This window comes from Rhizobium sp. HT1-10 (assembly GCF_049472505.1).
In the GTDB taxonomy this organism is placed as follows: Bacteria; Pseudomonadota; Alphaproteobacteria; order Rhizobiales; family Rhizobiaceae; genus Rhizobium.
Genome location: NZ_JBCEBQ010000001.1, coordinates 788,099 through 1,000,514 on the forward strand (window position 1 = coordinate 788,099; position 212,416 = coordinate 1,000,514).

General features: G+C 61.0%; 233 protein-coding genes, 7 tRNA genes and 2 pseudogenes (1 of these 242 only partly in view). 157 read left to right on the forward strand and 85 right to left on the reverse strand.

Features of this window, described 5'->3' with window-relative positions; all coding sequences use genetic code 11:
- The 5 genes from VH564_RS03930 to VH564_RS03950 form a co-directional block, all read left to right on the forward strand.
- Positions 1-55 carry the 3' end of a YceD family protein gene (locus VH564_RS03930; protein WP_423338490.1) on the forward strand. It extends 506 nt beyond the left edge of the window, so only the last 55 of its 561 coding nucleotides appear in the window; its start codon lies beyond the left edge, outside the window; it ends in the stop codon at positions 53-55.
- Between the two features lie 103 nt (positions 56-158).
- On the forward strand, positions 159-1,220 hold the full coding sequence (plsX, locus tag VH564_RS03935; RefSeq protein WP_423338491.1) for a phosphate acyltransferase PlsX: 1,062 nt from the start codon (positions 159-161) through the stop codon (positions 1,218-1,220).
- A gap of 5 nt (positions 1,221-1,225) precedes the next feature.
- Positions 1,226-2,197, forward strand: a complete 972-nt coding sequence (locus VH564_RS03940; RefSeq protein ID WP_423338492.1) for a beta-ketoacyl-ACP synthase III — start codon at positions 1,226-1,228, stop codon at positions 2,195-2,197.
- Between the two features lie 102 nt (positions 2,198-2,299).
- Positions 2,300-2,638, forward strand: coding sequence for an integration host factor subunit alpha (locus tag VH564_RS03945; RefSeq protein ID WP_423338493.1), 339 nt, complete (start codon positions 2,300-2,302; stop codon positions 2,636-2,638).
- Between the two features lie 166 nt (positions 2,639-2,804).
- The gene (locus VH564_RS03950; RefSeq protein WP_423338740.1) at positions 2,805-3,347 is read left to right on the forward strand and encodes a MerR family transcriptional regulator; all 543 of its coding nucleotides are present in this window, start codon (positions 2,805-2,807) and stop codon (positions 3,345-3,347) included.
- Positions 3,348-3,355: 8 nt separating this feature from the next.
- On the opposite strand, the gene VH564_RS03955 is transcribed toward VH564_RS03950, so the two are convergent.
- Both VH564_RS03955 and VH564_RS03960 read right to left on the reverse strand, forming a co-directional pair.
- A complete protein-coding gene (locus VH564_RS03955; protein WP_423338494.1) occupies positions 3,356-3,718 on the reverse strand; it encodes a response regulator in 363 nt (120 codons plus the stop codon).
- 267 nt (positions 3,719-3,985) lie between these two features.
- A complete protein-coding gene (locus VH564_RS03960) occupies positions 3,986-4,174 on the reverse strand; it encodes a hypothetical protein (protein WP_423338495.1) in 189 nt (62 codons plus the stop codon).
- Positions 4,175-4,294: 120 nt separating this feature from the next.
- On the opposite strand from VH564_RS03960, the gene VH564_RS03965 reads away from it, so the two are divergent.
- A complete protein-coding gene (locus VH564_RS03965) occupies positions 4,295-4,753 on the forward strand; it encodes a YbaK/EbsC family protein (protein WP_423338496.1) in 459 nt (152 codons plus the stop codon).
- 15 nt (positions 4,754-4,768) lie between these two features.
- Here the strand turns inward: VH564_RS03965 and VH564_RS03970 are convergent, their stop codons facing one another.
- The 3 genes from VH564_RS03970 to VH564_RS03980 form a co-directional block, all read right to left on the reverse strand.
- Positions 4,769-5,023, reverse strand: coding sequence for a hypothetical protein (locus VH564_RS03970; RefSeq protein WP_423338497.1), 255 nt, complete (start codon positions 5,021-5,023; stop codon positions 4,769-4,771).
- 107 nt (positions 5,024-5,130) lie between these two features.
- Entirely contained in the window at positions 5,131-5,343 is a 213-nt protein-coding gene (locus VH564_RS03975) for a hypothetical protein (protein ID WP_423338498.1), read from the reverse strand.
- 86 nt (positions 5,344-5,429) lie between these two features.
- A complete protein-coding gene (locus VH564_RS03980) occupies positions 5,430-5,714 on the reverse strand; it encodes a GCG_CRPN prefix-to-repeats domain-containing protein (RefSeq protein ID WP_423338499.1) in 285 nt (94 codons plus the stop codon).
- Between the two features lie 222 nt (positions 5,715-5,936).
- Here VH564_RS03980 and VH564_RS03985 point away from each other — a divergent pair.
- Positions 5,937-6,013: transfer RNA gene (locus tag VH564_RS03985), tRNA-Pro, on the forward strand.
- A gap of 121 nt (positions 6,014-6,134) precedes the next feature.
- Here VH564_RS03985 and VH564_RS03990 read toward each other — a convergent pair.
- The 9 genes from VH564_RS03990 to VH564_RS04030 all read right to left on the reverse strand — a co-directional run bounded on the left by VH564_RS03990 (position 6,135) and on the right by VH564_RS04030 (position 13,967).
- Positions 6,135-7,091, reverse strand: coding sequence for a quinone oxidoreductase family protein (locus VH564_RS03990; RefSeq protein WP_423338500.1), 957 nt, complete (start codon positions 7,089-7,091; stop codon positions 6,135-6,137).
- 150 nt (positions 7,092-7,241) lie between these two features.
- Positions 7,242-7,475 (reverse strand): DUF982 domain-containing protein, encoded by a 234-nt coding sequence (locus VH564_RS03995; RefSeq protein WP_423338501.1) that lies wholly within the window; start codon positions 7,473-7,475, stop codon positions 7,242-7,244.
- A gap of 154 nt (positions 7,476-7,629) precedes the next feature.
- A complete protein-coding gene (locus VH564_RS04000; RefSeq protein ID WP_423338502.1) occupies positions 7,630-7,779 on the reverse strand; it encodes a hypothetical protein in 150 nt (49 codons plus the stop codon).
- Between the two features lie 72 nt (positions 7,780-7,851).
- Positions 7,852-8,142, reverse strand: a complete 291-nt coding sequence (locus VH564_RS04005; protein WP_423338503.1) for a helix-turn-helix domain-containing protein — start codon at positions 8,140-8,142, stop codon at positions 7,852-7,854.
- Positions 8,139-9,341, reverse strand: a complete 1,203-nt coding sequence (locus VH564_RS04010; protein ID WP_423338504.1) for a glycosyltransferase family 4 protein — start codon at positions 9,339-9,341, stop codon at positions 8,139-8,141. Before VH564_RS04010 ends, VH564_RS04005 begins: the two co-directional genes overlap by 4 nt.
- On the reverse strand, positions 9,338-10,597 hold the full coding sequence (locus tag VH564_RS04015; protein ID WP_423338505.1) for an O-antigen ligase family protein: 1,260 nt from the start codon (positions 10,595-10,597) through the stop codon (positions 9,338-9,340). Before VH564_RS04015 ends, VH564_RS04010 begins: the two co-directional genes overlap by 4 nt.
- A gap of 4 nt (positions 10,598-10,601) precedes the next feature.
- Positions 10,602-12,164, reverse strand: a complete 1,563-nt coding sequence (locus VH564_RS04020) for an undecaprenyl-phosphate glucose phosphotransferase (protein WP_423338506.1) — start codon at positions 12,162-12,164, stop codon at positions 10,602-10,604.
- Between the two features lie 72 nt (positions 12,165-12,236).
- Positions 12,237-13,388: a glycosyltransferase family 4 protein gene (locus VH564_RS04025; RefSeq protein ID WP_423338507.1), complete on the reverse strand. Its 1,152-nt coding sequence runs from the start codon at positions 13,386-13,388 to the stop codon at positions 12,237-12,239.
- A gap of 3 nt (positions 13,389-13,391) precedes the next feature.
- Positions 13,392-13,967: a polysaccharide biosynthesis/export family protein gene (locus VH564_RS04030; protein WP_423338508.1), complete on the reverse strand. Its 576-nt coding sequence runs from the start codon at positions 13,965-13,967 to the stop codon at positions 13,392-13,394.
- A 174-nt stretch (positions 13,968-14,141) separates the two neighbouring features.
- On the opposite strand from VH564_RS04030, the gene VH564_RS04035 reads away from it, so the two are divergent.
- Positions 14,142-16,355, forward strand: coding sequence for a GumC family protein (locus VH564_RS04035; RefSeq protein WP_423338509.1), 2,214 nt, complete (start codon positions 14,142-14,144; stop codon positions 16,353-16,355).
- Between the two features lie 9 nt (positions 16,356-16,364).
- Here VH564_RS04035 and VH564_RS04040 read toward each other — a convergent pair whose 3' ends face one another.
- Together VH564_RS04040 and VH564_RS04045 are read right to left on the reverse strand one after the other, a co-directional pair.
- Positions 16,365-17,621 (reverse strand): GNAT family N-acetyltransferase, encoded by a 1,257-nt coding sequence (locus VH564_RS04040; RefSeq protein ID WP_423338510.1) that lies wholly within the window; start codon positions 17,619-17,621, stop codon positions 16,365-16,367.
- 129 nt (positions 17,622-17,750) lie between these two features.
- Positions 17,751-17,960, reverse strand: a complete 210-nt coding sequence (locus VH564_RS04045; RefSeq protein ID WP_423338511.1) for a DUF2842 domain-containing protein — start codon at positions 17,958-17,960, stop codon at positions 17,751-17,753.
- Between the two features lie 125 nt (positions 17,961-18,085).
- On the opposite strand from VH564_RS04045, the gene VH564_RS04050 reads away from it, so the two are divergent.
- The 3 genes from VH564_RS04050 (at position 18,086) to VH564_RS04060 (ending at position 22,036) form a co-directional block, all read left to right on the forward strand.
- Positions 18,086-19,189 (forward strand): COX15/CtaA family protein, encoded by a 1,104-nt coding sequence (locus VH564_RS04050; protein ID WP_423338512.1) that lies wholly within the window; start codon positions 18,086-18,088, stop codon positions 19,187-19,189.
- Between the two features lie 105 nt (positions 19,190-19,294).
- Positions 19,295-20,866: a glycosyltransferase family 39 protein gene (locus VH564_RS04055; protein ID WP_423338513.1), complete on the forward strand. Its 1,572-nt coding sequence runs from the start codon at positions 19,295-19,297 to the stop codon at positions 20,864-20,866.
- 192 nt (positions 20,867-21,058) lie between these two features.
- A complete protein-coding gene (locus tag VH564_RS04060) occupies positions 21,059-22,036 on the forward strand; it encodes a hypothetical protein (protein ID WP_423338741.1) in 978 nt (325 codons plus the stop codon).
- A gap of 24 nt (positions 22,037-22,060) precedes the next feature.
- On the opposite strand, the gene VH564_RS04065 is transcribed toward VH564_RS04060, so the two are convergent.
- From VH564_RS04065 to VH564_RS04105, 9 genes are all read right to left on the reverse strand, one after another.
- Positions 22,061-22,852, reverse strand: a complete 792-nt coding sequence (locus VH564_RS04065; protein ID WP_423338514.1) for a sulfite exporter TauE/SafE family protein — start codon at positions 22,850-22,852, stop codon at positions 22,061-22,063.
- A 22-nt stretch (positions 22,853-22,874) separates the two neighbouring features.
- Positions 22,875-23,807, reverse strand: a complete 933-nt coding sequence (gene argC, locus VH564_RS04070) for an N-acetyl-gamma-glutamyl-phosphate reductase (RefSeq protein WP_423338515.1) — start codon at positions 23,805-23,807, stop codon at positions 22,875-22,877.
- A gap of 81 nt (positions 23,808-23,888) precedes the next feature.
- Positions 23,889-24,842, reverse strand: coding sequence for an agmatinase (speB, locus tag VH564_RS04075; RefSeq protein WP_423338516.1), 954 nt, complete (start codon positions 24,840-24,842; stop codon positions 23,889-23,891).
- A 95-nt stretch (positions 24,843-24,937) separates the two neighbouring features.
- Positions 24,938-25,255 carry an XRE family transcriptional regulator gene (locus VH564_RS04080; RefSeq protein ID WP_423338517.1) on the reverse strand — a complete coding sequence of 106 codons (318 nt, stop codon included), beginning with the start codon at positions 25,253-25,255 and terminating at the stop codon, positions 24,938-24,940.
- On the reverse strand, positions 25,245-25,610 hold the full coding sequence (locus tag VH564_RS04085; RefSeq protein WP_423338518.1) for a type II toxin-antitoxin system RelE/ParE family toxin: 366 nt from the start codon (positions 25,608-25,610) through the stop codon (positions 25,245-25,247). The genes VH564_RS04080 and VH564_RS04085 overlap by 11 nt, the downstream gene beginning before the upstream one ends.
- Positions 25,611-25,711: 101 nt before the next feature.
- A complete protein-coding gene (rpsI, locus tag VH564_RS04090; RefSeq protein WP_111220548.1) occupies positions 25,712-26,182 on the reverse strand; it encodes a 30S ribosomal protein S9 in 471 nt (156 codons plus the stop codon).
- Positions 26,183-26,184: 2 nt separating this feature from the next.
- Positions 26,185-26,649, reverse strand: a complete 465-nt coding sequence (rplM, locus tag VH564_RS04095) for a 50S ribosomal protein L13 (protein WP_111220549.1) — start codon at positions 26,647-26,649, stop codon at positions 26,185-26,187.
- Between the two features lie 315 nt (positions 26,650-26,964).
- Positions 26,965-27,789, reverse strand: coding sequence for an EamA family transporter (locus tag VH564_RS04100; protein WP_423338519.1), 825 nt, complete (start codon positions 27,787-27,789; stop codon positions 26,965-26,967).
- 166 nt (positions 27,790-27,955) lie between these two features.
- Positions 27,956-28,282 carry a hypothetical protein gene (locus VH564_RS04105; RefSeq protein WP_423338520.1) on the reverse strand — a complete coding sequence of 109 codons (327 nt, stop codon included), beginning with the start codon at positions 28,280-28,282 and terminating at the stop codon, positions 27,956-27,958.
- Between the two features lie 107 nt (positions 28,283-28,389).
- Between VH564_RS04105 and VH564_RS04110 the strand changes: the two genes are divergently transcribed.
- From VH564_RS04110 to VH564_RS04145, 8 genes are all read left to right on the forward strand, one after another.
- The gene (locus VH564_RS04110) at positions 28,390-28,821 is read left to right on the forward strand and encodes a CoA-binding protein (protein ID WP_423338521.1); all 432 of its coding nucleotides are present in this window, start codon (positions 28,390-28,392) and stop codon (positions 28,819-28,821) included.
- Positions 28,822-28,937: 116 nt separating this feature from the next.
- On the forward strand, positions 28,938-30,227 hold the full coding sequence (locus VH564_RS04115) for an O-acetylhomoserine aminocarboxypropyltransferase (RefSeq protein WP_423338522.1): 1,290 nt from the start codon (positions 28,938-28,940) through the stop codon (positions 30,225-30,227).
- Between the two features lie 123 nt (positions 30,228-30,350).
- Complete coding sequence (locus VH564_RS04120; protein ID WP_423338523.1) at positions 30,351-30,695, forward strand: cupin domain-containing protein; 345 nt, start codon at positions 30,351-30,353, stop codon at positions 30,693-30,695.
- Positions 30,696-30,997: 302 nt separating this feature from the next.
- Positions 30,998-32,023 carry a phosphate ABC transporter substrate-binding protein PstS gene (gene pstS / locus VH564_RS04125; protein ID WP_423338524.1) on the forward strand — a complete coding sequence of 342 codons (1,026 nt, stop codon included), beginning with the start codon at positions 30,998-31,000 and terminating at the stop codon, positions 32,021-32,023.
- A 75-nt stretch (positions 32,024-32,098) separates the two neighbouring features.
- Entirely contained in the window at positions 32,099-33,070 is a 972-nt protein-coding gene (gene pstC, locus VH564_RS04130; RefSeq protein ID WP_423338525.1) for a phosphate ABC transporter permease subunit PstC, read from the forward strand.
- Between the two features lie 11 nt (positions 33,071-33,081).
- A complete protein-coding gene (pstA, locus tag VH564_RS04135; RefSeq protein WP_423338526.1) occupies positions 33,082-33,933 on the forward strand; it encodes a phosphate ABC transporter permease PstA in 852 nt (283 codons plus the stop codon).
- Between the two features lie 35 nt (positions 33,934-33,968).
- The gene (pstB, locus tag VH564_RS04140) at positions 33,969-34,799 is read left to right on the forward strand and encodes a phosphate ABC transporter ATP-binding protein PstB (RefSeq protein WP_423338742.1); all 831 of its coding nucleotides are present in this window, start codon (positions 33,969-33,971) and stop codon (positions 34,797-34,799) included.
- A 216-nt stretch (positions 34,800-35,015) separates the two neighbouring features.
- Positions 35,016-36,173 carry an esterase gene (locus VH564_RS04145; protein WP_423338527.1) on the forward strand — a complete coding sequence of 386 codons (1,158 nt, stop codon included), beginning with the start codon at positions 35,016-35,018 and terminating at the stop codon, positions 36,171-36,173.
- Positions 36,174-36,270: 97 nt separating this feature from the next.
- On the opposite strand, the gene VH564_RS04150 is transcribed toward VH564_RS04145, so the two are convergent.
- Together VH564_RS04150 and VH564_RS04155 are read right to left on the reverse strand one after the other, a co-directional pair.
- Positions 36,271-37,515 (reverse strand): cytochrome P450, encoded by a 1,245-nt coding sequence (locus VH564_RS04150; protein WP_423338528.1) that lies wholly within the window; start codon positions 37,513-37,515, stop codon positions 36,271-36,273.
- 76 nt (positions 37,516-37,591) lie between these two features.
- On the reverse strand, positions 37,592-38,848 hold the full coding sequence (locus VH564_RS04155; RefSeq protein WP_423338529.1) for a GGDEF domain-containing protein: 1,257 nt from the start codon (positions 38,846-38,848) through the stop codon (positions 37,592-37,594).
- 390 nt (positions 38,849-39,238) lie between these two features.
- Here VH564_RS04155 and clpP point away from each other — a divergent pair, with 390 nt between their 5' ends.
- The 4 genes from clpP to VH564_RS04175 all read left to right on the forward strand — a co-directional run bounded on the left by clpP (position 39,239) and on the right by VH564_RS04175 (position 44,767).
- Positions 39,239-39,871 (forward strand): ATP-dependent Clp endopeptidase proteolytic subunit ClpP, encoded by a 633-nt coding sequence (gene clpP, locus VH564_RS04160; RefSeq protein WP_423338530.1) that lies wholly within the window; start codon positions 39,239-39,241, stop codon positions 39,869-39,871.
- A 304-nt stretch (positions 39,872-40,175) separates the two neighbouring features.
- Positions 40,176-41,453: an ATP-dependent Clp protease ATP-binding subunit ClpX gene (gene clpX, locus VH564_RS04165; RefSeq protein WP_423338531.1), complete on the forward strand. Its 1,278-nt coding sequence runs from the start codon at positions 40,176-40,178 to the stop codon at positions 41,451-41,453.
- 412 nt (positions 41,454-41,865) lie between these two features.
- Complete coding sequence (gene lon / locus VH564_RS04170; protein ID WP_423338532.1) at positions 41,866-44,286, forward strand: endopeptidase La; 2,421 nt, start codon at positions 41,866-41,868, stop codon at positions 44,284-44,286.
- A gap of 205 nt (positions 44,287-44,491) precedes the next feature.
- Positions 44,492-44,767, forward strand: a complete 276-nt coding sequence (locus VH564_RS04175; protein WP_111220564.1) for an HU family DNA-binding protein — start codon at positions 44,492-44,494, stop codon at positions 44,765-44,767.
- An 84-nt stretch (positions 44,768-44,851) separates the two neighbouring features.
- Here the strand turns inward: VH564_RS04175 and VH564_RS04180 are convergent, their stop codons facing one another.
- Positions 44,852-45,838 (reverse strand): aldo/keto reductase, encoded by a 987-nt coding sequence (locus VH564_RS04180; protein WP_423338533.1) that lies wholly within the window; start codon positions 45,836-45,838, stop codon positions 44,852-44,854.
- 206 nt (positions 45,839-46,044) lie between these two features.
- Between VH564_RS04180 and VH564_RS04185 the strand changes: the two genes are divergently transcribed.
- The 4 genes from VH564_RS04185 (at position 46,045) to VH564_RS04200 (ending at position 52,188) form a co-directional block, all read left to right on the forward strand.
- The gene (locus tag VH564_RS04185; RefSeq protein WP_423338534.1) at positions 46,045-46,920 is read left to right on the forward strand and encodes an aldose 1-epimerase family protein; all 876 of its coding nucleotides are present in this window, start codon (positions 46,045-46,047) and stop codon (positions 46,918-46,920) included.
- A gap of 197 nt (positions 46,921-47,117) precedes the next feature.
- Entirely contained in the window at positions 47,118-47,363 is a 246-nt protein-coding gene (locus tag VH564_RS04190; protein WP_423338535.1) for a hypothetical protein, read from the forward strand.
- A 127-nt stretch (positions 47,364-47,490) separates the two neighbouring features.
- Positions 47,491-48,735, forward strand: coding sequence for a metallophosphoesterase family protein (locus VH564_RS04195; protein ID WP_423338536.1), 1,245 nt, complete (start codon positions 47,491-47,493; stop codon positions 48,733-48,735).
- Positions 48,736-48,738: 3 nt separating this feature from the next.
- Complete coding sequence (locus VH564_RS04200; RefSeq protein ID WP_423338537.1) at positions 48,739-52,188, forward strand: AAA family ATPase; 3,450 nt, start codon at positions 48,739-48,741, stop codon at positions 52,186-52,188.
- Between the two features lie 3 nt (positions 52,189-52,191).
- On the opposite strand, the gene VH564_RS04205 is transcribed toward VH564_RS04200, so the two are convergent.
- Positions 52,192-52,698, reverse strand: a complete 507-nt coding sequence (locus VH564_RS04205) for a DUF3833 family protein (RefSeq protein ID WP_423338538.1) — start codon at positions 52,696-52,698, stop codon at positions 52,192-52,194.
- 109 nt (positions 52,699-52,807) lie between these two features.
- On the opposite strand from VH564_RS04205, the gene VH564_RS04210 reads away from it, so the two are divergent.
- The 25 genes and pseudogenes from VH564_RS04210 to VH564_RS04330 all read left to right on the forward strand — a co-directional run bounded on the left by VH564_RS04210 (position 52,808) and on the right by VH564_RS04330 (position 76,829).
- Positions 52,808-53,206 (forward strand): (R)-mandelonitrile lyase, encoded by a 399-nt coding sequence (locus tag VH564_RS04210; protein WP_423338743.1) that lies wholly within the window; start codon positions 52,808-52,810, stop codon positions 53,204-53,206.
- A gap of 296 nt (positions 53,207-53,502) precedes the next feature.
- Positions 53,503-53,579, forward strand: a tRNA-Asp gene (locus VH564_RS04215).
- Between the two features lie 75 nt (positions 53,580-53,654).
- Positions 53,655-53,731: transfer RNA gene (locus tag VH564_RS04220), tRNA-Asp, on the forward strand.
- A gap of 375 nt (positions 53,732-54,106) precedes the next feature.
- Positions 54,107-54,472, forward strand: a complete 366-nt coding sequence (locus tag VH564_RS04225) for an NADH-quinone oxidoreductase subunit A (protein ID WP_423338539.1) — start codon at positions 54,107-54,109, stop codon at positions 54,470-54,472.
- The gene (locus tag VH564_RS04230; protein WP_423338540.1) at positions 54,463-55,047 is read left to right on the forward strand and encodes a NuoB/complex I 20 kDa subunit family protein; all 585 of its coding nucleotides are present in this window, start codon (positions 54,463-54,465) and stop codon (positions 55,045-55,047) included. The genes VH564_RS04225 and VH564_RS04230 overlap by 10 nt, the downstream gene beginning before the upstream one ends.
- Before the next feature lie 17 nt (positions 55,048-55,064).
- Positions 55,065-55,682 (forward strand): NADH-quinone oxidoreductase subunit C, encoded by a 618-nt coding sequence (locus tag VH564_RS04235; RefSeq protein ID WP_423338541.1) that lies wholly within the window; start codon positions 55,065-55,067, stop codon positions 55,680-55,682.
- A gap of 79 nt (positions 55,683-55,761) precedes the next feature.
- The gene (locus VH564_RS04240) at positions 55,762-56,952 is read left to right on the forward strand and encodes an NADH-quinone oxidoreductase subunit D (protein WP_142829055.1); all 1,191 of its coding nucleotides are present in this window, start codon (positions 55,762-55,764) and stop codon (positions 56,950-56,952) included.
- 83 nt (positions 56,953-57,035) lie between these two features.
- Positions 57,036-57,251, forward strand: coding sequence for a hypothetical protein (locus VH564_RS04245; RefSeq protein ID WP_423338744.1), 216 nt, complete (start codon positions 57,036-57,038; stop codon positions 57,249-57,251).
- Positions 57,252-57,267: 16 nt separating this feature from the next.
- Positions 57,268-58,143, forward strand: a pseudogene (nuoE, locus tag VH564_RS04250) (NADH-quinone oxidoreductase subunit NuoE); the annotation flags it as partial.
- 107 nt (positions 58,144-58,250) lie between these two features.
- Positions 58,251-59,555, forward strand: a complete 1,305-nt coding sequence (nuoF, locus tag VH564_RS04255; protein ID WP_423338542.1) for an NADH-quinone oxidoreductase subunit NuoF — start codon at positions 58,251-58,253, stop codon at positions 59,553-59,555.
- Positions 59,556-59,862: 307 nt separating this feature from the next.
- Positions 59,863-61,941 carry an NADH-quinone oxidoreductase subunit NuoG gene (nuoG, locus tag VH564_RS04260; protein ID WP_423338543.1) on the forward strand — a complete coding sequence of 693 codons (2,079 nt, stop codon included), beginning with the start codon at positions 59,863-59,865 and terminating at the stop codon, positions 61,939-61,941.
- A 12-nt stretch (positions 61,942-61,953) separates the two neighbouring features.
- Entirely contained in the window at positions 61,954-62,997 is a 1,044-nt protein-coding gene (nuoH, locus tag VH564_RS04265; RefSeq protein WP_423338544.1) for an NADH-quinone oxidoreductase subunit NuoH, read from the forward strand.
- A gap of 39 nt (positions 62,998-63,036) precedes the next feature.
- Positions 63,037-63,528 carry an NADH-quinone oxidoreductase subunit NuoI gene (gene nuoI, locus VH564_RS04270; RefSeq protein ID WP_423338545.1) on the forward strand — a complete coding sequence of 164 codons (492 nt, stop codon included), beginning with the start codon at positions 63,037-63,039 and terminating at the stop codon, positions 63,526-63,528.
- Positions 63,529-63,681: 153 nt separating this feature from the next.
- Positions 63,682-64,296 (forward strand): NADH-quinone oxidoreductase subunit J, encoded by a 615-nt coding sequence (locus tag VH564_RS04275; RefSeq protein WP_423338546.1) that lies wholly within the window; start codon positions 63,682-63,684, stop codon positions 64,294-64,296.
- A 30-nt stretch (positions 64,297-64,326) separates the two neighbouring features.
- Entirely contained in the window at positions 64,327-64,635 is a 309-nt protein-coding gene (nuoK, locus tag VH564_RS04280; protein ID WP_004122490.1) for an NADH-quinone oxidoreductase subunit NuoK, read from the forward strand.
- Positions 64,636-64,642: 7 nt separating this feature from the next.
- Entirely contained in the window at positions 64,643-66,628 is a 1,986-nt protein-coding gene (nuoL, locus tag VH564_RS04285; RefSeq protein ID WP_423338547.1) for an NADH-quinone oxidoreductase subunit L, read from the forward strand.
- The gene (locus VH564_RS04290; RefSeq protein ID WP_423338548.1) at positions 66,628-68,136 is read left to right on the forward strand and encodes an NADH-quinone oxidoreductase subunit M; all 1,509 of its coding nucleotides are present in this window, start codon (positions 66,628-66,630) and stop codon (positions 68,134-68,136) included. The genes nuoL and VH564_RS04290 overlap by 1 nt, the downstream gene beginning before the upstream one ends.
- 17 nt (positions 68,137-68,153) lie before the next feature.
- Positions 68,154-69,593, forward strand: a complete 1,440-nt coding sequence (gene nuoN, locus VH564_RS04295) for an NADH-quinone oxidoreductase subunit NuoN (protein WP_423338549.1) — start codon at positions 68,154-68,156, stop codon at positions 69,591-69,593.
- The gene (locus VH564_RS04300; protein WP_423338550.1) at positions 69,590-70,354 is read left to right on the forward strand and encodes a biotin--[acetyl-CoA-carboxylase] ligase; all 765 of its coding nucleotides are present in this window, start codon (positions 69,590-69,592) and stop codon (positions 70,352-70,354) included. The genes nuoN and VH564_RS04300 overlap by 4 nt, the downstream gene beginning before the upstream one ends.
- Before the next feature lie 16 nt (positions 70,355-70,370).
- Positions 70,371-72,041 carry a ribonuclease J gene (locus VH564_RS04305; RefSeq protein WP_423338551.1) on the forward strand — a complete coding sequence of 557 codons (1,671 nt, stop codon included), beginning with the start codon at positions 70,371-70,373 and terminating at the stop codon, positions 72,039-72,041.
- 22 nt (positions 72,042-72,063) lie between these two features.
- A complete protein-coding gene (mce, locus tag VH564_RS04310) occupies positions 72,064-72,468 on the forward strand; it encodes a methylmalonyl-CoA epimerase (RefSeq protein WP_423338552.1) in 405 nt (134 codons plus the stop codon).
- 117 nt (positions 72,469-72,585) lie between these two features.
- Positions 72,586-72,861, forward strand: a complete 276-nt coding sequence (locus VH564_RS04315; protein ID WP_423338553.1) for a DUF1467 family protein — start codon at positions 72,586-72,588, stop codon at positions 72,859-72,861.
- Between the two features lie 615 nt (positions 72,862-73,476).
- Positions 73,477-74,799, forward strand: coding sequence for a proline--tRNA ligase (gene proS / locus VH564_RS04320; RefSeq protein WP_423338554.1), 1,323 nt, complete (start codon positions 73,477-73,479; stop codon positions 74,797-74,799).
- 16 nt (positions 74,800-74,815) lie between these two features.
- Positions 74,816-76,129, forward strand: a complete 1,314-nt coding sequence (locus VH564_RS04325) for a lipoprotein-releasing ABC transporter permease subunit (RefSeq protein WP_423338555.1) — start codon at positions 74,816-74,818, stop codon at positions 76,127-76,129.
- A 16-nt stretch (positions 76,130-76,145) separates the two neighbouring features.
- Positions 76,146-76,829, forward strand: a complete 684-nt coding sequence (locus tag VH564_RS04330; RefSeq protein WP_423338556.1) for an ABC transporter ATP-binding protein — start codon at positions 76,146-76,148, stop codon at positions 76,827-76,829.
- A gap of 10 nt (positions 76,830-76,839) precedes the next feature.
- On the opposite strand, the gene VH564_RS04335 is transcribed toward VH564_RS04330, so the two are convergent.
- Both VH564_RS04335 and VH564_RS04340 read right to left on the reverse strand, forming a co-directional pair.
- Positions 76,840-77,307, reverse strand: coding sequence for a DUF5680 domain-containing protein (locus VH564_RS04335; RefSeq protein ID WP_423338557.1), 468 nt, complete (start codon positions 77,305-77,307; stop codon positions 76,840-76,842).
- 149 nt (positions 77,308-77,456) lie between these two features.
- Positions 77,457-78,044: a hypothetical protein gene (locus VH564_RS04340; protein WP_423338558.1), complete on the reverse strand. Its 588-nt coding sequence runs from the start codon at positions 78,042-78,044 to the stop codon at positions 77,457-77,459.
- Between the two features lie 358 nt (positions 78,045-78,402).
- Here VH564_RS04340 and dnaE point away from each other — a divergent pair, with 358 nt between their 5' ends.
- Complete coding sequence (gene dnaE / locus VH564_RS04345) at positions 78,403-81,897, forward strand: DNA polymerase III subunit alpha (protein ID WP_423338559.1); 3,495 nt, start codon at positions 78,403-78,405, stop codon at positions 81,895-81,897.
- A 139-nt stretch (positions 81,898-82,036) separates the two neighbouring features.
- Here dnaE and VH564_RS04350 read toward each other — a convergent pair whose 3' ends face one another.
- The 7 genes from VH564_RS04350 to VH564_RS04380 form a co-directional block, all read right to left on the reverse strand.
- Positions 82,037-83,302, reverse strand: a complete 1,266-nt coding sequence (locus VH564_RS04350) for a L,D-transpeptidase family protein (RefSeq protein WP_423338560.1) — start codon at positions 83,300-83,302, stop codon at positions 82,037-82,039.
- A 125-nt stretch (positions 83,303-83,427) separates the two neighbouring features.
- A complete protein-coding gene (locus tag VH564_RS04355; RefSeq protein ID WP_423338561.1) occupies positions 83,428-84,093 on the reverse strand; it encodes an acyltransferase in 666 nt (221 codons plus the stop codon).
- Positions 84,094-84,120: 27 nt separating this feature from the next.
- Entirely contained in the window at positions 84,121-84,867 is a 747-nt protein-coding gene (locus VH564_RS04360) for a hypothetical protein (RefSeq protein WP_423338562.1), read from the reverse strand.
- A 1-nt stretch (position 84,868) separates the two neighbouring features.
- Positions 84,869-85,939 carry a GSCFA domain-containing protein gene (locus VH564_RS04365; RefSeq protein WP_423338563.1) on the reverse strand — a complete coding sequence of 357 codons (1,071 nt, stop codon included), beginning with the start codon at positions 85,937-85,939 and terminating at the stop codon, positions 84,869-84,871.
- Positions 85,940-86,018: 79 nt separating this feature from the next.
- Positions 86,019-87,311 carry a DNA polymerase IV gene (locus VH564_RS04370; RefSeq protein WP_423338564.1) on the reverse strand — a complete coding sequence of 431 codons (1,293 nt, stop codon included), beginning with the start codon at positions 87,309-87,311 and terminating at the stop codon, positions 86,019-86,021.
- A gap of 110 nt (positions 87,312-87,421) precedes the next feature.
- A complete protein-coding gene (locus VH564_RS04375; protein WP_423338565.1) occupies positions 87,422-88,063 on the reverse strand; it encodes a hypothetical protein in 642 nt (213 codons plus the stop codon).
- Between the two features lie 2 nt (positions 88,064-88,065).
- Entirely contained in the window at positions 88,066-88,374 is a 309-nt protein-coding gene (locus VH564_RS04380) for a DUF3572 domain-containing protein (protein ID WP_423338745.1), read from the reverse strand.
- Positions 88,375-88,506: 132 nt separating this feature from the next.
- Between VH564_RS04380 and VH564_RS04385 the strand changes: the two genes are divergently transcribed.
- Both VH564_RS04385 and VH564_RS04390 read left to right on the forward strand, forming a co-directional pair.
- Positions 88,507-88,878, forward strand: a complete 372-nt coding sequence (locus VH564_RS04385) for a response regulator (RefSeq protein ID WP_423338566.1) — start codon at positions 88,507-88,509, stop codon at positions 88,876-88,878.
- A 16-nt stretch (positions 88,879-88,894) separates the two neighbouring features.
- Positions 88,895-90,265 (forward strand): PleD family two-component system response regulator, encoded by a 1,371-nt coding sequence (locus VH564_RS04390; protein WP_423338567.1) that lies wholly within the window; start codon positions 88,895-88,897, stop codon positions 90,263-90,265.
- 805 nt (positions 90,266-91,070) lie between these two features.
- Here VH564_RS04390 and rpmG read toward each other — a convergent pair.
- The 5 genes from rpmG to topA form a co-directional block, all read right to left on the reverse strand.
- On the reverse strand, positions 91,071-91,238 hold the full coding sequence (rpmG, locus tag VH564_RS04395; RefSeq protein ID WP_111220602.1) for a 50S ribosomal protein L33: 168 nt from the start codon (positions 91,236-91,238) through the stop codon (positions 91,071-91,073).
- 93 nt (positions 91,239-91,331) lie between these two features.
- Positions 91,332-92,516, reverse strand: coding sequence for an MFS transporter (locus tag VH564_RS04400; RefSeq protein WP_423338568.1), 1,185 nt, complete (start codon positions 92,514-92,516; stop codon positions 91,332-91,334).
- Positions 92,517-92,825: 309 nt separating this feature from the next.
- A complete protein-coding gene (locus VH564_RS04405) occupies positions 92,826-93,281 on the reverse strand; it encodes a DUF983 domain-containing protein (RefSeq protein ID WP_423338569.1) in 456 nt (151 codons plus the stop codon).
- A 28-nt stretch (positions 93,282-93,309) separates the two neighbouring features.
- Positions 93,310-95,694 carry a ribonuclease R gene (gene rnr, locus VH564_RS04410; RefSeq protein WP_423338570.1) on the reverse strand — a complete coding sequence of 795 codons (2,385 nt, stop codon included), beginning with the start codon at positions 95,692-95,694 and terminating at the stop codon, positions 93,310-93,312.
- The gene (gene topA, locus VH564_RS04415; RefSeq protein ID WP_423338571.1) at positions 95,691-98,399 is read right to left on the reverse strand and encodes a type I DNA topoisomerase; all 2,709 of its coding nucleotides are present in this window, start codon (positions 98,397-98,399) and stop codon (positions 95,691-95,693) included. Before topA ends, rnr begins: the two co-directional genes overlap by 4 nt.
- A 256-nt stretch (positions 98,400-98,655) precedes the next feature.
- Between topA and VH564_RS04420 the strand changes: the two genes are divergently transcribed.
- Complete coding sequence (locus VH564_RS04420) at positions 98,656-98,868, forward strand: hypothetical protein (protein ID WP_423338572.1); 213 nt, start codon at positions 98,656-98,658, stop codon at positions 98,866-98,868.
- On the opposite strand, the gene dprA is transcribed toward VH564_RS04420, so the two are convergent.
- Genes dprA through VH564_RS04440 form a run of 4 tightly spaced genes read right to left on the reverse strand, consistent with a single transcriptional unit; the run spans position 98,842 to position 102,877 of the window.
- The gene (dprA, locus tag VH564_RS04425; protein WP_423338573.1) at positions 98,842-99,993 is read right to left on the reverse strand and encodes a DNA-processing protein DprA; all 1,152 of its coding nucleotides are present in this window, start codon (positions 99,991-99,993) and stop codon (positions 98,842-98,844) included. The two genes, VH564_RS04420 and dprA, sit on opposite strands and share 27 nt — an antisense overlap.
- Positions 99,994-99,997: 4 nt before the next feature.
- A complete protein-coding gene (plsY, locus tag VH564_RS04430; protein WP_423338746.1) occupies positions 99,998-100,603 on the reverse strand; it encodes a glycerol-3-phosphate 1-O-acyltransferase PlsY in 606 nt (201 codons plus the stop codon).
- 46 nt (positions 100,604-100,649) lie between these two features.
- A complete protein-coding gene (locus tag VH564_RS04435) occupies positions 100,650-101,939 on the reverse strand; it encodes a dihydroorotase (protein WP_423338574.1) in 1,290 nt (429 codons plus the stop codon).
- Positions 101,936-102,877: an aspartate carbamoyltransferase catalytic subunit gene (locus VH564_RS04440; protein WP_423338575.1), complete on the reverse strand. Its 942-nt coding sequence runs from the start codon at positions 102,875-102,877 to the stop codon at positions 101,936-101,938. The genes VH564_RS04435 and VH564_RS04440 overlap by 4 nt, the downstream gene beginning before the upstream one ends.
- A 777-nt stretch (positions 102,878-103,654) precedes the next feature.
- Between VH564_RS04440 and VH564_RS04445 the strand changes: the two genes are divergently transcribed.
- The 3 genes from VH564_RS04445 to VH564_RS04455 all read left to right on the forward strand — a co-directional run bounded on the left by VH564_RS04445 (position 103,655) and on the right by VH564_RS04455 (position 106,994).
- Positions 103,655-104,284 carry a hypothetical protein gene (locus tag VH564_RS04445; RefSeq protein ID WP_423338576.1) on the forward strand — a complete coding sequence of 210 codons (630 nt, stop codon included), beginning with the start codon at positions 103,655-103,657 and terminating at the stop codon, positions 104,282-104,284.
- A gap of 395 nt (positions 104,285-104,679) precedes the next feature.
- The gene (locus VH564_RS04450; protein ID WP_423338577.1) at positions 104,680-106,338 is read left to right on the forward strand and encodes an acyl-CoA dehydrogenase family protein; all 1,659 of its coding nucleotides are present in this window, start codon (positions 104,680-104,682) and stop codon (positions 106,336-106,338) included.
- A gap of 38 nt (positions 106,339-106,376) precedes the next feature.
- The gene (locus VH564_RS04455) at positions 106,377-106,994 is read left to right on the forward strand and encodes a GNAT family N-acetyltransferase (protein WP_423338578.1); all 618 of its coding nucleotides are present in this window, start codon (positions 106,377-106,379) and stop codon (positions 106,992-106,994) included.
- A 42-nt stretch (positions 106,995-107,036) separates the two neighbouring features.
- On the opposite strand, the gene vapC is transcribed toward VH564_RS04455, so the two are convergent.
- Positions 107,037-107,426, reverse strand: a complete 390-nt coding sequence (gene vapC / locus VH564_RS04460; RefSeq protein WP_423338579.1) for a type II toxin-antitoxin system VapC family toxin — start codon at positions 107,424-107,426, stop codon at positions 107,037-107,039.
- Positions 107,423-107,635 (reverse strand): type II toxin-antitoxin system VapB family antitoxin, encoded by a 213-nt coding sequence (locus VH564_RS04465; RefSeq protein WP_423338580.1) that lies wholly within the window; start codon positions 107,633-107,635, stop codon positions 107,423-107,425. The genes vapC and VH564_RS04465 overlap by 4 nt, the downstream gene beginning before the upstream one ends.
- Before the next feature lie 192 nt (positions 107,636-107,827).
- Between VH564_RS04465 and VH564_RS04470 the strand changes: the two genes are divergently transcribed.
- From VH564_RS04470 to VH564_RS04480, 3 genes are all read left to right on the forward strand, one after another.
- Entirely contained in the window at positions 107,828-108,487 is a 660-nt protein-coding gene (locus tag VH564_RS04470) for a TetR/AcrR family transcriptional regulator (RefSeq protein WP_423338581.1), read from the forward strand.
- Positions 108,488-108,590: 103 nt separating this feature from the next.
- Complete coding sequence (locus VH564_RS04475) at positions 108,591-108,761, forward strand: hypothetical protein (protein ID WP_423338582.1); 171 nt, start codon at positions 108,591-108,593, stop codon at positions 108,759-108,761.
- The gene (locus tag VH564_RS04480) at positions 108,758-109,090 is read left to right on the forward strand and encodes a DUF6105 family protein (protein ID WP_423338583.1); all 333 of its coding nucleotides are present in this window, start codon (positions 108,758-108,760) and stop codon (positions 109,088-109,090) included. The genes VH564_RS04475 and VH564_RS04480 overlap by 4 nt, the downstream gene beginning before the upstream one ends.
- Here VH564_RS04480 and ruvX read toward each other — a convergent pair.
- Positions 109,027-109,521, reverse strand: coding sequence for a Holliday junction resolvase RuvX (gene ruvX / locus VH564_RS04485; protein WP_423338584.1), 495 nt, complete (start codon positions 109,519-109,521; stop codon positions 109,027-109,029). The genes VH564_RS04480 and ruvX overlap by 64 nt on opposite strands.
- Before the next feature lie 127 nt (positions 109,522-109,648).
- Between ruvX and VH564_RS04490 the strand changes: the two genes are divergently transcribed.
- The 7 genes from VH564_RS04490 (at position 109,649) to VH564_RS04520 (ending at position 114,016) form a co-directional block, all read left to right on the forward strand.
- Complete coding sequence (locus VH564_RS04490; protein ID WP_423338585.1) at positions 109,649-110,362, forward strand: metal-dependent hydrolase; 714 nt, start codon at positions 109,649-109,651, stop codon at positions 110,360-110,362.
- A 67-nt stretch (positions 110,363-110,429) separates the two neighbouring features.
- Positions 110,430-110,954: a hypothetical protein gene (locus VH564_RS04495; protein ID WP_423338586.1), complete on the forward strand. Its 525-nt coding sequence runs from the start codon at positions 110,430-110,432 to the stop codon at positions 110,952-110,954.
- A 123-nt stretch (positions 110,955-111,077) separates the two neighbouring features.
- Complete coding sequence (gene gatC, locus VH564_RS04500) at positions 111,078-111,365, forward strand: Asp-tRNA(Asn)/Glu-tRNA(Gln) amidotransferase subunit GatC (RefSeq protein ID WP_423338587.1); 288 nt, start codon at positions 111,078-111,080, stop codon at positions 111,363-111,365.
- 64 nt (positions 111,366-111,429) lie between these two features.
- Positions 111,430-112,911 (forward strand): Asp-tRNA(Asn)/Glu-tRNA(Gln) amidotransferase subunit GatA, encoded by a 1,482-nt coding sequence (gene gatA / locus VH564_RS04505; protein WP_423338588.1) that lies wholly within the window; start codon positions 111,430-111,432, stop codon positions 112,909-112,911.
- Between the two features lie 69 nt (positions 112,912-112,980).
- Positions 112,981-113,169 (forward strand): hypothetical protein, encoded by a 189-nt coding sequence (locus tag VH564_RS04510; RefSeq protein WP_423338589.1) that lies wholly within the window; start codon positions 112,981-112,983, stop codon positions 113,167-113,169.
- Positions 113,159-113,380 (forward strand): hypothetical protein, encoded by a 222-nt coding sequence (locus tag VH564_RS04515; RefSeq protein ID WP_423338590.1) that lies wholly within the window; start codon positions 113,159-113,161, stop codon positions 113,378-113,380. The genes VH564_RS04510 and VH564_RS04515 overlap by 11 nt, the downstream gene beginning before the upstream one ends.
- A gap of 126 nt (positions 113,381-113,506) precedes the next feature.
- The gene (locus tag VH564_RS04520; protein WP_423338591.1) at positions 113,507-114,016 is read left to right on the forward strand and encodes a GNAT family N-acetyltransferase; all 510 of its coding nucleotides are present in this window, start codon (positions 113,507-113,509) and stop codon (positions 114,014-114,016) included.
- 15 nt (positions 114,017-114,031) lie between these two features.
- Here the strand turns inward: VH564_RS04520 and VH564_RS04525 are convergent, their stop codons facing one another.
- A complete protein-coding gene (locus tag VH564_RS04525) occupies positions 114,032-114,466 on the reverse strand; it encodes a DUF1810 domain-containing protein (RefSeq protein WP_423338747.1) in 435 nt (144 codons plus the stop codon).
- Positions 114,467-114,646: 180 nt separating this feature from the next.
- On the opposite strand from VH564_RS04525, the gene gatB reads away from it, so the two are divergent.
- From gatB to VH564_RS04555, 6 genes are all read left to right on the forward strand, one after another.
- Complete coding sequence (gatB, locus tag VH564_RS04530; protein ID WP_423338592.1) at positions 114,647-116,152, forward strand: Asp-tRNA(Asn)/Glu-tRNA(Gln) amidotransferase subunit GatB; 1,506 nt, start codon at positions 114,647-114,649, stop codon at positions 116,150-116,152.
- 2 nt (positions 116,153-116,154) lie between these two features.
- Entirely contained in the window at positions 116,155-116,658 is a 504-nt protein-coding gene (locus tag VH564_RS04535) for a GNAT family N-acetyltransferase (RefSeq protein WP_423338593.1), read from the forward strand.
- A gap of 330 nt (positions 116,659-116,988) precedes the next feature.
- Positions 116,989-117,450, forward strand: coding sequence for a GNAT family N-acetyltransferase (locus VH564_RS04540; RefSeq protein WP_423338594.1), 462 nt, complete (start codon positions 116,989-116,991; stop codon positions 117,448-117,450).
- 108 nt (positions 117,451-117,558) lie between these two features.
- On the forward strand, positions 117,559-117,957 hold the full coding sequence (locus tag VH564_RS04545) for an NADH:ubiquinone oxidoreductase subunit NDUFA12 (protein WP_423338595.1): 399 nt from the start codon (positions 117,559-117,561) through the stop codon (positions 117,955-117,957).
- A gap of 124 nt (positions 117,958-118,081) precedes the next feature.
- Positions 118,082-118,519, forward strand: a complete 438-nt coding sequence (locus VH564_RS04550) for a DUF2155 domain-containing protein (RefSeq protein ID WP_423338596.1) — start codon at positions 118,082-118,084, stop codon at positions 118,517-118,519.
- Positions 118,520-118,614: 95 nt separating this feature from the next.
- The gene (locus VH564_RS04555) at positions 118,615-119,058 is read left to right on the forward strand and encodes a hypothetical protein (RefSeq protein WP_423338597.1); all 444 of its coding nucleotides are present in this window, start codon (positions 118,615-118,617) and stop codon (positions 119,056-119,058) included.
- A gap of 44 nt (positions 119,059-119,102) precedes the next feature.
- Here VH564_RS04555 and aat read toward each other — a convergent pair whose 3' ends face one another.
- From aat to VH564_RS04580, 5 genes are all read right to left on the reverse strand, one after another.
- Positions 119,103-119,717, reverse strand: a complete 615-nt coding sequence (gene aat / locus VH564_RS04560) for a leucyl/phenylalanyl-tRNA--protein transferase (RefSeq protein ID WP_423338598.1) — start codon at positions 119,715-119,717, stop codon at positions 119,103-119,105.
- Positions 119,718-119,723: 6 nt separating this feature from the next.
- On the reverse strand, positions 119,724-121,076 hold the full coding sequence (gene accC, locus VH564_RS04565) for an acetyl-CoA carboxylase biotin carboxylase subunit (RefSeq protein WP_423338599.1): 1,353 nt from the start codon (positions 121,074-121,076) through the stop codon (positions 119,724-119,726).
- A gap of 7 nt (positions 121,077-121,083) precedes the next feature.
- Positions 121,084-121,551, reverse strand: a complete 468-nt coding sequence (gene accB, locus VH564_RS04570) for an acetyl-CoA carboxylase biotin carboxyl carrier protein (protein ID WP_423338600.1) — start codon at positions 121,549-121,551, stop codon at positions 121,084-121,086.
- 68 nt (positions 121,552-121,619) lie between these two features.
- Positions 121,620-121,772, reverse strand: a complete 153-nt coding sequence (locus VH564_RS04575) for a hypothetical protein (RefSeq protein WP_423338601.1) — start codon at positions 121,770-121,772, stop codon at positions 121,620-121,622.
- 149 nt (positions 121,773-121,921) lie between these two features.
- Positions 121,922-122,689, reverse strand: coding sequence for a DsbA family protein (locus tag VH564_RS04580; protein ID WP_423338602.1), 768 nt, complete (start codon positions 122,687-122,689; stop codon positions 121,922-121,924).
- 202 nt (positions 122,690-122,891) lie between these two features.
- Between VH564_RS04580 and VH564_RS04585 the strand changes: the two genes are divergently transcribed.
- Positions 122,892-124,049 carry a pyridoxal phosphate-dependent aminotransferase gene (locus tag VH564_RS04585; protein ID WP_423338603.1) on the forward strand — a complete coding sequence of 386 codons (1,158 nt, stop codon included), beginning with the start codon at positions 122,892-122,894 and terminating at the stop codon, positions 124,047-124,049.
- Between the two features lie 115 nt (positions 124,050-124,164).
- Here the strand turns inward: VH564_RS04585 and VH564_RS04590 are convergent, their stop codons facing one another.
- On the reverse strand, positions 124,165-124,986 hold the full coding sequence (locus tag VH564_RS04590; protein ID WP_423338604.1) for a hypothetical protein: 822 nt from the start codon (positions 124,984-124,986) through the stop codon (positions 124,165-124,167).
- Between the two features lie 206 nt (positions 124,987-125,192).
- Between VH564_RS04590 and VH564_RS04595 the strand changes: the two genes are divergently transcribed.
- Positions 125,193-126,569, forward strand: coding sequence for an amidohydrolase family protein (locus VH564_RS04595; RefSeq protein ID WP_423338605.1), 1,377 nt, complete (start codon positions 125,193-125,195; stop codon positions 126,567-126,569).
- 175 nt (positions 126,570-126,744) lie between these two features.
- Here the strand turns inward: VH564_RS04595 and VH564_RS04600 are convergent, their stop codons facing one another.
- Positions 126,745-129,699: an Rne/Rng family ribonuclease gene (locus tag VH564_RS04600; RefSeq protein WP_423338606.1), complete on the reverse strand. Its 2,955-nt coding sequence runs from the start codon at positions 129,697-129,699 to the stop codon at positions 126,745-126,747.
- A 722-nt stretch (positions 129,700-130,421) separates the two neighbouring features.
- Here VH564_RS04600 and VH564_RS04605 point away from each other — a divergent pair.
- Positions 130,422-131,633 (forward strand): N-acetylmuramoyl-L-alanine amidase, encoded by a 1,212-nt coding sequence (locus tag VH564_RS04605; protein WP_423338748.1) that lies wholly within the window; start codon positions 130,422-130,424, stop codon positions 131,631-131,633.
- 247 nt (positions 131,634-131,880) lie between these two features.
- Entirely contained in the window at positions 131,881-134,349 is a 2,469-nt protein-coding gene (locus VH564_RS04610; RefSeq protein ID WP_423338607.1) for a penicillin-binding protein 1A, read from the forward strand.
- Positions 134,350-134,537: 188 nt separating this feature from the next.
- Here the strand turns inward: VH564_RS04610 and VH564_RS04615 are convergent, their stop codons facing one another.
- The 3 genes from VH564_RS04615 to VH564_RS04625 form a co-directional block, all read right to left on the reverse strand.
- Complete coding sequence (locus VH564_RS04615; protein ID WP_423338608.1) at positions 134,538-135,101, reverse strand: pyridoxamine 5'-phosphate oxidase family protein; 564 nt, start codon at positions 135,099-135,101, stop codon at positions 134,538-134,540.
- A gap of 104 nt (positions 135,102-135,205) precedes the next feature.
- A complete protein-coding gene (greA, locus tag VH564_RS04620) occupies positions 135,206-135,688 on the reverse strand; it encodes a transcription elongation factor GreA (RefSeq protein ID WP_423338609.1) in 483 nt (160 codons plus the stop codon).
- A gap of 127 nt (positions 135,689-135,815) precedes the next feature.
- Complete coding sequence (locus tag VH564_RS04625; protein WP_423338610.1) at positions 135,816-136,766, reverse strand: MYG1 family protein; 951 nt, start codon at positions 136,764-136,766, stop codon at positions 135,816-135,818.
- A 147-nt stretch (positions 136,767-136,913) separates the two neighbouring features.
- Between VH564_RS04625 and VH564_RS04630 the strand changes: the two genes are divergently transcribed.
- The 9 genes from VH564_RS04630 (at position 136,914) to prfB (ending at position 144,086) form a co-directional block, all read left to right on the forward strand.
- Positions 136,914-137,258: an ArsR/SmtB family transcription factor gene (locus VH564_RS04630; RefSeq protein WP_423338611.1), complete on the forward strand. Its 345-nt coding sequence runs from the start codon at positions 136,914-136,916 to the stop codon at positions 137,256-137,258.
- Between the two features lie 94 nt (positions 137,259-137,352).
- Positions 137,353-138,411 (forward strand): ACR3 family arsenite efflux transporter, encoded by a 1,059-nt coding sequence (gene arsB, locus VH564_RS04635; protein WP_423338612.1) that lies wholly within the window; start codon positions 137,353-137,355, stop codon positions 138,409-138,411.
- A 2-nt stretch (positions 138,412-138,413) separates the two neighbouring features.
- The gene (gene arsC / locus VH564_RS04640; protein ID WP_423338613.1) at positions 138,414-138,836 is read left to right on the forward strand and encodes an arsenate reductase (glutaredoxin); all 423 of its coding nucleotides are present in this window, start codon (positions 138,414-138,416) and stop codon (positions 138,834-138,836) included.
- A complete protein-coding gene (gene arsH, locus VH564_RS04645) occupies positions 138,811-139,536 on the forward strand; it encodes an arsenical resistance protein ArsH (protein WP_423338614.1) in 726 nt (241 codons plus the stop codon). The genes arsC and arsH overlap by 26 nt, the downstream gene beginning before the upstream one ends.
- Entirely contained in the window at positions 139,533-140,747 is a 1,215-nt protein-coding gene (gene arsK / locus VH564_RS04650) for an arsenite efflux MFS transporter ArsK (RefSeq protein WP_423338615.1), read from the forward strand. The genes arsH and arsK overlap by 4 nt, the downstream gene beginning before the upstream one ends.
- A gap of 157 nt (positions 140,748-140,904) precedes the next feature.
- Positions 140,905-141,414: a hypothetical protein gene (locus VH564_RS04655; RefSeq protein ID WP_423338616.1), complete on the forward strand. Its 510-nt coding sequence runs from the start codon at positions 140,905-140,907 to the stop codon at positions 141,412-141,414.
- Between the two features lie 71 nt (positions 141,415-141,485).
- The gene (locus VH564_RS04660; protein ID WP_423338617.1) at positions 141,486-142,004 is read left to right on the forward strand and encodes a hypothetical protein; all 519 of its coding nucleotides are present in this window, start codon (positions 141,486-141,488) and stop codon (positions 142,002-142,004) included.
- A gap of 79 nt (positions 142,005-142,083) precedes the next feature.
- Positions 142,084-142,866 carry a TIM barrel protein gene (locus VH564_RS04665; RefSeq protein WP_423338618.1) on the forward strand — a complete coding sequence of 261 codons (783 nt, stop codon included), beginning with the start codon at positions 142,084-142,086 and terminating at the stop codon, positions 142,864-142,866.
- Between the two features lie 88 nt (positions 142,867-142,954).
- Positions 142,955-144,086, forward strand: a protein-coding gene (gene prfB / locus VH564_RS04670) for a peptide chain release factor 2 (protein ID WP_423338619.1) whose coding sequence is annotated in 2 segments (ribosomal slippage) — positions 142,955-143,023 and positions 143,025-144,086 — 1,131 coding nt in all. Because the reading frame shifts where the segments join, the coding sequence is not laid out codon by codon here.
- Positions 144,087-144,221: 135 nt separating this feature from the next.
- On the opposite strand, the gene VH564_RS04675 is transcribed toward prfB, so the two are convergent.
- Positions 144,222-144,719 (reverse strand): hypothetical protein, encoded by a 498-nt coding sequence (locus VH564_RS04675; RefSeq protein ID WP_423338620.1) that lies wholly within the window; start codon positions 144,717-144,719, stop codon positions 144,222-144,224.
- 28 nt (positions 144,720-144,747) lie between these two features.
- Positions 144,748-145,521, reverse strand: coding sequence for an NAD kinase (locus VH564_RS04680; RefSeq protein ID WP_423338621.1), 774 nt, complete (start codon positions 145,519-145,521; stop codon positions 144,748-144,750).
- 210 nt (positions 145,522-145,731) lie between these two features.
- Here VH564_RS04680 and VH564_RS04685 point away from each other — a divergent pair, with 210 nt between their 5' ends.
- Positions 145,732-146,355 (forward strand): IMPACT family protein, encoded by a 624-nt coding sequence (locus VH564_RS04685; RefSeq protein ID WP_423338622.1) that lies wholly within the window; start codon positions 145,732-145,734, stop codon positions 146,353-146,355.
- 152 nt (positions 146,356-146,507) lie between these two features.
- Positions 146,508-147,560: a 3-deoxy-7-phosphoheptulonate synthase gene (locus tag VH564_RS04690; RefSeq protein WP_423338749.1), complete on the forward strand. Its 1,053-nt coding sequence runs from the start codon at positions 146,508-146,510 to the stop codon at positions 147,558-147,560.
- Positions 147,561-147,706: 146 nt separating this feature from the next.
- Here the strand turns inward: VH564_RS04690 and VH564_RS04695 are convergent, their stop codons facing one another.
- The 3 genes from VH564_RS04695 to VH564_RS04705 form a co-directional block, all read right to left on the reverse strand.
- Positions 147,707-147,868 carry a hypothetical protein gene (locus VH564_RS04695; protein WP_423338623.1) on the reverse strand — a complete coding sequence of 54 codons (162 nt, stop codon included), beginning with the start codon at positions 147,866-147,868 and terminating at the stop codon, positions 147,707-147,709.
- A gap of 118 nt (positions 147,869-147,986) precedes the next feature.
- A complete protein-coding gene (locus tag VH564_RS04700; protein ID WP_423338624.1) occupies positions 147,987-148,190 on the reverse strand; it encodes a hypothetical protein in 204 nt (67 codons plus the stop codon).
- A gap of 182 nt (positions 148,191-148,372) precedes the next feature.
- The gene (locus VH564_RS04705) at positions 148,373-148,624 is read right to left on the reverse strand and encodes a hypothetical protein (RefSeq protein ID WP_423338625.1); all 252 of its coding nucleotides are present in this window, start codon (positions 148,622-148,624) and stop codon (positions 148,373-148,375) included.
- A gap of 499 nt (positions 148,625-149,123) precedes the next feature.
- Between VH564_RS04705 and VH564_RS04710 the strand changes: the two genes are divergently transcribed.
- A complete protein-coding gene (locus VH564_RS04710) occupies positions 149,124-149,264 on the forward strand; it encodes a hypothetical protein (RefSeq protein ID WP_423338626.1) in 141 nt (46 codons plus the stop codon).
- A gap of 74 nt (positions 149,265-149,338) precedes the next feature.
- Here VH564_RS04710 and VH564_RS04715 read toward each other — a convergent pair.
- The 3 genes from VH564_RS04715 to rlmB form a co-directional block, all read right to left on the reverse strand.
- Positions 149,339-149,414: transfer RNA gene (locus VH564_RS04715), tRNA-Thr, on the reverse strand.
- A 145-nt stretch (positions 149,415-149,559) separates the two neighbouring features.
- Complete coding sequence (locus VH564_RS04720; protein ID WP_423338627.1) at positions 149,560-150,258, reverse strand: AprI/Inh family metalloprotease inhibitor; 699 nt, start codon at positions 150,256-150,258, stop codon at positions 149,560-149,562.
- Positions 150,259-150,290: 32 nt separating this feature from the next.
- A complete protein-coding gene (rlmB, locus tag VH564_RS04725) occupies positions 150,291-151,199 on the reverse strand; it encodes a 23S rRNA (guanosine(2251)-2'-O)-methyltransferase RlmB (RefSeq protein WP_423338628.1) in 909 nt (302 codons plus the stop codon).
- Positions 151,200-151,410: 211 nt separating this feature from the next.
- Here rlmB and VH564_RS04730 point away from each other — a divergent pair.
- Positions 151,411-151,495, forward strand: a tRNA-Tyr gene (locus tag VH564_RS04730).
- A gap of 23 nt (positions 151,496-151,518) precedes the next feature.
- Positions 151,519-151,592 (forward strand) — tRNA-Gly (locus VH564_RS04735).
- A gap of 49 nt (positions 151,593-151,641) precedes the next feature.
- On the opposite strand, the gene VH564_RS04740 is transcribed toward VH564_RS04735, so the two are convergent.
- From VH564_RS04740 to VH564_RS04750, 3 genes are read right to left on the reverse strand one after another with little or no spacing between them, the layout of a single operon-like run.
- A complete protein-coding gene (locus VH564_RS04740) occupies positions 151,642-152,442 on the reverse strand; it encodes a hypothetical protein (protein WP_423338629.1) in 801 nt (266 codons plus the stop codon).
- 17 nt (positions 152,443-152,459) lie between these two features.
- Complete coding sequence (locus tag VH564_RS04745) at positions 152,460-152,807, reverse strand: hypothetical protein (protein WP_423338630.1); 348 nt, start codon at positions 152,805-152,807, stop codon at positions 152,460-152,462.
- Positions 152,804-152,971: a hypothetical protein gene (locus VH564_RS04750; protein ID WP_423338631.1), complete on the reverse strand. Its 168-nt coding sequence runs from the start codon at positions 152,969-152,971 to the stop codon at positions 152,804-152,806. Before VH564_RS04750 ends, VH564_RS04745 begins: the two co-directional genes overlap by 4 nt.
- A 110-nt stretch (positions 152,972-153,081) precedes the next feature.
- Here VH564_RS04750 and VH564_RS04755 point away from each other — a divergent pair, with 110 nt between their 5' ends.
- From VH564_RS04755 to VH564_RS04795, 9 genes are read left to right on the forward strand one after another with little or no spacing between them, the layout of a single operon-like run.
- Entirely contained in the window at positions 153,082-154,563 is a 1,482-nt protein-coding gene (locus tag VH564_RS04755) for a DUF3383 family protein (RefSeq protein WP_423338632.1), read from the forward strand.
- 29 nt (positions 154,564-154,592) lie between these two features.
- Positions 154,593-155,075, forward strand: a complete 483-nt coding sequence (locus VH564_RS04760; protein ID WP_423338633.1) for a phage tail fiber protein — start codon at positions 154,593-154,595, stop codon at positions 155,073-155,075.
- Positions 155,072-155,725: a hypothetical protein gene (locus VH564_RS04765; RefSeq protein WP_423338634.1), complete on the forward strand. Its 654-nt coding sequence runs from the start codon at positions 155,072-155,074 to the stop codon at positions 155,723-155,725. The genes VH564_RS04760 and VH564_RS04765 overlap by 4 nt, the downstream gene beginning before the upstream one ends.
- A 13-nt stretch (positions 155,726-155,738) precedes the next feature.
- The gene (locus VH564_RS04770) at positions 155,739-156,077 is read left to right on the forward strand and encodes a hypothetical protein (RefSeq protein WP_423338635.1); all 339 of its coding nucleotides are present in this window, start codon (positions 155,739-155,741) and stop codon (positions 156,075-156,077) included.
- A 3-nt stretch (positions 156,078-156,080) separates the two neighbouring features.
- Entirely contained in the window at positions 156,081-157,517 is a 1,437-nt protein-coding gene (locus tag VH564_RS04775) for a baseplate J/gp47 family protein (protein WP_423338636.1), read from the forward strand.
- 2 nt (positions 157,518-157,519) lie between these two features.
- Positions 157,520-158,227 carry a DUF2612 domain-containing protein gene (locus VH564_RS04780; RefSeq protein WP_423338637.1) on the forward strand — a complete coding sequence of 236 codons (708 nt, stop codon included), beginning with the start codon at positions 157,520-157,522 and terminating at the stop codon, positions 158,225-158,227.
- 11 nt (positions 158,228-158,238) lie between these two features.
- Positions 158,239-159,567, forward strand: coding sequence for a gp53-like domain-containing protein (locus tag VH564_RS04785; RefSeq protein ID WP_423338638.1), 1,329 nt, complete (start codon positions 158,239-158,241; stop codon positions 159,565-159,567).
- Positions 159,568-159,570: 3 nt separating this feature from the next.
- Positions 159,571-159,930: a tail fiber assembly protein gene (locus tag VH564_RS04790; RefSeq protein ID WP_423338639.1), complete on the forward strand. Its 360-nt coding sequence runs from the start codon at positions 159,571-159,573 to the stop codon at positions 159,928-159,930.
- 12 nt (positions 159,931-159,942) lie between these two features.
- Complete coding sequence (locus tag VH564_RS04795) at positions 159,943-161,097, forward strand: SGNH/GDSL hydrolase family protein (protein WP_423338640.1); 1,155 nt, start codon at positions 159,943-159,945, stop codon at positions 161,095-161,097.
- A 10-nt stretch (positions 161,098-161,107) separates the two neighbouring features.
- Here VH564_RS04795 and VH564_RS04800 read toward each other — a convergent pair whose 3' ends face one another.
- A complete protein-coding gene (locus tag VH564_RS04800; RefSeq protein ID WP_423338641.1) occupies positions 161,108-161,326 on the reverse strand; it encodes a hypothetical protein in 219 nt (72 codons plus the stop codon).
- Positions 161,327-161,536: 210 nt separating this feature from the next.
- Here VH564_RS04800 and VH564_RS04805 point away from each other — a divergent pair, with 210 nt between their 5' ends.
- The 8 genes from VH564_RS04805 to VH564_RS04840 all read left to right on the forward strand — a co-directional run bounded on the left by VH564_RS04805 (position 161,537) and on the right by VH564_RS04840 (position 165,210).
- Entirely contained in the window at positions 161,537-162,289 is a 753-nt protein-coding gene (locus tag VH564_RS04805) for a peptidoglycan-binding protein (RefSeq protein ID WP_423338642.1), read from the forward strand.
- A complete protein-coding gene (locus tag VH564_RS04810; protein ID WP_423338643.1) occupies positions 162,289-162,642 on the forward strand; it encodes a hypothetical protein in 354 nt (117 codons plus the stop codon). The genes VH564_RS04805 and VH564_RS04810 overlap by 1 nt, the downstream gene beginning before the upstream one ends.
- A 4-nt stretch (positions 162,643-162,646) precedes the next feature.
- The gene (locus VH564_RS04815) at positions 162,647-163,033 is read left to right on the forward strand and encodes a hypothetical protein (protein ID WP_423338644.1); all 387 of its coding nucleotides are present in this window, start codon (positions 162,647-162,649) and stop codon (positions 163,031-163,033) included.
- A gap of 340 nt (positions 163,034-163,373) precedes the next feature.
- Positions 163,374-163,712, forward strand: coding sequence for a hypothetical protein (locus tag VH564_RS04820; protein WP_423338645.1), 339 nt, complete (start codon positions 163,374-163,376; stop codon positions 163,710-163,712).
- Between the two features lie 45 nt (positions 163,713-163,757).
- A complete protein-coding gene (locus VH564_RS04825; protein ID WP_423338646.1) occupies positions 163,758-164,168 on the forward strand; it encodes a hypothetical protein in 411 nt (136 codons plus the stop codon).
- 70 nt (positions 164,169-164,238) lie between these two features.
- A complete protein-coding gene (locus VH564_RS04830; RefSeq protein WP_423338647.1) occupies positions 164,239-164,517 on the forward strand; it encodes a hypothetical protein in 279 nt (92 codons plus the stop codon).
- Complete coding sequence (locus VH564_RS04835) at positions 164,514-164,729, forward strand: hypothetical protein (RefSeq protein WP_423338648.1); 216 nt, start codon at positions 164,514-164,516, stop codon at positions 164,727-164,729. The genes VH564_RS04830 and VH564_RS04835 overlap by 4 nt, the downstream gene beginning before the upstream one ends.
- Complete coding sequence (locus tag VH564_RS04840; RefSeq protein WP_423338649.1) at positions 164,719-165,210, forward strand: hypothetical protein; 492 nt, start codon at positions 164,719-164,721, stop codon at positions 165,208-165,210. Before VH564_RS04835 ends, VH564_RS04840 begins: the two co-directional genes overlap by 11 nt.
- A gap of 70 nt (positions 165,211-165,280) precedes the next feature.
- Here VH564_RS04840 and VH564_RS04845 read toward each other — a convergent pair whose 3' ends face one another.
- Positions 165,281-165,514, reverse strand: coding sequence for a hypothetical protein (locus VH564_RS04845; RefSeq protein WP_423338650.1), 234 nt, complete (start codon positions 165,512-165,514; stop codon positions 165,281-165,283).
- 684 nt (positions 165,515-166,198) lie between these two features.
- On the opposite strand from VH564_RS04845, the gene tuf (VH564_RS04850) reads away from it, so the two are divergent.
- Entirely contained in the window at positions 166,199-167,374 is a 1,176-nt protein-coding gene (gene tuf, locus VH564_RS04850) for an elongation factor Tu (protein WP_423338651.1), read from the forward strand.
- A 93-nt stretch (positions 167,375-167,467) separates the two neighbouring features.
- Here the strand turns inward: tuf (VH564_RS04850) and VH564_RS04855 are convergent, their stop codons facing one another.
- Complete coding sequence (locus VH564_RS04855; protein WP_423338652.1) at positions 167,468-168,055, reverse strand: histidine phosphatase family protein; 588 nt, start codon at positions 168,053-168,055, stop codon at positions 167,468-167,470.
- Positions 168,056-168,197: 142 nt separating this feature from the next.
- Between VH564_RS04855 and VH564_RS04860 the strand changes: the two genes are divergently transcribed.
- The 7 genes from VH564_RS04860 (at position 168,198) to VH564_RS04890 (ending at position 172,465) form a co-directional block, all read left to right on the forward strand.
- On the forward strand, positions 168,198-169,091 hold the full coding sequence (locus VH564_RS04860) for an NAD-dependent epimerase/dehydratase family protein (RefSeq protein ID WP_423338653.1): 894 nt from the start codon (positions 168,198-168,200) through the stop codon (positions 169,089-169,091).
- Between the two features lie 126 nt (positions 169,092-169,217).
- Positions 169,218-169,293: transfer RNA gene (locus tag VH564_RS04865), tRNA-Trp, on the forward strand.
- Between the two features lie 279 nt (positions 169,294-169,572).
- On the forward strand, positions 169,573-170,175 hold the full coding sequence (locus VH564_RS04870) for an alpha/beta hydrolase (protein ID WP_423338654.1): 603 nt from the start codon (positions 169,573-169,575) through the stop codon (positions 170,173-170,175).
- A 75-nt stretch (positions 170,176-170,250) separates the two neighbouring features.
- The gene (locus tag VH564_RS04875; protein ID WP_423338655.1) at positions 170,251-171,030 is read left to right on the forward strand and encodes a DNA polymerase III subunit epsilon; all 780 of its coding nucleotides are present in this window, start codon (positions 170,251-170,253) and stop codon (positions 171,028-171,030) included.
- A gap of 111 nt (positions 171,031-171,141) precedes the next feature.
- On the forward strand, positions 171,142-171,567 hold the full coding sequence (locus VH564_RS04880) for a hypothetical protein (RefSeq protein ID WP_423338656.1): 426 nt from the start codon (positions 171,142-171,144) through the stop codon (positions 171,565-171,567).
- Positions 171,568-171,898: 331 nt separating this feature from the next.
- Positions 171,899-172,108 carry a cold-shock protein gene (locus VH564_RS04885; RefSeq protein WP_423338657.1) on the forward strand — a complete coding sequence of 70 codons (210 nt, stop codon included), beginning with the start codon at positions 171,899-171,901 and terminating at the stop codon, positions 172,106-172,108.
- Positions 172,109-172,228: 120 nt separating this feature from the next.
- Complete coding sequence (locus tag VH564_RS04890) at positions 172,229-172,465, forward strand: hypothetical protein (protein ID WP_423338658.1); 237 nt, start codon at positions 172,229-172,231, stop codon at positions 172,463-172,465.
- 537 nt (positions 172,466-173,002) lie between these two features.
- Here VH564_RS04890 and VH564_RS04895 read toward each other — a convergent pair.
- From VH564_RS04895 to VH564_RS04910, 4 genes are all read right to left on the reverse strand, one after another.
- A complete protein-coding gene (locus VH564_RS04895) occupies positions 173,003-173,332 on the reverse strand; it encodes a hypothetical protein (protein WP_423338659.1) in 330 nt (109 codons plus the stop codon).
- A gap of 30 nt (positions 173,333-173,362) precedes the next feature.
- Positions 173,363-173,881, reverse strand: a complete 519-nt coding sequence (locus VH564_RS04900; protein ID WP_423338660.1) for a YidB family protein — start codon at positions 173,879-173,881, stop codon at positions 173,363-173,365.
- A gap of 113 nt (positions 173,882-173,994) precedes the next feature.
- Positions 173,995-175,476, reverse strand: a complete 1,482-nt coding sequence (gene amyA, locus VH564_RS04905; protein WP_423338661.1) for an alpha-amylase — start codon at positions 175,474-175,476, stop codon at positions 173,995-173,997.
- A gap of 187 nt (positions 175,477-175,663) precedes the next feature.
- Complete coding sequence (locus VH564_RS04910; protein WP_423338662.1) at positions 175,664-177,004, reverse strand: MFS transporter; 1,341 nt, start codon at positions 177,002-177,004, stop codon at positions 175,664-175,666.
- A 464-nt stretch (positions 177,005-177,468) separates the two neighbouring features.
- Here VH564_RS04910 and secE point away from each other — a divergent pair, with 464 nt between their 5' ends.
- The 8 genes from secE to rpoC all read left to right on the forward strand — a co-directional run bounded on the left by secE (position 177,469) and on the right by rpoC (position 189,605).
- Positions 177,469-177,669 (forward strand): preprotein translocase subunit SecE, encoded by a 201-nt coding sequence (secE, locus tag VH564_RS04915; protein WP_423338663.1) that lies wholly within the window; start codon positions 177,469-177,471, stop codon positions 177,667-177,669.
- 18 nt (positions 177,670-177,687) lie between these two features.
- On the forward strand, positions 177,688-178,218 hold the full coding sequence (gene nusG / locus VH564_RS04920) for a transcription termination/antitermination protein NusG (protein ID WP_142822272.1): 531 nt from the start codon (positions 177,688-177,690) through the stop codon (positions 178,216-178,218).
- 172 nt (positions 178,219-178,390) lie between these two features.
- Positions 178,391-178,819, forward strand: coding sequence for a 50S ribosomal protein L11 (gene rplK / locus VH564_RS04925; protein ID WP_423338664.1), 429 nt, complete (start codon positions 178,391-178,393; stop codon positions 178,817-178,819).
- Positions 178,820-178,823: 4 nt separating this feature from the next.
- Entirely contained in the window at positions 178,824-179,519 is a 696-nt protein-coding gene (gene rplA / locus VH564_RS04930; protein ID WP_423338665.1) for a 50S ribosomal protein L1, read from the forward strand.
- A 334-nt stretch (positions 179,520-179,853) separates the two neighbouring features.
- Positions 179,854-180,372: a 50S ribosomal protein L10 gene (gene rplJ / locus VH564_RS04935; protein WP_423338666.1), complete on the forward strand. Its 519-nt coding sequence runs from the start codon at positions 179,854-179,856 to the stop codon at positions 180,370-180,372.
- Between the two features lie 57 nt (positions 180,373-180,429).
- Entirely contained in the window at positions 180,430-180,807 is a 378-nt protein-coding gene (rplL, locus tag VH564_RS04940) for a 50S ribosomal protein L7/L12 (protein ID WP_142822275.1), read from the forward strand.
- 259 nt (positions 180,808-181,066) lie between these two features.
- Positions 181,067-185,206, forward strand: a complete 4,140-nt coding sequence (gene rpoB / locus VH564_RS04945) for a DNA-directed RNA polymerase subunit beta (protein WP_423338667.1) — start codon at positions 181,067-181,069, stop codon at positions 185,204-185,206.
- A gap of 190 nt (positions 185,207-185,396) precedes the next feature.
- Entirely contained in the window at positions 185,397-189,605 is a 4,209-nt protein-coding gene (gene rpoC / locus VH564_RS04950; RefSeq protein ID WP_423338668.1) for a DNA-directed RNA polymerase subunit beta', read from the forward strand.
- Between the two features lie 280 nt (positions 189,606-189,885).
- Here the strand turns inward: rpoC and VH564_RS04955 are convergent, their stop codons facing one another.
- The 3 genes from VH564_RS04955 to VH564_RS04965 form a co-directional block, all read right to left on the reverse strand.
- Positions 189,886-190,596 (reverse strand): acid phosphatase, encoded by a 711-nt coding sequence (locus VH564_RS04955; protein WP_423338669.1) that lies wholly within the window; start codon positions 190,594-190,596, stop codon positions 189,886-189,888.
- Positions 190,597-190,739: 143 nt separating this feature from the next.
- Positions 190,740-191,168 carry an NUDIX hydrolase gene (locus VH564_RS04960; RefSeq protein ID WP_423338670.1) on the reverse strand — a complete coding sequence of 143 codons (429 nt, stop codon included), beginning with the start codon at positions 191,166-191,168 and terminating at the stop codon, positions 190,740-190,742.
- 4 nt (positions 191,169-191,172) lie between these two features.
- Positions 191,173-191,466, reverse strand: coding sequence for a transcriptional regulator (locus tag VH564_RS04965; RefSeq protein ID WP_423338671.1), 294 nt, complete (start codon positions 191,464-191,466; stop codon positions 191,173-191,175).
- A 507-nt stretch (positions 191,467-191,973) separates the two neighbouring features.
- Here VH564_RS04965 and rpsL point away from each other — a divergent pair.
- From rpsL to rplQ, 31 genes are all read left to right on the forward strand, one after another.
- Positions 191,974-192,345 (forward strand): 30S ribosomal protein S12, encoded by a 372-nt coding sequence (rpsL, locus tag VH564_RS04970; protein WP_003507760.1) that lies wholly within the window; start codon positions 191,974-191,976, stop codon positions 192,343-192,345.
- A gap of 82 nt (positions 192,346-192,427) precedes the next feature.
- On the forward strand, positions 192,428-192,898 hold the full coding sequence (gene rpsG, locus VH564_RS04975; protein ID WP_423338672.1) for a 30S ribosomal protein S7: 471 nt from the start codon (positions 192,428-192,430) through the stop codon (positions 192,896-192,898).
- Positions 192,899-192,925: 27 nt separating this feature from the next.
- Positions 192,926-195,025, forward strand: coding sequence for an elongation factor G (fusA, locus tag VH564_RS04980; protein ID WP_423338673.1), 2,100 nt, complete (start codon positions 192,926-192,928; stop codon positions 195,023-195,025).
- Between the two features lie 65 nt (positions 195,026-195,090).
- Positions 195,091-196,266, forward strand: a complete 1,176-nt coding sequence (gene tuf, locus VH564_RS04985) for an elongation factor Tu (RefSeq protein WP_423338651.1) — start codon at positions 195,091-195,093, stop codon at positions 196,264-196,266.
- Positions 196,267-196,577: 311 nt separating this feature from the next.
- Complete coding sequence (rpsJ, locus tag VH564_RS04990; protein WP_003547547.1) at positions 196,578-196,886, forward strand: 30S ribosomal protein S10; 309 nt, start codon at positions 196,578-196,580, stop codon at positions 196,884-196,886.
- A gap of 37 nt (positions 196,887-196,923) precedes the next feature.
- Positions 196,924-197,565, forward strand: coding sequence for a 50S ribosomal protein L3 (rplC, locus tag VH564_RS04995; RefSeq protein WP_111220678.1), 642 nt, complete (start codon positions 196,924-196,926; stop codon positions 197,563-197,565).
- A gap of 13 nt (positions 197,566-197,578) precedes the next feature.
- Entirely contained in the window at positions 197,579-198,199 is a 621-nt protein-coding gene (gene rplD, locus VH564_RS05000) for a 50S ribosomal protein L4 (RefSeq protein ID WP_423338674.1), read from the forward strand.
- Entirely contained in the window at positions 198,196-198,489 is a 294-nt protein-coding gene (locus VH564_RS05005) for a 50S ribosomal protein L23 (RefSeq protein ID WP_111220680.1), read from the forward strand. The genes rplD and VH564_RS05005 overlap by 4 nt, the downstream gene beginning before the upstream one ends.
- An 11-nt stretch (positions 198,490-198,500) precedes the next feature.
- Positions 198,501-199,337 (forward strand): 50S ribosomal protein L2, encoded by an 837-nt coding sequence (gene rplB / locus VH564_RS05010; protein ID WP_142822284.1) that lies wholly within the window; start codon positions 198,501-198,503, stop codon positions 199,335-199,337.
- A 15-nt stretch (positions 199,338-199,352) separates the two neighbouring features.
- On the forward strand, positions 199,353-199,631 hold the full coding sequence (gene rpsS, locus VH564_RS05015) for a 30S ribosomal protein S19 (RefSeq protein WP_111220682.1): 279 nt from the start codon (positions 199,353-199,355) through the stop codon (positions 199,629-199,631).
- 2 nt (positions 199,632-199,633) lie between these two features.
- Positions 199,634-200,026 (forward strand): 50S ribosomal protein L22, encoded by a 393-nt coding sequence (rplV, locus tag VH564_RS05020; RefSeq protein WP_111220683.1) that lies wholly within the window; start codon positions 199,634-199,636, stop codon positions 200,024-200,026.
- The gene (gene rpsC, locus VH564_RS05025) at positions 200,026-200,742 is read left to right on the forward strand and encodes a 30S ribosomal protein S3 (RefSeq protein ID WP_423338675.1); all 717 of its coding nucleotides are present in this window, start codon (positions 200,026-200,028) and stop codon (positions 200,740-200,742) included. Before rplV ends, rpsC begins: the two co-directional genes overlap by 1 nt.
- Positions 200,743-200,776: 34 nt before the next feature.
- Positions 200,777-201,190: a 50S ribosomal protein L16 gene (gene rplP, locus VH564_RS05030; RefSeq protein ID WP_111158089.1), complete on the forward strand. Its 414-nt coding sequence runs from the start codon at positions 200,777-200,779 to the stop codon at positions 201,188-201,190.
- A gap of 12 nt (positions 201,191-201,202) precedes the next feature.
- The gene (gene rpmC / locus VH564_RS05035; protein ID WP_111220685.1) at positions 201,203-201,403 is read left to right on the forward strand and encodes a 50S ribosomal protein L29; all 201 of its coding nucleotides are present in this window, start codon (positions 201,203-201,205) and stop codon (positions 201,401-201,403) included.
- Between the two features lie 12 nt (positions 201,404-201,415).
- The gene (rpsQ, locus tag VH564_RS05040) at positions 201,416-201,655 is read left to right on the forward strand and encodes a 30S ribosomal protein S17 (protein WP_423338676.1); all 240 of its coding nucleotides are present in this window, start codon (positions 201,416-201,418) and stop codon (positions 201,653-201,655) included.
- Positions 201,656-201,918: 263 nt separating this feature from the next.
- Entirely contained in the window at positions 201,919-202,287 is a 369-nt protein-coding gene (rplN, locus tag VH564_RS05045) for a 50S ribosomal protein L14 (RefSeq protein ID WP_423338677.1), read from the forward strand.
- Positions 202,288-202,301: 14 nt separating this feature from the next.
- A complete protein-coding gene (gene rplX, locus VH564_RS05050) occupies positions 202,302-202,610 on the forward strand; it encodes a 50S ribosomal protein L24 (RefSeq protein ID WP_423338678.1) in 309 nt (102 codons plus the stop codon).
- Positions 202,603-203,160, forward strand: a complete 558-nt coding sequence (gene rplE / locus VH564_RS05055) for a 50S ribosomal protein L5 (protein ID WP_423338679.1) — start codon at positions 202,603-202,605, stop codon at positions 203,158-203,160. Before rplX ends, rplE begins: the two co-directional genes overlap by 8 nt.
- Positions 203,161-203,193: 33 nt before the next feature.
- The gene (rpsN, locus tag VH564_RS05060) at positions 203,194-203,499 is read left to right on the forward strand and encodes a 30S ribosomal protein S14 (protein WP_111220690.1); all 306 of its coding nucleotides are present in this window, start codon (positions 203,194-203,196) and stop codon (positions 203,497-203,499) included.
- 12 nt (positions 203,500-203,511) lie between these two features.
- Positions 203,512-203,910: a 30S ribosomal protein S8 gene (gene rpsH / locus VH564_RS05065; protein ID WP_003547562.1), complete on the forward strand. Its 399-nt coding sequence runs from the start codon at positions 203,512-203,514 to the stop codon at positions 203,908-203,910.
- 42 nt (positions 203,911-203,952) lie between these two features.
- Positions 203,953-204,486, forward strand: a complete 534-nt coding sequence (gene rplF, locus VH564_RS05070) for a 50S ribosomal protein L6 (RefSeq protein ID WP_423338680.1) — start codon at positions 203,953-203,955, stop codon at positions 204,484-204,486.
- Between the two features lie 12 nt (positions 204,487-204,498).
- The gene (gene rplR, locus VH564_RS05075) at positions 204,499-204,861 is read left to right on the forward strand and encodes a 50S ribosomal protein L18 (protein WP_423338681.1); all 363 of its coding nucleotides are present in this window, start codon (positions 204,499-204,501) and stop codon (positions 204,859-204,861) included.
- Between the two features lie 147 nt (positions 204,862-205,008).
- Positions 205,009-205,578: a 30S ribosomal protein S5 gene (gene rpsE / locus VH564_RS05080; protein WP_423338682.1), complete on the forward strand. Its 570-nt coding sequence runs from the start codon at positions 205,009-205,011 to the stop codon at positions 205,576-205,578.
- A 13-nt stretch (positions 205,579-205,591) separates the two neighbouring features.
- Positions 205,592-205,801: a 50S ribosomal protein L30 gene (gene rpmD, locus VH564_RS05085; protein WP_423338683.1), complete on the forward strand. Its 210-nt coding sequence runs from the start codon at positions 205,592-205,594 to the stop codon at positions 205,799-205,801.
- Between the two features lie 15 nt (positions 205,802-205,816).
- On the forward strand, positions 205,817-206,299 hold the full coding sequence (gene rplO / locus VH564_RS05090) for a 50S ribosomal protein L15 (protein WP_423338684.1): 483 nt from the start codon (positions 205,817-205,819) through the stop codon (positions 206,297-206,299).
- Between the two features lie 224 nt (positions 206,300-206,523).
- A complete protein-coding gene (gene secY / locus VH564_RS05095; RefSeq protein WP_423338685.1) occupies positions 206,524-207,864 on the forward strand; it encodes a preprotein translocase subunit SecY in 1,341 nt (446 codons plus the stop codon).
- Positions 207,861-208,511 carry an adenylate kinase gene (locus tag VH564_RS05100; RefSeq protein ID WP_423338686.1) on the forward strand — a complete coding sequence of 217 codons (651 nt, stop codon included), beginning with the start codon at positions 207,861-207,863 and terminating at the stop codon, positions 208,509-208,511. Before secY ends, VH564_RS05100 begins: the two co-directional genes overlap by 4 nt.
- A gap of 316 nt (positions 208,512-208,827) precedes the next feature.
- Positions 208,828-209,196: a 30S ribosomal protein S13 gene (gene rpsM / locus VH564_RS05105; RefSeq protein WP_111220698.1), complete on the forward strand. Its 369-nt coding sequence runs from the start codon at positions 208,828-208,830 to the stop codon at positions 209,194-209,196.
- Positions 209,197-209,328: 132 nt separating this feature from the next.
- The gene (gene rpsK, locus VH564_RS05110) at positions 209,329-209,718 is read left to right on the forward strand and encodes a 30S ribosomal protein S11 (RefSeq protein ID WP_111220699.1); all 390 of its coding nucleotides are present in this window, start codon (positions 209,329-209,331) and stop codon (positions 209,716-209,718) included.
- Positions 209,719-209,821: 103 nt separating this feature from the next.
- Entirely contained in the window at positions 209,822-210,832 is a 1,011-nt protein-coding gene (locus VH564_RS05115; RefSeq protein ID WP_423338687.1) for a DNA-directed RNA polymerase subunit alpha, read from the forward strand.
- A 173-nt stretch (positions 210,833-211,005) separates the two neighbouring features.
- The gene (gene rplQ, locus VH564_RS05120) at positions 211,006-211,434 is read left to right on the forward strand and encodes a 50S ribosomal protein L17 (RefSeq protein ID WP_423338688.1); all 429 of its coding nucleotides are present in this window, start codon (positions 211,006-211,008) and stop codon (positions 211,432-211,434) included.
- Positions 211,435-211,523: 89 nt separating this feature from the next.
- Here the strand turns inward: rplQ and VH564_RS05125 are convergent, their stop codons facing one another.
- The 3 genes and pseudogenes from VH564_RS05125 to VH564_RS05135 form a co-directional block, all read right to left on the reverse strand.
- Positions 211,524-211,928: a DUF2442 domain-containing protein gene (locus VH564_RS05125; protein WP_423338689.1), complete on the reverse strand. Its 405-nt coding sequence runs from the start codon at positions 211,926-211,928 to the stop codon at positions 211,524-211,526.
- Positions 211,921-212,121 carry a DUF4160 domain-containing protein gene (locus VH564_RS05130; RefSeq protein ID WP_423338750.1) on the reverse strand — a complete coding sequence of 67 codons (201 nt, stop codon included), beginning with the start codon at positions 212,119-212,121 and terminating at the stop codon, positions 211,921-211,923. The genes VH564_RS05125 and VH564_RS05130 overlap by 8 nt, the downstream gene beginning before the upstream one ends.
- 77 nt (positions 212,122-212,198) lie before the next feature.
- Positions 212,199-212,416: pseudogene (locus tag VH564_RS05135) on the reverse strand (sulfoxide reductase heme-binding subunit YedZ); the annotation flags it as partial.

Genomic DNA, 212,416 nt, shown 5'->3' on the forward strand with positions numbered 1-212,416 from the left:
CAATGACGTCAAACCGTCAGCTTTTGCTGCTTTAAAGGACTGGAAGAAGGAATAGGCTTCCACAGCCTGTTCGGCACAATTCAGTTGTAAGGCAAATGAAAAACGGTATTTTGGCCGAAATTTCGCCAGTTGCGGCGGAAAAGAAGGATCAAGCAGGCGTGATCAGAATTTCTCTCGACCTTATGGGTGGCGACTTCGGGCCCGAAGTCGTTGTCCCCGGTGCTGCCAAAGCGCTGGAAAGGCACCCGGAAATCTCCTTCCTGCTGTATGGCCGGAAGGATGTGTGCCAGCCGCTGATCGACAGGTTTCCCAAGCTGAAGGCGAAATCCGTCTTTTACGACTGCGAAGTCGCCGTCGCCATGGACGAGAAGCCGAGCCAGGCGCTGCGTCGCGGCCGCAATGTATCGAGCATGTGGCGCTCGATCGAGGCGGTCAAGCTCGGCGAAGCCGATGTCATCGTCTCGGCCGGCAACACCGGCGCGCTAATGGCGATGTCCAAGTTCTGTCTGCGGACGATGGCCAATATCGAGCGCCCGGCCATTGCAGCAATATGGCCGACCCTGCGCGGCGAAAGCATCGTGCTCGATGTCGGAGCGACCATCGGCGCCGATTCGCAGCAGCTTCTCGATTTCGCATTGATGGGCGGCGCCATGGCCCGCGCCCTGTTCGAGGTCGAGCGGCCGACGGTCGGTCTGCTCAATGTCGGCGTCGAAGAAATGAAGGGCCAGGAAGAGGTCAAGGATGCCGGTCGCCTGATCCGGGAAGCCGATCTCGAATCGCTCGAATATTTCGGTTTTGTCGAAGGTGACGACATCGGCAAGGGAACCGTCGACGTCGTCGTCACCGAGGGATTCTCCGGCAACATCGCACTGAAGACGGCCGAAGGTACCGCCAAACAGATTGCCGGCTACCTGCGTGCGGCGATGAATCGGACGTTGATGGCCCGCATCGGCTATCTCTTCGCCAAGGGTGCCTTCGACATGCTGCGCGAGAAGCTCGACCCGAGCAAGGTCAATGGCGGCGTCTTTCTCGGCCTCAACGGCATCGTCATCAAGAGCCATGGCGGTGCCACGGCCGAGGCCTTCGCGGCCGCCATCGATGTCGGCTACGACATGGCCAAAAACGGCCTCACTCAGAAAATAGAAAACGATCTTAAGAGATACCATGCCAGACGTCTGCCGCCGATCGGGCCGGAAGCTGTCATGAGCGACGAGGTATAAGCAGCATGATCCGTTCAGTAGTCCGCGGCTTCGGGGCAGCGCTTCCGAAGCGCGTGATGACCAATCGCGAAATGGAAACCGTTGTCGACACGTCCGACGACTGGATCGTCCAGCGCACCGGCATCCGTCAGCGCTATATCGCCGGTGATGGCGAGACGACGGCGTCGCTTGGCGAAGCCGCGGCGCGTGCAGCCCTCGATAACGCCGGCCTGACGGTCGCCGACATCGATCTCATCATTCTGGCGACGTCCACGCCGGATAACACCTTCCCGGCAACTGCGGTGAACATCCAGAACCGTCTTGGCATGCATCACGGCTTTGCCTTCGACCTTCAGGCGGTCTGCAGCGGCTTCGTCTACGCCGTCACGACCGCTGATGCCTATATCCGCGGTGGCCTTGCCAAGCGCGTGCTGGTCATCGGCGCCGAGACCTTCTCGCGCATCCTCGACTGGAACGACCGTACCACCTGCGTGCTGTTCGGCGATGGCGCAGGTGCGCTGATCCTGGAAGCAGGCGAGGGCGAGGGGACCGTTGCCGACCGCGGCGTTCTGACTGCCAGCCTGCGCTCCGATGGCGCCCACAAGGACAAGCTGTTCGTCGACGGTGGCCCGTCGTCGACCGGATCCGTCGGCAAGCTGCGCATGGAGGGCCGCGAGGTCTTCAAATATGCCGTCGGCATGATCACCGATGTCATCGTCGCCGCATTCGAGGCGACCGGCACCACCGCCGACGACCTCGACTGGCTCGTGCCGCACCAGGCCAACCGGCGCATCATCGACGGCTCGGCAAAGAAGCTCGGCATCCCACCCGAGAAGGTTGTCATCACCGTCGATCTGCATGGCAACACATCCGCCGCTTCCATTCCGCTGGCGCTTGCGACGGCTGCCGGTGACGGCCGGATAAAGAAGGGCGACCTGGTTATGCTGGAAGCCATGGGTGGCGGTTTCACCTGGGGCGCGGTGTTGCTGCGCTGGTAGCGCTTAAACCCAAATTCCGATTCCGAACAAGAGCTTGACCGCTCGGCGCAAGGACAATAGTCTCTCGCGGCGACCACAATTCTAACAGATGGGCGGGGAACCATGACCGGCAAGACAGTCACACGGGCAGACTTGGCAGAGTCGGTGTTCCGGAAGGTCGGCCTGTCCCGCACCGAATCCGCGGAATTGGTGGAAACGGTGATCGACGAGATCTGCAACGCAATCGTGCGTGGCGAAATCGTCAAGCTTTCCTCCTTTGCGACTTTTCAGGTCCGCGACAAGAACGAGCGCATCGGCCGCAACCCGAAGACCGGCGAAGAAGTGCCGATCTCGCCGCGCCGGGTCATGACCTTCAAGGCCTCGAACGTTCTGAAGACTCGCATCCTCAAAGCTCATACCAGCCGCAAGACCAAGGCAAAGCCAACCGCACCGGTTGCCTGAGCCCTTCTGCGCGCGCGGGCTTGTCGACCGGCTCTCACTCCAACCTTATTTTTGTCGAAACGATTATGGTAGCTGTGTAACAGCTGCATAAGGCACTTGAAATGCGCCTCGCAAACCTTTGAAATATAGCGAGTCGCTATATATGGATATTTTTGGTGTGCAGGAGATGACGATGGACAAGAGCCCTGATGCCTTCCGCACCATCAGTGAAGTCGCGGACGATCTCGACCTGCCCCAGCATGTGTTGCGCTTTTGGGAAACCCGCTTTCTGCAGATCAAGCCGATGAAGCGCGGCGGCGGTCGGCGCTATTACCGGCCGGAAGACGTCGACCTGCTGAAGGGCATCCGCCACCTTCTCTACGACCATGGTTATACGATCAAGGGCGTGCAGAAGCTGCTGAAGACGAACGGCAACAAGTTCGTCATCGCCGTTGGCAGCGGAGACCTTGCCAGCGTCGAGGCGCTGGCCGCCGCGGTACAGGAGCCGGCGCCTTCGGAACCCCGCGTCAGCAACCCCGACGAAGATCAGATCGTCGGTCGCGCCAAGACGCCGACCAGCCGACGGTTCTTCAATTTCGGTGGCGGCGAGGAGGGGGCCTTGGACATCTCGGTCGGTGGCTCATCGATCGGGAAGGAGGACCGCGCCTTGTTGCAGGAAGCGCTCTACGATCTCTTGGAATGCAAGCGGTTGCTAGACCAGGTGCGGTAAGACCGGCGTCAGCGTGAGTTTTCGAGGCTGGCTAGCGCCGCTTCGAGCTGATGCAGCTGGTAGGGCTTGTTCAGCACATGCCGACCGCTATCCTCCATACCCTCGGGTAGCGAGCCATAACCGGTGGCAAAAATATAGGGCGTGTTCTTGCCGTCCAGCAGGCGCGCCACCGGCAGCGAACTATGTCCAGCCAGCGACACATCGAGGATACCAGCATCGAAGCCGCCCGCCTCTGCCATGGCGAGAGCGCTCTCTACACTCGCCGCAGTCCCTGTCACCGTGCAGCCCAACTCCGACAGCATGTCTTCCAACAACATGGCGATCAGGGCATCATCTTCGACGACAAGAATCTTGAGATTTGCAAGCTGCATATGTAACTCTCCCGGCCAACAGGTGCTTATTCGAATTGAATGGCCAGCTGTCAATGTACGGTACCGTACAGAGTGCTGCTGCCGGCGTTTTTTATCGCAGGCAGTTGCCGGAACAGGTGTTGAGCGCCAGGATCAGGATCCATCTGAGATAACGAAACTTAGTGGGAGGATGGGATGGGCGCCACCTTATGGATGATGACGCCTGATCGGTTACTGGGAAGATCTCGCACCCAGAATGGGACGAAAGCGAACTGTCTGAGAACCCTTCTAGCGGAAGACCGGTGGGCGCTGGGCGTTCATCAGCAGTTCGTGTTGCAGGGCAAAAGGTCCAAGCAGTTTCAACAGCTTGTCTTCCTCCGCCTTGTCAAGCCGGTAGCGGCGGGCAAATTCAGACACGCTCCAGACGCGCATGCTGGCTGAATTTTCGATGGTCTTGCTGTCGATATAGGTACTCATGGGTCCGCTCCTGCCTTGGTCCAAAAAACTAACGCCGATGGAACGCCAAGGTTCCGTGCGCCGGAAAATTGTGTTTGGATGCGGACTTGAAAGGCTCAGCCGCCTATGGCAAGCGGGACCATGACCATCGATACCGTGAAATCTTTCTTCTCCGCCAGGGCGCCCGACATCTCGGTCATCGAGACTACGGAGAGCTCGGCGACCGTTGGCATGGCAGCGGCCGCCCATGGATGTCTCCCCGAGCAGATCGCCAAAACCATCTGCCTGCGCGTTGGCGACGTTGTCCTCCTCGTCGTCATGAGCGGCACTGCCCGGTTGGACAATCGCAAGAGCCGCGACACCTTCGGCGGCAAGCCGAGAATGCTGGCAGGCGACGAGGTCGTCGCCCTAACGGGACATCCGGTCGGCGGCGTCTGCCCTTTCGGGCTGGCAACGCCTCTGCCGGTCTATTGCGATGTCTCTCTACGCAGCTTCGATGAAGTCATCCCCGCCGCTGGCGGGATCAATGCCGCAGTGCGCATCGCCCCGCAGCGAATGGCCGAGCTGGTTGGGGCCGAGTGGGTCGATGTCTGCCAATAAGGCTGTCGGCAGAGCCTAGTTCCAGAAGCGCGAACGCCGAGCCGGCTGCGCGCTGTGGCCGAATGCATAGCCTACGGCGAACGCCAAGGCGCTGACAGTCAGCAGCAGCGTCGTTGCCGTGTGGGGGTGATCTGCTGCGGCGGCGGACACCGCGCTCGCCTCGTTCCTCAGGCCTTCAACAGCACTTCTTGCCATTTCGGTTGCGCTGCCCGTCTTTTCGACGGGGGTACCGGTGAAGCCGGCCTGCAGGTCCTTGTCGTCTGTCGCCATGGTTACTCTCCTGTTTGAGAGACCAAAACCCTTTGGACGCCATTGGGTTCCCAAGATGGTCTTTTAAGGGAAGGCCCGCCCGCCTTGAGGCGGGCAGGCTACGACGTTTAGCGGCAGATGCGGGTCTTGCGAACAACCAGCTGGCCGTGATGGCGGACCTTGGTGACCTTCACGGTGCAATGACGGCGCGGCGGATGGTGCCAGCCGCGATGCATCGGACGCTCGTGCGTCGTGACCGTCACGGTTTCAGCGTAGGAAACAGGCGCGAAGGAGACGACGGAAGTGACCGCGATCGCTGCGGCAATGATAAGATTTTTCATGGGGTTTCCTCAGTTTATGAACAGCGGACGAGAACGTGGCAGAAGCGACTTCGTTCCCGCCCGCGAGACGATATATCGTTCAGATATCAGTAGCCGTCATAGTAGCGATGATGGCGACGCCACTGGCGTTCACCCCAGTAGGGCGGGGGTGGCGGGCGATGCCAGCCGTAGTAGCGCTCCGGCGGTGGCGGGCGGCGCCAGTTGGGACGGCAATCCCCCCACGGCGTCTGGTGATAGCCGCGGCCGCAGACGTAGTCGACTTGGATGACAGATGTGGGCGTGGTGGTAATGGATACCGCAGGCATTGCGTTGGCGGCGGTAGAGACAAATCCACCGATCAGAATTGCAGAGGCAACAATCAGTTTTTTCATCGGCGTTACTCCTATTGGACGCCCTTATTTAGCGACCGCAGTGCTGAACGGCCGATGAACCGATGTTGGCCATTTCCGGGCATATTTTAGGCATTTTCTGACCACGCTGCGGAGTAAACAGCGGAGGTTTCTACGAAAGAGGCTTTTTCGTCCGGCAGGCGTGATTTTCCTCTTGCGCTCCGAAAGTCGAAAGACTAATCAAACCAGGCCTTTTAGGCGGGTCGGGGCGTAGCGCAGCCCGGTAGCGCACTTGACTGGGGGTCAAGGGGTCGCAGGTTCAAATCCTGTCGCCCCGACCAATTATCTCCTTGATATCCCTGGTTTATCTGATTTCATACCTAGCGATTGGCGCGCCGCCGTCGAGGCGGAACGCACGGGTAACAGCTGTCACCCGTGCGCTTGCAGTTCAGGAAGCCTGCCTCAGACCGTCATGATGACGCGTCCGATGCGGCCGCGCTCTTCCGCGCGCCGGTGGGCGGCGTTGGCTTGCGAGAGCGGGAAAGTGGCATCGATCGGCAGGCGGATGCCGCCATCTCGAGCCATCGGGAACAGCGCCTCCACGAGCTTGCGAGGCTCGGGATCGCGCATGGCGGCGCCCAGCAGGCAGCCGATAACGGTATGGCGATGCTTGAGGAGTTGCCCGGCATCTATCATCGTGCTGCTACCGCCGAAGACGCCGATCAGCACCGCCTTTCCACCGTCCTTGAGTACTTTGAGAGCATCGATCAGCGCATCGCCGCCGATATTGTCGATGATCAGGTCGACGCCTTCGCCGTCAAGCAACGCGCGAACCTGTTCGCTCGCCGGCTTATCGGCAGTCACGATCGCATCCGATAGGCCGAAGCCCTTGAGCTTCTCCAGGCTTTCCGGCTTGGTTCCGGTGCCGATCACCCGCGCGCCAGCCTTGGCGGCAAGCTGCACCGCGGCCAATCCGACGCCGCCACTCGCCCCGAGAACAAGAACGGTCTGTCCGGCTTCGAGAGCGCCGAGATGAAGCGCATATGCGGCGGTGCCGGGGCCGACGATGATGGTTGAGGCCAGGGCGATGTCGAGACCATCGGGAACTTTGAAGCAGTGCGCTGCCGGCACCGCCGTCAGTTCGGCGTGCGACCCCTTCCAGGCAAAAGTGGCGACGCGCTCGCCGACCGAAAGCCCGTCTACGCCTTCGCCGAGCGCAGCAATGGTGCCTGCCGCGGCATAGCCGACCACCTCGTTTTCACCCTGGCGGGTGAGGCGGCGGTTGACGAGATCGCCACCTTCGATGCTGATCGCCTCGACACGCACCAGAACCTCGCCCGCAGCAGGTACGGGATCGCGGACGTCGCCGTAGTGCAGGACATCGGGGCCGCCGGGTTCGCTGTAGATTGCTGCTTTCACCACATTCTCCTTTTCGTTCGGACCGGTCGCCAATGTGGCGCCGGTCGCGGCTGAAGTAGTGTGGTGTTCGTCGCTTGCAAGGAATTTGCTGCGAAGGAACCTGTTTGTCGTGGGCGCTATCGGTCTTCGAGGTGAAACGGAAAAAAGAACTCAGACCAGCAGGCCCGCCGTTTCGGCAGCTCTTCGAAAGGAGAGATTCGCTGTCTGCGGGCTGCGAAGGCCGTCGAGAGCATCGAGGCAATGACGCAAGGCGGTGCGGTACTCTGCACCCTTGGATGCCGGCCATCTCTTGAGGAACTCGATCGCGTCCCATACCGTGCTGATGGTCAGGCTGGTTCTGATCGAGCGGACGCGGATCGGCGTGGAAAAATACTTGTCGCTCACGATGCCATCTTCATTCAATTAACCCGGCATCGGCGCTGGTCGGCACGGCCGGCATGTATCGAAACTCTTTCGTTTTATAGATCTGAGTCGTGCAATCCGTATGACGGAAGGTGAAGGCCGGGCGATTGTCGAGCAAGCGACCGGCCTTGCCCGTCTAGTTCTGCTCGACGGAAACGCCGTTCTTACCGATCGTAAGTTCGACGCCGTCAGGCTTCTGTTTTTCGTGATAGACGTAGGCGCCAAGCGCGATAACGGCGACGATCAGTGCGCCGATGATGAGATAAAGACCATTGCTGCGATTCACGAATTCCCCCTGGCGTAATGCGGGGTGTGAAACGCCTGATGGTCACTTTTGTTCCGGAGGCGATCGAAAATTTTAATCGTCGTTGGTGGCGTTGAGATTTTCGGGTCGCGTGCCTTCTTCGCCGTGGGTCTGTTTCAGCCTGACGCCGGCGCCGCCGCCCTCTTGGCTACCGCTGTCGATGAACTGGATGCCCCGGCTTTCGAGGGCTGCGCGCAATGCCAGCAGCGCATCCCCTCCAACCGTTTCCGTTCCGGCTTCGATGGCCTCGATCCGAGCGGTATCGAGCGCCGTGGCATCGGCCAGCTGCTGAAGGGTGAGGCCTGCCATGGCCCGGGCGGCGCGGATTTGCTGTGCTGTAATCATGCCCTTAATTCTAGGGCATCCGCCGGCGTTCTCAAGAGCGACGGAAGCTTATGGCCCAGCAAATCGAAGTAGATTTCTTCTGTCTCGTCGGCCATGCCCGACAGTGTGTAGCGGTTGCGGCGGCGATGGGCCTCCGCGGCGTAGGTTGCGAGGGTCTCCGGCTCGCCGGCGGCAAGCATGGCCGCCGTCAGTTCAGAGGGATCATCGCTATTGGCGATTTTTAGGCCGTTGCGGCCATGTTCCAGCACGGTGCTCACGCCGCCGACATCCGTCAGGATCAACGGCTTGCCGCCCGATGCAGCCTCGAGCATGACGTAGGACATCGCCTCGTAGCGGCTCGGCATGACGACGATGTCGAAGGCGTCGATGGCAACGGGGCCGGGGATGCTGCTGTCGAGATGGGCACGGTGGGAAAGGCCTGCGTCGGCGATCCTCTGGCGCACCGCCTGTTCCAGTTCGCCGCTGCCGATCATCAGCAATCTTGCATTCGGCTGGCGCGCTGCCACGCCGATGAAGGCGTCGACCAGCCGCTCGGGGGCCTTCTGCGCCGAGAGGCGACCGACGAAGCCGTAGAGAACGTCGTGCTCGCCGATCCCGAAACGCGCGCGGATCGCCTCCCGCTCGCCCACCGGCGGACGGGCAACACCGTTATAGACGACCCGCAGCCTGCGCTTGGGGATGCCGATGGAAACGGCGTGATCGTATTCGTCCCGCGACACGCAGATCAGCGAATTTGAAAAAAAGGTGCCGAGCACGCGCTCGATGGTGCCGAATGCCAGACGTTGCTTTGGCCTGAGCGTGGGGTCCATGGTGCGGAAGGCATGCGGCGTATAGATAACCGGCGTACGGGCTCCGGGCACCCGTAGCCGCGCCAGCGCGCCGGCCTTGGAACTATGGCCGTGGATGAGGTCGAAGGGGCCGTGCTTGGCGATGATCCGGCGGATCTCCAGCCAGGCGGTGAGGTCGGCCGGCCCCAGCGCCCGCTTCATGCCGACCGAGTGGACGGCATCGAGGCCCATGCCCTCCAGTTCCGCTACAAATGCCGGCTCGGCGCGCAGCGGCGAGTAGATCGCCGTCACCGAATGGCCGCGATGCTGCATCGCCCGGCAGAGGTCGAGAAAGTGCCGTCCCGAGCCGCCGCCGCTGGGCTCGAGGATTTGCAGCATCGACAGGCGCTTGGTCGTGACGTTGACGTTCATGTCGCTGGCTCTCCCCGGGCAAGGCGACGCTGGTGGCGCGCTTCGAGCGCACCGCAGCCCCAAACGATGCCGATCAGCATGTAGAGGTGGCGCCAGTGATCGGTGTCGATGACGTTGCCGATGCCGACATGGCCGAGCACGACGATCCAGGCGATCATCAGGAATGGCTGCCAGGGCCGTTCCTTCAGCACGTTCTTGAAGCCGATATAGATCGTCCAGCAGATCATGCTGACCCAGCAGAAGAAGCCGATCCAGCCATAGGTGGTCAGCGTCTTCAGCCAGATGTTATGTTCGTCCTCCCGAAACATCGTCGCGAATACCAGCGGTCCGATGCCGAGCGGCCGCTGCATCGACAGCAGGAAGCCGATCCGGTGGCGCTCGAAGCGGCCGAGATGGCCGCCGTCGTATTCCTGCACCAGTTGCGTGCGGGTCGAGAACAGGTCGCTCACCTGATGGAACTGCAGTGCCACGAGAAGGGCAGCGCCAAGCAGCAGGATGGCGGTCAGCGTCATCACCAGGATGCGCAGGCGGAAGGTGTTGCTGCGATGCTTTAGCAGCATGAAGAAGACCAGCGCGATCGAGGAAAAGCCGAACAGGCCCCAGGCGGCGCGCGAAAACGACAGGAAGATGCCGAGAGCCAGGATCGTCAAGCCGATCGCCTTCAGCGGCGCCTTCTTCAGATCGCCGATGATGACGCCATGCATGAGGTAAAGGGTCGGCGCAACCAGATAGGGGCCGAAGACGTTCGGATCCTGGAATGCGCCCATGGCGCGGTCATAGCGCGTGAACATGGCGGCGCCGGGAAAGGCATGGAAATAGCCGAGGATCCCGAGCGACGCTGTGATGATCGCCGCGATCGTCCAGGTCTTGAACATCAGCTTCAGGACATTGGCATTGGACTCGATGATGGCGGCATAGAAGACGGCGCTGAGGGCGAGGAAGGTCGAGACAGCGACATAGATCGGCGCATCCATCTCGGCGCTGCCAAGATCGCGCATCTGCGTCATCGACAGCAGGCCACCGATGTTGAAGGTCAGGAACAGCACCAGCAGCGGGGCGACGTTGCGCGAGATGCGCAGGCCGAGCATGAACCAGAGCCCGATCAGCATCGCCACCCACAGCTCGTAGGGCGCGGGCTCGGCAAACACGAAGCCCGACAGAAACACGCCGAAGGCAACGCAGCCCGTGCCGATCAGCCGCAGGGCAACGATTTGGGGCTGGGCGACCTGGTATGGGGGGGAGGCGAAGGTGCTCATCGGCTCAATACGCGTTTTCGGTGTCGAGCAGGCGGATCGGCGTCAGGAACAGGATCTTCAGATCGAACAGCAGCGACCAGTTCTCTATGTAATAGAGGTCGTAGGCCGTGCGGAACTTGATCTTGTCGTCATTGTCGATCTCCCCGCGCCAGCCGTTGATCTGCGCCCAGCCGGTTACGCCGGGCTTGACGCGGTGACGGGCGAAATAACCCTCGACGACATCGCCATAGACGCGGTTGTGGCTGGCGGCGGCCACCGCATGGGGCCGAGGTCCCACCAGCGACAGCGTGCCCACCAGCACGTTGAACAGCTGCGGCAATTCGTCGATCGACGTCTTGCGGATGAAGCGACCGACCTTGGTGACGCGCGGGTCGCCCTTGGTGACGGCATTGCGTGCGGTCGGGTCGCTCATCTCGGTGTACATCGAGCGGAATTTGAAGACATTGATGATCTCGTTGTTGAAGCCATGGCGCTTCTGCATGAAGAACACAGGGCCTTTCGAGTTCACCTTGATGGCGATGGCCGTTGCAACCATCACCGGCCACAGCAGCGCCAGAGCGAGTACGCTGAAGAACAGATCGAAGACCCGCTTGGCAACCGAGTCCCAGTCGCGGATCGGTTTGTTGAAGATGTCGAGCATCGGTACCGCGCCGACATGGGAGTAGGCGCGCGGACGGAATCGCAGCTTGTTGGAATGGGCCGCGAGGCGGATATCGACCGGCAGGATCCACAATTTCTTCAGCAGCTGGAGGATCCTGTCCTCCGCCGCCATCGGCAGGGCGATGATCAGCATGTCGATGCGGGTGAGACGGGCAAATTCGACGAGTTCGGCGACCGTGCCGAGCTTCGGATAGCCGGCAACCATGACAGGCGAGCGCCTTTCGCCGCGATCGTCGAAGATGCCGCAGATTCGAATGTCGTTGTCGACCTGATGCTCGAGGGCGCGGATCAGTTCCTTGGCGGGCTGCCCCCCGCCGACGATGACGGCGCGCCGTTCCATGATCCCGTTGCGGGCCCAGCGGCGGATCCCCCAGGCAAACAGCAAACGCTCCACGAACAGAAAGACAAGCCCGGTGAGGCACCAGAACATGACCAGCCGGGGCGGGCACACAGGCAGGCTCTTCAGCGCGATGAAGATCAGCGGCAGCATCACGAAGGGTGCAGCCCAGCCAAGCACGATCCGCCGCATATGGCGGCTTGGCGCCCTCAGCATCGGGATTTGGTAGGTATCGAAAATATGCAGCGACAGGATATTGGCAATCGCGACGAGGATCACGATTGGGACCTGGATGAAAGGCTGCTCTGTCGGACTGCCGATCCGCAGGTAAAGCAGCGTCATTCCCAGTGTCAGCAACGACAGGAACTCGAACAGCATGAACTGGCCGATGATGATAGACGGCGTATGGTTGCCTTCTCGAAACTGTTCAGCGATCTGACGGGCGAAAGGGTTGAGCTTTCCGACGGTCTCGTGGTCGACGGGTTCGTCGCTGCTGCGGGCTCGGATCTCCGATACGCGCTTGCGTATGTTTTCGAGGTCGAATTCATTCGGCTTCTCGATGTTCGTCATGGCGTGCGATCCGTCTCATCAGAGACGTCAAGCTCTATCGAAAGGCCCCTAAAGATCGCTTAGTAAGATAGGTTAAATTTTAGCAACCGCCCGGCGATCGAGTATTTCGCGGTACAATTTCAGCACATCGCCGGCCATGACGGGTGCGGAGAAGGTTTTGTGTATCGTTTCGATACCGGGCATGACACGCTCGCGCCAGTTGTGTTCCAGTATCGAGGCAGCCATGATGCGCGCAAGGTCCGCCGCGTCTCCGGGCCTGGCAAGAGCCTCGCTGGTCGGCCCCAGCACTTCCGGGATGCCGCCGACATTGGCGGCGATGACGCCCTTGCTTGCCGCCAGCGCCTCGAGAACGATGTAGGGCAGCGATTCCGCCCTTGAGGGCACGACGATGGTGCGCGACATCGAGAGGGCGTCTTCGATGCGCATGGCCGGCAGGATGCCGATCCGTCGGGCGAGGCCGGCTTCGTCGATCGCGCTGCGGTACTTGTCGCGGTCCGGCCCATCGCCGATTAGCAGCGCCGATAAAGGCCGGCCGACAAGCTTTTCGGTTCGCGCCACTGCCTCTATAAAGAGATCGGGACCCTTGAGGTCCCGAAGCATGCCGATATAGACGAAGGCGACACCATCCGAGCGGGTCGGCACACTTCTGAAGTCCCGCTCGTTAATGCCGTTGTAGATCAGCCTCGACAACTTAGTCGGTCTGCCGACCTTGCTTTGATAGGCCTGTCTTTCGAAGTCGCAGATGAAGATCAGCGCGTCGGTGAAGTGCTCAAGCAGCCGTTCCATCTTCAGGACGAAGCTGCCACCCAGCGTCGAGCGCGAGAAGTGCAGGCTACCGCCGTGGGCGGTGTAGACGCGGGCAACGCAATACTTGTCCGCCCGCAACAATGAGCCGATGACGCGTGTCAGCATGCCGCCCTTGGCGCCATGTCCGTGCAGCACGTCCGGCCGCAAACTCTTGATGGTCCTGTAGCCCCGCCAGACCGTCGGAATATCCTCAAGGCTAATGGCCCGATGGATGGGTATCCGCGTCAGGCCGAGCGACAGGAACGGCTTGATATCCTCGAACAAAGCATCTTCATGCGCCCCGCCAGTCAGGCTGTCGCAGACGATGCCGACATGATGGCCGGCCCGGCTGTGTTGCTCGGCCAAATCGCGCACATGCCTGAAGATCCCGCCGATGGGCGACCGGAAGCAATGGATGATGCGCAAAGGCTCTGCCACCGATCAGAACAGCCTCTCGCGGACATAGATCGTATCGCCCGCCAGGACGGGATCGGATATGCCGACCCGACCCGTCATCACATGGCCGTTGATCTTGCGGGTGACATCGGTGTTGCCCTGGAAAGCCCGCGGCGAGAAGCCGCCGGCGACAGCCACGGCGTTCTGAATGGTCATGCCCGGAACATAGGAATATTGCCCCGGCTGGCCGACTTCGCCCATCACGTAGATCGAGCGATAGCGGTCGACGTCTATGGAAACGTCGGGATCGCGCAGGTATCCCTGTTTCAGCTTGCTGGCGATCTCACCGGAAAGCTGCTGCATCGTCTTGCCACGCGCCGTCACCTCGCCGATCAATGGGAAGGAGATGTAGCCGGCCTGGTCGACCGTATAGGTGTTGGTTAGCCCCTGCTGCTCGAAGACGGTGACACGGAGCCGGTCGCCGCTATCAAGCGTGTAGGGCTTGATCGTTGCTTCGCTAAAGGCGCGCGGCGCGGGCTGATAGCTCATGCAGCCGCTCAACGCGGCGCCGATGGCCACCACGCCTACGGCGACAATGATTTTACGCTGTGCGAAAGGCATCCGCGTGCTCACAAAGAGGAAACTCGTGGAGCCGTTATCGATCCGTTAGGGTTAACGCGCGGTAAATGCTGGCGTTGAAATCGGCATCGCATCACGCAGAGAGGGGAGGATTCCCCTTAACGGTTGGGTTACCATAGTCGTTTAGTTTGCGCCAAACGACTATCGGAGTGCGGCATGTCCGGCGTAAACCACAGCCAGCAAGATGTAGACATCGATTTGAGCCAGCTCTTCCGCGCCGTCTGGCGCAGGCGGTTGCGTGTTTTTTTGATCGTAATTGTTGCAGCGCTGGCGGCGTTTCTTCTCGCAAAGGTCGTGTCGCCTGAATATCGCAGCGAGACGCGCATACTCATTGAGCCGCGCGCGGCTGCCTTTGCCACCACGAGCAACCAGGCCGGAGCCCCCAGCACGGACAGTTCGCTGCTCGACGAGCTCAACATCGCCAGCCAGGTGCAGATCCTGCAGTCGGCCGACCTGATAAAGCAGGTCATCACCCAGCTGAAGCTTTACGACCTGCCGGAATTCGAAGACAGCAGCCAAAGCTCGGCTCTGTCTGGCTTGCTCGTGAAGCTGCATCTGAAAAAGGCTTCGGCCGACAAGGCGCCTGAAGAACGCATGCTCGATGCCTTCACCGAGCGGCTGCAGGTGTACCAGATCAACACCTCGCGCGTCATCGGCATCCAGTTCACCTCGCGTGATCCGAAGCTGGCCGAAAGCGTCCCGAACGCCATGGCCTCGGTCTACCTGGCGATGCAGAGCGGTGCCAAGCTCGATTCCAATTCGGAAGCGACGCGCTGGCTAGAGCCCGAAATCGCCAGTCTGCGCCTCAAGGTCGAAGAAGCCGAGAAGAAGGTCGCCGATTACCGGACCGCCAATGGCCTGCTGCAGACCAGCGACACCACCAGCTTTTCCAGCCAGCAGCTGACCGACATTTCGACGCAGCTGGCGCAGGTGCGCGGCGACAAGGCCAATGCCGATGCTCGCGCCCAGGCCGTGCGCAATGCGCTCTCATCCGGCGGACCCACAGACACGCTGAACGACGTCAGCGGTTCCCAGACCATGCAGCGCCTGAAGACGACTGAATCCAATCTCGAATCGCAGATTTCAGACCTTTCCACCACGCTGATGGACGGCCATCCCAGGCTCAAGAGCCTGCGTGCGCAGCTTGCCGACATCCGCTCGCAGATTACCCGCGAGACCCGCAAGATTCTGACCGGTATTGACAACGAGGCCAAGATCGCCGCGCTGCGGGAGCAGCAGCTGCTTGCCCAGTCGAAGCTGCTGAAGGACGACAGCGCCCGGGCCGGCGAAAACACGGTCGGCCTGAACGCGCTCGAGCGCGAGGCAACCGCCGAGCGCCAGCTGCTGGAAACCTATCTTGCCCGCTACCGCGAGGCGGCCTCCCGCTCCAACAAGAATTCCAGCCCTGCCGATGCGCGCGTCGTCTCGAGCGCCGTCGAGCCGGTGGATCCCTATTTCCCGAAGGTCGGCCCGATCGTCGTGGTTGCCGCTGTCGCTTCCTTCGTGTTGAGCGCCATCGTCATCATGCTGATCGAGCTTTTCAGCGGTCGCGCGCTACGGCCTGTGGGTTCGACCGCCGCTGTCGAACGCGACGTCGTCGCCAACGATCGTGACGAGCCGCTTGTCGCAACGCAGCCGCTTCGCCCAGCGGCACCTGGGAGCCTTTTGTCGATCGCCGAGGCGCATCCAGTACCGGCACCAATAAAACATGTTGACGTGCAGGAGGCTGTCGCAGCCGAGCCGCCAGTGCCTGTCATCACCGAGATCGAGGGCCTGGACGACTTCTCGATCTCGACGGTCGCCGAATATCTCGTCGAGGCCCGCGTCCAACTGGCGATCGCCATCTCGCCGGATGGCGATGCCGGATCGACCGCCACCGTCATGCTGGCGCGCACGATTGCCGACACCGGCCGTCGCGTTGTTCTGGTCGACATGACCGGCACTGCATGCCCGACCCGGCTGATGGCCGAAAAGCCCGGCCTCCCAGGCGTCACTGATTTGCTTTGCGGGGAGGCGGCATTCGCCGATACCATACACCCCGACCGTCTGTCGGATGCCCATCTCGTGCCGCTCGGCGCCAGCGATCTCGTGCGCGCCATGCGCGGTGCCGATCGGTTGTCGCTGATCCTCGACGCGCTCTCGTCCGCCTACGAAATCGTGCTGGTGGAGTGCGGTGCTGTGAAGGTCGACGCCGTCGCGCGCCTGACCCGGCGCAAGGACATCGAGATCATCCTGTCGATGCCGGCGCCCGATGAAGCTGGCTTTGTGGCCGTCATGCAGGAGTTCCAGCATGCAGGCTACGAGCATCTGGTTCTGATGTCCGGACAGCCCACCGATGGGGACGAGGACCGACGCCGCAGCGCCGCCTGATCCTTGGTCTCATGGCTCATCCACGGCTTGTGCCGGCGCTTGATGGCGTCGGGCCCGCAATCCCTGGATGAAGCCATAGAGGCGGGGATTGCCCTTGATGCGCGCCTTCAGGCGTGTCAGGCCCTTCTGGGCGACGGCAACGATTTGTCCGCGCGCCGAGATCGGCAGAACGACGTCATGCTGCACCGTCTGCACAGGGCACCATGAGCGTTTGTAGAGCTGGTCGCCGATGCCGAAATCGAACAGCGCGACGCCAGCGCCATGGCAGGACTCGATCATCATCCAGAACAGCAGCTCGCCCGGACTTGCCTCGGGCACGACGCTCTCGTCGATCGAGGCAAACTGGCAGATGACGTGATCGCCTTTTCGCGACAGACCAGCAAGGGCCGGCATGTGCCCCTCATGATGCCCCTTGAGCCGAAGCCCGTGCAGGACAAGCGGCCTGTCGTCCGGCGACGCGCTATCAGTCTCCAGCAGCCGCAGCAGGAAATCATGGGCCTCGGTGCCCTGAAAGACATCCGGAAGCCCGGCCGCCCTGAAACGCTCGGCTTTTTGCTGCAAAAATAGCGCCAGCATCTGCCGTTTCTCGTCCGGCGTGGCAGCGACGACATGCTCAAAGCCGCCCATCTCGTTCAGCATTCGTGTCTGCTGCCGGTGCTTCTTACGGCGACGCTTGGCGCTGAGCTGGCTGAGCGTCGCCTCGAAGGCGCCGAGCAGCGGCAGCTGGAAGGCACGATTCTGGTTCTCCACAAAGGGCAAGCTGGCAAGCGGGTTCGCCCGCCCGCGCCATTGGAGCGGCAGGTTCTCGAGCAGCAGCAGGTCCGCATGTCCGTCGAGCGCGGAGACAAGGCCCGTCCGCATTTCCGCCGAAAGACCTTCCGCCCGTTGCAGGAATTGCGGTGAAAACAGTCCGGTGTTGATATTGCTGCGCGGCGCGCCGATGAAGCGGGCAATACGCACTCCGTGCCGGCGGACGATCTCCAACGGCAGGATGAAGGCCGTGTCCGACCCGTAGCATCCGCGCAGCACGGCAAGCCTCGGCCGGTAGACCGCCACCCAGGCCTGGCACCAGCTGTAGCTCTGGTGAAGGGAGGTGAGGTTGTCGCGCTCGAGCGTCCGCCACTCAGGCTCCAGCGGCGCCATGCTGGCGAACAACGTGATGGTCAGCCGGGCAGCCTGCGGCTGTGAGGCCATGGAGTGATGCGCCGGTCCGAGGCCGTGTTCGGCGTCAGTCGGTGTCTCGATTACGCGGGTCGACGTCTGCACTGATGCCTCCGAGGCTGCTCATGGCTACCATGCTATCGGCGAGGACATCTATTTTCGGTTTAAGCGGCCGGGCGCGGTGCGCCGCGCTTCGATCATGCTTATCCGCCGGTTAACGGCGCGGGATGTCTCCTACCGCTGTCGCGGACCAGCCATCCACTTGATCAGCCCCATCGCCGGCAGCACCCACAGAAGACCGGTCAGCAGGAAATAGGTCAGGTGTACCCACCAGGGCGAGGCGCCGAGCGCATTGACGGCGATGGTCGTTGCCAGGAGAGCATAGCCGAGCACCAGGATGATCAACAGGATGGTGCCGATGAATTTGCGCAGGCGGACGGGCATGGCGGCACTCTCCTGATCAATCTGCGGCTTGGCGGGGCGGGGCGCGACCGCATGCCGCAAAGGCACGACCCTTGTTTTGCACCGCGCGGTGGGGCAAATCAACAGGCACAACGAAGGAGCTTGCCATGGCTGTCGCACAATTTTCCACCGAACAGGCCGTCCTCGGCCAGGTCGCGCGGCAGAACCGCAATCGCCGCGCCGTGCGCATCTGGCTCGGTTTCGTGCTCTTGGCGCTGTTCTGCCTGGTGCTGGTCGGCGGCGCCACGCGGTTGACGCAGTCCGGCCTGTCGATCACCGAGTGGAAGCCGATCCACGGCGTCATCCCGCCGTTGAACCCCACGGAATGGCAGGAGGAGTTCGATCGCTACAAGCAGATCCCGCAATTTCAGATCTTGAACAGCGACATCACGGTCGAGGACTTCAAGAGCATCTTCTGGTGGGAATGGGCGCATCGGCTGCTGGCGCGCGCCATGGGCGTCATCTTCGCCGTGCCGCTGATCTTCTTCTGGGCCACGGGGCGGATCGAAAAGAGCCTTCGCTGGCCGCTGGTCGGCATCTTCGCGCTCGGCGGCCTGCAGGGTGCGATCGGCTGGTGGATGGTGTCGTCCGGGCTCGAAGCGCGCGTCGATGTCAGCCAGTACCGGCTGGCCACCCATCTTGTCACTGCATGCCTGATCTTTGCCGCCTGCATGTGGGTGATGCGGGCGCTCTCGCCCCATTCCGACGACGCGCCGCCATCCGAGCATTCCGGCCAAGTAGCCGGGCTGATCGCGCTCATGGCGTTGTTCCAGATCTATCTCGGCGCGCTGGTGGCCGGGCTGCATGCTGGCCTTAGCTACAACACCTGGCCATTGATGGACGGCGCCGTCGTTCCCGGCGACCTGTTCGTGCAGAGCCCCTGGTGGATCAACTTCTTCGAGAACCCCAAGCTGGTGCAATATGTTCATCGCCTTGGCGCCTATGCGCTCACCGCCGTCGTTCTGATCAACATGGTCGTCTGCCTGCGATCAGTCCCCGGCACCACGCATGCCCGCCGTTCCGTCGTGCTGATGCTGCTGGTGTTCGTCCAGGCGAGCCTCGGGATCGCCACGCTGCTGATGCAGGTGCCGCTGCATTTGGCCCTGGCCCACCAGGGCGGTGCGTTGATCGTCTTGGGCTTTGCCGTCGCCAACTGGCGTGGCTTTTACGGCGAATATCCGCGCGACACGGCGGTGGTGGTCGCCGATTGAAAGGGCTGCATCGGGTGGCGGAGTTTTAATTCCGACAGACACATCCCGGAGAGGTTGGCCGAATCGATGGATAGTTGCATCCTGCTCTAAAGCGGCGGGGTGGCGATGGACCAGCAATATCAAGACCAGGGCGGTCGGCAACGACTGCGCCTGTTCGACGAGGGCAGGCCGCTCGGCGATAGGGTTTTCTGGGGTCTGCTCGTCGCGATCGCACTGCTCGGCCTGGCGCTGCGGCTGCCGCATCTATCCTCGCGCTCGCTGTGGCTGGACGAAACCTACAGCGCCTGGTTCGCCGCGCAACCGCTGCACACCTTGTGGACGTCGGTCCCGCTCTACGAAACCCACCCGCCCATGTACTACACCCTGCTGAAGGGCTGGACGGCCCTGTTCGGCCAATCGGAGGCAGCACTCCGCGCGCCCTCCGTATTGGCCGGCGTAGTCACGGTTGTCCTGCTTGCTCTCGCAGGCCGGGCTTTGCGGGCGGGACCGTTCGGCGATCGTGCGGCGCTGCTGGCGGCTTTGCTGCTGGCGATCAACCAGGGCGCCGTCTATCATGCGCAACAGGCCCGGCCCTATGCGCTGGAAGCCTTGGCCGCTTCCGCCGCCATCCTTTCGGCGCTCATGCTGCTGCAACGGTTGCGGGCGGCGGCAGACCGCCAGTTTCGGCTCCGACCATTTCTGCCCTCCATGATGTCCCTCGGCGTGTCGACAGCGGCGACGATGTGGATGCATAACACCGGCATCATGGTTGCCTTCGGCCTATGGACGGGCCTTCTGGTGGCGGTGCTGTTCTTCGTGCCGGACAGGCGGCTCCACCAAATGCTCGTCATCGTGCTTCCGGGCATACTTGCACTGCTGCTGTGGTCGCCCTTCCTGCCGATGTTCATTCGCCAGAACTCCGGCATGGCAACGCTGTCCTATTGGGTCGTATTCTCTCCCTGGGATTTGCTCACGGCGTGGTTTTTGGCGGCCGGTGGCTATCTGCCGTTGATACCGGCCATCTTCCTGTTTCTGGTCGGCATCCGGGCCGTGGCGCTGAAGCGGCGGCCGGACGCGGCGCTGGTTCTGGTGGTGTTGCTGTTGCCGCTGGCAATGATCCTGGCAATCAGCTATTTCCTCAAGCCGGTCTACATCGACCGTCTGTTCGAATGGATGGCACCGACCTTCGTGGCGCTGGTCGCCATCGGCATGCTCGCCGACATCCCCTGGCAGAGCCTCCGTCAGGTCACCACCTTGCTGTTTATTGTGCTTGGCTGCTTTTCGACCTTCACGGCCTATTCCGTCCAGACAGAAGACTGGCGGGGCATCGTCGCCAGGATTGCCGACAATGCCGAGCCGGGCGACCTAGTGATTGCCTCGCCGAACGAGCTCGACCCGCCGGTGCACTACTACGCTGCCCGCCATCGCAGCTTTCCGGAACTGCTGACGGTGCCGGCATCCTATCCGGCCCTCGGTCTGCCACGCGTCTATGTTAGCAACCTCGGTGCTCCGAAAATCATGCCCGCCGATCGGCAATTGGTCCGGGAAGCAATGAAGACCCACCGCCGCGTTTGGCTGATCGAGCGCGGGACGAACTTCTACGATCCGGACGGGCTGGTGAGGGCGGAGGTGCTGTCGGTACGCCGTCTCGTCTCCTCGCAGATCAGCGACAGCGTCTCGCTTGATCTGTTCGAGTAGTCCTGGAGAGGCGCTCCTGGCCTCGCGTCAAAATTTGCTCACGAAGGCGTGAGAAGGTGTGAATGGCCTCGGTTACCAAAATTTGATTCGAATCATCCTATCGGTACATATGCGCAGCCTGCGCCAACCGGATGCAGGACTTGATTCGTGTGGAGTGTTCAGTACGTGCAATTGCCTTCGATCTTCGCGACCATGCTCAAGACCACCGCCGTCTGCACCGTGGCAGCGCTTCTCGGCGGCGTGACACCCGTCCTCGCCGCGCCGCAGCAAACGAGTTTTCCTGCCTGGCTTGATGCTCATGTGGGGCTTGGTCCGGGCCAGGTTGCGCGGCCCGTGCTGAAGCGCGCCCGCGCTCTTTATCAGCAGCGCGTCGCCAATGGCCAGGTGCGCAATCCCTGCTACTTCGCCATGGACGCCACAAAGCCGAACGATCCCGGCAGCGAGACGTCCGGCGGACGCTTCTACATTATCTGCGAAGCGTCTCAGTCGTTCCGGGCGATCGCGTCCGGCCATGGTAGCGGCACGAAGCTGCCCGGTATCGTCGATTATTCCAATGGGCGCGAGTGCGCCCGGAATTTCGGCAATGCGATGGACTCAAACCTGACGACAGGCGGCTCCTACGTCACCAGCGAGATCAAGACGTCCTTCAAGGGCATCTATCGCTCCTCCGGCGCCAAAAATGCTGTCTTCATGCGTTCGTTTCTGCAGTTCGATGGCGAGGGTGACACGGCCAATGCCCGCCCGCGCGTGATCGGCGGCCACGCTGCCGCCAAGGTCGCGGCGGTTTGCATGATGAAGGCGCCGGCGAGCCCCTACGCCAATCGCGACGGCTACGTGCCGTTCGGCAAGCTGGTCAACTATGCCGGCGGCCGCAGCAACGGCTGCACGAGCTGGTCACCCACCGATGCGGACCAGGTGATGGCGATGGTCAAGGACAACCCCACGACCCTCTACATCTATCCGGAATCCTCTGACATCGCCGCCGTTGCCAAGGCTGCCGCTGCGCATATGACGCCAGCTCAGGCCGGGCTCTACTGGAACGACCAGTGCTACCAGAAGATCAGCACGCCGAAATTCTGGTCGAAATCCGTCCTTGAGCCGATCATCGCCAAATACAAGGCCGACAATCCGCCCAAGCCCGGCAAGCCGCTGCCCGTCTGCGCGCCCTGATCGGCATCGCCATGGGGTTCTGACCTAGCGAATGATACCATCGAGCGCCGGCATGCCGAGGATGGCGGCGCTGGCGATCAGCGCGTAGCAGATCCAACGGAAGGTGCTCTCGCGGGCAAGCCCGAACAGGCGCGCACCGCCGTGAAGGCCGAGCGCGTAGCTCGGCAGGATCAGCACGGTCAGCGCAAAGACCTGCGCCACGAACAGCCCGCCGAGATAATAGCTTATGACGCTGAAGACGGTCGAGATCGAGAAATAGAGGATGATGTTGGAGCGGACGCGGGTGAAGTCGCTCTTGCCGCTCAACCAGAAGGCCACGACCGGCGGACCACCGAGCTGGGCCGCGCCGCTGAACAGGCCGGCAACCAGTCCGACGCCTGCAGTCGTGGTCTGGCTCGGCTGGCCATGATAACGCCAGCCCGACACCAGCAGTGCCAGCAGGCAGATGGCAAGACCCGTGATCAGCCATCGCAGCAGCAACGGATCCATAAGCGCCAGCACCGCGGTGCCGGCCGGCACGCCGAGCACGGCGCCTGCCGCCATTGTCACCACCTCGCGACGGTTGGCGATGCGAAAGGCCGGACGCACCATGCCGAGCGTTGCCAGCCCGTCGACGACAAGCAGCACCGGCGAGATCATCTTCGGCCCGATGATGGCGCCGCCGAGCGGAATGAGGATCAGCGCCGCGCCGAAGCCGGAAAAGCCGCGGGCGAGCCCGGCGACCAGAGCGATGCCGATCAGCGCTGCCAGGCCGTGTGCCGGGAGGGATGCGATGAACCAGGCGTCGACAACCGCCCACAGCGCATCCAGCGACATCGTTCGGCGTGCTCCCTTGTCCTCAGGCGGACAGCATCAGATCCATGTTCTGCACGGCAGCGCCCGAGGCGCCCTTGCCGAGATTGTCGAGCAGGGCCACCAGGTTGACCTGGCTGCCGCCCGGCGTGCCGAAGACGAACAGCTTCATCGTGTCCTTGCCGGCAAGCTCGACAGCATCGATGCGGGGCAGGGCGCGGCTTTCCTCCAGCGGCACGACCTCGACGACGGTCTGGCCGGCGTAGAAGGCGGTGAGGGCTGCGTGAATGCTCTCCAGTGTCGCGTCGTGGCCGAGGGCGCTGAGATGCAGCGGCACCTGGACGATCATGCCCTGCGCGAACTTGCCGACCGACGGCGAGAAGATCGGGGCGCGGTCGAGCAGTCCGTGCGTGGTCATTTCAGGCACGTGCTTGTGATTGAGCGGCAGGCCATAGAGGAAATGGGGCGAGGAAATCGAGTCCGAGCGGCTCTGGTCTTCCATCTGGGCGATCATCTGCTTGCCGCCGCCGGTATAGCCGGAGACGGCATTGACGGTGACGGGGTAGCCATCGGGCAGGATGCCCGCTTCGCGCAGTGGGCGGATCAGCGCGATGGCGCCGGTCGGATAGCAGCCGGGATTGGCAACGAAGCGCGCCGCCGCGATCTTGGCGTCCTGGCCCTTGGCCATTTCGGCAAAACCATAGGCCCAGTTCGGATCGATACGGTGAGCCGTCGAGGTGTCGATGACCCGCACATTGTTGTTGCCGGACACCATCGCCACCGCTTCGCGCGAGGCATCGTCCGGAAGGCAGAGAATGGCGATGTCGGCGCTGTTCAGCATGTCCTCGCGGATCGCCGCATCCCGCCTCTGCGCCTCGGGGATCGACAGCAGCTCGACATCGCGGCGATCGGCCATGCGCGTGCGGATCTGCAGGCCGGTGGTTCCGTGTTCGCCATCGATGAAGATTTTAGGTGCCATGATCGTCCTGCGCTTTCAATAGGTTCGCACTGTTTGCGGAAACACTGTGCCATCAACTTGATTCAGAATGATAACAGTCGGTCAGCGGGTTCCAGTCCGCCGTCCGGAATGCAGGCCGAGCATATACATCGCCACCGTGGCGCCTGCAATGGCGGTGATATCGGCATGATCGTAGGCCGGCGCCACCTCGACGACATCGGCACCCCTGACGTCGAGGCCGCCAAGCCGCTGCAGCACCGACAGGATCTTGGCGCTCGACGGACCGCCGGCGACAGGCGTGCCGGTGCCCGGCGCAAAGGCCGGGTCGAGGCAATCGATGTCGACGGTGAGGTAGCTCGCCGCGCCGGCGGTGCGGGCAAGGATACGGGCGGCGATCTCCGTCGCGGTCATCTCCTCGACCTCGTGGCCGTAGATCATCTCGATACTGCAATCCTCCGGGGCATGGGTGCGGATGCCGACCTGGATCGAACGCGAAGCATCGATCAGCCCGTCACACACGGCGCGGCCGACGAAGGAGCCATGGTCGATGCGCCCGGCCTCGTCGGTCCATGTGTCCTGATGGGCGTCGAACTGCACCATCGCCAGCGGCCCGTGCCGGGCGACATGCGCCTTCAGTAGCGGCCAGGTGATGAAATGGTCGCCGCCCAGCGTCAGAAGAAAGGCGCCGCTGTCGAGCAGCGTGTTGGCCTGGCGTTCGATGGCTGCAGGGGTGGCGGCATGATTGCCGTAGTCGAGCAGGCAATCGCCATAGTCGATGACCGCCATCTCGGCGAACAGGTCGCGCCCGAAAGGATATTGCGGATCGTTGTCGAAGATTGCCGAGGCGCGGCGGATCGCCTGCGGCCCGAAGCGGGCGCCGGGGCGATTGGAGGTGGCCGCATCGAAGGGGATGCCCCACACGACGGCATCAGCGCCCGTCGGGTCCTTGGTGAAGCGGCGGCGCATGAAGGAGAGGGCGCCGGCGAAGGTCGGGTCGCTGGCGGCTGAGGTCAGCGTGGTCGCGGTGAAAGCGTGGTCGATGGATTTACTGGCCAAGCGGAGGTCCTTGGTTCTGGCTTTAACGGTGGGTCCGGCATGTCGACGACGCGGAGGCGGGTTGACGTCAATCACTAGGTAACGGGCATCTCATTTCATGAGAGGTCGGAGAACTTCTTTATTTTCACAGAGTAGCCCGGGAAGCGGGCAACGATATCCAGTTCACCTCCCATTGCCTCTATGAAGCGGCGTAACGTGCCGACATACATATCCGCGCGCTTTTCAAGCTTGGCGACCGAGCCCTGCGCGATCTGGAGAGTCTGTGCAATCTCGTCTTGAGAAAGCTTCATCGCACGGCGCAGGTCGGCAAGATCCATCTCCGCATCAAGTTTCGTTTCTTCTATAGTCGCAGCCGCCTTCGCCTCGGGGCTCATCTTTGCCCGTAAATCAGCAAATGAATGTCTACCTGCCATCGTTTTCTTCCTTTGCTAACGCCTCCAGATGCATGTCAAAAAGTTCATCAGCGATTGGGATCATGCGATCGTAGAAACGTTTGTCGCCCGTCTTGTCGCCACCGATCAGCAGGATTGCCGAGCGACGCGGATCGAAGCCATAAAATATGCGCAACGGTTTGCCGCTACTTTGGACGCGAAGTTCCCGCATGTGTCTGTGTCGCGATCCGCTTATTCCGCTTGAGTAGGGAAATGGTAGATTTGGACCGCGTTTCTCGAGTTGCCGAACGTGGGCGCTGATGCTGGCTTGCTGACCGTCAGCAAGGCCGTCCCACCAGTCTCCAAATTCGTCGGTATATTCTACTGAATATTCCATATTGGAATATTATTGGGCAATGCCCGAAATACAACCCCTCAAACATAAAAAAAAGGCGGCGCCGAAGCACCGCCTTTTCCAAAACAAAATCGAGCCAGCGATTAACGCTTGGAGAATTGGAACGAACGACGGGCCTTGGCCTTGCCGTACTTCTTACGTTCAACAACACGGCTGTCGCGGGTCAGGAAGCCGCCCTTCTTCAGAACGCCGCGCAGGCCGGGTTCGAAGTAGGTGAGGGCCTTGGAGATACCGTGACGAACGGCACCGGCCTGGCCGGAGAGACCGCCGCCAGCAACCGTGGCAATGATGTCGAACTGGCCGTCGCGGGCAGCCGCAACGATCGGCTGGCGCAGGATCATCTGCAGAACCGGGCGTGCGAAGTAGGTGGCGAATTCGCGGCCGTTGATGATGATCTTGCCGGAGCCTGGCTTGATCCAGACGCGGGCAACGGCGTTCTTGCGCTTGCCGGTTGCGTAGGAGCGGCCGAGCGAGTCGACCTTGCGGACGTGAACCGGAGCAGAAGGCTGTTCCGAAACCGTGCCGAGATCCTTCAGGGAAGAGAGGTCAGCCATGCTCAGGCGCTCCTTGTGTTCTTGCTGTTCAGCGCGGCGACGTCGAGAACGGTCGGCTGCTGCGCTTCATGGGGATGGTTGGAACCGGTGTAGACGCGCAGGTTCTTCATCTGGCGACGGCCGAGGGGGCCGCGCGGAACCATGCGCTCAACTGCCTTTTCGAGAACGCGCTCAGGAAAGCGGCCTTCGATCAGCTGGCGAGCGGTACGCTCCTTGATGCCGCCGGCATAACCGGTGTGCCAGTAGTAAACCTTGTCTTCGTACTTCTTGCCGGTGAAGACGACCTTTTCGGCATTGATGACGATGACGTTGTCGCCGTCGTCGACGTGCGGCGTAAAGGTAGCCTTATGCTTGCCACGCAGACGCATTGCGATAACAGAAGCGAGACGACCAACGACGAGCCCTTCGGCGTCGATGATGATCCACTTCTTCTCCACCTCTGCAGGCTTCTGGGAGAAGGTAGCCATGTTGTATACTCTCTATCTGGACCCGAAACCCGAAGGTCTGGGCGTTTCTTGTTGCTTGAATTGGCAAGGCTTGGCCCGACCAAAAAGAAAGCAGCCCGGAAAGGCTGCGTTTCTGCTGCGGCTTGTAGGGGAAAGCCCGTGCAGGGTCAAGATTGCCGATTTTGACTACTGTAAAAATTATATAGCGATTCCAATAGTTTAAGATTGCGGTATTTGAATACCTCAAAATTCACGACCGTCTGAGCACCCCTTCGGCCATTGAGCACGTCAAAAACCTTCTCGCCCGGCCGGGGGCGCAGAGGTTGGCAGCGCTGCCTAGCCGAGCCGCAGCACCAGGACGCCGGCTGCAATCAGCCCACCCGCAATGTAACGCCAGGGGCTGGCGCGTTCCTTCAGCACCACGACCGAGATCACCAGGGCAAACAGGATCGAGCTTTCGCGTAGCGCGGCGACCATCGCCACCGGCGCCTTGGTCATCGCCCAGAGCGCGATCCCGTAGGAGGCGATCGAGCCGGTGCCGCCGATCAGGCCGCGCCACCAGTTGACCCTGACATGGCGGGTGCCGCGCTGGGAAAAGGCCCAGGCAAACAGCAGCACCGGCGGCAGCAACGCCATCCACAGCGTATAGGACACGGGATTGCCGGCGCGCCGGGCGCCGATGCCGTCGACATAGGTATAGCTGGCGATCACGCAGGCATTGGCCAGCGCCAGCAGCATGGCGCGTCGGCTGCCATGCCGTGCCTCGAAGGCCAGCGTCAATATTCCCGCGCAAATGGTGACGACACCGGCCAGCGCTCCTCCGGACAGCGTCTCGCCCAGCACATAGCCGCTGCTGGCGACGATCAGCAGCGGCGCGACGCCGCGCATGACCGGGTAGACGAGGCCGATATCCCCGGCACGATAGGCGGCGGCGACCAGCTGAAAATAGGCAAATTGCAGGATGGCCGAGCCGCCGATGAACGGCCAGGCGGCCGGAAGCGGTAGAGGCAGCAGGCCGAGGAAGGGCAGCGCAGCAACGGCGCCGCCCGCCGACACCAGGGCGGCATCGAGCGACTTCTCTGTGCCCGCCTTGATAATCGCGTTCCAGGTCGCATGCAGGGCCGCGCCGAACAGCACGAGGACGACCACTTCAAGCGACATGGGCACCTCGGAAAAGGGAAGAATCAGCAGCGTCCAGCTGCCTGGAGCCGTGCTCCCTTAAACGATCCGCGAAGCCGAAATGCAATGCATTTCGAGCTCCGCCGTTCCGACCGATGAGAGCTGTCCGGGAGCCCCAATTTTCTCAGATAGCACCGTCTCGCCGCACCTACCGCCGGAAGATGATGTCGTCGTCATCGAGTTCGCTGGTTGAGTGACAGGTATAGAGCGGGCAGCTCTTCTGGTCCTTGGTCGGCAGGTAATCCTGGAAGGCATATTCATTCAGATTGCAGGCTCCACGGTCACTGACATAGCGGTCGTAAAGCGTCAGGTTCTTGGCGCGGGCAGCAGGGTGACGGAAGATCACCGCGCGTTCGCGGTTGACCAGCGCCTGGGCTGCGGCGCAGGTGTAAGACATGGAATTGTACCGGTTGATGGCAAGCGCCGGCGTCGCCAGGGACGCTGCCAGCACTGCCAGAAGAAGGATTTTTTGCATCGACGTGTCCTCACAAGGTCGTTTCATGCCTATATACGACGAAGCGGCCCTCATGGTTGCCGCCCACCCGATAAAAACATAACTGTGATCGAAGCTGGAGATCAGCAATGAACCACGACCGTTATGACGATTCCTATATCGCCGATATCCTCCACAGCGTAAAAACCATAGCTCTGGTTGGCGCGTCTCCGAATGCCGCCCGCCCGAGCAACGGCGTGATGGGCTACCTTCTGGGCAAAGGCTATCACGTTATCCCCGTCAATCCCGGCCTCGTCGGCAAGGAAATTCTAGGCCAGAGGGTCTACGGCAAGCTTGCCGATATTCCGGAGCCTGTCGACATGGTGGATGTGTTCCGCGCGCCTGAATATCTGGATGCCGTCGTCGACGACGCGCTGGCGCTGCCTGAAAAGCCCCGGGTGATCTGGTCGCAGCTCGACATCCGCGACGATGCCGCTGCCGAGAAGGCAGAGGCTGCGGGGCTCAGGGTGGTGATGAACCGTTGCCCGGCAATCGAGATCCCGAGGCTCGCCGCGGCTTGAGCAGGGCGGCAAAAGAGTAGGATTTTCTCTACCGGGCCGTGGATTGAGCAAAGATCGCGATGAACTTGTGCCGGAGGCACGCTATGCTCCCTGCAGCACCAACAAGGGAGGATATCATGGCGACCAACAATCCGGGCTTCGACACGCTGGCGATCCACGCCGGCGCCCAGCCGGACCCGACGACCGGCGCCCGCGTGACGCCGATCTACCAGACGACGGCCTATGTCTTCAACGATGCCGACACCGCAGCTGCGCTGTTCGGCCTGCAGCAGTTCGGCAATATCTACACCCGCATCATGAACCCCACCCAAGCGGTGCTCGAGGAGCGCGTTGCGGCGCTGGAAGGCGGCACGGCGGCGCTGGCGGTGGCCTCCGGCCACGCAGCGCAGCTGCTGGTATTTCACACCATCATGCAGCCCGGCGACAACTTCGTCGCCGCGAAAAAGCTGTACGGAGGCTCGATCAACCAGTTCGGTCATGCCTTCAAGAACTACGGATGGCAGGCGCGTTGGGCCGATCCGCTGGAGCCCGAGAGCTTCGAGAGCCAGATCGACGAACGCACCCGCGCGATCTTCATCGAAAGCCTCGCCAACCCGGCCGGCACCTTCATAGACATCGCCGCCATTGCCGCCGTCGCCCATCGCCATGGCCTGCCTCTGATCGTCGACAACACGCTGGCCAGTCCCTACCTCATCCGACCGCTGGAGCATGGTGCCGACATCGTCGTGCACTCGCTGACCAAGTTCATGGGCGGCCACGGCAACTCGATGGGCGGCGTCATCGTCGACGGTGGCACCTTCGACTGGTCCGCATCCGACAACTATCCGATGCTGTCGGCGCCGCGGCCGGAGTATAACGGCATGGTGCTGCATGCCACCTTCGGCAACTTCGCTTTCGCCATTGCCTGCCGGGTGCTGGGCCTGCGCGACCTCGGGGCCTCGATCGCGCCGTTCAACGCCTTCCTGATCCTCACCGGCATCGAGACGCTGCCGCTGCGCATGCAGCGCCATTGCGACAATGCACGTGATGTTGCGGGCTGGCTGAAGCGCCATCCCAAGGTTGCCTGGGTCAATTATGCCGGGCTGCCGGAAGATCCGAACCACGCGCTGCAGCAGCGCTATTCGCCCAAGGGCGCCGGCGCTGTCTTCACCTTCGGGTTGAAAGGTGGTTACGAGGCCGGCAAGACCTTCGTCGAGAGCCTGACGCTGTTCTCGCATCTCGCCAATGTCGGCGATACGCGGTCCCTTGTCATTCACCCCGCCTCGACGACCCACAAGCAGCTGACCGACGAACAGAAGATCGCCGCCGGTGCCGGCCCGGACGTGGTCAGGCTGTCCGTCGGCATCGAGGACGTCAAGGATATCATTGCCGATCTGGAGCAGGCTTTGGGCAAGACTGACGGCTGAGGCAAAGCAGACACTCGGGCGGCGCTTGTGGGAAATGAGCGCCGCCATCTTTGGCCTGTGACCTATGACGGGTTGGTATTGCGCGCTAGATTGGCTGTTGTCACCATGCGAAGCGAGATGCCGATGACCCATGCCATTCCTTTCGACCCCGCAGCCACCGCTCCCGAAGCGGGGGCGCCCGCCGCAGACCGTGTCGTATCCGGCAACCCCCGGTTTCGTACCTGGAGCATCGACGAGGCGGAGGGCGGCATATACGCCGGCATCTGGGAGGCGACGCCAGGCAAATGGCGGGTCGTCTACGAGGAGTGGGAGTATTTCTCCATCCTGTCCGGCTACTCCGTCGTCACCGGCGACACCGGTGAGGTTTACCACCTGCGCGCCGGCGATCGCATGGTCCTGCAGCCCGGCTTCAGCGGAACGTGGGAAGTCGTTGAAACGACTCGTAAGGACTACGTCGTGCGGCTTTGACTGAGGCGCGGGTCCCCGTTGAATGGCGACGGTAACGTCGGTCGATATTGCTTGAATAACATGGCGCTGGCGGCCGGCTTCCGATCTGCGGCCGTGAGCCGGCTCGTCTTGCTGCCGATAGCCGCTAAGGCACTTCAATCCATGTCATTCCGCCTTCATGAATTTGTCATCAAACTGAAACATTGCAACTATAGAGCCATCCTTGTCGCCGGAAGAGGTGGCAGCGATGGATCCTTTTGTGGTTCGTTTGTGGCTCTCTTCCGCTCGCCGTCCGATCATCACTCAAGGAAGTGAGACCCCTAATGTTGAATTTGAAAATCCGCACCCTCTGCCTGAGCGCAGGCCTGGCAGTCGTTATGACTGGTTCGGCCATGGCTGCCGACATCACCGGCGCTGGTTCGAGCTTCATCGCTCCGGTTCTGTCCAAGTGGGCCGAAGGCTACAAGGCTGCGACGAAGAACACCGTCAACTATCAGTCGGTTGGTTCGGGCGCCGGCATCAAGCAGCTCCTCGACAAGACCATCGTATTCGGCGCTTCGGACAAGCCGATGAGCGACGCCGACCTCGAAAAGAACGGTATTGCCCAGTTCCCGATGATCTCCGGCGGCATCGTCGTTTCCTATAACGTCGAAGGCGTAAAGGCAGGCGAACTCGTTCTCGATGGCACGACGCTCGCCGACATCTTCCTTGGCAAGATCGCCAAGTGGGACGATGCAGCCATCAAGGCGCTCAACCCGTCCGTAAAGCTGCCATCCACGCCGATCTCCGTCGTTTATCGCGCCGACAGCTCGGGCACGACCTTCAATTTCACCGACTACCTGTCGAAGGTTTCGCCGGATTGGAAGTCCAAGGTTGGCTCGAACACGGCTGTTGAATGGCCGGTCGGCTTCGGCGCCAAGGGCTCGGAAGGCGTTTCCACCACCGTCAACCAGACGGCTGGCTCGATCTCCTACGTTGAATACTCCTACGTCGTTGCCAACCACATCGGTTTCGCGAAGATGAAGAATGCCGCCGGCAAGGTCATCGAGCCTAACCTCGAAACCTTCAAAGCTGCTGCTTCCAACGCCGATTGGGCACATGCCAAGAACTTCAACTTGATCATCACCAATCAGCCTGGCGAAAAGAGCTGGCCGATTGCTGCTTCGACCTGGGTCATGCTCTACAAGAAGCCGGCCGATGCTGCTTCCAACGAAGAAGCGCTGAAGTTCTTCAAGTGGGCCTATGAGAAGGGCCAGAAGTCGGCAACGGACATGTCCTACCTGCCGGTTCCGGAAACTGTTGCCAAGGTTGTCGAAGAATCTTGGAAGAAGGACTTCGGCACGAAGTAATCTGTGCTGACGAAATACCTACGGCGGACAGGGTATTGCCCTGTCCGCCTTTGCTAACAGGAGAAGGGGATAGCGATGGCTGATGCGACTCAGACGGCTGGATTCCAGACCATGGAAACCTCTGCCGTCACCAGAAAATTCCGGACGCAGGATCGGATTTTCTATTTCATGACGCTCGGCTCGGCTTCTTTTGTCGTGCTTCTGCTACTGGCAATCGTGACTGTTCTTATCCTCGATGCCGTGCCCACCTTCCAAGCCTTCGGTCTGTCGTTCCTCTGGGGAACCCGGTGGAGTGCGCCACTGGAGATCTACGGCGCAGTGCCCGCGCTCGTCGGTACGCTGGTGAGTTCGTTTATCGCCATGCTGATCGCAGTTCCGATCGGCATCGGTATCGCGATCTTCCTGACAGAACTCTGCCCCGGCAGCCTGCGACGCCCGATCAGCACCGCCATCGAACTCCTTGCCGGCGTTCCCTCGATCATCTACGGCATCGTCGGCCTGTTCATGATCGTGCCGCTGATGCAGACCTACATCCTGCCGTTCCTGATGGCGACCGTCGGCCAGGTGCCGCTGATCGGCTTGCTGTTCCAGCCGCCGGCACCCGGCGTCGGCCTTCTGACGGCAAGCATCGTCCTGGCCATCATGATCCTGCCTTTCATCACCGCGATCTCCCGCGACGTGTTCACCACCGTGCCGCCGATGCTGCGCGAATCCGCCTACGGCATGGGCATGAGCACTTGGGAAGTGGCGCGCAACATTCTGATCCCCTATACCCGTCGCGGTCTGGTCGGCGGCATCATGCTCGCCCTTGGCCGTGCGCTTGGCGAAACCATGGCCGTGACCTTCGTCGTCGGCTCCGTGAGCCGCCTGCAATCCTCGATCATCTCGCCGTCCACCACCATTTCAGCCCAGATCGCTAATAATTTCGGCGATGCCGACGGTCTGCAATTTTCGAGCCTGATGGCACTCGGCCTGCTCCTGTTCGTCCTCTCCTTCTGCGTGCTTGCAGTGGCGAGATGGATGATCGGTCGCGTCGACTCGTTTTGAGGAAGAAAGCCATGGAAAGTGCAATCCGCCAGAGGATCATTTCGCGCCGCTATCTGACGAACCGGGTGATGATGACCCTGTCGTTTCTGGCCGCCGTCCTCGGCATATTTTTTCTGAGCGTCATCCTCGCGACCCTGCTTTATCGTGGTGTTACGGCGCTCAGCCTCGACGTGTTCACCATGTCGATCCCTGCCCAGGGCTCGCGCGGTGGTCTGCTCAATGCAATCTACGGTACCTTCGTCGTGACCGGCCTTGCGACCCTGCTTGCGGCTCCGATCGGCATTCTCGCCGGCACCTACCTTGTGGAATTCGCCAACGGCAGCAAGCTTGCCGAGGTCGCGAAGTTCATCAACGACATCCTGCTGTCGGCACCTTCGATCATCATCGGCGTGTTCGTCTACGGTGTCGTGGTCATCCCCATGCACGGCAACTCTGCCATCGCCGGCATCATCGCCCTGGCGCTTATCGCCCTTCCGGTCATCAACCGCACGACGCAGGACATGCTTTTGCTGGTGCCGAACGCCCTTCGTGAAGCAACGGCAGCACTCGGCGCTCCCCGTTGGAAGGCCATGATGACTGTGATATACAGGTCCGCATGGTCGGGCATCCTGACGGGTATTCTGCTCGCGGTCGCGCGTATCAGTGGCGAGACAGCGCCGCTGCTCTTCACGGCCGGCTACAGCAAGTTCCTGAATGGGGGACTGACTGGCCCGATAGCCACGCTGCCGGTTGCCATCAATACGCTTGCCGCAGATGCCGGCGAAGATCTGAAGCAATTGGCCTGGGCAGGCGCGCTGATCATCACCGTCGCCATTCTGGCCCTGAACATCCTTGCCCGTTTTCTGAGTGGGCGCCGCCAGTGACGCAGCTGCCGAACGATAGGAATAAGACCATGAACATGAGCGACAACAGTTTCCAGAGCGTCAATGCCCAGTCGGCCAAGGATGCGGCTTCCCGCTCGGAAGCCGGCGAGCTTGCCAAGCTTGATGTCAAAAACCTCGATTTCACCTACCAGAACGGCCATCGCGTTCTGAAGGGTGTGAACATGCGCATCAGCAAGAACGCGGTCACGGCATTCATCGGTCCTTCGGGCTGTGGCAAGTCCACGCTGCTGCGCACCTTCAACCGTATGTACGACCTCTATCCGGGCCAGACGGCATCGGGCGAGATCCTGCTCGACGGTCGCAACATCCTGGCCAAGGACGTCGATCTGAACGATCTGCGCGCCAAGGTCGGCATGGTGTTCCAGAAGCCCACCCCGTTCCCGATGTCGATCTACGAGAACGTCGCTTTCGGCATCCGCCTTTACGAGAAGATCTCCAAGGCGGAAATGGACGCACGCGTCGAGGAGGCGCTGACCGTCACGGCGCTGTGGGGCGAAGTGAAGGAAAAGCTGCAGCAGAGCGGTCTCGGACTTTCCGGCGGCCAGCAGCAGCGCCTGTGCATCGCCCGTGCGATCGCGGTGAAGCCGTCCGTGCTGCTTCTCGACGAGCCGACATCCGCACTCGACCCGATCTCGACGGCCAAGATCGAGGAACTGGTTGCGCAATTGAAGGCCGATTTCACCATCGTCATCGTGACGCACAACATGCAGCAGGCCAGCCGTATCTCCGACAAGACGGCCTTCATGTATCTCGGCGATCTCATCGAATACGGCGCCACCGACCAGATCTTCCAGGCGCCGAAGAACAAGCGCACGGAAGACTACATCACCGGCCGCTACGGCTGATACCTGATCTTCTCCAATTTACGATGGCGCTCCGCGAGGGGCGCCATTTTGCGTTTCAGGTCCGGGGCTCTGGAACACCCGATGCATCCCCAACGAGCAATGGCATCAGGCGCCACCGTCTTGACCGGCGGGGGTATGAGGTTAACTACTTCAGCGGCTTCGGGCGCGATGTGCGTCCGGAGACGAACGCAATTGAGTTTTGGAGGAGATTTGGTCATGCGTCTTTTGTTGCCAGCCGCTGTCGCGGCCGCCTTTGCCGTGGGGCTGCCAGCCGCCGCCATGGATCCCCCGGCCTCGCCGCCGGCTGATCGAGCGCTGAAGGATTTCGTAACAGGCGTGGAGAAGGATGGGTCCATCACCTTCCGCCTCTATGCGCCCGCCGCCAAGTCGGTCGCGGTCGTCCTCGGTTCGCGCGATCCGCTGTCCATGACGCGCGGCGACGATGGTGTCTGGACGGCAAAGAGCGAACCGCTGAAGCCCAATCTCTACGAATACTATTTCAACATCGACGGGTTCCGCAGCATCGACACCGGCACCAATGCCCCTAAGCCGCAGCGGCAGGTCAATAGCAGCCTCATTCTCGTCCCGGGCAGCATCCTGGATACGCGCAACGTTCCCCATGGCGATGTGCGATTGGTAACGCTGCATTCCAAGGCGCTGAATTCGGAGCGCCAGATGTATGTCTATACGCCGCCCGGTTACAGCGATAACTCCAGGCCGCTCCCTGTGCTGTACCTCTACCACGGCTTCGGCGACACGGCGGCATCCTGGACCATCCAGGGCAGGGCGCCGCAGATCCTCGACAATCTGCTGGCAGAGAAGAAGATACAGCCGATGCTCGTCGTCATTCCCGATACCGAAGCCGACGTGCCGGAGGCCATCGCCGAGAATTTCCCCGGCGCCGACCGCCGCAAGAACTTCTATCCCCTGAATGCCGACGCCGTGGATCGGGAACTCATCGGCGACCTCATCCCCTACATGAAGAAGCACTTTCGGGTGAAACCCGGTGCCGACAGCCGCGCGATCGCCGGCCTCTCCCAGGGAGGTTATCAGGCCCTCGTTTCCGGCCTCTCGCATCTCGGCACTTTCGGCTGGGTGGCGACGTTTAGCGGCGTTTCGACGACGACTGTGCCGAACAAGGCGGTCGATGCTACGCTCAACGAGCCGGACAAGGTCAACAAGGCGCTGCGTGGCTTCATGGTGACGGTTGGTTCCAAGGACCAGGTCACAGGTAAGGATATTGCTGGCCTGAAAGCGACGCTCGACGAAAGGAAGATCGCCTATACCTATCAGGAGTTCCCAGACCTCCAGCACGAGATGGACGTCTGGCGCCCTTCGCTGGTGGCGTTTCTGGAGAAGGTCTTCAAGCGGTAGCGCAAGCGCCTGGCTGAGTTCAGCTCAGGCGACAGAGAAACCCTGACGCCGGCGGCGTCAGTTCCGGCCCGTTGTCAATTGTAGCCAATTTTGGGGCTCACCAGGCGAGATCGAGCCGTTCCAGTCCATGGAAATGGTAGACGTCCTTGACGACCGGCGTCTGCGCCAGCCGCAGCCCCGGCAAGCGCTTGAACAGGATTGGCAAGGCGATGTTGAGCTCAAGGCGGGCAAGCGGTGCGCCGATGCAGAAGTGAATGCCGGCGCCGAAGGAGAGGTTGGGCGCCTCGCGCCGGCCCGGCCGAAAGGCCAGCGGGTCGCTGTACTTCGTCGGATCGAGATTGGCGGCAGCAAGGATCATCGCGACCTTGTCGCCGCGCTCGAAAGGAATGCCGTCGATCTCCACTGTTTCCAGTGCCCAGCGCTGAAAGATATGCACCGGCGCGCATAGGCGCAGCGTTTCCTCGACGGTCCGCTCGGTCGTCGCATCGTCGGCAAACAGCGATGCCGGCTCCACGCCGCTGTCGAGAATGACCCGCACGGAATTTCCGATCTGGTGGACCGTTGCCTCATGGCCGGCGTTGAGCAGCACGATCGTCGTCGACACCAGCTCGTCGTCGGTCAGATACTGGCCCTTGTGCTCTGTCGTGATCATGTGGCTGAGTAGATCGTCGCGCGGCGCCGCCCGGCGCTCGCGGATCACCGATCTGACATAGTCGGCAAATTCCTTTGCCGCCCGGTCTGCGGCATCCTCGTCCGCCCGCGTGCGGCCGAACATGTACATGCGCACATAGGCATGCGACCACTTGAGCAACTGCGGCCCCATTTCGTCCGGAATGCCGATCATCCGGGCAATCATCGTGACGGGGATGATGTCGGCGAAGGCGGAGAGCAATTCGACCTCGCCGTTGCCGTCAAAGCCGTCGATCAAGCGGTGGGCCAGCGCCTCGATTTCCGGCTTCATCTTCTCCACATGGCGCGAGACGAAGGCGCGGTTGACCAGCGTACGCAGCCGCGTGTGTTCGGGCGGTTCGATCTCCAGCAGCGAATGCAGCTCGGCCGCATCGAAGTTGCGCAGATGGGACAGGGGCTCGGCCATGCCCAGTTCGGCACGGCTGGCGACATGCAGGATCTGACGGCCGAAGCGGCGGTCGCGCAACAGGCTGTTGACCTGATCATAGCCGACGAAGGTCCAGATCTTCTGCTCTTCCCAATAGAAGGTTGGGCAGTGATCATGCAGTGCCGCGTAAACGGCATTCGGATTGCCGTAGAAGGCGGGGTCTTTGCCATCGAGGGAAGCGCGGCGCGTGGCCGGATCGAGACGGAGAACGGAAGGGATCATCATGCCACCGGGCTTAGCGCAAACTCGCGGCTGCGAAAAGATCGGCGAACGCTCTTTGCGTCAGCCGAGGATTTTTGCCTCAGCTGCGCGCCAAAGCGCGGATGCGCTGAAGCGCTTCCACCTGGTCATCGACCGTTGGCACCAGTTCGCCGGCATGGGGGTCCTGTGTAAACTCGGGGCCGCGGACAGTGTCGGCCTCACTGAAGACGACGGTGCGATTGCGTCCTGCACCTTTGGCGGCATAGAGAGCCCGGTCTGCAGCACCGGTCAAGCGGTCCCAGTCGGCATCCACTGCGGACGCAAGTGACACGCCGACGCTGACGCTGGCGCTGATGGACAAGCCCTCGACAGACAGCGGGTGGCGGCAGAAGGCTTCGCGGAGATTTTCGGCCACCGCCTCTGCCTCCACCTGGTCGCTGACCGTGAGGAAAGCCATGAACTCTTCACCACCCATGCGGCCGAAACCGGCGCCACGGGGAAGCGAGGCCCGAGCGATGCCGACGAATTCCCGCAGAACCTGGTCGCCGGCCTGATGACCGTAGCGGTCGTTGATGCTCTTGAAGTGATCGAGATCGAACAGAAGCGCGGCGACCCGTTGCTCGGGGTCGGAAATTTCGCGCTTGAGCAGGCCGAAGAACTCCAGGAGGCCGCGACGGTTCAAGACAGAGGTCAGCGAGTCGTTGAGCGATAGCGCTCTCCAGCGACGCTGCGAGCGCTGGACCAGCACATATCCGGTCAGCACGATGGCAATGGTGATCAGGAAGCCGGTTGTAAGCGCCGTGGCGACTTGGTAGTGCGCCAGCGCCGGCCCCTTAGGGGTCGCGATGACCCCGCCGAGCGCCATGACGAAACAGGCACAGGCAAGCGTCATCAGCACGTAGACCAGCGGTATCCGTGCCCGCTCCGGCCGGCCGCCGTTCACTGGCCGGGCAGCCGCAGCAAGCAGCGTGGCGCCGGCAGCGGTCGCCAGCAGAAAGAGGACGATGCGGTTGGCAAGGCTGTCATGCACCCAGGGCAGCCAGACCCCAGCGATCCAGATCGCCGGCGGCAGCAGGGCGGTCCAGTCCGCCTTGCGCTTGTCCAGCATGCAGAAGCCCGAGATCCAGGCGCTGATCCCTATGAACGAAAGCGTGTTGCCGAGGTCGATCGAAAGCAGATCGGGCAGCAAAAGCCGGCAGCCGACAAGCGCGTGACCAATGGAGCGCAGCAGGAAGCCGATGGACCAGAGCAGGAAGAAGCGCTGCTGTCGATCGTTGCGCCAGGCAAGAAACAGCACCAGCGAAAGTGTTGCCGCTTCCGAACTCCAGATCGTCAGTCCTGTCGTGATATTGAACACTGTCGTGCAACTCCATATACGCACTGCACCATGACGGAAGAAACTCGCCAGCCGGTTAACGCCGCCACAAACAGATGACTTCGACCGCCCACGAAAAAGCCCGGCCGAATTCATGATGTGCCCAGGCGAAGCTCCGCCGCTACGCTGCGTTCATGAAGTCTTTACTGTGGTATATCGAAAATCTGTGTGTCGAGACTGGTGTAGGGCATCCGCAATCGCTATTTGCAAGAAACTACATTAGACACGGCGCGAAATTCATTCGCACTCGCTTCTTGACGTTATCCTCTGGCGCGTCTTGAAGTGGTGGGCGGTGACACTCTATGTAGGAGTGACGATTTTATTCGATTCCCGGCACTTCGCCGCCGGGTGCAAGTTTGACAGAGGACGCACATGAGAAATCCAGTCGATACCGCTATGGCTCTGGTGCCCATGGTTGTGGAGCAGACCAATCGGGGCGAACGGTCCTACGACATCTATTCGCGCCTTCTGAAAGAGCGCATCATCTTCATGACGGGTCAGGTCGAAGATCACATGGCGACGCTCGTCTGCGCGCAGCTGTTGTTCCTCGAAGCCGAGAACCCGAAAAAGGAGATTGCGATCTATATCAATTCTCCGGGCGGTGTCGTCACCGCCGGCATGGCCATCTACGATACCATGCAGTTCATCAAGCCTGCCGTGTCGACGCTCTGCATCGGTCAGGCCGCCTCGATGGGTTCGCTGCTGCTCGCAGCCGGCCACAAGGACATGCGCTTCACGACGCCCAATTCGCGGATCATGGTGCACCAGCCCTCGGGCGGCTTCCAGGGTCAGGCGTCGGACATCGAGCGCCATGCCCGCGACATCATCAAGATGAAGCGCCGCCTCAACGAGATCTATGAAAAGCATTGCGGCCGTACCTATGAGGAAGTCGAGCAGACGCTCGATCGCGACCACTTCATGACGGCCGAGGAAGCCAAGGACTGGGGTCTGGTCGACAAGGTCCTGACATCGCGCACCGAGATGGAGGGCGCCGCCGACGCGTGATTATTCGCGTGACGGTGTCTTCTTAGCCACAGTTCTATCCCATTTGTGATCGAATGAGGGGTTTAAACTGAAGCAGAAGGCGCTAATAATAGGCTTTAACGCTATGTTTCGTTTTTATGACGTAGCGTTCGAATTCTAAGGGGAATTCGTTGCCGCCGCGGCCCGGGTCAAGGCTCGGACCGCGTTCAGTACCCCTAGGAGCGCCTGAACGGGCAATGCTCCAGTCCATGGAGCGGCTCAGGCGAGCGCAGAGAGTGGACCGCCATTTCGATGTGGAAATGCGGCGTGCTGGAAGGAAAGTGATATGAGCAAAGTCAGCGGCAGCAACGGCGGTGACTCCAAGAACACCCTGTATTGTTCTTTCTGCGGCAAGAGCCAGCACGAAGTCCGGAAGCTTATCGCCGGGCCGACCGTCTTCATCTGCGATGAATGCGTCGAGTTGTGCATGGACATCATCCGCGAGGAAAACAAATCCTCGATGGTCAAGTCCCGCGACGGCGTTCCCACGCCCCAGGACATCATCAAGGTTCTCGACGAATACGTCATCGGTCAGCGCCAGGCGAAGAAGATCCTGTCGGTCGCCGTGCACAACCATTACAAGCGCCTTGCCCATTCTTCCAAGAATGGCGACATCGAATTGGCGAAGTCCAACATCCTGCTCGTCGGCCCGACCGGCTGCGGTAAGACCTATCTTGCCCAGACGCTGGCCCGCATCATCGATGTGCCCTTCACCATGGCCGATGCGACGACACTCACCGAAGCCGGTTATGTCGGCGAGGACGTCGAGAACATCATCCTGAAGCTTCTGCAGGCGGCCGACTACAACGTCGAGCGTGCCCAGCGCGGCATCGTCTACATCGACGAAGTCGACAAGATCTCGCGCAAGTCCGACAATCCGTCGATCACCCGCGACGTCTCGGGCGAGGGCGTGCAGCAGGCACTGCTGAAGATCATGGAAGGCACCGTCGCCTCCGTGCCCCCTCAGGGCGGCCGCAAGCATCCCCAGCAGGAATTCCTGCAGGTCGATACCACGAACATCCTGTTCATCTGCGGTGGCGCTTTTGCCGGCCTCGACAAGATCATCTCGGCCCGTGGCGAGAAGACCTCGATCGGCTTCGGTGCCTCCGTCAAGGCTCAGGACGATCGCCGCGTCGGCGAAGTGCTGCGCGAACTGGAGCCGGAAGATCTGGTCAAGTTCGGCCTGATCCCGGAATTCATCGGTCGTCTGCCTGTTCTGGCGACGCTGGAAGACCTGGATGCCGATGCGCTGATCCAGATCCTGTCCGAGCCGAAGAACGCGCTGGTGAAGCAGTATCAGCGTCTGTTCGAGATGGAAGACGTCGAACTCAACTTCCACGAGGACGCCCTGCGCGAAATCGCCCGCAAGGCGATCACCCGCAAGACCGGTGCCCGCGGGCTTCGTTCGATCATGGAGAAGATCCTGCTCGACACGATGTTCGATCTGCCCGCGCTGGAAGGCGTGCGTGAAGTGGTCATCTCGGAAGAGGTCGTGCGCGGCTCTGCCCGTCCGCTCTACATCTATGCCGACCGGCAGGACGAGAAGGCCAATGTTTCGGCTTAACGGCTGACGCAGTTCTGTAACATTCTCGAGGGGCTCGTCGGTGACGGGCCCCTTTCTGTTTGAAATACCATGCAGTTTACTGTTAGACTTTCGAATATGGTGGTCGCCGCAGGGTTCGAACCGTTGCACTGCGTACCACCGGCGGCCATGATGGCGTGATTCTGTATGCGTTCGGTGCATCAGCCATTGCGTTGCCGTCCGATGGATGCGGCGATGGCGTGAGGCGCCGGACGATCCGATTTTGTTTTGCGTTCAATGTTGTAATGAGCCTGTCACATCTCGCTCCGCAGGCAGGCTGTACGGCTTGAAATTGTTAACGTGAACCTCCACTTCTACATCAAGTGAGAGAAGCCGGCGCACCAAAACGCTGCCGGCGCTTATCCCGGAAACGGGACGATGGAAAGGAATTGAAATGTCGAAGAAAACGTCTGCGGCACACGAGAGCATTGCCTATCCGGTACTCCCGTTGCGCGATATCGTGGTCTTCCCCCATATGATCGTGCCGCTGTTCGTCGGCCGCGAAAAGTCGATCCGTGCGCTTGAAGAGGTCATGGGTTCCGATAAGCAGATCATGCTCGTCACCCAGATCAACGCCAGCGACGACGACCCGGCTCCGGATGCGATCCACAAGATCGGCACCATTGCCAACGTGCTGCAATTGCTGAAGCTGCCTGACGGCACCGTCAAGGTGCTGGTCGAAGGTAAGTCGCGCGCCGAAATCGACAGCTATACCGGCCGCGAGGATTTCTACGAAGCCCTCGGCCATGCGCTCGAAGAGCCGGCTGAAGATCAGGTCGAGCTGGAAGCGCTGTCGCGCTCGGTCGTCTCCGAGTTCGAAAGCTATGTGAAGCTCAACAAGAAGATCTCGCCCGAGGTCGTTGGTGCTGCCAGCCAGATCGAGGATTACTCGAAGCTGGCCGATACCGTCGCCTCGCATCTGTCGATCAAGATCACCGAGAAGCAGGAGATGCTGGAAACCACCAGCGTCAAGGGCCGCCTGGAAAAGGCGCTCGGCTTCATGGAAGGCGAGATTTCGGTCCTGCAGGTCGAGAAGCGTATCCGCTCGCGCGTCAAGCGCCAGATGGAGAAGACCCAGCGCGAGTACTATCTGAACGAACAGATGAAGGCGATCCAGAAGGAGCTTGGCGACGGCGAGGAAGGCCGCGACGAGATGGCCGAGCTGGAAGAGCGCATCAACAAGACCAAGCTGTCCAAGGAAGGCAAGGAAAAGGCCGATGCCGAGCTGAAGAAGCTCCGGCAGATGAGCCCCATGTCGGCCGAGGCGACGGTCGTGCGCAACTATCTCGACTGGCTGCTCGGGATTCCGTGGAACAAGAAGTCCAAGGTCAAGACCGATCTCGCCGCTGCTGAAAAGATCCTCGACGACGACCATTTCGGTCTCGACAAGGTCAAGGAACGCATTGTCGAATATCTGGCCGTACAGGCTCGCTCGACCAAGATGAAGGGCCCCATCCTGTGCTTGGTTGGTCCTCCCGGCGTCGGCAAGACCTCGCTCGCCCAGTCGATCGCCAAGGCGACCGGCCGCGAATATGTTCGCATGGCGCTTGGCGGGGTGCGTGATGAGGCCGAGATCCGCGGTCACCGCCGCACCTATATCGGCTCGATGCCCGGCAAGGTCATCCAGTCGATGAAGAAGGCCAAGAAGTCCAACCCGCTCTTCCTGCTCGACGAAATCGACAAGATGGGCCAGGACTTCCGCGGCGATCCGTCTTCGGCTCTGCTCGAAGTGCTCGATCCGGCCCAGAACGGCACATTCCAGGATCACTACCTGGAAGTCGAATACGATCTGTCTGACGTCATGTTCGTGACAACAGCCAATACGCTGAACATCCCGGCACCTTTGATGGACCGCATGGAAGTCATCCGTATTGCCGGTTACACGGAAGACGAAAAGCGTGAGATCGCCAAGCGGCATCTGCTGCCGAAGGCCATCAAGGAACATGCGCTGCAGCCGAGCGAATTCTCGGTCAGCGACGATGCCCTGATGTCGATCAGCCAGCATTATACCCGCGAAGCCGGCGTTCGTTCGTTCGAGCGCGAATTGATGAAGCTCGCCCGCAAGGCGGTCACCGAGATCATCAAGGGCAAGTCGACATCGGTGCATGTCACCGCGGCCAACATCGACGAGTATCTGGGCGTTCCCCGGTTCCGCCATGGCGAAGCCGAGCGCGAGGATCAGGTCGGCGTTGTCACGGGTCTTGCCTGGACGGAAGTCGGCGGCGAGTTGCTGACGATCGAAGGCGTGATGATGCCTGGCAAGGGCCGCATGACGGTGACCGGCAATCTGAAGGAAGTGATGAAGGAATCGATTTCCGCAGCGGCGTCTTATGTCCGCAGCAGAGCCGTCGATTTCGGCATCGAACCACCACGCTTCGACAAGAGCGATATCCACGTGCACGTTCCGGAAGCGGCAACGCCTAAGGACGGTCCGTCAGCGGGTGTCGCCATGGCAACTGCCATCGTCTCGATCATGACCGGTATTCCTGTCGACAAGAATGTCGCTATGACCGGCGAGATCACACTGCGCGGTCGGGTCCTGCCAATCGGTGGTTTGAAGGAAAAGCTGCTGGCTGCTCTTCGCGGCGGCATCAAGAAGGTGCTCATTCCGGAAGAAAACGCCAAGGATCTGGCGGAAATTCCGGACAACGTGAAGAACGGCATGGAGATCATCCCGGTATCCCGCATGGGCGAGGTGATCCAGCATGCCCTGATCCGGCAGCCCGTCGCTATCGAGTGGGACGGCTCCATCGAAACGCCGCTGATCGCGACGGTCGAGGGCGTCGACGATCTGGGCAACACTTTGGCGCATTAAGGCAGGCCGCTGCCACACTTGTGCCGAATTGACATAAAAGCGAGAAAAGGCCGGCTTCAACGCCGGCCTTTTCTGTGAAAACTGCTTCGGGATGCTTGCTTTTCCTTGTTTTGCAGGGCTTTTGGGTTGCGACGGGGCAGAGCTTACGTATTCTGCGCCCGGCTTATTGATTGAGTCGTTTCATACCGAAGAAAGGGTTGGAAACATGAACAAGAATGAACTCGTGTCTGCAGTGTCCGAGAAGGCCGGCATCACCAAGGCTGATGCAGCTTCCGCTGTCGATGCTGTTTTTGAAGTCGTCCAGGGCGCACTGAAGAGCGGCGGCGACGTTCGTCTCGCCGGTTTCGGCAGCTTCACCGTTTCTCACCGTGCAGCGTCCAAGGGTCGTAACCCTTCGACTGGCGCTGAAGTCGACATTCCGGCTCGTAACGTGCCGAAGTTCACGCCCGGCAAGGGCCTGAAGGAATCCGTCAACAGCTGATTTCGCTTGGCCGGCCGGTCGACGGCGATCCAGGCTGGCGGCGCTTAGAAAGAGGGTCCGGTTTTTCCGGACCCTTTTTGCGTTTTACCAGCGCTGGTGCACGTGCGGTGCGATCAGCCGGTCGTAGATCTCGCGCGTGGCCGCCATGACATCGGCCGACAGTGGTGAAAGGTCGGCTGCGGCAGCGTTCGCCTTGGCCTGCTCGGCATTGCGGGCACCGGGGATGACAACGGTCACGGCATCGCTCATCAAGATCCAGCGCAGCGCGAAGGCCGCCATGCTCGCGCCCTCAGGCACAAGCTTGCGCACTTCTTCGACCGCCTCCAGCCCGACGTCGAACGGCACGCCGGCAAAGGTCTCGCCGACATCGAAAGCTTCGCCGTTGCGATTGAAGTTGCGATGGTCGTCGGCAGCGAAAGTCGTGCCGCTGGTGATCTTGCCGGACAGCAGGCCGCTTGCCAGCGGTACCCGGGCAATGACGGCGACGTTGTTGCGTCGCGCTTCCGCAAAGAACAAGTCGGACGGACGCTGTCGCAAAATGTTGTAGATGATCTGGATGCTGACGACGCCCGGAAAGGCGATGGCCTTCAGCGCTTCCTCGACCTTCTCGACGCTGACGCCGTATCCCTTGATCTTGCCGTCCTGCGTCAGTGCGTCCAGCGCTTCGAACACCTCCGGCCGGTACAACACCTCCGTCGGCGGGCAATGAAGCTGCACCAGATCGAGGCATTCTACGCCGAGATTCTTCAGGCTGCGGTCGATGAAGCCTTCGAGGTTGGCCTTGGTATAGCCGTCGGCCACGTGCGGATCGAGCCGTCGTCCCGCCTTGGTGGCAACCATCGGGCGTTCGCCGCCGCGCGCCTTCAGCACCTCGGCGATGATTTTTTCGGAACGACCGTCGCCATAGACGTCGGCGGTGTCGATAAAGGTCATGCCGGCGTCGAGTGCTGCGTTGAGTGCCGCGCGGCCGTCGGCCTCGCTGACATCGCCCCAGGCGCCGCCAATCTGCCAGGCGCCGAAGCCGACGTCGCTGACGGTGAATGGCATGCGGCCGAATGCGTGATGTCTCATGGAATTCCTCCTCTGGTGGATGGACAAGGGCGTAGCAAAGCGGATCATGCGCAGCAAGCCGTCGCGCGCTTGTCTCGGGTAGGCAGATAGGGGAGAAGAGCAGCGCGGCAATCGGACGTTATCATCTGCATCAAGGGTTCAGGCTGCTGGCAATCACCCTGTTGCCCCGATATGTTGCGCCGAACCCGAAGCCCTGAGGACCTGCCATGTCGACGCCCGTTCGTATCTCCAATGAATTCCTGACCATCGAGGTCTCCTCGCTCGGCGCCGAAATGCAGAGCCTCGCAGACAACAACGGACGTTCCTACCTGTGGAATGGCGACGCAGCATTCTGGACCGGTCGCTCGCCGATCCTGTTTCCGATCGTCGGCAGGGCGCCGGAGGATCATCTGGTCATCGACGGCCAGAGCTATCCCATGGGCCAGCACGGCTTCGCGCGCCGCAGCGAGTTTGTCCTTGCCGCCGCCACCGAAACGACAACCCGGCACGAGCTGGCGACCTCGGGCGCGACGTCGGCCGTCTATCCCTTCGACTTCCTGCTCGCCGTCGAGCACCGCATCGAGGGACGGTCGGTCACCGTTTCAGCCGAGGTGACCAACCGTGGCGACAAGCCCATGCCGTTCGGCCTCGGTTTTCATTCGGCCTTCGTCTGGCCGCTGCCAGACGCCGAGGATCGGCCCCACGGCGTCACGCTCGACAACGGAGCCGAGCCGCCGCTGACGCGGCTTGATGGCGGATTGGTGAAGCCCGGTACGTTGCCGTCGCCCTTCAGGGCCGGCCATCTCGTGCTGGACCATGCGATGTTCGACGCCGACGCGATGATCTTCCCGCAGGGTGCCGGCAGCGGGCTGCGCTATGGCGTCGAGGGCGGCCCGCAGCTGCGCTTTCAGTTCGAGAACCTCCCGAACCTGGCACTATGGAGCAAACCCGGCGCGCCGTTTCTCTGCGTCGAGCCTTGGCATGGCACGGCGGCCGAAATCGGGGGGTCTAAGGAACTCGCCGACCGACCCTACACGACGCTGCTCGCATCGGGTGCCACCGCGCGCTTCGCCTTCACGGTCGAAATCCCGGAAACCGAGTAACAGCCAGCGGGGATGTGGCAGCCCTCATCGAGGCACGAGGAGCGTCGTCGGCTCGGTGCCGGGCGTAGCCGAGCTTTTTTCATGCGCCCGCAGATTGGTCACGGGAAACGCGCGGTTAACCACGCGGAAAACGCCCATGTTACTATCGGTGAGGTTCGACGTTGGGTGCCTGCGCACTTTCCAATGCAGGAAAATTCATGACGATCGCCCGGCCGGATTGGCTACAGATTGCATCTGAAGCCAGAAGTTTTCGTCAGATGTATCGTCTGGCCGGTGAGATTGCGGCAAGTGCCGCCTCTACTGGCGGCGAAAAGCGGGCCGCCAAGCGGGTGGTTGGCAGCCTCCGCGATGTCATCGATGCCCCCATCGCAGCGGCGGCGACGCTCGCCAAGGCTCGCATGTGCTTTGAGCGGCTTGTCAATTTGCTGCGGCCCGCGCCCTGACAGCCTCTGTCAAACAGCTGCGGTGAGATCGAGATCTGTCGAAAGCTTGGGATGAACGTGTAGCCGCCGTAGCAATGCCCGCGAAAAATGCTTAAAAAAATCACCCGATGCTTTGCGACCGGAGCGTATGTCCTCATTCACCTTCATCCACGCGGCCGATCTGCATCTCGGCAGTCCCTTCCAGGGGCTGGCCCTGAAAGACGCCGATATCGCCGCAATCTTCGTTGATGCTAGCCGCAAGGCATTCTCGACCCTGGTCGACCGCGCCGTTGAACGGCAGGTGGATTTCTTCATCATTGCCGGCGACGTCTATGACGGCGATTGGAAAGACAACAAGATCGGTCTGTTCTTCAACCGCGAAATGGCCCGGCTGGAGCGCGCCGGCATACCGGTCTACCTGCTCCGGGGAAACCACGACGCGGAAAGCGTCATCACCAAGACCATCACCCTGCCGGACAATGTTCACGAGTTTCCGACCGCGAAACCCGGTACCTTCAAGATCGACGCGCTCAAGGTGGCGCTGCACGGTCAGGGCTTCGCCGACCGGTCCGCCACCGACAACCTCGCGCTCGCCTATCCGGCGGCGCTGCCGGGCTGGTTCAATATCGGCGTGCTGCACACATCGCTGACGGGGCGCGAGCCCCATGCAAACTATGCGCCTTGCTCGCTCGACGACCTGCGCTCGCGCGGCTACGATTACTGGGCGCTGGGCCATGTCCACGAATATGAGCTGCTTTCGGAAAACCCGGCGATCCTGTTTCCGGGCAATCTGCAGGGGCGCAGCATCCGCGAATGCGGTGCCAAGGGCGCGCTGCTGGTCACCATCGAGGACGGTGCCGTCAACCATGAACGGATCATCGTCGACGAGGCGCGGTTCGGTGAGCTTGCCGTCGACGTCACGGTCGATGACGACCCGGCGACGATCCTGCGGCGCATCCAGCAATCCGTCGAGCCGCTCGTCGACGGCATGGAGGAGCGCCTGCTGGCATTGCGCGTCCGGCTGTCCGGCGAAAGCCATGCGCGCAAGGATCTGATTGCCCGCCGCCAGGATTTTCATGACGAGGTGCAGGCTGCCTGCCACCGCGCGCATGCCGACATCTGGCTGGAAAAGCTCGAGCTGCGGCTGACGGACCCGGTCGGACGCAATCCTGCTGGCCTTGCCCAGGGTGGGTTGGATCTGGATGCGCTGATCCCCCCGACGACCGACTTGCCGCCGTCGGTTCTCGAAGAGGCGCAGGCGCGCCTTTCTGAAATCGTGGCGAAGCTCCCGGGCGGGCTGGCGGCGAGGGAACAGCCGCTGGACGCCGATCTCGACGCGCTGTTGGCCGAGGCACGCGATCTGCTGGTGGCGCGATCGGGAAGGGCTGTTTGACCGATGCGCTTCAATAGGCTGGATATCCTGCGCTATGGCGCACTCACCGACCGCATCCTGGTCTTCCGACCGGATGCGCGGCTGCACATTATCTACGGCCCCAACGAGGCGGGAAAATCCTCGGCCCTGGCTGCGATCTCCGACCTGATGTTCGGTTTTCCCACGGCCGCCGAATATAGCTTCCTGCACGACGCCAACACATTGCGCGTCGGTGCGGAAATAACCGGGAGCAATGGCCAGAACCTGTCCTTCCGGCGCCGGCGTGGACGCAAGAACACGCTGCTTTCGGCCGATGCCGCTGAGGCAGCGCTGTCGGAAGATGCCCTGGCCGCCTTTCTCGGCAGCCTCAACCGTGATGTCTTCGAGCGCGCTTTCGGCCTCAACTCCGACAGGCTTCGCCGCGGCGCTGCGGCGATGCTGAAGGGCGGCGGCGAGATCGGCAGCCTGTTGTTTTCCGCAGCGTCCGGGCTGCTCGGGCTGACACAGTTGAAACAGTCGCTGGAAAGCGAGGCCGACCTCATCTACGGCCCAAGGAAATCCAAGGACCGCTCTTTCTATCAGGCGCTCGAACGCCACGACGAAGCCAAGCGTGCCGAACGCGAAAGCGAATTGAAGTCAGGCGACTGGAAGCGCCTGCTGGCCGATGCCGCCGATATCGAAGCGCAGCTTGCCGCGCTGAAGGCCGAGCGTCAGGAGACCAAGCGCGCCCTCGACCGTCTGACGATGCTAAGGACTCTTGAGCCAGTTCTGGCGGAAATCGATGCCGAGGAAGAGCAGCTTACCCATTTTGCAGATCTTGCGTCCTTGCCCGCCGTTTTTGCCGCCGACCTTTCCCAGGCGCTCGAGCGGCGCGAGGGGATGGAGGCGGCTATCCGCGCTGCCGATGCCGAGATGGACCGGATCGCTGACGAGATCGGTGCGACGCCGGTCGACGAAGCGACGCGCGATGCCGCAGCCCTGATCATGGCCCGCTATGCGGAGACTGCCGATTACCGGTCGAAGATCAAGGACATGCGGCGCGTCTCCGGCGAAATCGACGAGTTCGACGCGCGCCTGCTGCAGACTGCCCGCAGGCTGGGCCTTGCGGATGCGCACGAGGTCGAAAGGGTGCAACCGAGCGACGCCGACCTGGCGCGCGCGCGCAAGCTGGTGGCCGATGGCGTGGCGATCCGCCGCGACCATGCAGACGTCGTCCAGAGGCTCGCCGAGGAGCGCGATCAACTGCGACGACTGGACGAGATGGCGGCCAGCGGCCGGCTCATCGATCCCAAGCCCTATCAGGAGCAACTGGCGGTGCTGCAGCCGGACCTCGCCGAACTGGCGCGGCTCGATGCGGTCGCGGTGCAGGTGACGAGGCTGGAGGGCGACCTCGACAGCGCCGCCGGCCGCTTGCTGCCTGCTGTCAACGACCTGGAGCGGCTGCTGTCGTTGCCATTGCCTGACATCGCCGCGCTCACTCGCCACAGCGATATCCTGGCCGAGGCAGAGGCTGACAGCCGCGAGGCCGCCAGCCGCCTTGCGACCCTTGAGGCGGAAGCCGCCGATATCGCCGCCAAGATTGCCGGCATGCAGCAGAAGGGCACAATCGTCACCCGCGAACAGATCGCCGAGGCCCGTGCCGTGCGCGACGCGGCCTGGCAATCCGTTGCGAGCGCCCCCAAGGTGTCGGTGAGCAACACACACGCGGTTTCGGAGGCCATTGGCGAAGCCGACCGGCTTGCCGATCTCGCCCTTGCTGACGCCGATCGAGTCTCGCGCCACGCCCAGCTGAGGTTGCGGCAGGGGCAGATGGAGGCCGAGCTTGAGGCGGCGAGTGCGTTGAGCTTCAGTCGCGATCGCTTGCTCGAGGCCGCGCGCAAAAACTATCGCGAGCTGTTCGAGCCGAGCGGCATCAAGCCGCTTGCGCCGGAGCGGATGATCGACTGGCGCCGCGCTGTCGACGCTCTCTTCCGCCAGCGCGAAGCGCTGAACGACATCAGGGATGAACTTGCCGAACTGAAGCGCAAGGAGGCACGGCTCGCCCCCATGCTGACGGCTCTATCCGATGCGACGGGATACAACACGCCATCGACGCTTTCGCCAACCGCGCTTGCCAGAGGGCTGGCGCGGCACATCGAGGCGATCGGCGAGCGCTGGACCAACAGCCGCGCCGCCGAGGGCAAGCGCACAGCCGCGCTCGACGCACTCGCCCGGCTGGAACAGCGCCAGGCCGATATCCGCCTGTCCGCCGAGAAATTCGAGGTGGATTTTGCCGATGCGGTCCAGGCGATCGGCCTTCCGGAGGGCGCCACCATGGAGATGGCAGAGGCAGCGCTTGAGATATGGAAGACGCTGCCGGACACGCTGATGGAGCGGGAGAACCGGAGACGACGCGTGCGTGGCATGCAACGGGATACTGCTACTTTCGAGCGGGCGGTGCAGGAGCTGGTCGGCTCCATCGCGCCGGAACTGAAGCCTTTGGCGCCAGACGCAGCGGCCGAGGCGCTGCACGAACGGGCGGTGTCCGCCAATGCCGGCGAGCAGCGCCGGGCAGCGCTGGAAAAAGCCCGGCAGCAGGCCGAGCTGCGCCTTGCCCGATGCCGGGCGGACTTTGCTGAGGCCGAGGCGGAACTGGCAGAGCTTGCCAAGCTTGCGCCGGAGGCGAGCGACCTCGACGCGCTGCTGGCACGGCTGGAAGAACGCCGCCGCCTTCAGACCCGCCTGTCCGAGAGCCGGGGGCGCTTCGCCCTGCAGGCGAGCGGTGAGGACGAGGAGCATGTTCGCGCCGATCTCTCCGGCTTCGACCGGGTGCTTGCCGCGCTGGAGATCGAACAGCTTGCCACGCGCGACCAGACGCAGCTGAGCCGTTTTGCCGAATTGAATGTCCGTCAGGCGGAAAACCAGCGGCAGCGGCAGCTGCTGGAGACAGGCGTCGGTGCCGAGGCGGCTGTGTTCCAGAAATACGCGGCCGAGACGGAGGCCAAGGATCTGGCCCGCGAATGGCTGGTGCTGAAACTGGCATCCAGCCTGCTCGCCTCATCCATGGAGACCTACCGTGAGCGCCAGGCCGACCCCGTGATGCGCCGGGCAGGGGAGCTGTTCTCGGTGCTCACGGGAGGGCGCTTTGCCCGCCTGGTGCAGCTCTACGACGACAAGGATGAACTGCAGCTGCAGGCGGAGCGCGACAGCGGCGAGAAGGTGCCGCTCGACGGCCTCAGCGAAGGCACGGGCGACCAGCTCTATCTCGCCCTCCGCCTGGCCTTTCTCGAAGATTATTCCACTCGCAACGAGCCGGCACCGCTTGTCGTCGACGACATCTTCCAGACCTTCGACGACGATCGCACAGCGTCCGGCCTGCGCGCTCTCGCCGGTACGGCCGATCGCTTCCAGACGATTCTCTTTACCCATGAGATGAGCGTCGTCGATATCGCCACGCGTGAGATCGGCCGGGATCTCGACCTGATCAGGCTATAGCGGTCAGCGCTTACGCGTGAACACCACATGGGTGCGGGCGACCGGAAAACCGTACTTCGTCACCCAGGCGTTGTTGATCATGCTGCCGTCCGGCTGCACGACCATGCTGTCGTGAAAGCGCACGATGTTGGGCTTGCCCTTCGGCGACAGGTTCACGAGATAGGTGAAGCGGGCCGTCTGGCCGGATATCTTCACCTCGGTGTCGCCGACGACGTCTTCCCGGGTGCCACGGTAGGTGTTGGGGCCGGTCTTGGTGAAGCGCCAGGTCTTGCGATCCGTTTCGCCGTCTGAATAGCGGAAATCTTCGCGCAGCGAAAACAGCTTGCCGGAGGAGGTGCCGGTCAGCTTGACGGTGAAGTCGCGGCTGACGCCGTTGATGGCGCCGAAATGCCCTGTCGCGACAGTGTGTCCGGCGAAGTACTTCTCTAGCCGCAGGTCGGCCGCCGATGCACCTGCCACAGCGGCGAGCTGCAGCAACGCGGCCGCGGCGAGGGTTGGTCCGTAACGCATGAAATCTCTCCCGTGATGCAGGCGTCTCTTGGAGAAGGCCTTGTATGTCCTTACGTTGATGTCGAACCGCTGGATCAAGCGGGCAGCGAGCGTCATCGGAGCAAAAAACATGGACATCAAGCCAAATGGATCACGCGCCTCGTTGAAGGCACCGGCGGACTACTTCACCGGTGCGGTGCGCCAGGACCCGCTGATACAGACCCCGGAGCCGAGCCGGGTGCAGGCGGTCAGCGTCACCTTCGAGCCCGGCGCGCGCACCGCCTGGCACACCCACCCGCTCGGACAGACGCTGGTGGTCACGGCCGGCAAGGGCCTGGCGCAGGCGTGGGGCGGCGAGATTCGAGAAATCGGCCCGGGCGACGTCATCTGGTTTCCGCCGGGAGAGAAGCATTGGCATGGCGCCGGCGCCGATACGGCCTTAACCCACATCGCCATCCAGGAGATGCAGGATGGCAAGGCCGCAGACTGGATGGAGTTCGTTTCAGAAGAGCAGTATCGGGGACAGTGAATCTGAGGCTGATCGGGCTGCATTCTCCTGTTTTGGCGGCTCGTGCTGATTCGCAGCATCACGCCTTGAAGTCGTTGTTGCGCCAGAGACAGCACTCTGCAATTTCGTCTCGCATTTCAGCCCGATATTCTCCGTCTGTGGATAGCTTTCGATATCTGCAAAAACAAATCGGTTGCGGTCATGGAATTGTCTTCAAAGCTGCTTGACACCAAAAGACGAACCTCGTAGTTAGCCGCTCATCGAACGGCAAGCCGCTCGGGTGGATACGAAAGTATCCGGACTACTTGAAATGAATTGCGGGTGTAGCTCAGTTGGTTAGAGTGCCGGCCTGTCACGCCGGAGGTCGCGGGTTCGAGCCCCGTCACTCGCGCCATTTCAAGTCAAGCGGATCGCTCGCGACCGCCTTCCGGATAGGGACTATCCAAGGCCTTAGGGTCAAAAAATATGCGCGGGTGTAGCTCAGTTGGTTAGAGTGCCGGCCTGTCACGCCGGAGGTCGCGGGTTCGAGCCCCGTCACTCGCGCCATTTAACCAAATGCTTCCAAAAATCGAAATCGCCCTTGCGGCGCCAACCGTGGCACGCAATTGGTGATGTATGTTTGGCGAATCCTCACCACGGGCTTGCCCCACGCTACCCATCGACGGCTAATCTCGCCTTCCTCCTCTCCGCCCGTTATGGCCAATTCGTGAAGGCGTCGGCCATTGTTTTGAGCCCGAGCCCGAGCCCACTCTAGCGCGAACCTATGAGGTGTTTGGTCGCGCCTCCAAATCGGCCGTCAAAGTTCTTGCACCGGCGCGCCGCCTGCGATAACCACGGCGTGTTGCAACGCTCTTTCGCTTGCTGGGCAATCGCCCCGAGGTGCCGCCCCGGCGCTTCCCCCCGCAGGCAGGGATAGACACCATGACTGGACTTCTCGCCTCCTATCTGCCGATTGCGATCTTCATAGGAATCTCCCTTGTCATCGGCCTTGCGCTGCTGATTACGCCCTTTGCTGTCGCCTTCAAGGCGCCCGATCCGGAGAAGCTTTCGGCGTTCGAATGCGGCTTCAACGCCTTCGACGACGCTCGCATGAAATTCGACATTCGATTCTATCTCGTGTCGATTCTCTTCATCATTTTCGATCTGGAAGTCGCCTTCCTGTTTCCCTGGGCCGTATCCTTCTCGTCGATCGGCTGGTTCGGATTGTGGTCGATGATGGTGTTCCTCGGCGTACTGACGATCGGCTTCGTGTATGAATGGAAGAAGGGAGCACTCGAATGGGAGTAGCCAATAGCAATGCGACGCTGATCGCGCCTCAGCCGAAGGGCCTTGTCGATCCCTCGACCGGCCGTCCGATCGGCAGCAACGATCCATTTTTCGGCGAAGTCAACGATGAGCTGGCCGACAAGGGCTTCCTGACGACGAGCACCGAAAGCCTGATCACATGGGCCCGCACCGGCTCCTTGATGTGGATGCAGTTCGGCCTTGCCTGCTGCGCCGTCGAAGGCCTGATGCAGGTATCCGGCCCGCGCTACGACATGGAGCGCTTCGGTGTCGCCCCGCGCGCATCGCCGCGCCAGTCGGACGTGATGATCGTCGCCGGCACGCTCACCAACAAGATGGCCCCGGCGCTTCGCAAGGTCTACGACCAGATGCCCGAGCCACGGTACGTCATCTCGATGGGCTCCTGCGCCAATGGCGGTGGCTACTATCACTATTCCTATTCCGTCGTCCGTGGCTGCGACCGCGTCGTTCCGGTCGATATCTACGTGCCGGGCTGTCCTCCGACGGCAGAAGCGCTGCTTTACGGCGTGCTGCTGCTGCAGAAGAAGATCCGGCGCACCGGTACGATCGAACGCTAAGGCAAGGGACACGCAATATGACTGAGGCCCTGACCGAGCTTTCCGCCTATATCGGCAACGCGCGCGGCGCGTTGATCTCTTCGTCCGAGATCAGCTTTGGCGAACTGACGTTGAAGACGGATGCCGACAACATTGTCGCCCTCCTGACCTTCCTGCGAGACGATCCGCAGTGTGCCTTCATCTCGCTGGTGGATATCTGTGGTGTGGATTGGCCGCAGCGGCTTGAGCGCTTCGACGTCGTCTATCACCTGATGTCGCCGACCAGGAACCTGCGCATCCGCATCAAGCTGACAACGACGGAAAGCCGCGCCGTACCTTCGGCCGGTGGCGTGTTTCGCGGAGCCGACTGGTTCGAGCGGGAGGCGTGGGATCTCTTTGGCATCACCTTTTCCGGCCATACCGACCTTCGCCGCATCCTCACGGATTACGGCTTCGAGGGTCATCCGCTGCGCAAGGATTTTCCGACCACGGGCTTCGTCGAAGTACGCTACGATGATCTGGCCAAGCGGGTTGTCTATGAGTCGGTCGAACTGAAGCAGGAATTTCGCAATTTCGACTTCCTGAGCCCATGGGAGGGCACGGACTACGTCTTGCCGCCGGTGGTGCTGCCGGGCGACGAGAAGGCGAAGCAGTAGGACAGGGAGGCTGTTGTGATATCAGCGGCCTCCACGCACTGCTTCTACAAAGACTAATGCCAGCGCGGAGCGCGAAGCCATGACTGAACACAACGTCCGCAATTTCACGATCAACTTCGGTCCGGAGCACCCTTCCGCGCACGGCGTGCTGCGTCTGGTGCTGGAGCTGGACGGTGAAATTGTCGAGCGCGTCGATCCGCATATCGGCCTTCTGCATCGCGGGACCGAGAAGCTGATCGAGACGAAGACCTATCTGCAGGCCGTGCCCTATTTCGACCGGCTGGACTACGTCGCGCCGATGAACCAGGAGCATGCGTTCGCGCTCGGCGTCGAGAAGCTGCTCGGTCTTGAAATTCCGATCCGCGGCCAGTTGATCCGCGTTCTCTATTCGGAAATCGGCCGTATCCTGTCGCATATCATGAACGTCACCACCCAGGCGATGGACGTCGGCGCGATGACGCCGCCGGTATGGGGCTTCGAAGAGCGCGAAAAGCTGATGATCTTTTACGAGCGCGCCTGCGGTGCTCGTTTGCATGCCGCCTATTTCCGTCCGGGCGGCGTCCATCAGGATATTCCGCCTGAGCTGGTCGAGGACATCGGCAAGTGGTGCGATCCGTTCCTGAAGATTCTGGATGACATCGAGGGCCTCCTGACGGGCAACCGTATCTTCAAGCAGCGCAACGTCGACATCGGCGTGGTCAAGCTGGAAGACGCCTGGAACATGGGCTTTTCCGGCGTCATGATTCGTGGCTCCGGCGCCAAGTGGGACCTGCGCCGCTCGCAGCCCTATGAGTGCTATTCCGACCTCGAATTCGATATTGCCATCGGCAAGAATGGCGACTGTTTCGATCGCTACCTGATCCGCATGGAAGAGATGCGTCAGTCCGTCCGCATCATGAAGCAGTGCGTCGATCGGTTGCTCGGCGTCGCCAAGACCGGCCCGGTCTCGTCGCTGGACGGCAAGGTCGTGCCGCCGAAGCGCGGCGACATGAAACGCTCGATGGAAGGCCTGATCCACCATTTCAAGCTCTACACCGAAGGCTATCACGTGCCGGCCGGCGAGGTATATGCGGCCGTCGAGGCGCCGAAGGGCGAGTTCGGCGTCTATCTGGTCGCCGACGGTTCGAACAAGCCGTATCGCTGCAAGATCCGCGCGCCGGGCTTCGTCCACCTCCAGGCGATGGATTTTCTCTGCCGCGGCCATCAGCTGGCTGACGTGACAGCCGTGCTCGGCTCTCTCGACATCGTCTTCGGCGAGGTCGATCGCTGATGAAGCGTCTGGCCCTCGTCACCCTTGCCTTGCTCTTCGCGTCGGCCGCTTCTGCGCAGCAGACGACCACGAAGCTCGGCTCGATGGGGCAGGTCATCAAGCCGCCGGTCGCCGGTTTCCCGGCTGCGGGGACGGCTGCAGGCGAGTCGACCATGGCGGAGCTCCTGACCAAGGGTTATGATATAAAGGCCGCCGTACCGAATGGCGGTAAGTTCATCGTATTTATGCAAAAAGACCAGTCGGCCTATGCCTGCGAATTCGAGTCCCTGACCGGTACGCGGTGTGGATCCATAAACTGAGATAAGGCGTCAAAGAATGTCCGTTCGTCGTTTAGCAGAAAGTCAGTTCCAGCCCGCAGGCTTCGCCTTTACGGACGATAACGCCGCCTGGGTTGACCGGACGATCAAGAAATACCCGGAAGGGCGCCAGCAATCGGCGGTCATTCCGGTGCTGATGCGTGCGCAGGATCAGGAAGGCTGGGTCAGCAAGGCGGCGATCGAGAAGGTCGCCGACATGCTTGGCATGGCCTATATCCGCGTGCTCGAAATCGCCACCTTCTACACCCAGTTCCAGCTGCATCCGGTCGGCACGCGCGCCCATGTCCAGGTCTGCGGCACGACGCCTTGCATGCTGCGCGGCTCCGAAGCGCTGATGAAGGTGTGCAAGAGCAAGATCCACGAGCATACCTTCGCACGCAACGCAGACGGCACGCTGTCCTGGGAAGAGGTGGAATGTCTTGGGGCTTGCGTCAACGCCCCAATGGTAATGATCGGCCACGACACCTATGAAGACCTGACGCCGGAACGTCTCGGCGAGATCATCGACACCTTCGCAGCAGGCAAGGGCGACGAGATCAAGCCAGGTCCGCAGATCGACCGCTGGTTCTCTTCGCCGGAAGGCGGCCCGACGGCGCTGCTCGGCGAGTTTCAGCCCTATGCGAAGGCAGACGACAAGCCACCGGAGGCTGCCGTGGGCGAGGGGGCGACCACACCTCCATCCGAGGCGGCACGTCCGAAAAGCACGGATGCGGAAACCAACGCGGCATTGAAGAGCCCGGCTGACGGCAAGTCGGCCGCACCTGCCGGGACGCCGAACGCAGAACCGGCCAAGCCCGACAACAATGCCACCGGCCCGGCGAAGGCCAAAGCTGCACCAGCGTCAGATGCTCCGGCAACTTCCGAACAAAGCCGCAGCGACAAAGGCGGGGATGGCCGAAAGTGAAAATGACCCCATGGACGGCCGAAACCCACACATCGAAAAGCGTCTCGAAATAATCGACGAACCGGCGGAATAAGCACATGCTGAACGATCAGGATCGCATCTTCACGAATATCTATGGCCTGCGCGACAAGTCGCTGAAGGGTGCTATGAGCCGTGGACATTGGGATGGGACCAAGCAGATCCTCGAAAAGGGTCGCGACTGGATCATCAACGAGATGAAGGCGTCCGGCCTGCGCGGTCGCGGCGGCGCCGGCTTCCCGACGGGCTTGAAATGGTCGTTCATGCCGAAGGAAAACGACGGCCGTCCGCACTATCTGGTCGTCAATGCCGATGAATCGGAGCCCGGCACCTGCAAGGACCGCGACATCCTGCGCCACGATCCGCATACGCTGGTCGAAGGCTGCGTCATCGCCTCCTTCGCCATGGGTGCCAACCACGCCTACATCTATGTGCGTGGCGAATATATCCGCGAGCGTCAGGCGCTGCAGGCCGCGATCGACGAATGCTATGATGCGGGCCTGCTCGGCAAGAACAACAAGCTCGGCTACGACATTGATATCATTGTCCATCATGGTGCCGGCGCCTATATCTGCGGCGAAGAAACCGCCCTGCTCGAAAGCCTCGAGGGCAAGAAGGGCCAGCCGCGCCTGAAGCCGCCGTTCCCGGCAAACATGGGTCTCTACGGCTGCCCGACGACCGTCAACAATGTTGAGTCGATCGCCGTCGCCCCGACCATCCTGCGCCGTGGTGCCGGGTGGTTCTCCGGCATCGGCCGGGCGAACAACGTCGGCACCAAGCTTTTCATGCTGTCCGGTCACGTCAATAAGCCGGTGACTGTCGAAGAGAGCATGGGCATCACCTTCCGCGAACTCGTCGACAAGCACGCCGGCGGCATTCGCGGCGGCTGGGACAATCTGCTGGCGGTCATTCCCGGCGGCGCATCCTGCCCGATCGTGCCGGCCAAGGACATGATCGACGGCATCATGGATTTCGACGGCATGCGGGCAGCAGGGTCCTCTTTCGGGACCGGCGCATCGATCGTGATGGACAAGTCGACAGACGTCATCAAGGCGATCGCCCGCATCTCGGCCTTCTTCAAACATGAAAGCTGCGGCCAGTGCACGCCGTGCCGCGAAGGCACCGGCTGGATGTGGCGGGTCTTGGAGCGCATGGCGCGGGGTAACGCCCAGAAGCGTGAAATCGACATGCTGCTGCAGGTAACCAAGCAGATCGAAGGTCATACGATCTGCGCGCTCGGCGATGCAGCATCCTGGCCCGTGCAGGGCCTGATCCGCCATTTCCGTCCCGAGATCGAAAAGCGGATCGATCAGTACAGTGCAAATGCGACGGATCACGGCGCGGTGCTGGAAGCGGCCGAATAACAGCGAGGTCGCCGGCAAGCAGCCGCCGGCTCGTTGCGGATGCGATGAAACGGCGCGATGCCGTTCGAAAGACGATCGACGGTTGACCAGAGCGGCCGCCGGGAGAATGAAAGAAGCAGTTGATTGTGGACGGTGTCCGATGATTCGCTGCTTGGCGCGGGGGGCCGCAAAGGGGTGGTGCTCCGTGTGAAATACCAGGCAATTGCATCGCTAGCCGGCCTCGGGTCGGTCGTCGGCGAGGGTGTTGCGGTCATGAATTTGTTGCAGCCGGGTCCGGCGGCAGATGCGAAACAGGACTGAGTGGACGATGGCAAAACTGAAGATTGACGGCAAAGAGATCGAAGTCCCGGATCACTACACGCTCATCCAGGCGTGCGAGGAAGCCGGCGCCGAAGTTCCGCGCTTCTGCTTCCACGAACGCCTGTCGGTCGCCGGCAACTGCCGCATGTGCCTGATCGAGGTGAAGGGCGGACCGCCCAAGCCGCAGGCGTCCTGCGCCATGGGCGTGCGCGACATCCGCGGCGGCCCGAACGGCGAGCTGCCGGAAATCTTCACCAACACGCCGATGGTCAAGAAGGCCCGCGAAGGCGTGATGGAATTCCTGCTTATCAATCACCCGCTGGATTGCCCGATCTGCGACCAGGGCGGCGAATGCGACCTGCAGGACCAGGCCATGGCCTTCGGCATCGACTCCTCGCGCTATCGCGAAGACAAGCGTGCCGTCGAGGACAAGTATATCGGCCCGTTGGTCAAGACGGTGATGAACCGCTGCATCCACTGCACGCGCTGCGTCCGCTTCACGACGGAAGTCGGCGGTATTTCCGAGCTCGGCCTGATCGGCCGTGGCGAGGATGCCGAGATCACCACCTATCTCGAGCAGGCGATGACATCGGAGCTTCAGGGCAACGTCGTTGATCTCTGCCCGGTCGGCGCGCTGACCTCCAAGCCATTCGCCTTCACCGCCCGTCCTTGGGAACTCAACAAGACCGAATCGATTGACGTGATGGATGCGCTGGGCTCGGCGATCCGCGTCGATACGCGCGGCCGCGAAGTCATGCGCATCCTGCCGCGCACCAACGACGCCATCAACGAAGAGTGGATCTCCGACAAGAGCCGCTACATCTGGGACGGCCTCAAGACCCAGCGTCTCGACAAGCCCTATGTCCGCCGCGACGGTCGTCTGCAGGTCGCCACCTGGCCGGAAGCCTTTTCCGCCATCAAGTCGGCGGTCGCTGCCACGTCCGGCAGCAAGATCGGCGCCATCGCCGGCGATCTCGCCTCTGTCGAGGAAATGTACGCGCTGTCGGAACTGATGAAGTCGCTCGGCTCTGAAAATCTCGACTGTCGGCAGGATGGGGCGGCATTCGATCCGTCGCTCGGCCGCGCCAGCTATCTGTTCAACCCGACCATCGAGGGCATCGAGCAGGCCGACGCGCTGCTGATCGTCGGCGCCAACCCGCGCTACGAGGCAGCCGTCCTGAACGCCCGCATCCGCAAGCGCTGGCGTCGCGGCAAGTTCCCGATCGGTGTGATCGGGGAGGGCGGCGAGATGCGCTATAGCTACGATTATCTGGGCGCTGGCCCTGACACGCTTCTGGACGTGGTGAACGGCGGTCACGCATTCGCCGACGTCCTGAAGAATGCGGAGCGGCCGATGATTATCGTCGGAGCCGGCGCATTCATTCGTGAGGATGCGGCCGACGTCATTGCCAACGTCGCCAAGCTTGCTGCCAATGTCGGCGCTGTCGCCGAAGGCTGGAACGGCCTTGCCGTCCTGCACACGGTCGCCTCCCGCGTCGGCGGCCTCGATCTCGACTTCGTGCCGGGTTCCAAGGGCGTCAATGCGGCTGCGATGCTGACGGCGATGGACGTGCTCTTTCTCCTCGGCGCGGACGAGATGGATTTTTCCAGCAAGACCGCGTTCACCGTCTATATCGGCTCGCATGGCGACAACGGCGCCCACAAGGCGGACGTCATCCTGCCAGGCGCGACCTATACCGAGAAGTCGGGAATCTGGGTCAACACTGAAGGCCGGGTCCAGATGGGCAACCGCGCCGGCTTCGCGCCGGGTGATGCGCGCGAAGACTGGGCAATCCTCAGGGCGCTCTCCGATGTGCTCGGCCACAAGCTGCCGTTTGATTCGCTGAGCCAATTGCGGGCGAAACTCTATGCTGCATTCCCGCATTTCGCCGCCATCGATGAGATCGCCACGGCCGACAGTGCCAGAATTGTCGCTTTGTCGAAGAAAGCCGGGAAGATGGGCAAATCCGCGTTTGCGTCGCCGATCAAAGACTTCTATTTGACGAACCCGATAGCGCGTGCTTCCGCTGTTATGGCGGAGTGCTCGGCATTGGCCCGCAACAATTTCCAGGCTGCGGCAGAGTAAGGGTAGGGGACGATGGATTCATTCTTCATGGCCTACGTCTGGCCGACGATCATCATGGCTGCCCAGTCGCTCTTGCTGCTGGTCTGCCTGCTGGTGTTCATCGCCTTCATCCTGCTTGCCGACCGCAAGATCTGGGCAGCAGTGCAGCTGCGGCGCGGCCCCAACGTCGTCGGTCCCTTCGGCCTGTTCCAGTCCTTCGCCGACCTCTTGAAGTTCATGTTCAAGGAGCCGCTCATTCCGGCCGGTGCCAACAAGGGCGTCTTCCTGCTGGCGCCGCTGGTCTCGGTGACGCTGGCGCTGATGACATGGGCGGTCATTCCGCTGGCCGATGGTTGGGTCATCGCCAACATCAATGTCGGCGTGCTCTACATCCTGGCAATCTCCTCGCTCGAGGTCTACGCCATCATCATGGCGGGCTGGGGCTCGAACTCGAAATATCCCTTCCTCGGCGCGCTGCGCTCGGCCGCCCAGATGGTGTCCTACGAAGTCTCCATCGGCCTTGTCATCGTGACCGTGTTGCTCTGCGTCGGCTCGCTGAACCTGTCCGACATCGTGCTCGCCCAGAAGGCCGGTCTCGGCACCAAGGTCGGCCTGCCGAGCTCGTTCCTCGACTGGCACTGGCTGTCGCTGTTCCCGATGTTCATCATCTTCTTCATCTCGGCGCTGGCGGAAACCAACCGTCCGCCCTTCGACCTTCCGGAAGCGGAATCGGAGCTCGTCGCCGGCTACATGGTCGAGTACGGCTCGTCGATGTACATGATGTTCATGCTCGGCGAATATTGCGCCATCGTCATGATGTGCTCGCTGACGACCATCCTGTTCCTCGGCGGATGGCTGCCGCCGGTCGACGTCTGGTTCCTCAACTGGGTTCCCGGGATCATCTGGTTCCTGATCAAGTCCTGCATGGTGTTTTTCATGATCGCCATGGTCAAGGCCTTCGTACCGCGCTACCGCTACGACCAGCTCATGCGCCTCGGCTGGAAGGTATTCCTGCCGCTGTCGCTCGCCATGGTCGTCATCGTTGCATTCGTGCTGAAGCTGACGGGGTGGGCATGATCATGTCGCTCGCAGCTTCACGCAGATTTGGAGTTTAAAATGGCCGGATTGTCCAACGCCATCGGCTCGCTGTTTCTGAAGGAATTCGCCGGCGCCTTCCTGCTGACGATGCGCTATTTCTTCAAGCAGAAGGCGACGATCAACTATCCTTTCGAAAAGGGACCCGTCAGCCCGCGCTTTCGTGGCGAGCACGCGTTGCGCCGCTATCCGAACGGCGAGGAACGTTGCATCGCCTGCAAGCTGTGCGAAGCCATCTGTCCGGCCCAGGCGATCACCATCGAAGCCGGCCCGCGCCGCAACGACGGTACCCGCCGCACGGTGCGTTATGACATTGACATGGTGAAGTGCATTTATTGTGGCTTCTGCCAGGAAGCCTGCCCGGTCGACGCCATCGTCGAAGGGCCAAATTTCGAATTCGCAACGGAAACCCGCGAAGAGCTTTATTTCGACAAGCAGCGGCTTCTGGAAAACGGCGACCGCTGGGAGCGCGAAATCGCTCGCAACATCGCAATCGACTCGCCCTATCGCTGAGCCGTTGCGCCCAAATATGCTGTGACGGCCGACGGAAACCTCCGCCATCGCCATGGTTCAAGATAGACCGGGGCTTCGCGCCAACCATGCGAAGCCGGATCGGGCCGGGAGAAACCTCCCGAAGGCCCGTGGGAAGATGAAAAAGGCACCAACATGGGTCTGCAGGCTCTATTTTTCTATCTGTTCGCCTTTATCGCGGTAGCGTCGGCGTTCATGGTCATTTCGGCGCGGAACCCGGTTCACTCGGTCCTGTTCCTCATCCTGACGTTCTTCAACGCTGCAGGTCTGTTCCTGCTTTTGGGCGCCGAGTTCCTGGCGATGATCCTGCTGGTCGTTTATGTCGGGGCCGTGGCGGTTCTGTTCCTTTTCGTCGTCATGATGCTCGACGTAGACTTTGCCGAGCTGCGCTCCGGATTGCTGAGCTACGCCCCCATCGGTGCGATCATCGGTATCATTCTCGCGGCCGAACTGATCGTCGTCATCGGCGGTAGCGTCATTTCGCCGGAGATCGCCAAGACTGTCGCCATGCCGATCCCCGATCTCGCCAGCCGCACCAATACGGCGGCACTCGGCGATGTGCTCTATACCAATTACGTCTTCTTCTTCGAGATCGCCGGCCTCGTGCTGCTGGTCTCGATGATCGGCGCCATCGTGCTGACGCTCCGCCATCGGGTGAATATCAAGCGCCAGGATATTTCCAAACAGGTTGCCCGCACGCCGGCGACTGCCGTCGAGGTGGTCACCGTCAAGCCCGGGCAGGGCATCTGAGCTGAGACGCGGGGATAAAGGAACAACACTATGGTCATCGGTCTTTCCCACTACCTGACGGTCAGCGCCATCCTCTTTGTGCTCGGCGTCTTCGGCATCTTCCTGAACCGCAAGAACGTCATCATCATCCTGATGTCGATCGAGCTGATCCTGCTCGCGGTCAACATCAACATGGTTGCCTTCTCTTCCTTCCTGAACGACATCGTAGGCCAGGTCTTCGCGCTGTTCATCCTGACGGTCGCCGCCGCCGAAGCTGCCATCGGCCTTGCAATTCTGGTTGTCTTCTACCGAAACCGCGGCTCCATCGCCGTGGAAGACGTCAATGTGATGAAGGGCTGATCGCGCTATGTTGTTGTATAAGGCTATCGTCTTTCTTCCCCTGATCGGTGCGTTGCTCGTCGGCTATTTCGGCCGCCAGATGGGCGCGCGGGCGTCTGAATACCTGACTTCAGGCCTGATGGTGATCGTCGCCGTACTGTCCTGGATCGTCTTCTTCCAGGTGGCGCTCGGCACGCAGGAGACTGTTGTCGTCGATCTGTTCCGCTGGATGCAGTCCGGCCGCTTCGACGTTTCCTGGCAGCTGCGCATCGACACGCTGACGGCGGTCATGTTCGTCGTCGTCAACACCGTCTCGACCCTCGTGCACATCTACTCGATCGGCTACATGCACGACGATCCCAATCGTCCGCGTTTCTTTGCCTATCTGTCGCTGTTCACCTTCATGATGCTCATGCTGGTGACTGCCAACAACCTGCTGCAGCTGTTCTTCGGCTGGGAAGGCGTCGGCCTGGCATCGTACCTGCTGATCGGCTTCTGGTTCCAGAAGCCGTCGGCCAACGCCGCCGCCATCAAGGCCTTCGTCGTCAACCGCATCGGCGACTTCGGCTTCCTGCTCGGCATCGCCGGCATTTTCGTGCTGTTCGGTTCGGTCAGCTTCGACGTCATCTTCTCGAACGCCCAGTCCTTCGCCTCCAACAGCCGCGCCGATGACGTCGTCCTCAGCTTCGTTGGAATGCACCTCAACCACAGCAACGCCCTGACCGCCGTCTGCCTGCTGCTGTTCATGGGTGCCATGGGCAAGTCGGCGCAGTTCCTGCTGCACACCTGGCTGCCTGACGCCATGGAAGGCCCGACACCGGTATCCGCGCTGATCCACGCCGCAACCATGGTCACCGCCGGCGTCTTCCTCGTCGCCCGCATGTCGCCGTTGTTCGAACTCTCGCCTAACGCCCTGATCGTTGTCACCACCATCGGTGCCATTACCGCATTCTTCGCGGCCACCGTCGGACTCGTCCAGAACGACATCAAGCGCGTCATCGCCTATTCGACCTGTTCGCAGCTCGGCTACATGTTCGTGGCGCTCGGCGTCGGCGCCTATGGCCCGGCGATCTTCCACCTCTTCACCCACGCCTTCTTCAAGGCGCTGCTGTTCCTCTGCGCCGGCTCTGTCATCCACTCGGTCGGTGGCGAACAGGACATGCGCAAGATGGGCGGCCTGCGTCCGCACATCCAGAAGACCTTCTGGATGATGATCGTCGGCACGCTGGCAATCACCGGCTTCGGCATTCCCTTCACGTCGATCGGTTTTGCCGGCTTCTTCTCCAAGGATGCGATCATCGAGGCCTCCTTCGCCTCGGCGAGCCCGGTCGCAGGCTTTGCCTTCACGCTGCTGGTCATCGCCGCGCTGTTCACCAGCTTCTATTCCTGGCGGCTGATCTTCCTCACCTTCTTCGGCAAGCCCCGCGCCTCGCATGAGGTCATGCACCATGTGCATGAATCGCCGAACGTCATGCTGGTGCCGCTATATGTGCTGGGGCTCGGCGCACTTGCCGCCGGTTTCCTGTTCCACACCGAGTTCGTCGGTGAAGGCTTTGAGCATTTCTGGAAGGGTGCCCTGTTCATGGCACCGTCCAACCATATTCTGGAAGAGATGGAGCACCTGCCTGTTTGGGTCGAGCTCAGCCCGTTCATTGCCATGGTCATCGGATTCGTGATTGCCTGGTACATGTACATCAAGTCGCCAGAGACCCCGAAGGCGCTGGCGCGCCAGCAGCGCGTGCTCTACGAATTCCTGCTCAACAAGTGGTACTTCGACGAACTCTACGACTTCCTGTTCGTGCGCTCGTCCAAGGCGTTTGGCCGCTTCCTTTGGCACGGCGTCGATGAGGGCACGATCGATCGGTTCGGCCCGAACGGTGTCGCTGCCCGCGTCGTTGACCTTGCCAACCAGGTCGTCCGCCTGCAGACCGGCTACCTCTATCACTACGCCTTCGCGATGCTGCTCGGCGTCGCAGCCCTCGTTACCTGGATGATGCTCGGGAGTTCTATCTGATGACCGATTGGCCAATTCTTTCCACGGTCATTTTCCTGCCGCTGGTCGGCTGCCTGCTGCTGTTGTTCATGCGTGACGACACCGCTGCCGGCCGCCAGAACATCATGATCATCTCGCTGGTGACGACGCTCGTCACCTTCCTGGTGTCGATCTTCGTCTGGGTCGGCTTCGACAACGGCAATGCCGGCTTCCAGATGGTCGAGAAATACTCCTGGCTCGCCCGCGGAATCTCCTACCATGTCGGCGTCGACGGCATCTCCATGCTGTTCATCGTGCTGTCGACCTTCCTCATGCCATTCGGCGTGTTGACCTCCTGGAACGCGATCACCTATCGCGTCCGCGACTACATGATCGCCTTCCTGGTTCTAGAGACCGTCATTCTCGGCGTTTTCGCGTCGCTCGATATCGTGCTGTTCTACGTCTTCTTCGAAGCCAGCCTGATCCCGATGTTCCTGATCATCGGCGTCTGGGGCGGACCGCGGCGCATCTATGCCTCGTTCAAGTTCTTCCTCTACACGCTGCTCGGCTCGATCTTCATGCTTGTCGCGATCATCGTGGTCTATAACGAGGTCGGCTCGACAGCGATCCCGGACATCCTCGCCCATCAGTATTCGGTGAAGATGCAGTATTGGCTGTGGCTCGCCTTCTTCGTCTCCTTCGCCGTGAAGGTGCCGATGTGGCCGTTCCACACCTGGCTGCCCGACGCCCACGTCGAAGCACCGACCGCAGGCTCGGTCGACCTTGCGGCGCTGCTCTTGAAGTTCGGTGGCTACGGCTTCCTGCGCTTCTCGTTGCCGATGTTCCCCGATGCTTCCGCCTACTTCGCGCCGATGATGATGGTGCTTTCGGTCATCGCCATCATCTACGCCTCCTACGTCGCGCTGATGCAGACCGACATCAAGAAGATGATCGCCTATTCGTCCGTCGCCCACATGGGCTACGTCACCATGGGCATCTTCGCCGTCAACCAGCAGGGCATCCACGGCGCGCTGTTCCAGATGTTGTCGCACGGTCTGATCTCGGGCGCGCTGTTCCTCTGCGTCGGCGTCATCTACGAGCGCATGCACACCCGCGAGATCACCGCCTATGGCGGCATCGTCAGCACTATGCCGAAATACGCAGTGGCCTTCATGTTCTTCACCATGGCCAATGTCGGTCTGCCCGGCACGTCCGGCTTCGTCGGCGAGCTGCTGACCACGATCGGCGTCTTCCGCATCAGCACCTGGACGGCTTTCTTTGCCGCTACCGGCGTTATCCTGTCGGCTGCCTACATGCTCTGGCTCTATCGCCGAATGATCTTCGGTGCGGTCACCAACCCGAAGATCAAGGACCTTCTCGACATCTCGATCCGGGAAAAGTTCATCGTCTATCCGATGATCCTGGTGACGCTGTTCTTCGGGATCTATCCGCAGCCTGTCTTCGACGTATCCGCTGCGTCTGTCGACTTGCTGATACATAATTACAATGCTGCGCTGCACGTCACGCCGCTTGCCCCACAGCCGAAGTAAGAACGGGACGTATGGACATGATCGCGGAAACAATTTCAGCTAGTCTCTATCTCTCCGTCCCGGAGATCATCCTGGCCGTCGGTGCACTGGTGCTGTTGATGGTCGGCGTCTTCTCAGGCGACCGCTCGGGGCGGCTGGTCACGGGCCTCGCCATCCTGGTGCTGCTGGCAGCGGCGCTCTGGATCCTGTTCGTCCAGGGCACGGGCTCGGCCTATGGCGGTGCCTATATCGCCGATGGCTATGCGCGCTTCATGAAGATCACGGCGCTTGTGGGTGCCGGTGTCGCCATGTTCATGGTCATGGGCGAGGGCGGTGACGAGCAGCTCGATCGTTTCGAATATCCGGTCCTGTTGTTGCTGGCGACGCTCGGCATCATCCTGATGATCTCGGCACATGACTTGATCTCGCTTTACCTGTCGCTGGAACTGCAGTCGCTGGCTCTTTACGTCGTCTGCGCCATCAACCGCGACAGCCTGCGCTCGACGGAAGCCGGCCTCAAGTACTTCGTTCTCGGCGCCCTGTCGTCCGGCATGCTGCTCTACGGCATGTCGCTGGTCTACGGCTTCACGGGCCACACCACCTTCGACGGCATTGCCACGGCGCTCGCCGGCGGCCGGTCGCTCGGCCTGGTGTTCGGCCTCGTCTTCGTCATCGCCGGTCTCGCCTTCAAGATCTCCGCCGTTCCGTTCCACATGTGGACGCCCGATGTTTACGAGGGCGCTCCGACGGCGGTCACCGCCTTCCTGTCCGGCGCCCCGAAGGTTGCCGCCATGGCACTGCTCGTGCGCATCACCACCACGGCCTTCCAGCCCGTCATCGGCGACTGGCAGCAGATCATCATCTTCGTGGCCATCGCCTCGATGCTGCTCGGCTCCTTTGCCGCCGTCGGCCAGCCCAACATCAAGCGTCTGATGGCCTATTCCTCGATTGCCAACATGGGCTATGCGCTGGTTGGTCTTGCCGCAGCGAATGCGCACGGCGTGTCGAGCGTGATGATGTACATGCTGATCTATATGGTCATGACGCTCGGCGCCTTTGCCTGCATCATGGCGATGCGCTTGAAGGACGGCACGCGTGTCGAAAAGGTCAGCGATCTCGCCGGCCTGTCGGTCACCAATCCATTCATGGCCTTTGTCCTCACCATCCAGATGTTCTCCATGGCCGGCATTCCGCCGATGGCAGGCTTCTTCGCCAAGTACTTCGTCTTCACCGCAGCCGTCGAAGCCAAGCTCTATGCCCTGTCCGTCATCGGCCTGATGGCATCGGTCGTCGGCGCTTATTACTATCTGCGCGTCGTTCGCGTCATGTGGTTCGACAAGGCGACCGTCGAGTTTGCGCGGGTTCCGGGCACGCTGCGCATCGTCTTCGGCGCCTCCTGCATCTTCGTGCTTGCCTATGCCTTCTTCGGCGGCATGCTCGGCACGGCTGCTGACGTCGCGGCCACGACCCTGTTTTGACAGCGGCGGAAACAGGGAGCCGGCGGGAGATCGACTACCGGCACGTGGCGCTGGGCGAGACGACCTCGACCAACAGCGAATGCCTGGCGCTGGCCCGCGCCGGCGATAGCGGCAACGTTTGGGTCACCGCAGCACGGCAGACGGGCGGGCGCGGCCGTCGAGGTCGGGCATGGGCTTCCGAACCCGGCAATCTCTATTGCTCGCTTCTGCTGATCGACCTCGCACCCATCGAGCGTATCGGTTCGCTGCCTTTGGCCGTTGCCGTCGCAGTCCAGGAAGCGGTGCGTGCTGTACTCCCGGCGGGCTCGAACCCGGTCGAGGTCAAATGGCCGAACGACGTGCTGATCGGACGCAGGAAGACCAGCGGCATCCTGATCGAGGGCGAGGCTCTTCCCGATGGCCGCTATGCGCTCGTCATCGGTATCGGCATAAATGTTGCAGTGATGCCCGACAACCCGCTATACCCGGTGACTTCATTGCGGAAGGAGGGCGCTGGCGTTTCTCCCGAAGAACTGTTCGCGCATCTTTATGCTGCGATGTCTGGCGTGTTGAAAGAATGGAATACAGGCCACGGCGTGGCGGAAACGGTGGCGCGCTGGCGAAAGGTTGCCTGCGGCATCGGCGAAAAGATAACCGTGAACCTGCCGGATCGTTCGATTTACGGACAATTCGCGGGGATAGATGATAGTGGCTTGCTCAAGCTCGATACCGGCGATGGCCGGCTGATGACGATCGCCGCAGGCGACGTCTTTTTCGGATAATGGATTAAAGAACAGTATGGCTAATCAAGACGAACTGGTGTTCCTGCCGCTTGGCGGCGTTGGCGAGATCGGCATGAATCTCGCACTCTACGGCTACGGGCCGAAGGACCATCGGCAATGGATCATGGTCGATTGCGGCGTGACCTTCCCCGGACCAGACCTACCAGGCGTGGATCTGGTACTCCCGGACATCCGCTTTCTTGCCAAGGAGCGCAAGAACCTCAAGGGCATCATCATCACCCACGCCCATGAGGACCACTATGGCGCCCTGAACGATCTTTGGCCCGGCCTGAACGTGCCCGTCTACGCCTCCGGCTTCACAGCCGGCCTGCTGGAAGCCAAGCGCAACTACGAGCGCAACACCATGGGCCAGATCCCGATCACCCCGTTCAAGGCCGGCGACCGCGTCAATATCGGCCCGTTCGAAGTGGAAGCCATCGGCGTCAACCACTCCATTCCCGAGCCGATGTCGCTGGTCATCCGCACGCCGCTCGGCAATGTCGTCCATACAGGCGACTGGAAGATCGACCATGAGCCGTCGCTCGGACCATTCACCGACGAAGCCCGTTTCCGCCAGGTCGGCGACGAGGGCGTCCTGGCGCTGCTCTGCGATTCCACCAATGCCATGCGCGACGGCGTCTCGCCGTCGGAAAAGTCGGTCTCCGAAAGCCTCGGCAAGATCATCGAAGCGGCCGAGGGTCGGGTGGCGATCACCACCTTTTCCTCGAATGTCGGCCGTATCCGCACCGTGGCCCAGGCTGCGGAAGCCGCCGGCCGCGAAATCCTCTTGCTCGGTTCGTCGCTGAAGCGCGTGGTCGAAGTTGCTCGCGACAACGGCCTGATGGAAGGCATCAAGCCGTTCATCGCTGAAGACGAATACGGCTACATTCCGCGCGACAAGGTCGTCATCATCCTGACCGGCAGCCAGGGAGAGCAGCGTGCGGCACTGGCAAAGCTCTCGCGTGACGAAATGCGCAACGTCGCGCTGTCGTCCGGCGATATTGTCGTCTTCTCCTCGCGCGCCATTCCCGGCAACGAGAAGGCCATCGGCGATATCAAGAACGGCCTGATCGAGCAGGGCATCCAGATCATCACCGACAGCGATACGCTCGTGCATGTCTCCGGCCATCCGCGCCGCAACGAGCTGCAGCAGATGTACCAGTGGGTTCGCCCGCAGGTGCTGGTGCCGGTGCACGGCGAAGCCGCCCACCTGGTGGCGCAGAAGCTGCTCGGCGAGCAGTCGGGCATTCCCTTCGTACCGAAGGTGCGCAACGGCGACATCCTGCGCCTGGCGCCCGGTCCGGTCGAAGTCATCGGCGAAGCGCCGCATGGCCGTATCTTCAAGGACGGCACGCTGATCGGTGATTACGATGAAATGGGCATCGGCGACCGCAAGAAGCTGTCTTTCGTCGGCCACGTCACCATCAATGTGCTGCTCGACAGCAAGCTGGACATCGTCGGCGATCCCGATCTCGTCGCCATCGGCCTGCCGCAATACGACATCGAAGGCGAGGAGATGGAAGACACGCTGTTCGACGCCGTCGTCAGCGCCATCGAAAGCATTCCGCGCGCACGCCGCAAGGACCTTGCCATGCTGCAGGAGGCCGTGCGTCGGGCGGTTCGTTCGACCGCCAACGCGGTCTGGGGAAAGAAGCCCGTCGTCACGGTCTTCATGAACAAGATCTGACACTATCGAAACGGAGGCAGCCATGCTCGGACGGGTCAATCACATTGCGATCGCCGTCCCGGACCTGGCTGCCGCCGTGGCACTCTATCGCGACACGCTGGGTGCCATTGTCTCGCCACCGCAGGTTCTTCCGGAGCACGGCGTCACCGTCGTCTTCATCGAGCTTCCCAACACGAAGATCGAACTGCTGGAACCTCTGGACGCGGCCTCGCCCATTGCCGCCTTTCTCGCCAAGAATCCATCAGGCGGCATGCACCACATCTGCTATGAGGTCGCTGATATCATGGCCGCCCGCGACCGTCTGTTGTCGACAGGGGCCCGACTGCTTGGCGACGGTACACCCAAGACCGGCGCCCACGGCAAGCCGGTACTCTTCCTGCACCCCAAGGACTTCCTCGGAACGTTGATCGAACTCGAGCAGATCTGACCGCAAGGCGCGCCTCAGCGCTTGGCGGATCAGCTATTCTAGTCCTATAATCGGGGCGGGAGAGCGTGCAGTCCGGCTTCGATCATCGCGGGCTGCGTCAATGGTGAGGAGCGCAGCATGATCCAACCTGTACTGTCGGCGATGGCCGTTTATTTCGTTGTGTGGTGGATCACCTTGTTCGCCATACTGCCCATCGGCTTGCGGACCCAGGAAGAAGACAACCATGTGGTCCTGGGAACGGTGGCGAGCGCGCCGACCAAATTTCGTGCCGCGCGGGTGGTTGTGCTGACGACGCTCACCTCGGGCATCCTCTACGGGACCTGGTACATCTGTTCGACCTATCTCGGCATCAGCGTCGACGCCATACCCCAGATTGTCCCGCGCTTCGACTGACGTCCGAGCTACTCTGCACAACCCCGCGCGTCATTTCGACGTCTCGCGGGGTCGATGCTGCACCAATATGTCATACGCTCGTCACGCTCGGCCGTCATAGAGCGATACAACCTAAGCCCTGTGCCACCTGCAATGCCGAGAGACGGTTGAAACTGGTTAATGCCGAAGGGCGCCAGAACGCCAAAAAAAAACAAGGCCAGAAGCCTTGTTTTCAAAGTATCGCGTGATCCGTAACCGTTACCGGGGCTGCGACTGAGCGCGCCTAAGATCTAATCCTCCCAAGACTTGACCGCGAAAACGACAGGAATTTAGTCATCCTGCCTCTTTTGTGAGCCGAAACTAGCCCAAGGATCGGGCTTTGTCATCTGTTTTTTTGTATTTCTGACACAGTCACGCAATTTATTTCTGTTGACAAGCTCCGGGTTTAGCGTGCCATCACGCGGCATTTTGGCGCAGCATGATGAAAGGTGGGGAGGGGCGTTTATCTGCGCCTTGGGCACCCCTAACTGCGGCAAATGCGGGTTTCATTCCGGCCTCGAAGCAGATATGAACGCCTCCAGCGTTAACTTTCTCGCGATTCCGCCACAAGGAGTCGTGCAACCTCTGGAATCAGCGATGCGACTGTCCCGATACTTCATGCCGATCCTCAAGGAAAACCCCAAGGAAGCGGAAATCGTCTCGCACAGGTTGATGCTGCGCGCCGGCATGATCCGCCAGCAGAGTCAGGGGATCTACTCCTGGCTGCCCCTCGGCAAGCGCGTCCTCGACAAGGTCAACAACATCATCCGCGAGGAGCAGAACCGCTCCGGCGCCATCGAGCTGTCGATGCCGACCCTGCAGTCGGCCGAACTCTGGCAGGAGAGCGGGCGTTACGAGGCCTATGGCAAGGAGATGCTCCGCATCAAGGACCGTCAGGACCGCCCGATGCTTTACGGTCCCACCAATGAAGAGATGATCACCGACATCTTCCGTTCGTCGATCAAGTCCTACAAGGACCTGCCGCTCAATCTTTACCACATCCAGCTCAAGTTTCGCGACGAAATCCGTCCGCGCTTCGGCACCATGCGCTCGCGCGAGTTCATGATGAAGGATGCCTATTCCTTCGACCTGACGAAGGAGGGGGCCGAGCACTCTTACAAGAAGATGTTCGCCGCCTATCTGCGCACCTTCGACCGACTGGGCCTGCGCGCCATACCGATGCGCGCCGACACCGGACCGATCGGCGGCGACCTCAGCCACGAGTTCATCATCCTGGCGGAAACCGGTGAATCGGAAGTCTTCAGCCACCGCGACTTCGTCAAGTTCGACATTCCGGTCGAAGACACCGACTTCGACGACGTCGCCGGCGTCAATGCGATCTTCGAGAAGTGGACATCGGTCTATGCTGCGACGTCGGAGATGCACGACGAGGCGGCCTTCGACGCCATACCCGATAGCGAGCGCCTATCGGCGCGCGGCATCGAGGTCGGCCATATCTTCTATTTCGGCACGAAATACTCCGAGCCGATGAACGCCAAGGTGCAGGGCCCTGACGGCAAGGAACACTTGGTCCACATGGGTTCCTACGGCATCGGCCCGACACGTCTGGTCCCCGCCATCATCGAAGCCTCGCACGATGAGAACGGCATCATCTGGCCCGCCTCGGTTTCGCCATTCGATGCCATCATCATCAACATGAAGGCAGGTGACGAAGCCTGTGATTCTGCCTGCGAAAAGCTTTATTCGACGCTTACGAAGGCCGGCAAGGACATCCTCCTGGATGACCGAGACGATCGCGCCGGCACGAAATTTGCGACAGCCGACCTCATCGGCGTGCCTTTGCAAATCATCGTTGGTCCGCGGTCGGTGGCGTCCGGCGAGGTCGAAGTGAAGGATCGCAAGAGCGGCGCGCGCGAGACGATGACAATGGAAGCCGCCATCAACCGGTTGGTTGGCTGAGCGAAGGACGACAGGCATGGCGGTAAGCGGCGCGGCAGTGGCCAAGCAGGATAAGACGTCGGGCGCCCGCTTGGCGTCGCGGCCGTTCTCGGCGTTCGAGCGCATGGTCGCCTGGCGCTATCTGCGCGCCCGACGCAAGGAAGCCTTTATTTCGGTGATCGCCGGCTTCTCCTTCATTGGCATCATGCTCGGCGTTGCGACGCTGATCATCGTCATGTCGGTCATGAACGGTTTTCGCACCGAGCTGATCTCGCGCATCCTCGGCCTCAACGGCCATGTGATCGTCCAGCCAGTCGACACGCCGCTTAACGACTATGCGGAGCTGGCGAAGAAATTCGCGGCCGTTCCGGGCGTCACCATGGCACTGCCGTTGGTCGAGGGCGAGACACTGGCGTCCGGGCGCGGTGGTGTGGGCAGCGGTGCCTTGATCCGCGGCATTCGTACCGAGGACCTCGACAAGCTGAAGACTGTGTCCGGGAACATCAAGAGCGGCGATACGGTCGGCTTTGCCGCCGGCACCGGCGTGCTGATCGGCTCGCGCATGGCCCAGCAGCTGGGTCTTGCCGCCGGCGACCAGATCACGCTGATCGCGCCCGAAGGCGATGTCACGCCTTTCGGCGTCAACCCGCGGGTCAAGTCCTACACCGTTTCCGGTATCTTCGAGATCGGCATGTCGGAATACGATTCGTCCATTGTCTTCATGCCGCTTGAAGAGGCGCAGCTCTACTTCAACTCGCCGGGCATCGTCCAATCGATCGAGATCTTCGTCAACAAGCCAGATGACGTCGACATGATCAAGCCGCTGATCGAGGCGGCGGCCGGGCGGCAGGTGTTCCTGACCGACTGGCGCGCGCGCAACGAAACCTTCTTCTCGGCCCTGCAGGTCGAGCGCAACGTCATGTTCATGATCCTGACGATGATCGTGCTGGTCGCCGCGCTGAACATCATCTCCGGCTTGATCATGCTGGTAAAGGACAAGGGCAGCGACATCGCCATTCTTCGGACGATGGGCGCGACATCGGGCGCGATCATGCGGATCTTCTTCATGACCGGCGCGGCCATCGGCATTGTCGGCACATTCGGCGGCGTGGCGCTCGGTGTCCTCGTCTGCGTCAACATCGAGTCGATCCGCCAGTTTTTCTCCTGGGTGTCGGGCACCATTCTGTTCGACCCGCAGCTCTACTTCCTGAGCAAGCTGCCGGCAGAGATGAACCTGAGCGAGACGATCACCGTCATCGCCATGGCGCTCGGCCTGTCGTTCCTCGCCACGATCTTCCCCGCCTGGCGCGCCTCGCGGCTCGATCCGGTCCAGGCGCTGCGCTATGAATAAGGATGCCAGCATTTCCATGAAATCCCCCGTCGTGCTTCAGCTTACCGGCATCGATCGCCATTACGGCCAAGGCGAAACCGTGCTCTCGATCCTGAAGAACGCCGACTTCGCGCTTCGTCGCGGCGAGATCGTCGCGCTGGTGGCGCCATCGGGCACGGGCAAGTCCACTCTGCTGCACGTGGCAGGCCTGCTCGAGCAGCCGGACGGCGGCGATGTGAGCATCAACGGCAACCCCTGCAACAACCTTTCCGACGAGAAGCGGACAGCGATCCGCCGCAACGACATCGGTTTCGTCTACCAGTTCCATCATCTCCTGCCGGAATTCTCCGCCATCGAGAACATCATGATGCCGCAACTGATCGCCGGTCTCACGCAGAAGGAAGCCCGTGTCCGCGCGACCCAGCTGCTGGACTACATGCGCATCGGCCATCGCGGCGATCACCGACCGGCGGAACTCTCCGGTGGCGAACAGCAGCGCGTGGCCATCGCCCGCGCCGTCGCCAACGCGCCGCTTGTGCTATTGGCTGACGAGCCGACCGGAAACCTCGATCCAGGCACCGCTCACTACGTTTTCGACGCCCTGGAGGCGCTGGTCCGCCAGTCGGGTCTCGCCGCGATGATCGCCACCCACAACCACGATCTCGCTGCCCGAATGGACCGCCGCGTCACCATTTCAGATGGCAAGGTTGTCGAATTCTGATCAAGGCCGGTCAGGCGATGACAAGCCCGCCGCGATAGTCCAATTCATAAGCCACCGTCCCGCCGACCTCTATGTTTTCCTGGCCGCTGAAATGGCTCGATGTCCCGATATTCCGATCGGTATAGCGACCGAAGGCGTGATCGAATTCCAGTCCGCCAAGGAACCGTTTGTGGTCGATATACAGATGCATTAGCGCGGCCTTGATGACGCATCCCGCCTTCGAAGCGTCGATCAGCTGCGTGTCTGTTATGCGACCGAAATAATTCATCGCCCAGATCGGCTCGCCCATGAACCATATCACCTCCTGGCCAGCAAAATCGGTGCCGCCGAAATAACTGTCGAGATATCGCCATTCCCCACGCGCGTAGCCGATGTCATGTGACCCAGCCCGAGACGACGGCAGACTCATGCCGTTGGCCACATAGGTTTGTGACTTTGCCTCGACGATGAAGGCATTCAAACGCTCTTCGTCGACCATATGTTCTCCCCAGGAAGCATGTCCCTACGGTTGCATATCTTCGCGAGACAGTAAAGAACAAAATGAGAACAAAATTCACTGTAAGCTGTTTGTGCCGTGCGGCCCTTTCGCGATCTCTGGGACCTGCCTGAGTTTCACGGTCAGGGGAGTTAATCAGGGCTGATGCCGCAAGCCTTCATGCCGAACTCGTCGGTCCAGTCGCCAATCGCGACTGTCTTGACTTCCGCCTTCCGATCCTTGCCGCCGCTGCTGACCTTGCCGCTGAGGACGTTGTAGTCGCAGGTGCCGTTGTTGTCCGGGTCCAACGTGTCGTAATGGGTGTATGTGAAGCCAGCGACCACGAATGCGCCGTTGCGATAGGCGATGGTCAGTGTCTGTTCCCAACGGTCGCGGCCGATGCCGGAATTCTCCGAATGAACAGCGATCGATCCGCTCGGCAACGCGGCGATGGTTGGGTCCTGTCCGTAGAGACCATCGAGATTGCTGTTGCCGGCGACCTTTTGAGGCGCCGTCGCAGCCAGCCTCAGGAGGAGATGTTCCTTGTCGCGGAGGTAGATATAGATGCCGATATCCTCGGCCTCGTCCTTGGGTGCGACCAGCAGGGCGAGGTCCTGATTGCCGTCCTTGTTCCAGTCGCCAGTCGCGGCGCCGATGATGCGGTTCGGATCGATGTCGCCTGCCGCAGCGCTCGAAATTGCAGAAAGCGTGATGACCAGCGCCCAGGCTAAGCTCTTCATGATGTCCTCCTCTTGCTAACTCATAGCGTCGCATCGACGCCCGGTCCAGCGCGCATCATTGAGCCGCGATTGCTGTGAATTCAACGTCCAGAGATTCCCGTTGACTCCGGAATTAAAAGAGAACATATAAAGAACATAACAACACCGGAGAGGCCTAATGACCGATATTATTCGAGACGTCGCCGCTTTCACCTCCATCGTCATGTTTGTCGTCAGCCTGTCCATCATCGTCATGGCCATGTGATTTATCGGGTATGACCGCCGGCTGGCGGTCCTGCCGAGGGGAGTTGTTCTGGACTTTACCGACCGCAATGCCGACAATGGAGCCGATTCATTCGGGCATGCGGAAGGGCTTATCATGGCAGAGGCAAACGGCAGGGAAGGCGGTCCTATGGGACCTTCGCCGGAATTCGTGCACCTGCGGGTGCATTCGGCCTATTCCCTGCTCGAAGGCGCTCTGCCACTGAAAAAAATTCTGGCGAAGGCCGCCAGCGACAGCCAGCCTGCCATCGCCATCACCGATACCAACAATCTGTTCGTAGCCCTGGAGTTTTCGCAAAAGGCGATCGGCGAGGGACTGCAGCCGATCATTGGCTGTCAGGTCTCGATCGACATGGAGGATGCGGTCGAGGGTGAAAAGCGTGGTGGCCATCAAGGCCTCGCCAAGCTGCCGGCCATCGTGCTTCTGGCTGCGAGCGACGCGGGTTATGAGCGGATGGTCGATCTCGTCAGCCGCGCCTATCTCGGCGGCGACAACAGTCAGGCGGTGCACATCAAGGCTTCGTGGCTGGAAGAGCTCGGTACCGAGGGGCTGATCGCGCTCTCCGGCTCGGTTGGCGGGCCGGTGGATATGGAGATCAAGGAGGGCCATCCGCAGAAGGCCGTCGCCCGGCTGCTGCAGCTGAAGGCCCTTTTCGGCGACCGGCTCTATGTCGAACTGCAGCGCCACGGCACCTACGACCGCCGCCATGAGCAACGGATGATTGCGCTGGCCTACGAGCATGAACTGCCGCTGGTCGCCACCAACGAGGCCTTTTTCCCGACCCGCGACGACTACGACGCCCACGATGCGCTGATGGCCGTCGCCCACAATGCCATCGTTTCCGACGACAGCCGGTTTCGCCTGACGCCGGACCACTACCTGAAGAGCCGGGCCGAAATGGCCAAGCTGTTTGCCGACCTGCCGGAGGCGTTGTCGAACACGGTCGAGATCGCGGAGCGCTGCGCCTTTGTGCTGCAGACCCGCAAGCCGATCCTGCCGCGCTTCACCGGCGCCAGCGACGACCCGAAGGAGGCCGAACGAGCCGAGGCGCTCGAGTTGCGCGCCCAGGCCGTCGAGGGCCTCGACATGCGGCTCGCCACTCTCGGCATGGCGCCCGGCTATGAGGAACAGGTCTATCGCGACCGCTTGGAGTTCGAGCTGGGCGTCATCGAGCGCATGGGCTTTCCCGGCTACTTCCTGATTGTTGCCGACTTCATCAAATGGGCGAAGAACCACGACATCCCCGTCGGCCCCGGTCGTGGATCGGGCGCGGGCTCGCTGGTCGCCTATGCGCTGACCATCACCGACGTCGATCCCTTGCGCTTCTCGCTGCTATTCGAGCGCTTTCTCAACCCCGACCGTGTGTCGATGCCCGACTTCGACATCGACTTCTGCCAGGACCGCCGCGAAGAGGTCATTCGCTACGTTCAGAAAAAGTATGGCCGCGAGCAGGTGGCGCAGATCATCACCTTCGGTTCGCTGCAGGCCCGCGCCGCCCTGCGCGACGTCGGCCGCGTGCTGGAAATGCCCTATGGCCAGGTCGACAAGATCTCCAAGCTGGTGCCGAACAATCCGGCCAATCCGGTCACGCTCGCCCAGGCGATCAAGGACGAGCCCCGCTTCCAGGAAGAGGCCGACAAGGAGCCTGTCGTCGCCCGGCTGCTCGACATCGCCCAGAAGCTGGAGGGTCTCTATCGCCACGCCTCGACCCACGCCGCCGGTATCGTCATCGGCGACCGGCCGCTGTCGAAGCTGGTGCCGATGTACCGAGATCCGCGCTCCGACATGCCGGTTACCCAGTTCAACATGAAATGGGTCGAGCAGGCCGGCCTGGTGAAGTTCGACTTTCTCGGGCTGAAGACGCTGACGGTGCTGAAGGTTGCGGTCGATTTCTGCAAGCTGCGCGGTATTTCCGTCGATCTGCCCACCATTCCGCTCGACGACAAGGAAACCTACGAGAAGCTCGCCCGCGGCGAGACGGTCGGCGTGTTCCAGGTGGAAAGCCAGGGCATGCGCAAGGCGCTGCTCGGCATGCGGCCGGACTGCATCGAGGATATCATCGCGCTGGTCGCGCTCTATCGCCCGGGCCCGATGGAGAACATCCCGACCTACAATGCCCGCAAGCATGGCGAAGAGGAGATCGAGTCGATCCATCCGATGATCGACCACCTCGTCAAGGAAACGCAAGGCGTCATCGTCTACCAGGAACAGGTGATGCAGATCGCCCAGGTGCTGTCGGGCTATTCGCTCGGCGAGGCCGACCTGTTGCGCCGCGCCATGGGCAAGAAGATCAAGGCGGAGATGGACCAGCAGCGCGTCCGCTTCGTCGAAGGTTCGATGAAGAACGGCGTTTCCAAGGGCCAGTCTGATATCATCTTCGACCTGCTTGCCAAGTTCGCGAACTACGGCTTCAACAAGTCGCATGCCGCCGCCTACGCCATCGTCTCCTACCAGACGGCCTACATGAAGGCGCACTACCCGGTCGAGTTCTTGGCCGCCTCGATGACCCTCGACATGGCCAATACCGAAAAGGTCAACGACTTCCGCCAGGACGCCAAGCGCCTCGGCATCGAAGTCGTGGCGCCGTCGGTGCAGACCTCGTTCCGGCATTTCCAGACGGGCGACAAGACGATCTACTACTCGCTCGCTGCCATCAAGGGTGTCGGCGATGCCGCCGTCGAGCACATCGTCGAGATGCGCGGCGACAAGCCCTTTGCCAGCATCGAGGATTTCTGCCTTCGGATCGATCCGAAGCAGGTCAATCGCCGCGTGCTGGAAAGCCTGCTCTATGCCGGCGCCTTCGATTGCTTCGGCCTCGATCGCGCCCAGTTGCTGGCGGGGATGGAGCGGCTGATCGGCTATGCCCAGCTTGCCCAGGAAAACCGGCGCAGCGGCCAGCACGACATGTTCGGCTCGGGCTCGGCCTCCGGCCCGGAGAAGATCTCCTTCCCGGCCTTCACCCCCTGGCTTGCCTCCGAGCGGTTGCTCAAGGAATTCCAGGTCCTCGGCTTCTACCTCACCGCCCATCCGCTCGACGCCTACAGCGCCGTGCTCGACAAGCTCAGGGTGCAGAGCTTCGCCGACTTCTCGGCCGGCATCAAGCACGGCGCCGGCAACGCCCGGCTGGCGGGCACCGTCATCGCCAAGCAGGAGCGCAAGACCCGCACCGGCAACAAGATGGGCATCTTCGTCTTTTCCGACGCCACCGGCCAGTTTGAGGCAGTGATGTTCTCGGAGCTTCTGGCGCAGTACCGGGACATCCTCGAGGTCGGCAAATCCTTCGTGCTGACGGCCGCTGCCGAAGAACGGCCGGAAGGCATCAGCCTCCGGCTGAATTCCGTGCAGTCATTGGAGGAAAAATCGCTGCAGATGCAGAAGGCGATGCGCGTCTTCGTGCGCGATTCAGGCCCTCTGAAGATGGTCGCGGCCCACCTCAATGCCAGGGGCGACGGGCTGGTGTCGTTCATCGTTATCAAGGAGGACGGCAAGCGCGAGGTAGAAGTGGCGTTGCCCAACAAATACCGCATCTCGCCGGAAATCGCCGCCGCCATGCGCTCGGCTCCGGGAGTGATTGACGTGGAGCTGGTGTAGGGCGGAATTCATTTAAATGGGACGTCAGCCTCGGAAATCTCCTTAACGGGCAACGTCGCCGACACTCCGGCGGATCGGCTCGTACGCCGGTCGAGCGCCTGTAACGCGTCGCGAGGCGGACCTAGGGTCACGCGTAGCGTTACCCCTTTTTCGTCGCCAACCCGCCTTTCCGCGTGATGGTGATGAAGTCGGTGCCTTTGCCGGTTTCCGGGCCGACGCCGGTGTCGGAGATGGTCAGCGACGAGCCTGCCGTCAGCAGATCCTCGACCTGGCGCCTGATGTCGTCCGGGACGGTGATGCGGTCGAGCGCCCGTTCTGCGGCGTCGAAGCCTTCCGATACCCGCTCGCTGGTGATGCCGTAGCGCTTCTTCGCCTCCTTCGACAGATCGCCTTCCAGCGTCAGGCCGTACCACTGCGCCTGGCCGCTGGTGCGGTCGACCTCGTGGGCGGTGAAGAAGTGCGTTCCGAGCGCCTCCTGCGGCTCGGCGATGGTGGCGGAGGCCTCCAGCACCGGCTTGAAGCCCTGGCGCACCAGGATCGCGCCGTTCGGCGGCTCGCCCTTGCCGGCGGCGGCATAGACCGCCTTCATCAGATCCGGCCCGATCAATCCGCCGGTGGCTGGCATGGCATGGGCGCTGCGAAAATCCCGGATCGCCTGGACCGTTGCCGGGCCGAGATAGCCGTCGGCCGTGCCGGTGTCGAAACCGAGGCCGGAGAGAAGCTGCTGCAGGTCGCGCACGTTTTCACGCAGCCCTCGGCGCGTGATCAGGATGCTGAGCGGTGCCTCGTTGCGCGGAGCGGCAAGGGGCGGGGGCGGCGGCAGCGCGGCGGTGTCGTTCATCGCCACTTCAACCGGCTCCGAGCGGACCAGGAAGCCTGGTGTCGTCGGACGCAGTTCCAGGTCGGAAAACATCGGTCCGTGGGTTGAAGGCGCCAGCGGATGAAACAGTGTCGCATGGGCGATCGGCTGCGGCACGACGGCGGCGTCGGCGATGACGACATGCACGCCCGGCTGTGTCATCTCATAGAGCTTCTTGGCAAAGGCCTTCGGCATGCGGACGCAGCCATGCGACGCTGGGTAGTTCGGCACTGAATTGGATTCGTGCAGCGCGATGCCGGACCAGGTCAGCCGCTGCATGAATGGCATCGGCGAATTCGAATAGATGTTGGAGCGGTGGTAGATTTCTTTCTCCAGCACCGAGAATATGCCCATCGGCGTCGAGTGGCCGGATTTTCCGGTAGACACCTTCGATGTGGCGACCACCGTGTCGCCGTCATAGACCGATAGCTGCTGCCGGTTCGTCGAGACAACGATCTGCAGCACGCGGGCATCGGTGGCGCCAGCCGGATGGGTGAGTGCGGTGGCCGAAAGCAGGCCGATACCAAGAACCAGACGCGAAAACATGATGGCTACCAAAACGCAATACTCGTGAGCGCGACGATAGCGGTCGAAGTTTAAGGAAGGCTTGAGATGGCCTGCGCTTCAAGTTAAGATTGTAATGATGAATAGGGTGCGTCGTGTGGGTATGCCTAAAAGGGTGTAGGTGTCCAGACTGGGTGATCGAGTTCATCAAGATGATCGACGATCGTCTTGATATGCATACTGAGATGCGCCCGATCCCAGACGATATCTTCTCGCGTCACTTTCGCGGGCGAACCGACGGCGATGCAATGCGCGGGAATGGCAGCGCGGACATAGGAGCGATAGCCTATGACGGAACCTTCACCGACCACCGCACCGCGCCCGACCGCGACATGGGCAGCAAGCCAGACGTGGTTTCCGATCTCGACGGAAGAACTCTTGTTGATGCGTTCTCCGGACGAGCGATCAAAAATCGGATGAGCGTCGTCTGTGCGTATATCCACCGAAGAGCCAAACAGGCAATCGTTGCCGATCGTGACCGTCTGCGCCTCCAAGGCCGAAATGAAGCAGTTGCCGGTGGCGTAAAGCGTATGGCCGATTGAGATTCGCCCGGCTATTCCGAGACGCATGCTACCTCTGTATTCCGAATTTCTGCCGATAAATATCTCGCCGTCGTCCCCATCGAAATGAATGGTGCAGTTCTCAAGGATAACGCCGGCTTCGATAATCAGTCGGCAGCGTCTGGCATTAAACAAGATTTTCAGAGAGTCGGTACTGACCGGGCGACCGATGACGACGTTTCCGTTTCGGTCTTCGAACTGCGTATCGGTCATGGAAAGAGTCCCAGCGTTAGAGCCAGGTCAAACTGTGCAAGGCTGTTGGTGGGCATCGGTTTCCCTCAGGATTTTTGCAAGCATCAGTTTCCCGTAGTCGACATTTGCATGGTGATCACCAGGTGCGCGGGAGAACCTATCCAACATCGAGCCATGCTCGTCGTAAGCCTCGGCCGGTGGCAGGTGGAAAAGGATCCCGCGAGACTTCAGTTGGTCCGCGACATGGTCGCGGTAGCGATTGTACATCATCGCAATCTCGCCCGTGGCCATAGTCTCACTGCGCTCATTGCCGCGATAGCTGCTCGGCACCGGGCAACAGGAGGCGACCGAAAAGCGGACGTTCATCGACTGCAGCCGGTCGAAAAACGCAAGCGGCTCGCGTGTGACATCCTTGATGATCGCCAGAAATGCCTTCTCGGAGACGTAGTGGCGCCCCGCCGCCTGCGCTGTCACCGTATGGCACCGCCAATGCCGGGGTTCGCATCCGAAACTCGGATAGAAGCCGAACATAAAGACGAAGGTGCGGCTGTCGTTCGGGAGAATGACCGCCGGCGTGTCGGGATTGATTTTGGAGAACACCGCCTTCGCGGGCGGCTGAGTAAAGGCTAAGCCATCGCCTTCCGGGGCGTAGAATGGCTCAAGGAAATGATAGCCGTACCCGAGCTGAGCGATCTCCAGGTGACCATGCCGGCTGTGGAACATGCCGGTGTGACGCTCTTTCAGATAGGCCTGGCGGAGGGCGGCCGTGTGGGAATCGCCGACAATCAACAGCATCTTACAATCCCTGGGTCAGCAACAGTTCTTCGCAGACCACATCCATCGCTGCGACAACCGGTATCCGCGCAGTTGCCTGCTCGTTCGCGGATCGCTGTTCTGTCGGTGGGTGCGAGGCAAAGAAATGCGACATCACATAATCCACGCCCGCGGGATGGACCGACCGCATGTTCGGCTCGAAGAACATACCGCGCATCGATGGCCCGGTTATCAGTTCGTAGGAGGGAAAGTAGTCGACAAAATCAATTTCCTGCGAAAGGTGACCGGCAACCGCCCGCAGCACGGACTTGGAGTAAGATGTGGCCGAGAGCACGTGCTGATCCGATTTCGTTGCCGTCAGCGGCACCGGCGAAACGGTGAGCAGGAAGCGCATAGCCGGATTTACAGCGCGGACTTTGCCCATGAAAGCCACGAGATCCTCGAATATCTCGAAGTAGGAGAAGTTCTTGAATTCGTATTGGCTCTCGTCGAAGCTGCCGGCAACGGTTCCCGGGCAGAGCGGAAAAACGGCGCCATCGGCCTTTGAAACCCAGGCTTCGGTCAATCCGAGCGTAAAGATGAACACATCGGATTGGAGAAAAACCGTCTTCACCGCCTCAAGATGGCTGCGCCGACTGTTTTCGAGGTCCTCGACGCTGACGAAGGGCTCTGGCTCCAGGGCTGGGCGGAACGGATCAGAAACCCCCAAACCATTTTTCCAGGCGGGCTCTCTCGGGACAAACGAGCCAAAGGCACGCTCGAAGGTCTGGAGCATCTGCCGGACAGTGTAAATATTGCAATATCGCGCGGAGTAGACGCCGTAGTTGAACGATCTCGCCAGATCGACGGGAAAGAGCGGCGGGGCCGGCTCGTAGTCGCAGAAATTGAAGCCACTTTCTCGCAGCTTGCGGGCTATGTGCTGGGCAAAGCAACTGCCGGCGGTCACTATACGATCTTCGGCGGTGATCGGGAATTTGCTGCGGTAGATATCCTCGAGAGAATAGGGGCTCTTTTCAGCAACCGCCTTGCGCCATACCGAGCGGTCGCTCAGCCGCCGATAGGGGTGATCGCCGTAGTCTGTCTCGATAGCCATCCACTGTCCCTTGAAGATTGTCTACCGACAGTGCGGGAGCGGCCTTGTGGCAAGCTTGTGCGTCTCGCCATAACCCTTGCTATCTCTCCCGCTTGCCGCTGCCGAAGGTGTAGCCGGTTTCCACCGAGGCATTGCCGAATTTGGCGCGCAGCTTGTCCATGGCCGCTTCGGCGGCGGCTCTGCGGGCAGCGGGCTCGTCGACGAGATCTGGCGGATCGGCCCGCTCGGCGTCGCAGAGGTCCGTCACGCCGATGCCGAGCAGGCGAAACTTCGTGCCGTCCGCCTCGCTCTCGAGCAGCCGCAGCCCGGTGCGAAATATCCGATCGGCCAACTGCGTCGGATCCTCTAGCTTGCGATTTCGCGTACGGCCCTTGAAATCGGCGGTCTTCAATTTGAGGACCACGGTGCGCCCGGCAATCTCGCCCTTCTTCAGTCGCCTCGAGACCTTTTCCGAAAGATTGCGCAGGATCGGCACAAGATCGTCGTAGCGCGATATGTCATCGAAAAAGGTCGTTTCCGCCGAAACGCTCTTGGCCGGATCGTTGAGATGCACGTCCCGATCGTCGATCCCGCGCGACAGCCGGAACAGGCGCTGTCCCATAACGCCGTAACGGCGCATCAGGGCGCCTTCGTCCATTGTCTGCAACTGCCCGATGATGCGGATGCCGTCGCCCTCCAGCGTGGCGGCAAAGGCCTTGCCGACGCCCCAGATGGTCGTAACCGGACGCGGCGCCAGGAACGAAACGGCCTCCTGCCGGCCGATCACCGAAAAGCCGCGTGGCTTGTTGAGGTCGGAGGCGACCTTGGCGAGGAACTTGCAATAGGAAAGCCCGACCGAGACACTGATGCCGATCTCCGCCTGCACCCGTCGCGCAAACTTCGCCAGGGTGCGGGCCGGCAGGTCCTGATGCAGCCGTTCGGTGCCGGCCAGCTCTAGGAATGCCTCGTCGATCGACAGCGGCTGCACCAGCGGCGTCAGCTCCTCCATCATCGCCCTGACCTCACGGCCGACGCGCGCATATTTCTCCATGTTCGGGGGTATGACGATCGCCTGCGGACAAGCCTCCAGCGCCTTGAACATCGGCATGGCCGAGCGGACACCGTGGATGCGGGCGATATAGCAGCAAGTGGAGACGACGCCGCGTTTTCCGCCGCCGATGATCACCGGCTTGTCGGCAAGTTCCGGATTGTCGCGCTTTTCCACCGAGGCGTAGAAGGCATCGCAGTCGATATGGGCAAGGGTCAGCTCGTTCAATTCGCGGTGGTAAATGAGCCGTGGGCTGCCGCAGGCACGGCATCGCCTCGCGACAGCTGGCTGTTCGCTCAGGCAGTCGCGGCAGAAGCCGGGCATGGTTTCAAGGGCGTTGGTCATGGCGTGAACAAATGTTGAACATTGCCACTCTATGCATTATGCTAGCGCCACTCAAGGATGAAAAATGGCGGCGGAGGCAAAGCGTGTATGAATGCCGAGACGATCTGCCATCACGCGCCGATATGATCCCGGATCAGCCTCTCGGTAACATCCCAATTCTCCGCGCTGACGATACCTTCCGAAGGGACCGGCAGGAAGGGGCGGAAGTCGGCGTTGGCCATGAGGTTGATCAGCAGGCAGTCTGGCACGGCCGCGCCGACCGAAAGCAGGTTTCGCTCGATATCGTCTATGAACACCACGGGTTGATCTCGCTCGCCGTGCAGCCGGGCGAGCACCGGACCTTTCGGCTGCTCCGTGGCGATCATGGGGAAGTGCAGGCCGAAGCCGTCGAGCAGCGCCCGGCGGACCGGCCGGTGCCGAGGCGGCATGGCGGTAAGAAAAACGATATCCGCATCTTCCGCGAGCGAGGTCAGCGTTTCGATGACCCGCTCCGCGGGCGTCTGCCACTGATCCTGAACGCCGAAGAAGGCCTCGAGAAAGGCAGAAACCGTAGCGTCGTCGGGCTGTTCGCCATCCCGGGTGGAGACGATGTTGCCGTGCAGGCGGAAAGAGCGCGGCAGCAGGTCGTGGTCGTTGGCGCGCAGGTAGCGGGTGAAGGGTGTCAGGAACTCCAGCACCACCTCGTCGACATCGCAGACGACAAGCGGCCTGTCCCGAAGCGGAACGTCTTCTATATCCGTTGTCTCGTCCAAGATCAGTATTCTCCAGAGCCAAGGCTGGCCCCTGAAAAGTGGGCGGAGGCAGCCATGACCGCCTCGGGCGCCGTGCCGCTTGCCTCGCAGAATGCCATCAGTGATGGTTCGTGGTTCATCAAGAAATCGAGCAGACCGCCGAGAAAGCTTGGCTCGTTGACGGCATTGCGTAGCTGGGAAGGCTCCATGCCGGTGATCGCGAGGAACCGGCCGAACATGTCAGGCTCGCTTGCCAGCCAGCCAAGGACAGCAATGGCGATTTCCTGCGGATCGGCGTCCTTGCCTTTCGGCTTCTTGAAGTTGCTTTGCATTTCGCGGGGCAAATTACCTATTTCTCAACCAAATGCCGATAGCGTCGCGCTCATGGATTTATCGAATCGGCTTCCGCGCGACCTTATATTTTCGCCAACTGGATTCAAGGCCGCTCGAGGGGACACAGTATTATGCCCAAACAAGTGATGATTGTCGAAGACAATGAGCTTAACATGAAGCTCTTTCGGGATCTCATCGAGGCGTGCGGCTATACTACGATCCAGACCCGCAACGGCATGGAGGCACTTGAGCTTGCCCGAAAGCACCGGCCGGACCTGATCCTGATGGACATTCAGCTGCCTGAGGTCTCCGGCCTGGAGGTGACGAAATGGCTGAAGGAGGATGATGAGTTGCATGTCATTCCCGTCATTGCGGTCACCGCATTTGCGATGAAGGGCGACGAGGAGCGCATTCGCCAGGGCGGTTGCGAGGCTTATGTCTCCAAGCCGATCTCCGTTCCCAAGTTTATCGAAACGATCAAAACTTATCTGGGCGACGCCTGAGCGTCGGAAAAACCATATGACCGCGCGAATCCTGGTTGTTGACGATATTCCGGCGAATGTGAAACTGCTCGAAGCCCGGCTTCTGGCGGAGTATTTCGACGTGCTGACGGCCGACAATGGCGCGGACGCTCTGGCGATCTGCGACACCGCTCAGGTCGATCTCATCCTCCTCGACATCATGATGCCTGGCATGGACGGTTTTGAGGTCTGCGAACGGCTGAAGGCCAATCCGCGAGTCTCCCACATTCCCGTCGTCATGGTAACGGCGCTGGACCAGCCGGCCGACCGCGTCCGTGGCCTCAAGGCCGGTGCCGACGATTTCCTCACCAAGCCGGTCAATGACCTGCAGTTGATCTCGCGGGTGAAAAGCCTGCTGCGGCTGAAGACGTTGAGCGACGAACTCCGTGCGCGCGCCGATACGGCGCGCAATCTCGGCTTGGATGACGGGCGCATAGGCGAAGGCAAGGGCGAGGAGACGCCGCAGGTGCTGCTGGTCGACGGCCGCGCCAACTCGCAGGAGCGGATTATCCGTGCCTTGAAGCCGATCGCCAACGTCGTCGCCATGTCGGACGCCCAGGCGGCCTTGTTTGAGGCTGCCGAAAGCCCTTTCGAGCTGGTGATCGTCAATTCCAACTTTGAAGATTACGATCCATTGCGGCTTTGCTCGCAATTGCGCTCGCTGGAGCGCACGCGCTTTTTGCCTGTTTTGTTGATTACCGAGCAGGGCGGTGACGACATGATCGTCCGCGCTCTCGAGCTTGGCGTCAACGACTACATCGTCCGGCCGATTGATCCGAATGAGCTCGTGGCGCGCTGCCTGACCCAAATCAAGCGCAAGCGCTATAACGACCGCCTGCGTACCAGTGTCCAGCAGACCATCGAGCTCGCGGTGACCGATGCCCTGACCGGGCTCCACAATAGGCGCTATCTGGACAATCATCTGGCGATTCTCTTCAAGCGCTCGGTCCAGCGTAGCCGACCGATGTCACTGTTGATCACCGATATCGACCGCTTCAAGTCGGTCAATGACGCCTACGGCCACGATGCGGGCGACCAGGTGCTGAAGGAGTTCGCAGCGCGCGTCCGCGCATCGGTACGCGGTGCGGATCTCGCTTGCCGCTTCGGTGGAGAAGAGTTTGTGATCGTCATGCCTGACACCGCGCCGGAGGTGGCTGCTGCCGTCGCTGAGCGCCTACGGGTCGCCATCGAAAGCATTCCCTTTATTCTGCGCGATAGCGGCCAGGCGCTGCATGTCACCGCGTCATTCGGCATCTCCTCTCGCCAAGCGACGACCGACGGGCCCGAGGAATTGCTGCGGCAGGCCGACCGCGCGCTCTACGCGGCAAAGAACAGCGGCCGTAACTGCATCGTTGCCGCCGCCGCTTGATCTGCGGTGCGAACTGCCTCTCGGATACCAGAGAGACGGTTTTCCACAGTCATTACTAAAGTTTAATGCGGGGACAATTCTGCCGTGGCAGTCGAGGTCCAGAATGTCCTCGCAGTAAAATTGACATCATATTGTGATAGATGCAGCAAAACGAAACCGGAGAATCCATCCGCTCGCAGGATATTTGCGCAATATTTCAAAAAGAGAGTGATTTTTTAGCTGATTTAAATAGACATAAACTCGTTATTGTTGTGATTTTACTCTGTTGTCTTCAAAAGTATATTTAATAAAAAATTGAAATGAATAGAATACTTTAAGTAAACTGCGATTTGTAGAATGCATCTGAGATTTTTGCTGAAGAAGATTGCAGAGTAAAAGTACACTCCAGACAGCAGCGTTTAACCATAATGTGACTCAATTGTTATTTCGTGCCAACGGTTCTTGATTTTAACTCATTTTTAAGCGAGCTTAACTGCAGAGGATATCGTCCATTTGGACAGAGATACCCCATGATGCTCAGGTCCGCCGCATCACCTGGTCGTGGGGTTTGTTGGCCGAAGTGCATGTCCCGCGGTTCCTCGTACCGCTCTGCACCCGGTCGACGTTTAGTGAACGCCGCTCTTTCCCGCCGGAAGAGCGGCGTTTCTCGTTTCCACCGCAGACCCGAACAACAACGAACTACTATATTAGCAAATTATTATTTACACTGCTGCTAGCCGATATGCAACGCTGACGAGGGTAGACCGGCATTAAAAAAGGCGCGACCCGGACCGGGCGCGCCTTCAAAAAAGTCGAAATGAAGACCTTACTTGATCTTCGTTTCCTTGAACTCGACGTGCTTCTTGGCAATCGGGTCGTACTTGGTCTTGTTCATCTTGTCCGTCATCGTACGGCTGTTCTTGGTGGTGACGTAGAAGAAGCCAGTGTCGGCGGTCGACAGAAGCTTGATCTTGATTGTTGTTGCCTTGGCCATGGTCGTCCTGCCTTTAAGAAAAGTGATGCCGTGGACGGCCGGTTGCGGTCCACGGCAAATTATGGCGCGAAATTACAAATCGCGCCCCAAAAGTCAACCCCTGTTCCCCAGGAACAGCAGCCGGACGCCCGAAAGCAGCACATAAAGCCCGAAGAAACCGGCGATGGCCCAGGCAAATCCGTCCGTGCCTGCAAGGTCGATGGCGGTGCCGATAGCCTGCGGACCGGCTACGGTGCCGATCGCGTAGCAGAACACGAAGGCTGCATTGGCTGCGGCAAGGTCCGGGCCGGTGAGCTGCGAACCCAGGTGGCTAAGGCCAACCGTATACATCCCAGACACGCAGCCACCCCAGAACAGCAGCAGCGCCGCCGTGACGATCCAGTTGCCGACGAGCCAGGGCAGCGCCAGCGCGCCGACCAGGCCCATACAGCCCATGATGACCAACAGCGGCCGTTTGTCGCTCAGCCTGTCCGAAAGCAGCCCTAGGGGGATCTGGAAGACGACGTTGCCGATGCCCATCATCGTCAGGAGCAGGGCCGCATGCGATTCGGTAAAGCCGTTGCGGGTGGCATAGATCGGAAAAAGCGATAGCCCACCGGCCTCGACGGCGCCGAACACAAAGACTGCGGCTGTGGCTGTCGGCACCAGGAAGACATAGCGCATGAAATGCATCTCGGGCTTTTCTTCCAGCACCGGGCTTTCGTTGCGGGCAATGAAGATCGGCAACGCGGCGGTCAGGATCGCGACGGCGCCGATGACGAAGGGCAGGATGCCCTCGCTGCCGACCAAGGAGAAGATCAACGGACCGGCGGCAAAGCCGAGCGACAGCACCGTGGCATAGAGCCCGAGCACGAAGCCACGCCTGGACGGCGGAGACGCTGCGTTGATCCAGAATTCCGAGAGGATAAACAACGTCGTCGTCGCGCCGTGGAAAACCAGGCGCAGCGGGAACCACATCCAGAAATCGGTGGCATAGTAGAAACCCACGGCACTGATCGCCGATAGGAACACTGCCCACATCATCGTCGAGGCCACCCCGAGATGATGCGCCAAGCGGGTGGTGATGGGGGCGGCGATCATCGCTGCGACCCCCGCCATGGCGGTGTTGAGGCCGATCAGCGACGAGGAAATGCCGCGCTTTTCGAGAATGATGCTGAAAAGGGGCAGGCCGAGGCCGATGGCAATGCCAACGGCCGAAATCGATGAGATCGCGGCGAAAAGCGAGGGCCAGTGAATTTCTTCGACATGGCCGACTTTGCTGTTCGTCGGTTCAGTCATGGTTGATCCTTACAGCATGGGCGGATTGTGGATCCGCAAAGCAGGAGAGACACGTCGCAATGCCGTTGATCTGGCAAAGCTGGAGCGGTTTTTGTTCTTTTCGGTTCAATTGGCGGCGCCGCATGACCGCCCGCATGTTCAGACAAGAAACGTTGCGCATGTCAAGTCAAGCTCGACTGCAACGCGTGGCCGAATCGGAAAAACCGGGGGATCGCCCCGCCTGCCGATCCTATGGCGTCCGCCCATGACGGTATGACGTCATCATACGGATAGAGACGTGTTTGGATGGGATTGGGGCGAGGAAACTGCTCACTTCGCGCCGCTGCCATCGTCAAACTCGTCCGGCCTATCCTCCTGTCCGCCGAAGCCGTGCATGCGCAGCGCCCATTGCAGGCCGATGACGCCGCCCTTGATCGGCTGGATCACGGCCAGCGCCGTCACGACAGTGATCGGCGCCCAGATGGAGAGCGTTGCCCACATCGGCAGATGGTAGAGCGTGTCCGCGATCATGTAGCCGCCGACGACGACATGGCCGAGCACCAGGATGACCAGGTAGGGCGGCAGGTCGTCGGAGCGGTGGTGAAAGATCTCCTCGCCGCAGGCAGCGCAGCTGTCCACCGGCTTCAGGAAGGCGCGGAACAGCTTTCCACGCCCGCAATTCGGGCAGCGGCTGCACATACCGCGCAGGATGGCCCGGCCGAGCGGGCGCTCCGTTTTCTCAGGCCTGCCATAGCGAATGACAGGGACTGAACCGCTTGATGACATCTCGTCTCCTCCAGCCGCCCTCCAGCAGCTATTTTCGACCGCGCGGGGGCCTCGTCCCCGGCTTCTTGCGCACCGGCGTGGCACCGCGGCCAGACTTGTGGAACGAGCGCATGCCGCGCGGCAGCTCGCGGCCCTCGCTCAGCATCTCGAAGCGCAGCGCACCTGCCAGCGGCACGGCCTCGACCAGCTTGACCTTGACGCTGTCGCCCAGCCGGTAGCCAAGCCCGGTCCGGTCGCCGACCAGCGCCTGGTGCGCCTCGTCGTAGATGTAATAGTCGTTGCCGAGCGTCGAGATCGGAATGAAGCCGTCTGCGCCGAACTCCGGAAGACCGATGAACAGGCCAGACTTGGTAACGCCACCGACCCGGCCGTCGAACTCTTCGCCGACGCGGTTGGCAAGGTGATGGGCGATCAGCCGGTCGACCGTTTCGCGCTCGGCCGCCATGGCGCGGCGCTCGAAGGTCGAGATTTCGGCAGCGACATCGTCGAGCCCGGCTTCTTCCTCCGGCGTGATGCCGCCTTCGCCCAGTCCGAGCGACCCGACGAGCGCCCGATGGACGATCAGATCGGCGTAGCGGCGGATCGGCGAGGTGAAGTGGGCATATTTCATCAGGTTGAGGCCGAAGTGGCCGATATTTTCCGGGCTGTAGATCGCCTGGCTCTGGGAGCGCAGGACCATTTCGCTGACCATCGTCTGGTGCGGCGTGCCCTCGGCCTTGGCGAGAATGCCGTTGAAGTTGTTGGCCCGCATGTTGCCGCCCTTGGCGAGCGGAATGTCGAGGGTGGCAAGGAAGGTCCTGAGAATCTCCTGCTTGGCCAGCGACGGGCCGTCATGGATGCGGAAGATCAGCGGCTGGCGCTGCTTCTCCAGCGTCTCGGCAGCGGCGACGTTCGCCTGGATCATCATCTCTTCGATCAGCTTGTGCGCATCGAGTCTCGGCGGCACAACGACGCGGTCGACGGTGCCATCCGGCTTCAGCTGGATTTTGCGCTCCGGCATGTCGAGCTCGAGCGGCTGCCGGCGGTCGCGACCGCGCTTCATCACGCCATAGGCGTGGTAGAGCGGCTTCAGGATCGGCTCCAGCAGCGGGCCGGTCTGGTCGTCCGGCGTGCCGTCGATCGCCGCCTGCGCCTGCTGGTAGGAGAGCTTCGCCGCGCTCTTCATCATGATGCGGTGGAAGGTATGGCCGATCTTGCGGCCCTCGCGCGAAAACACCATCCGCACGGCCAAAGCCGGACGGTCGACGCCTTCCTTCAGCGAGCAGAGATCGTTCGAGATCCGCTCCGGCAGCATCGGCACGACGCGATCCGGGAAATAGACCGAGTTGCCGCGTTTCTGCGCTTCACGGTCCAGCATGGATTTGGCGCGCACATACCAGGAGACGTCGGCAATGGCGACGTTGACGATGACGCCGTCGACATTGTCGGGCGAAGGATCGAGTTCTGCATAGACGGCGTCGTCGTGGTCCTTGGCGTCGGCCGGATCGATGGTGATCAACGGCACCTTGCGCCAGTCCTCGCGGTTTTTCATCGTCGCCGGCTTCGCGTCGTCGGCCTCGGCCAGCACCGGCAGCGGGAAGATATGGGGAATGCCATGGGCATGGATGGCGATCATCGAGATCGCCTTTTCCGAGCCGACGGCACCGAGTACCGACAGCACCTTGGCGCGCGGCAGGCCGAATCGGCCGAGACGCGCGACTTCGATCTCGACCAGATCGCCGTCCTTGGCGGTTCCGATATCCTCGGGATCGATGACCATTTCCTCGCCGCGCCGCTCGACCGGCATCAGCCGGCCGCCGCCGCCGGGCATTTCGCGGAAGACACCGATGGCGGCGCTGCGCTTACGGTCGAGAACCTTGATGATCCGTGCCGTATAGGCGGGTCCGCCACGGTCGCCGGCCGGAAAGATCTTCGCCAGTACCCGGTCGCCCATACCGGCCACGGGCGCCTTGCCCTTGCCGTTGCGGCCGGCCGGCGACGTTGTCTGGCGGATGGCCACCGCAGGCGCCACGCCGGCATCTTCCGGCCATTCGGCCGGGCGCCCGATCAGTTCGCCATCCTTGTCGCGGGTGGTGATGTCGAGCACGGTGACGGGGGGCAGGGCGCCGGGTCGCATCAGCGACTTGCGGTTCTTCTGCACCATGCCGTCCTCTTCGAGGTCGCGCAAAAGGTTCTTCAGTTCGACCCGCTGCTCGCCCTTCAGCCCGAAGGCCTTGGCAAGCTCGCGCTTGGAGGCCTGTTGCGGGTGGTCGGCGATGAAGCGCAGGATGACTTCGCGCGGCGGCAGCACACCCTGGATGATCGCCTCGCGGGCGGGCACTGTCGCGTCGCCCTTGCCGGCCTTGGCAGGCCGCACCGGCTTGCCGACGCGGCGTTCAACGGGGGATGGTCTGCTGCGCGGGTCTCTGCTCACTCTGCGGCCTTCTTCACTGTCTTCTTGGCAGCCGGCTTGGCGGCGGCCTTTGCTGCCGGCTTGGCTTTCGCCGCCGGCTTGGCTGCTGTCTTGGTCGACTTGGCCGCTGCGGCGGCTGTCTTTGCCTTGGGCGCGGCCTTGGCCTTCGGCGCGGCCTTTGCCTTTGTCGCCTTCGGCTTGGCCGGCTTGCCCGCCTTCTCGACGATCAGGGCGAGGGCCTCCTCGACGCTGACGCTCTGCGGGTCCTTGCCCTTGGGAAGCGTCGCGTTGACCTTGCCCCAGTTGACATAGGGTCCGTATTTGCCGTCGCGCACGGTGATCTTGCCGCCACCATCCGGATGGTCGCCGAGATCCTTAAGCGCTGCCGGCGTGCCGCGACCGCTCGGCCCCTTCGCCTGCTTGTCGGCGAGCACTGTCACGGCCCGGTTGAGGCCGACGGTGAACACGTCCTCGATGGTCTCGAGATTGGCATAAGAACCGTCATGCAGCAGGAAAGGTCCGTAGCGGCCGAGGCCGGACGAAATCATCTTGCCGCTTTCCGGATGCTTGCCGATATCGCGCGGAAGCGAGATCAGCGCCATCGCCTTCTCATAGTCGATGTCCTCTGGCTTCCAGCCCTTCGGCAGCGACGAGCGCTTGGCTTCCTTGCCTTCGCCGCGCTGGATATAGGGACCGAAGCGGCCGGAGCGCAGCGTCAGTTCTTCCTCGGTCACCGGGTCCTTGCCGAGCGCCTTCGGCTCGCTAAGACCGGTCGATTCCGCATCCGTGCCGCCTTCCGACGACAGCTGGCGGGTGAAATTGCAGTCCGGATAGTTCGAGCATCCGACGAAGGCGCCGTACTTGCCGAGCTTAAGCGACAGGTTGCCGGTGCCGCAGACCTGGCAGATGCGCGGATCGCTGCCGTCCTCGCGGGTCGGGAAGACCAGCGGTGCCAGTGCCTCGTTCAGCGCGTCGAGCACATTGGTGACGCGCAGTTCCTTGGTGTCGTTGATCTGGGCGAAGAAGGCCGTCCAGAATTCGCGCAGCACGTCCTTCCAGTTCAATTCGCCGGCCGAAATCCGGTCGAGCTTTTCTTCGAGGTCGGCGGTGAAATCGTATTCGACATAGCGGGTGAAGAAGTTTTCGAGGAAGGCGGTGACCAGCCGGCCCTTGGCCTGCGGCACCAGCTTGCGCTTGTCGATCGTCACATAGTCGCGGTCGCGCAGGGTCGCCAACGTTGCAGCATAGGTCGAGGGTCGGCCGATGCCGAGCTCTTCCATCTTCTTGATCAGCGTCGCTTCCGAGTAGCGCGGCGGCGGTTCGGTAAAATGCTGGGTGGAGTTGATCTTCTGCTTTGCGAGGTTTTCGCGTGCGTTGATTTCCGGCAGGCGGCCGTCCTCTTCGCCGTCATCGCTCTGCTCGCCATCTTCCTTCTGGTCGGTATAGGCGGCGATGAAGCCGTCGAAGCGGATGACGGAGCCGACGGCGCGCAGGCCGGCCTTGTCGCCGCCGTTCGTCGCCAGGATCTCGACGGTGGTCCGCTCGATCTCGGCCGATGCCATCTGGCTGGCGATGGCACGCTTCCAGATCAGGTCGTAGAGACGCAGCTGGTCGGCATCGAGCGCGCTGCGCAGATGATCGGGAATGCGGTTGAAATCGGTGGGGCGGACGGCTTCGTGCGCTTCCTGGGCATTCTTTGCCTTGGAGGAATAGAATCGGGCCTTTTCCGGCAGGTAGCGGTTGCCGAACTGGCTGCCGATGGCGCTGCGGGCAGCGTCGATCGCTTCGGGGGCCATCTGGACGCCGTCAGTACGCATATAGGTAATCAGACCGACGGTCTCGCCGCCGATGTCGATGCCCTCATAGAGCCGCTGCGCCACCTGCATGGTGCGCGAGGCGGAGAAGCCGAGCTTCGACGAGGCGGCCTGCTGCAGCGTCGAGGTGGTGAAGGGTGGCGACGGGTTGCGCTTGACGGGCTTTGCCTCGACCGTGTCGACGACATAGCTGGCGCCTTCGAGCAGGGTCTTCAGATTGCCGGCCTGTTCGCCATTGGCAACGGAGCGTGCCTGCAGGCGCTTGCCGTCGGCCATGGTCAGGCGTGCCTCGAACTCGTCGCCACGCGGCGTCTTCAAGAGCGCCGAGAGGTTCCAGTATTCCTCGGACACGAAGCGCTCGATCTCGGACTCGCGGTCGCAGACCAGACGCAGCGACACGGACTGCACGCGGCCGGCCGACCGGGCGCCCGGCAGCTTGCGCCACAGCACCGGCGACAGATTGAAGCCGACGAGATAGTCGAGCGCCCGGCGCGCCAGATAGGCGTCGACCAGCGGACCGTCGATATCGCGCGGGTTGGCCATGGCGTCGAGAACGGACTTCTTGGTGATGGCGTTGAAGACGACGCGCTGCACCTTCTTGGTGCCGATCACCTTCTTCTTGTTGAGAAGGTCGAGCACATGCCAGGAGATCGCTTCACCCTCGCGATCCGGGTCGGTCGCGAGGATGAGGCCATCGGCCGTCTTCATCGCATCCGAAATATCCTTCATGCGCTTGGCCGAGGCCGCGTCGACTTCCCAGAGCATCTCGAAGTCTTGGTCCGGCAGAACCGAACCGTCCTTGGCAGGCAGATCGCGCACGTGGCCGAAAGACGCCAGGACCTTGTAGTTGGGTCCCAGATACTTGTTGATCGTCTTGGCCTTGGCAGGCGATTCTACCACTACAACATTCATCATCATTCTCTAAATAGGAGGTCCAGCCGGAAAGAAACATGCGGATGTTCCGGTTATCTTCACTTTCCGGCTCCTCGACATGGACAGGGAAATCGCTGCGGTCAAGAGGGATGGCACATTTTGACCCCTACAACGAGACGCAACCTTAAGGGGATTATATACAGGTTGCAATTTTAGATAAATGCTTTATCGTCTTTGACATGTAATGTGAAGATGCGGTCCGCCCGACGATCGCGCTCTGCGGCAGGAAGACGAAATGGCGCCTAAAGCTTTAAAAAACAAGGATGCCTCGGCCTTCGACGAAAACATCGCCTTTGTCCGGCAGATGCTTGCAGAGTTGCGGCAGGTAGCGGAAAAGGAAGGTGCCGATGTCCTCTGCTATCTCTTGGAAATGGCCTATGTCGAAGCGGGCGACCTGCAGAGCGGGCGCCAGCCTGTCGCATCAATCCAGCATCGCAAGCGACACTAGGCCGCCCGGATGCCGATGCAACCGTCCGGCGAGGTCGAGCTCCAGCAGGACGAGGTAGACGGCGGACGCCTGCAACCCGGTATGGCGGATGATATCGTCGATCTCGACTGGTGTCGGCCCCAGCGCATCGACAATGCGCGCGCGTTCATTGTCGTCGGGCGGCAGCAGCAGCGGCTTGTTCGGGTCTTCCCCCGGCTCTTCGGCAAGCGGTGGTGAAAACAGGTCTATCCGCGACAAAGGTGCCAGTGCCTCGATGACATCGCCCGAGCCGGTGGTGATCATCGCCCCATCCTTTAAGAGCCCGTTCGTCCCTTGACAGCGGGGATCGAGCGGCGAACCGGGAACGGCAAAGACCAGGCGACCAAATTCGCCGGCCAGCCTGGCGGTGATGAGCGAGCCCGAGCGCGTTGCCGCCTCGACGACGACGACACCGAGCGCCACGCCGGCGATCAGCCGATTGCGCCTTGGAAAATCGCGGGCCCGCGGTTCCCAGCCGAACGGCATCTCGCTGATGGCGACCCCGTCGCTGCCGCAGATCTCATTCAAGAGATCGACATTCTCCGGCGGGTAGGGCTGGTCGAGCCCTCCCGCCAGCGCCGCGATGGTGCCGGTCTCGATGCTTGCCCGGTGTGCCGCCGTATCGATGCCGCGCGCCAAACCCGAGATGACGGCATAGCCCGCCCGGCCGCAATCGCGCGCGATCATGGCCGCGAATTTCGCGCCGCTGATCGAGGCATTGCGCGAGCCGACGATGCCGACGGCAGGTTTGGCGGCGGTGGCAAGATTGCCTTTGACGGCTAGCAGCGGCGGCGCGCCGTCGATCTGCCGGAGTGCCGGCGGATAATCCGGTTCGCCGATGCCGATGAAGCGGGCGCCGAAACGGTTGGCGATGTCGAGTTCGCGCAGCGCGTCGCTTTCGCTGCAGATGCGGATCGCCCGCGTGGCGCCGCCACGCTGCGAGAGCTCCGGCAGCATCACCAAGGCCGTCTCCGCCGAGCCGAAATGATTGATGAGGTCGCGGAAAGTGGCAGGCCCGACATTGTCGGAGCGGATCAACCTCAGCCAGGCGATCCTTTGTTTTTCCGTCAGCGCAATCCCAGACCGTCCTGCGCTGCCCGTGGCCATGAACCTACCCCTTGGATCCGATCTTGCTTTCCGTCCCCGCCGTCAGCCTTGCAATGTTGGCCTTGTGTTTCCACCAGCAGATGAGGCTCATGAGCGTCATCGCCGCAGCAATCTTTTCGGGACCCAGTATCCACAATGCAACCGGAATGACAAGGGTTGCAACCAGCGCGGATAGTGATGAGTAACGGGTCAGGAACGCGAAGGCGAGCCACACGATGGCAAACAGCAGCACCATCGCCGGCGCCAGCGCCAGCAGGATACCGATATAGGTGGCAACGCCCTTGCCGCCCCGAAATCCGATCCAGACCGGGAAGATATGTCCGATGAAGGCGGCAAAGCCGGCCAGCAATCCGGCCTCGGCGCCGAACAGGTGGCCGCAGACGAGCACGGCAACAGTGCCCTTCAGGGCATCGAGCAGCATGGTGGCAACGGCCAGCTTCTTGTTGCCGGTGCGCAAGACGTTGGTCGCGCCGATGCTGCCGGAGCCGATGGAGCGGACGTCCCCGAGCCCGGCCATCCGCGTCAACACCAGGCCGAAGGGAATCGAGCCCAGGAGGTAGCCGACAGCAAGCGCGGCAAGAGCAAACGGCAGGGTGATCTGCCAATTCATGATGTCGGTCAAAGTGTCCCCCTAACGTCCTTATTCTACAGCGGGTTCAGCTCAGTGAGTAGACGAGCGCGCCCGCGACATAGGTCGCAACCGCCCGGCCGCTGAACCGTGCATCCTCGAATGGTGTATTCTTTGAGCGCGACAGAAGCATGTCCTTGGCCACAAGCCAAGGCTCGTCGAGGTCGATCAGCGCGATATCGGCCTTGGCGCCAGGCTTCAGCGTGCCGGCCTCCAGCCCGAAGATCTGCGCCGGCCGCGTCGACAGGGCGTCGATCAGCCGCATCAGGCTGACCTGGCCGCTGTGGTGCAGCCGCAGCGCAGCAGCCAGCATGGTTTCCAGCCCGATCGCGCCATCGGCGGCCTCGGCAAAGGGAAGGCGCTTGGTGTCGACGTCCTGCGGATCGTGGGAGGAGACGATGATGTCGATCGTGCCGTCGGCCAGCGCCTCGATCATCGCCATGCGGTCGTCCTCGGGACGCAGCGGTGGATAAAGCTTGAAGAAGGTGCGGTATTCGCCGATGTCGTTCTCGTTGAGCGCCAGATTGTTGATCGAGATGCCGCAGGTGACCTTGGCGCCGCGCCCGCGGGCGACCCTGATGGCCTCGGCCGATTCAGGCACGGAGATCATTGCCGCATGGTAGCGGCTGCGGGTCAGCGCCGCGATGCGCAGGTCGCGTTCGAGCGGAATGAGCTCGGCTTCGCGCGGGATGCCGGACAGGCCGAGCCAGCTGGCAAACAGCCCCTCGTGCATGACGCCGCCGGCGCCCAGATGCTCGTCGCGCGGAACGCTGGCGACGACAGCGTCAAATGCGCGACCGTAGGTCATCACCCGGCGCAGGACCTGCGCGTCATGGATGCTGGAATGACCGTCGGTAAAGACCACGGCACCGGCTTCCTTGAGCAGTCCGATCTCGGTCATTTCGGTGCCGGCAAGGCCCTTGGTCAGGGCCGCTGCCGGATAGACATTGACGACGGCCTTGTCGCGCGCCGTCTTCTTGACGAACTCCACCAGCGCGATGTCGTCGATCACAGGATCGGTGTCCGGCATCATGATAAAGGAGGTGATGCCGCCGGCCGCCGCCGCACGGCTGGCCGACGCGATCGTCTCGCGATATTCGCTGCCGGGCTCGCCGACATGGACGCGGGCATCGACCAGACCGGGCACGGCGATCAGCCCGTCGCAGTCGCGCACAGTAGCGCCCGTCGGCACCGCCAGGCTGTCGGCGTCCTTGCCTGACGCGACGATCAGGCCGTCTTCGACGATGATCGTGCCGGTTTCGTCGAGGTTGCGGGAGGGGTCGACGATGCGGACGTTTCTAAGGACAAGGTTGCTCATGCGCGCGGCCCCTGGTTCTGCGAGACAAGCAGCGTCTCCATGACGGCCATCCGGACGGCGACCCCCATCTCGACCTGTTCGGCAATGACGCTCTGCGGGCCGTCGGCTACCTCGGAGGCAATCTCGACGCCGCGGTTCATCGGCCCGGGATGCATCACGAGCGCGTCCTCCTTGGCGGCTTTCAGCGTCTCGGCATCGAGCCCGTAGAAATGGAAATACTCGCGCACCGACGGCACGAAGGCGCCGGACATCCGCTCGCGCTGCAGCCGCAGCATCATGACGACGTCCGCGTCCTTCAATCCTTCCTTCATCGAATGGCAGATCTCGACGCCCATCTCGGCCATGCCGGTCGGCAGCAGCGTCGCCGGCGCGACGACGCGCACCCGCGCGCCCATGGCATTGAGCAGGAGAATGTTGGAGCGGGCGACGCGCGAATGCAGCACGTCGCCGCAGATGGCGACGATGATGCGCGACAGCTTGCCCTTGGCGCGCCGGATGGTGAGCGCGTCGAGCAGCGCCTGGGTCGGATGCTCGTGCTGGCCGTCGCCGGCATTGACCACGGCGCAGGAAACCTTCTGGGCAAGCAGCGCTGCCGCCCCGGCGCTGGAGTGGCGAATGATCAGCACGTCCGGCCGCATCGCATTCAGCGTCATCGCCGTGTCGATCAGCGTCTCGCCCTTTTTGACAGACGAATTGCCGACCGACATGTTCATGACATCGGCGCCGAGCCGCTTGCCGGCCAGCTCAAACGACGCCTGGGTGCGCGTCGAGGCCTCGAAGAACAGGTTGATCTGGGTAAGCCCCCGCAGCGTCGAGGTCTTCTTCTCGCGCTGGCGGCTGATCTGCACCGCCTCGTCGGCCTTGTCGAGAAGATAGGTGATATCCTGCTCTTTGAGACCTTTGATGCCGATAAGATGGCGGTGGGGAAAGAAGACCATAGGGGCGCCCTCGGATGTCGTCAGGCGCTCTATAAAGAGCGCGCGGCGAGGGGGCAAGGCGGTTCGAAACGTTCAGCGCGGGGGGAGGGAGATTCGGCCACATGTTTCTGTAGTTTGTTTGGCGCGTCGAAAAGCGGGGCGGTATCGGCGGCGCTTGATTTCTCAAATCTGGCAGTGGACTTCCACTTCCCGAAATCGGCCGATGCGATTCACTAATCAAAACCATGCATTCCGCGACACCCCGCTCGCCCTTCTCAAAAGTGGACCGCCTATCTTAGGCCACGCCAGAAATAGCGGGCTAATTTGAATGGCCACATAAAGCGGCTGAGCTCAATACGATTCAACCGCTCCTCCCTCGGATCGACGAAACCAGGCACACAGGAGAGAGCGCCGGAGAGAACCCAGATCCGAGTTTCCCTGAAATACAGACCGAGCAATATTGGGGTTATCAAAATCAATCGAAAAAGGAAAAGATTTCTTAAAATGAGCTCCTTGATCATTCCGGCATGCCCTAGCGCAGATTGCTAAGTCACTTTAGATCAAACGAACTTTGTTTCTGCAACATGCGCTGCTGAAAATTGCGTGTGTCGAACTGAGCTCGAAACCGGCACGCCCGAGTCACTAGATTTCGGATCGCCGCGCGCATCAGGGATGTCCTGCAGGACTCAACCGTTGTAAGGCGCTGCGTCATTGGCAATAAGGAGAGCAGATAGCTCCATCTGCGGTTGACACCGCTCCGTCGTCGCCTCTAGTTTCCTCCTCTTTGGGGAAGCGAGAATGGGCAGACGACGTGTCGCGGGATACACATCAACTGCGATGAAAGCAGTAATATTGACCGCGGCGCAACTTTTCAGCTTTGCAAGCGCTCATGGCGAAGATGCGGGGCCTTTGCCTGTCAACAGTCACTCAAAACTGCTCGACGATCCTTGCGCTGCGATTAGTGCAGCATTCATAAAAACCTTTACCACGCCACGTTTTAGCTATCAAATCAAAGTTACAACTAATGGAAAACTCAACCGTATCGAAAGGAATGCGCGGATTGTCGAAAGTCAATTATATCTGAAGACTAGTAAAGGAGACTGGAGTCGCCACAATCTTTCGCTCCAACTGCCATCAGCCTCTCTGTTCCATATTTGCGTTCGGCAATCCGCAACAAGCAAAGCAGTGCATTACTCGGCCTGGGTGACTAATGAGGGGCCCATGGTGCCGATCGACATCTGGGTGTCAATTCAAACGGGAAAACTCGAACGCACTAGCAGGAGCTACAGCGCAACCGGTCAATCTTATCACGGTCGGACCGTGGAGCAGGAGTTCAGTTATGACGAGTCGAGCACAACGATACCGAAGCACTACATACAGGGCGATGCCTTTTCAGGATTGTGGCCAGGTGACGACGATTTAAGATGAGTTTTCGCAATTGGCTTAGCCTAGCAGGCCGATTGTTCAAGTGAACTAGGCGATAATGGGGTCGCCTACCTCGGCCCCCGCCACAGTTAGAGGGCGATTTGGAACATCGCTGGGTAGGTTAGATCAAACGACCGTTGTCTATGCAACTTGCGACGTCGGTCATTTGCGCATGTTTCATTGGGAGCGCAAGCGCCCCGTGCGAGTGACCCGTGGGGATCCAGTATTGTCGTGGAAGCATCTCGGCGGCGACCCCACGCCCGTGGCGAGGGTGTGTCTAGCATTCCCGACGCTGCAGTGCTGCCTTGAACGTCGACAGCGTACCCCCATTGTGTACATCGCCATGAATCTTGCCCGTGGACGTTTCCACCATAGGTGACTTCGGCTAGAAGCGATTCATGACCCAAACGCCCCGGAACGCCGACCCGTCGAACGATTTGAACCAGCCGAGCCTTTGGTCCGGCATCAATGCCTACCGTTCCGATCCCCTGATCGTCGATCTCACCGCCAATCTGCCGCGCAGCATTCGCGAGGATCTCGAGCAGATGGGCCGCTTCGTCACGTCCCATGAGGCCCAGGAACTGGCCCGCATGGCGAACCAGGGCGTGCCGCAGCTGAAGACCCACGGTCCGCGCGGCGAGCGGCTGGATGTCGTCGAGTTCCACCCCGCCTGGCACGCGCTGATGCGCCGCTCGATGTCTTCAGGGCTGCATTCGTCGATCTGGGATCCGCAGGCGGATGTCGATGCCAAGGACCAGGCCCACAAGGTGCGCGCCGCGCGCTTCTATCTGACCGCGCAGCTGGAATGCGGCCATCTGTGCCCGCTGACGATGACCAGCGCCTCTGTGGCGGCGATGATGGCAGCGCCCGCCGTGCAGAAGGACTGGGCGCCAAAAATCCTGTCGCGCAAATATGATTCGACCAACAAGCCGGCGATGCAGAAATCCGCCGTCACCATCGGCATGGGCATGACGGAAAAGCAGGGCGGCACCGACGTGCGCGCCAACACGACCTCGGCCGAACGGGTGGGGGAGGGCATCTATCGTCTCTCCGGCCACAAATGGTTCCTGTCGGCGCCGATGAGCGACGCCTTCATCATGCTCGCCCAGACCGGCGACGGTCTCGGCTGCTTCCTGGTGCCGCGGCTGCTCGAGGACGGGTCTGCCAACGGCCTGCATTTCCAGCGGCTGAAGGACAAGATCGGCAATCGCTCCAACGCATCGGCCGAAGTCGAGTTTACCGATACCTTCGGCTTCCTGCTCGGCAGCCCGGATGGCGGCATCCGCACCATCCTCGACATGGTGACTTTGACGCGGCTCGATTGTGCGCTGGCCTCGTCCGGCATCATGCGCGCCTCGCTGGCGGAAGCCGTCCACCATGCCCGCGGCCGCAGCGTCTTCGGCAAGCCGTTGGTCAGCCAGCCGATCATGACCCGCGTGCTTGCCGACATGGCGCTCGACGTCGCCGCCGCTACCGCCCTGTCGTTCCGGCTTGCCGAATCCTTCGACAAGGCGCGCGACAGCGCCGACGACGCCGCCTATGCCCGGGTGATGACGCCGGTCGCCAAATACTGGTGCTGCAAGATTGCGCCGGCGCTGATCTACGAGGCGATGGAATGCATTGGCGGCAGCGGCTATATCGAGGAGCGGCCGATTGCCCGGCACTACCGCGAGGCGCCTGTCAACGCCATCTGGGAAGGCTCCGGCAATGTCATGGCGCTCGACCTGCTGCGTGTGCTGAACCGGGGCCGCGACCTGTTCGAAACCGTGTTCGCCGGCCTTGCGCGCGACCTCGGACCGGCCGGCAAGAAGACCATCGATGTGCTGCGCGCCGCCATGGCGCTCTGTGAGCGCGACGAGGGGGCCGCCCGCCTGCTGATCGAGCAGTTGGCCTTGGCCGCGGCAGCCGCCGAGCTCTACCGGCTCGGCGCCGGCAAGGTGGCCGATGCCTTCATCGAAACGCGACTGGCCGGTGGCTGGCGCTCGACCTACGGCATGCTCGACAGCCGTTTCGACGCCAGCTACATCGTCGATCTGCTCTATCCACCCGCGACCTGACGGAGAGTTCGGCTCGCATCGAAACGTGAGGAGGACGTGTGGTTACGCTTCGCAGCTTTAGTCCCTCCGATATCGACAGCCTCTACGCCATCTCGCTGGCGACCGGTCATGCCGGCGGCGATGCCTGGCACCTCTATATCGATGGCCGGCTGATGGGCCATATCTATGTCGGCCCCTATGCGAAGTTCAGCCCCGAGACGGTTTTGGTCGCCGAGGACGACGAGGGCGTCGGCGGCTATATCCTCGGCGTCTTTGATACGCCCGCGTTCGAGGCGCGGCTCGAGCAGGACTGGTGGCCGGGACTGCGCGCGATCTATCCCGAGCCGACCGGGCCCTCGTCCGGATGGACGGCCGATGAGCGCCGCTGCTTCATGATCCACCACCTCCGACGCACGCCGGAGAGCCTTACCGAACCTTATCCCGCCCATCTGCACATGAACCTCCTGCCGCGCATGCAGCGCAGGGGCACCGGTACAGCGCTGCTGGAGCGCTGGATCACGATGGCGCGAAAGGCCGGGGTCAAGGGCATCCATCTCAGCGCCAATGCTGCCAATACCGGCGCCTTGCACTTCTGGCCGAGGCGCGGTTTCGAGCCGCTCTCCCCACCGGTGGTGCCGGTGTCGGACACGACGAGGTGGTATGGGCGGAAAGTTTGAGCGCCGTCCGGTGATCGTGCAGGGTTCAGGCAGGCACGACTTTCAGGCTACCATGAGCCCCAAGTATTTTGCGATAGGGTCGAAGTCGCGATTATTGTGAAGGAGGCTGTGGTTCTCTTCGATACAGAAGGTACCGATCACAACATCGACGGTGTTGCGTACGGTAATCCCTCGCTTGCGGAGCTCTCGATAGTTGCCGGCGGCCTTTGCCAACAGTCGGTCGCTGAGCATTTGCTGCACGGGGAACTGGCGAAGACCTTTTTCTATCAGCAAAGCTTCCGGTTCAGAACGCGCGCCCTGGAGCACTTCGAGAAGTATCAGGTCACCGACTAAAATTTCCTTGGTGTCATTGATATTTTTAAGGCGCTCGATCGTTGCAATATCGTTGCCGCAAAGCTGTGCAATCCAGACTGAGCTGTCAACGACGATCATATCTCGTCGTTTTCCGGCCGATCCCGTCGCATGGTCTGCAGATCTCCTTCCCAGCCGAGACCGGCAAGGCTGTCGATCGCCTTTTTCTGCCGATAGCGCATGACGAGATCGCGCAACGCTTCTTCAACGATTGCTTTTTTTGTCGCGAGGCCGGTGGCTTCTTTGGCTGCGGCCATCAACTCGTCGTCGAGTTCTATGTTGGTGCGCATGTTTCACCTCTGTGTATATTTTCGCCAGAATATACACCAAAATATGCGTGTCTTAAATAAGCCTCTTCGGCGGGGATCTTGGTGGCGCTTCCGATCATCCACAAGCAATGGGCAGCGTCGACGCACCCGCAGTTTGCGCCCTTGTGCTGACGCTGATAGGCACGCGGTAGGCGATTGATCACCGGAGAGCATATGTCAGACGCAGCCTTGATCCTCGAAAAGCCGACATCGGCGTCGGTCGATCCCGACAGGCGGATCCGCAACCGTCTGTCGACGGAAAAGTTGATTCTCGAATCGGCCAAAACGCTGCTGGCCGAGCACGGTTTTCAGGGGTTCGGCATCAACGCGGTCGCTCGCCGTGCCGGCTGCGACAAGCAATTGATCTACCGCTACTACGGCGGTCTCGACGGGCTGGTGGAGGCGATCGGCGCCGATCTCGGCAGCTGGGTGAGGGACCGTATCCCCGATGACAGCGGCGGCATGTTCCTGCTGACCTATGGCGACCTCATGGAGCGGCTGGCGCTGCTGTTCCTGGATGCCCTGCGCGCCGATCCCCTGATGCGGCGCATCGTCGCCTGGGAGGTGTCGGAGCAAACGGAGCAGGTCCGCAAGCTGTCGGAGGCGCGCTCCAAGGCCTTGGCCGCCTGGATCGAGCGCATGCGTGGATCGCTGGCGCCACCAAAGGGCGTCGATGCAGTTGCCGTCAACGCCATCATCCTCGCCGCCATCCAGCATCTGGTGCTGTCGGCAGCGATTGGCGGACAATGCGCGGGATTGTCGCTGAAAAGCGAGAAGGATTGGGACAAAGCGGCAACCGGACTGAAGCGCATCGTGCGCGCCGTCTACGGCTGAGCGCGTTCTCCACAGGCCGTTAACCTTAACAAATGGTTTACGTTGCGACAGCAGGGTTAACGGCCCAAGGTGGTCCGGTGATCAATTGTTAACCAGTGTAGCCATGACAGCAAAGCTGGCGAAAGCCGCATTATTTCTCGTCTCCATGATATTTTTTGCCGTTCTGGCGCTGAACATCGCGATTCCCGGCGTGGTTTTGGGAACGATGGCGCTCGCTAATTGGTTTATACTCTCAAGCGGCGAGCGCGTTTCCTACCGGGGAGCAGGTGCATGAAATGGTTTCTGCTGTTTTGGGGCGGGCCGATCTTCTTCCTCGGCAGCTGGTACTGGCTATCCTACTACGACATCAGCTTCGGCATATTCATGTACAGCCGCCAAGTTCATGACCTGACGTTCCAAGTCTACGGCGAAATCCTGGGGCTGCCACCCGAATCCATCCCGCCGCTGGTGCTGCGCGCGATCATCATCGACAGCCTCGTGGTGTTCGGGCTGATTGGCCTACGCAAGCGCAAGATCATACTGGCCTGGTGGCAGGCGCGTCAGGCGTCGAGATCAGGCGCCGCGCTGCGGGCAAGGGAAGACAGCCTGTCGAGCGCCCCCTGAAGGATGAAGCTCGCAGCCGCCGAATCGATCCGGTCGGCGCGTTTCGCCCGCGAGACGTCCATGGCGATCAGCTGCCGTTCGGCAGCGACAGTCGACAGGCGCTCGTCCCAGAAGACGAAGGGCAGGGCGGTCTTTTCCGACATCGCCCGCACGAAGGACTGCGTCGCCTGAACTCTGGGGCCCTGCGAACCGTCCATGTTGACCGGCAGGCCGATGATGAAGGCCGCCACCTTTTCCTTCTCCGCGAAAGCCAGCAGCGCTGCCGCGTCGGGCGTGAATTTTACCCGTTTCAGCACCGGCCGGGGCGTCGCGAACCGGCGCCCGATGTCCGACATCGACAGGCCGATGGTCTTGGTGCCGAGATCGAGCCCGGCCACTGCCTGGTTCGGTTGCAGCACGGCGGCGAGTTCTTCGATGGTAAGGACTGTCATCGGATTGTCGTCTCGTCAAAAGAAATTGAACGCGGCATCGGTGTCAATCGCCGTCGTCTGGACTATGTGGATGTTGTCCTTAGCATCCGGACCCGAATTTGCATCCCCTTATTCACGGAGTTCTCCCATGAAAGTCACCTGGCTCGGCCATGCCGCATTCCGCATCGAAACGGCGAAGGCCACCATCCTGATCGATCCGTTCCTCACCTATAACCAGTCCTTTTCCGACGCCGGCCTGACCATCGCCGACGTATCCAAGGGCGTCACCCACATCCTGCTGACCCACGGCCATGCAGACCATGTCGGCGACACCGCTGCCATCGCCAAGGAGGCCGGCGCCACCGTTCTTGCCAATGCAGACCTCGCGGCCTGGCTCGGTGGCAAGGGCGTCGAAAAGCTCGAATCCGGCAACACCGGCGGCACCGTCCATTTCGACGGCTTCACCGTGACCTTCACCAATGCGCTGCATTCCTCGGCCCAGCAGACCGAAGACGGCGTCTCGCACGCACTCGGCAATCCGAACGGCCTGGTGCTGCATTTCGACGATGAACCCACCCTCTATCACATGGGCGACACCGACATCTTCGGCGACATGGCGCTCATCAACGAACTGCATCAGCCTGAGATCGGCATCGTGCCGATCGGCGACCGCTACACCATGGGCGGTGCCGTCGCAGCGCTCGCCTGCCAGCGCTTCTTCAATTTCAAGACGGCAATCCCATGCCACTACGGCACTTTCCCGGTCATCGACGCCACCGCCGACAAGTTCGTCGCCGGCATGGAAGGCGCAGCCACCAAGGTCGCCGTTGCCAAGGTCGGCGAGGTCCTGACCTTCTCATAATGTTTCAACATTAAGTTGCATTAACCGATGGGGCCAATATACTTGTGTCCCATCGGGGGGCGATTTGATGGAAAGCAAACTAAAGCATTCAATTCATTCGACGCTGCGGGAAAACATTATCGAACATCTTTTCGCTGGGGAAATTTTGCGGCGTCTCTGGCAGAAAGGCATAGTCGATGCGGAAATTTTAAAAAGTGAATTTGATGCTGGCGGATACGATCTCGTTTTGACATGCCGGTACGTGACTCGACACATCCAGCTCAAGGTAAGCATAGAAGGCGGCGCTCGCGCTCACGTGGGGGTGAACCTTCGATTGTCTGAGAAGCCAAGCGGTTGCGTGATTTGGATTGCGGTTGATGATGGTTTGGCTTTCAAAGGGTTTCTCTGGTTTGGCGATCAGCCCGGTAAACCGCTGCCCGATATGAGCGAGATGAACGTCGTAAAGCATACCAAAGGGAACGCGCAGGGCGTTAAGGCCGAGCGGATCGGTCACCGGCTCGTCAAGCGCAATAAGTTTTTAATGGTGGACGGTCTCGATAGCTTGCTGGTGCATCTACTCGGCGAAGACGTAGTTCAAGTGCCGAGCTCGTGAGCGGGTCTGCTTTTGAGCCGGGAAAAGCGCGCTATAGAAATGGGGCGCATTGAAGATACACCCGTTGCACCCGACGGACATGGCCTTTATAGCGGGTAGAAAATATCCCAGCCGGAGAATGCCATGTCCGTCGATCTTGCCATCGTCAAGCGCGTTGCGCGCCTCGCCCGCATCGCCGTCACAGAAGACGAAGCCAGCCGCATGGTCGGCGAGCTGAATGGCATCCTCGGCTTCGTCGAGCAGCTCTCCGAAGTCGACGTGACGGGCATCGAGCCGATGACTTCGGTCACCCCGATGGCGATGAAGAAGCGCGCGGATATCGTCACCGACGGCAGCAAGGCTGACGATATCGTCGCCAACGCTCCGCTCACCGACCGCAATTTCTTCCTGGTCCCCAAGGTCGTCGAATAGGCGCCTGCCGCCGCTCCGACCTCCCGACCGCCAAGCATTCCAGACCTGAAGTGATGATCCGATCATGAGCGAACTGACCAGCCTGACCATTGCCGAAGCCCGCGACAAGCTGCAGGCCAAGGACATTACCGCCACCGAGCTGGCGACGGCCTATGTCGCGGCCATCGAGGCGGCCAACGGCGCGCTCAACGCCTATGTCACGGTCACGCCCGACAAGGCGCTTGAGATGGCCAAGGCCTCCGACGCCCGCATCGCCGCAGGCTCCGCCGGTGCGCTGGAAGGAATTCCGCTCGGCATCAAGGACCTGTTCGGCACCGAGGGCGTCCATACCCAGGCCTGCAGCCACATCCTCGACGGATTCCAGCCGCGCTACGAATCGACCGTCACCCAAAACCTCTGGAACGACGGCGCCGTGATGCTCGGCAAGCTGAACATGGACGAATTCGCCATGGGTTCGTCGAACGAAAGCTCCTATTACGGCCCGGTCATCAACCCCTGGCGCGCCGAAGGCTCCAACCGGCAGCTGGTTCCCGGCGGCTCCTCCGGTGGTTCGGCTGCGGCCGTTGCGGCCCATCTCTGCGCCGGTGCCACCGCCACCGACACCGGCGGCTCCATCCGCCAGCCGGCCGCCTTCACCGGTACCGTTGGTATCAAGCCAACCTACGGCCGCTGCTCGCGCTGGGGCATCGTCGCCTTCGCCTCGTCGCTCGACCAGGCCGGACCGATCGCCCGCGACGTGCGCGATGCCGCCATCCTCCTGAAGTCGATGGCGTCGGTCGATGCCAAGGACACCACCTCGGTCGATCTCCCCGTGCCGGATTACGAAGCAGCCCTCGGAAAGTCGCTGAAGGGCATGAAGATCGGCATTCCGAACGAATACCGCGTCGACGGCATGCCCGGCGAGATCGAGACCCTTTGGCAGAAGGGCATCGCCTGGCTGAAGGATGCCGGTGCCGAGATCGTCGACATCTCGCTGCCGCACACGAAATATGCGCTGCCGGCCTACTATATCGTCGCGCCTGCCGAAGCCTCGTCGAACCTTGCCCGCTATGACGGCGTCCGCTACGGCCTGCGCGTCGATGGCAAGGACATCGTCGACATGTACGAGAAGACCCGCGCGGCCGGCTTCGGCACCGAGGTCAAGCGCCGCATCATGATCGGCACCTATGTTCTCTCGGCCGGCTACTACGACGCCTATTACTTGCAGGCCCAGAAGGTCCGTACGCTGATCAAGCGCGACTTCGAGCTGGCCTTCCACGCCGGCGTCGACGCCATCCTGACACCGGCCACGCCATCCTCGGCCTTCGGCATCGCCGACGAGGAACTGGCCGCCGATCCGGTCAAGATGTACCTCAACGACATCTTCACGGTGACGGTCAACATGGCCGGCTTGCCCGGCATTGCCGTCCCCGCCGGCCTTGACGCCAAGGGCCTGCCGCTCGGCTTGCAGCTGATCGGCAAGCCTTTCGACGAGGAAACCCTTTTCAAGACGGCGCATGTCATCGAGCAGGCCGCCGGCAAGTTCACGCCTGCCAAGTGGTGGTAAGGGGCTGATTGAGGTCTTGACGTCCCGCTTGGCGTGCAGCGCCGAGCGGAGCGGTGATATTCTCGCGGAATGGACGAGCAAACGCCGAAAGAAATTACGCTTGATCGGGTCGGTTACGACCCGTCATCGCCGACGGATTGCGAGCACGAAGCGTCGACGCGAACGGAAATCGCGGCGGCCTTGCAAGAGGCGGTCGATCATCCAGATCAACGGATGTCATTAGACGATGTCTGGAAGCGGTTCGGTCTTGAACATTAGGTTTACGCCTACCGCTTTCGCTGACCCAGACCAGATCCACGCCCAAATTGCCGCCGCCGACCGGTTCGTCGGTCGCGCTGGTCGCATCTCCGGCACGCACGAACTGTCCGTCGCCCGACTGCCGTATTTCGTCGTCTATCGGCTGGCGGCTGGAGCGGAAATCGACGTCATCACCATCAGGCCTGATGGCCGGCGAGATCCTGAACACTGACATCAGGCAGTTTCTAGCTGCCTTTAGCTATCGCTGAGCCTGAACCATCCCTTAGCCAGCTTCGCCTAGCATCTTTCAAAAACCGTCATCCAGTGCTCTACTGGTCCTATAACGCGTGGGGCGCTCATGATCCATATTCGCAATGCCCATGAGGGCGAGACTGAGATCCTGACGAATATCGGCCTGCGCGCCTGGCAGAAGGCCATGGCCGCAATTGGCGACAGCGACGTCATGATGGACGGGGCCAGGGATGCCTTCTCGAATTTCACGCGCGACTCCTGGCTGACGATCACGGTCGTCGAGAACCATGGCGTTACCTGTGGCTGGGCCGCGCGCGAAAAACTCGATGAAAACATTACGGATTTCTGGATCGATCCGGATGAACTCCGCCAGGGTCTTGGCTCGGCGCTTCTCTCCCAGATCGAACACGACGTGGCCGCGCAAGGCTTCGACACGGTGGCGTTGCAGACACATGCCGGCAATGAGGAGGCGATCGGCTTCTTCAAGGCGCATGGCTACGTGGTCCACTGGCTGTCCGTCGTCTACTCGCCGGCGCTCGACCGCGACCTGCCGACCGTCGGCCTGTCGAAGTCGCTCTTGCCGGCCGACGATGGCACCTATGGCAGCGCATTCTGATCGGCGCATGGCGCGTTACCGTCGGAGAACGGCAAGCGTCTTCTCGTCCTGCGCGCCGTCGAAAAACCGATCGAGTGCGCGGTGGAAGACCGAGCCGGCCGGGCTGACGGCGGCAAACAGCGTCAGGCTCGAGCGGAATTTCATATCGTCCGGCGATCCCAGGATGTCGTGAGCCGACCGATCTTCGACCGCGAGCATCGCCTCGACGCAGCGCAGCAGGCGGGGCCCGAGCAGCGGGTGGTCCAGATAGGTCGTCGCCTCGGCCTCGGAGCCGATGGCATAGCGCTTCGACATCGCCGAGGTGCCAAGTCCCGTCACCTGCGGAAAAACAAACCACATCCAGTGCGAGCGCTTGCGGCCAGCGGAAAGCTCGGCCAGCGCCTCTGCATAGATTCCCGCCTGCGCCTCCACGAACCGCGCGAGATCGTGAGGGTCTGTCGATGTGCTTATCCGCTCTCTCCTTCGACACTGCTCCTGTTATGTTGGGCGTATAACGCGATCCGGCAAGACGAAGGCAGGGAGAGGGCGGCAAAGCCATCAAATGCCGCTCCGAAAGCCCGAAAGCCTTGCACGCCCATGCCATTTCCTTTACCTCCACAGACACGGAATCCAGCCTTAAAAGAGCATCCCATGACCCTAGTCGACGTCCGCACGCCCGATCCGAAACGCTTCATCCCCGGCGCCACCGGCGACTGGGAAGTCGTCATCGGCATGGAGGTGCACGCCCAGGTCCTCTCCAACTCGAAACTGTTCTCCGGTGCCTCCACCGAGTTCGGCAAGCCGGCCAATTCCAATGTTTCGCTGGTCGATGCCGCCATGCCCGGCATGCTGCCCGTTATCAACGAGGAGTGCGTCGCCCAGGCGGTGCGCACCGGCCTCGGCCTGAAGGCGCAGATCAACAAGCGCTCGCTGTTCGACCGCAAGAACTATTTTTACCCCGACCTGCCGCAGGGCTACCAGATCTCGCAGTTCAAGGACCCGATCGTCGGCGAAGGCCAGATCGTCATCTCGCTCGGTCCGGACCGCCAGGGCCAGTTCGAGGACATCGAGATCGGTATCGAGCGCCTGCACCTCGAGCAGGACGCCGGCAAGTCGATGCACGACCAGCACGCCACCATGTCCTATGTCGACCTCAACCGCTCCGGCGTGGCGCTGATGGAGATCGTCTCCAAGCCCGACATGCGCTCGTCGGACGAAGCCAAGGCTTACATGACCAAGCTGCGCTCGATCGTGCGCTACCTCGGTACCTGCGACGGCAACATGGACGAGGGCTCTATGCGCGCCGACGTCAACGTGTCCGTCCGCAAGCCCGGCGGCGATTTCGGCACGCGCTGCGAGATCAAGAACGTCAACTCCATCCGCTTCATCGGCCAGGCCATCGAGTATGAAGCCCGCCGCCAGATCGCCATTCTGGAAGACGGCGGCTCGATCGACCAGGAAACCCGGCTGTTCGACGCAGCCAAGGGCGAGACACGCTCGATGCGATCCAAGGAGGACGCGCACGATTACCGCTATTTCCCCGATCCGGACCTCTTGCCGCTCGAATTTGACGACGCCTACATCGCCCATCTCGCAAAAGACCTGCCGGAACTGCCGGACGACAAGAAGGAACGGTTTGTCCGCGAACTCGGCCTGTCGGTCTACGACGCCTCGGTGCTGGTCTCGGAAAAGGCGATTGCCGATTACTATGAGGCCGTCTCCACCGGTCGCGATGGCAAGATGGCTGCCAACTGGGTCATCAACGACTTGCTCGGCGCCTTGAACAGAACCGGCAAAAGCATTGAAGAGACTCCGGTTTCCGCCATCCAGCTCGGCGGCATCATCGACCTCATCAAGTCCGAGGCCATATCAGGCAAGATCGCCAAGGATGTCTTCGAGATCATCCTCACCGAAGGCGGTGACCCCGCCGAGATCGTCGAAATCAGAGGCATGAAGCAGGTCACCGACACCGGCGCCATCGAAAAAGCCGTCGACGAGATCATCGCCGCCAACCCCGACCAGGTCGCCAAGGTGCTCGCCAAGCCGACGCTGGCCGGCTGGTTCGTCGGCCAGGTGATGAAGTCGACGGGCGGCAAGGCCAACCCGCAGGCCGTGCAGGCGCTGGTCAAGGCGAAGCTCGGTATCGTTGAGGAATAGTCATGTACTTCGTCCGCACCGCCAGCGCGCGAGATCTCGACAAGATCCGCGCACTGCTGATCGAGACTTTTCACGCGACCTACGATCCGCTCTATGGCGCAGAGAAGGTCGAGGGGCTGATTGCGAGCCTCCTGTCGCCGGCAGCCCTGAAGAAGCGGCTTGAGAAGAAGGATTCCGAGTTCGTCGTTGCCGACGATGGCAAGGAGCTCGGAGGCATCGGTTACGCGGCGCTGTCGGACGAGACGGCCAAGCTCGCGGTGCTGCACATGCTCTACGTCCGCCCCTCGGCGCAGCGCCAGGGCGTCGGCCGCGACCTTTTCGCAGAACTCGAAACCTGCTTTCCGGATGCCGACCGCATGCGGATGGACGTCGAGCCTGAAAACGCAGCAGCGATCGCGTTCGCGGAAGGGCTCGGCTTCGATCAGGTCGGGCGCAACGACAATGCCGGGCCAAAGCAATCCGGCCTTCCGGCGCTGATGTTCGAGCGGGCTCTGGCGAGCCACTGATCGGCTGAATATCTGTTCGTTTTCACCCGAGTCTCGGTGAGGCCGCATCACGTCATCCGGCGCAAGATCGCCCCCCTCTGTCACTTCGTGACATCTCCCCCACAAGGGGGGAGATTAGCTGGAGAAACATCGCCCGCCCCACAGGCATTGAAATTTCTTTGCCCTTTGGTCAGCTGGCCCGGAGGCTGCGGCTGATCTCCCCCCTTGTGGGGGAGATGTCGGCGTAGCCGACAGAGGGGGGTATCTCGCCGCAGTCTCAGGCGAGTTGAGTGCAACGCAGACGGTGCTACGAACCCGCCAACAGATGGCCAGCCACGAAGGCAGACACCCATGACAAACCTCTTTATCCGCCAAGCCCGCGAGGCCGACCTTCCCGCCCTGATCGCTCTCTTCGCCTCCGACCCGCTCGGCGGCCATGGCGACACGCTGGATGCCGAGGCTTTCCCGCGCTATCTCGCCGCCTTCAACACCATCGCTGCCTCTCCCGACCAGACCCTCTATGCCGCAGAGCTCGACGGCACGGTTGTCGGCACCTTCCAGACGATGTTCACCACCTCGCTCACCGGCCGTGGTTCGTCGTCCCTGATCATCGAGGCGGTGCAGACCCGCAACGACATGCGCGGGCAGGGGATCGGCGCAAAGATGATCGAATATTGCATTGCCGACGCCCGAAAGCGCGGTGTCCGGCTGGTGCAGCTGACCTCCAATGCCGCCCGCAAGGATGCCCACCGCTTCTACGAGCGGCTGGGCTTCAAACCGAGCCATCTGGGCTTCAAGATGGCACTGAAATGACGGCGTCCGGCGCTGGAATCGCTGGACAATAATTTTTGCAGGCGGCATAAGCTTGGGATCGAATTCTGCTCCCGCCCGCGCCCTTTTGTCGGGCACCGAGGAAAAGACATGATGAAATTCCTGCTGCTAACATTCACCTGGTGGAACGGTGCCACTGTCGGCACGCGGCTGGCCATCTGGCGTTTCGGCAAGCGCGTCGGCGAGGACGAAGCCGGCAACGTCTACTACGAGGGCGGCATGTCGTCCTATGGCCTGCGCAAGCGCTATGTCGTCTATAACGGCTACGCAGAGGCTTCCGCCATTCCACCGGGCTGGCACGGCTGGATGCACCACCGCACCGACGTGCCGCCTTCGCAGGAAACATATGTTCCGAAGGAATGGCAGAAGGCCCACAAGCCGAACCTGACCGGCACGCCGCAGGCCTACCGCCCACCGGGCTCGCTGGCTGTTTCCGGCGAACGTCCGCGCGTCACCGGCGACTACGATGCCTGGACGCCCGGCAACTGAGCGGGTCAACCGACCTGCTCTCGTCCACCCCGCGCTTTGGCCACAATTGGCGTTTAGGCGCTGTGAACCGGCCGCTCGTCCCCTGAGCCCTGCCGACAGATAAGAACGCTGGAGACTGGCGGACATGACGTTTTTCACGCGAGGCGCTTCTTTGCGTGCGGCGACCGCAGCGGTCCTCGGCCTCGGCGCCATCGCTGTTTCCGCCCCGGCAGACGCTGCCCGCATCTCCAACCCCGTCGCGGTCTTCTCCGGCCTCGACAAGATCACCGGCCGCATCACCACCTTCGACGTGTACCTGAACGAGACCGTGCAGTTCGGCGCCCTGCAGGTGACACCGAAGGCCTGCTACTCGCGAGACGACACCGAGCAGCAGAAGGTCGACGGCTTCGTCGAGGTCGACGAGATCACCCTCGACCGCCGCATTCGCCGCATCTTCACCGGCTGGATGTTCGCCGACAGCCCCGGCCTCAACGCCGTCGAGCACCCGATCTATGACGTCTGGCTGAAAGAGTGCAAACAGAAGTCCGATGTGCCGCCGCCGGATGCTGCGAAGACGAACTGAGGTCTTCCGGAAGCATCATACATCGACCACCTCTGCCTCAATTCCGGCTGACTCCGCCATGGCAATCGCTCTAAGGTTGAGCGGGGGTTCCAATTGTGAGGCAGAGCCTGTTATTTTCGCTGATCTGCGTATTCCTGCTGATGTGTACACCAGCCATGGGATTCAGCAACGACGACGCGCGTGATGCGATCCCCATTCAGTTTGCGGTGATGTTTGACCACGCGGATGCGGTCGCCGGTAGCGCCGCCTGCACTAGAGGCATGCGCTGCGAGCTGCTCCAGTCGCAGATGCCGCCGATGGAGATAACGCTGAAGATAGATCGGCAAGGAGGCGCTCTTGTCAGCGAACTCGAATTGCGATGCAGCGAAAGTTGCTCATTTTCCAGCGGCAGGCGGCGGGTGACGATCGGAAAAGAGCGCAGCTTCGAAATTTTCGTTGGCGAGGATTCGTTTATCTTGTCACCGGTCTTGCGGCCCAGATCGAGGATCGGCTGGCTATTGCTGATCTATCCCGATGGAAGGCGGAATGACGCGCCGTGAGGCCGAGGAGTCGTCGCCGGTCGGACTCCTCATCAAGAGCGCCGTCAGAAATCCACATTCGGCCGTTCCATCGCCGCCTTCAGCAGCACGGCATACTCCTCCTTCGGCACATCGATGGCGCCAAAGCTCTTCAGGTGCTCGGTGGTGAATTGCGTATCCAGCAGCGTAAACCCCTTGGCCCGCAGCCGCTCCACCAGATGCACCAGGCAAATCTTCGAGGCGTCGGTGCGGCGTGAAAACATGCTCTCGCCGAAGAAGGCTGAGCCGAGCGACACGCCGTAGAGGCCGCCAACCAGGTCGTTGCCGTCCCAGGCCTCGACCGAGTGGGTGTGACCGACGCGGTGGAGGGCGGAGTAGAGGCTGCGGATGGTCGAATTGATCCAGGTGGAGGGACGCCCAGTGGTCGCCTCGCCGCAGGCCGCGATGACGGCGTCGAAATCGTAGTCGAAGCGGATGTCGAAGGGGGATTTGCGGACGGTCTTGGCGAGGCTCTTTGAAACGTGGAAAGCGTCGAGCGGCAGGATGCCGCGCAGTTCCGGCTCGACCCAGAAGATCTCGGGATCGTCGGCGGATTCGGCCATCGGGAAGAGGCCGATGGAATAGGCCCGCAGAAGCATCTCAGGCGTCAACGCTTGAGACCTTCTGCGGGAGCCGGCCATTGGAAGTTACTCTACCGGCTTTTCCAGGTAGTGCTCCAGCCAGTGGATATCGTAATCGCCATTGGCGATATCCTGGTTGGAGACCAGATCCTGGAACAGGGGCAGGGTGGTCTTGATGCCGTCGACGACGAATTCGTCGAGGGCGCGACGCAGCCGCATCATGCATTCGACGCGGGTGCGGCCGTGGACGATCAGCTTGCCGATCAGGCTGTCGTAGTAGGGCGGGATCTTGTAGCCCTGGTAGACGCCGGAATCGATGCGCACGCCGAGGCCGCCGGGCGCGTGGAAATGCGTGATCGTGCCGGGCGACGGCACGAAGGTGCGGGCGTCCTCGGCGTTGATACGGCATTCGATGGCGTGGCCCTGGAAATGCACTTCATCCTGGGTAACCGACAGGCCACCGCCGGAGGCGACGCGGATCTGCTCGTGCACGAGGTCGATGCCGGTGATGGCTTCCGTGACGGGATGCTCGACCTGCAGACGGGTGTTCATTTCGATGAAATAGAACTCGCCGTTCTCATAGAGAAACTCGATGGTGCCGGCACCGCGATACTTCAGCTTCTTCATCGCATCGGCGCAGATCTGGCCGATCTTCATCCGCTGCTCGACGTTGAGCGCCGGCGAATTGGCTTCTTCCCAGACCTTCTGGTGACGGCGCTGCAGCGAGCAGTCGCGTTCGCCGAGATGGATGGCATTGCCTTCGCCATCGCCGAACACCTGCACCTCGATGTGGCGCGGCGTCGTCAGGTATTTTTCCATGTAGACGGCGTCGTTGCCGAAAGCGGCAAGCGATTCGGAGCGGGCCGTTGACCAGGCTTCGATGACATCGTCAGGCGAATGGGCCAGCTTCATGCCCCGTCCGCCGCCGCCGGCCGTGGCCTTGATCAGCACGGGATAGCCGATCTCGGCCGCCGTTCGGATGGCGTCGGCTTCGGTCTTCACCTCGCCGTCGGAGCCGGGGACGACCGGAATGCCGAGCTCGACAGCGGTCAGCTTGGCGGTGATCTTGTCGCCCATCAGCCGGATGTGCTCGGCGGTCGGCCCGATGAAGGTGATGCCATGGGCTTCCAGAATATCGGCGAACTTCGCGTTCTCCGACAGGAAGCCGTAGCCCGGATGCACGGCGTCGGCGCCGGTGATCTCGCAGGCGGCAACGATCTGGTGGATGTTGAGATAGCTGTCGCGGGCCTGCGGCGGGCCGATGCAGACGCTCTCGTCGGCCAGCCGCACATGCATGGCATCGGCGTCGGCGGTGGAGTGCACGGCGACGCAGGGGATGCCGAGCTCCTTGCAGGCGCGCAGCACGCGAAGGGCGATCTCGCCGCGATTGGCTATGAGGATCTTTGAAATCATGGGCATGGGCCTACTACTCGATGATGACGAGAGCTTCGCCATATTCGACCGGCCGCCCGTCTTCGATGAGGATTTCTGTCACCTTGCCGGACTTCGGCGCAGGGATCTGGTTCATCGTCTTCATGGCTTCGATGATCAGCAGCGTCTGGCCTTCCTTGACCATGGCACCGACCTCGATGAAGGCGCGGGCGCCGGGAGCCGACGCCATGTACACGGTGCCGACCATCGGCGCGGAAACGACGTTGTCGGGGTTGCGGGCGGCTACGACCGGGCCAGCAGAAACGGCGGCGGCTGATGGCGCTGCCATCTGCTGCGGCGCTGCCATCATCGGTGCCTGGACATACTGCGTCGTGCCGGCGCGGGAAACGCGAATGCGCAGATCGTCCTGCTCGACTTCGATCTCGGTGAGATCGGTCTCGTTCAGGATGTTTGCGAGATTGCGGATCAGTGCCTCGTCGATACCGGGTTTCTTGTCAGCCATGGAATTTGCCCTGTGTAATTCTTGTTATTGCGAGATTTCGGGATGGCGCGCTGCGCCGCTGTTGTCTGCTAGGCGGTCTGTTGCCGCAAACCCTTGCCTTCGCCGCTGCCAAGATCGACCGACCGCCGCAGCATCGGGATCTCGCCGCGGCAAGAGCCCGGCACAGGCACGCCGGACGCGGTAAGCGCCGGGCCGTTGAGGAGAAGAATGGTGTGCGTCATCATTGGTTCCGTCAAAGTGCAGGGCAACCTATAGACTCCCGCGCCTCCGGAGGAAAGCCCCCAAGGCACGGGTCGTGTCCCACGCGGCCGCCGGCCGCGCTTGTCCACATCTAACGGGCCGCAATTGCGGCAATTTGACGGAGAGCCGCTCAGCAGCTGGTCTTGCCGCAGGCCCTGACATTGGCGACCTTCTCGGTCAGCGCGTCGAGGCCGATGGCGCCGGAGACGGCCTCGTCGCCGATCACATAGGCCGGTGTGCCTGTCACGCCGAGGTCGGTGGCCAGCTGGTAGGTTGCCTTGATGCTGTCGGTGTTCGGGTTCGCCGCCATCTCCTTGCGCAGCGCATCTTCCTTGACGCCGAGCGTGCCGGCGACCTCGATGGCGCTGTCCTCGGTTGCTCGGCCTTCGCTCGACAGCAGCGTATGGCTGAACGCGGCGTATTTTGTTGGCGCTAAGCGGCGGAAGGCGTCAGAGACGCGCGAGGCTGCTACCGAATCCGGCCCGAGGATCGGGAATTCCTTCATCACATAGCGGATGTTCTTGTCGTTCTTCAGCAGCTTGTCGGTATCGGCCAGCGCGTGGCGGCAATAGCCGCAATTGTAATCGAAGAACTCGACGACGGTGACGTCGCCTTTCTCGTTGCCGATGTTGACGTCCGACTTGCCGTTGAAGATCTCGTCCTTGTTGTCCGAGATTGCCTTGTTTGACTGGCTGAGGCGCTGCTCTTCCTGCTTTTTTTCGAGAGCCGCCTGCACGTCGAGCATGACTTCCGGGTTGCTGATCAGGTATTCCTTGATGAAATCGCCCATTTCCTTTTTCTGGGCCTCGTCGAGCGCCAGCGCCGGCTGCGAAAAGGCAAGCGACGAGAACAGCGCGACCGCCGAAAGGCTCATCAGGGTTTTGGAAAGCAGGGCCATAGATTCCTCGTCATCTGGTCATGGGGTGATCGGCGTCGGATATCACCGGCTGGTTAACATCCGCGACGCAAAGCGGCAATTTACGGTGCGCCGGCCAATCGGCAAACAGCTAATTTCACCCGTGCAGAACAATCGCGCCATTGTGAAGACAGCAGCTTTGCGGCAATTGTCTGACCACGCAACAGTCGAGAAGGTGCTGAATTTGTTTTCCCTATCCAAGCGCAGCGAGGTCGAGCCGTTTCATGCAATGGACGTGCTGGCCGAGGCGACCAAGCGGCGCGCGGCCGGTCATCCGGTCATTTCCATGGCGGTTGGCCAGCCGTCGCACCCGACGCCGAAGGCCGCCCTCGACGCTGCCCGCCAGGCGCTGGACCATGGCCGCATCGGCTATACCGACGCGCTCGGCACGGCGGAACTGAAGCTGGCGATTGCGGGCCACTACCGGACACGCCATGGGCTTGCCATCGACCCCGCCCGCATCGCCATCACCACCGGCTCGTCGGCCGGCTTCAATCTCGCCTTCCTGGCGCTGTTCGACCCCGGCGATTGCGTCGCCATCGCAAGGCCCGGCTATCCCGCCTACCGCAACATCCTGGCCGCCCTCGGGCTGGAGGTCATTGAGGTACCCGTCAGCGCCGAAACCGCCTTCACGCTGACGCCCGAAAGCCTGGAGGCAGCCCAGGTGGCAAGCGGAAAGCGCCTCAAGGGCGTACTGCTCGCGAGCCCCGCCAACCCGACCGGGACCGTCACCGGCCGCAAGGGGCTGACGGCGCTGGCGAACTATTGCGCCGACAATGGCATCGCCTTCATCTCCGACGAGATCTACCACGGCCTGACCTTCGTCGGCGAGGAGACCAGCGCGCTGGAGATCACCGACGAGGCGATCGTCATCAACTCGTTTTCCAAGTATTATTGCATGACCGGCTGGCGGATCGGCTGGATGGTGCTGCCGGAGCGGCTGGTGCGGCCGATCGAGCGGGTTGCCCAGAGCCTCTACATCTCCGCCCCGGAACTGTCGCAGATCGCCGCCACGGCAGCGCTCGGCGCTGGTGCCGAACTCGACGTCTACAAGGCGAGCTATGCCGCAAATCGCGACTTGCTCGCCCGCCGCTTGCCGGAGATCGGCTTCTCCATCGCCTCGCCGATGGATGGCGCTTTCTACGCCTATGTCGATGTCAGCCGCTTCACCAACGACAGCATGGGCTTTGCCAGGAAGATGCTGGCGGAGATCAATGTCGCGGCGACGCCGGGCCTGGATTTCGATCCGCTTGAGGGCTTCCGCGCCATCCGCTTCTCCTATGCCGGTGCCTCGACCGAGATCGAGGAGGCGGTCGAGCGATTGGCGGCCTGGCTGAAATAGAATCTTGTTTCAACACCTTACAAAGGCTTGCGGAATCATTTCGGCAGGCCGTTGATTCAAAATGTGAGCAAGCGTTGCTAGCTGCCGCGTGGCCGTCTCTGCATTTGGCGATCGGCTAGAAGCGCAGGGAAAATCCAAGCACGGGGCCGTGCTGGACCACGTCCCAGCGAAACTTCTCGCCGGTGAAGTCTCGGGTCTCATAGTCCTGGGACAGCAGGCGGTAGCCGATCCGGGTGATCGCCGGGCGGCCGAACATCTGGCTCCGATAGCCGAGATAGGCCTGGGCATTGATCGAAAGCTTCGACCCGATATCGAAGCCGCCGATATCGGCTTCACCGGCGAGATTCCATCGCTCTGACAGGTCGCCGCTCATTCGCAGGCCGACAAAGGGATCCGTCCAGTCCGCATATTTGTCCGCCCGGCCGAAACCGGTGGCAACGTCCGCCTCGAGCTTCGTCCAGCGGACGCCGACGGTCGGCTCGATGGTGAAGCGGCGCGGCTCGCCGAAAGAGGTGTTGCCCCCGAGGAGCTGGTCATAGATCCGGTAGTAGACACCGGCAGAAACCAGGGTCGTCCTGATCTTCACGTCAATCTCGTGCTCGGCAATCGATTCGTCCTGGCTGGTCCGAACGTGCTGGGCATCGATGTAAAAACCGAAGAGGTTGTTCGTCACTTCGATGTTGCCCATCGCGGCGAGATCGAGATGCTTGAAGATATCCGAGAACGGCACGTCGACATCTGTATCGTAGCCCGCTAGCGAGGCATCGCCCTTGAGCGAGGCCGCCCAGACATAGGGGCTGACGATCAGGTTCCACTCGCGATCAGGTGTGGTGAATTGATCGACCACCGGTTCGGCTGCCGCCGCGGGCAAGGCGGTCGCCGAGATCCACAGCGCTGCTGCAGCCATGCGACGACAGGATATATAGAGCATTCCCATGATTGTTCCCCCAATCCCGTGGCAGCTGAAGTATCGCTATCAAACCATGGTTGCTAATGCAACAAATGCTAGTAGGGTGGCTTTGCAGATTGGGTTGTGGGGGGAGGCCTGCGATGCAACTACGGACCGGACGAAAATACCAGCATCACATTGATCAGTCGACCTGCGCATGCTGCGATCCAGGGCTACAGACCCTGACTGCTATGATGAATGCAGATTTGACGCGGCGCGGCTTCTTCCTCGGCGCCGGTGCGATGGTTGCAAGTTTTGGCGTCGATTTGTCAACACACGTGACGCGTGCGCAGGGTTCTGCGGCAACAGCGATCCTGATCGAAAACGTCCGCATTTTCGACGGCACGTCGTCCACCCTCTCGGCGGCTTCGAACGTGCTGGTGATCGGCAACCGCATTGCCGCCGTGTCGACATCGCCCATTGCTGTTCCAACTGAAGTCGCTCTGACACGGATATCCGGCGGCGGGCAGACGCTGATGCCGGGGTTGATCGATGCGCACACCCACATCATGTTTTCGACCATACCCCAGCTGGCCGTGCTGACCGGCGATATCGGCTTCATCAATGTCGCAGCCGTCAGGGCGGCGAACGACACGCTGATGCGCGGCTTCACTTCGATCCGCGACATGGGGGGACCCTGTTTCGGACTGAAGCGTGGCATCGATGCCGGTCTTGTTTCAGGGCCACGCATTTGGCCGTCGGGCGCCTTTATCTCCCAGACCGGCGGTCACGGAGACTTCAGGCTGCCGACCGACCTGCCGGCGCGACCGGAAGCCTACACCTACAGCGAACAGGTCGGCGGCTCAGCCATTGCCGACGATCCCGGCACCGTCCGCAAAAGAGTCCGGGAGCAGCTGGCGCTGGGGGCCTCACAGATCAAGATCATGGCAGGCGGCGGCGTGTCCTCTGCCTTCGATCCGCTTGATGTCACCCAATTCAGCCCGGAAGAAATGCAGGCGGGGGTCGGCGCCGCCGACAACTGGGGGACTTACGCGACGGTGCACGCCTATACGCCAAAGGCCGTCAGGCAGGCCGTCGAGGCAGGCGTCAAGTGCATAGAGCACGGCAATCTGCTCGATGAGCCAACCGTGGCCTTGCTGGCGGAAAAGGGCATCTGGTGGTGCATGCAGCCCTTTCTCGACGACGAGGATGCAACGCCCTTCGCCAAGGATTCGCCCAACCGCAAGAAGCAGCTGGAAATGTTCTCCGGCACCGACACCGCCTACCGGCTTGCCAGGAAACACAAGGTCAAGACCGCCTGGGGAACGGACACGCTGTTCGACGCCAAGGTCGCCGCCCGGCAGGGCGCACACCTGACGAAACTGATCCGCTGGTATGATCCGGCTGAAATCCTGAAAATGGCGACTGCAGACAACGGCGCACTGCTCGCGCTTTCGGGCCTGCGCAGTCCCTATGACGGTAAGCTCGGCGTCATCGAGAAAGACGCATTGGCCGACCTGCTGCTGGTCGACGGCAACCCACTGGAAAATCTGGCGCTGCTGGAAGATCCGCAGACGAATCTGTCTGTCATCATCAAGGATGGGCAGCCGAAGAAAAATATCTTGGCGTAAATACCGGATATTGCACTCAGTCACTGCACTGCGCGGCTAACCCGCATGGCACTTGGCTCGTCCCGAACGGCTGAGTTGCGCGAGCAGTGTCACCACCGAAGGAGGCAGATCGGCCATAAAAAAATCCGGCTGCATCGCTGCAGCCGGATCGGGTTCATTGGCCTCCGAAGATCTTTCAGAAGAAGCCGCGGCGCTGCCACCAGCCGGCTTTTTTAGGCTTGCCATCGCTGTCAGTCGCCTGGGTCGATTTGACCGCCGGCTCAGAGGAAGCGAGGTTGGATTCCCGGTTGGCGCGGGCCGGCTTCTCGGCTTCTGCAGCCGGGGCTGCTTCTGCGGTTGGAGCTGGCGTTTGTGCCGCAGGCGTCTCTGGTTCTATGGCAGCCGCAGGCGTCGTTTCGACAACGTCGGCGTCGAGAGCAGCAGGCGCTTCGGCGGCCTGTGCTTCGACGACGTCAGCCTTCGGCTTGCGGCGACTACGGCTCTTCGGCTTCACCTCTTCAGCGGCCACGGCATCGATCGCCTCAGGCTGTTCGGCAGCAGCAGCGGAAACCTCGGCAATGTCGCCTTCGGCTTCTTCGCCTGAAGCGGTAACCTCGTCCGTGCCCTCATCAGCATCCGTGCCTTCGGCAGAGCCTTCCGCGCCCTCGGCAATCAGGTTGCCATTCTCGTCGCGATTGCGGCGACCACCGCGCTTGCCACGACGGCGGCGCTTGCGCTTGCTCTGTTCGTCGCCAGAGGTTGCCGAAACGTCTTCGCCGTCGTTGCCTTCGGCAGCCGAGTTGTCGTCGCTCTCGTCTTCGTCGTCGCCTTCAGAATCGTCGCTGTCGTCGCCAGAAATTTCATTGCCGTTGGCATCCAGCGCCTGGCCTTCGCCATTGCCGTTCTTGCCCCGGCGCCGACGGCGACGCTTGCGCTTGCGGTTCGGATCGCCTTCGGAACGGGCCACGGCCTGTTCGACAGGAGCAGCCTTTTCTTCGATCTCGTCTTCTTCGTCCTCGTCGATCTCCACGGGGATGTCGTCATCCTCGTCTTCCTCGATAGCGGCGAAGTTGAACAGGGTCTCGATCTTCACCGGGTTCTCGACGGCTTCACCGCGATCGATGGCGAAGTGCTGCGCACCGACGGTCGGGTCGCTGTCGACGATGATCGACACGCCGAAGCGGTTTTCATAGTCGATGATGGTCGAGCGCTTGTGGTTAAGCAGGTAGAGCGCCGTTTCCGGCGTGCAGCGCACGGTGATGTCGTGCGTGGTGTTCTTGAGGAGATACTCCTCGATACCGCGCAGCACATGCAGCGCCACCGACGACTGCGAGCGCACCAGGCCAGTGCCGCCGCAATGGGAGCAAACCTGCGTGGTCGATTCGAGCACGGAAGCGCGGATGCGCTGGCGCGACATTTCGAGCAGGCCGAAATGCGAGATTCGGCCAACCTGAATACGGGCGCGGTCGTCCTTCAGGCATTCCTTCAGCTTCTTCTCGACAGCGCGGTTGTTGCGCTTTTCTTCCATGTCGATGAAGTCGATGACGATCAGGCCGGCCAAGTCGCGCAGGCGAAGCTGGCGGGCAACTTCTTCCGCGGCCTCGAGATTGGTCTGCAGCGCCGTGTCTTCGATCGAGTGCTCGCGGGTCGAGCGACCCGAGTTGACGTCGATGGCAACAAGCGCTTCTGTCTGGTTGAGGATCAGGTAGCCGCCGGACTTCAGCGTTACCTGCGGCTGCAGCATGCGGTCGAGCTGCGCCTCGATGCCGGAGCGCGAGAAGATCGGGTGGATGTCGCGGTAAGGCTGAACCACCTTGGCGTGGCTCGGCATCAGCATCTTCATGAAGTCTTTCGCTTCACGATAGCCGTCTTCGCCGGCGACGATGACTTCGCCGATGTCCTTGTTGTAGAGGTCGCGGATCGAGCGCTTGATCAGCGAACCTTCTTCATACACCAGCGTTGGCGCGGTCGAGGCGAGCGTCAGCGTGCGGACGTTTTCCCACAGGCGCATCAGGTATTCGAAGTCGCGCTTGACTTCGACCTTGGTGCGGTTGGCGCCGGCGGTGCGAAGGATGACGCCCATGCCCTGCGGCACTTCGAGCATCTTGGCGATTTCCTTTAGGCGCTTGCGGTCCTGCGGGCTGGTGATCTTGCGCGATATGCCGCCACCGCGCGCGGTGTTCGGCATCAGCACCGAGTAACGGCCGGCGAGCGACAGATAGGTGGTCAGCGCCGCGCCCTTGTTGCCGCGTTCTTCCTTGGCAACCTGCACCAGCAGGATCTGCCGGCGCTTGATGACTTCCTGGATGCGATACTGCTTGCGCGGACGGCGGGGCGCGCGGTCAGGCACCTCTTCCATGGCGTCTTCGGCACCAACGGATTCGATGATTTCTTCTTCATGATTGTCGTCGTCGTCATCGTCGTCGCCACGGCGGCCTGACGGGCGGACGTCTTCCGACACTTCGTCGGTCTCGACCATGGCTGCCATCGAGCCGGACGAGCCATTGTCGCTGTCGTTGGATGCGTCTGAAGCAGGGGCCTCGACATCCGACGGCGTTGCATCTTCCGCAACAACCTTCTTGGCGCGGCTACGGCGTGGCTTTGCGACCTTCTTGGCCGGCACTTCTACCTCGGCTTCCGTGACGGGCACGTCCGCCTCGGGAGCGAGCGCCTCAGCGACCGGAACGTCGACCGGCGCAGGCTCTGCAGCCGCCGCGCCAGCTTCGATCTCGACCGGGGCAGGGGTGTCGTCGGCGGCGGCAACGACGGTCTCCGGCGTCGCGACGATACCGACGTCAGGCTGTTCCTGCTCGGAAAGGTCAAAGGCGGTTTCAACGTGCTCTACGTCGTTGTCGCGGCGATGCTCTTCAGCCTCGGCGCGCAGCAGGGCCTGACGGTCGGCGAGCGGGATCTGATAGTAATCGGGATGAATTTCGGCGAAGGCCAGGAAGCCGTGCCGGTTGCCGCCGTAATCGACGAAGGCGGCCTGAAGCGAAGGCTCGACGCGGGTTACCTTCGCGAGGTAGATGTTGCCGCGAATTTGCTTCTTGTGCTCGGACTCGAAGTCGAATTCTTCTATTCGGTTGCCGCGAACAACGACAACGCGCGTCTCTTCCTCGTGAGACGCGTCGATAAGCATTTTGTCTGCCATGAAAGCTGTGCTCCTCGGCGCAGCCCTTGGGGATATGACCGACCTGTCTTCAAGACAGGCTGGATGCACTCCGCCACTGCGGCGCCGGATAATGATAGTCGCGATTGGTCTCTGCGATTGCGCAACAGCCAGACAACAACCGGGAAAACCCGGGGCCTGTACACTTTAGAAAAAAGCTGCTGCGACAACATCCGTAACCAAGCGAGATCGACAATGCCTTAGACCCTAACGGGTCCGATGAATTTGCCCTTTTTCAAAAGGGCCTTTGGTGGCTATTCCACCGATGACGTTCCCGCACGAGGCCGGAACATCAGGATCCAGTATCAGGATGGAAGCACTCAGACGGCGGACGATGGCCGGTCATGGCGCCATAGATTGGGTGGCTGCCTTTGCGGCGACTCTATCCCGTCAACACTTCTACCCTAAACTTCGTTGTATGATCGAACCGTCACAATAGCAAGGACAAAGCCAAGTGTGCCATAATAATGATGGATTCCTCGGGTGAACCCATGGCGGTCGAAGATTGTTCGATTCGGGGACAGCTTCGCGCCGCGTGTCCCACGCTCGTATGACAATTTCATGAGGCCCGTTTGACGGACGTGATCGGTGCGCGGCTGCGGTAGCACAAGACGGCTTCGAGGTCTTGGAGGGGATGGTAGAATGACGGGAACGGATTGTTGAGCGCCAGGCAGATCGGCATCACTTTGGGCGCGTTCGTCGGCATGGTCCTGTCGGTGCTGGCGCCTGCATCGACCGCATCCGCGACCGACATCAAGGGCGCGGCGCCTGCCGCCGCCGCCGTTGCCGACCCCATCCTTGCCTATGGTGCCCGCATTGCCGGCGACGATGCGCGTACCCGCGTGGTCATAGAGCTTGACCGGGCGCCGTCCGTCGCGGTCCATTATCTTGCCGATCCACCCCGCGTCGTTGTCGATCTACCGGCCACCGCCTTCGGTTTCCCGGCGAAAGATCTCGATGCCCGAGGCCTGTTTACCGCCATCCGCTATGGCACCATGGACAAGGACAGCGCGCGCATTGTGTTGACGGCTGCAAAGCCTGCCAAGCTGGTGATGGCGCGGGTGCAGCAGAACGAGAGCGGCAAGGGATACCGCCTGGTGCTGGATGCCGAGATGGTGCCGCCTGAACAATATGCCGATCTCGTTCGCAAGCAGACATGGACCGACGAGGATACCGCCGCGGATGTCGGACCCGTGGTGCCGGTCGAGAACGTCAAGCCGAGCGACTTTCTGATCGCCGTCGACGCGGGCCATGGCGGCATCGATGCCGGCGCCATGGCAAGCGATGGTTCGACCCCGGAAAAGCAGATCACGCTCGCTTTCGCCAAGGCCTTGGCTGAAAAGCTCAACGCGCAGCCCGGCATCAAGGCTTTCCTGACGCGCGACAGCGACGCCTATCTCTCGCTCTCTCAGCGCGTGACCATCGCCCGCCAGAACCACGCAGCTCTTTTTATCTCGCTGCATGCGGACACGCTGAAGCAGAAGGATATTCGCGGGTCGACGGTTTACACGATCTCCGACCGGGCGTCGGACCGCCTTGCCGCCGACGTCGCCGACCGCGAGAACTCATCCGACAAGCTGGCCGGGACCGAAACCAGGACAACGCCCCCGGTGGTGGCCGATATTCTGATGGATCTGACCCGACGCGAGACGCAGGCCTTTTCGGTGTCGCTTGCCCAGGATGTGCTCAACTCATTCAACGGCCAGATCGCGATGATCAACAATCCCCATCGCTATGCAGGCTTCCAGGTGCTGACGGCGCCGGATGTCCCCTCGATCCTGGTCGAACTGGGCTTCCTGTCCAACAAGGAAGACGAAAAATTGTTGCTCGACGATGCTTGGCGGGCAAAGCTCGTAGATCGTTTGGCCGAGGCGGTCAGGCAATACCGCGCGGTAACGGTCGCCAATGGTGGTTGAATGGCGTATCGTGGCTTCCGTGCCACAGGTCTGCCGGAAGGTCCGGCACGGGCTGGAGATTGAGGCGGGAGAGCCCTATTTCGCTCACATTGCCGCCGCTGAACGGAAGTAAGAGTGGGTATGGCGCGGCAAGAGACTTTTGTCGCCCGCAATCTCTTGCTAATGCGCAACGCGCGTGCAAAACGCCCGGGTATGCGGACATCTTGCATGCGCGCCGAATTTTTACAGAGACACTGGTAGCGATGACATGGTCAGACTGATTGGATATTTCTTTGGCATGGCCTGCATCCTCTTCGTCGGGGCGGCAGCGGCAGCGGCGGTATATCTAAGTATCGTCTCCAAAGACCTGCCGAACTATGAAGTCCTGGCCAATTACGCGCCGCCGGTGACCACGCGCATCCATGCCGGCAACGGCGCGTTGATGGCAGAATATGCCCGCGAGCGCCGCTTGTTCCTGCCGATCCAGGCCATTCCCGACCGTGTCAAGGCTGCGTTCCTCTCGGCCGAAGACAAGAATTTCTACAATCACGCGGGCGTCGACGTGACCGGTCTCGGCCGCGCCGTCCTCGTCAACCTGCAGAATTTCGGCTCCGGGCGCCGGCCGGTCGGCGCTTCGACCATCACCCAGCAGGTCGCCAAGAACTTTCTCCTGTCCTCCGACCAGACCTTCGACCGAAAGCTGAAGGAGGCTATCCTCTCCTTCCGCATCGAGCAGGCCTACTCGAAGGACAAGATCCTCGAGCTCTATCTCAACGAGATCTATTTCGGCCTCAACGCCTATGGCATCGCGTCTGCGGCGCTGACCTATTTCGACAAGCCGGTCACGGATCTGACCATCGCCGAGACCGCCTATATGGCGTCGCTGCCGAAAGGTCCCGCCAACTATAATCCCTTCCGCCATGCCGATGCCGCTATCGCGCGCCGCAACTGGGTGATCGACCGTATGGTCGAGAATGGCTATGTCAGCCAGGCCGACGGCGAAGACGCCAAGAAGCAGCCGCTTGGCGTTGTCTCGCGCCGGTCCGGCGCCTCCGTGGTGGCTACCGAGTTCTTCTCTGAAGAGGTCCGCCGCCAGATCATCGACAAGTATGGCGACAAGCAGCTGTACGAAGGTGGCCTGTCGGTGCGCACCTCGCTCGATCCGCAGTTGCAGATCGAAGCCCGCAAGGCTCTGCAGGACGGGCTCATCGATTATGACGAGCGCCGTGGCTATCATGGCCCGATCAAACAGATTTCCACGGCCACCGATTGGGGCATGGAATTGTCGAAAATTCCGCCGCTGTCCGACGTTCCGGAATGGAAGGTCGCCGTCGTGCTGGCGGTCTCGAACGAGGGCGTCGATGTCGGTCTGCAGCCGGACGTCGATCCGGCCGGCAAGCTGTCGATCGAGCGCAAGCGCGCGACGATTGCGGCTGCCGACATGCGTTGGGCGTTCCGCGCCGCTGGCCCGAACGGCAAGACGGTCAAATCTCCCTCTGGCGTGTTGTCGCCTGGCGACGTCGTCTATGTCGAGAAGCTGGCCAATTCCACCGGCTACCGGCTGCGCCAGCCACCGAAGGTCCAGGGCGGCCTGGTTGCCATGGATCCCCATACCGGCCGTGTTCTGGCGATGGTCGGCGGCTTCTCCTACGGTCAGTCGCAGTTCAACCGCGCCACGCAGGCCATGCGTCAGCCCGGCTCGTCGTTCAAGCCGTTCGTCTATGCGGCGGCGATGGATAACGGCTACACCCCGGCTTCTGTGGCGCTTGACGATCCGATCGAGATCCAGCTGTCGAACGGCACCGTCTGGCGTCCGGAGAACTATGAAGGTGAGGGCGGCGGCGCGCATACGCTGCGCTTCGGCATCGAGCATTCTCGCAACCTGATGACCGTGCGGCTGGCGAACGACATGGGCATGAACCTCGTTGCCGAATATGCCGAACGCTTCGGCATTTACGACAAGATGGCGCCTGTGCTGGCCATGTCGCTCGGTGCGGGCGAAACGACTGTGCTACGCATGGTGTCGGCCTATTCGGTCATCGCCAATGGTGGCAAGCAGATCAAGCCGACCCTGATCGACCGTATCCAGGACCGCTACGGCAAGACCATTTTCAAGCATGAGGAGCGGGTCTGCGACGGATGCAATGCCCCCGATTGGCAGAATCAGCAGGAGCCGACGATCGTCGACAACCGTGAGCAGGTTCTCGATCCGATGACCGCCTATCAGGTGACCTCGATGCTGCAGGGCGTTATCATTCGCGGTACTGCTGCAGGCAAGATCAAGCTCAACACGGAAGTTGCCGGCAAAACCGGAACGACGAACGACCAGAAGGACGCCTGGTTCGTGGGTTACACGCCGAATCTCGTCGCCGGTCTCTACGTCGGATACGATACACCGATGGATCTCGGTCGCGGCGTACAGGGCGCGTCGCTGGCAGCGCCGATCTTCAACGAGTTCATGCAGGCTGCCACCAAGGACGAGCCACCTGAGAAATTCGTCGTCCCGGCCGGCATGACAATGGCCTCGGTCGATCGCCAGACAGGCATGGCGGCCCAGCCCGGCGATCCGAACGCCATCGTCGAGTCCTTCAAGCCCGGTACGGGCCCCGCCACGACCTATACAGTTATTGGCGCGGGCAATTCCGGCGGCGAGGTACAGCTGGCACCAGAGGAAATTCTGAAGACTTCCCCGCAAGCCAACCAGGCTGTCACCTCCGGAAGCGGCGGTCTTTATTGATCGTGGAATGACCGGGCCTTTTTTGATCGAAGGCTCGTTGCGCCCCCGGTTTGGCGGAACGACGGTATGGCGAGGATTCCAGACGCCGTCCCAAGCATCGTTTCCGATGCCACCCCAGGCTTTTCATCGAAACTCAGGGGCGTCCCACCTAGCAAGAAAAATGTTCTGCGCTTCTACGGCAAGCGATTTCACGCCTTAGGCGCCTCAAACAGTCCCGTCGGAAAGCCATCGAGACTGACCTGGTTCTTTTCACGCCAGTAGTCTTCGATCCCGTCGACGCCCTTGGCCTTTGCCCAGGCATCCATCTGGGTGCGCTCTTCCTGATAATCGAACAGCGGCACGCCATAGCCGCAGGATGTTTGCACAAGATCGAAATCGAGCCGCACCATCTGCCGTGCACCGAGCGGTGCGTTGCCCTCGAACTGGTCCTGGAGCATTGCGGCGAATTCGTCGCTGTCGCGGTGGATAACGCGACCCTTGCCGTAAAGCCGCATGATCAAAGGCGGGCCGGTCACGGCACAGAACATGATGGTCAGGCGGTCGTTGATCCTCAGATGAGCGGCGGTCTCATTGCCGCTGCCGCTGCGGTCGAGATACATCGCGGCATTGTCGCCGAGGATGCGGAACAGGTCGGTGCTGCGCGGCGACATGTTGACGTGTCCGGTCGGCGCGGCCGAGGCGGTAAAGAACATATGCTGGGCTGCAATGAAGCGATGGTGATGCGGTTCAAGCGTCGGAAAAAATTTGGCCATCACCAAGTGTAGCGGCGCGCGGAAACGCTGCCAAGACAGAGAGTTGCGATAAATTTGTGACGGGCTGGCAGCGCTGCGCAGGTGCGGTCGCCTGAGGACGCCCGTCAGGCGATAGAGATGATCTCGAGCTCGGCATCGCCGATAGCAACGGCATCGCCAACAGCCTTGCCCATGAGCAGGCTTGCCACCGGCGAGACGAACGACATCGACCCGGACTTTGGGTCGGCCTCATCCTCGCCGACGATCCGGTAGGTCTGCACCCGACCGTCATCACGGCGGAAGGTGACGGTGTTGCCGAAGCCGACCGTCTCGTTGTTGTGCGTTGCTGGCATCAGCTGGGCGCTGCGAAGCCGCGCCGTCAGGTAGCGGGCGTCGCGCAGGGGATTTGCCGTATGGCGCCGCCGCTCGTTGACATCGTCGATCGTGCTGGCCGCCTCATAGGCCGCGCGGGCCTCTTTCAGCTGTTGTTCCAGAGCCTGCAGGCCGGCTTCCGTCACGAGATTCGGATGAGGCGATATCGGCCGATCGGGCAGCAAGGTTTCCGATGCGGTTTCGAAACTCTCTTCCTTGGTGAAGGCAACAGCCACTCTCGAACTCCAAATCATTGAACGGCCGCGCGCCTCAGGCGGATCGAGCCTCACCCGGTATAGGTAGGCTTTTCAAGGCAGATTTCCAGCGTTTGCTGCAGTCGGCAGCCCGCGATCCGCGGCTGCATCATGCCTCGGCGACATTCGCGTCGGACTTCAGGCCGATGGCAAGCGCTTCTTCGACGGCGATCTCGGCAAGCGCCAGTGCTGCTTCGCGCGTCCGGGCAGCGGCAATGAAGCGGCCGTTATGGCAGAAGCTCGCGCCGCTGACGCCGGAAGCGGCCTCCAGATCGCCGTTGGTGAGTCCGGCCCAAGCAGCCGGCAGGTCGGCCCTTAGCTCAAAGCCTTCGTCAAAGCGCCGGATGCCGGTCAGGCACCAGTCCTTGTCGCGTGGGTGAACGACGAACAGAAGCCGCTCGGCCTTGGCCTTGAGGATCGCCGGACGGAAGGGCATTCCCATCGGCAGTTCCAGGATACGACTGTCTCCGGCTGCAACGATCGCCTGGTGGACAAGCGATTCAGCGCGAAGCTTGGCAGCGCTGCGGGCAATCCGCGCCTCGACGAAGCTGCGCGCGATAGCCAGCGCCGCGTGGAAGCTACGGTCGTCGGCCTCTGGGTCGGTCTCGTCGAAGGCCGGTTTCAGTGTTTCGAGCAGAGCCGGCAAAGTCAGCCCGGCCAGCGGCCCGGTCGGGCTCAGCGCGCCGTTGTCCATCAGGTCTATCGGCAGCACGAAGCTGCCGTCGAAGGAGGCATGGATGGCCGCGACATCGACATAAGGAATGTCGAGTGCAGCGAGATAATCCAGGCCGTAGTGCTTCCAGATCAGGCCGAACGAACTGAAGGGCTGGCCGTCGTCCCTGAGCGGCGCACCGCGCTGATGGTGATCGAAGATTTGCGCCGCGGCGTCGTAACTGCCGCCGACGTCGTAGATGATGCGGTCCGCGCCGGCGGTGATCCATTCCAGCGCGCGGCTGCGGACGATCCGCGCATTCGGAAAGAGCCGCGTTAGAATGACGCTCGACAGCAGTTCGTCGGCATGGAAGCCACCGGAATGGGTGACGAGAAATTCAGGGGACATGCCGATATGTGCCTCATGTTCGCGGAAAAATTGCGGTTGATGGTTCCAGATACGCAATGCTGGCTGCGATCTCAACCCATGCCGCTCACTTTGACGATCGTCAGGGAGTGGGCTTGACAGCCTCAATATATCCATTACTCTGGATATATGGAATCAAGTAACGCCATCATCGCTTTCTCGGCGCTCGCCCAGTCGACCCGTCTGGAGACGTTCCGGCTGCTGGTGAAGAGCGAGCCGCAGGGCGTGCCCGCCGGTGAGCTGGCGCGGATGCTGGACGTCCCGCAAAACACCATGTCGGCGCATCTGGCGACCTTGTCGAGGGCAGGGCTGGTCAAGAGCGAGCGACGAAGCCGCTCGATCATCTACCGGGCCGATTTGGAAGGTTTCGAGCAGCTCACCCTGTTCATGATCAGGGACTGCTGCGGCGGCGATGCTGCCCTCTGCGCGCCGCTGATGTCGAGATTGATCCCGCGATGCAGCGACGAGTGTTGACCATGAGAAAACTTTGCATGCCCCTGACCAATGCGTGGCGACTGTGTTGGCTGAATTCCGCTTCATCCCGCCGTCGCCCACAGGTTGATTGATCATGTCGCTGTTCGAACGCTATCTCACCGTTTGGGTCTTCCTGTGCATCGTCGCGGGCATTGCGCTCGGTCATCTGTTTTCCGGGCTCTTCCGTGCCATCGGCCTGGCTGAGGTTGCCGGGGTGAATATTCCCGTCGCCCTGCTAATCTGGCTGATGATTATCCCGATGCTCCTGAAAATCGACTTCGGCGCACTCACCCGGGTTGGCAGATACTGGCGCGGCATAGGGGTTACCCTCTTCATCAACTGGGCAGTAAAGCCATTTTCGATGGCATTGCTGGGCTGGCTTTTTATCGGTTGGCTCTTTCGTCCGCTGCTGCCTGCCGACCAGATCGACTCCTACATTGCGGGTCTCATCATTCTCGCCGCAGCCCCCTGTACGGCTATGGTCTTCGTCTGGTCGAATCTCACCAGGGGCGAACCTCACTTCACGCTGTCGCAGGTGGCCCTCAACGACGCTATCATGGTCGTCGCTTTCGCACCCATCGTCGGCCTGCTTCTGGGGCTGTCGGCGATCACCGTACCTTGGGGCACGCTGATGACGTCGGTTGCGCTCTACATCTTGATCCCGGTGGCGATCGCCCAACTCTTGCGTCGCAGTCTTGTTTCCGGTGGCAGTACGGCGCGTCTCGAAAAACTGTTGGCGACGCTCCAGCCGCTGTCGCTGGTCGCTCTCCTGGCGACGCTGGTATTGCTCTTCGGTTTTCAGGGGGAGCAGATCATCACCCAGCCAACGATCATCGTCCTGTTGGCCGTACCGATCCTGATACAGGTCTATCTCAATTCAGGCTTGGCTTATATCCTGAACCGCATGTGGGGGGAGCAACACTGCGTTGCCGGACCCTCTGCACTGATCGGCGCCAGCAACTTCTTCGAGCTCGCGGTTGCATCCGCCATAAGCTTGTTCGGTTTCCAGTCGGGCGCGGCCTTGGCCACCGTCGTCGGTGTGCTGATCGAGGTGCCCGTCATGTTGTCCGTCGTCTGGATCGTCAACCGTTCGAAGCCCTGGTATGAACGCAGCGCCTCGGTTTCCCGCAACATCCGTGAAAAGGAGGCATGACCATGGATGTCACCATCTACCACAATCCTGCATGCGGAACCTCACGCAATACGCTGGCCCTCATACAAAATGCGGGCATAGAACCAACCGTGATAGAGTACCTGAAGACACCTCCGTCGCGGGCAGAGCTCGTTGCGCTGCTGGCCGCCGCAGGTCTCTCGCCACGCGAAGCTCTCAGGCAAAAAGGCACGCCCTATGAGGCGCTCGGTCTCGGCGACCCATCGCTGACGGATGACCAGCTCCTCGACGCCATGCTGGCGACCCCTGTTCTGATCAATCGTCCCTTTGTCGTGTCGCCGCTCGGCACGCGGCTTTGCCGTCCCTCGGAGGCGGTGCTGGATATCCTGCCCGACACCCACGCCGGCGCCTTTACCAAGGAGGACGGGCAGGCGGTACTTGATGAGAAGGGCAAGCGCCTTGTCTGATTTCCCCGCCGCTGATCTTCATCACATGAGAATGCCCGATCTCGAGGCGCTACGACCTGTCGTCTCGCTGCACAGGCCCCGCATCCTCATTCTCTATGGTTCACTTCGAGAGGTCTCCTACAGTCGCCTCCTTTCCCACGAGGCCCGCCGGCTGCTCGAGCATTTCGGCTGCGAAGTCCGCATCTTCGATCCCCGCGGACTGCCCTTGCCGGACGAGGCGCCGGCCGATCATCCGAAGGTCGCGGAACTCCGTGAGCTCTCGCAATGGTCGGAAGGGCAGGTCTGGGTCAGCCCGGAGCGCCACGGTGCGATGACCGGCATCCTGAAGGCGCAGATCGATTGGCTCCCGCTCTCGATCGGTTCGATCCGCCCGACGCAGGGCAAGACGCTGGCGGTCATGGAAGTTTCCGGAGGCAGTCAGAGCTTCAACGCGGTGAACCAGATGCGCATCCTCGGGCGTTGGATGCGGATGATCACCATCCCCAACCAGTCGTCCGTCCCCAAGGCGTTCGAGCAGTTCGATGCTGCCGGGCGCATGAAGCCGTCGCCGCTCTACCATCGCGTCGTCGATGTCTGCGAGGAACTGGTGAAATTCACGCTGCTTACCCGCGATGCCTCGGCCTACCTGACGAACCGCTATAGTGAGCGTAAGGAAGAAGCCGAGAAGCTCGAATCGCGGGTAAACCTGAAATCCATATGAGACACGACGCCTTCCCATTTCCGGCCGTCATCGGTCTCGGCGTGACACAGATTGTCGGCTACGGCACGCTCTATTATTCCTACGGCATTCTCGCGCCCGACATGGCGCGGGATTTCGGCGTTTCCGTCGAATGGATGTTCGGCGCGCTGTCGGTCGCATTGCTGATCGGCGGCCTCCTGTCGCCCTGGCTTGGCAAATGGATCGACCGATTCGGGGCGGGCAGGATCATGGCGATCGGATCGCTTGTGGCGGCACTGGCCATGGCGGCCGCTGCCCTTGCTCCGAGCCGCATTGCCTTTGCCGTCATCCTCGTCTTCATCGAGGCCGCCGCCAATTTCGTCCAGTACGGGGCCGCCTTCGCGCTTCTTGTGCAGATCAATCCCAATGTCGCGCAGCGCAGCATTACCTATCTGACGCTGATCGCCGGTTTTGCCTCGACCATCTTCTGGCCGATCACCACTGCGCTGCATGCTCATCTCTCCTGGCGGGACGTCTACCTGGTTTTTGCCGTCCTCAATCTTGCGACATGCCTGCCGATCCACGCCGCGCTCGCCTGGGCATCGGGCAAGGCGCGTCGGGGTAGCGCCAAGTCTGCGCCGCCGCATGTGGTGGGAACACTGGCGGAAAACGAGAAGCGCGGCGCCTTCCTCCTGATGCTGGTCGGGTTTTCGCTGTTGTCGCTGGTCAGTTCCGCCATCCTTGTCCACATGGTGCCGCTGATGTCGTCGGTCGGGCTCGGAGCAATGGCCGCCCTCGTCGGCACCATGTTCGGACCGGCGCAGGTCGCCAGCCGGGTGATCAATATGGTTTTTGGGCGCAGGCTTCATCCGCTCCTGCTGGCAGCGCTATCGTCAGCCCTGATCGCTGCCTCGCTTGTGGTGCTCGATCTGACCGCGCCTTCGACGGCAGGCGCCATCCTCTTTGCCGTCCTGTTCGGTTTCGGCAACGGCATATTCAGCATCGTCACAGGAACGCTGCCACTCTATCTTTTCGGCAGTTCGGGATATGGGCAGCGGCAGGGAAAGATCATGTCCGCACGCCTGATCGTCGGTGCGACGGCACCATTCGCCTTTGCTGTGGCGCTGGGATCGGTGGGGGCGGCAATATCGCTCAGCGCTGTTGCTGCGCTTGGTGGCCTCGCCATGATCAGCTTCCTGCGCATAGGAAGAATTGGCGCCGGATTGCGGCTCTTCTCCGCTCGAGCCGGGTAGGGTCTGCCGATCTTGGGTCCGGTGACTGCCCGTCCGTTGCTTGCTTGGCGCAAAGCACGCCTTGGATGCAGATACCTTTCGACCGACAAAGCAAAGTCGGCTAGGGTTTGCAAAAGCACCAACTGCTTCGGCCGAAGCACCTGCACGGACGATAACGATGACGGGTATTTATATAATCGTGGTGATGATGCTGGTCGCCGCTGTCCTTGTCTGGCTGAAGCGCGGCAAGGGCACGCAGCGTTCCGCTATGTTCCAGACATCGGGCGTCTCCTATTTCAAGGTTCTGCTGCGCCAGCGCGGCATCGACGTCTCGCGCATCCCGGATGCAGCGCTGTCGGACATCATCCGCGCCAAGATTTCTGCGGCGAAAAAGCAGGCGACCATCGCCGGCATGGCGGACGCATCCCGCAACGCCAAGAACTGGCGGATCATTCTGGTGAAGTCGCTGGAAGCCGAGGCTACCCTGATGGTCTCGCTGATGGCCGCCGGGCCGGAGGCGCACCCAAGCTCCGACGCGGCGATTGCGCTGACCAAGCACGGCGTATTCACGGCGAAGAAGCCCGCAGCCCTGACAGGCATGACGCCGGAACAGTTCCTCGAAGCGACGCGACGCGGAACGCTCTATTCGGAGCTCGGCGAGCGCCGCGCCAAGCGCGAAACCTCCTGACCGTCCAGCAGCGTCGACAGCCCGACCGCCGGACGAGGCACATCCCCCTTAGTTGAAAGACCTCAAAGCCCATGACCGCTGCACTCTTCGCGGACTACGTGACCGACCTGAAAGTCCTGCTCGACGAGATCGACTCCACGCCTGAGAACTTCCGATCCTTCGATCTTCACATCGATCTCGCCCATAAGGGCTTGTTGTTCGTTTACGAAACAAGGCGGAAGCTCGGGCAGACCGACAGCATCTACTACGCCCGGATGGCCAAGACCGGCGCCAATAAGCAGGTCTCCCAGAAGACCGCCTATGATGCGGTGAGCGCTTTCCTTGGCTTGGGTCAGTTCCTGGCGCTCAGCGGAAACTTCACTGGCGCCGACGGCGCCGAGGGCACAACCGTCGAAGGCGACTACCCCACCTGCGCGATCGCCTTCACCTATCGCCGCACAGGCATGCCGAAAGCCCGCTCGATGCGGCTGATCTTTCTCGGCTTCAGTACCGATGAGGCGGCAGTGGCGCATGCCGAGAGGGTTGCCGACACTCCGACGCTCATCGACATGCGCCCCTTCCATTCCGATCGTGTCTGGGAGTGGAAGTAATGGCTCTGCCAAGGCGGTTGCCGCACGGCGACCAGTGAAGGGCCGCTCTTCAATCCCGAACCAAGAACAGGTGATCACCATGAAAGCGCCTTTCCAACTCGCCGCCTGCGCCGAAATGCTTTGGCGCGATCAGCCCATCGAATGGCGTGCAAGCCGGTTGAAGGAGTTGGGCTTTGGCGTCGGCCTCTGGAACTGGCCCCCGCACGACCTCAAGAAGCTCGAGGCGACGGGCGCCACCTTCACGATCATGAACGGCTATCTCGAGGGCCGCCTGACCGACGACGAAGGGGCCGACCTGTTGCTGCAAAGCGCGCGCGAAACGGCTGAGGTCGGAAAGCGTCTCAACGTCCAGCGCCTCAACCTGCATGGCACGGGGCTTGGCCCAGGCGGCCTGCCTATCCGGCCTGCGGAGGTGCTGACCGGGGCGATGTGGATGAAGGCGCGCGATACACTCTGCCGCATCGTCGATCTGGCGGAGGAGGAACAGGTTACCTTCACGCTGGAAAACCTCAATTTGCTCGTCGATCATCCCGGCGTGCCCTTCGGCCGGGCCGAAGAGACGCTGGCCCTCGTCTCCGGCATCGATCATCCAAGATTGCAGCTCAACCTCGATCTCTACCATGCGCAGATCGGCGAAGGTAACCTGATCGAGCTCTGCCGGAGATCCTTGCCATGGATTGGCGAGATCCAGGTAGCCGACGTCCCGGGACGCCTCGAGCCCGGCACTGGAGAAGTCAACTGGAAAGGCGTTGCCCGTGCTCTCAAGGCCATGGGCTATGCTGGACCGGTCGCGATGGAAGCCTATGCCTCGGGTGACGCAGAGGCGGCGCTGGATGCCTTTCGGGACGCTTTCACCGTGTAGCCTGAGGTCAACGGCCTAGAGCGGGCTTTACATCCGCAGCCTGCCTATCTATGTGACGGGCACCATCAATCGAACCAGAAGCGAGACCATGCGCGCCGAAATCGAGAATATTGTCGACGAAATCAAGCAGGCCATAAGCCTGCTGAGGAGGCATCTTTGACTGGGATCAGGCCGTAAGGCGACTGGACTGGTTGAACAATAAGGCAGAGGATCCCAACCTCTGGAACGATGCCACCGAGGCACAGAAGCTGATGCGCGAGCGTCAGAACCTCGAAGACAGCATCAATGGCGTCAAGCTGCTCGAACGGCAGGTCGACGACAACATCGAGATGATCGCGCTCGGCGAGGAAGAGGGCGATAGCGATATCGTTAGGGAAGCCGAGGACAGCCTGAAGCTGCTGCGCACCGAAGCGGCCCGCCGCCAGGTCGAGGCAATGCTATCGGGCGAGGCGGACGGAAACGACACCTATCTCGAAGTGCATTCCGGCGCTGGCGGGACGGAAAGCCAGGACTGGGCCAACATGCTGCTTCGCATGTACACCCGTTGGGCGGAGAAGCAGCGCTTCAAGGTCGAGTTGCTTGAAGTCCATGACGGCGAAGAAGCCGGCATCAAGTCCGCGACCCTGCTGGTCAAGGGCCACAATGCCTATGGATGGCTGAAGACCGAGTCGGGCGTCCACCGCCTGGTGCGTATTTCGCCCTATGACAGCAATGCGCGTCGGCACACGTCCTTTTCTTCCATCTGGGTCTATCCGGTGGTGGACGATTCGATCCAGATCGACATCAACGAAGGTGATTGCCGGATCGATACCTATCGCTCGTCCGGCGCCGGCGGTCAGCACGTCAACACGACGGACTCGGCCGTTCGTATCACCCATATGCCATCAGGCATCGTGGTTGCCTGTCAGCAGGAGCGCTCACAGCACAAGAACCGGGCAACCGCCTGGGAAATGCTGCGTGCCCGTCTGTACGAAGCGGAACTGAAGAAGCGGGAAGATGCGGCCAATGCCGAAGCGGCGTCGAAATCCGACATCGGCTGGGGCCACCAGATCCGCTCCTACGTGCTGCAGCCATACCAGCAGGTGAAAGACCTGCGCACCGGCGTCGTCAGCACGGCACCGGACGACGTGCTTGACGGTGAGATCAGCCCCTTCATGGAGGCAGCGCTCGCCCACCGCATCAGCGGTGCCGCCGATGCCGCCGTGGACGATATCGACTGACCACTGCAGGCTGACCTTGCTGAACACCTTACCCTCGCGGCTCCGGCTGCGGGGGTTTTCATTTCGGGGGCACGGGCGTTGGGCAATCGGCTAACATTGCGATGACGATTGTCTCGCGATGCGGAGATGTCGGCGCTAAGGCGCCTTCTCGACGGTGATCTCGCCGAGTTCGTCACGCATGACATTCCAGGCCTCGGCATCGGCATCCGCGTCGGTCTTCAGGAAGACGGTGGCAAACAGACCAGGCTCGCGGATGATGCCGCCGGAATTTTCCGGACGGATATCGGTGACGATCGCTCTCAAGGCCGTGATATCGGTGAGCTCGGTCGTCGACAGAACTTTCGGCCCGTCTTCGGTGGCGACGATCTGCTGCAGGTAGACCCTTGAGGTTCTGTCGGCCTGCCGGACGGCGTAGAGCTTGTAATAGCCGTGCCGCGCCTGCTTGGCGGCGGTCGCTTCGCCCGGTGCAGGTTCGGCGGCCGGCATGGCTGCGGCGTCGTCCTGCCAGTAGCCGGTCGAGGTCGAGGCGATGATGCCGGCCGGCAATGCGATATCCTCCGCCCGCGATTCGGTGATGGCGACGGCGGTCGTCAGCAGCGCGGCCAGCAGGGGCGCGTGAAGGGCGTTTCTCATGGGCTTGCTGCCGCCTGCGCGCTGTGGGTCAATCGGAAAACTGCTCGGCGAGGATCCGGTCGGACCAGGAGCGGTCGGGATCGGACAGGATGCGGGCCGTGGTGTCCTGCGTCTGGGCGATGCGCACGCTGAGCACCGATTTGACCTCGGTGTTATCGGCAACGGCATTGACGGGGCGCTTCTCCGGCTCGAGCACGGTGATATCGACGGTGACCTTGTTCGGCAGCAGCGCCCCGCGCCAGCGGCGCGGCCGGAAGGCGCTGACCGGCGTGATGGCCAGCAACGGCGCTTCGAGCGGCAGGATCGGCCCGTGGGCGGAAAGATTGTAGGCGGTGGAGCCGGCCGGCGTCGTCACCATGAGGCCATCGCAGATCAGCTCCTCCAGCCGCACGTGGCCGTCTATTTCGACGCGCAGCTTGGCGGCCTGATAGGATTGCCGGAAGAGAGACACCTCGTTGATGGCCAGCGCCACCGATGTGGTCCCGTCGGCATTGACCGTGCGCATTTCCAGCGGATGGAAGGCATTTTCCACCGCCGAATCGATCCGTTCGGCCAGGTTCCCCACACGATAGTCGTTCATCAGGAAGCCAACCGAACCGCGATTCATGCCGTAGACGCGCTTGCCGGAGTTCATAGTGTTGTGCAGCATCTGCAGCATGAAACCATCGCCGCCGAGCGCCACCATGACATCGGCCTCCTCCTGGGGCGCCTGACCATAGAGAGCGATGAGCTCCTCACGCGCAGCCAGTGCCTCGGGCGAGGTCGAGGCAAGAAAGCAGAGGGACTGAAATGTGCGCGGCATGCAATATCCTTCAACAATATCCGACTAGGTAAAGGATAACACCCCCGTGCGACAAGCCGTTTTCGGCTCGGCAAGGATTATCGCCGCGCGGCTGCAAGCGGACGTTGCGGGGAGTATCCGCATCAGACCTCTTTGCCGAGCGAGACTGGTCAGCGGCCACGGAAGCCTCTAAACCGAAGCGGCAATTCCACCTTCAAAGACCTCAGATCGATGTTTTCCCTCAGCCAGCCAAGCACCTTCGAGCAGTCCATCAAGAAGAGCCGGTTCCGTGCCGTTGCGGTCGCCATCGCTGACGAAGACGATGCAAGAGCGCAGCTGACGGTGCTCTGCGATGTCGCCGCCACCCACAACTGCTGGGCATGGCGTCTCGGGCAGGTCTACCGCTTCAGCGACGACGGTGAGCCGAGCGGCACGGGCGGCAAGCCGATCCTGCAGGCAATCGACGGCCAGGCTTTCGACCGCGTGCTCGTGGTCGTGACTCGCTGGTTCGGGGGCGTGCTGCTCGGCACCGGCGGACTGGTACGGGCCTATGGCGGCACGGCCTCCGCGTGTCTCAGAGTTGCGGAGCGGATCGAGGTGCTGCCGATGGTATCCGCCAGTGCCATCGTCGGCTTTTCCGACCTGGCTCTTGTGAAGGCGCGGCTGTCGTCGATCTCCCATCTCAGCATTCTGGCCGAGACCTTCACCGACAGCGGCGCGGTGCTGGCTCTGGCGGTTCCTGAGCGCGAGGTGGGATCGGCCGCGGCTCTGGCATCCGACAGCAGCAATGGACGGGTGCAGCTCGACTTCAGCCCCGGACCCAAGGTGGCCAACGAGGAAGGAAGCGGAAGTTAGCCTTCCATCGGTGGGCCGCTCGACCGGCGGCAAAGCCGCCGTCACGTCCCGGATTTCCGCCATGTACCGACAACATGCCCAGAATTGCAGGCGACGGCTTCCGTTTTCAATCGGTTTTGACTATCAGTCTGCCGTCACCTGTGAGGAGTTTCATCGTGCAGACCACCGACGATCTACGCATTCTCGAGATCACGCCGCTCAGCCCGCCGTCGCGTGTCGTTGCCGACGTACCGTGCTCGCCAGTCTCGGCCGAAACCGTGGCGGCCTCGCGGGCCTCCGTGCATCGCATCCTTGCGGGCGAAGACGACCGTCTCGTGGTGATCGTCGGCCCATGTTCGATCCATGACCCGATCGCGGCCATGGACTATGCAAGACGGCTGGTCGAGGGGCGCAAGCGGCACGAGGGCGAGCTGGAAATCATCATGCGCGTCTATTTCGAGAAGCCGCGCACGACAGTCGGCTGGAAGGGGCTCATCAACGACCCGCATCTCGACGGCAGCTTCAGGATCGAGGAAGGCCTGCGGATCGCCAGGCGCCTGCTGGTCGATATCAACGATCTCGGGTTGCCCGCCGGCTGCGAGCTGCTCGATACTATCACCCCGCAATACATCGCCGACCTCGTCAGCTGGGGCGCGATCGGTGCCCGCACGACCGAAAGCCAGGTGCACCGCGAACTTGCCTCCGGCATGTCCTGCCCGATCGGCTTCAAGAACGGCACGACCGGGGATGTGCGCGTGGCGCTCGACGCGGTCACCGCCGCCTCGCAACCCCATCATTTTCCCGCGGTCACCAAGGACGGCCGCGCCGCCATCGCCTCGACCGCAGGCAACGAGGATTGTCACCTCATCCTGCGCGGCGGCAAGGTGCCGAATTTCGACGCCGAAAGCGTTGCCGCAGCTGCTGCCGAATCGCTGAAGGCCGGCCTGCTGCCGCGCATCATGATCGACGCCAGCCACGCCAACAGCGGCAAGAACCCCGACAACCAGCCCGCCGTCATAGACTCGATCGCCCACCAGGTGGCAGCCGATGACCGCCGCATCATCGGGGCGATGCTCGAAAGCAATCTCGTCGGCGGCCGCCAGGAGCTTGTCGCAGGCAAAGAGCTGACCTACGGCCAGAGCGTCACCGACGGCTGCATCGACTGGGAAGCGACGGTCAAGGTTCTGGATGTGCTGGCGCGGTCGGTAAAAACGCGCCGGGGATGACGCGCTTCAGCATCCACTGAAGAGTGGTAGCTCCGCTGTCTGACCTGCCGCAAAGAGACGCGCCAAACGGCTGAGAATCTATGGAGCGGCTCCGAAGGCCGCGCCAGACATGCGCGGCGGCGCGACCACACGCGGCGTGCCGATCCTCAGATCGAGCCGTTCTTGCGGAAGGTGATCACGTAGTCTTCTGTTTCGATGGCGCCGGGCCGCGTGACTGGGGCCTTTGCCGCCTTTTCCTTGGCGGCGGCTTTCTCGATCATCTGGCCAAGACCGGCCAGGGACTTTTTCTTCGGCGGTTCTTCTGTCATCTCGTTCCTCGCAGGTGATGCCAGCTACCTGTTGCCATGGCGCCAGCCAAGAGGCAATGGCCGACCTGACACCCACGATATCGGAAGGTCACGGTTGACCGCGCCGGTCCGTCGCAGCCTAGAGCTTCGACGACGGGTCGGTCTCGCCGACATCCGCGTCGGCACGGTCTTCCACGATCGCCTTGGCAAGCTCTGCGGCGCGCAGACGCGCGGCACTTTGCAGCAGTTGCGCAAAAGCCCGCTGCGGTACGCCGTCCGCCTGCAGGACCTGACCAATCAGAGGGTCGGCCGCTGCTTCATGGATAGTCAGTTCCTCACCCATCGATCCACTCCCTGTTAATTTTGTCTGAACGTAACGTCCATCGGTGTCGAGATTGAGTCGGAACGCGTTTCTCGCAGACGATCACCGACAGCCCGTCACCGACGCACGAAATCCACATCGCTTGCATAGTCGCCTTTTCAAGCGACCGAACGGGGCCAGCGCGATGTCGTTGAGATCCGCTATTAAGGGCTGTTTTGCGATGGCGCCGGTTGGGAGACAGCGCCGCTCTGGTTGGCGCCGCCATTCGGCGCCGGATCGGTTCCGGGACCTCGGGTGAAGACAAACAGCGCAATACCGGCGGCAAACAGGCCCGCAACCGCCAATCCCCACCAGGATAGGCTGGTCCCCCTGCCGGACACCCCTCGGGCCTGACCCTCATAGGGCGTTTCCGGCGCGGTGGCATCATCATTGTTGTTGTCGATCAGCTTGGCCATGGTCAGCGGTTCCTGCGAGTGTCCGGAGAAAACACGTCTCGAGGGCCGTTGTTCCCTTATCCCCGCAGACCGAACGGGTCATTCTGCAGGTTGCCGGTCAAGTCGCCAGATCGAGCTGGACGGCAACCTCCGCCGGCTCCGCTTTCACCTTCTTTGCGCTCCGAGACTTCACTTTCCGACCCGACGCTGCAACGGGCTCCTCCAGATCGGGAATAAGCAGCGGGCTGGCGGGAACCCCATCCGCGCCCGCCTGCTCCAGGCTCGGCACAACGGGGATTTCAGTCGCTCGACGGGGCGGCGTGGACGTGGGTTTTGCTGCTTGAGGTGCAAATCGAATCATCAGATGGTGTACTCCACAATGTTCCTATTATGTTCACATCGGGCGCCGGCGAAGTCAATCGTTCGTATGTCTGTTCATGCATAACATTGTCGACTCGCGATGGCGCATTAGGTATCCCGGCATGCGATCGAAAAGGGAGGGACCGTCGTGGACGACAATGTGATAAAGTTCAAACCCAAGCCGCCCGTCAAGGAACCGCGCAAACTGTCCCGCTGGCAGAGAAAGCTCGTCATCATCGCCTTCGTCTGCGCCGTCTTCGGGGTCATCTACGTGAAGAACTGGATGACCGGGCAGGGATAGCTATCCGGGCCTCGAGCGCCAGATGACGTAAAAGGTCTATGCGCTGAGGTATTGGGAATCGAAAATGGAAAAAATGGTGCCCCCGACAAGGTTCGAACTCGTGACCCCCTGATTACAAATCAGGTGCTCTACCAACTGAGCTACAAGGGCGGCAGAGGGCGAAATAGCAGATTCTCGGCGTCTGTAAAGCGGAAATCGATGGACCGGGTCTGCTTTTGTTGCTGGGCGCAATATGCAAGGATCTCAGAATCGTATCCACGCGGCCGGGGTCCCGGTTTGGCTGAACGTTGCCAGCCTAAGGCTGGCGCACCAGTTTCAGCGGCTTGCCGCCGTCTTCCAGCGACCGGTCGAATGTCCCGTCTGCCTTCATGTCGAAAGACAGCGTCGTGCCGTCATCGCTCATCAGGACGATGCCGAAACCTTCCAGTGCCCACCAGACGAGCTTCATATCCTTGATCTCGGGCGCGCAGTCACCATTCGGTGACAGCTTGGTCGTGCCGTCGCCGTCCTTGTCGGCCGAAAGCTTCAGGGCGCAGATCGGCTGCGTTCCCTCGGGGCGCTGGATCGCCCAGTTGCCGGCGATGCCGTCGATGGTCGGAACGTGATCGATCGTGCCCAATGCCGGCAGCAGCCACATCGGTTCGCCTTCTTCCGTCTCCCAGGGCGAGCCTTCGTCCTGGATGAAGCTCACCAGCGTCTTCTTGGCTCCGTCGAGCACCGTCAGCGTCCCGTCTTCACCGAGCGACCAGGCCGATGCTTTCGCGAGCGCCGGGATTGCCGTGGCGCAGGCATCCGCGCCGGTAAGCCCGTAGCCGCCGGCGACGGGCGTCGTGGTGAAGGTCATCAGGCAGCCCTTGGCGCCGTTCTGCGGGGCCGCAAGCCAGCTGCCGGCCTGCGCCTTCAACTGGTCGGCATCGGCGGCCTGGGCAGTGCTCAAACCGGTCAAGCCTGCGAATGCGGCGGCAAAGACCGAAAGGGCAAGGATATGTCGCACGGCATTCTCCATCGGCGGCGGCAGTAGGGCGGTTATGCTTTCAGAAACGACCGTGCTGCATAGAGCGCGATTGCGGCGGCATTGGAGACGTTCAGCGATTTGATCGTGCCGGGCATGTCGAGGCGAGCAAGGCTGTTGACGGTTTCGCGTGTCTTCTGCCTCAGGCCCTTGCCCTCGGCGCCGAGCACCAGAGCCACCTTGTCGCCGGAGAAGGTGCCTTCGAGCGGCGCCGGGCCCTCCGAATCGAGGCCGATCGTGGTGAAGCCAAGCTTGTGCAATTCGCCGAGCGCGTCGGAGAGGTTCGTCACCTGGATATAGGGAATAAGTTCGAGCGCGCCGGAGGCGGACTTCGCCAGCACACCCGATTCGGTCGGGCTATGGCGCATCGTGGTGATGACGGCGCCGGCGGCAAAGGCCACGGCCGAGCGCATGATGGCGCCGACATTATGGGGATCGGTCACCTGGTCCAGTACCAGCAGCAGCGGGCTGTCGGTCAGCGCGGAAAGCTTGCGCACCGGCAGCGGCCGGGTTTCCAGCATGACGCCCTGGTGGATCGCGTCGGGGCCGAGGATCTTGTCGAGGTCCTGCGGCGAGACCATTTCGACCGGGTAGGGCAGCTGGTCGACGGGGCCGATTTCCAGGCGCACCAGCGCATTCTGGGTCACCGACAGCTTCAACAGCTTGCGCTCCGGGTTGTCGAGCGCGGCGCGCACGGTGTGCAGGCCATAGAGCTGCACGAGATCAGGGGCGATCGGCGCGGGCTTCCAGTCGTCGCCGGCAGCGCGCTTGCGCTTCTGCGGCATCGGCGTCGGAATTTCTCCGCGTTCGCGCTTGGCGTCGCGGTGCGCGCGGCGCAGCGTTGCGTAATGGGTATCCTTTTGCGAATGATCGCCGGACGGGGTTTCTGGGCCGGTAGGGCCGGGGGCTTTATCTTTGCTCATGCGGCTTTATACCGAGCGTCGGGATAAGCGCCTAGTCCTTCTTTCGTGTTGGGCGGCGATGGTCGACCTTTCCAGACAAGAGAAAATAATTTCGTCATTTTTGCCCGTTGATCGTGTTGACACAGCGAAGCGAGGCGGTCATATACGCGGCGCAGTCAAGGCGGCAACGTCGGGTCTGCCAGACTTGGTCGCCAAGATCCGGATGGAATCTGGAGGGATGCCCGAGTGGTTAAAGGGGACGGACTGTAAATCCGTTGGCTCAGCCTACGTTGGTTCAAATCCAACTCCCTCCACCATTCCGTCATTGGATCTTGCACCCGCGGGTATAGCTCAGTGGTAGAGCAGCAGCCTTCCAAGCTGAATATGCGGGTTCGATTCCCGCTACCCGCTCCAAGTATTTCAATGACTTACAAAAACGGCGTGTCACTCGTGTCAGTTCATGTCACTCGCGGTTTTTCTGCCGCGCTGCTGCCGTCTTGCGGCTAGCTTCCAATCCATCCCCACGGCTATAGCGCCTTGTCGTTTTCGTGGTGGTATGGGTGGCGAGATCACGGGCCGCCTCTAGCGATCCAGTCGCCTCTACAGTCTCCGAGACAGCCCCAGCCCGCGAATCCATCGACCAAACATTTGGTGGGACGCCGGCCGCATCGCGAACCTTGCGATATTTTTCGCTGTATCGGTTTTCCCAATATGGCTTGCCAAAGTCCTCGTCGATGACGACAGGCCCAATATCCGGGATTTTATAGGCCTTCATGGCCTCTTGCACGAGCGCATAGCCTTTCAGATCACGCGCTACCGCGGCGCCTGTCTTGCTCGTTGTCAACGTGAGGATCATATCCTTGGATATGTCCTTGGCCATCAGGCCAGTCCAGCGGAACTCCCCACCACCTTCTACCGGCGCATATTCTCCGATCACATCGATTCGGCGCAAAGCCGTCTCGAACTTCAGCGCTTCGACAAAGCCGATCGACGGGCACTCAAGCTCGGCACTTTTCTTCACGATGGCCAGGCACTGGTCATAGGTCATGGTGACCGTTCGTGCCTTCGGCTGCTCAAATCGCATGTCGGAAAGAATTTCACGGGCGACAGCGCAGCCGTGGAGGCGTTCTCCCGCGCCGTAAGAGATCACAAGCCGCAGAAGCTTGATCGCGCCTGACGCCCTCCGGTGTCCCTTCTTGCGCCATTCCGAGAACCATCTGTTGAAGTCAGATGCCTTCAGCGCGTCAATTCGGCGTGTACCCACGGCTTTCACCAACACCCTTAGGCTCGGTTCATAGTCTCGGATCTTGGTCGAGTGCTTGACGCCATGCAGGGTGCTCGTCGGATCATGGCGGTAAAGATCGACCAGAGATTTGATCGTCCCATCAAACACCGGCGCGGCGCCGAGGTTGAGGGGTCCATGACATCGCTGTACGGATAGGTAGCAATCTTGCCGGTCGGCATCTCGTCGCCGGTGTCAATGTCGACGACTGCCGAACCTTCCAGGCATGTAGCATGGCATGTGCCTTCCGTGATGTCGGTTGCGCAGATGTCTTCCGGCTTGAAGGGGACGGCGCAGATCGGGCAGGTTTCGACGTCGGCGGCTGCTGGTGTTGAATTGTTGCTCATGCTTGGCGCTCCTTCAGACGATTGACCGCCGCTAGGCCGGCCATGATGCGTGCGGATGCAAAGGCGACAGCTTCATCGCCGAGGGTGGAGTAGGCCATCCACAGGGCTGCTGCGGTGGCGTGAGGGTCTATCCCGGTCTCAAGCCAGAACTGCTCCTCGTTCATGGTGTGTTGTCGACGGCTATGCTCGTTCCGCTGCTTCCGTCGTCCTTTCCTCGGCAACCAGCTACTCGGCTGCTGCCGCCCTGATCCAGACCGCGCTCAACGCAACGCCTGTGTCGGCCGCAACCGTAACCGGTGCCATTGCTCCAGCCACGGCCTCGGTCACTGCTTCAATCGCCGGCAATGTGATCTACGTCACGGCGGTCTCGTCTGGCACGCTGGTTCCGGGCGCGATCATCGCAGGCACGGGTGTGACTGCGGGTACCCAGATCACGTCGCAGATCAGCGGCACCACCGGCGGCATCGGCACATATGCGGTCTCGGCAACCCAGGTTGTCGCAAGCGGCACGATCACGGCGTCCTACGGCGTCCTGACGGTCTCGGCTGTGTCCACCGGCACGCTGTCCGTTGGACAGACGTTGAGCGGCTCCGGCATCACCGCAGGCACGCAGATTGTCAGCCTGGGCACAGGTACTGGCCTTGCCGGGACTTACAATGTCCAGACGTCGCAGACATTTGCCAGCGGCGCTGTCACAGCCTCGTCAACATCTGTGGTCGTCAGCTATGACACTGTCTCGGGTGGCTTCGTTATCACCTCCGGCGTCACCGGCGCGCCATCCACGATCGCATACGCAACCGGCACGCTGGCCGCCGGCATCTACCTGACCTCGGCTACAGGCGCCGTGGTCTCTCAGGGTGCTGCCGCAGCCACGCCCGCCGCGTTCATGACCAATCTGACCCAGATCACGCAGAACTGGGCAACGTTCATGACCATGTTCGATCCGGACAACGCCTCAGGCTCGGTTCAGCGGCAGGCCTTTGCCACCTGGAACAACGCCCAGAACAACCGCTACATGTACGTCGTCTGGGATACCGACGTCACGCCGACGCAGAGCAACAACGCGACCTCGAGCCTTGCCAATATCCTCCAGGCATCGGCTGTGAGCGGGACGCTGCCGATCTACGAGCCAAGCGACCAGAATATCGCTGCGTTCGTCTGCGGGATGGTAGCCTCGATCGACTTCGACGCCACCAATGGCCGCATCACTCTAGCCTATCGTGGCCAGGATGGTCTGGTAGCCGGTGTAACCACGGCAACGGCTGCGTCCAACCTTGATGCGAACAGCTACAACTTCTATGGCGCCTATGCCACGGCCAACCAGCAGTTCCTGCTGTTCCAGCCAGGCAGCGTCACCGGCAAGTTCCAGTGGGCCGACAGCTACGTCAACCAGATATGGCTGAACAACGCTCTCCAGCTGGCTCTGATGGAGCTTCTGCAGAACGTCAACTCGGTTCCCTACAATCAGGCCGGCTACGAACTGATCAAGGCGGCCTGTTCGGACCCGATCAATGCTGCTCTGAACTTCGGCGCCATCCGCACCGGGGTATCTTTGTCCAATCTGCAGATCGCCGAGATCAATTCGGCTGCCGGCACGAAGGTCAGCGATATCCTTCAGTTGCAGGGCTGGTACCTGCAGGTGCTCGACGCCACGCCGCAGGTCCGCCAGGCGCGCACCACACCGCCGATCAACTTCTGGTACCTGGACGGCGGCTCGATCCAGCAGATCGTTTTGAACAGCGTCGAAGTCCAATAGTCGCCCCGCTCTAAGTCAGGAAACCTCAAATGGCCTCCATTACCTCCGCCAATGCAATCATCACCCTGACTATTCCAGGGCTTTTCAACACTCCGGTGCAGCTTCAGGGCTTCTCCGCAGACAACATCTACGAGAGCGAAGTCCAGGAGATTGCCGAGACGTCGATGGGCGTCGACGGCAAGCTCTCGGCCGGCTACGTGTTCAACCCGATCAACCAGACGTTCATGGCTATCATCCCGCCAGACAAACCCAGGCAGGGAAGAGCAACGTTGATCTCGCCCGAAACGGGCATGGTCGGATACCCGGCGTTCAATCAGAACAATGTCCTGGTCGCCGCAATATTCAACCCGTCACTGCTTTACGGCGGGGAAATCGAGGTCAAGAGCGACCTGACCCCGGCCTGCGGCAAGTGGAAGGTCATTCGCCTCGAGTACGAGTTGGAATCACTTGTGCCGAAGGGGAAGTGGTTCATGAAGATTGAAGCCGTCCAGATCGGGGCAACGACGCCATGACAGAGGGCTATTTCGGGCAGCGCGGCCTTACCGCGAGCACCTCGGATTACAACGCTCACGACTTTCATATCGAGCAGGCGCTTGGAAAGGTCAGGACCTCGGTTCCGGTCAAGATCATTGCTGTGCATGGCGGTGGGGTCGGGGCGCCTCCTACAGTTGATGTCCAGCCGCTGGTCAATCAGATCGACGGGCAGGGGAACCAGACGCCGCACGGCATCATCTACGGCCGGCCATGCACACGGTCGCAGGGCGGCGGGAATGCCGTCATAAACGACCCTCACGTCGGGGACGTTGGACTTCTTGTCATCAGCGATCGAGATACCTCGTCTCTGATCTCCAATGAGGGGACGCAATCAAACCCCGGCTCGTTTCGCATGCACGACATGGCGGACGGGATTTACCACGGCGCCATGCTGAACCCGGCCAACCCGAACCAGTATGTGCAGTTCACTGAAACGGGCATGAAACTGGTCGACATGAACGGCAACGTGATCGAGATGAAATCCGGCTCGATCGCCATCACCGGAAACCTGACGGTCTCAGGCAGTATCACTGCGGGCTTTGGCACGGGCGACGCAGTGAACCTGCAGACCCACACCCATCCGACAACGCCACCGGGGCCTCAGGCGCCGCCAAACCCAGGGAGCTGATGTGGATACCCTCTTGTTGGACACGGACGCATGGGATTTGGCCGTCGATGCCTCGGGTAACATCGCGGTGGCGACCCAGCCCTATTCACTGGCGCAGGACGCCGCAAGCGCGATCAAGCTCTTCGAGGCGGAACTGTACTTCGACACGTCAAAAGGCATCCCGTACTTCGCGGAAATATTGGGGGAGGCGCCGCCGATCTCCTTGCTCAAGGCATATCTGGTCAAGGCAGCCCTCACAGTGCCAGGCGTGGTCTCAGCCAAGTGCTTCATCACCTCTTGGGAAAATCGCGTCGTGCGCGGCCAGGTGCAGACTACCGACGCCGCCGGAAACACGACTGCAGCAGGATTTTAAGTCATGACAGTAACGACAAGCGTCCCGAGCCCCACGTTCGGGGACAACGGCTTCATCGTGCCGTCGACGACTGATATCCTGAATGGCGTCATTTCCGACATCAACACGGCGTTCGGCGGCAATCTCAACCCATCCCTTGAGACGCCACAGGGGCAGCTGGCCTCAAGCGAAGCGGCAGTAATCGACAACACCAACCAGATTTTCCTCTGGTACACGCAGCAGTCTGACCCGGCTTACGCCTCCGGCCGCATGCAGGACGCGATAGCCAGGATATACTTCATTGAGCGCAATGCCGCCCAGCCGACCGTGGTGCAGGCGCTGTGCACCGGTTTGGCCGGTGTCGTCATCCCTGTGGGTTCTCTTGCCACGGCCTCCGATGGAAATCAGTATGTCTGCACCTCGGCTGGGACGATCCCGTCAACCGGCAACATCACGCTGTCGTTCGCGTGTACGGTCACCGGCCCCATCCCTTGCCCAGAGGGAACTCTCAACGCGATCTACCGGTCGATCCCTGGCTGGGACGCAATCACCAACGTCTCGGACGGCGTAATCGGGAATGACGTCGAGAGCCGGTCGGCTTTCGAGGCCAGGCGAGCCCAGTCTGTGGCTCTCAACTCAAGTGGATCGCTGCCGTCTGTCAAGGGTGCGGTTCTAAACGTCGCCAATGTGATCGACGCCTACGTGACCGAAAACAACACGGACACGACGCAGGTCATCGGCGGGGTCACGCTGGCAGCCCATTCGATCTATGTCGCTGCGGTCGGAGGTACATCAGCAGACGTCGCTCAAGCGATATGGTCGCGGAAGGCCCCAGGCTGCGCCTACAACGGCAATACGACGGTGACGGTGTTGGATAAGAGCGTTGGTTACTCTCCGCCTTACCCTTCCTACCAGGTGAAATTCCAAATCCCGAGCTCTCTGCCGATCTCGTTTGCTGTCAACATCGCCAACACATCGTTGGTTCCCGCCGATGCAGCCGTTCAAATCCAGAATGCCATCATCAACGCCTTTGCCGGCGGCGATGGAGGGGCAAGGGCGAGGATCGGCACGACGCTGTATGCAAGCCGGTTCTACACGCCGATCGCTTCCCTGGGGTCGTGGGTGCAGATCATTTCGATCGAGATTGGGTCACCAAACCTGCCATCGGCGACGTTCACCGCCTCGATCTCAGGAAACACCATGACGGTCACTGCGGTTGCGTCCGGGGCTCTCGCCGTCGGCCAAACGATCTCGGACACCACTGGCAACCTCACGGTTGGGACTACGATCACGGCGCTGGGCACCGGTTCCGGTGGGACGGGCACATACATCGTCAGTAATGCCCGAACCGTCGCCTCTGAGGCCATGACGTCCGTCGTCGCAAACCTCTTCAATGTTGGCGTCCGTATCGATCAGATACCAACGATCTCCGCCAACAATATTCAAGTCACCTTGGGCTGATCATGACAGATACCGGCCGCGATTATCCTCCAGGCACAAGGGAGGCAGGCTTCGGCGTGCCTTTCGACGTCTGGCAAACGGTGATTTCCGAGTACGCCAATTCTCCGATACTGACGCAGCTCGTCCTCAACATAGACGCCTATCTCGACCCAAATGCCAATCTGAATTCCTTCTACGACCTCGTCCTGAACCTTGATACGGCAGTGGGGTATGGTCTTGATCGATGGGGCCGCGTGGTTGGCGTCAACCGGGTTCTGAAAATTCCGGTCGAAAGCTGGTTCGGGTTTGCAGAAGGTTTGCCGGGGTCGTTTACCTTTGGCCAGGGGGCCTTCTATTCCGGGGCGCCGCTGACCAGCAATTTTGAACTGTCGGACAATGCGTATCGCCTCCTGATCTTGGCAAAGGCGGCTTCCAACATCACGAATGGCTCGATCCCTGCCATCAACCAGATCCTACTCAATCTCTTCCCAGGGCGCGGCAACTGCTACGTCACGGAAGGCTATGTCAACGGGCCTTGGTTTGGGTTCACTGAATCAACGACCGCGACCGGGTTCAATACCGCACCGTTCTATTCGGGAACGGCAATCGTGAACATGACGATGTCGTACGTGTTTCGCTTCCCGCTGACCCCTGTCGAACTCGCGATCGTCCAACAGTCCGGCGTCTTGCCAAAACCAACCGGCGTCTCCTCGTCGGTCGTCCTCCTTTAGGGGAAATTTTCATGCAGATTTCGAACCTTCCCGCCACCAAACTGGCGATCCCATTCGCGTCTTCAGCCGGCGGCGGGTATATCCGCACCATTCCGCAGGCGTCGCAGATCGGTATTACCAACGGTGCGGCCTCGCTTACCGATGGATTCCCGCCGCTGAACTTTCTTCCGGTCGGGTCTGGGGGTGTCCCTCCATTCGGGCAGGACATGAACGGCATCCTGAACGAAATCACGGCGTGGACGCGTTGGCAAAATGCCGGCGGACTGGTGCCCTATGATTCCGCGTTCTCGACGGCTATCAGCGGGTATCCACAAAGCGCGCTGCTCGCCGGGACGGCTGCGGGGTCTCTCTTTCTCAGCACTGCCGACAACAACACCACGAATCCCAATTCAGGCGGCGCCAACTGGATTGGCGTAGCCACCGCTCCGACAGTGCAGACCGGCCAGTACACCTATGCAGTAGCTGGCGGCACGGCGAACGCTCTCACGGCCACGCTCACGCCAGCGCCAGCGTCCCTAACGACCGGCATGGTGATCCGGCTGCTCCTGACCAACACGAATACGGGGGGCGCGACCCTCAACGTCAACGGGCTTGGTGCTGTGGGCATAGTCCGCAACGATTTGACCGGGCTGCTGAACAATGATTTGGTCACTGGCACCGCCGTCGAGTTGATTTTCAACGGATCGTTCTGGCAGCTCGTTGGGCTTCTGAACACGACAAAGCCCTTCTATCAGGGCGTAGCGTCAGCCGGCGGCACGTTGACGGTTGCCCAGATCGGATCTGTTGTCCAGTTCGGTGTCGGCGCAGGTGCCTTCACGGTCAATTTGCCTCTTTCGTCAACGTGTCCCAATGGCGGACGCATCAACTTCTTCCACAACGGCAATAATCCTGTGACGCTCCAGATCCAAGGGGTTGATCAAATCGGTTATGCCGACGGTACGCTGTCAAGTTCTATCGTGGTCAATACCGGCGATACGCTGGAATTGCTATGCCTCGGTTTGTCTGCGACATGGCTTGTAATCGACGGCAGCATGGGCAACCGCGCCGCAAGCGATTTCAAAAAAGTCCTGACAGCCTCTAACGGTTATCAAAAGCTCCCCAACGGCATGATTATGCAGTGGGGAACAGGAACGGGCAGCGCGTCAGGCGCGGTCAACGTCACGCTACCAACCACATTTCCTGGCACGGCTCGTTCACTTGTGATCAGCGTGCAGGGCAGCACAGCCACCAGCGTTTGTGCGAACTACACCGCGCTAACAACTTCTGGCTTTACCGCAACAACCACATTCGGTGGCTCGTTTGCAGCCTTGACTTTCAGCTACATAGTTCTGGGGACCTGAGAAATGGCGATTTTCTACAGCGCGAAAACGGGCGGTTTCTACGACCCGGAAATTGTCTCTGAAATGCCATCGGATGCGGTGGAGATTTCGAGCGAAGAATACTCCGCAGTCCTTGAAGAGCAAAGCGCGGGTAAGGAAATCACGCCCGACGGCAAAGGGAAGCCGGTCGCGTCTTCCGTTGGCCCCATGACGGAAGACGCGGCGCGGGCGCAGCGCGACATACTCCTGAGGGAGTGTGACTGGACTCAACTTGACGACGTTGCGATCAACAAAGCCCGATGGGCAACTTATCGGCAGGCCCTCCGCGACGTGACTGCACAAACCGGGTTCCCGGCTAAAATCAAGTGGCCGACAAAACCCTGAAAGGGACGGATTATGCTGACCGGCACAAACGCGACATTCATTTTCGACGGAGATAGTCTGTCCGCATGGCCAGGGTCATTTGCTTGGCTGTTTCGAGACATGAGTTTCGCAGCGAATCGAAAAGCCTATTATAATCTCGCTGTGGGTGGCCAGGTCATAGCCCAGGTTGTTGATCGCTACGAACCCATGGTCTATCCGCATCGCCCAGACACCCATGGGGGCGACGGGGGTGACGCCGCATTTTATCATATCCTCGTCGGCACCAACGTTTTCAATCTAAATACCGCCAGCACCTCGAGTGATCTCATTGACCCTCTGGCGGCTTTGGTGTCGCGGGCAAAGAGCGACGGATTTATCGTCATCGTCGGAACCCTGACGCCTTTCGGCGACGCCTTGTCCAGCGGATCGATTGTCAAGCGTCTGCAGTCAAACGCTGCCATTCGGCGCAACACGATCGGCGCAGACCTGATACCGGACTATGCGTCTGTCCTGCCGAACGCTTTCGACGCAGACATCTACCCTGATAAGCATCACCCGGGCCCTCCGGGTCGGTATCTGATGGCGAAGTATTTGAACGAGGGCCTGACGCGAGGATATTTCGACAACAAGAGCTTCGTGCGCGTCGAGCCGTGGAACAGGAATGACATCGAGCGCGAGTGGCAGTTGACTGCCGGGGGGCTCTACGTGCCGTACCTTGACGTGTTTCGAGAGATGAAAATCTCAGGGCAGATATACCCCCAAGAGATGCACGGAAGTCAGCTTATCCCCGCTTGCGAAATCGCGATGCGCTATAGCTCGACGAATGGCGTCGCTAACGATTGGATTGGGTCGGGTTATAAAGCCCAGTTCCTTCATCACGTCGGCAACGCCGTCACGGCGCAGCCTAGCACTCCGGATCACATCCCTTTGAGCGCCGGCAAGTTGGCCACTCCAAGTGCGGAAAACTGCATAAACTTCGAGATCACGATCTCCAATTGGAACAAGCCGACTTACACCAAGGCCAAGGTCAGGGTCGATTATTTCGACCAAGCCACTCAAATGATCGCGGAATCCCACGGCACTGTCTGGCACACCGGCAACACTCAGATGAACGCCTTCCAGATGTACTCGGTCTTGGGTGACCAGACGTTCAGCGGCTATGTCAGGCTTGAAGGTATCAAAGGATAGGGCTGCACAGTCACCGATCGTGGATGAACTGCTCGAAATCCTTCTGGTCTTTCTCGTAGTCGACCATTTCGACGTCCGTCAGAGACCGGTAGCGGAGCCGGCCATCGACCTTGCGGACCATCAAGAGCCCGCGCTTCCATGCCCCATCGGTCAATTTCCGAGGCAACCAGACGTTCGTCCAATGCCACTTATCGCTGAGAAGGCCAAGCTTGCAGAGTAGCTGGATCATGACGAACCCCGGTTCGGTTTTTTGTGAGCTCATCAATAATCACGACTTACGCGGGTAGTCGAGCGTTTATGCGCAACGTCACCCAAGATTGCACCAAGGCGCCGCAGCGGTGACCTCTCTATTCCCAAAGGAAAGACACATGAACACCGCGAAACTCTTCGCAGCGGCTTGCACAACCGCGTCGGTGGCATCTCTGCAAGGATGGTTGATATGAACAATCTTGATCGATGGAACCTTGCGAAGTTCACGCGATCCGAGCAGATCGAAGCGATGTCGGCAAAGATCAGCGCGAACCGTGCCCGCTATGACGCAGTCTCGATAAAGACCGGCGTTCCGTGGGACGTCATTGCAGTCATCCATTCCCGTGAATCGTCGTGTAACTTCGCAGGCGTCCTGCATAACGGAGAGCACATCATCGGGACAGGACGGAAGACGACGCTTGTCCCGAAAGGACGGGGGCCATTTGGGACGTGGGAAGATGCAGCGATCGATGCGCTGATGAACTGCGCTCCATATGCTGGGAAAAACACGGATTGGTCCCTGGCCAACACGCTGGACCTTCTCGAGAGCTACAACGGGCTTGGCTATCGCAAGAAGGGCCTGCCGTCGCCATACCTTTGGGCCGGAACGGGTCAATACACCAGCGGCAAATACGTGGCGGACGGTCATTTCGACCCGGGCGTTGTAGATCAGCAGATCGGGGCTGCAGCTATCTTGATTTGTCTGCGCGGGAGAGCCGCTGTGCAGCCCGCGGCGACCCCGCAGAGCGCTGTCACGGTTTTGAAGGTCGGCAGCACCGGCGATGCGGTCAAGGCGCTGCAAACCGCGCTAGGCGTAACGGCTGACGGTTCATTTGGCCCTGCCACTCAGTCGGCCGTGATCGCGTTTCAGCGCAAGTCGAATTTGGGTGCTGATGGTGTTGCCGGACCCAAAACGCTTGCCGCACTCCAGGCTCTACGCTGATGTGGAACTACATCATAAACTCCACTCTGAAGCGTGAAGCCGCCACGGTCCTGATGCTATGGCTGCTGGCGATGTCCACATTCATCATCGTCAAGGGTCCGCCCGACACTCAGATGCAGGTGCTTCAGCTCTTCGCGCTGCCGATCAGCCTGATCTTCGCCGGAGCGTACGGTTTGGACTGGATCAGCAAGCAAACCAACATCGCTGGGCCGCCGGCGCCGATGCGCGAACCGGGCAGCATGACGCCGATGGCACCGGTCGCAACGGATGTCGTGGTGAGCACGCCATCAGATAATAGCCAGCCTGGCGATACCACGGTGACGACCTCGACCAACAATGTGGCCTCAGGGTGATCCAATGACCGCAATTCTCGGGTTTTTCCTAACTTCGAAGATCGGGCGAGGGCTTGGCGTCCTCGCTCTTCTGGTAGCCGCCTATTTCGGCTTCATGCTGTGGCTTGCGGCGCACGATGCGTCAGTCGCCAACGCGGCCCGGCTCGGGTACGTCGAGCTCGCCGAAAAGACGACAGCCGAGGCGAAGGCCACCGAGCTACAGCGCCAGCTTACCGCAGCCAACCAGTCCCTTGCCGACAACGAGAAACAGCGGCTTGCCGACGAACTCATTGCCCAAGCCCAAGATGCACAGACAGCGACCGAGGTATCCGAATATGAGCAGAAATTGGCTCTCGCTAAGCGCAAGTGCAATCTTGATGGCGGTGACGTGCAGTTCCTGCTCGCTCACTGACCGGATCGACAAAGCGGCGACCACGGCTGGGAAAATCCAGGCCGGCGTCAATCTCCCTCCGCTGCCGACCGACTGCCGGGTCATTCAGCCTCACTTTGCCATCACAGAGGGCGCAGAAGCGCGTTCCGTCATTGTTGGGGAGCGTGGAGCGCTGAACAAGGCAAACGCTCGGTTGACACGCTGCGCCGGTTTCTATGACGGCGTGAAAACTAGCTTCGCCAAATGATCTGGTTCTACGCCTTCCTCGTGTCGATATCGGCGTTGCTGATCCTGCTCGGGCTCGAGTGGGCGCCGCTGCTGACGAAAATGTGTCAATGCTAAAACTGAAAAAGGAAAATCAATGCCCGAAATGCAAGACATCGTCGCCGCCGGCGTCAAAGAGCAGGCCCTGATCGATAAGCACCTGGCACTGGCCTACAAGGCGGCCGGTCGCTATTCGAAGGTGGTCGAGAACGCAGTCATCGCCGGCATGATCCCGAAGGCGCTGGACGCCAAGAAGATGCTGGCCGAAAGCCGTGTCCTGCCGGGCAAGATCGCCGAAGCCGCAGTGCTTGGCGCCGAGCTCCATATCAGCGGGACTGCAGTTGCTGTTGCAAATGACGTCGATCTGGGGTCTCCTGTCTCCGTTGGAGGCGTCAAGATTGGCGGTTTCCATACAGAAGGCGGCGGAGGTCGGTGAGCGATGCAAAACGTTTGGGCATATTCAATTCTGATACTGTCCGTCGTGACCCTGGCCATCGCGTGGAAGGTTCCCCGCGCATGGCTGTGGGTGGCTTTGCTGGCAACCGATTTCATCGCCACCAGTCTTTTTTGGGACTATGGGAACCATGAGTTTCATCCGATCTTTACCCTAGCGGTCGACGGGCTGGTGTGCCTCGCCGCTCATCTATGGGCACAGGAAAAATGGGAACTCGGCTTCTTTCTCGCCTTTTTGTCGTCGGTGTTTATCAGCCTCCTGAAGTTGGCCGGCTTTGTCCCGAGCAATCTCATCTATGCGTCGTTCCTCGAGCTGTTCAACTACTGCGCCCTGCTGCTGATCAGCGGGATCGGCATTCTGGACGTCACCGCCCGGCATGAACGCGGTTTTCTTTCTTCTCTCCGTCGCAGTCTTCATAGCGCTCGTAGCGCTGTTTAAGGACAAATGGGACGATATCCATGCGCGGCACTCCAAGCGGGGCCGTCGTAAAAACAAGTGAACTACCCAGATGTTTGAAGATGCGATCGGTGCTGCGGCGAAAAGCCTGGCCAGCACAACCCTTGGTGCGCTCCTTTTTTTGCTTCTCGTCGGCTATTACTTTACGGTCAAGATGCTTCGGCAAGACATCGAAAAGGTGGAAGCCGAGTTGAAAAAAGAGCGCGATGATCATGAAAAAACTCGGCAAGAGCAGAAACAGGATCTCCGGAGTCTTGGGAACGTCGTCATTGCGGTCGACCGTATGAGAGACGCGCTGATCGACAACTCCTTAGGGAGAAGGGCCCCATGACCAGCATGATCCGCCGGTTCTTCGGCATACCGAAGCCACAGCTTCGTGCAGAGCCCCACCTCGAGGCGCAGTATCGCGAAACAGCCGCCGAGCTGTCGCGAGAACGTCAAGAATTTCGACAGAAGGTCCAGGACACCCGGAGCGGGGCTGAGATCATGCGCACATGGGACGACGCACTAGCGATGGTCCAGAGGGGAAGACATGAAAACTGAAGCTGTCAACTGGTTGCTTCTCCGCTCGGTCGGAATATTTTGCTCATATTGCATCATCGGGTTTTTCACCCCCAAGCCCTACGTGTCCAGCATCATCGGGATGGGTGCCCTCATGGTCGGCGGCATGATGTTCGTCCGGTACATCGAGACCTGCTATGAAATCATCGTCAAGCAGCGCCGCGGCAAGATGGGTGGCCATATCGCCATTCTGGGCGCCGGTGCTGTCGGCTTCGGCCTCGTCTTCTCCGGGATGTTCCGGATTATCTGGAGCTATTACGGCAGCCCTTCAGAATGGGCAGGGACGGCGATCTCCAGCTTCGGGCTGTTCATGATCGTTCTCGGCTCGTATCTCATTGCTCGAGCCCCTGACGCGGTTCAGGTGCGGTCCAGATTCCCATCCGGGTTCTGGCAGAAGACCGGAGTGCTGATGCTCATCATCCTCGCGTTCGTGGCCGGTACCCATTTCGCCAGCTTCCAATAGCCTGTCCCGAATACACCAGAGCCCCGGTTCACCTTCATTGGTGGCCGGGGCTCTTTTTCGCGTTTATGGCCTATCCCGTGTAGCTGCCGAATATCATCCTGGCCTTCTTCGCGCCGCAAGCCGAGCATTTGAGCCGGCGCTCGATATCCGTGACCAGCGCGTGCTCGAGCGATCGGGGCAGGGCGTCCCGGTCGAGTTCCTTCTCGTCTCCGCATCCGCCACACTGGACCTGAATAATCAGGTGGCTGGGGCAGACGTGGAGATATCCAGGGTTCCAGCCTGGGACGGGTAGAAATCGGCGCATGCGGCATCCTCCTCGAAAGGATCGGGTTGTCCGCATGACGGGCGAGATTTGGGACGGATGGGGACGCCTGTCAAGATGGGAACATCAGCAGAACATTTGCGTCAACGTTTTCGCGGTGGCAGATGACCGCAAGCAGAACAAAGTGACACGCCGCCTTGGCATCATTGAGTATTCTGGAAGCCTTCCAAGCTGAATATGCGGGTTCGATTCCCGCTACCCGCTCCAGGGTCTCGGGAACAGAATTTCGAAAATCTTTATATCGTGGCTCTAACCGAGCGTGTGAGACGACGTCATCGCACAGCGCTCGGCTTCGCCTTAAAGGCTTTCTGGCTACCGAGAGCGATCCCGCCGAGCCAACTCGTCGTCAAGCCCGGCAATGCTGCGAAGCGGATGCGCATCCTTTATAGTGGTTATAGTGGTCGGCATCAGCAGGACGTTGCAAGGCCGCCATCCACTTCCCATCTAAAGGCTTGAACCGACAGGCGCATCCTATCTCTTTCGCCCTAGCCGGCGAATTTCTTGGATCGAAACGACGACGCTCTCCCGCATTGCGGCAATCGCCGCTCGCGGGCGAAAAACGGCGGGCGCAATTAAGTCTTGCGCTCCTGCGGCGAAAGCCTTAAACGGCGGCACTAAACCGGTTCGCCGGGGTCACCAATCCTACGTTCATCAGGAAGCATTCAAATGGCAAAGAGTAAGTTTGAGCGCAACAAGCCGCACGTTAACATCGGCACGATTGGCCACGTTGACCACGGCAAGACGTCTCTGACGGCAGCGATCACGAAGTATTTCGGCGAATACAAGCGTTACGACCAGATCGACGCTGCACCGGAAGAAAAGGCCCGCGGCATCACCATCTCGACGGCCCACGTCGAATACGAAACGCCTGCGCGTCACTACGCCCACGTCGACTGCCCCGGCCACGCCGACTACGTCAAGAACATGATCACCGGTGCTGCCCAGATGGACGGCGCGATCCTGGTCTGCTCGGCTGCCGACGGCCCGATGCCCCAGACCCGCGAGCATATCCTGCTTGCCCGTCAGGTCGGCGTTCCGGCTATCGTCGTGTTCCTCAACAAGGTCGACCAGGTCGACGACGAAGAGCTGCTCGAACTCGTTGAGCTCGAAGTGCGCGAACTTCTGTCGTCCTACGACTTCCCGGGCGACGATATCCCGATCATCAAGGGCTCGGCTCTGGCCGCTCTCGAAGATTCGGACAAGAAGATCGGCGAAGACGCCATCCGCGCCCTGATGGACGCTGTCGACTCGTACATCCCGACGCCTGAGCGTCCGATCAACCTGCCGTTCCTGCTGCCGATCGAAGACGTGTTCTCGATCTCCGGCCGTGGTACGGTTGTCACGGGTCGCGTTGAGCGCGGCATCGTCAAGGTCGGCGAAGAAGTCGAAATCGTCGGCATCCGCGCAACCGCGAAGACGACGGTTACCGGCGTTGAAATGTTCCGCAAGCTGCTCGATCAGGGCCAGGCTGGCGACAACATCGGCGCGCTGATCCGCGGCGTCACCCGTGACGGCGTCGAGCGTGGCCAGATTCTCTGCAAGCCAGGTTCGGTCAAGCCACACAAGAAGTTCATGGCTGAAGCCTACATCCTGACGAAGGAAGAAGGCGGCCGTCATACACCGTTCTTCACCAACTATCGTCCGCAGTTCTACTTCCGCACGACCGACGTGACGGGCATCGTCTCCCTGCCAGAAGGCACGGAAATGGTTATGCCTGGCGACAACGTCACCGTTGCCGTCGAACTGATCGTGCCGATCGCCATGGAAGAAAAGCTGCGCTTCGCGATCCGCGAAGGCGGCCGTACCGTCGGCGCCGGCATCGTCGCCTCGATCGTCGAGTAATCGACTGAAGGCTTGGATTTGAGAGAGGCCCCGCTGGCGACAGCGGGGCCTTTTTGCGTTGTGAGGCTCAATGACGGGAGACGCGGCCGCGGGTCAGGCGCAGTCGATCCGCTTGATCCCGCCTTCCGCAAGCGCGAAGATCGCATCCTGTGGCACGTCGAGGCCAAGTGCATCGGCCTGGTCGAGGCCCGCAAACAGACCGCGAAGGACCCGGCCGGCGATGCCGTGAGACACGACGATCTTGGTAGGAGCTGGGTCTTTCACGATGTCGTCCAAGGCGCGCTCCAGGCGCTCAGAAAAGACCGTGTAGGTCTCGCCGTCGGGAGAATGGAAGAACCACTCGAAGCGACCCAGACCAGCACGCGCATCGGGCCACTCCATGTCGATTTCGTAGTCTGTCAGACCGTCCCAGGCGCCCATGCCGATTTCCATCAGTCGAGCGTCCAAACGAATGTCGCTGGCAATACCGCTGATCTCGGCGATGATGCCGGCTGTGTCCCTTGCCCGGCCGAGGGGACTTGAGAAGATCGTGGTGTCGGCCGGGTCGATCAGGCCGCGAAGTGCGTGAGCGATGCGTTCCGCCTGCTGCCGACCGAGAGCGGTGAGCGGCGAGTCGACGTGACCCTGCCAGCGCCTGACAGCATTGAATTCGGTTTGCCCATGTCGCACCAGATAAATCATGATCACGGTCCTTCTGTCGTCATGCCGGAGGCTGCATTGCCACTAACCCATGCTGCCGCGGCTTGCCATGGCGCGCAGAACAAAGAGCCTTGCGTTTCTGTCTCATCTGCCTATCTCTGCCTCCTGACGAGGAGGAAACATCATGACAAAGCGAATTCTATTCACCGGCGGTTCGGGCAAGGCCGGGCGCCATGTGGTGCCGTGGCTGGTCAATGCCGGCTATCGCGTCCACAATATCGATCTGGTGCCCCTCGATAGTCCAGGCGTCAGCAACCTGATCGTCGATGTCACCGATCAGGGACAGGTCTTCAATGCGCTGTCGATGCATGCCGATTTCGACGATCTCGACAGGGGCGGCGGCGTTCAGCCCTATGACGCGGTCGTCCATTTCGCCGCCATTCCGCGCATCCTGATGCGGCCCGACAACGAGACCTTCCGCATCAATACCATCGGCACCTACAACGTCATCGAGGCCGCGGTGAAACTAGGCATCAGGAAGATCATCGTTGCTTCCAGCGAGACCACTTACGGTGTGTGCTTCGCCGAGGGCCATCGCGATTTCCACCAGTTCCCGCTCGACGAAGACTACGACGTCGATCCGATGGACAGCTATGGCCTGTCGAAGGTCCTGAATGAAAAGACGGCGCGGGCCTTCGCCGAACGCTCCGGCGCCGATATCTACGCACTGCGCATCGGCAATGTCATTGAGCCGCACGAATACGATCAGTTCCCGACCTTCTTTGCCGATCCCGAGATCCGCAAGAGAATCGCCTGGAGCTACATCGACGCCCGGGATCTCGGCCAGATCGTCCACCGCTGCATCGAAAAGGACGGCTTGGGCTTCGAGGTATTCAACGCGGCAAACGACACGGTATCGGCCAACACGCCCTCGCGTGAATTGGCGGCGCGCTACTATCCCAATGTGCCGTTTACCCGTGAGATCGGTGAATTCGAGGGTCTTCTGTCCAACAGAAAGATCCGGGAGGTGCTTGGCTTCGTCGAGGAGCACGATTGGCGCCGCTACGTAAAGGTCTGAGGCAAGACGGCGCGCGGCGGAAAAATCGAAAAACGCACTTGCCAATTTCCGCCGCGCGCCGTAAAGGGAGCGCCATGCTTCCAAAGGGCATCCGGCCATCGGCCGGAAGTTCGCATGGTAGCCTCTAGGGGTATAGCTCAGTTGGTAGAGCGGCGGTCTCCAAAACCGCAGGTCGTAGGTTCGAGCCCTGCTGCCCCTGCCATTTTTCCTAACGACTTCATATTAGATCACGCACGACTTCAGGCGATGAGCGATCACCTTATCGCAGGGTGACGCGTCTTGACGGTGCGGGCCGGAACTTCGAAATTTGCTCTCCGCATCTTGATCGGCGACCTCTCGATCCACATTTTCAATCCACCATCCGCATCGACCGACGCATGCAGCGACAATTCTGTCGCGCCCTCGCGTGCGCGGGTCGGGGCGCTCTCCGCACGGGCCGAGCGCTCTCAGTGCTTATTCAACCCGCAAAACGCGAGATATCATGCCCTCCCGATCCCATCTGGTCATTCTGCTGCACGGCATCGGCGCATCCGGCGGCCAGCTTATGCCGCTCGCCAGCGCCTGGCGGACGGACCTGCCAAGCGTCCGCTTCATTGCGCCCGATGCTCCTTTCCATGCGCAATACGGCACGGGGCACCAGTGGTTCAGCCTGGACGGGCAAGAACTGCAGCCGGCGCGCATTGCCTCGGTTCGCAAGGCTTTCGATACGCTGATCGGTGAGATCGTCGAGCGGGAAGGGTTTTCCGACGCCCGCGACCGGGTCGCCTTCGTGGGTGTGTCGCAAGGGGCGATTGTCGCTCTCGATGCGGTGGCTTCGGGGCGCTGGCGGGTCGGTGCCGTCGTTACCTTCGCGGGCCTGCTGCCGCCGGTGGCGATAGCGTCCGCGGGTAAGGCAACGCCGCTGATGCTGATCCATGGCCAGGATGATAGAACGATCCCGCCCGCCGCCAGCACGGTCGCCGCCGCCCAGCTTCGCGGTGCCGGCTTTAACGTCGATCTGCAACTGCTGCCGGCAACGGGGCACACCATTTCCGACAAAGGAGCAAGGCTCGCTCTGGAATTCCTGCGAACGACACTCATTTGACCGAGAAGGAACCCTTGCCGCGGATCATGCCCTCAGCTTGACTGTCGTGGCTATTCCCGTGGAGAATAGAGAGCCTTGAAATCACCAGCTGACATCAGCGATAGCGGGCCCGGCGCCCGGATCCGCGTTATTGACCTCGAGACAGGGGGCAACGGGCCGAACGATGTCTGCGAGATCGGCTGGCAGGATGTCGTGCTCGGTCCGGACGGTCGCTGGCAGGTCGATGGCGATCGTGGTGGCGTTCTCGTCAATCCCGGCCGCCCGATGTCGCCGGACACCATGGCTATTCATCACATCATCGACGCCGACGTGGTCGACGCTCCCTACTGGCGGGACGTGGCAAGCTCCGTCCTGCAACCGGATGGCGGCGTCATTGCGCTCGCTGCCCATCGCGCGGCTTTCGAGCAGCGTTATTGCACACCCCGTCTCAGCGGCGGCGCTGCCTGGATCTGCACCTGGAAATGTGCCCTCAGGGTCTGGCCGCAACTTTCCGGGTTTTCCAATCAAAAGCTGCGCTATCAGCGGATGCCGGAGGGTTTGGTCCGGGAGATCGGCCTCCCGGCCCACCGGGCGACACCCGATGCTTATGTCACCGCGCATCATCTGCGTGATCTGCTCAACGAAGCGCCGCTGCAACAACTGCTTGTCTGGAGCCAGCAACCCGGGCTGCTGCCCCGCGTAAGATCCGGTCCGGACCGGGGAAAAAGCTGGGATAGGCTGGGAGAGGCGGCGTTGCGCGAGTTTTGCGTCGATCGGGATGTCGATGTCCGTTTTACTGCGGAGACAGAACTGCAGCGCAGGGCTGGCGTGCCAGCCCAGTCGGCGCAGGAGCCAACGCAGGGGACGCTTCTCTGACCGAATGCCGGCGTGAAATAGCGGCGCCCATCGACAAGCTGTTCACGACCCCATGCATCTTTTCAGCCGGTAGTGCGTTGTAGCTGCAGAAATAACTTCGAGGGATTGACTATGGACCCGATCACCGCCGCCACCAGCGTGGGTACTGACGACAAACTGCAAGCCCATCTGGCAGAGATGGAAGCTGAAGCGCTGTCTGCGGATGAGGCTCCAGTCGATGAGATCCAGTTGGCGCGGCACACGCGCGTGAAGGCATTGCAGGCGGAAATATCCGGGCTGCAGGAACGCCTTGACGGCATCAAGGCGCGCCTCGCAAGGACGCAGCGTCAGGCTGTCAATGTGGTCAAGTCCGGTGCGGAATGGGCGGACGCGAGTGCTCATCAGCAGCTCGGCTCCTACCCATGGGCCAAGCTCGCAGGGGCAAGTGCCGCCACATTCATCGGAACCCGTCTGCTGCGGGCGCTGCCGCTCGGCGGCATCGCGTCGATCGCCATTCCTCTGATCGTCTCTCAGATCAAGGCGCGGAACACACGCTGAGACAGGAACGGACCACGCTTAAGTATGGTGCCCGAGAAGGTAAAGCTATCCGCCCTTCCGGCGGAGTCTAGCTGTTGTAAGGGACCCGTTTAGAGGGATGGGTCGTCAGAAATTGAAAGAAAATTCAGCAATCGGTGAAATAATTCGCTTAGAGGTTGACACCCGCTCATGAACTCCCTAATTAGTGGTCATCGATCTTTTGCTTGCTGAACTTTGGTTGCCGCGCGATTAGCACCGCGCCTGACGAACTTCCCTTTCAAAATACATCGCTATCACCATCCACAAAGCGCTCTGCTTTGCGGAATCCTCCAATGCTTTGAAAGGGTTTATCATGACCACAGGCACAGTAAAATGGTTCAATTCCACCAAGGGCTTCGGCTTCATTCAGCCTGACAACGGCGGCGACGACGCTTTCGTTCACATCTCGGCTGTCGAACGCGCTGGCATGCGCGAAATCGTCGAAGGCCAGAAGATCAGCTACGATCTCGAGCGCGACAACAAGTCGGGCAAGATGTCGGCCTGCAACCTTCAGGCTGCATAATTCAAGTTTCTTCCTCGCTTTGACCACGGATGTACTGGCACTGCGACGAAAGAACTTTCCAAGAGGCCGGGTTTTCCCGGCCTTTTACGTTTTTATCGACGACACGATCGGAGACTTCTCATGGCAGAAAATTCATCCAAGGCTCGCGAACAGGCTGAGATCGCATTCGCCGGCACCCAGACCCATTTTTACGCGCGCGGACAGGCTACAGAAGAACTCGACGCCATGGTTGCCGAGCGTGAATCCAAGACCGCCCGCCTGCGCGAGGCACGCCTTGCCAAGGACCGCCGCGACCTCATCGCCGCCACGGCAGCCAAGCTGCAGAAGCGCGCCGGAAAAGCCTCCAGCAAGGGCTGAGCCTGCTGAAGCCACGACGCCCTGGGCGCTGGTACCGAAATTTGTGAGATCGTGAATTTGTGGCCTCCACGTCGCGCTTGCTGCTGGGTGGATCTGTGCCCCATCAGTCTCGGTGGGTCGGGTGGCTGGCATTTCCTCGAGGGCTGCGGGCGAGGGCACTGCCTCGGTCAAATCTCATGCCGCCGCCCGTGCATAGCTGGCGGGTTGACGGTGGCCCTGCGACCGCGCAACGGGTCGCTACACGGCTGAGACGCTATTTAACGCCCCTCTCAATAGCACCGACACGCTTGCGACAAGCATATGCAAAATTGCCCCATAGCGTCTGGATGTCGCTCGGGACTTGCAGCAGAGCATTTTATGAAAGCTCACGCGGCTGCGTAAGGCTCAGTGAACAGCGGCAACCGCCCGATTGTATTCGGCAGTGCAGGCGTTTCAAAGCAAATCCTTGCTGCGGCGATGCCGCGCAAGGAGCGGTTCATTGTTTTAAGACAGAGAAAACGGACCGCCGCTGAGCTAGCGGCGGCAGTCCGGTCTATATTAGCGCGTGGCGCCCCACACGAAGGCCAGAGCGGCGACGATGCCGACGGCGGTGAGGGGATTATCCGAAATCGTCTTCCGGATATCCGCCCCGACACGGTTGAGGTCGGCACTGATGGAAGCGCCGGCGCCCCGGGCCGAGCCCCAGTCATCACTCTCGTGCGAATGCGCGCGATCGGCCGGGATGGTGCTGATCGTCATCGAGACGGGGTCGGAGGCCGGGAACGTATCTTCGAGCCCCTCCTGCAACGCATCCTTGCCTGTCACGCGTTGCACACTTTGCTCCTTGCGCAGGGAGGCAACGGCCGGCGAGATATTTTCGTTTGTCATATTCGTCTCCTTTGAATCAGGGATGCGCAGCTATTGCAGAAGCTGCGCGAAGGATTTTTCTTCAGGCACAGTGCCGTCAGGCGTCAGATCATTGACTGCATTGGGCAGGTCCCGTGAAAGGCGACTGAGAAGCTCCTGCTCGCTCAGTCCTGTCTTCTCGATGAGTTCTTGCAGGACGTCTGGACCAAGAGCTTGCGAAAGCTGGCCACTGCCGATCGATTGGTTTTCACCGGTGGAAATCCAGGAGTTCGCGGCATCGGCCTGACCGTTGCGCTGAAACTGGTCCAGCAACCCGCCCAAGCCGCCGCTGAGGATGCCACCGGCGCTGGCGCCGCCGAGCAGACCGCCAAGCCCGCTCTGTGCGAGCTGGCCAAGCGTCCCGCCGAGGCCGCGTTGCTGGCTATCGGCTGGTTGGGCGCCCTCTTGCCGCGGAGAGGCGGTAGCCCCGGCATTGGTCAGGTTTCGAAGAACAGCAGCGATCTGGTCGCGATGCTGGTAACCCGCAACGGCGAGCACGCCGAGCAGGGCTTTCATGGGGCCAAGGTTCATAATCTATCTCCCGCCTTCGATTGCAGTGAACAATGCTACCGACGTAGGATTGTTCCCTGCGTGGCTCCCCGGCCCGAACTTTCCGTCGGGCCCGGAGCTCAATACATCATAACTCAGGCGGTCTGCCTGACCCAAACGCTGACGCTGCCGCCGTTGGTGGGAAAGACGCCCTTGCCATCGTCGCCCAGCTGGACCTGGTCGTCGCGGTGGCCCAGATAGTCGATGAAAATACCGCCGGCGTGACCGGCGCCCAGTTCGACCGTTTTCGAGCCATTTTCTCCATTCGACAGGATGACGACGCAGCCGGGCTCATCGGCAGTGCCGTGTCGCACAAAGCCAATGCAGTGGGGATCGTCGAACAGGTCGGTTTGCGGCCCGTTGGCGAAACGCTGTCGGGCCTCGACGAGCTTGGGCAGGCATTCGATCACAGGCATATCGACGGAGCGCTCGTGGCCGTCCTTGGCATCCGTGTAGCTAGCGCCGTAGAGGTCGGGATAGAACACGCATGGCACGCCCTGTTCGCGCAGCAGGATCAAGGCATAGGCCAGCGGCTTGAACCACGGCTCGACGGCCGCCTCAAGCGACTGCAGCGGCTGGGTATCGTGGTTGTCGACCAACGTCACCGCGTGGGCTGGAAGAGCCGATACGAGCGAACCGTCGAAGATCGTGCGCATGTCGAAATCACCACCTTGTTTGGACGCCTCGTGGAAGCGATGATGGAGTGCGACGTCAAACACCATGAGCTGATGATCGACCAGGTCGAGATAGTTCTTCAGGACGTCCATGTCGGGGTGCCAGTATTCGGCCACGACGAACAGATCGCGCCCGGCAGTGTCGCGCATATGGCCGACCCAATCGCGGAAGAACCAGGCCGGGATATGCTTGGCGGCATCCAGGCGAAATCCGTCGAGCGGCAGCTGCTCCGCCATCCACCGACCCCAGTATTTGAGTTCTTCGTAGACGGCCTTGTTGCGCAGTTCGACATTGGCGCCCATCAGGTAATCGAAATTGCCGTTTTCCTGATCGACCTCCTCGTTCCATTCGCCGTCGCCATATTCGTTGACAAGGCGAAACACGCCTGTCTCGTCCGGTTGCTCGATGACATCGACGCCGCTGAAGCACTTCATGTCCCAGATGAATTTGGAATGGGTGCCGTTGCGGCCGGGGAAGGTGAAGCGGGTATAGGCAAGCGCAGAAAAGGCTTCGTCTTCGATCTTTGTGCGGTCATCGGCATCGACGCGGCGAACTTGGACGCTCTCCTTCTCGTCGGCTCCCATCTTGTGGTTCAGCACGACATCGAGGATGACCCCGACACCATTGCTCTTCAGAGCCGCGGTTGCCTTTTCCAGCGCCGCTCGGTCGCCGTATTTGGTGGCGACGGTGCCCTTCTGCTCGAACTCGCCGAGATCGAAGAGATCGTAGGTATCGTAGCCGACCGAATAGCCGCCGGCCGAGCCCTTGTAGGCCGGCGGCAGCCAGACGTCCGTAATACCCATCGCAGCCAGGCTTGCCGCCTTGTCAGTCACCTCGCTCCATAGCCGGCCACCGTCCGGATAATACCAATGAAAGAATTGCATCAAGGTGCGACCGGCCATGATTGTCCCGTTTCTATTGTAAGGAATGCGCCAATAACGGACGTGTTGGGAAAGCGTTCCGACGCACGGGCCGCATTTGTTGAGCAAGGCATGGTCGCTAGACTGGCGAGCCACGATGCCCGAAACGGCAAACGGCCCGGATGCGTCGCACCCGGACCGTTCTTGTGTCTATCCGTGGGATCAGCGGCTAGCGGGCGACCGATCCGGCGGGGTCCTGGCTCCTGGACAGGAGAAGGGCAAGCGCCGTGCAGACGGCGCCGGACAGGAGATAGGCGCCAATCGCCCAGATCCCGAGATGGGCCGCGAGTGCGAGCACGATGAGCGGCGCGAAGGCCGCACCGATCAGCCAGGCGATGTCGGATGTGAAGGCCGAGGCGGTGTAGCGGAAGGCGGGGGCAAAACGCGTGGCGACTGCGCCGGAAGATTGCCCGAACGAAATGCCGAGGACGAAGAAGCCGACGAGCAGAAACACGTTCTGACCAGCTTCACCCAGCGACAGAAGGAAGGGCGCCGCAAAAGCAAAGAGGGCGATCAGAAGCGCCCCAAACAGCAATTCACGCGACCGACCGATCCTGTCGGCAAGAAGACCGGAGAGGATGATGCCAAGAACAGCCAGAACCGACGCACCCACCTGCCAAAGAAGCATATCGGCCGGTCCTCGCTTGTCGGTGGCAACGCTCCAGCTCAGCGGGAAAATCGTCACCAGATAGATTGTCGCGAAGGCTGCGAGCGGCACGAACGATCCGATCAGGATCTCCTTGCCCTGAGTACGGATTGTTTCCCAGACGAAGCGTGGCTCCAGCTCGCGTTCGATCAACGCCTGCTCGAAGGCCGGCGTGGCAACGATGCGCAGCCGCGCGAACAGAGCCACGACGTTGATGGTGAAAGCGACGAACAGCGGATAACGCCAGCCCCAGGAAAGAAAGTCCTCGTCCGAAAGGTTGCCGACGAAGTAGCAGAAGAGAGCGGCGGCCAATGCGAAGCCGATCGGTGCGCCGAGCTGCGGGATCATGGCATACCAGCCGCGCTGATTTGCTGGCGCGTTCAGCGCCGAGAGCGATGCGAGCCCGTCCCAGGCACCCCCCAACGCCACGCCCTGGATGATCCGGAAGATCGCAAGCATGACGATGACAGCAACACCGTAATCATCGTAGCTCGGCAGGAAGGCGACCGCTGCGGTGGAACCGCCGAGCAGGAACAGGGCTATGGTGAGCTTGGTGCCGCGCCCATAGGCACGATCGACCCACATGAAGAGCAGAGACCCGAACGGGCGCGCCACAAAGGCGAGGGAGAAGATGGCGAAGGAGCAGAGAATCCGATTGGTTTCTCCGTCCACAAAGGGAAACATCAGGCGCGGAAAGACGAGGACGGATGCAATGCCGTAGACGAAGAAGTCGAAGAACTCCGATGTGCGGCCAATAACGACGCCGATCGAGAGGTTGCTCGGTGCACTGCTTTCACCCCGGTGTATGTCGCGGGCGTCGTCTTCCATGGACGACGATTTCGGGTTCCCGGTCTCTTGGTTCATTGTGCATCCTCGTTTTCATAGCTCTACGTGAACCTGCAACGCAACTGACCGAGAATGGTTGCGAAGCGTAGAGAACATTCCTTGAGCTACCAGTGCGCAAGGGAACGCAGGCTTCGGGGCGAGGGGAGGCAACGCGCCGCGCTCTACGAGGCCCGAAATCACTTGAAACAACGCGAACGCGCGTGCTAGAGACTATGCGCCGAGGTTGATGACAGGGATCCGTTTCTCTGACGTCGCGTCTCGCAGGGCAGTGTCCTGCAGGCCTCGCCTATAGATTGCCGATCTGACCAGCGCGATGGTTTCGCTGCTTCTCGGGTCGGTTTGTCGCATCTGCGGCAAAATTCGTCGGTCGTCGATTCACCTCTTGTGAAAAAGGGAATCGGGGGTTATGTAGGGTTCAACAGACACGCGGTGCGTGGGGCTGATATATTCAGCTTTACGCGCCGTAATTGCGTGGGCAGTCAATGGCATCCAAATCGAATCCGCTTGTGTTTCTCCGGCAGGTGCGCTCGGAGACGGCGAAAGTAACCTGGCCTTCGCGCCGTGAAACGGTGATCTCCACCGTCATGGTTCTGGTCATGGTCGTGTTCGCGGCTTTGTTCTTTTTTGCTGCGGACCAGCTGATCGGCTGGATTCTTAGCTACGTGCTGCAGGCCGGCAATTAATATCGAGTGGAGATGAAGATGGCGGCACGTTGGTACATCGTCCACGCTTATTCTAATTTTGAAAAGAAGGTCGCCGAGGACATCGAGAACAAGGCGCGTCAGAAGGGTCTGTCGCACCTGTTCGAAAAGATCCTCGTCCCGACCGAAAAGGTGGTTGAAGTGCGCCGCGGCCGCAAGGTCGATGCTGAGCGCAAGTTCTTCCCGGGCTACGTCATGGTTCGCGCCAATCTGACCGACGAAGCCTACCACCTGATCAAGAATACACCGAAGGTCACCGGCTTCCTCGGTTCCGACAACAAGCCGGTTCCGATCCCTGACAGCGAAGCTGATCGTATTCTCGGTCAGGTTCAGGAGGGTGTCGAGCGGCCCAAGGCTTCGATCTCGTTCGAGATCGGCGAGCAGGTTCGCGTTTCCGACGGTCCGTTTGCCTCGTTCAACGGCACGGTCCAGGACGTCGACGAAGAGCGTTCGCGCCTCAAGGTGGAAGTCTCCATCTTCGGTCGCGCCACGCCGGTCGAGTTGGAATACGCGCAGGTCGAGAAGGTCTGATTTCGAATTCACCATCCGTCATTCGTGACGGATGGTGCGCGGCATTTGCCGCAAACGCGTGGAAGGGCAGGGGTTCTAGCCGAACCGTTCGCCCGCACCACGCAACCGCAGCCGCCGGAGCGATCCGGCATCAACGGCCGGGCAACCGGCCAACAGTGAAAGGCAGAGAGACATGGCTAAGAAAGTTGCAGGCCAGCTCAAGCTTCAGGTCAAGGCAGGATCGGCGAACCCGTCTCCTCCGATCGGCCCGGCGCTTGGTCAGCGTGGCGTAAACATCATGGAATTCTGCAAGGCGTTCAATGCCGCCACGCAGGAAATGGAAAAGGGCATGCCGATCCCGGTCGTCATCACCTACTACCAGGACAAGTCCTTCACCTTCATCATGAAGCAGCCGCCAGTCAGCTACTTCCTGAAGAAGGAAGCAAAGATCACCTCCGGCTCCAAGCTGCCGGGCAAGACCAAGGCTGGCTCCATCTCCAAGGACCAGGTTCGCTCGATTGCTACGGCGAAGATGAAGGACCTGAACGCCGCCGATATCGAAGGTGCAATGGCCATGATCGAGGGCTCTGCCCGCGCCATGGGCCTGGAAGTGGTAGGTTGATCCGATGGTAGCGAAGCGCATCAAGAAAATCCGCGTCGGCGTCGATCCGACCAAGCTCTACGCTCTCGACCTCGCCATCGGCATGGTCAAGGAACGGGCTATCGCCAAGTTCGACGAAACCGTCGAAGTCTCTATGAACCTCGGCGTCGACCCGCGTCACGCCGACCAGATGGTCCGTGGCGTCGTCAACCTGCCGAACGGCACCGGCCGTGACGTTCGCGTCGCCGTCTTCGCTCGTGGCGCTAAGGCTGACGAAGCCCGCGCAGCTGGCGCCGACATCGTTGGCGCCGAAGACCTGGTCGAAATCGTCCAGGGCGGCAAGATCGACTTCGACCGTTGCATCGCAACGCCTGACATGATGCCGCTGGTCGGTCGTCTCGGCAAGGTTCTCGGCCCGCGCGGCATGATGCCTAACCCGAAGGTCGGCACCGTGACCATGGACGTCGCTGGCGCCGTCAAGGCATCCAAGGGCGGCGCTGTCGAGTTCCGCGTCGAGAAGGCTGGCATCGTCCACGCCGGCATCGGCAAGGCCTCGTTCGAGCCGAAGGCGCTGGAAGAAAACATCCGCGCATTCGCCGACGCCGTCATCAAGGCAAAGCCGGCTGGCGCCAAGGGCATTTATGTCAAGCGCGTCGCCATCTCTTCGACCATGGGCCCAGGCGTCCGTATCGAAGTTGCTTCGGTCACCGCACCGGTCTGATATTCCGGCCGGGCGCAAGTCCGGCCATAAAGAATTCCTGGCCTCTCCGGAGGCTGGGATTTCCGGAGAAATCCGGAATTCCTGTCCGAGATTGCAGGTGGTTATCCCTTAATCACTGATGCCTGCATGAGACGGGTAAGACCCGAATTTGGAAGAAGTTTTTACTTCGATAAACTCGGTTCGAGCCTTGGATGCCTTGTGTTCTGCGATCCCCCGGGGTCCAGGCGCGAGGGGACAGGATCCTCAAGCGTCGCTTGGGATCTCATCGATCCCTTGAGGCAAAAGGCAACCCGGCAGGGCCGTCCTACACGGACCTGTCAACTGGAGAAAAGCAGTGGAAAAAGCGGAAAAGCGCGAATTTGTCACGGAGCTGAACGGGGTCTTCCAGGCCGCCGGATCAGTTGTCGTGGCCCACTATGCCGGTGCTACAGTCGCTCAGATGAACGATTTCCGTTCGAAGATGCGCGCTGCTGGCGGCACCGTCAAAGTCGCGAAGAACCGCCTGGCCAAGATTGCTCTTCAGGGCACGGAGTCGGAAGGGATCGCTGATCTCTTCAAGGGTCAGACGCTCATTGCTTACAGCAATGACCCGATCACGGCTCCAAAGGTACTCGTGGATTTCGCCAAGACCAATGACAAGATCATTGTACTCGGTGGTTCCATGGGATCGACCACGCTCAACGCGGACGCAGTCCGGTCGCTTGCGACCCTGCCTTCGTTGGACGAACTGCGCGGAAAGCTGCTGGGCATGATCCAGACGCCAGCTACCCGTATCGCAGGGGTCGTTGCAGCACCGGCAGCTCAGCTCGCCCGCGTGTTCGCCGCCTATGCCAAGAAGGACGAAGCCGCGTAAGGCGGTTTTTCGCTGTTACATTAACCAGATCGAACCGAATACAAAAGGAACACTACCATGGCTGATCTCGCAAAGATCGTAGACGACCTCTCTGCTCTGACCGTTCTCGAAGCCGCTGAACTGTCGAAGCTCCTCGAAGAAAAGTGGGGCGTTTCCGCTGCTGCTCCGGTTGCTGCTGCAGCCGCTGCTGGCGGTGGCGCTGCTGCTGTCGTCGAAGAAGAAAAGACCGAGTTTGACGTCGTCCTCACGGACGTTGGCGCAAACAAGATCAACGTCATCAAGGAAGTCCGCGCTATCACAGGTCTCGGCCTGAAGGAAGCTAAGGACCTCGTTGAAGCCGCTCCAAAGGCTGTCAAGGAAGGCGTCAACAAGGCTGAAGCCGCTGACATCAAGAAGAAGCTCGAAGACGCCGGCGCTAAGGTCGACGTTAAGTAATCTTCAAACTGCGTTTGGGGGGTGGCTTCGTGCCGCCTCCCATTTGCCGTTTTTCCCGAACGCCTTACCTAAGGGCCTCTGACAGGCTTTTTGGTAATGAGTTCTTCAAGAGGATAGTCTCCAGGCGAATACGACACGGCATCCGCGCCTGCGCATTCGAATGGGAGACGAGATTGAACCACTCATTGATAGACGGGATCGCCTGGCCAGCGGTTCCCGTCAGTTGCAGGCCCGGATGCAAGATTTTGAAGGAGCGACGATGGCTCAGACCCTTTCGTTCAATGGTCGTAGGCGCGTACGCAGATTTTTCGGTAAAATTCCTGAAGTTGCAGAGATGCCGAACCTCATCGAGGTTCAGAAGGCATCCTACGACCAGTTTCTGTTGGTAGATGAGCCCAAGGGCGGACGCCCTGACGAGGGCCTTCAGTCGGTTTTCAAGTCGGTTTTCCCGATCACCGATTTCTCCGGCACCTCCATGCTCGAATTCGTGTCCTACGAATTCGAACCCCCGAAGTTCGACGTTGACGAATGCCGTCAGCGCGACCTGACCTATGCGGCACCCCTCAAGGTGACGCTGCGCCTCATCGTGTTCGATATCGACGAAGATACGGGCGCGAAGTCCATCAAGGACATCAAGGAGCAGTCGGTCTACATGGGCGACATGCCTCTGATGACCAACAACGGCACCTTCGTTGTCAACGGCACCGAGCGCGTCATCGTCTCGCAGATGCACCGTTCGCCAGGCGTGTTCTTCGACCACGACAAGGGCAAGAGCCATTCGTCGGGCAAGCTGCTGTTCGCTGCCCGCGTTATCCCCTATCGCGGTTCCTGGCTCGATATCGAATTCGACGCCAAGGACATCGTCTACGCCCGTATCGACCGTCGCCGCAAGATCCCGGTGACGTCGCTGCTGATGGCGCTCGGCATGGATGGCGAAGAGATCCTCGAGACCTTCTACACCAAGTCGACCTATGAGCGCTCGGGCGACGGCTGGCGCATTCCCTTCATCGCCGACACGCTGAAGGGCGCCAAGACGATTACCGACATGATCGACGCCGACACCGGCGAAGTCGTTGTCGAAGGCGGTAAGAAGCTGACCCCGCGTCTGCTCAAGCAGCTGACCGAAAAGGGCCTCAAGGCTCTGAAGGCAACCGACGAAGACCTCTACGGCAACTTCCTCGCCGAAGACATCGTCAACTTCGAGACCGGCGAAATCTACCTCGAAGCCGGCGACGAGCTCGACGAAAAGACCCTGCCGATCATCCTCAAGGCCGGCTTCGACGAGATCCCGGTTCTCGGCATCGACCACATCAACATCGGCGCCTACATCCGCAACACGCTCTCGGTCGACAAGAACGAGAACCGCCAGGATGCGCTGTTCGATATCTACCGCGTCATGCGTCCCGGCGAACCGCCGACCATGGATTCGGCCGAAGCCATGTTCAACTCGCTGTTCTTCGACAGCGAGCGCTACGATCTGTCGGCTGTCGGCCGCGTCAAGATGAACATGCGTCTCGACCTCGAAGTCGAGGACACCGTCCGTACGCTCCGCAAGGAAGACATCCTGGCGGTGGTCAAGATGCTGGTCGAGCTGCGCGACGGCAAGGGCGAAATCGACGACATCGACAACCTCGGCAACCGCCGTGTGCGTTCGGTCGGCGAATTGATGGAAAATCAGTACCGCCTCGGCCTGCTCCGCATGGAGCGCGCCATCAAGGAACGCATGTCGTCGATCGAAATCGACACCGTCATGCCGCAGGACCTGATCAACGCCAAGCCAGCCGCTGCCGCCGTCCGCGAATTCTTCGGCTCCTCGCAGCTGTCGCAGTTCATGGACCAGGTGAACCCGCTGTCGGAAATCACCCACAAGCGCCGTCTTTCGGCTCTTGGACCGGGTGGTCTGACCCGCGAGCGCGCCGGCTTCGAGGTCCGCGACGTGCATCCGACCCACTACGGTCGTATTTGCCCGATCGAGACTCCGGAAGGCCCGAACATCGGTCTGATCAACTCGCTGGCCACCTTTGCCCGCGTCAACAAGTACGGCTTCATCGAAAGCCCTTACCGTAAGATCATCGACGGCAAGGTCACCTTCGAAGTGCTCTACCTCTCCGCCATGGAAGAGGCCAAGTACTACGTTGCCCAGGCCAACGCCGAAATGAACGCCGACGGCTCGTTTGCCGAAGAGTTCGTGGTTTGCCGTCATGCCGGCGAAGTCATGCTTGCTCCGCGCGACAACATCAACCTGATGGACGTCTCGCCGAAGCAGCTGGTTTCTGTCGCAGCCGCGCTGATCCCGTTTCTCGAGAACGACGACGCCAACCGCGCGCTCATGGGCTCGAACATGCAGCGTCAGGCCGTGCCTCTGCTGCGTGCCGAAGCTCCGTTCGTCGGAACCGGCATGGAGCCGATCGTGGCCCGTGACTCCGGCGCCGCCATCGGTGCCCGTCGCGGCGGCGTGGTCGACCAGGTCGACGCGACGCGTATCGTTATCCGTGCGACGGAAGGTCTCGACTCTTCCAAGTCCGGCGTCGACATCTACCGCCTGATGAAGTTCCAGCGTTCGAACCAGAACACCTGCGTCAACCAGCGTCCGCTGGTGACAGTCGGTGACGTGGTCAACCGCGGCGACATCCTGGCCGACGGCCCGTCGACGGACCTCGGCGATCTCGCACTCGGCCGGAACGTGCTCGTCGCGTTCATGCCGTGGAACGGCTACAACTACGAAGACTCGATCCTGCTCTCCGAGCGTATCGTTGCCGACGACGTGTTCACCTCCATCCACATCGAAGAATTCGAAGTGATGGCGCGCGACACCAAGCTTGGTCCGGAAGAAATCACGCGCGACATTCCGAACGTCTCGGAAGAAGCGCTGAAGAACCTCGACGAAGCCGGTATCGTCTACATCGGCGCCGAAGTGACGCCGGGCGACATCCTGGTCGGCAAGATCACCCCGAAGGGCGAAAGCCCGATGACGCCGGAAGAAAAGCTTCTGCGCGCCATCTTCGGTGAAAAGGCCTCCGACGTTCGCGACACCTCCATGCGGATGCCTCCGGGCACCTACGGTACCGTCGTTGAAGTTCGCGTTTTCAATCGCCACGGCGTTGAAAAGGACGAACGTGCGATGGCGATCGAGCGGGAAGAAATCGAACGTCTCGCCAAGGACCGTGATGACGAACAGGCGATCCTCGACCGCAACACCTACGGCCGTCTGATCGATAACCTGCGTGGTCAGGTCTCTGTTGCCGGTCCGAAGGGCTTCAAGAAGGGCGTCGAGCTCTCCAACGCCGTCGTTTCCGAATATCCCCGCTCGCAGTGGTGGATGTTCGCGGTCGAAGACGAACGCGTCCAGGGCGAAGTCGAAGCGCTCCGTGGCCAGTACGACGAATCCAAGTCGCGCCTTGAACAGCGCTTCATGGACAAGGTCGAAAAGGTCCAGCGCGGCGACGAAATGCCTCCGGGCGTCATGAAGATGGTCAAGGTCTTCGTGGCTGTAAAGCGCAAGATCCAGCCAGGCGACAAGATGGCCGGCCGTCACGGCAACAAGGGTGTGGTTTCGCGCATTCTGCCCGTCGAAGACATGCCGTTCCTCGAAGACGGAACGCACGTCGACATCGTGCTGAACCCGCTCGGCGTGCCTTCGCGCATGAACGTTGGCCAGATCCTTGAAACCCACCTGGGTTGGGCCTGCGCCGGCATGGGTCGCCAGATCGGCGACCTCCTGGAAGCCTACAAGGCAGGCGGCGATATCGCACCGCTGCGCAAGACGATCGATGACGTCGTCGGATCCGGTCCGAAGGGCGACGAAGTCAGGGATTACGACGACGAGTCAGTCGTTCGCCTGGCCGATCAGTGGAAGCGCGGCGTATCGATTGCGACGCCGGTCTTCGACGGTGCCCATGAAGCCGATGTCAACGACATGCTGCGTCTCGCAGGTCTCAAGGAAAGCGGCCAGTCGACGCTCTATGACGGACGTACGGGTGAACAGTTCGACCGTCAGGTGACGGTTGGCTACATCTATATGTTGAAGCTGAACCACTTGGTCGACGACAAGATCCATGCCCGTTCGATCGGTCCTTACTCGCTTGTGACCCAGCAGCCGCTGGGTGGCAAGGCGCAGTTCGGCGGTCAGCGCTTCGGGGAAATGGAAGTCTGGGCACTGGAAGCATATGGTGCAGCTTACACGCTGCAGGAAATGCTGACGGTGAAGTCGGACGACGTCGCCGGCCGTACCAAGGTCTACGAAGCGATCGTCCGCGGCGACGACACCTTCGAGGCCGGTATTCCGGAAAGCTTCAACGTTCTCGTCAAGGAAATGCGTTCGCTGGGTCTGAGCGTCGAGCTGGAGAATTCCAAGCTCGAGGATCTGCAGCCTGCGCAGTTGCCCGACGCGGCCGAATAACAATCGATAAGGTGCGCGCTGCCTGAGGTAGCGCGCATCGTCCCTCCGCCATCACGTTTATGTTTGGCATGGCAGGGACGATTCCGCCGCAATCTGCGGTTATTGTCGTTTTAAGGCGTCAGTCCGGTTCCCGGGAAATTTGCCGGTACTGATCGCATTTGGGGGCGTTTCGCCCAAGAAGGAGACAGGCATGAACCAAGAGGTCATGAATCTTTTCAATCCGCAGGTGCCTGCACAGAACTTCGATTCGATTCGAATTTCTATCGCATCGCCGGAGAAGATCCTCTCCTGGTCGTACGGTGAGATCAAGAAGCCAGAAACCATCAACTATCGTACGTTCAAGCCTGAACGCGATGGCCTGTTCTGCGCGCGGATCTTCGGACCGATCAAGGACTACGAATGCTTGTGCGGCAAGTACAAGCGCATGAAGTACAAGGGCATCATCTGCGAAAAGTGCGGCGTCGAAGTCACGCTGTCGCGCGTTCGTCGTGAGCGCATGGGCCATATCGAACTGGCAGCACCCGTTGCCCACATCTGGTTCCTGAAGTCGCTGCCTTCGCGCATCTCGACGCTGCTCGACATGACGTTGAAAGATGTCGAACGCGTCCTCTACTTCGAAAACTACATCGTCACCGAGCCGGGCCTGACTGCTCTGAAGGAGCATCACATGCTCTCGGAAGAAGAGTACATGCTGGCCGTTGACGAATACGGCGAAGACCAGTTCACCGCGATGATCGGCGCCGAAGCGATCTTCGAACTTCTGGCCTCGATGGATCTCGAGAAGATCGCCGGCGACCTGCGCCAGGATCTCGCCGACACCACATCGGACCTGAAGCAGAAGAAGCTGATGAAGCGTCTCAAGATCGTTGAGAACTTCATGGAATCGGGCAATCGTCCTGAATGGATGATCATGAAGATCGTTCCCGTGATCCCGCCGGACCTGCGTCCGCTGGTGCCGCTGGACGGCGGCCGCTTTGCGACCTCCGACCTGAACGACCTGTACCGCCGCGTCATCAACCGTAACAACCGCCTGAAGCGCCTGATCGAGCTTCGTGCGCCTGGCATCATCATCCGCAACGAAAAGCGCATGCTGCAGGAATCGGTCGATGCGCTGTTCGACAACGGCCGTCGCGGCCGCGTCATCACCGGTGCCAACAAGCGTCCGCTGAAGTCGCTCTCCGACATGCTGAAGGGCAAGCAGGGCCGCTTCCGCCAGAACCTACTCGGCAAGCGCGTCGACTATTCCGGCCGTTCGGTCATCGTGACCGGTCCGGAGCTGAAGCTGCACCAGTGCGGCCTGCCGAAGAAGATGGCGCTCGAACTTTTCAAGCCGTTCATCTATGCCCGCCTCGACGCCAAGGGTTACTCCTCGACCGTCAAGCAGGCAAAAAAGCTGGTCGAAAAGGAAAAGCCAGAAGTCTGGGATATCCTCGACGAGGTCATCCGCGAGCATCCGGTTCTCTTGAACCGCGCACCGACGCTTCACCGCCTGGGCATCCAGGCCTTTGAACCCATGCTGGTCGAAGGCAAGGCCATCCAGCTGCATCCGCTCGTCTGCACGGCCTTCAACGCCGACTTCGACGGCGACCAGATGGCTGTTCACGTGCCGCTCTCGCTGGAAGCCCAGCTCGAAGCACGCGTTCTGATGATGTCGACCAACAACATCCTGCATCCTGCAAACGGTGCGCCGATCATCGTGCCGTCGCAGGACATGGTTCTCGGTCTCTACTACCTGGCGATCATGAACCAGAACGAGCCGGGCGAAGGCATGGTCTTCTCCGATCTCGGCGAACTGCACCACGCGCTCGAAAACAAGGTCGTCACGCTGCACTCCAAGGTGCGTGGCCGCTTCAAGTCGATCGACGAGGATGGCAAGCCATACTCGAAGATCTATGAAACGACGCCTGGCCGCATGCTCATCGGCGAACTCCTGCCGAAGAACTTCAAGGTTCCTTACGAAACCTGCAACCAGGAAATGACCAAGAAGAACATCTCCAAGATGATCGACACGGTCTACCGTCACTGCGGCCAGAAGGACACGGTCATCTTCTGCGACCGGATCATGCAGCTCGGCTTTGCGCACGCTTGCCGCGCCGGCATCTCGTTCGGCAAGGACGACATGGTCATTCCGGAAACCAAGGCGAAGATCGTCGGCGACACCGAGTCGCTGGTGAAGGAATACGAACAGCAGTACAATGACGGCCTGATCACCCAGGGCGAAAAGTACAACAAGGTCGTAGACGCCTGGGGCAAGGCCACCGAGAAGGTCGCCGAAGACATGATGGCCCGCATTAAGGCCGTCGAATTCGACGAGAAGACCGGCCGCCAGAAGCCGATGAACGCCATCTACATGATGTCGCACTCGGGCGCCCGTGGTTCTCCGAACCAGATGCGTCAGCTCGGCGGCATGCGCGGCCTGATGGCCAAGCCGTCTGGCGAAATCATCGAGACTCCGATCATCTCGAACTTCAAGGAAGGCCTGACCGTTAACGAGTACTTCAACTCGACCCACGGTGCCCGTAAGGGTCTCGCAGACACCGCCCTGAAGACCGCCAACTCCGGTTACCTGACGCGTCGTCTCGTCGACGTCGCCCAGGATTGCATCGTCACGCATGTCGATTGCGGCACCGAATCCGGCCTCACCATGACCGCCATCGTCGATGCCGGTCAGGTCGTTGCCTCGCTCGGCGCCCGTATCCTCGGACGCACCGCTCTCGACGATATCGACCATCCGGTCACAGGCGACCGTCTTGTCGACGCTGGCAAGATGATCCTCGAGCCCGATGTCATCGAAATCGAAAAGGCCGGCATCCAGTCGATCCGCATCCGTTCGGCTCTGACCTGCGAAATCCAGACCGGCGTCTGCGGCGTCTGCTACGGTCGTGACCTTGCACGCGGTACGCCTGTCAACATCGGTGAAGCTGTCGGCGTCATCGCCGCCCAGTCGATCGGTGAGCCGGGCACCCAGCTGACCATGCGTACCTTCCACTTGGGCGGCACCGCCAACGTGGTCGACCAGTCGTTCCTCGAAGCGTCCTACGAAGGTACGGCGCAGCTGAAGAACCGCAACATGCTGCGCAACTCGGACGGCGTTCACGTCGCCATGGGCCGCAACATGACGATCCAGATCCTTGACGAACGCGGCGTGGAACGTTCCTCGCAGCGCGTCGCCTACGGTTCGAAGATCTATGTCGACGATGGTGACAAGGTTCGTCGTGGACAGCGTCTGGCAGAGTGGGACCCCTACACACGTCCGATCATGACGGAACTGGCCGGTACGGTTCAGTTCGAAGACGTCGTCGACGGTCTCTCCGTTCTGGAAGCCACCGACGAAGCGACCGGCATCACCAAGCGTCAGGTCATCGACTGGCGTTCGACCCCTCGCGGTTCGGACCTCAAGCCGGCGATCGTCATCAAGGACGCCAGCGGCAATGTTGCAAAGCTGCCCCGCGGTACCGATGCTCGCTTCTTCCTCTCGGTCGACGCGATCCTCTCGGTCGAGCCTGGCCAGAAGGTTAGCCAGGGTGACGTTCTTGCCCGCTCGCCGCTGGAAAGCGCCAAGACCAAGGACATCACCGGTGGTCTGCCGCGCGTCGCCGAACTGTTCGAAGCCCGTCGTCCGAAGGACCACGCTGTCATCGCCGAAATCGATGGCACGATCCGCCTCGGCCGCGACTACAAGAACAAGCGTCGCGTCATCATCGAGCCGGCGGAAGACGGTGTCGAGCCTGTCGAATACCTGATCCCGAAGGGCAAGCCCTTCCATCTTCAGGATGGCGACTACATCGAAAAGGGTGATTACATCCTCGACGGTAACCCGGCTCCGCACGACATCCTGGCGATCAAGGGCGTCGAGGCACTTGCCTCGTACCTGGTCAACGAAATCCAGGAAGTCTACCGTCTCCAGGGCGTTGTCATCAACGACAAGCACATCGAAGTGATTGTCCGTCAGATGCTGCAGAAGGTCGAGATCACCGATGCAGGCGACAGCCACTATATCGTCGGCGACAACGTCGACCGTATCGAGCTGGAAGACAACAACGACCGCCTGATCGAGGAAGGCAAGAAGCCGGCAACCGGCGATCCGGTTCTGCTCGGCATCACGAAGGCCTCGCTGCAGACGCCGTCCTTCATCTCCGCCGCGTCCTTCCAGGAAACGACGAAGGTACTGACGGAAGCAGCGATCGCCGGCAAGACCGACGGCCTGCAGGGTCTGAAGGAAAACGTCATCGTCGGCCGTCTGATCCCGGCCGGTACCGGTGGTACCATGACGCAGATCCGCCGCATCGCCACGGCGCGCGACGAAATGATCCTCGAAGAGCGCCGCAAGGGCTCCGGATCGGCCGTTGCCACGCCGATGCTGCAGAACCTCAACGAAAAGGCCCCCGCCGCCGAGTAATCGGCGGCCCCAGGGTCCAGAGACAGGAACACCGCCCGGAGCGATCCGGGCGGTGTTTTTTTTGGGGGGGGCACTTTGCACGCGACGGCACATGCCCAAGCTCGTGTGGGCGCAATTGCTCCCACCACCGTCATCCTCGGGCTTGTCCCGAGGATCTGCACTTGCCAGACATCGCGGGCGGATTAGATCCTCGGGACAAGCCCGAGGATGACGGAAAGAAGTTGCTGAAGAAGAGGCCACCGATCTTATCGGTGGCCGACCCATGTCGGCCTTAGTTATCTTACATGCCGAGGACGGTGCGCAGCTCTGCCTTCGCCGCCTCGAACTCCGCCTTGAAGTCGTCGTGGCCAGCGATGTCGGAAGCGATGACTGTGCCGGCGATGCGGCCGGCTTCGATGTCGGTCGGATAGTGGATGCCGCCGACGACGCGGTTATGGCCATACTCCCAGGCGCGGGCCATCAAAGCTGCCTTCTTTTCCGGCAGCATGTTTGCGAGTTCGATGCCCATCAGCGTGCCGAGCGTGGTGTGGCCGGACGGATAGGAGCCGGATTTCGACAACGGCACGACCGGTTTGACGAGGTCGCTGTAGAGGTGCGGGCGAGGGCGGTTCCAGCCTTTCTTCGCAGGGCCCGTCACGGTGTCTTCCGTCTCGACGATGCGGTCGAAGAAGGCCGAAAACTTCGGCAGGTTTTCCTTGGTGAACTTCGGGTTGTCGATGACATCGGCAAAGCGCCAGACGTTCTCCTCGGCATCGGCAACCGCCCGTGCTTCCATGGCGGGCGTCCGGGTGACCTGGATGGTCAGGATCTCGCCGAGCTCGGCCTTCATCTGCGCCGAGTCGTTGGCCGGCGGCGGCGACAGCAGCTCCAGCAGGTTGACTTCCTTGGCATCGGTAAACGGCTTGGCCTTGGCGTCCTCCGCGAACGAGGGCAGCGCAATCCCGACGGTGAGGGCAAGGCTGACGGCAAGGATCTTGGTAAAGTGTTGCATGGTGGCTCCCCTGATGCAGTGACACGATGCGCAGGTATCAAGGGAGTGTTTTAGCTTTGTGACAGCAACGGCGGGCTCAATGCAGCAATGCGGCAGGACAGAAGCCCGGCATGTGACGCGTTGCTATTATGACGCCGGGTCGCTCAATGGCCGAGGCGAAAGACCTGGTTGCCCATCCCATAGCCGAGCCTGGATGCAGCCTCGGCAATTCCTATCCAGAATAGGCGGAATACGATTGGTGGACCGCCGCTATAAGGCGTGTCCTCGGAGTGAAGCCAAGTCTCGGGCAGGGGGCCGGACAGCTCTACGTGGAAATAGTGGCGCCGGTGGTAGATGTTGCGGTCCTTCGTGGAGAAACGGTAGCCGTTAACACCCAGCGCAACGAAGTTGCCGCCTTCGAGCCCCGTCTCCTCGAAAAACTCGCGCCGCGCGGCCACCTCGATCGCCTCATTGGCTTCGACGGTGCCGCCGGGCACCTGGAGTTCGACCTCAGGAAAGTCGGGTTCATCGAAAACCAGCAACCGAGCGCCACTGGTGGCATAGATCAGGACTTTCTCGGCGTCAGGCTGCATGGGCTCACCGAAACCGGATGATCGCCACTTCCCCTTCGAGCGCGCCCTTGTAGGCGGAGGCATGCGGCTCGTCGCTAGGCACTTCCGTGAGCATGCCGATCTGATCAAGATCCGCCTCGATGAAACCTTCCTCGGACAGCGCGTTCAACGCTTCGCGCACAGCTGCATCGTCGTCGGGCGCCCGGAGCATGACGTGAAGCTCGACGCCCTCGCCGCCGTCAGTCTCGTAACCCTTGCCAATGATGATGAAGACCATCGGGCCGTCATAGTTGTTGTCGTTGTCCGGATTGGCGATCATCGGCATCTTCCTCAGGCGAGTCGATTCGGGCTCTGCGAATCTAAGGTTGCTGTCGCCCGGTCGCGGGCGGTGGATTGGCGATTCCTTACAGACTTTCTTGACGATGCCAAAGTCCATCTTGCAGGCCGCACCTCATTTCCCCTATAACTATGGCTGGAGGCCCTGCTTTCCAGGGGTTTGGTGCCGCAGCGGCCAAGATAATTTCCCGCGCGGCCTTGACGAATGAGCCTGAAGCCAGTAGTACCCGCTCCATCGGAACAGATGTGAGGCTTGGCTGTTCGGGGCGACACGCCCTGGAGAACACCTCAAACAAGGTTCCAAACGCACGTTGAAGACATGTTTTCCGCACGCATGACGCCAGATAAAGGCGTCCTCTGCTTTGATGTGGTCCATCCGCTAGAACCGGATCGGGCCACGCTTTGTGCATTAACGATACGTGTGATGCTGCCGGAGACGGCATAGGTTATGCCCGAAAGGGTGTTGAGACAAGAATTAAGGGATGGTTGAATGCCTACCGTAAACCAGCTGATCCGCAAGCCACGTCAGGCACAGGTAAAGCGTAATAAGGTTCCTGCACTCCAGGAAAACCCACAGAAGCGCGGCGTTTGCACCCGCGTTTACACGACGACCCCGAAGAAGCCGAACTCGGCTCTGCGTAAGGTTGCCAAGATCCGCCTGACCAATGGCTTCGAAGTCATCGGCTACATTCCGGGTGAAGGCCACAACCTGCAGGAACACTCTGTCGTGATGATCCGCGGCGGCCGCGTAAAGGACTTGCCGGGCGTTCGTTACCACATCATCCGCGGCGTTCTCGATACCCAGGGTGTCAAGAACCGCAAGCAGCGCCGTTCCAAGTACGGTGCAAAGCGTCCGAAGTAATTTCTTCGGGTTTTGGATTTTTGAAGGCGCTGCGCGAGGTTCTCCGCGTGATAGAGCGTCGATACAGATAAAGAGACAACCTATGTCCAGACGTCACAAAGCAGAAAAGCGCGAGATCAACCCGGACCCGAAGTTCGGCGATCTCATCGTCACCAAGTTCATGAACGCCATCATGCTGCACGGCAAGAAGTCGGTCGCTGAAACCATCGTTTACGGTGCATTCGAGAACGTCCAGGCGAAGTCGAAGCAGGATCCGTTGGTTACCTTCCACTCGGCTCTCGACAACATCGCTCCGCACGTCGAAGTCCGTTCGCGCCGCGTCGGTGGTGCGACCTACCAGGTTCCCGTTGACGTTCGTCCGGAGCGCCGCCAGGCCCTCGCCATCCGTTGGCTGATCACGGCTGCCCGCAAGCGCAACGAAACCACCATGGTCGACCGCCTGTCGGGCGAGCTGCTGGACGCTTCCAACAACCGTGGCAGCGCCGTCAAGAAGCGCGAAGACACGCATAAGATGGCTGACGCCAACCGCGCATTCTCGCACTACCGCTGGTAATCGTACGATATCGAAAGGCAGTCCATTATGGCTCGCGAATATAAAATCGAAGACTACCGCAATTTCGGTATCATGGCGCATATCGACGCCGGCAAGACCACGACCACCGAGCGTATTCTTTATTACACCGGCAAGTCGCACAAGATCGGCGAAGTTCACGACGGCGCAGCCACGATGGACTGGATGGAGCAGGAGCAGGAACGTGGTATCACGATCACCTCTGCTGCGACCACGACCTACTGGAAGGGCCGCGACGGCAAGTCGCGCCGCTTCAACATCATCGACACTCCCGGCCACGTCGACTTCACCATCGAAGTCGAGCGTTCGCTGCGCGTTCTCGACGGTGCGATCGCTCTTCTCGATGCCAACGCCGGTGTAGAGCCGCAGACGGAAACCGTCTGGCGTCAGGCTGAGAAGTATCACGTTCCGCGGATGATCTTCTGCAACAAGATGGACAAGACCGGCGCCGATTTCTATCGCTCGGTCGAAATGATCAAGACCCGTCTGGGCGCGATCGCCGTCGTCATGCAGCTGCCGATCGGCGCTGAAAGCGATTTCATCGGCGTGATCGACCTGGTCGAGATGAACGCCCTGATCTGGCGCGACGAATCGCTCGGCGCCCAGTGGGACGTCGTCGAAATTCCGGAAGACATGAAGGAAAAGGCGCAGGAATATCGCGAGAAGATGATCGAACAGGTCGTCGATATCGATGAAGCTGCGACCGAAGCCTATCTCGAAGGCATCATGCCGGACAACGACAAGATCCGCGAACTCGTTCGTCGCGGCACCATCGACGTCAAGTTCCATCCGATGTTCTGCGGCACGGCCTTCAAGAACAAGGGCGTTCAGCCTTTGCTCGACGCCGTTGTCGACTACCTGCCTTCGCCGCTCGACATTCCGTCGATCGCTGGCATCGACGTGAAGACCGAAGCCGAAATCGCCCGTCATCCTTCGGATGAAGAGCCGCTTTCGATGCTCGCCTTCAAGATCATGAACGACCCCTTCGTCGGTTCGCTCACCTTCGCCCGTATTTACTCCGGCAAGCTCACCAAGGGCACGGCCGTTATGAACACGGTCAAGGAAAAGCGCGAGCGCATCGGCCGTATGCTGCAGATGCATTCGAACTCCCGTGAAGACATCGAAGAAGCCTTCGCCGGCGACATCGTTGCTCTCGCAGGCCTCAAGGAAACCACCACCGGCGACACGCTCTGCGATCCGCTGCACCAGGTTATCCTCGAGCGCATGGAATTCCCCGAGCCGGTCATCCAGATCGCCATCGAGCCGAAGACCAAGGGCGACCAGGAAAAGATGGGCCTCGCGCTCAACCGCCTCGCTGCTGAAGATCCTTCCTTCCGCGTCAAGACGGACGAAGAATCCGGCCAGACGATCATCGCCGGCATGGGCGAACTGCATCTCGACATTCTTGTCGACCGCATGCGCCGCGAATTCAAGGTAGAAGCCACCGTCGGCGCGCCGCAGGTTGCCTATCGCGAAACGATCACGAAGCAGCACGAAGAAGACTACACGCACAAGAAGCAGTCCGGTGGTACCGGTCAGTTCGCGCGCGTCAAGATCATCTTCGAACCCAATCCTGATGGCGACGAATTCAAGTTCGAGTCCAAGATCGTTGGTGGTTCCATTCCGAAGGAATACATCCCCGGCGTTCAGAAGGGCATCGAAAGCGTCATGTCGTCCGGTCCGCTGGCTGGCTTCCCGATGCTCGGTGTCAAGGCGACGCTGATCGACGGCGCATTCCATGACGTCGACTCTTCGGTCCTCGCCTTCGAAATCGCCTCCCGCGCCTGCTTCCGTGAAGCAGCACGCAAGGCCGGAGCCCAGCTCCTCGAGCCGATGATGAAGGTCGAAGTCGTTACCCCGGAAGATTACGTCGGTGACGTGATCGGCGACCTGAACTCCCGTCGTGGGCAGATCCAGGGCCAGGAAAGCCGCGGTATCGCTGTTGTCATCAACGCCAACGTGCCGCTTGCGAACATGTTCAAGTACGTCGACAACCTGCGCTCCATGTCCCAGGGCCGCGCGCAGTACACGATGACCTTTGATCACTATTCGCCGGTTCCGTCGAACGTCGCCACTGAAATCCAGGCAAAGTATTCCGGTCAGAAATAACCGGAATACCAATTGACCGAAACAAGAATAATCCCGGTACCGGGAAGAGATAACGGAGAGCCGAAATGGCAAAGAGTAAGTTTGAGCGCAACAAGCCGCACGTTAACATCGGCACGATTGGCCACGTTGACCACGGCAAGACGTCTCTGACGGCAGCGATCACCAAGTATTTCGGCGAATACAAGCGTTACGACCAGATCGACGCTGCACCGGAAGAAAAGGCCCGCGGCATCACCATCTCGACGGCCCACGTCGAATACGAAACGCCGGCCCGTCACTACGCCCACGTCGACTGCCCCGGCCACGCCGACTACGTCAAGAACATGATCACCGGTGCTGCCCAGATGGACGGCGCGATCCTGGTCTGCTCGGCTGCCGACGGCCCGATGCCCCAGACCCGCGAGCACATCCTGCTTGCCCGTCAGGTCGGCGTTCCGGCCATCGTCGTGTTCCTGAACAAGGTCGACCAGGTCGACGACGAAGAGCTGCTCGAACTCGTTGAGCTCGAAGTCCGCGAACTTCTGTCGTCCTACGACTTCCCGGGCGACGATATCCCGATCATCAAGGGTTCGGCTCTGGCCGCTCTCGAAGATTCGGACAAGAAGATCGGCGAAGACGCCATCCGCGCCCTGATGGACGCTGTCGATAGCTACATCCCGACGCCTGAGCGTCCGATCAACCTGCCGTTCCTGCTGCCGATCGAAGACGTGTTCTCGATCTCCGGCCGTGGTACTGTGGTCACCGGTCGCGTTGAGCGCGGCATCGTCAAGGTCGGCGAAGAAGTCGAAATCGTCGGCATCCGCGCAACCGCCAAGACGACGGTTACCGGCGTTGAAATGTTCCGCAAGCTGCTCGATCAGGGCCAGGCTGGCGACAACATCGGCGCGCTGATCCGCGGCGTTACCCGTGACGGCGTTGAGCGTGGCCAGATTCTCTGCAAGCCAGGTTCGGTCAAGCCACACAAGAAGTTCATGGCTGAAGCCTACATCCTGACGAAGGAAGAAGGCGGCCGTCATACTCCGTTCTTCACCAACTATCGTCCGCAGTTCTACTTCCGCACGACCGACGTGACGGGCATCGTCTCCCTGCCGGAAGGCACGGAAATGGTCATGCCTGGCGACAACGTCACCGTTGCTGTTGAGCTGATCGTGCCGATCGCCATGGAAGAAAAGCTGCGCTTCGCTATCCGCGAAGGCGGCCGTACCGTCGGCGCCGGCATCGTCGCCTCGATCGTCGAGTAATGACGGCCGGCTGTCGCGCAAGCGGCAGCCGATCCCGTGACAATAATATGAAGCAGGGGGCCTTGGCCGCTTGCTTATGACACGAAAATGTAGCAAATGGCGCGCAGGCGCGATTTGCGCGCCGCTTCGCATGTCGAAGCGGCTTTAAAACAGAACAATAAGGTGGGCTAGGTAGCCCAAAGGCTGGATAGGGATGCCAAATCTTGGTGTCCCTCTCGATCTTTGAAACCGGTGATCCGCCTTAAGTCACAAGACAAACCGCATTCTCTCTATGGGGGCGCGGAGATAACAGACAACAAGGATAATGTCGAATGAACGGCCAGAATATCCGCATTCGCCTTAAGGCGTTCGATCATCGGATTCTCGACGCGTCCACGCGCGAGATCGTATCGACGGCTAAGCGCACCGGTGCAAGCGTCCGGGGCCCCGTTCCACTTCCGACCCGTATCGAGAAGTTTACGGTTAACCGCTCCCCGCACATCGACAAGAAGAGCCGCGAACAGTTCGAGATGCGCACGCATAAGCGCCTGCTCGACATCGTTGACCCGACCCCCCAGACGGTAGACGCGCTGATGAAGCTCGATCTCGCTGCTGGTGTCGATGTTGAGATCAAGCTCTGAGACCTAGTCTTCGAGCCGAGTGAGAAGGATTGAACCGATGCGTTCAGGTGTGATTGCACAGAAGGTGGGAATGACGCGCGTCTATAACGACGCAGGCGAACATGTCCCTGTTACGGTACTCCGTATGGAAAGCTGCCAGGTGGTAGCCCAGCGTACGGTCGAAAAGAATGGCTACGTCGCTGTCCAGGTTGGTTCTGGTGTGGCCAAGGTCAAGAATACCTCGAAGTCCCTGCGCGGCCATTTCGCCGCTGCAAACGTCGAGCCGAAGACAAAGCTCCAGGAATTCCGGGTTTCGGAAGACAACCTGCTCGAAATCGGCGCCGAAATCACGGCCGCTCATTTCGCAGCCGGCCAGCTGGTCGACGTGACCGGCACCACGGTTGGTAAGGGCTTTGCCGGCGCCATCAAGCGCCACGGCTTCGGCGGTCTTCGCGCCACGCACGGTGTGTCCGTATCGCACCGTTCGCACGGTTCGACTGGCTCGCGCCAGGATCCGGGCAAGGTATTCAAGAACAAGAAGATGGCTGGCCACATGGGCCAGACGCGCGTCACGACGCAGAACCTTGTAGTGGTTTCGACCGATGAAGATCGCGGTCTGATCCTGATCAAGGGTGCCGTCCCGGGCTCCAAGGGTGCCTGGATCATCGTTCGCGACGCCGTCAAGTCAGCCGCGAAGTAAGGGAGCCGAACCAATGGAATTTAACGTCAAGACCCTCGAGGGGAAAGACGCTGGGAAGGTCTCCCTTTCTGACGCGATTTTCGGCCTTGAGCCGCGCGAGGACATCCTCGCCCGCGTCATTCGCTGGCAGCTTGCTAAGAAGCGCGCTGGCACGCACAAGGCCAAGGGCCGCGCCGAAATCTGGCGCACCGGTGCCAAGATGTACAAGCAGAAGGGTACGGGCCGCGCTCGTCACCATTCGGCTCGTGCTCCGCAGTTCCGCGGCGGTGGTAAGGCTCACGGCCCGGTTGTTCGCAGCCATGAACATGATCTGCCGAAGAAGGTTCGTGCCCTCGGCCTGCGTCATGCTCTGTCGACCAAGTTCAAGGCTGAAGACGTCATCATCATCGACGACTTCATCGCGACGGAAGCCAAGACCAAGGTTCTGGCCGGCACGTTCGATGCCATGGGCCTGACAAACGCGTTGCTCATCGGCGGTGCCGAGCTCGACGCCAACTTCAAGCTCGCAGCGGCAAACATCCCGAACATCGATGTTCTGCCGATCCAGGGCATCAACGTTTACGACATCCTGCGTCGCGGTAAGCTCGTGCTTTCCAAGGCCGCTGTCGAGGCTCTAGAGGAGCGTTTCAAGTGACGGATATTCGCCATTACGACGTGATCGTCTCGCCGTCGATCACCGAAAAGTCCACCATGGTTTCCGAGTACAACCAGGTTGTCTTCAACGTTGCCCTGACGGCTACCAAGCCACAGATCAAGGCAGCCGTAGAAGCCCTGTTCGGCGTCAAGGTGACTGCAGTTAACACTCTGCGCCGCCTCGGCAAGACCAAGCGTTTCCGCGGTTTTGTCGGCAAGCAGAAAGACGTGAAGAAGGCAATCGTGACGCTGGCCGAAGGCCAGACCATCGATGTCTCCACAGGTCTGTGAGGAATTAGAAAATGGCATTGAAATCATTCAATCCGACGACCCCGAGCCAGCGTCAGCTGGTCATCGTCGATCGCTCGGCCCTCTACAAGGGCAAGCCGGTCAAGGCGCTGACGGAAGGTCTGTCGAAGAAGGGCGGCCGTAACAACACCGGTCGCATCACCGTTCGCTTCCAGGGCGGCGGTCACAAGCGGACCTACCGTCTCATCGACTTCAAGCGTCGCAAGTTCGACATCGAAGGCACGGTTGAACGGATCGAATACGACCCGAACCGCTCTGCCTTCATCGCCCTCATCAACTATGCCGATGGCGAACAGCGCTACATCATCGCGCCTCAGCGCCTGGCGCCGGGCGACAAGGTCATCGCTTCCGACAAGGTCGTGGACATCAAGCCTGGCAACGCCATGCCGCTGCAGTTCATCCCGGTCGGCTCGATCATCCACAACGTTGAGATGAAGCCAGGCAAGGGCGGTCAGATCGCTCGCTCGGCCGGTGCCTATGCGCAGCTGGTTGGCCGCGATGCAGGCCTCGCGATCCTTCGCCTCAACTCCGGCGAACAGCGCCTCGTACCGGGCACCTGCCTGGCCTCGATCGGTGCCGTTTCCAACCCGGACCACGGCAACACCAACGACGGCAAGGCCGGTCGTTCGGTTTGGCGCGGCAAGCGTCCGCATGTTCGCGGCGTCGTCATGAACCCGGTCGACCATCCGCACGGCGGTGGTGAAGGCCGGACCTCGGGTGGTCGCCATCCGGTGACACCATGGGGTAAGCCGACGAAGGGTGCGCGTACGCGCTCCAACAAGTCGACCGATAAGATGATCATGCGCTCGCGCCATCAGCGCAAGAAGTAAGAGAGGAAGTCTCCAATGGCTCGTTCAGTATGGAAAGGTCCGTTTGTTGACGGCTATCTTCTCAAGAAGGCTGAGAAGGTTCGCGAAGGTGGGCGCAACGAAGTGATCAAGATGTGGAGCCGTCGCTCCACCATCATGCCGCAGTTCGTCGGTCTGGTCTTTGGTGTCTACAACGGCAGCAAGCATATCCCGGTCAATGTCAACGAAGACATGGTCGGTCACAAGTTCGGTGAGTTCGCACCCACCCGTACCTACTACGGTCACGGCGCGGACAAGAAGGCGAAGAGGAAGTAAAGATGGGCAAGGCAAAAACAGAACGCCGGCTCAAGGACAACGAAGCGCAGGCAGTCGCCCGCACGCTTCGTGTCAGCCCGCAGAAACTCAACCTGGTGGCCGCGCTCATCCGCGGCATGAAGGTAGAGCGCGCCTTGGCCGAGCTTGAATTCTCGCGCAAGCGGATCTCCGGAGCGGTCAAGAAGACCCTTGAATCGGCGATCGCAAACGCAGAAAACAACCACGATCTCGACGTCGACGCTCTCGTCGTCGCCGAGGCCTATGTCGGCAAGTCGATTGTCATGAAGCGCTTCCATGCTCGTGGTCGCGGTCGTGCATCGCGCGTCGAGAAGCCCTTCGCGCATTTGACGATCGTCGTTCGCGAAGTGCAGCCAGCACAAGAGGAGGCCGCATAATGGGTCAGAAGATCAATCCAATCGGTTTCCGCCTTGGCATTAACCGCACTTGGGACAGCCGTTGGTTTGCAGACAACGCCGAATACGGCCAGTTGCTGCATGAAGACATCAAGATGCGCAAATTCGTCATGAGCGAGCTGAAGCAGGCCGGCATCTCGAAGGTGGTTATCGAGCGTCCGCACAAGAAGTGCCGCGTCACGATCCACTCAGCGCGTCCGGGCCTGATCATCGGCAAGAAGGGTGCAGACATCGACAAGCTTCGCAAGAAGCTGGCCGACATGACGAACTCCGAAACGCACCTCAACATCGTCGAAGTCCGCAAGCCGGAAATCGACGCGGTTCTGGTCGCCCAGGGCATCGCTCAGCAGCTGGAACGCCGTATCGCTTTCCGCCGCGCCATGAAGCGTGCCGTTCAGTCGGCAATGCGTCTCGGTGCCGAAGGCATCAAGATCACCTGCGCCGGCCGTCTCGGTGGTGCTGAAATCGCCCGCACAGAATGGTATCGCGAAGGTCGCGTGCCGTTGCACACGCTGCGCGCCGACATCGACTACGGTACGGCGGAAGCCACCACCGCGTTCGGTATCTGCGGCATCAAGGTCTGGATCTTCAAGGGCGAAATCCTTGAGCACGACCCGATGGCATCCGAGCGCCGCCAGGCCGAGGGTGACAGCCAGGGTCCCGCCAGCAGGGAAAACCGTCGCCGCGATCACGCCTAAGGGCGCTCGAGGTAGTTAATTCGGAGAATAGATTATGTTGCAGCCAAAGCGTACGAAGTACCGCAAGCAATTCAAGGGCCGCATCAAGGGCGTTGCCAAGGGCGGTTCTGATCTCGCATTCGGTGAATTCGGCCTGAAGGCCCAGGAACCGAACCGTGTCAACGCTCGTGAGATCGAGGCGGCTCGCCGCGCGATCACGCGTTTCATGAAGCGTGCCGGCCGCGTATGGATCCGGGTATTCCCGGACGTGCCGGTCACCAAGAAGCCGACCGAAGTCCGCATGGGTAAGGGCAAGGGCGGCGTCGAATACTGGGCCTGCAAGGTCAAGCCCGGTCGCATGATGTTCGAGATCGACGGTGTCAGCGAAGAAATCGCCCGCGAGGCGCTTCGTCTGGGTTCTGCCAAGCTCTCGGTCAAGACGCGCTTCGTGCAGCGCATTGCAGAGTAAGGAAGAACAGCTATGAAAGCCGCAGATGTTCGCGCGTTCACCGCCGACCAACTCAAGGAAGAGCTAGCCAAGCTGAAGAAGGAGCAGTTCAATCTGCGCTTTCAGAAGGCCACCGGCCAGCTTGAAAAAGCCTCTCGTGTGAACGAGGTCCGCAAGGACATCGCCCGCGTGAAAACCATTGCCCGCCAGAAGGCGGCAGAAGCCAAGGCCTAAAGGAAAAATAAGATGCCGAAACGCATTCTGCAGGGCGTCGTGGTCAGCGACAAGAACGAAAAGACCGTTGTGGTTCGGGTCGAGCGCCGCTTTGCGCATCCGCTCCTCCAGAAGACGGTTCGTCGTTCCAAGAAGTACAAGGCCCACGACGAGAACAACGCTTACAAGACCGGCGACATGGTTTCCATCGAGGAATGCGCGCCGATCTCCAAGGACAAGACCTGGACGGTTGTGGCCGGTCAGGTAAAGTAAGAATTTTCGGCGGGGCCTTGCGTCTCGCTGGGATTTCTATATGAAGCAGCGACGGAACGCCTGAGACTCGGGCGTTCTTTTGCTTTGAGCGCACGGAAGGTCCCATTGGGGAAACCACCCTGGCAAGATCGATCCCGCGCTGGTTGAAGCTACTGCCTTGTTTTCATCTTTCCATTTGAAGGGTGAGGGCGGGTAAACAATTCCATAAGCCGGGATAGGGGGCTCTGCCCAACCATTCCGGTATAACAAGAAGGCGACCTGATATGATTCAGATGCAAACAAACCTCGACGTCGCGGATAATTCCGGCGCACGTCGTGTCATGTGCATCAAGGTGCTGGGCGGTTCTAAGCGCAAGTATGCCTCGATCGGCGACGTGATCGTCGTTTCGATCAAGGAAGCTATTCCGCGCGGCCGCGTAAAGAAGGGTGACGTCATGAAGGCTGTGGTTGTTCGCACCGCTGCCTCGATCCGCCGTGCGGATGGAAGCGTCATTCGTTTCGATACGAATGCAGCAGTACTTATCGACAACAAGAAAGAGCCGATCGGCACCCGTATCTTCGGACCGGTTCCGCGCGAACTTCGCGCCAAGAACCACATGAAGATCATCTCGCTCGCTCCTGAAGTTCTGTAAGGGGAGCGGTTAAGATGCAAAAGATCCGCAAGGGCGACAAGGTCGTCATTCTGGCTGGTAAGGACAAGGGTCGTACCGGCGAAGTCATTCAAGTGATGCCGAAAGAAGACCGCGCAGTCGTACGCGGCGTGAATATGGTCAAGCGCCATACACGCCAGTCGCAGTCGCAGGAAGCCGGCATCATCAACAAGGAAGCCCCGCTTCACCTGTCCAACATCGCGATTGTTGACAAGGACGGCAAGCCGACCCGCGTCGGTTTCCAGGTCGTGGATGGCAAGAAGGTCCGCGTGGCCAAGCGTTCGGGAGATGTGATCGATGGCTGAGGCTAAATACGAACCGCGCCTGAAGGCGGAATACGTTTCGCGTATCCGTGCAGCGCTGCAGGAACAGTTCTCGTACACCAACGAGATGATGATCCCCAAGCTGGACAAGATCGTCATCAACATGGGTGTGGGCGAGGCGACTGCCGATAGCAAGAAGCCGACGATTGCTGCTGCCGACCTGGCCGCTATCGCTGGCCAGAAGCCGGTCATCACCTTCGCACGCAATTCCATCGCTGGCTTCAAGGTCCGCGAAAATATGCCTATCGGTGCCAAGGTTACCCTGCGCGGCGCCCGCATGTATGAGTTTGTGGATCGCCTGATCAACATCGCGCTTCCGCGCGTTCGCGACTTTCGCGGCCTGAACCCTAAGAGCTTTGACGGTCGTGGCAACTTCGCCATGGGCATCAAGGAACACATTGTGTTCCCAGAAATCAACTACGACAAGGTTGATCAGATGTGGGGCATGGACATCATCGTTTGCACGACGGCGACCAAGGACGACGAAGCGCGGGCTCTGCTCACAGAGTTCAACTTCCCGTTCCGCACGTAACCGTAACGACGAGCGTAGAAAAGGAAATCAAATATGGCGAAGACAAGCGCAGTTGAAAAGAACAAGCGCCGCCGCAATACGGTTGCTAACAGTGCCGCAAAGCGTGCCGCGCTGAAGGCAACCATCATGAACCAGTCCCTTCCGATCGAAGAGCGGTTCAAGGCTACCCTGAAGCTCGCATCGCTGCCGCGCGATGGATCCAAGACTCGCGTCCGTAACCGTTGCGAGATCACCGGTCGTCCGCGCGCCTACTACCGCAAGCTGCGCATGTCGCGTATCGCACTGCGTGAATTTGGCAATTTCGGCAAGGTGCCGGGCATTGTCAAGTCGAGCTGGTAAGGAGTAGCCCACATGACAATGACAGATCCATTGGGCGATATGCTCACACGCATCCGTAACGGTGCCTCGCGTCGCAAGTCGTCGGTTTCGACACCTGCTTCCAAGCTCCGTGCACGTGTTCTCGATGTCCTTCAGTCCGAAGGTTACATTCGTGGCTATTCCGTCGTCGATTTCGGCAACGGCAAGTCCGAGCTCAGCATCGAGCTGAAATACTACGAAGGCGCATCGGTCATCCGTGAGATCGGCCGCGTGTCTAAGCCGGGCCGCCGGGTTTATGTCTCGGTCAAGTCCATTCCGCAGGTCGCGAACGGTCTCGGTATCACTATCCTTTCGACTCCGAAGGGTGTGATGGCCGACCACCAGGCTCGCGAACAGAACGTCGGCGGCGAGGTTCTCTGCTCTGTCTTCTAAGGCAGCGTAGAGCAACTCCATAACGGACAGACAGGAAAAAACATGTCTCGTATCGGTAAAAAGCCCGTTCCGGTCCCTGCAGGAATCACAGCCACGATTGATGGCCAGAAAGTGACTGCCAAGGGCCCGAAGGGCGAACTGTTCTTCGTCGCAAATGACGATATCGGTCTCAAGCTGGAAGACAACGCCATTGTTGTCACGCCGCTCAACAACGGCAAGGACGCTCGCTCAAAGTGGGGCATGTCCCGCACTATGGTCGAAAACATCCTGACCGGTGTTAACACTGGCTACGAGCGCAAGCTCGAAATCAACGGCGTTGGTTACCGCGCGGCCCTGCAGGGCAAGAACCTGCAGTTGGCACTTGGTTTCTCCCACGACGTGATTTATGAACCGCCAGTCGGAATCACCATTGCTGTGCCGAAGCCGACGGAAATCGTCGTCACCGGCATCAACAAGCAGCAGGTCGGCCAGGTTGCCGCGGAAATCCGCGAATACCGTGGCCCCGAGCCTTACAAGGGCAAGGGCGTCAAGTATGCCGGCGAGCGGATCATCCGCAAAGAAGGCAAGAAGAAGTAAGGATCACGCGAAATGGCTAGCAGGAAAGAAGCACTTGCGAAGCGCGCCAACCGCGTGCGTCGTCATCTTAAGTCGGTGGCAAACGGCCGTCCGCGCCTGTCGGTTCATCGCTCTTCGAAGAACATCTACGCCCAGGTTATCGACGATGTGGCCGGCAAGACGCTTGCGTCCGCCTCCACGCTCGATAAGGACCTGCGCGGTTCTCTGAAGACCGGTGCTGACACAGCAGCGGCAGCCCAGGTCGGCAAGCTCGTTGCAGAGCGGGCCACCAAGGCCGGCGTCGAAGCGGTCGTATTCGACCGCGGCGCCTTCATCTATCACGGTCGCATCAAGGCTCTGGCCGATGCTGCCCGCGAAGGCGGTCTCACCTTCTGATCTAAATTTCCGGCCGGTGTCCCAGGGCGCCGGCCGGATTTCGGTCTTTTCAGACCATCACCGGGCCACTGGGACCCTCGGAAGGTCCCAATACGTGGTCTTACTGCAGTTGCCGATTGCACCCGGAAAACAAAAAGGAAAAGGACAATGGCACAAGAAAAAAGAGGTTCTCGCGACGATCGCCAGAACCGTGACGAGCGCGATAGCGAATTCGTCGACAAGCTGGTCGCGATCAACCGCGTCGCCAAGGTCGTCAAGGGCGGCCGTCGTTTCGGCTTCGCTGCTCTCGTCGTCGTCGGCGACCAGAAGGGCCGCGTAGGCTTCGGTCACGGCAAGGCACGCGAAGTGCCGGAAGCCATCCGCAAGGCAACGGAAGCCGCCAAGCGCGAGCTGATCTTCGTTCCCCTGCGTGACGGCCGTACGCTGCACCACGACATCAACGGCCGCCACGGCGCCGGCAAGGTCCTGGTTCGCTCGGCAAAGGCTGGTACCGGCATCATCGCCGGCGGCCCGATGCGCGCCGTTTTCGAAACGCTCGGCGTTCATGACGTCGTCGCCAAGTCGACCGGTTCCTCGAACCCATACAACATGGTTCGCGCAACGTTCGACGCTCTGAAGCAACAGATCCATCCGAAGGACATCGCAGCTCAGCGCGGCATCAAGTATGCCACTCTGCAGGCTCGTCGTATTGCCTCCGGTAATGCGTCTGAAGAATAGGGGAGTTTGACCTATGGCCAAAGCGACCAAGAAGACCGAAGCAAAGACCGTAACGGTCGAGCAGATCGGTAGCCCAATTCGCCGTCCGGACGTTCAGGAAAAGACCCTGATCGGCCTCGGATTGAACAAGATGCACCGTCGCCGCACTCTGGAGGATACTCCTTCGGTTCGTGGAATGATCCGTGCTGTCCAGCATCTCGTTCGCGTCGTCGACGAGAAGTAAGCCGGAGGATTCGTTATGAAACTGAATGAAATCACCGACAACGAAGGTTCGACCCACTCCCGCAAGCGCCTCGGCCGCGGTATTGGTTCGGGCAAGGGCAAGACCGGTGGTCGCGGCGTCAAGGGGCAGAAGTCCCGTTCGGGCGTGGCGATCAACGGCTTCGAAGGCGGTCAGATGCCAATCTACCGTCGTCTGCCTAAGCGCGGCTTCAACAACATCTTCAAGTCCGACTACGTCGTCGTTTCGGTTGCTCGCCTTCAGGCAGCAGTCGACGCCGGCAAGCTGGATGCGAAGGTCACGATCGATGCAGTTGCCCTCAAGGCTGCCGGCGTCATCCGTCGCGTCAAGGACGGCGTCCGCCTCCTGTCGGACGGCGAGATCTCGGCAAAGCTGACCCTCGAAGTTGCAGGCGCTTCCAAGTCTGCCGTCGAGAAGATCGAAAAGGCTGGCGGCTCCGTCAAGCTTTTGGCTGCCGCACCTGTCGCAGCTTCGGAATAATATAGTCGATTAATCGCCCGGGGTGCTTCACACCGGGCGATTTTGCTCCCATATGTGAGCCTCGGTTCCCGAGTCGTGTTTTTTGCGCGGGAAGGGGCCGACGGGACAGGGGTTTCAGGTGCAAGGTGGCGCCGCGATCCGCCCGGTGCTCGCGTTTTTGAACAATTTGATTACACATTCCGGACTCGGCCGATTTAGCCGGAATTGGTAGTGCGGAGATTTGCATGGCGTCTGCAGCGGAACAATTGGCATCCAATCTCAATTTTTCAACCTTTGCCAAGGCAGAGGATTTGAAAAAGCGCCTCTGGTTTACGCTGGGAGCACTCCTCGTCTACCGCCTCGGCACCCATATTCCTCTGCCAGGCCTGAACCCAGCTGCCTATGCGCAGGCCTTCCAGGGCCAGGCCGGCGGCATCCTCGGCCTCTTCAACATGTTTTCCGGTGGCGCTGTCCAGCGCATGGCGATCTTCGCCCTCGGCATCATGCCCTACATCTCCGCTTCGATCATCGTGCAGCTGATGACCTCGGTCGTGCCGGCGCTCGAGAACCTGAAGAAGGAAGGCGAGCAGGGCCGCAAGATCATCAACCAGTACACCCGCTACGGCACGGTGCTCCTCGGCACGCTGCAGGCCTATGGCATCGCGGTGGGGCTTGAGAGCGGCAACGGGCTTGTCGTCCAGCCAGGCGTGTTCTTCATCGTCTCCACGGTCATCACGCTGCTCGGCGGCACAATGTTCCTGATGTGGCTCGGCGAGCAGATCACCTCGCGCGGCATCGGCAACGGCATCTCGCTGATCATCTTCGCCGGCATTGCCGCAGGCCTGCCGTCCGCCTTGGCTGGCACTCTGGAACTCGGTCGCACCGGGGCTCTGTCTACGGCCCTGATTCTTCTCGTATTGGTCGTCGCTGTCGCGGTAATCGCCCTGATCGTCTTCGTCGAGCGCGCCCAGCGTCGCCTGTTGATCCAGTATCCGAAGCGCCAGGTCGGCAACCGCATGTTCCAGGGCGACACATCGCATCTGCCGCTGAAGCTCAACACCTCGGGCGTCATTCCGGCCATCTTCGCGTCGTCGCTGCTCCTCCTCCCGGCAACGCTGGCAGGCTTCGCCAACACCGCCGGCATGCCCGCCTGGGCAACGTCGGTCGTCGCAGCCCTCGGCCATGGCCGGCCGCTCTATATGGTCCTCTACGGTCTGATGATTGCCTTCTTCGCTTTCTTCTACACGGCCATCGTCTTCAATCCGAAGGACACGGCCGATAATCTGAAGAAGCACGGCGGCTTCATCCCCGGTATCCGTCCGGGTGAGCGCACGGCCGAGTATATCGACTACGTGCTGACCCGGATTACGGTCGTCGGCGCCTGCTATCTCGTGCTCGTCTGTATTCTCCCCGAGATCCTTGTCTCGCAGACCGGCATTCCTCTCGCCCTCGGTGGCACTTCACTCTTGATCGTCGTCAGCGTCACGCTGGACACGGTAGCGCAGATCCAGGGCCACCTGATCGCGCAGCAGTATGAAGGTTTGATCAAGAAGTCGAAGTTGCGTGGAGGAAAGCGGGGGAGATGAGACTTATCCTTTTGGGACCACCGGGTGCCGGCAAAGGCACCCAGGCTCAGCGCATCGTTGAGAAGTACGGTATTCCGCAGCTCTCCACGGGTGATATGCTTCGTGCCGCCGTGGCAGCAGAAACCGAGGTCGGCAAGCGTGCCAAGGATGTGATGGACGCCGGCAAGCTCGTCTCCGACGAGATCGTGATTGCCATCATCTCGGAACGCATCGACGAGGATGACTGCGCCAAGGGCTTCATTCTGGACGGCTTCCCCCGCACCCTCGTGCAGGCCGATGCGACCGAGACGATGCTGGCAGCCAAGGGCCTGGCGCTCTCCGGCGTGGTCGAGATCAAGGTTGACGACGTCGTCCTCGCCGATCGCGTGTCCGGCCGCTACACCTGCGCCAATTGCGGCGCCGGCTACCACGACACGAATCTGAAGCCGAAGGTCGAAGGTGTCTGCGATCGTTGTGGCTCGACGCATTTCAAGCGTCGCCCCGACGATACCCGCGAGACGGTCGTGACCCGGATGCAGGCCTATTACAAGGAAACGGCACCGTTGATTGGCTATTACTATGCCAAGAACATGCTTCACTCGGTTGACGGCATGGCCGATATCGATCATGTCACAGCGGAAGTTGAAAAGATTCTCTCCAAGCTTTGAGCTTTGAAGGATTGGCAGCTTGCCCTGCATGGGCTGGCTGTCTTCACACGAGATTGCGGCGCAAGATTCGGTCGGGCCAGTTGGCCGGGGCGGGGACAAGCCAAAATAAACTTAGCGGAACGGTTGCCTTTTGGCAGTGATTCCGCTAAACACCGCGCCAACTCGCGACATAGATGCGATCGGCGCGGACTTCCCTCGGGAATTCCGGGTTCGGTCGTTTTGACATGTTATCGACCTCGAATTGAACAAGTGGCCGTTTAAGGCCGCATAACGAAGACCTTTGCCTGACGGCAAATGGAACGCAAGGAGAATAGGCGTGGCACGTATCGCTGGCGTCAACATCCCGACGGCAAAGCGCGTAGTAATTGCGCTGACCTACATCCACGGGATTGGCAACAAGTTTGCGCAGGAAATCGTCACCAAGGTTGGTATCCCGGCTGAGCGCCGCGTTCACCAGCTGACGGACGCTGAAGTCCTGCAGATCCGCGAAACCATCGACCGCGATTACCAGGTCGAAGGCGACCTGCGTCGCGAGACGTCGATGAACATCAAGCGTCTGATGGACCTGGGCTGCTACCGCGGCCTGCGTCATCGTCGCGGCCTGCCGGTTCGCGGTCAGCGCACGCACACCAATGCCCGCACCCGCAAGGGTCCGGCAAAGGCGATTGCTGGCAAGAAGAAGTAATCACCGGGCTACCGTGTGAGGGAGGCTGGCGGTTCCGCCGGCCTCTTTTGAGTTTGGCGAAGGGCCGCAGCGCCCTGCGCCGGTGTAGCCGCTGGCATTACGGCGGTGCAGAGATCCACGAAAGGGACTATTATGGGCAAGGAAGCCGTCCGCATTCGCCGTCGCGAACGCAAGAACATCTCGTCTGGCGTTGCACACGTCAACTCGACGTTCAACAACACGATGATCACCATCACAGACGCACAGGGTAACGCCATTGCCTGGTCGTCCGCTGGCGCCAAGGGCTTCAAGGGCTCGCGCAAGTCGACGCCGTTCGCAGCGCAGATCGCCGCTGAAGATGCTGCCAAGAAGGCGCAGGAACACGGCATGAAGTCGCTTGAAGTCGAAGTCTGCGGTCCGGGTTCCGGCCGTGAGTCGGCTCTGCGCGCGCTCCAGGCTGCCGGTTTCATGATCACCTCGATCCGCGATGTGACCCCGATCCCGCACAATGGTTGCCGCCCGCGCAAGAAGCGTCGCGTATAATCATCGCCAATCACACACCGGTGAGCGCCCCAAAGGCGAACGCCGGTGCTTCTCAAGCTCGGTTGCCACGATTGGATGGTGGTAACGAACGGAAGGCAAGAATATGATTCAGAAGAATTGGCAGGAACTGATCAAGCCGAACAAGGTCGAGTTTTCCTCGGGCGGCCGCACGAAGGTCAACCTTGTCGCCGAACCTCTTGAGCGTGGCTTTGGCCTGACGCTCGGCAACGCGCTCCGTCGCGTGCTTCTGTCCTCGCTGCGCGGCGCCGCCGTGACGGCAGTGCAGATCGACGGCGTACTGCATGAGTTCTCCTCGATCCCGGGCGTTCGCGAAGACGTCACCGATATCGTGCTGAACATCAAGGAAATCGCCATCAAGATGGACGGCGACGATGCCAAGCGCATGGTTGTCCGCAAGCAGGGTCCAGGCGTTGTCACGGCCGGCGACATCCAGACGGTCGGCGACATCGAGATCCTCAATCCGGATCACGTCATCTGCACGCTCGACGAAGGCGCTGAAATCCGCATGGAATTCACCGTCAACAACGGCAAGGGCTATGTTCCGGCCGAGCGCAATCGTGCGGAAGACGCACCGATTGGTCTCATCCCGGTCGACAGCCTCTACTCGCCGGTCAAGAAAGTGTCCTACAAGGTGGAAAACACCCGCGAAGGCCAGGTTCTCGACTACGACAAGCTGCTGATGGCGATCGAAACGGATGGCTCGATCTCCGGTGAAGATGCCGTCGCTTTCGCAGCGCGCATCCTGCAGGATCAGCTCGGCGTTTTCGTCAACTTCGACGAGCCGCAGAAGGATGTCGAGGAAGAAGCCGTTACGGAACTGGCTTTCAACCCGGCGCTCCTCAAGAAGGTGGACGAACTCGAACTCTCCGTTCGCTCGGCCAACTGCCTGAAGAACGACAACATCGTCTACATCGGCGACCTCATTCAGAAGACCGAAGCCGAAATGCTTCGCACTCCGAATTTCGGCCGCAAGTCGCTCAACGAAATCAAGGAAGTTCTCGCTTCCATGGGTCTGCATCTCGGCATGGAAGTGCCGGCCTGGCCCCCAGAGAACATCGAAGATCTCGCCAAGCGCTACGAAGACCAGTACTGAGCGGCGTGAGGTCATGTGTGACGCGGTTTTCCGCCAGCACGCCGATCGCAGAGAACAATAAGTAAAGGCAGGATGACTGCCTTTCCCCGTCAAACAGCAGGCATATCGCCTGCATGTGCCAGGAAACGGCAGGCCCCAAATCAGAGGGCACCTGCGATTTAAGGAGAATAGCAATGCGCCATGGTATGGTAGGCCGCAAGCTGAATAGAACTGCAAGTCACCGCAAGGCAATGTTTGCCAACATGGCGGCTTCGCTCATCCTGCATGAGCAGATCACCACGACCTTGCCGAAGGCAAAGGAAATCCGCCCGATCGTCGAAAAGCTTGTCACGCTCGGCAAGCGCGGCGACCTGCACGCTCGTCGTCAGGCCATCTCGCAGATCCGCGACGTTGCTGTTGTATCGAAGCTGTTCGATGCCATCGCTACTCGCTACGCCACCCGCAACGGCGGCTACCTGCGCATCATGAAGGCCGGCTTCCGCATGGGCGACAACGCCGCCATGGCTGTTGTCGAGTTCGTTGATCGCGACATCAATGCCAAGGGCGCTGGCGACAAGGCCCGCGTTGCAGCCGAAGAAGCTGCCGAAGCTGCTGCCGCTTAATCTGCAGACGCCTCACCAATCAAAAGGCCGGACGAGCGATCGTCCGGCCTTTTTGCGTTTGGGGATAGATCGGCAACAGGGAGTGCCTGCTACGCCTGCTTGCGAGGCCTTCCTCCCTTGGCTCCATTGGCCCGGCTGGCGGCAATCTTCGCGGGCGAGCGAGACTTCCCCCCACGACTTTGCGCTTCCATGAAAGCCTTGGAGCCGAAAATGCCGTTCATCAGTCCCGCAATCGTGTAATCGACGTCAAGGCTTTCCCAGTGGAGGCCGGTCTCCCCGAGCAGCTCAACGTCGGAAAGCTGTTCGTCGGTCGCCCCCTCCAGGCCTTCTAGCGCTCGTGCAGGCACCATGAAGGCTGCGTCGTTTGTGAATTCGACGAAAATGCGACCAGAGGTGCGGTCGAAATAGACCGATGAGGGGATGGGGCGGTGCGCTCGCTCGATCTTCCAACGGAGTTTTGCTTCGTCCAGTTCAGCGTCGCTGATATCAACCATGGTACTTTCTCCAGGCATCCAGAAACAGATCGTGGTTTGCACGGATGACATCGACTGCCCGGCAGACGTCACGATCCGAGAGGCCACCTTGCGTCATCACTTTCAAACTGACGATATCGATGCGCGCTTCGCCATCCGCGATCACGTGCACATGTGGTGGCTCGTGATCCGCGGTGTATATGACGAAACGCATTCCGTGCTGTTTGAGGATCGTAACCACGGGCTAAAATAACCCAACTTCTTCGGTATTTCAAGCACGCCTGAATCCCCTCACGCCGCCGCCGGCCTCTGCCGCGCGCCCCGTCGCCTCTGCATCATGATCGGCCGGTAGGAGCGATAGAGGATCATCGCGATCAGCAGCCCGATATTGATATACTGCTCGAGCGACAGCACCTTGGTCGACAGGGCGAAGTGCAGGGCGGCGCAGGCGGCAACGATGTAGACGAGCCGGTGCAGCCAGATCCAGTTCTTGCCCATCTGACGGATCG

Coding starts and splice junctions, on each gene's coding strand:
- pstC (WP_423338525.1), top strand. CDS start 32,099: ATGGCTGATGCGACTCAGACGGCTGGATTCCAGACCATGGAAACCTCT.
- VH564_RS04855 (WP_423338652.1), bottom strand. CDS start 168,055: ATGATTTATCTGGTGCGACATGGGCAAACCGAATTCAATGCTGTCAGG.
- nuoG (WP_423338543.1), top strand. CDS start 59,863: ATGGCAAAACTGAAGATTGACGGCAAAGAGATCGAAGTCCCGGATCAC.
- VH564_RS04575 (WP_423338601.1), bottom strand. CDS start 121,772: ATGACGCACACCATTCTTCTCCTCAACGGCCCGGCGCTTACCGCGTCC.
- VH564_RS04060 (WP_423338741.1), top strand. CDS start 21,059: ATGCTCAAGACCACCGCCGTCTGCACCGTGGCAGCGCTTCTCGGCGGC.
- VH564_RS04965 (WP_423338671.1), bottom strand. CDS start 191,466: ATGATCGCCAATCCGGACAACGACAACAACTATGACGGCCCGATGGTC.
- VH564_RS04660 (WP_423338617.1), top strand. CDS start 141,486: ATGACCGCTGCACTCTTCGCGGACTACGTGACCGACCTGAAAGTCCTG.
- fusA (WP_423338673.1), top strand. CDS start 192,926: ATGGCTCGCGAATATAAAATCGAAGACTACCGCAATTTCGGTATCATG.
- rplE (WP_423338679.1), top strand. CDS start 202,603: ATGGCTGAGGCTAAATACGAACCGCGCCTGAAGGCGGAATACGTTTCG.
- VH564_RS04900 (WP_423338660.1), bottom strand. CDS start 173,881: ATGAACCTTGGCCCCATGAAAGCCCTGCTCGGCGTGCTCGCCGTTGCG.
- rplC (WP_111220678.1), top strand. CDS start 196,924: ATGCGTTCAGGTGTGATTGCACAGAAGGTGGGAATGACGCGCGTCTAT.
- VH564_RS03940 (WP_423338492.1), top strand. CDS start 1,226: ATGATCCGTTCAGTAGTCCGCGGCTTCGGGGCAGCGCTTCCGAAGCGC.
- VH564_RS04665 (WP_423338618.1), top strand. CDS start 142,084: ATGAAAGCGCCTTTCCAACTCGCCGCCTGCGCCGAAATGCTTTGGCGC.
- secE (WP_423338663.1), top strand. CDS start 177,469: ATGGCATCCAAATCGAATCCGCTTGTGTTTCTCCGGCAGGTGCGCTCG.
- VH564_RS04445 (WP_423338576.1), top strand. CDS start 103,655: ATGGGCAGACGACGTGTCGCGGGATACACATCAACTGCGATGAAAGCA.
- VH564_RS04605 (WP_423338748.1), top strand. CDS start 130,422: ATGGTCCTGTCGGTGCTGGCGCCTGCATCGACCGCATCCGCGACCGAC.
- VH564_RS03970 (WP_423338497.1), bottom strand. CDS start 5,023: ATGGCGACAGACGACAAGGACCTGCAGGCCGGCTTCACCGGTACCCCC.
- VH564_RS04655 (WP_423338616.1), top strand. CDS start 140,905: ATGACGGGTATTTATATAATCGTGGTGATGATGCTGGTCGCCGCTGTC.
- proS (WP_423338554.1), top strand. CDS start 73,477: ATGCGACTGTCCCGATACTTCATGCCGATCCTCAAGGAAAACCCCAAG.
- VH564_RS04705 (WP_423338625.1), bottom strand. CDS start 148,624: ATGGCCAAGCTGATCGACAACAACAATGATGATGCCACCGCGCCGGAA.
- VH564_RS04230 (WP_423338540.1), top strand. CDS start 54,463: ATGGGAGTAGCCAATAGCAATGCGACGCTGATCGCGCCTCAGCCGAAG.
- rplK (WP_423338664.1), top strand. CDS start 178,391: ATGGCTAAGAAAGTTGCAGGCCAGCTCAAGCTTCAGGTCAAGGCAGGA.
- VH564_RS03945 (WP_423338493.1), top strand. CDS start 2,300: ATGACCGGCAAGACAGTCACACGGGCAGACTTGGCAGAGTCGGTGTTC.
- VH564_RS04370 (WP_423338564.1), bottom strand. CDS start 87,311: ATGACCAACGCCCTTGAAACCATGCCCGGCTTCTGCCGCGACTGCCTG.
- VH564_RS05130 (WP_423338750.1), bottom strand. CDS start 212,121: ATGCGTTTCGTCATATACACCGCGGATCACGAGCCACCACATGTGCAC.
- VH564_RS04545 (WP_423338595.1), top strand. CDS start 117,559: ATGATGAAATTCCTGCTGCTAACATTCACCTGGTGGAACGGTGCCACT.
- VH564_RS04290 (WP_423338548.1), top strand. CDS start 66,628: ATGACCGATTGGCCAATTCTTTCCACGGTCATTTTCCTGCCGCTGGTC.
- pstB (WP_423338742.1), top strand. CDS start 33,969: ATGAGCGACAACAGTTTCCAGAGCGTCAATGCCCAGTCGGCCAAGGAT.
- ruvX (WP_423338584.1), bottom strand. CDS start 109,521: ATGACAGTCCTTACCATCGAAGAACTCGCCGCCGTGCTGCAACCGAAC.
- rplL (WP_142822275.1), top strand. CDS start 180,430: ATGGCTGATCTCGCAAAGATCGTAGACGACCTCTCTGCTCTGACCGTT.
- VH564_RS04695 (WP_423338623.1), bottom strand. CDS start 147,868: ATGACAGAAGAACCGCCGAAGAAAAAGTCCCTGGCCGGTCTTGGCCAG.
- VH564_RS04815 (WP_423338644.1), top strand. CDS start 162,647: ATGACCGCAATTCTCGGGTTTTTCCTAACTTCGAAGATCGGGCGAGGG.
- VH564_RS04245 (WP_423338744.1), top strand. CDS start 57,036: ATGGGGCAGGTCATCAAGCCGCCGGTCGCCGGTTTCCCGGCTGCGGGG.
- rplM (WP_111220549.1), bottom strand. CDS start 26,649: ATGGCTACCTTCTCCCAGAAGCCTGCAGAGGTGGAGAAGAAGTGGATC.
- VH564_RS04685 (WP_423338622.1), top strand. CDS start 145,732: ATGTTTTCCCTCAGCCAGCCAAGCACCTTCGAGCAGTCCATCAAGAAG.
- VH564_RS04045 (WP_423338511.1), bottom strand. CDS start 17,960: ATGCCCGTCCGCCTGCGCAAATTCATCGGCACCATCCTGTTGATCATC.
- VH564_RS04315 (WP_423338553.1), top strand. CDS start 72,586: ATGATCCAACCTGTACTGTCGGCGATGGCCGTTTATTTCGTTGTGTGG.
- secY (WP_423338685.1), top strand. CDS start 206,524: ATGGCGTCTGCAGCGGAACAATTGGCATCCAATCTCAATTTTTCAACC.
- nuoI (WP_423338545.1), top strand. CDS start 63,037: ATGGCCGGATTGTCCAACGCCATCGGCTCGCTGTTTCTGAAGGAATTC.
- rplV (WP_111220683.1), top strand. CDS start 199,634: ATGGGCAAGGCAAAAACAGAACGCCGGCTCAAGGACAACGAAGCGCAG.
- VH564_RS04305 (WP_423338551.1), top strand. CDS start 70,371: ATGGCTAATCAAGACGAACTGGTGTTCCTGCCGCTTGGCGGCGTTGGC.
- VH564_RS04110 (WP_423338521.1), top strand. CDS start 28,390: ATGAACCACGACCGTTATGACGATTCCTATATCGCCGATATCCTCCAC.
- rpsS (WP_111220682.1), top strand. CDS start 199,353: ATGGCTCGTTCAGTATGGAAAGGTCCGTTTGTTGACGGCTATCTTCTC.
- VH564_RS04840 (WP_423338649.1), top strand. CDS start 164,719: ATGAAAACTGAAGCTGTCAACTGGTTGCTTCTCCGCTCGGTCGGAATA.
- VH564_RS04325 (WP_423338555.1), top strand. CDS start 74,816: ATGGCGGTAAGCGGCGCGGCAGTGGCCAAGCAGGATAAGACGTCGGGC.
- arsB (WP_423338612.1), top strand. CDS start 137,353: ATGTCGCTGTTCGAACGCTATCTCACCGTTTGGGTCTTCCTGTGCATC.
- VH564_RS04625 (WP_423338610.1), bottom strand. CDS start 136,766: ATGTCCCCTGAATTTCTCGTCACCCATTCCGGTGGCTTCCATGCCGAC.
- plsY (WP_423338746.1), bottom strand. CDS start 100,603: ATGAATTGGCAGATCACCCTGCCGTTTGCTCTTGCCGCGCTTGCTGTC.
- VH564_RS03980 (WP_423338499.1), bottom strand. CDS start 5,714: ATGAAAAAACTGATTGTTGCCTCTGCAATTCTGATCGGTGGATTTGTC.
- rpsK (WP_111220699.1), top strand. CDS start 209,329: ATGGGCAAGGAAGCCGTCCGCATTCGCCGTCGCGAACGCAAGAACATC.
- VH564_RS04775 (WP_423338636.1), top strand. CDS start 156,081: ATGACAGTAACGACAAGCGTCCCGAGCCCCACGTTCGGGGACAACGGC.
- VH564_RS04205 (WP_423338538.1), bottom strand. CDS start 52,698: ATGCGTTACGGACCAACCCTCGCCGCGGCCGCGTTGCTGCAGCTCGCC.
- VH564_RS04550 (WP_423338596.1), top strand. CDS start 118,082: ATGACGTTTTTCACGCGAGGCGCTTCTTTGCGTGCGGCGACCGCAGCG.
- gatB (WP_423338592.1), top strand. CDS start 114,647: ATGACCCTAGTCGACGTCCGCACGCCCGATCCGAAACGCTTCATCCCC.
- gatC (WP_423338587.1), top strand. CDS start 111,078: ATGTCCGTCGATCTTGCCATCGTCAAGCGCGTTGCGCGCCTCGCCCGC.
- mce (WP_423338552.1), top strand. CDS start 72,064: ATGCTCGGACGGGTCAATCACATTGCGATCGCCGTCCCGGACCTGGCT.
- rplB (WP_142822284.1), top strand. CDS start 198,501: ATGGCATTGAAATCATTCAATCCGACGACCCCGAGCCAGCGTCAGCTG.
- VH564_RS04475 (WP_423338582.1), top strand. CDS start 108,591: ATGACAGCAAAGCTGGCGAAAGCCGCATTATTTCTCGTCTCCATGATA.
- nuoK (WP_004122490.1), top strand. CDS start 64,327: ATGGTCATCGGTCTTTCCCACTACCTGACGGTCAGCGCCATCCTCTTT.
- VH564_RS04350 (WP_423338560.1), bottom strand. CDS start 83,302: ATGTTTTCGCGTCTGGTTCTTGGTATCGGCCTGCTTTCGGCCACCGCA.
- lon (WP_423338532.1), top strand. CDS start 41,866: ATGTCGAAGAAAACGTCTGCGGCACACGAGAGCATTGCCTATCCGGTA.
- VH564_RS04340 (WP_423338558.1), bottom strand. CDS start 78,044: ATGAAGAGCTTAGCCTGGGCGCTGGTCATCACGCTTTCTGCAATTTCG.
- VH564_RS04675 (WP_423338620.1), bottom strand. CDS start 144,719: ATGAGAAACGCCCTTCACGCGCCCCTGCTGGCCGCGCTGCTGACGACC.
- clpP (WP_423338530.1), top strand. CDS start 39,239: ATGAGAAATCCAGTCGATACCGCTATGGCTCTGGTGCCCATGGTTGTG.
- VH564_RS04760 (WP_423338633.1), top strand. CDS start 154,593: ATGGCCTCCATTACCTCCGCCAATGCAATCATCACCCTGACTATTCCA.
- VH564_RS04235 (WP_423338541.1), top strand. CDS start 55,065: ATGACTGAGGCCCTGACCGAGCTTTCCGCCTATATCGGCAACGCGCGC.
- VH564_RS04035 (WP_423338509.1), top strand. CDS start 14,142: ATGTCCGGCGTAAACCACAGCCAGCAAGATGTAGACATCGATTTGAGC.
- VH564_RS04200 (WP_423338537.1), top strand. CDS start 48,739: ATGCGCTTCAATAGGCTGGATATCCTGCGCTATGGCGCACTCACCGAC.
- VH564_RS04030 (WP_423338508.1), bottom strand. CDS start 13,967: ATGCCTTTCGCACAGCGTAAAATCATTGTCGCCGTAGGCGTGGTGGCC.
- VH564_RS04275 (WP_423338546.1), top strand. CDS start 63,682: ATGGGTCTGCAGGCTCTATTTTTCTATCTGTTCGCCTTTATCGCGGTA.
- amyA (WP_423338661.1), bottom strand. CDS start 175,476: ATGGCCGGTCGCACCTTGATGCAATTCTTTCATTGGTATTATCCGGAC.
- VH564_RS04745 (WP_423338630.1), bottom strand. CDS start 152,807: ATGAGCAACAATTCAACACCAGCAGCCGCCGACGTCGAAACCTGCCCG.
- VH564_RS04510 (WP_423338589.1), top strand. CDS start 112,981: ATGGACGAGCAAACGCCGAAAGAAATTACGCTTGATCGGGTCGGTTAC.
- VH564_RS04115 (WP_423338522.1), top strand. CDS start 28,938: ATGGCGACCAACAATCCGGGCTTCGACACGCTGGCGATCCACGCCGGC.
- VH564_RS04535 (WP_423338593.1), top strand. CDS start 116,155: ATGTACTTCGTCCGCACCGCCAGCGCGCGAGATCTCGACAAGATCCGC.
- rplQ (WP_423338688.1), top strand. CDS start 211,006: ATGCGCCATGGTATGGTAGGCCGCAAGCTGAATAGAACTGCAAGTCAC.
- VH564_RS05115 (WP_423338687.1), top strand. CDS start 209,822: ATGATTCAGAAGAATTGGCAGGAACTGATCAAGCCGAACAAGGTCGAG.
- accC (WP_423338599.1), bottom strand. CDS start 121,076: ATGCCCATGATTTCAAAGATCCTCATAGCCAATCGCGGCGAGATCGCC.
- dprA (WP_423338573.1), bottom strand. CDS start 99,993: ATGGCCACGGGCAGCGCAGGACGGTCTGGGATTGCGCTGACGGAAAAA.
- rplX (WP_423338678.1), top strand. CDS start 202,302: ATGCAAAAGATCCGCAAGGGCGACAAGGTCGTCATTCTGGCTGGTAAG.
- arsC (WP_423338613.1), top strand. CDS start 138,414: ATGGATGTCACCATCTACCACAATCCTGCATGCGGAACCTCACGCAAT.
- VH564_RS04175 (WP_111220564.1), top strand. CDS start 44,492: ATGAACAAGAATGAACTCGTGTCTGCAGTGTCCGAGAAGGCCGGCATC.
- VH564_RS04080 (WP_423338517.1), bottom strand. CDS start 25,255: ATGGCAGGTAGACATTCATTTGCTGATTTACGGGCAAAGATGAGCCCC.
- rpsN (WP_111220690.1), top strand. CDS start 203,194: ATGGCGAAGACAAGCGCAGTTGAAAAGAACAAGCGCCGCCGCAATACG.
- VH564_RS03965 (WP_423338496.1), top strand. CDS start 4,295: ATGACCATCGATACCGTGAAATCTTTCTTCTCCGCCAGGGCGCCCGAC.
- VH564_RS04580 (WP_423338602.1), bottom strand. CDS start 122,689: ATGGCCCTGCTTTCCAAAACCCTGATGAGCCTTTCGGCGGTCGCGCTG.
- VH564_RS04355 (WP_423338561.1), bottom strand. CDS start 84,093: ATGACCGATACGCAGTTCGAAGACCGAAACGGAAACGTCGTCATCGGT.
- VH564_RS05100 (WP_423338686.1), top strand. CDS start 207,861: ATGAGACTTATCCTTTTGGGACCACCGGGTGCCGGCAAAGGCACCCAG.
- rplN (WP_423338677.1), top strand. CDS start 201,919: ATGATTCAGATGCAAACAAACCTCGACGTCGCGGATAATTCCGGCGCA.
- rpsH (WP_003547562.1), top strand. CDS start 203,512: ATGACAATGACAGATCCATTGGGCGATATGCTCACACGCATCCGTAAC.
- VH564_RS04010 (WP_423338504.1), bottom strand. CDS start 9,341: ATGAACGTCAACGTCACGACCAAGCGCCTGTCGATGCTGCAAATCCTC.
- VH564_RS04490 (WP_423338585.1), top strand. CDS start 109,649: ATGAAAGTCACCTGGCTCGGCCATGCCGCATTCCGCATCGAAACGGCG.
- VH564_RS04365 (WP_423338563.1), bottom strand. CDS start 85,939: ATGGCTATCGAGACAGACTACGGCGATCACCCCTATCGGCGGCTGAGC.
- VH564_RS04480 (WP_423338583.1), top strand. CDS start 108,758: ATGAAATGGTTTCTGCTGTTTTGGGGCGGGCCGATCTTCTTCCTCGGC.
- VH564_RS05125 (WP_423338689.1), bottom strand. CDS start 211,928: ATGGTTGATATCAGCGACGCTGAACTGGACGAAGCAAAACTCCGTTGG.
- VH564_RS04870 (WP_423338654.1), top strand. CDS start 169,573: ATGCCCTCCCGATCCCATCTGGTCATTCTGCTGCACGGCATCGGCGCA.
- nuoF (WP_423338542.1), top strand. CDS start 58,251: ATGCTGAACGATCAGGATCGCATCTTCACGAATATCTATGGCCTGCGC.
- VH564_RS04210 (WP_423338743.1), top strand. CDS start 52,808: ATGGACATCAAGCCAAATGGATCACGCGCCTCGTTGAAGGCACCGGCG.
- VH564_RS04465 (WP_423338580.1), bottom strand. CDS start 107,635: ATGCGCACCAACATAGAACTCGACGACGAGTTGATGGCCGCAGCCAAA.
- VH564_RS04845 (WP_423338650.1), bottom strand. CDS start 165,514: ATGCGCCGATTTCTACCCGTCCCAGGCTGGAACCCTGGATATCTCCAC.
- accB (WP_423338600.1), bottom strand. CDS start 121,551: ATGGCTGACAAGAAACCCGGTATCGACGAGGCACTGATCCGCAATCTC.
- rpmD (WP_423338683.1), top strand. CDS start 205,592: ATGGCCAAAGCGACCAAGAAGACCGAAGCAAAGACCGTAACGGTCGAG.
- VH564_RS04440 (WP_423338575.1), bottom strand. CDS start 102,877: ATGGTCTTCTTTCCCCACCGCCATCTTATCGGCATCAAAGGTCTCAAA.
- pstA (WP_423338526.1), top strand. CDS start 33,082: ATGGAAAGTGCAATCCGCCAGAGGATCATTTCGCGCCGCTATCTGACG.
- VH564_RS04145 (WP_423338527.1), top strand. CDS start 35,016: ATGCGTCTTTTGTTGCCAGCCGCTGTCGCGGCCGCCTTTGCCGTGGGG.
- VH564_RS04600 (WP_423338606.1), bottom strand. CDS start 129,699: ATGGCAGACAAAATGCTTATCGACGCGTCTCACGAGGAAGAGACGCGC.
- VH564_RS04765 (WP_423338634.1), top strand. CDS start 155,072: ATGACAGAGGGCTATTTCGGGCAGCGCGGCCTTACCGCGAGCACCTCG.
- VH564_RS03955 (WP_423338494.1), bottom strand. CDS start 3,718: ATGCAGCTTGCAAATCTCAAGATTCTTGTCGTCGAAGATGATGCCCTG.
- VH564_RS04830 (WP_423338647.1), top strand. CDS start 164,239: ATGTTTGAAGATGCGATCGGTGCTGCGGCGAAAAGCCTGGCCAGCACA.
- VH564_RS04240 (WP_142829055.1), top strand. CDS start 55,762: ATGACTGAACACAACGTCCGCAATTTCACGATCAACTTCGGTCCGGAG.
- VH564_RS04885 (WP_423338657.1), top strand. CDS start 171,899: ATGACCACAGGCACAGTAAAATGGTTCAATTCCACCAAGGGCTTCGGC.
- VH564_RS04680 (WP_423338621.1), bottom strand. CDS start 145,521: ATGCCGCGCACATTTCAGTCCCTCTGCTTTCTTGCCTCGACCTCGCCC.
- VH564_RS03960 (WP_423338495.1), bottom strand. CDS start 4,174: ATGAGTACCTATATCGACAGCAAGACCATCGAAAATTCAGCCAGCATG.
- VH564_RS04085 (WP_423338518.1), bottom strand. CDS start 25,610: ATGGAATATTCAGTAGAATATACCGACGAATTTGGAGACTGGTGGGAC.
- rpsI (WP_111220548.1), bottom strand. CDS start 26,182: ATGGCTGACCTCTCTTCCCTGAAGGATCTCGGCACGGTTTCGGAACAG.
- rpmG (WP_111220602.1), bottom strand. CDS start 91,238: ATGGCCAAGGCAACAACAATCAAGATCAAGCTTCTGTCGACCGCCGAC.
- argC (WP_423338515.1), bottom strand. CDS start 23,807: ATGGCACCTAAAATCTTCATCGATGGCGAACACGGAACCACCGGCCTG.
- VH564_RS04065 (WP_423338514.1), bottom strand. CDS start 22,852: ATGTCGCTGGATGCGCTGTGGGCGGTTGTCGACGCCTGGTTCATCGCA.
- VH564_RS04150 (WP_423338528.1), bottom strand. CDS start 37,515: ATGATGATCCCTTCCGTTCTCCGTCTCGATCCGGCCACGCGCCGCGCT.
- VH564_RS04890 (WP_423338658.1), top strand. CDS start 172,229: ATGGCAGAAAATTCATCCAAGGCTCGCGAACAGGCTGAGATCGCATTC.
- VH564_RS04190 (WP_423338535.1), top strand. CDS start 47,118: ATGACGATCGCCCGGCCGGATTGGCTACAGATTGCATCTGAAGCCAGA.
- VH564_RS04390 (WP_423338567.1), top strand. CDS start 88,895: ATGACCGCGCGAATCCTGGTTGTTGACGATATTCCGGCGAATGTGAAA.
- VH564_RS04435 (WP_423338574.1), bottom strand. CDS start 101,939: ATGAGCAACCTTGTCCTTAGAAACGTCCGCATCGTCGACCCCTCCCGC.
- VH564_RS04790 (WP_423338639.1), top strand. CDS start 159,571: ATGGCGATTTTCTACAGCGCGAAAACGGGCGGTTTCTACGACCCGGAA.
- rpsJ (WP_003547547.1), top strand. CDS start 196,578: ATGAACGGCCAGAATATCCGCATTCGCCTTAAGGCGTTCGATCATCGG.
- VH564_RS04820 (WP_423338645.1), top strand. CDS start 163,374: ATGCCCGAAATGCAAGACATCGTCGCCGCCGGCGTCAAAGAGCAGGCC.
- VH564_RS04120 (WP_423338523.1), top strand. CDS start 30,351: ATGACCCATGCCATTCCTTTCGACCCCGCAGCCACCGCTCCCGAAGCG.
- VH564_RS04860 (WP_423338653.1), top strand. CDS start 168,198: ATGACAAAGCGAATTCTATTCACCGGCGGTTCGGGCAAGGCCGGGCGC.
- VH564_RS04595 (WP_423338605.1), top strand. CDS start 125,193: ATGAATGCAGATTTGACGCGGCGCGGCTTCTTCCTCGGCGCCGGTGCG.
- VH564_RS04785 (WP_423338638.1), top strand. CDS start 158,239: ATGCAGATTTCGAACCTTCCCGCCACCAAACTGGCGATCCCATTCGCG.
- nuoL (WP_423338547.1), top strand. CDS start 64,643: ATGTTGTTGTATAAGGCTATCGTCTTTCTTCCCCTGATCGGTGCGTTG.
- VH564_RS04750 (WP_423338631.1), bottom strand. CDS start 152,971: ATGAACGAGGAGCAGTTCTGGCTTGAGACCGGGATAGACCCTCACGCC.
- VH564_RS04105 (WP_423338520.1), bottom strand. CDS start 28,282: ATGCAAAAAATCCTTCTTCTGGCAGTGCTGGCAGCGTCCCTGGCGACG.
- VH564_RS04100 (WP_423338519.1), bottom strand. CDS start 27,789: ATGTCGCTTGAAGTGGTCGTCCTCGTGCTGTTCGGCGCGGCCCTGCAT.
- gatA (WP_423338588.1), top strand. CDS start 111,430: ATGAGCGAACTGACCAGCCTGACCATTGCCGAAGCCCGCGACAAGCTG.
- VH564_RS04420 (WP_423338572.1), top strand. CDS start 98,656: ATGGCGCCTAAAGCTTTAAAAAACAAGGATGCCTCGGCCTTCGACGAA.
- rplD (WP_423338674.1), top strand. CDS start 197,579: ATGGAATTTAACGTCAAGACCCTCGAGGGGAAAGACGCTGGGAAGGTC.
- VH564_RS04795 (WP_423338640.1), top strand. CDS start 159,943: ATGCTGACCGGCACAAACGCGACATTCATTTTCGACGGAGATAGTCTG.
- VH564_RS04185 (WP_423338534.1), top strand. CDS start 46,045: ATGTCGACGCCCGTTCGTATCTCCAATGAATTCCTGACCATCGAGGTC.
- VH564_RS04780 (WP_423338637.1), top strand. CDS start 157,520: ATGACAGATACCGGCCGCGATTATCCTCCAGGCACAAGGGAGGCAGGC.
- VH564_RS04015 (WP_423338505.1), bottom strand. CDS start 10,597: ATGAGCACCTTCGCCTCCCCCCCATACCAGGTCGCCCAGCCCCAAATC.
- nuoN (WP_423338549.1), top strand. CDS start 68,154: ATGATCGCGGAAACAATTTCAGCTAGTCTCTATCTCTCCGTCCCGGAG.
- VH564_RS04330 (WP_423338556.1), top strand. CDS start 76,146: ATGAAATCCCCCGTCGTGCTTCAGCTTACCGGCATCGATCGCCATTAC.
- rpsE (WP_423338682.1), top strand. CDS start 205,009: ATGGCACAAGAAAAAAGAGGTTCTCGCGACGATCGCCAGAACCGTGAC.
- VH564_RS04055 (WP_423338513.1), top strand. CDS start 19,295: ATGGACCAGCAATATCAAGACCAGGGCGGTCGGCAACGACTGCGCCTG.
- rpsQ (WP_423338676.1), top strand. CDS start 201,416: ATGCCGAAACGCATTCTGCAGGGCGTCGTGGTCAGCGACAAGAACGAA.
- VH564_RS04540 (WP_423338594.1), top strand. CDS start 116,989: ATGACAAACCTCTTTATCCGCCAAGCCCGCGAGGCCGACCTTCCCGCC.
- rplP (WP_111158089.1), top strand. CDS start 200,777: ATGTTGCAGCCAAAGCGTACGAAGTACCGCAAGCAATTCAAGGGCCGC.
- VH564_RS04450 (WP_423338577.1), top strand. CDS start 104,680: ATGACCCAAACGCCCCGGAACGCCGACCCGTCGAACGATTTGAACCAG.
- nusG (WP_142822272.1), top strand. CDS start 177,688: ATGGCGGCACGTTGGTACATCGTCCACGCTTATTCTAATTTTGAAAAG.
- VH564_RS04805 (WP_423338642.1), top strand. CDS start 161,537: ATGAACAATCTTGATCGATGGAACCTTGCGAAGTTCACGCGATCCGAG.
- vapC (WP_423338579.1), bottom strand. CDS start 107,426: ATGATCGTCGTTGACAGCTCAGTCTGGATTGCACAGCTTTGCGGCAAC.
- VH564_RS03975 (WP_423338498.1), bottom strand. CDS start 5,343: ATGAAAAATCTTATCATTGCCGCAGCGATCGCGGTCACTTCCGTCGTC.
- VH564_RS04590 (WP_423338604.1), bottom strand. CDS start 124,986: ATGGGAATGCTCTATATATCCTGTCGTCGCATGGCTGCAGCAGCGCTG.
- VH564_RS04405 (WP_423338569.1), bottom strand. CDS start 93,281: ATGTCATCAAGCGGTTCAGTCCCTGTCATTCGCTATGGCAGGCCTGAG.
- rpmC (WP_111220685.1), top strand. CDS start 201,203: ATGAAAGCCGCAGATGTTCGCGCGTTCACCGCCGACCAACTCAAGGAA.
- rpoC (WP_423338668.1), top strand. CDS start 185,397: ATGAACCAAGAGGTCATGAATCTTTTCAATCCGCAGGTGCCTGCACAG.
- VH564_RS04495 (WP_423338586.1), top strand. CDS start 110,430: ATGGAAAGCAAACTAAAGCATTCAATTCATTCGACGCTGCGGGAAAAC.
- VH564_RS04800 (WP_423338641.1), bottom strand. CDS start 161,326: ATGATCCAGCTACTCTGCAAGCTTGGCCTTCTCAGCGATAAGTGGCAT.
- tuf (WP_423338651.1), top strand. CDS start 195,091: ATGGCAAAGAGTAAGTTTGAGCGCAACAAGCCGCACGTTAACATCGGC.
- VH564_RS04520 (WP_423338591.1), top strand. CDS start 113,507: ATGATCCATATTCGCAATGCCCATGAGGGCGAGACTGAGATCCTGACG.
- VH564_RS04005 (WP_423338503.1), bottom strand. CDS start 8,142: ATGATTACAGCACAGCAAATCCGCGCCGCCCGGGCCATGGCAGGCCTC.
- VH564_RS04180 (WP_423338533.1), bottom strand. CDS start 45,838: ATGAGACATCACGCATTCGGCCGCATGCCATTCACCGTCAGCGACGTC.
- VH564_RS04360 (WP_423338562.1), bottom strand. CDS start 84,867: ATGCTGTTGATTGTCGGCGATTCCCACACGGCCGCCCTCCGCCAGGCC.
- rpsG (WP_423338672.1), top strand. CDS start 192,428: ATGTCCAGACGTCACAAAGCAGAAAAGCGCGAGATCAACCCGGACCCG.
- VH564_RS04470 (WP_423338581.1), top strand. CDS start 107,828: ATGTCAGACGCAGCCTTGATCCTCGAAAAGCCGACATCGGCGTCGGTC.
- VH564_RS04610 (WP_423338607.1), top strand. CDS start 131,881: ATGGTCAGACTGATTGGATATTTCTTTGGCATGGCCTGCATCCTCTTC.
- dnaE (WP_423338559.1), top strand. CDS start 78,403: ATGGCAGAGGCAAACGGCAGGGAAGGCGGTCCTATGGGACCTTCGCCG.
- nuoH (WP_423338544.1), top strand. CDS start 61,954: ATGGATTCATTCTTCATGGCCTACGTCTGGCCGACGATCATCATGGCT.
- VH564_RS04020 (WP_423338506.1), bottom strand. CDS start 12,164: ATGACGAACATCGAGAAGCCGAATGAATTCGACCTCGAAAACATACGC.
- tuf (WP_423338651.1), top strand. CDS start 166,199: ATGGCAAAGAGTAAGTTTGAGCGCAACAAGCCGCACGTTAACATCGGC.
- clpX (WP_423338531.1), top strand. CDS start 40,176: ATGAGCAAAGTCAGCGGCAGCAACGGCGGTGACTCCAAGAACACCCTG.
- VH564_RS04335 (WP_423338557.1), bottom strand. CDS start 77,307: ATGGTCGACGAAGAGCGTTTGAATGCCTTCATCGTCGAGGCAAAGTCA.
- rpsL (WP_003507760.1), top strand. CDS start 191,974: ATGCCTACCGTAAACCAGCTGATCCGCAAGCCACGTCAGGCACAGGTA.
- VH564_RS04225 (WP_423338539.1), top strand. CDS start 54,107: ATGACTGGACTTCTCGCCTCCTATCTGCCGATTGCGATCTTCATAGGA.
- VH564_RS04630 (WP_423338611.1), top strand. CDS start 136,914: ATGGAATCAAGTAACGCCATCATCGCTTTCTCGGCGCTCGCCCAGTCG.
- VH564_RS04910 (WP_423338662.1), bottom strand. CDS start 177,004: ATGAACCAAGAGACCGGGAACCCGAAATCGTCGTCCATGGAAGACGAC.
- VH564_RS04380 (WP_423338745.1), bottom strand. CDS start 88,374: ATGCAAAGCAACTTCAAGAAGCCGAAAGGCAAGGACGCCGATCCGCAG.
- rpoB (WP_423338667.1), top strand. CDS start 181,067: ATGGCTCAGACCCTTTCGTTCAATGGTCGTAGGCGCGTACGCAGATTT.
- arsK (WP_423338615.1), top strand. CDS start 139,533: ATGAGACACGACGCCTTCCCATTTCCGGCCGTCATCGGTCTCGGCGTG.
- VH564_RS04895 (WP_423338659.1), bottom strand. CDS start 173,332: ATGACAAACGAAAATATCTCGCCGGCCGTTGCCTCCCTGCGCAAGGAG.
- pstS (WP_423338524.1), top strand. CDS start 30,998: ATGTTGAATTTGAAAATCCGCACCCTCTGCCTGAGCGCAGGCCTGGCA.
- VH564_RS04195 (WP_423338536.1), top strand. CDS start 47,491: ATGTCCTCATTCACCTTCATCCACGCGGCCGATCTGCATCTCGGCAGT.
- VH564_RS04810 (WP_423338643.1), top strand. CDS start 162,289: ATGTGGAACTACATCATAAACTCCACTCTGAAGCGTGAAGCCGCCACG.
- rlmB (WP_423338628.1), bottom strand. CDS start 151,199: ATGAGCAAAGATAAAGCCCCCGGCCCTACCGGCCCAGAAACCCCGTCC.
- rplF (WP_423338680.1), top strand. CDS start 203,953: ATGTCTCGTATCGGTAAAAAGCCCGTTCCGGTCCCTGCAGGAATCACA.
- topA (WP_423338571.1), bottom strand. CDS start 98,399: ATGAATGTTGTAGTGGTAGAATCGCCTGCCAAGGCCAAGACGATCAAC.
- VH564_RS04835 (WP_423338648.1), top strand. CDS start 164,514: ATGACCAGCATGATCCGCCGGTTCTTCGGCATACCGAAGCCACAGCTT.
- VH564_RS03950 (WP_423338740.1), top strand. CDS start 2,805: ATGACGATGGACAAGAGCCCTGATGCCTTCCGCACCATCAGTGAAGTC.
- VH564_RS04400 (WP_423338568.1), bottom strand. CDS start 92,516: ATGACTGAACCGACGAACAGCAAAGTCGGCCATGTCGAAGAAATTCAC.
- VH564_RS04615 (WP_423338608.1), bottom strand. CDS start 135,101: ATGGCCAAATTTTTTCCGACGCTTGAACCGCATCACCATCGCTTCATT.
- VH564_RS04050 (WP_423338512.1), top strand. CDS start 18,086: ATGGCTGTCGCACAATTTTCCACCGAACAGGCCGTCCTCGGCCAGGTC.
- VH564_RS04700 (WP_423338624.1), bottom strand. CDS start 148,190: ATGGGTGAGGAACTGACTATCCATGAAGCAGCGGCCGACCCTCTGATT.
- rpsC (WP_423338675.1), top strand. CDS start 200,026: ATGGGTCAGAAGATCAATCCAATCGGTTTCCGCCTTGGCATTAACCGC.
- rplR (WP_423338681.1), top strand. CDS start 204,499: ATGGCTAGCAGGAAAGAAGCACTTGCGAAGCGCGCCAACCGCGTGCGT.
- rplO (WP_423338684.1), top strand. CDS start 205,817: ATGAAACTGAATGAAATCACCGACAACGAAGGTTCGACCCACTCCCGC.
- VH564_RS04955 (WP_423338669.1), bottom strand. CDS start 190,596: ATGCAACACTTTACCAAGATCCTTGCCGTCAGCCTTGCCCTCACCGTC.
- VH564_RS04385 (WP_423338566.1), top strand. CDS start 88,507: ATGCCCAAACAAGTGATGATTGTCGAAGACAATGAGCTTAACATGAAG.
- rplA (WP_423338665.1), top strand. CDS start 178,824: ATGGTAGCGAAGCGCATCAAGAAAATCCGCGTCGGCGTCGATCCGACC.
- aat (WP_423338598.1), bottom strand. CDS start 119,717: ATGGCCGGCTCCCGCAGAAGGTCTCAAGCGTTGACGCCTGAGATGCTT.
- VH564_RS04880 (WP_423338656.1), top strand. CDS start 171,142: ATGGACCCGATCACCGCCGCCACCAGCGTGGGTACTGACGACAAACTG.
- arsH (WP_423338614.1), top strand. CDS start 138,811: ATGAGAAGGGCAAGCGCCTTGTCTGATTTCCCCGCCGCTGATCTTCAT.
- VH564_RS04960 (WP_423338670.1), bottom strand. CDS start 191,168: ATGCAGCCTGACGCCGAGAAAGTCCTGATCTATGCCACCAGTGGCGCT.